Below are 230,686 nucleotides of genomic sequence, written 5' to 3'. Positions count from 1 at the left end.
CGGCACCGGCCGGGTGATGCGCATCTTTGCCACGGAGACGCCGTGCGGCCCCGGCTCCCGGGTCATCATCCAGGTGGTCACGCCGTGCGCCTCGTCGCGCCGGGGGCGGATCACCACGTCCTCGTCGTCGACGGACTCCACGAGCTGGTCCAGCGTGGTCCCGAGCGCGCGGGCGATCGGGGCGAGCTGGTCCAGGGCGATCCGCCGGTGACCCGTCTCGATCCGGCTCAGCGTGGAGGGGCTCAGGTAGCAGCGCGAGGCGAGGTCGTCGAGCGACCACCCCTTGGCCACCCGCAGCCCGCGGATCCGCTTGCGAACGAGGCCGTCGAGCTCACCGTCTTGCGTCATACGCAAGATTGTATGCCGCGACAGCAAAGCGCGGCTATGGTCAAGCCATGCCCCAGAACCACACCCACAGCCACGCGCACGGCCACGCCCACAGCCAGGCACACGCCCATAACCATGCCCATCAGCACGACCACCAGGACCTCGCCGACATCCTCGACCTCGACGCCGAGGTGCTGCACGAGCACCTCACCGAGGTCATGGCCTGGGTCCACGAGCAGACCGGCGACGTCGCGACCGTGCTCGACCTGGGGGCCGGGACCGGCGCCGGCACCCTCGCGCTGGCCCGCCGCTTCCCCGGCGCGACGGTCACCGCCGTTGACGTGTCGCCGCAGATGCTGCAGTACCTGCGGCACAAGGCCCACGCCGCGGGGCTCGCCGACCGGATCCGCACCGTGGAGGCCGACCTCGACGGCGCCGACAGTACGGGCGCTGACGGTACAAAGGCCGCAGATGCCGACCTGGTGTGGGCGGCCAACTCACTGCACCACCTGGCCGACCCCGTCGCCAGCCTGGCCCGCATCCGCGGCGCGATCCGCCCCGGCGGCCACCTCGTGGCGTTCGAGATGGACGCGTTCCCCCGGTTCCTGCCCGGCGACGAGCTCGAGACCCGCTGCCACGAGGCCGTCACCGCGATGCGCGCCGGCGACATGCCGCACCTCGGCGCCGACTGGGGCCCGCTGCTGCGCGCCGCCGGGTTCACCGTCCAGGCGCAGCGCCGCTTCGAGATCGACCTGGAGCCGCCGCTGCCGGAGGCCACCGGCCGCTACGCGCAGACGTCCCTGCGCCGCCTCCGTCAAGGGCTCGAAGGGAAGCTGAGCCCCGAGGACCTGACCGCGCTGGAGGCGCTGGCGGAGGTCGTACCGACGCGGCCGGACCTCACCGTGCAGGCACGGCGAACCGCCTGGATCGCCACGCCGTAAGGGGCGTCATCCCCACCCGCACCTGACCTGTATCTTCTGCGGGTGACCCACCAGCCAAGGCCCGCCACCGGCGCCGCGATGGTCCTCGCCGGCAGCTTCCTGTTCGCCGTCAACGGCACCGTCGCCAAGCTCGCCGCCGGCACCGGCATCGACGCGCCGCAGCTCACGACGCTGCGGGCCGGCGGCGCGGCGCTGGGCCTGTTCGCGCTCGCGCTGGCGTTCCGGCCGTCCCGGCTGCGGATCACCGGACGGGAGGTGCCGATCCTCGTCGCGTACGGGCTGGCCGGCTTCTTCTTCGTCCCCATGCTCTATTTCGTCGGGATCGGCCGTCTTCCGGTCGGCATCAGCCTGCTCTTCGAATACACCGCGCCGGTACTGGTGGCGCTGTGGGCCCGCTTCGTCCAGGGACACCGGGTCCGCCCCCGGCTGTGGGTGGGGCTCGCCGCCAGCCTCGGCGGGCTCGCCTGCGTCGCGGAGATCTGGGGCGAGCTGCGCCTCGACGCGGTCGGGGTCGCCGCCGCACTCGCCGCCGCCGTCCTGCTCGCCGTCTACTACCTGCTCAGCGCCCGCGGCGTCGCCAGCAGGGACACGCTGTCGCTGACCGCGTACGCGTTCGCGGTGTCGGCGCTCGCCGGCTCGGTGGTCCGGCCGTGGTGGGACTTCGACTTCGCCCGCACCACGGTCACCACCCACGGCGTGCCCGTGTGGCTGCTGCTGATCTACATCGTCGTCGGCGGGTCGATCGCGCCGTACCTGCTGCTCGCCGGCGCCATGCGGCATCTGCCGCCGACGAGCGTCGGCATCATCGGCATGTCGGAGCCGGTGATCGCCACCATCGTGGCCTGGCTGGTCCTGCACGAGCACCTGAACGCGGCGCAGATCTGCGGCGGCGTCCTGATCCTCGCCGGGGTCGCGCTCGCCGAGACCGCCCGCGTCCAGACGAAGGCGGAGCAGCGCCGCCCCGAAACTGTCGGTGCCCCGAACTAGAGTCGGTCGCATGCAGCTTCATCCCAACGTGCAGGCCATCCAGGACGCTCTCGACGCCGCCGGCGCCCGCGACGCCGCCGGCGACCCGTGCCAGGTCAGGGTGCTCACCGAGCCGGTCCACACCGCCGCCGCGGCCGCGGCCGCCGTAGGGGTCGAGGTCGCCCAGATCGCCAACTCGTTGATCTTCGAGGCCGGCGGCGACCCGTTACTGGTCCTCACGTCCGGCGCGCACCGCGTCGACACCGCGAAGGTCGCCGCGCTGCTCGGCACCGGCAAGGTCAAGCGCGCCACCGCCGAGTTCGTCCGCGAGCACACCGGCCAGGTCATCGGCGGCGTGTCGCCGCTGGGGCACCCGAAGCCCGTGCGCACCCTCGTCGACGTCGACCTGGCGCGGTTCGGCGAGATCTGGGCCGCCGGCGGCATCCCCCAGGCGGTGTTCCCCATCACGTATGACGAGCTCGTCCGCATCACCGCCGGCACCCCCGCCGAGGTCGCGTGACCGTCCGGTTGCACGTGTGGCGGGTGCGGAAGCGGGCGGTGCCGCTCGCCTTCTGGGGGATGGCCGCCGACCGGCGGGCGCTGCGGCGACGGGCGGAGTTCGTGAAGCTGCTCGGCACCGGGAAGGGCAGCGACTTCGGCGCCGGCAAGGCGGACCTGACCCGCTGGGCGGCGATCGTCGTCGGCGACCCCTCGGTGGCGCCGCCGATGCGTGGCGCCACCGCGAGCTGCGCCGTCACGCTGGAGCCGATCGCGAGCCGCGGCACGTGGGCGGGGCGGGCACCGTTCGACGACGGCGGTGACGCGGCGCCACCCGTACACGCGAACAACGGCATGATCGCGGTGCTGACGCGGGCCAGGTTACGGCCCAGGAAGGCGCCCGCGTTCTGGAAGGCGATCGACCCGGTGTCCCGCGCGCTGCCCGGCGCCGACGGCATGATCTGCGCGTTCGGCGTCGGAGAGGCACCCGTAGGATTCCAGGGCACGATCAGCCTGTGGCGCAGTGCGGCGGATGTCGTGCGTTTCGCGTACCGTCAGCCCGAGCACGCCGCCGTCGTGGACCGCACGGCCCGCGAAGGCTGGTATGCGGAGGAGTTGTTCGCCCGGTTCCGTGTGCTGGACGTCACCGGCGACCGCGAGGTGATCGGTTGGAGGGACCGCCCGTGAGGCTCGTGCGGTGGCGCGGGGAGGACCTCCTCGCGCGACTCGACGACGTCATCGCCGTCTACGGGGAGGCGATGGGCTACTCGGTGCAGCTCCTGCAGACCCGCCGCGGGTATGTGGCCGGCCACACCAGGCGCGAGTCGTTCCAGGCCGTCGCGACCCTCGACGACGAGGACAACCTCCTCGGCTTCGGCTATGGCTACCGTGGCACGTCCGGCCAGTGGTGGCACGACCAGGTGCGCAACGCGCTGCGCCGGGAGCACCGCAAGTTCTGGCTCGGCGACTGCTTCGAGCTCGTCGAGCTGCACGTCCGGCCGCACGCGCAGGGGCACGGCATCGGCGCCCGGCAGCTGCACGACCTGCTCACCCAGGCCCCGCAGCAGACGGTGCTGCTGTCCACCCCCGAGGCGCCGGAGGCGACGTCCCGCGCGTGGCGGCTCTACCGGCGGTTCGGGTTCGTCGACGTCCTGCGCCACTTCAACTTCCCGGGCGACGACCGCCCGTTCGCCGTCCTCGGCCGGCAACTGCCGCTGTGAGAGCGCTCTGGGCGCTGCTCGCGGCGCTCGTCCTCACCGAGATCGCATACCCGCTCGTGCACGGCGGCACCCGGGCCGCGCTCACCGTCGCCACCGTCGTCGCCGGCTACCTGCTGTCCGTCGGCCACGCCTGGCTGTCCCGCGGCCCGCGCGCCGCCGCCGTCCTCGTCCTCGTCACCACCGGCGGCGGGTTCGCGGTCGAGGCGGCCGGCCGGTCCACCGGCTACCCCTTCGGCGACTACGACTACACCGGTTCGCTCGGGCCCAGGCTGCTGGGCGTGCCGCTGACGATCCCCCTCGCCTGGACGTGGATGGCGTGGCCGGCGTGGGTCGCCGCGGCCCGCCTCACCCGGCGGCGATGGGCGCGGGCCGGGATCGCGGGGCTGGGCCTGGCGACCTGGGACCTCTTCCTCGACCCGCAGATGGTCGCCGAGGGCCACTGGCACTGGTCCTCCCCCGGCGCCGCGCTGCCCGGAGTCCCCGGCATCCCGCTCACCAACTATCTCGGTTGGCTGGTGGTCGCGTCGGTACTGGCAGCGGCGCTCACGCTCTGGTTACCCGACGCGCCCGGCACCGACGACCGGCCGATGTATGCGCTGTACCTGTGGACGTACGCCTCGAGTGTCCTCGCGCACGCGGCGTTCCTCGGCATGCCCGCGTCGGCGGCGTGGGGCGCTCTGGGGATGGGGCTGGTCGCGGTCCCCTTGGCGGTGACGCTGTGGCGGGCGCGGTCCTGACCCTGCTGGTGCTGCTCGTGTTCGCGCTGACCGCGCACACCGTGGTCAACGCGCGCCTGCTGCGCTCTCCCCGTGCGGGCTCTCGTCGTGCGCCGGGCGCCGCGGCTGGTGACGCTGCTTCTGTGGCCGGCGCTTCGGGTGCGGGCCGGGTCGCGGTACTGCTGCCGCTGCGGGACGAGGCGGCGCGGGTCGAGCCGTGTCTGCGGGCGTTGCTGGCGCTGCGCGGCGCGCCCAGGATCCTGGTCCTCGACGACGGCTCCACCGACGGCACCGCCGACCTCGTCCGGTCCGTCTGCGGCGACCGCGTCACGCTCCTGGCGGGCAGGCCGCTGCCGGCCGGCTGGCTCGGCAAGCCGCACGCGTGCCAGCAGCTCGCCGACGCGGCCGGGCTCGCCGGCGACGCCGACCTGCTGGTGTTCCTCGACGCCGACGTGATCCTGGCCCCCGACGCCGTCGAAGCGGCCGCCACGCTGCTCGGCGACGCGGGGGTGGGGCTGCTCAGCCCGTACCCACGCATCATCGCGGGCAGTCCGGGCGAGCGGCTCGTCCAGCCACTGCTGCAGTGGTCGTGGCTGACGTTCCTGCCGTTGCGCGCGATGGAACGCTCCCCCCGCCCGTCGCTCGCCGCGGCCGGCGGGCAGTTCCTGCTGGTCACCCGGGCCGCCTACGACCGCGCCGGCGGGCACGCCGCAGTCCGCGACAAGGTCCTCGAAGACATCGAGCTGGCCCGCGCGGTGAAGCGCACCGGCGGCCGGATCGCGCTCGCCGACGGCTCCGACCTGGCCACGTGCCGCATGTACACCTCATGGCGCGAGGTCGTCGACGGCTACAGCAAGTCGCTGTGGGCGTCGTTCGGCTCCCCCGCCGGCGCCACGGCCGTCGTGTCGCTGCTGCTCGGCCTGTACGTCCTGCTGCCCCTCACCGTCCTCGCCGGATGCTGGCAGGGGCTCGCCGGCTACCTCCTCGGCGTCGCCGGGCGGGTCGTCAGCGCCCGGACGACCGGCGGCCGCGCCTGGCCCGACGCCCTCGCCCATCCCGTGTCCGTGCTGCTGTTCGCGTGGCTGGTCCTGCGCTCCTACCGCCGCCGCGGCCGCGTCTCCTGGAAGGGCCGCCCGACATGGCAACCGTGACCGTCACCGGCGGCCGCGTCTCTTGGAAAGGTCGCCCGGCATGGCAACCGTGACCGTCATCGGCGCCGGCGTCGGCGGCCTCGCGACAGCGGCCCGGCTCGCCGCGGCCGGCCACAAGGTCACCGTGTTCGAGCAGGCCACCACCGCCGGCGGCAAGCTCGGCCGGCACGAACGGGTCACCGCCGCCGGCACCTTCCGCTTCGACACCGGCCCGAGCCTGTTCACCCTGCCGCAGGTCGCGGCGGAGCTGTTCGCGCAGACCGGCGGCCCCGCCCCCGAGCTGGACCTGGTCGCGCTGGATCCGCTGGTACGACACCACTTCCCCGACGGCACGACCCTCGACTCCTGCGCGGGGGCCGGATTCGAGGACCGGATCGCGGCCGCGTTCGGCGCGGACGCCGCCGCCGACTGGCGGCGCCTGTGGCAGCGCGCCGCCCGCGTCTGGGAGACCTCGTGGCGGCACGTCCTCACCGCGCCCGTCGACAGCCCGCTGCAGCTCGCCGGCCTGGCGTGGCGGCTGCGCGACCTGGCCGCGATCGCACCCGGCCAGACGCTGCGCGGCCTGGGCCGCCGGCACCTGCGCGACCCCCGCCTGCGGATGCTGCTGGACCGTTACGCCACGTACACCGGCGCCGACCCCCGCCGCGCACCCGCCGCGCTGCTCGCGATCCCCTACGCGGAGCTGGCGTTCGGCGGCTGGTACCTCCGCGGCGGCCTCGGCACGCTCGCCGACGCGCTGCTCGCCCGGTGCGCCGCGCTCGGCGTCACCGTCCACCTCGGCACCCCCGTCGAGTCCGTCCTCGTCGAAGGCCCGCGAGCCGCCGGCGTCGTCCTCACCGGCGGCGCCACCGTCCGCTCCGACCTCGTCGTCGCCAACGCCGACGCGCTCCACCTCTACCGCGACCTGCTCCCCACCCCACGCCGCGCGGCCCGCCTGACCCGGCGCAGCCTCGGCGGGTTCGTCCTGCTGCTCGGCGTCCACGGCACGACGCCACAGCTCGCGCACCACACCGTGTTCTTCCCCCGCGACTACGACGCCGAGTTCGACGCGATCTTCGGCTCGCCCGCCCACCCCCCGGCAGACCCCGCCGTCTTCGTCACCTCGGCCGACGACCCCACCGCCCGCCCCACCGGCCACGAGGCGTGGTTCGTCCTGGTCAACGCCCCGCCGCACGGCGAGTTCGACTGGCGTGCCCCCGGCGTCGCCGACGGCTACGCCGACCGCGTCCTGTCGATCCTCGCGTCCCGCGGCGCCGACCCCCGCGACCGCCTCCTCTTCCGCGACGTACTCACCCCCGCCGACCTCGAAGCCTCGACCCGCTCCCCCGGCGGCGCCATCTACGGCACCGCCAGCCACGGCCTCACCGGCCTCCTCCGCCCCCCGACCCGCGGCACCGTCCGCGACCTGTTCCTGGTCGGCGGCTCCGTCCACCCCGGCGGCGGCCTACCCCTGGTCATGCTGTCCGCCAAGATCGTCGCCGACCGCATCGGCCCCGCCTAGCGCCCTGTTTCCGCACCTCCGCGTGGCGCCCGTTTCCGCCCCCGCCTCGCGCCTGTTTCGTGGTCCGCCTGACGCCAGCCTTTTCGTGGCCCGCGTGACGCCAGCCTTTCGTGGCCCGGCTGGAGCGGCGCACCCTCGGCCAGCCGCCGAAATCGCCTTCCGACGTCGTCACCGATGGTAATACCTCGCGGTCACAGCCATGGAGCGCCGTCACCGGGTCATGACAGAGCGCGACGGACGGCAATGGCGAGTTGCGTGAAGCCGGCAGAAGTCAGGGCGGCCATCACCACCAGCACCGCGAGGACCGTCGCGGACTCCCAGCGGCCCAGGGCGGACGCGCCCGCGACGGCGAGGAGGCCGAAGATCGTGACGAGGACGCGGGTCGGGCGTTCCGCGACGGTGACGGTGCCGATGTCGGACATGCCGGCGACGGTGGCGCGGGCGCGGACGTACTCGTGCAGCCACATCACGCCGCCACAGGCCACCGCGAGCCAGGCCGGCCCGCCGAGGAGAACCAGCGCCACCAGCCAGCAGGCCTCGGCGACCCGGTCGGCGGCGGAGTCGTAGACCTGGCCGAGGCGGCTCGCCCTGCCGGTGACCACGGCCAGGACGCCGTCGACGGTGTCCGCGACCGCTGACAGCAGGACGAGGACCGCACCGGCGAACGCCCAGCCGCCTCCGCCGATGACGGTCAGCGGCACCGCGACGGACAGCAGCAGGCCCAGGACCGTGACGGCGTTCGGGCTGCGGACACCCGCGCGGACGAGGGCGGCGCCCAGCTCGTACGAGATGCGCAGCCAGCCCCGCACGAGCGGCGGTGCGGACCTCGGGTCGTAGCCGCCGTGTGCCGCCGCCCACCGCTCGGCATAACCGTCCCAGTCGCGGACGTCAGACGCGGGCGCCGACACCGAGCTGCTGCCAGACCTCCCGGGTCGCCGTCGACCGGTTGAGCGTGATGAAGTGGATCCCCGGCACGCCCTCGTCGAGGAGCCGCTGGCACATCTCGCTGGCCAGGTCGATGCCGAGGCGCCGCACCGCCTGCGGGTCGTCGGCGATCTGCTCGAACCGGGCGGCGAGATGCGGTGGGAAGGGCGCGCCGGACAGCTGCTGCGAGCGGGCGATGGTGCCGATGGCCGTGACCGGCATGACACCGGCGACGATCGGGGTGTCGCAGCCGGCGGCCGCGACCCGGTCCCGCAGGCGCAGGTAGTCGTCGGCGTCGAAGAACATCTGGGTGATCGCGAAGTCGGCGCCGGCCCGGCACTTGCGGACGAAGTTGGCCGTGTCGGATTCGATGTCCGTCGACCTCGGGTGCTTGTACGGGAACGCCGCCACCCCGACGCTGAAGTCCCCCGCCTCGCGGACGAGCCGGACGAGCTCCTCCGCGTAGAGGACACCCTCCGGGTGCTGGACCCACTCGCCCATCGGGTCGCCGGGCGGGTCGCCGCGCACCAGCAGGAAGTTGCGGATGCCGGCGCCGGCGAGCTGACCGATGACGTTGCGCAGCTCGGCCACCGAGTGGTTGACCGCCGTCAGATGCGCCATCGGCAGCAGCGTCGTCTCCGTCGCCACCCGCTCGGTCACGGCGACGGTGGTGTCCCTGGTGGTGCCGCCCGCACCGTACGTGATGGAGACGAACGACGGCCGGAGGGGCTCCAGCTCCCGGATCGCCTGCCACAGCTGGCGCTCGCCCTCGGGGGTCTTCGGCGGGAAGAACTCGAAGGAGAACGTCGGCGCCTCTGCCGCGATCAGGTCACCGATCGCCGCGGGTCCGCCACCCATCACAGAAGGAAGTCCAGAAGCCACGCCCCGACTGTAGTGCCCCCGGCGCCGCGGCCGGGAGGTCGCGTCGGCGAATCATGTCGTACCCCTGAGGTAGAAAGACGTCGGACGGTTCGACGGCCGCGGGCATCGCGAAGGCCTGCGGCGCGCCGGGCGTCCTGCTGGACCGCGAGAGGACGGGGGTCGCTGGTGCCAGGAGGTCGTGACCCATGTCCCAGAGGATCGACCCGCCCGCACATCCGGGCGAGACGCTCGGAGTGCTGCTGACCCGCCTGCGCCAGGCACAGGGCAAGTCGCAGGTGCGGCTCGCCGGGCTGCTGTGCGCCGCGTCGGGGCTGCCGACACTGACCCGCCACGAGATCTCCAGGTGGGAGCGGGAGGAGCGCATCCCGAGCCGGGTCTGGCTGTGCTGGCTCGCGCTCGTGCTCGACACCTCGCTGGACGACCTGGAGCGCGCCGCGGCCCACACCCGCCGGCGAAGGGAGCCGACCATGACCGCACCCACGATCTCGACCGTCACGGCGACCATCCGGCCTGCACCGCGTCCGCCCGGCCCTGCTCCGGCCGGCGCCTCCACGGACCGGGTCACGCCGCCCGGCTCCGTCCCGCGCGGGCTGCCGACGCACGGCGCCGGCCCGGGCACGGGCCTGGGCACGGGCACGGCCCGCCCGAGCGAGGTGGATGACGTGGGCGGGCGGATCGCCGGGTTGCGGCGCATGGACGACCTGGTCGCGGGGCCTGAGCTGGTGGCGCTCGTGCTCGCCGGGCTGCGGTCGGCGGTGCGGGCCACCGGCGCGGGGTGCGGGCCACCGGCGGCGGCCGCTGAGCTGGTGCAGCTGCATGCCTGGGTCGCGGCCGACGCGGGGCGGCCCGTCCCTGACGGCGCTGTGCGGGGTGGGGTGCGGGCGGCGGTCGCCGGCGGTGACCGGGCCCTCGCCGGGCACCTGCTCGGCTGTGTCGCGCAGGCCGCCGGGGAGCGTGGTGACGCCCGGGCGGCCGTCCGGGCCGCGGTCGCGGCCGAGCGGGTCGCGGGTGCGTGCGACCCGGCGACGGCGACCGTGCTGGCGCTGCGGGCCGCGTTCGCCGCCGCGGCGGCCGGTGATCGACGGTCGTGCGACGGCGCCCTCGCGGCGGCGGACCGGGCGCATGCCCGCCGAGGCTCCGCGGTCGAGCCGCCGTGGCTGTACTGGCTGGACGACGCCCACGTGGAGGCCCTGGCCGGCCTGTGCCTGACCGCGGCGGGGCGGCCCGCGGCGGCGCTGCCCCGGCTCGGTGCGGCGCTGCGGGGTCCGGGCGTCCGGTTCCGCGCCGCGGGTCTGGTCAGCGCGGCGCTGGCCCGCGCCCACCTGTCCGGCGGCGACCTCGACGCCGCCTGCACCGCGGCCGCCGAGACGCTGCTCACGTGCGCCGAGTCCGGTTCGTTCCGGGTCCTGCGCCAGCTCCGGTCCCTGGAGACCGCGCTGCACGCCGCCGCAGGGCGGGGGCGGCGACCCGCGTCGCTGGTCGTGTACACGGAGCTGGCCGAGTCTGCCGCTGGCTGTCTGCCGGGCGCCGCTCCACCACCGGCGCGTCAGGGGCACGCCCGCACCGGTTCGTTCGCCGCGCCGGCCGTGGCCCGGGCGGGCGGGCCGGACCAGCTCCAGGGAAGGGTGGCCAGCTGACCTTCGCAGACGTCCCGACCACACCGACGAGACCGACCGACCTTGACAACTGAACAGCGAGGGTGCCGAAGGCGGCGGCTGTCGGACGGCCTGCGATTCGCCCCAAAGGCTCCAGGCGCCGGGGTCCGAGCACACCGTCGCACCAGGGGCTGTCCACGCGCCGGTCCGCCGCATCGCCCACAACCGGACCGCCGCGAACAGGCCAGCGCGAAAGGGCGAGGTGGACGGGGCGAGGTGGACGGGCAGAGCGGAAGGCAAGGTGGACAAGATGGGGCGGGGCGGACCAGCTTCAGGGAAGGGCGGCCGGCTGGACCTTGGACTCGCAGGCCGGGGTATCGCCGAGCGCCGTTGCACCGTCGACGCACCAGGCTGTGCACGCGCCGGGTTCACCGCGTCGCCCGTGACCGAGCCAGGGGGCGACGGGCTGGGACGGGCCGAAACGGTCCGCGGCGAGCCCCAGGCCGACGGGTCGGGGGCGGGTCGAGGCCAACGGGCGGGCTGGGGCGAGGTTAACGGGTCGAGGCGGGACCGACGGGACAAGGGTGGTCAGACGGGGGACGGGACCGGGCTGAGGCCAACGCGTCAGGGCAGGCCGACGGGTCGAGGCGGGGCCGGTCGAGGCGGGGCCGGTCGAGGCGGGGCCGGTCGAGGCGGGGCCGGTCGAGGCCGACGGATCCGGGGCGGAGCTGATCAAGGTCGACGGGTCGGGGCGGAGCTGGTCGAGGCCGCAGCCAAGTCGAAGTGGGGTGCGGTTCGGGCGCACGGTGGGTGAAGTAGTGGTTTCGCAGGGTGGAGCGGGTCCGTCGGGTGGACCGGGTGGGAGGCGGGGTGGATGACGGGGGTGGGGACCGGAGCGGCGGTTCGCGCGGATTCGGGCTAGCGTCTCTGCCGTGACGCACCCCTTCCTCGACCGGGCCGAGCTTCGCACACGGGTGCGGCAGGCACTCGACGACTTCCTGCGGCAGCGGCGGAGCAGGCTCGCGGAGATCGAGCTGGAAGCCCTCGCGCCGGTTGCCGACGCGATCGAGGCGCTCGTGGTGCAGGGGGGCAAGAGGCTGCGGCCGGCGTTCGCGTACTGGGGGTACCGGGGCGCGGGCGGGGCCGATGACGACGCGGTGGTGGCGGCGGTCGCGGCGCTGGAGCTGGTGCAGGCGAGTGCCCTGATCCACGACGACGTGATGGACGGGTCGGAGACGCGGCGCGGGGAGCCGGCGGTGCACCGGAGGTTTGCGACGCTGCACACGCGGGCGGGGTGGCGGGGCGATCCGGACGGGTTCGGGACGGCGGCGGCGATCCTGCTCGGGGACCTGTGCCTGGTGTGGTCCGACGAGATGCTGCACTCGAGCGGGCTCGGGGCGGACACGCTCGCCAGGGCGCGGCCGGTGTTCGACGAGATGCGGACCGAGGTGACGATCGGCCAGTACCTCGACGTGCAGACGCAGGCGACCGGGGACACGTCGACGGCGCGGGCGAGCCTGGTGGCGCGGTTCAAGTCGGCGAAGTACACGATCGAGCGGCCGCTGCTGCTGGGGGCGGCGATCGCCGGGGCGCCGGAGGAGCTGAACAAGGCGTACGAGGGATACGGCCTGCCGCTCGGCGAGGCGTTCCAGCTGCGCGACGACGTGCTGGGCGTGTTCGGCGACCCGGTCGTGACGGGCAAGCCGGCCGGCGACGACCTGCGCGAGGGCAAGCGCACGTACCTGGTCGCCGCCGCCATGGAGGACGGCGGTGCCGACGACGCGTGGAAGCTGCTCGGCGACCCGGAGCTCGACGCCGCGGGGGTCGCGCGGTTGCGGGGGGTCATCGTCGGGAGCGGCGCACTGGACCGTACCGAACGCCGCATCGCAGACCTGACGGCCGAGGCGCTGGGAGCGTTGGACGGGGCGCACCTCACGGCGGAGGCGCGGGAGGTCCTGACGGGTCTGGCCCAGGCGGCGACGCAGCGGACAGTCTGACCCACAGCGACAGGGTCAGCACGATCAACGCGAAGCCGAACAGGAGGTCCTCGACCGGGGCGTACACGAGCCGCAGCCCCAGAATGTCGGCCGGGTTGTACAGGACGACGCCGCGGCCGGTCAGGATCCCGTTGGACAGCAGCTGGAAGCCGAAGATGATCGGGTAGGTGCACCAGAACACCTTGCCGAGCACCACCCGGCTCCGGATCGCGAAGACGTCGATGAGGACGGCGGCGACGACTCCGGTGACGGCGGCCATGGTGTACGTCATGGGCGCCGCCGCGCGGAGAGCCGCAGCAGGGTCTGCCGGGTCGCCTCGAAGCCGAGGATCGCGCAGACGGGCACGACGAGGAAGAACAGCACTTCCTCCAGCGGCAGCCCGCCGGGGAACACGACCCCGACCATCTGCGCCGGGTCGAACGTCCAGTGTCCCGCGCGGATGGCGAGCAGGTCCCAGCCGATGAAGAGGGCGGCGACCGGGGCGATGGTCAGGATGAGCCGCCGCACCTGCCGGAGCACGCCGACCTTCAGCAGCGGCTCGAGCCACAGCGCGCCGAAGAGACAGCCGGCGAGCACCAGCAGGTACGTGAAGCGGAGCACCGCTAGAAGCCCAGGGCCTGCGCGCGGCGCTTGACCTCGGTGGCCCGGTTACCGCGCAGCGCGGCCGCGGGTGTGCCCGGCAGGGTGTCGTCCGGCGTGTACAGCCACCGCAGCGCCTCATCGTCGTTGTACCCAGCGTCGTGCAACACCGTGAGGACGCCGGGCAGGTGCTTCACCACACCGTCGTCGCTGATGAAGTCGGCCGGCACGCGCAGCACACCGTCCTGGCGGACGGCGAGCAGCTTGCGCTCCCGGACGAGCTGGTGCACCCGGTTGACCGGGATGCCGATGCGTTCAGCGACGTCCGGCATGGTCAGCCACTCGGTTGGGCCCACTGGTTGTTCGGTCACAGGGAACACAGTGCCATGTCGCTGGGACGCATACCGACGGAGGGGAACGGCTGTGGGGCTCTGGCTCAAGGTCCACCATGAGGTCACCGGTGCCTGGCGTTCCGCGCGCTACGACGTCTACCGGCAGGTGAGCCGCCGGAAGCTGACGCAGCTGCTGACCGCGGAGACGGCGGAGTTCACCGGGTTCGCCCCGCGGCACCGGGCCGTCCCGCGCCGGGAGCGGCCGCGCCGGGTGGCGGCGACGAGCGGGGTGGCACTGCTCGTCGCGGGTGGGGCGGCCGGCACGTACCTCGCGGTCGCCGGCAGCCTGACCGCGCTGCGCACCCCGCCGGCGTCGTCGGTGGCGGCCGCGGCGGCGGAGCCGACGGTCACCGTCCCGGAGACCTCCGGCGGCGCGCCGGAGACCCAGAAGGCGTCGCCGCGGGCGCAGGTGCGGCGGTCCGCGCCGCCGCCGGTCCTGGCGATCCCCGCCGTGCCGCCGCCGGCGGTGGTGCCGACGACGAAGACGGTGGAGGGCACGCCGTCGTCGTCGACGAGCCCCAGCCCGAGCGTGACGGCCAGTCCGTCACCGTCCGTATCGACGCCGTCGCCAACCCGCACGACCTCAAAGACCCCGAAACAGGGACAAACCAATGGTGGTATGGCAGGAGGCTGAGGAATCCGGTTCACCAGCCGTACACTCGCAGCCAATGGATACCACGGTCGCCGATCCCCTTCTCGGTGCGCTTGTAGACGGGCGCTACCGCGTTCGCTCCCGTGTCGCCAAGGGCGGCATGGCGACGGTCTACACCGCACTCGACGAGCGGTTAGAGCGCACCGTCGCCTTGAAGATCATCCACCCTGGACAGTCGCACGATCCGAAGTTCGTCAACCGGTTCACCGACGAGGCGAAGACGATCGCGCGGCTCACCCATCCCAACGTCGTCGCGGTGTACGACCAGGGCACCCACCACGGGCTGCCGTATCTGGTCATGGAGTTCGTGCGGGGCCACACGCTGCGCGAGGTGCTCGCCGAGCGCCGCCGCCTGCAGCCGCAGGAGGCCCTCGCGATCATGGAGCAGATGCTCGCCGCGATCGCCGCCGCGCACCGCGCCGGTCTCGTCCACCGCGACGTCAAGCCGGAGAACGTGCTGGTCGCGGAGGCCCCCGGCGACTCGCACAACATCATCGACGGCGTCGTCAAGGTCGCCGACTTCGGCCTGGCCCGCGCGGTCGAGGCCAGCGCCGACGAGACCGGCTCGCACCTCATGGCCACGGTCGCCTACGTCGCGCCGGAGCTCGTCACCGACGGGCACGCCGACCCGCGCACCGACGTGTACTCCGCCGGCATCGTGCTCTTCGAGATGCTGACCGGCCGGGTGCCCTACGAGGCGGACCGCCCGGTCGAGGTCGCGTGGCAGCACGTCGACCGCGACGTGCCGTTCCCCTCGCGGTACGTGCCGGGACTCCCGCCGGCCATCGACGACCTGGTGACCCGCGCGACCCGCCGCGACCCCGGCGCCCGCCCCACCGACGCGGGCGCGATGCTCGCCGAGGTGCAGGCCGTCCGCGAGAGCATCGGCATGGAGATCGCCACCCGGTCGCGCCCGCTCGCGCAGCCGACGGTGATCGTGCCGCAGATCGAGTCGGTGCCCCAGACGCAGAACGTGTACCGCACCGGCGCGATGGAGCCGGCCCGGCCGTCGTGGGCGAAGCTGCCCAGCCCCTCCCCCGCGCAGCCGCCCGCCCGCCGGCGCCGCGCCGCCGAGCCCGAGCCCGTCGGGCCCGCCGCCCGGCTGGCGGAGCTGCTCGCCCAGATCAACGCCAACCCGCGGACCCGTCTCGCGGTGATCGCCTCGATGCTGACGCTGGGCCTGCTGGTGGCGATCGGCGGGTACTGGATCGGCGTCGGCCGTTACACGGACGCGCCCGACCTGACGACGATGTCCAGCGACATGGCCGGCCAGCAGGCCAGGGCCGCCGGGTTCAAGGTGAAGTTCGGCCCGCCGAGGTTCGACGCGAAGATCGCCAAGGACAAGGTCCTCGCCCAGGACCCGGGCGCGCACGCGCGGATCCTGGACGGCGGCACGATCACGCTCACGCTGTCGCTCGGCCCCGAGATCCACAAGGTGCCCGACATCGCCGGCAAGGAGTACGACCTCGCCCTCGTCGACATCCAGGCGACCGGGCTGCAGGCGACCCGCGCCGAGAAGTACGACGACGCGGTCCCCGCCGGCTACGTGGTCGAGACCGAGCCGAAGATCGGCACCGAGGTCAAGCCCGGCCAGACGATCAAGGTCTTCGTCAGCAAGGGCCCCAACCCGGTGAAGGTGCCGCTCGTCATCGGCAAGAACGTCGAGGAGGCCAAGCAGGCCCTCACCAAGGTGAAGATCGCCATCGGCAAGATCGAGCCGGTCGACAGCGACAAGCCCAAGGACGAGGTCGTCTCGCAGAGCATCGGCGACGGCAACAGCGTCACCGACGGCATGGTCATCGACCTGCAGATCTCCAAGGGCCCGGCGCTCGTCACGGTGCCCGAGGTCCGCGGCCAGCAGCTCGACCAGGCCCGCCAGCAGTTGGAGTCGATGGGGCTCAACGTCGACGTGCAGGGCTTCGGCACGGTCCGGCAGATGGACCCGCAGCCCGGCACGCAGGTGCCGCCGGGCACACGCATCCGTCTGCTCGCGTACTTCTAAGTGGCGGCCTCGGTACAGGGGACGGCTGAGACACCGGTCGGCGGGCACGCGCTCGTCGCCGGTGGCCTGGCCAAGGCGTCGCAGCGCTACGTCGAGCAGACCGGCGCGACCGCCGTGCAGATCTACGTGTCCAACCCGCGCGGCTGGGCGCTCGCCGAGGGCGACCCGGCCCAGGACGCCGCGTTCCTCGCCGGCTGCGGCGACTGGGGCGTGTCCGCGTACATCCACGCCGCGCTGCTGGTCAACCTCGGCTCCCCGACGGAGGCGACCGTCGAGCGCTCCGTCGCCACCCTCGAGCACGCCCTGCGCCGCGGCAAGGCGATCGGCGCGCGGGGCGTGGTGTTCCACGCCGGATCGGCCGTCGACGCCGTCCACGCGGAGAAGGCTTTGGATGTCGTACGAAAGGTGCTCCGGCCACTCCTCGACCGCGCCGCACTGGAGGGCTGGCCGCCGCTGCTGGTCGAGCCGAGCGCCGGAGGTGGCCGGTCGCTGGCGTCCAGGGTCGAGCACCTGGAGGCGTACCTGACCGCCGTGGACCACCACCCGCAGCTCGGCGTCTGCTTCGACACCTGCCACGCCTGGGCCGCGGGCCACGACCTGGCCTCCCCGGGTGGCATGACCGCCACGCTCGACACCCTGGTCAAGGCGGCCGGCCCGGGCCGGCTGCGCCTGATCCACGCCAACGACTCCAAGGACGCCTGCGGCTCCACCCGCGACCGCCACGAGTCACTGGGCAAGGGCACGATCGGCCCGGCAGCGTTCGCGGAGCTGGTCCGCCACCCTGCCGCGGCCGGCGTCCCCCTCATCGTCGAGACCCCCAGCGGCGACCTGTCCGCCGACCACGCCGCCGACATCGCCCTGCTCCGCGCCGCCCTCTGACCCTGCCGCTACAGCAGGTAAAATTACGGAGGGCAACCGCGCGACTCCGCGCTTGAAGGTCAATTAGTAGGCGTGATGTAGGGTGCAATAGACCGGCACGCACCGCCGACCAGGTCCGCCATCCGACGCCGTGCCCGCCATGCGAGTCGCCGCTGCGGCCCGCAGGACCGGAAGCCTCCAGCCCGCCTCCCACGCGCGCCCGCGCGCACGGAACCCGCCTCGGCGGCAGGCCCACGGACGGCACGAGTGCGATCAGCGGGCACGACCGACGGCTGGGAATCTCCGGCAAAGGCTGCGCGGGAAAGCAAGGCTGCGCGGGAAAGGCTGAGCGGAGAGGTCAGGTCAGGAGCTTCGTCAGGACCGCGGCGGCGGTGGAGACGGCGTCGTCGGTGAGGTCGAGGTGGGTGGTGAGGCGGACCGTCCGCGGGCCGAACGGTGACACCAGCACGCCCTGCTCGGCGGCCGCCGCCGTCAGCTGCGCCGCGTCCAGCGGCGCCGCGCGCAGGTCCAGCATGACCAGGTTGGTCTCGACGCGGGCGGGGTCGGCGGCGCCGGTCGGGGCGAGCGCCGCCGCCAGGTGCCGCGCCTTGGCGTGGTCGTCGGCGAGGCGGTCGATGTGGTGGCGGAGGGCGTACAGGCCGCCGGCGGCGAGGATGCCGGCCTGCCGCATGCCGCCGCCGAGGCGCTTGCGGATCAGGCGGGCCTCGGCGATGCGGGCGGCGGAGCCGATCACCAGGGAGCCGACGGGCGCGCCGAGGCCCTTGGAGAGGCAGACGGAGAGGGTGTCGAAGAGCTGCCCGTACGTCGCCAGGGGGACGCCGGCGGCGACGTGCGCGTGCCAGATGCGGGCGCCGTCGCAGTGCAGCAGCAGGCCCGCGTCGTCGCAGACGGTGCGCAGCGCCTGCAGGGTCTCCAGCGGGATGATGGTGCCGCCGCCGCGGTTGTGGGTCTGCTCGACGGCGATCGCGCTGGTGGCGACGGTGTAGCCGCCGGCCGGGCGGATCATTCCGGCGACCGTGGCCACATCGAGAGCACCGCCGGCGAAGGGCCATGTGCGGGTGGAGATGCCGCCGTACGCGGCGGCGGCGCCCATCTCGTAGGTGACGACGTGCGCGTCGGCGTCGCAGAGCAGCTCGCCGGCGCGCGGGACGACGAGCTGCAGGGCGATCTGGTTGGCCATGCAGCCGGACGGCGTGAAGAGGGCCGCCTCGTGGCCGAAGAGGGACGCGGCGTAGGACTGCAGCTCGTGCAGCGTCGGGTCCTCGTCGAACACGTCGTCCCCGACCGGCGCCTCGGCCATCGCAAGACGCATGGCCGGCGTCGGCCGGGTGACGGTGTCCGAACGAAGATCCGCTAACACATCAGCCACGCAGCATCTCCGCGACGAGGAACGCCAGCTCCAGGGACTGCTGCGTGTTGAGGCGCGGGTCGCAGGCGGTCTCGTACCGGCCGGGGAGATCCTCGTCGACGATCGCCTGGGCGCCGCCGAGGCACTCGGTGACGTCCTCGCCGGTCAGCTCGACGTGCAGGCCGCCCGGGTGGGTCTCCAGCTCGCGGTGGACCTCGAAGTAGCCGAGGACCTCGTCGACGATGCGGTCGAAGTGCCGGGTCTTGTACCCGTTGGACGACTCGTGGGTGTTGCCGTGCATGGGGTCGCACTGCCAGACGACGCGGCAGCCGGCCGCGGTGACCTTCTCCACGATCGGCGGGAGCGCGTCGCGGACCTTGTTGCTGCCCATGCGGGCGACGAACGTGAGCCGGCCCGGGATGTTGTCGGGGTTGAGCTTCTCGAACAGTTCGAGGGCCTGCTCGGGGGCGGTGGTGGGGCCGAGCTTGACGCCGATCGGGTTGGCGATGCGCGACATGAAGTCGACGTGAGCGCCGTCGATCTGGCGGGTGCGCTCGCCGATCCACAGGAAGTGCCCGGACAGCCCGTACGGCCGGCCGCCGGCGATCCGGGCGAGCGGCCGCTCGTATTCCAGGGCGAGGGCCTCGTGCGAGCAGTACAGGGTGACGGTGCGCAGCGCCTCGTCGTCGTTGACGCCGCAGGCCTGCATGAAGCGCAGCGCGCGGTCGATCTCGCGGGCGATCGCCTCGTAGCGCTGGCCGGCGGGCGAGGTGACGACGAAGCCCTTGTTCCAGTCGTGGACGGCGTGCAGGTCGCCCATGCCGCCGCCGAGGTACGCCCGGAGCATGTTCATGGCGCTGGACGAGTTGGCGTAGGCGCGGATCATCCGCTGCGGGTCGGCGATGCGGGCCTCAGGGTCCTGGTCCAACGAGTTGATCATGTCGCCGCGGTACGCCGGAAGCCCCAGCGAATCGAGGGCCGCGGAGCGCGGCTTGGTGAATTGGCCGGCGACCCGGCCGAGCTTGATCACGGGCAGGGACGCGCCGTAGGTGAGCACGACCGCCATCTGCAGCAGGGTGCGGGCGTTGCCCAGGACGTGCGCCTCGGTGTTGTCGGCGAACGTCTCGGCGCAGTCGCCGCCCTGCAGCATGAACGCCTTGCCGTCGGCGACGAGGGCGAGCCGCTCGCGGAGCTGGTCGACCTCGTAGGGCGCGACGATCGGCGGCACCGACGCCAGCAGCTGGCCGACCTCGTCGACCGCCGCCTGGTCGGGCCACGGCGGGGTCTGCGCACGGGGCAGGGCGCGCCAGTGGTCGAGACCGAACTCGTCGTCCTCGGAGTTGCCCGCGACGGCCACTCGGGAGATCTCGGGACCGGGGTATGTGAAGTGGTGCCACTCCTGCCGCATACGCAAAAGCCTACCGACCCCTCGGCCCGGACGGGTGTCGCCATCCCGCCCGGTCCCGGAGTACGGAACACGCGGACCCGGAGCACGGAACACGCGGGCCGGGCGCACGGAACACGGGGACCCGGCGCACGGAACGCGTGCGCCCGGTCCGCGGGAACTGAGACGCAGCCCACGGTGCCGGAGCCCGCGAGCTACATGTTGATCATGTGGCCGGCCAGACCGTGGATCGCTTCCTTGACGGCCTCGCCGAGGGTCGGGTGGGCGTGGACGTTGCGGGCGACCTCGTGCACCGTCAGGTCCCACTGCTGCGCCAGGGTCAGCTCCGGCAGCAGCTCGGTGACCTCCGGCCCGATGAGGTGCGCGCCGAGCAGCTCGCCGTACTTGCCGTCGCTGATGATCTTCACGAAGCCGGTCGCGTCGCCGAGGCCGTGCGCCTTGCCGTTGGCGGTGTACGGGAACTTGACGACCTTCACGTCGAAGCCCTTCTCGCGGGCCTGCGCCTCGGTCCAGCCGAAGCTGGCGATCTGCGGCTGGCAGTACGTCGCGCGGGGGATCATGACGTAGTCGAGCTCCATCGTCTCCGCGCCGGCGATCGTCTCCGCGGCGATGATGCCCATCGACTCGGCGGCGTGCGCGAGCATCAGCTTCGCGGTGACGTCGCCGATGGCGTAGATGTGCGGCACGTTGGTGCGCAGCCGCCCGTCGACGGCGATCGCCCCGCGCTCGGTGAGCGCCACGCCGGTCTTCTCCAGCCCGTACCCCTCGACGCGGGGCTGGAAGCCGATCGCCTGCAGCAGCTTGTCCGCCTCGAGCACCTGCGCGGCGCCGTCCTTGCCGATGACCTCGACGCTCACGCCGTCGGCGGTCTCGGCGACGGCGGAGACCCGCGTCGAGGTCAGCACCTGGATGCCGAGGCGCTTGTACCGCTTCGCCAGCTCGGCGGACACCTCGACGTCCTCCAGCGGGACGAGCCGGTCGAGGAACTCGACGACGGTGACCTTGACCCCGTAGTTGTGCAGCACGTAGGCGAACTCGACCCCGATCGCGCCGGCCCCCGCGATGATGATCGACGACGGCAGCTCCTCGGAGAGGATCTGCTCCTCGTACGTGACGACCTTGTCGGACAGCGACGTGCCGGGCAGCAGCCGGGTGGTCGCACCGGTGGCGATGATCGCGTTGGCGAACGTCACCGTGTCGTCGCCGACCTGCAGGGTGTGGTCGTCGAGGAAGACGCCGCGGCCGTGGTACTGGCGGATCTCGTTCTTCTTCATGAGGTAGTGCACGCCCTTGACCCGGCCGTCGGCGACCTTGCGGCTGCGCTGGAACGCCGCGCCGTAGTCGAAGGTCACCGAGCCCTGGATGCCGAACGTCTTGGCCTCGGCGGTGAAGATGTGCGCCAGCTCCGCGTTGCGCAGCAGCGCCTTGCTGGGGATGCAGCCGACGTTGAGGCAGACGCCGCCCCAGTACTTGTCCTCGACGATCGCGGTGCGCAGGCCGAGCTGCGCGGCGCGCACGGCGGCGGTGTAGCCACCGGGGCCCGCGCCGAGGACTACAACATCGAAGTTGTCGCTCATAACCAGTCCTTGCGTTTGAAGGTGACGTACAGCCCCACGGACAGCACCACGATCAGCACGGCGGAGGTCACGAACCCGGCGTGGTGCTCGTATCCCGGAAAAGGCAGATTCTGCCCGTAGTAACCCGTAACAGCCGTGGGTACCGCGATGATGGCCGCCCAGCTGGTGACCTTCTTCATGATGTTGTTCATCCGGTTGCCCTGGACCGCGAGGTTCGACTCCAGGATGGTCGCGACGAAGTCGCGCAGCCCCTCCGTCCACTCCGTGACCCTCAGCACATGGTCGTACAGGTCCTGGTAATAGGGGGCGATCTCCTCGTCGACGAGCTTGGCGCGGGTCAGGCCGTTGACCACCTCGCGCATCGGCAGCACGACCTTGCGCAGGTGGCTGAGGCTGCGCCGGAGCCGGAAGCTGCGCTGCTGCACCTGCCGGACCGCCTGCGGGGTCTCCTCGAAGAGCGTGTCCTCGAGGGCCTCCAGGGCGTCGTCGAGCGCCTGCACCGCGTCGAAGTGCCCGTCGACGACGACGTCGAGCAGCCCGTGCAGGAGGTACGCCACGCCGTGCCGGGCCAGCTCGGACGTCGCGTCCCAGCGGCGTACCACGGCGTCCATGTCGAACCCGTCGCCGTGCACGGTGATCAACGCCCGGCCGGTGATGAACGCCGACACCGGGCACACGGTCAGCTCGCCGCCGTCGCCCTCGAAGGTCGCCTGGTACGCGCTGAGGAACAGGTGCCCGTGGTAATGGCTCAGCTTCGGCCGTTCCCGGGGCGACGACGCGTCCTCGATCGCCAGCTGATGCAGGCCGAACTCCTCCTGCACCCGCTCGTACACCTGCGGCGACGGCGACACGAGATCCAGCCATACCACCGTGTCCTCGGCGGCGAGGTGCTCCGAGATATCGTCGAGCGGGAAATCCTCGGCCACCAGGTCACCGTTGCGGTAGAGCCGCGTTCGCGCCATGCCGTCATCCAACCAGAAGGAGGCAGGCGTGGCAGCGTTCATCGAGGCGACGCAGGTCCGGCCCGCCGGCGACGGCTTCGACGCCGAGCTCGATCCACTGTGGACCGTCGGCGGCAAGCCCAACGGCGGCTACCTCCTGGCGATCCTGGCCCGCGCCGCGATCGAGGCCGCCGGCACGCACCCCGACCCGCTGTCGGCGAGCGCGGTCTACCTGTCGCCGCCGGACCCCGGCCCGGCCACCGTCACCGTCGAGGTGCTGCGCACCGGCCGCACCGCCAGCCAGGTCCGGTCGCGGCTGTGGCAGAAGGACCGCGCGTGCGTCGAGGCGCTGTTCACCCTCGGCACCCTGGCGGCGGCCGGCGAGCCGCGCTGGGTCGACGCGCAGCCGCCACCGGTCGCCGCCGAGCAGGGCCTGTTCCCGACGCCGTCGGAGGCGCCGGGCACGGGGCTGCGCATCGACATGCTGGACCAGTTCGAGCAGCGCATCGACTGGCAGGCGGTCGGTGACCCGCCCGGCGAGCTGCGCGGCTGGCTGCGGCTGCCGGACGACGCGGCGTGGGACCCGGTGTCGCTGCTGTTCGCCGCGGACGCGTTCCCGCCGGCGACGTTCACCCTCGGCAGCCACGGCTGGACCCCGACGCTGGAGCTCACCGTGTACGTGCGGGCGGCCCCCTCCCCCGGTCCGCTGCGGGTCCGCCAGCGGGCCCGGCTGCTCACCGAGAGCCTCGTCGACCAGGTCTGCGAGATCTGGGACGCGCGGGACCGGGTCGTCGCGCAGGCGACCCAGCTCGCCGCGTACCGGATGCCGGCAGCATGAACGTCATGCCGGCACCGTGAACGTCGCGCCGGCACCATGACGTCGCGCCCCGCACCGGACGGTGCGGGGCGCGACTGTGGGAGAGGAGGTTACCGCTTGACCCGTTTCCGCACGCTCTTGCTGGTGCTCCGCCACGCGTTGGTCGCAGCCTTCATGGCCCGCTGACGCGGGGTCTGCTTCCGGCGGCTCCGCATGACCGTGACCACCGCGACGACCACGGTGGCGACCCCGGCCGCGGCGGCGGTCACCAGTGGAACGGGCCGACGGCGTGCCACGTCCTTGCCCTGCTCGGCCAGCTCGGCCGCGCGCTGCTTGGTCTTGGCGGACATCGTGTCGACCGTGTTGCCAAGGTCGTCGCGAGTATCGATGGCGGGGCCACCGATCTTGCTCCCGTTCGCATGTGTGACGCTCATCGCTGCCCCTTTCTCTCTCTGAGAGCAGGTTGCCCATCCACCGCGGTGCTCAATCACCGCAATGTCGTGACGATCGGCGCATGGTCGGACGTCACTGCCGTGCCGACGCTGACCTCGGCGCAGGTCAGCCCCCTGACCAGGACGTGGTCGATCTGCTTCACGGGCTTGTCGGCGGGGAACGTGCGCACCGGCCGGAACGCCGCGAACCCGTCCGTGTAGCCGGCGTCGGCGAACGCGCGCATCGCCGCGTCACCGGGCTCGATGTTGAGGTCACCGGCGATGAACGTCGGCCGGTCGCCGCCGAACCGGGTCGCGAACGCGGCGATCTCGCCGACCTGGACGAGGGGTTCGGCGTCCGGCGGCGGCTGGATGTGCGTCGACACGACCGCGATCTCCCGGCCGCCGAACCGCACGACGACGCCGAGGGCCTGAGCGCCCGTCGGCGCGCCGACCGCCGACAGCCGCACCGTCTCGGCGGCGGCGACCGGCAGGTTCGTCAGCACCGCGTCGCCCCAGACGGCGTCGGCGGCCGGGGCGAACCAGTACCGCATCCCCAGCCGCGTCGCGAGGGTCCGCAGGTCGTCGTGGCCGCCGTTGAGCACCCACGCCCGGTCCACCTCGGACAGGACCACGACGTCAGGGTCCGACGCGGCGATCGCGCGGGCCGCCGCCGCCGGCCGGAAGGTGCCGTCGAGCCCGAAGCCCATGCGGATGTTGTACGCCACCAGCCGCAGCCCCCGATCCGCGCCGGCCGCGCCGGTCGCGTCAGACCGCTCGACCGGCGGGGTCGTGGTGGCCCCGATCAGCGGCACGAGCAGGCACACCGCGACGGCCGCGAGACCCGTCCGCCACGGCACGCCGGTCGCGGGCACGCCGGTGCCGGAGCGCAGCAGGATCCAGGCGGGGGCGAGCGCGACCGCGACCGGCACCCACTGGTTGGGGTAGCCGAGGTCGTAGGCGGCGTAGTAGGCGACGGCGGCGACCGCGAACACGAGCATCCCGGCGAGGGCGGCGTACCCGGACCGCGCGTTCCGGCCGGCGTCGGGCTCGGGTGGCGTGTCGGCGGCCGCGGCGCGGAACGCCCAGCCGAGCGCGCCGCAGCCGAGCAGCAGGGCGACGAACAGTCCGCCCGGGCCGTGTGACAGGCCGAAGATGACCGCCGCCGCGACGATCGTCAGCGCGGCCGCGACCCGCTCGAAGCGTCCCCTGAGCGGGCCGGTCGCCCCGGCGAGGAAACCCACCACGGCCAGGCCGAGCAGCAGCTCCGGCACGGCGGGCGGGGGTGTGGTGGCGACCGGGTCGAAGCGGTAGGACAGGGCGACGGTCGCGATCGCCGGTGACAGCGCGAACATGCCGGCGAGGAGCATCGCCGGCCCCACGAGGAACCAGGCGGCGGCGGACGTCCTACCGGGTGCCGTGCGTCGCTGGTACCAGATGAACACCAGGCACTCGGCGGCGACGAGCGGCGCGGCCCACCACCGTGACTGCCACGTCAGGTCGACGGTGCGCAACGCCGCGTGCTGCAGCGCGCCGGCGGCGAGCCCGACCGGGACGCCGACGGCCGCCGGTCCGCCCCGCACGGCGGTCGCCGCGAGCCACGACAGCCCGGCGAGCAGGCCGATCGAGGCGACGTACAGCTGTGCCTGTCCACCGTGGACGAACACCAGCGCGAACCGGGCGGCGGCGAGCCCGGCGCCCCCGGCGAGCGCCGCCTTCGCCGCGTGCCTCCCGGAGCCCCACCGGGCGGCGAAGGGCACCACCGCGAACGGGACCAGAAACCACAGCAGCGCGAACGCGCCCATGAGCTCGGCCGGTGTCGAGGCGGCCTGCCCGAAGATCGTGATGATCGACGGGAGCCAGACCCGGAGCAGATCGACCAGGAGCAGGGTCCCCGCCGCGGTGCTCACCAGCGGGGCGGGGACGTGGTGGTCAGTCCTCGCGAACGACAACCTGGACGGCGGCGTCATCGTCGAGACGATAGCCGACGCCGCGCACGGTGGCGATGATCCGTGCGGCCTCACCGAGCTTGACCCGCAGGCGCCGCACGTGGACGTCGACGGTGCGCTCGGTGCCGACCATGTCGTAGCCCCAGACCTGGCGCAGCAGCTGTGCCCGGCTGAACACGCGACGCGGGTGCTCGCACAGGAACAGGAACAGGTCGTATTCGCGGCGCGTCAGTGGCACGGGCGCGCCGTCGCGCAGGACGAGCCGGGACCCGGTGCACAGGAAGAGCGACGGGGCGTCGGGTGCGGCCGCGCCGATCCGCTTGACCTTCGCGGCGTCGACGCCGCCGATGACGGTGTCGGGGGTCTCGACCAGCCGCAGGTTGCGGCCGGTGTGCTGGGACGGCCCGTGCTGCAGGGTGTGCGCCGGCGCGGCGGCGCGCTGCAACGGGGGCTGGGGCTGCTGGGTGCGCTGGATCTGCTGCTTGGCCTGGCTGGCGGCGAGCGCCTCGAGGTCGCTGATCAGGCGGGACGCCTCCGGTGGGAGCTCGTCACCGCCGTTGAGGGTGATGTGCACGGTGATGGTGACCACCGAGGGCGCCACCTCTGGCGCGCCGACGACCGAAATGGCCATTTTCAATTCCTCTCGAAAAGCCTTTGCAATGACGCCGAATCAACGAACCGTCACTCGACAAAGGCCGTCGAAATGGTGTGCACGTCGCGAGACCCACGCCGGGTCAACGTGTACCTCAAGGCACATGGGACCGACCTTACCAGCATCATCACCCATAGCGACAGAGCTGTAACCTGCCGCACAGAATTGATCGATGACAATTCGTCTGATGTTTTCGGCCGACATTCACCGGCCATTCACGACACGTCTACGAGTCCAGCCTGGTCACCGTACGGCGACGGGTCAATCCCTTCCCGCATGTTGAGACCGCCCGGTTGTCGCCGATCACCGGACCCATGCCGAAGTGCGCACATGTTGACGACAAATCCTATCCACTAGATAGAATCTTGTCGTCCACCATATGGGATCGAGGCGCGCAACTCGCCAGGGCTGACAATACTCGCACCGAGCTCGCGCACCCGTTCGCGGAGCTCCCGGTCGGCGGTGACCACCACGACCGGCCGGTGACCGACATTGTCGGCGACGAGCGCGACGATGTGGTCGTCACCGGATCGCGGCGCGTCTTCCACGTGCACGCCCGCGACCGGCGGCACGCCGCGGGCGGCGCCCTCCACCACCAGGGTCACCGCGCCGAGCAGCGGCGGGGGCAGCGCGGCGGCGTCCCGCGCGGCCAGGGCGTCCCGGAGCCGGGTGGCCGCCCCGCGGCGGTCCCGCCACCAGCCGTCGGGCACGGATCCGACGACGTTGGCGCCGTCGACCACGATCAGCGGCTCGTCCCGCCCGCCGTCCACGTCCTCCACCCGCCCGCCATGCACGTTCGCCGGCCGCTCGTCACCCACGTTCGTCGGCCGTTCATTACGCTCGTTCGCCGGCCGCTCGCCATCCATGTGAGCAGTCTTACCCAGTCCTCGCGGGGGAACGCCTCAGCCGCACCCGCACCGCGCCGATGTCGAGCACCGGAGGCGCCATGGAACAGATCCGCGAGACGGCCGGTGTCACCCTGCGCACCATCATGCGGTACGTGCGCGCCAGGGGCGGCGACACCGCGGTCACGCACGTGCTCAACCTCGCCGGCGAACACGAGCCGCCCGAGGCGTACGACGACGCCCGCCGCTGGTGGTCCTACGAGACGAAGATCAACGTCTTCGCGGCGGCCGCGCAGGCCCTCGGCGACGAGTCCGTCGGGCTGCGCGTGGGGCAGAGCATCCTGTCGTACTCCGTCAACACCCCGCTGCGGCTCGGTCTGCTGCTGCTCGGCGGCCCCACCCAGCTCATCCGGCTCATCGCGACCACCAGCGCCAAGTTCAACGCCGCCGCCGACATGTCCACGCTCTCCACCGGGCACGGCACGGCCAGCGTCCGGTACCGGCTGCGCAACGGCTACCAGCCCAGCCGCTACGACTGCGACTACACCCGCGGGCTGCTCACCCAGCTGCCGGCGCTCTTCGGCCTGCCCGCCGCCACCGTCACCCACGACGTGTGCCAGGTCCGCGGCGCCGAGGCATGCGTCTACACCGTCCGCTGGCGGCAGCGCCGGCTGTTCTCCTGGCTGTGGCGGGGCCGCCACCGCGACGACGCCGCCGACGACATCCTCGCCGGCAGGATGGAGCTGCTGCAGCGCACGGTCGCCGAACTGGTCGCCGCCGAGCAGCCGGAGCGGGCTCTCGCGCTCGTCGCCGACCGGGCCGGCTACGCGGTGAACGCCCAGGCGTTCCTGCTGGTCGCCTCCCCCGCGCCGGACCAGCCGCGGCAGGTGCACGGCTACGGGCTCACCGACGCCGAGATCGCCGTGCTCACCGACGCGCCGCCGACCAGCTTCGCCGGCACGATCGTCGCCGACATCGCCTCACCGAACCGCTACTACGGCTACCTCGTCGCGTACTGCGAGGACTTCTTCGACGCCGAGCGCCGCATGCTCGACGCCTACGCGAACCTCGCGGCCGTCGCCCTCGACGCGCTGTCGGCGCTGGAGACGGCGGCCGAGCGGCAGCGGACCGCGGAGAGCCTCCTGGCGCTCGCCCGACAGCTCACCCTGGCCCGGACCTCGACCGAGGTCGCCGAGTTCACCGCCGACGCCGTCAAGTCCGTCATGGGTGCCGACTCCGCCACGGTACTGCTGCACCAGCGCGGCAAGCTCCGCATGGTCGCCAACGCGGGCGCCGGCGACGGCCGGCTCCGCAAGGCACGCAACCTCACCGTGTCCCCGCAGGACACCGCCCTCTTCGACCGCTTCCGCGACGGCACCGGCCAGCCCCGCGTCTACGACAGCACCAGCGACGAGCCGTTCATCCGCGCGATGCTCGACACCTTCGGCCACGACATGATGATCATCGTGGACATCGCGCTGCCGGACCACCCGTACGGCATCCTCGTCGCCGCCTACGACACCCCGCAGTGCACCGCCCGGGCCCGCGAGATCACCAACCGGATGGCCGGCGTCGCCGACCAGGCCGCCACGGTCCTGCGCACCTGCGAGCTGCTCGACGAGACCTGGCGCCTGGCCCACGTCGACGCCCTCACCGGCCTGGCGAACCGCCGCGCGTTCATGTCGGCGCTGGACGCCGCCCTCAGCGCCGGCGAGGGCGCCGTGCTCTTCATCGACCTCGACGGCTTCAAGTCCGTCAACGACACCCTCGGCCACGCCGCCGGCGACGAGCTGCTCACCGCCGTAGCCGGCCGCCTGGGCGCCTGCGTCCGCACCGGCGACCTGGTGGCCCGCCTCGGCGGCGACGAGTTCGTCGTGCTCACCCACGGCACGCTGGGCGCCTCCGGCGTACCGGACCTGGCGGAACGGATCCGGGCCGCCTTCACCGAACCGATCGCCGTGCGCGGCTCCTCGTTGGTCACCGCCCGCGCCAGCGTCGGCGGCACCCGCTTCCACCTCGCCGAGGAACCCCAACACGTCCTGCACCGCGCCGACACCGCCATGTACGAAGCAAAACGCCTGCTCACCACCGTCTACAACTAACCCCCGACCCATCCCGTCACCAACGCTTCACGGCGAGCAACATCGCCCAGATCAATTAGATCGCCCGTGCTACGGTGCAGAAGCGGTCCGGCACCACCGGCCGTGCCCCCGCTTCCGCCACCACGCCGACCCGACCGGACTCCGAACCCCGGTGACACCACATCTCGCGGACGCCGCAACAGGTTCGTGGTCACGTCGACGGGCGGTGTCCGCGCGGTCGTCGCCGGCGTGCCGGGCGGCGATCGCAGCGCGGACCTGGGGCAGGCGGGTCGCCTCGCGCAGATGCCGCACGTCGGCGCACAGATGTTGGTCAATGCCCCACTTTGCCCCCTTTGCGCGATAGACAGTGCGCGATCCACCTACAGTTCGATCTTTGTTTTGGGGGTTGATCGCGCAACGTCTATCCCGAAGAAGGGGCAATTCGGGGCATTGATCAATGTCTGTGGAAAGGGTGGCGCTCCGGACCGGGGACGCGCTGCGGATGCTCGAGTGGCGGGGACCCGCACGGAATCCGTCGCGAAAGAGAATCCAGCAACCGCCGGTTCACGGACCGCAAGCCGTCGTCAGTGGCTGTCCTGCAGGTGGGCGAGCATGGCCTGGTTGGCCTCCCAGCCGTCGGGGAAGCGGACCGGGACGTTCAGGTGGACGGGTTCGGCGGACGGGTGGGTGTCGAGGAGCTCGGCGATGCCGGCCCGGGCGACGACGACGCAGGCGTGGCGGTGGCGGGAGGCGAGCACGCACAGGCGGCCGGCCTCCAGGTGGAAGGCGCTCGCGTCGCGGCGGCCGGAGAGGGGGTGCAGGATGACGGTGACGTCGTACTCGCGGCCCTGGAGGCGGTTCGCGGTGTCGACCGTGACGTCGGTGGCGGCGGTGCCGGCCAGGGCCTGGCGGATCGCGGCGACCTGGTCGCGGTGGGCGGCGCCGACGGCGATCCGGTCGACGGTGACGGGGCGGCCGTCCGGGGCGTGCTCGGAGTAGGCGACGGGGCCGCGCTGCAGCAGCCGGTTCACCAGGGCGGCGATCGCGGCGACCGCCTCCCGGTCGGTGCGCACCGTGTGCCGGGCCGGGAGTTCGTGCAGCGCCCAGCCGGTCCGGCGGGCGGTCTCCAGGGTCGCATCGAGACCGTGGTCGCCGCCGAGGGCACGGGCGGCGAACTCCAGGCGGCGGTCCAGCGGTTTCGTGCCGGCCTCGAACGGCGTGAACGGGTAGAACGCCGAGGACACCACCGACGCGGCCGACGGCGGGAGGCGCCACGACACGGGCAGGCGGTGGACGGGCAGTTCGGGGTTGTGCCGCAGCAGGACCGCGACCGCGCTCTGCATCGGGTCCCAGGACAGGCCCGCCCAGCGTTCCACGGCGACGACGGAGAAGGGGTCCAGCTGGCCGGGGTCGCCGACGAAGAGCGCGCGGGAGAAGCGGCCGGCGACGCGTAACAGCATGTCGGAGCGCATCTGGTACGCCTCGTCGACGATCGCCCGCTCCCAGCTGCCGTCGGTGACGGTGGCCCACTTCGCGGCGGTGCCGATGGTGACGGCGCTGGCGTTCATGTCGCTGACGGCGCCGCTGACGGTGACGGTGCCGTGCCTGATGACGCGCTGGGCGGGGACGTAGGTCGACGCGGACAGCCGGCCGATGGCGAGGGTCGGCGCGACGGTGGCGAGCCGGTCGATGAGGTCGTCGACCTGCTCGTTGGTCTGGGCGACCACCATCAGCCGTTCGCCGGATTCCGCCAATGTACGAGCGGCGCGCACCACCAGCGTCGACTTCCCGGCACCGGGCGGGGAGTCGACCACGACGCCACGCCCGGCGGCCGAGCCGAAGTCACGCAGGATGTCCTCGATGACGCCGGTCACGACCGACCCTCCACAACGTCGGGCAGAAACGTCATGACCAGTCCTCCACGGCGTCGTTCTCGCTGGGGCCGTACTCGACCGCCGGTGGCGGGCCGCCGTGCGTCCACGGGGTGTCGTCGCGGCTCGGGAAGCGGCCCGGCGGCTGGTACGCGTCGGTGACCGGCCCGTACGTGACGCGCTCCCCCACTGCCGGCACCGACCCCGGCGCCGGCTGCTTCGTGGAGCGGCCCATGCCCTTCGACAGCTCCAGGGTGACGTCCACGCTGGACACCTCCACGACCATCGCCTGCTGGGCGAGGCGCGCCGGAGAGACCAGCAGCGCGCCCGGCTCGAGCCGCACCGGGTCGTCCGTCTGGACGGTGATGTGCGGGCGCAGCGCCGCCTTCTTGCCCGACGTGTCGACCCGGTTCGGTGACGCGGCGACGACGGTACCGGTGAAGGCCTCCCCGGACAGCCGGAACTCGGCCATGACGAGCGGGTCGTCGAGGGCCCGCTGCGCGTCGAACCGGGCCTGCTCGCGTTCGAGCCGGTCGAGGCGGCCGGCGGCGGCGACCGCGCTGTCCCGCCGGGGCTGCGGCAGCGCGGTCCCGTCGGCGAGGCCCATGTGGTACATGGTGAAGACGTCGCGGTCCATGGCCCAGCGGGTCTCGACGGACGCGCCGGCGGACCGGGCCCGCAGGAGCCGGACGGCCTGCCAGGTGAGGTCCCACGTGGGCTGCATCTGGTCGGCGACGGCCGCGGTCAGCGCCGCGAGGGCCCGCTCCCGGGCGAAGTCGTCGCCGTCGGACCGGGCGACGGCGGCGAGCGCCGGCGCGAGGATCTCGTTGTCGAACGTCGGGTCGGTGCTCGGCCCGGCCGGCGGTGAGCGCAGCGGGTCCTCGGCGAGCGCGGCGGCGGCGGCGCCGTCCAGGCCGCCGGGCGGGTCGATCCAGCCGAGCAGGGCGGCGAGGTTGGCGTCCTCCAGGCCGCTCTGCCCGGTCGCCCAGTGGTTGCCGAGGACCTCGGTCATGGCCAGGAGCATCGACGAGCCGGGGTGGTCGGCGCGTTCCCGCAGGAACGTCAGCCACTGCCCGAGGATCGGCACGGTCCGGTGTACGGGGTACGGCCCGAACGGCCGGCGGAACCTGGTCGAGCGGCCCAGCAGGCGCACGAACTCGATCCCGCCCCGGTTGGGGACGATGACCTGCGGGGCCTCGGCGTACCGCAGCTTCGTGCCGGACGCGGCCGAGTCGACGCTGCGCGCGCAGCCGTCCACGTAGGACAGCACGACGCGGGCGAGCTCGGCGACGAAGTCGAAGCGCTGGGTGCGGTCGCGGGGGTTGGCGACCACGAGCACCCGCGGCTCGGCCGGGTCGGTGCCGACGATCGCGGCGAGGGGCGCGGCCGCCTCGCCGGCGAGGCTGAGCGGCACGAGGACGAGGGGGTTCGCGGCGATGTGCGTGTGCCGGACCGTGGTCAGTGGCTGCGCCTTGCCGGACTCGACCGCCTCCGCCCTGGCGAGGGCCGTAAGGATGCTCACGTCGCCGGCTCACACAGCTCGCGCAGCTCGGGAAGGTTACTCACGGGGGTCAGCCGATGCCGTCGAGGCACTCGGTGCGCAGCTTGTGCGCGAAGCGCAGCAGGCCGGCGATCTCCTCCTGGCCGGCGCCCGGCGTCAGCGTCCCGCGGGCCAGGCCGAGGACCGTGCCGATGCTCTCCACCCCGCCGAGGTCGTCGCGGACCGAGCGGCCCAGCGCGGACGTCGACCCGGCCGACTCGTCGCGGCAGAAGAACGCCATCTCGCACGTGCCGAGGCAGTCCGGGCTGTACCGGGCGTCGATCGTGCTGACGGCCTTGCGCAGCTCGTCGGCGGGGCGGGTGGCCTGCTGCTCGCTGTCGTAGGCGAGGTCGAAGGTGAGCCCGGCCGGCAGCGCGTCGAGGATCGCTTCCAGGCGGGTCAGCCGGGACAGCTGCCGCCGCAGCACGGTCAGCTGCTTGCGCACGTCGACCAGGGTGGCGGTCGGCCGGTTCGCGAAGTTCTCCGGGCAGACGAGGACGACGTTGTGCGACACCGTGTCCTCCGGGTGGCCGAGCTCGGCGAGCAGCTCGCGCATGGCCATCACGTACACCGCGGACTGGGTCGCCGCGGCGGCGGTCTTCCCCGGGTCGGCCTGGCCGTCGATGACCGCGAACGACTTGATCTCGACCACGTGGAACTTCCCGCCGGCCCGGAACGCGATGAGGTCCGGTTCGAGGTACGCGTAGTAGCCGGCGATCTCCAGCCGCAGCATCGGGTGGTCGAACAGCGTCCCGGCGTCGTCGCGGTCGGCGGCGGCCCGCGCGAGCAGCGCCTTCGTCCGCGCGTACCGCACCTCGCGGCTGGCGTTGCCGCCGACGTTGGACAGGTCGTCGTAGGCGACCTCGGGGATCGCCAGGCCGAGCCGCTCGCGGAGCAGCTGCAGCAGCTCGGCGGCGCCGTCGGCCTTCACCTGCGCCTCGAACGCGTTGCCGCGGGCGATCGCGAACCTGGACTGGCCGAAGCCGGCGGGGAAGCCGAGCTGCCCGGCGACGGCGCCCTTGTTGACCCCGGCGGCGTCCATCAGTCCACGGCGGCCGCACCCCGGGTTGCTGGTGAGCGCCGCGATGGTCCGCGCGTTGTGGTTGCGCGGCGCCACCGTGCCACGGATGCGGTCCAACCGGTCGACCAGTGGGTCCATGAGCGGTCTTCTTTCGGGGAAGCAGTTCGCGGTTTCATGCTTTGCTCGCGGTACGACGGAGGCGCTGCAACCGGGCGCCGAAGAGCGCCTCGGATCCGTCCAGGCGTTCCTGTGCTCGTATGGCCGCCGCGGCGCGGTCCGCGGTGTCGGCGTCCAGGTGCACGTCCAGCTCGGCCTGGGCCAGTTCGGCGACTGACTCAGGGGTGATCCCGGCGCCACCCGCGCCGGGGATGCTGGCGGCGAACCGCCACAGCAGCCGGCGGGCGTCGTGGGCGTCCTCGGGCAGCTGCGCCACCCGCTGGGCGACCTTGATCGCGCCGATGAGGAAGTCGACGCGGGCGCTGAGCGGCCCGACCACCCGGGTCTCGAGGGGCCAGGTGGACAGCGCGAGGAGCCCGCGCGCCGGTGACAGCAGGTCCGCGGTCAGCGCCGGGCAGAGGTAGTACGGCCGGCCGAACGGCTGGACGCGGAACGAGCGTTCCTCGTCGCGCCGCAGGCTGGTGAGGCGCGCCGCGACGAGTTCGCCCGGGAAGAAGGCGTCGTGGACGGCGATGATGAGCTTCGGCGCCGCCGGCACCGTGAGCAGGGTCAGCGCGTGATGCACCTGTTCCCGGATCGACAGCATCGGCTTGTGTACCGGCTGCGGCGCCGGCCTGGCCTGGTCCTCCAGGTCGGCGAGGGCGTCGTCCCAGGCGTGCTCCGCCTGGCGCAGCTCGGCCCGCAGGGCACGGGCCTGCATCCGGTCACCGGTGGTGGCGGCCCTTCGCAGCTCGCCACGCAACCGGTCGATCCGCCGCTCGAGCATCTCGATGGTGATCGGTTCGGACACGAACGGCACGGTAGCTGGTTCCAGCAAGTTCCAGCAAAGACCAGTGTCGGCGTGTCGCCTTGCAATTTCTGGTTCGTCCGGTTCGCCACCCGGCGGGTGGCCTACGCCGGCACCGGTTGCCGCTGGTCCTCCAGCCGGCCGGCCGGGGCCCGGCTGGGCAGTGGGATGAGCTTCGGCTTGCGCCTGGCGGCGAGGTCCTCGACCCAGCCGAGCCCCAGGACCACGAGCGTGACCAGGGCGAACACGAGCACGATCTGGAGCAGCCCGCCGTACGGGCCGAGCAGCGACACGCCGGCCGCGACCGCCGCGAGCCGGACGGCGGTGATGACCGCCTCATGCCACAGGTAGATGGTCAGCGCCCGCCGGTTGATCGCCTCGACGGCCGGCTCGGCGGCGCCCAGGCTCAGCGCGGCCGGTGCGGCGTTCAGCATCACCAGCAGGAACGCGGTCGACCACAGCACGTCGGCGACCGGGAGGTCGTTCATGTCGTACCCGCGCGGGCCGGGGTTGGTGTAGAGCATGAACAGGCCGATGCCGCCCATGACCAGGCACGCCGGCCAGAGGATCTTCTTCGAGATCCGCTGGAGGGTGCCGTCGTGGTGGGCGAACCCGAGCATCCACATCGGCGCGTACATGAAGAAGTCGCGGACCATGCCGCCGCTGCCGTGCCCGGTCTCCCACAGCGCGACCAGGACGCCGAACGGCACGAGCACCGCCGGGATGGGCGCCTTGCGGTACAGCCACAGCAGTACCGGCGACGCGATGATGAACCAGAGGTAGGACCGGACGTACCAGATCTGGCTGAACCAGACGCCGCCCTTCTCCGACGTGGGCGGATCGTCGAGGGGCACGAACCACAGCACCAGGCGCCACGTGTGTTCGAGCCCGCCCATGAACGACATGAGGACGACTGCGAACGCGCCGAGCACCCAGAACGGCACGACGATGCGGCGCATGCGGCGCCCGATCGCCTTCAGCCCGAAGCCTTCGGATCGGTCGAGGGAGGCGGCCATGAGGGAGCCGCCGAGCGCGAACATCAGGCCCATGGCCGGGAACGCGACGGTCAGCCACGCGAAGCCGAGTGTGTGATAGGTCACCACCCGGACGATCGCGACGGCTCGCAGGAGGTCTACGTACCGGTTCCGCATCCCCTACAGGTTGCCCTGACGGTCTTAGCGGCAACCTTGGTTCAGCTCAAAATTGGCTGTGTTTATTCTCAAAGATCCTAGGGAGGACAACCCGTTACTCTTCCGGCAATCGACGCTGTTCACCCGGATCTCACCCGTTTACCCCTTCTCGACGGCCTTTTCGGTCGCCTGTACGGCCGCCTGCTCGATCGCCGTGACCAGCGAACCGAAGTCGAACCCGCCCTCGTGCGGGACACCGTTGACGAAGAACGCCGGCGTCCGGGTCACCCCCGCGGCGCGCCCGGCGGCCAGGTCGGCGTCGACGCGTTCGTAGTGCACGCGGGTGCCGCCGGTGCCGGGGAGGCCGAACTGCTCCGCGTACCGGGACAGGTCGGGGTCCTCGAGGCTGTTCTGGTGCGACAGGAGCAGCGCGTGCATGCCCCAGAACGACCCGGCGTCGGCGGCCGCCTCCGCGAGCAGCGCCGCCGGCATCGCCCGCGGGTGCTGGTCGACCATCGGGAAGTGCCGGAACACGAAGCGCAACCGCTCGGCGAAGTGCAGCTGGAGGCGCTCCACGACGCCGAACGCCCGGCCCGTGGACGGGCACTGGTAGTCCCCGTACTCGAGCAGGGTGAGCGGTGCGTCGGCCGGGCCCTGCGCGTGGTCGTTGTCCATGCCGACGCACCTGCCCACCGCGGCATGCTCTAGTCGACCCGATCCGCTCCCTTCTGGCAGCCGTCGTCCGGGTGCTTGCGGCAGTTCCGGGGTGGCTACTGCTTGGGCAGGCGGAGGGCGATGGTGGGGGCGTCGGCCATGACCGAGTTGGGTGCGCCGCCCTTGGCGACGGAGGCCGGCGGGCGGTCCGCGCGGCCGACGGTGACCTCCGGGTACAGCTCGACCTCGTCCCACTCCCCCATCGCCTTGGGCTCGCCGCGGTGGAGGTCGACCTCGCGGGGCGGGACCGAGGAGCCGGTGCGGGCGAGCAGGCCGGCGCCGTTGGTGCTGACGTCGGTGACGAGGACCATGCCGTCGCGGAGCTCCAGGCGGACGTGGTTGCGGCTGACGCGGCGGGTGGACTCGTCGGTGAGCCAGTTGCCGATGGTGATGCCGCCGGGCTCGTCGGGGGCGCGGCCGACGACGACGGGGCGGGCGGAGGTGAGGGGGAAGCGGGCGCGGACGGTGCCGTCGATGCGGACCGCCATGGTCATGGCGACGGGGCGGGGGCCCGCGTCGATGAGGCGCTCGCCGTGGCGCGGGCAGACGGGGGCGCCGCTCGGCAGGGCCGGGGGCGGCTGGCCGGCGCCGGCCGCGGGCTGGCGGCCGAAGGTCGGGCAGTCGGTGGCGCCGCAGCGCCAGTACCGGCTGAGCACGGGATGCGGCCGCGGCGACGACCCCGTGGACGGGGCGAGGGTGAGCTCCATCCCGCCGGACGCGCCGGTGGTGAGGTACACCGGGCCGGGGTGGCCGGGCAGCGGCGTGCGGCTGATCAGCGGCAGGCCGGTCAGCGCGGCGACCTCCCGCGCCCTGGCGGCCGGCCGGGCGCCCGGCGGCAGCATCTCGATCAGCCCGTCGTCGGACCAGCGGCGCAGGACCATGCGCTCGTTGGACGTGAAGTCGGTGTCGGACATGGCGCCGCGTTCGGCCACGGCGTACAGGCCGACGCCGCCGTCGCCGAGCTGCCGGCTCAGGGCGTCGACGAACAAGCCGAGGCGCAGCAGGGCGGCCGGGCGGCCGCCGTCGAGGTCGACGCTGCGGGCCGCCTCCACCAGGTCGATGACCCCGCCGGCTGCGAGGGGGTCGACGCTCAGTCTCCGCTCGACCGCGTCGAGCGCGCGGCTGGTTTCGAATCGCACCCGGTTATCATGCCGCAAAGCCGCCGTCGACCACCTCTGCGGCCGACGGCGGGCTTCACGCCGCGCTCGTCGGCTGGGGAAGTGCACCGAGCGCGGGGCGCGCGACCGGAGGGGGGCCACCCGGTCGCGGCATACATCAGCTTCACTGCATGTAACGGTACGGGCACGGGATCGCCCCTGATACGGGTGAATGCCTGAATGAACGAACTGTCAGCCGCCGCAGGCGGCCGCGACCGCCGGCAGCTCGTGCGCGGGGATGCCGTCGCGCTGCCACACCGCGAGGGGGTGGTCGTGGGCGCGGATCTCGACGAGGGGCCGCAGGCCGGGCGGGCGGGTGTGGACCCGCACCCGCAGCCGGAGCGTCTCGGGGTGGCCGGGGATGCGGTTGGCGAGCTGGCCGAAGAACGGCGGCTCGGCGGCGCGGTCGGGGTCCTCCCACTGCTCGACGGCGCGGGCGAAGCCGGCCGGGCTGAGGCTGACCCAGACGCTGTACGTGAGCGCGCCGGGCTCCGACGGGGAGCTGCCGCCGCGGACCGGGACCTCGATCAGTGCCCGGAGGAAGAAGTGCTGCTCATCGAGGTCGGGCAGCTCCACGAAGCAGAGCTCCTCCTCCAGGAACGACGCTCCCCCGACGCCCGGGACGCCCCAGGTGTCGGGGGCGGAGAACGACCACATGCTCGGCACGTCGCCGAGCTCCGTGCCGCAGCACGTACAGGTGACGGTCACCGGCAGATTCAACCACTCCGCGCGGCGATCTCCCGGGCGGGCTTTCAACCGCTCTGCGCGGCGAGCTCCCGGGCGCGGTCGCGGGCGGCTTCGAGGGCGGCGAGGAACGCTGCCCGTACGCCATGGTTCTCCAGCTCGCGGATGGCGTTGATGGTGGTGCCGGCCGGGGAGGTCACGGCCTCGCGGAGCTTGACGGGGTGCTCGCCCGACTCGCGCAGCATCACCGCCGAGCCGATCGCGGTCTGCACGATGAGGTCGTGCGCGACCTGGCGCGGCAGGCCGAGGAGGATGCCGGCGTCGGTCATCGCCTCGACGAGGAAGTAGAAGTACGCGGGCCCGGAGCCGGACAGGGCGGTGACGGCGTCCTGCTGCGACTCGGGGACGCGGATGGTGCGGCCGAGGGGGCGGAACATCTCCTCGGTGAGCGCGAGGTGCTCGGCGGTGGCGTGCGGGCCGGCCGAGATCGCGGTCATCGCCTCGTCGACGAGGGCGGGCGTGTTGGTCATCACGCGCACGACCGGGGTGCCGTCGGGCAGGTGCCTGGCGAAGAACGAGGTGGGCAGGCCGGCGCAGAGCGACACGACGAGCTTGCCCGGGGGCAGCTTGGGGCCGAGCTCCGCCAGCAGCGCGCCGGCGTCCTGCGGCTTCACCGCGACGGTGAGCACGTCGGCGGTCTGCAGCGCGGTGACGCTGTCCACGACCTGGATGCCGTAGCGCTCCTGCAGCTCCTTGGCCCGTTCGGGCCGGCGGGCGGTGGCCAGGAGCCGGTCGGCGGGCCAGCCGGCCCGCAGCAACCCGGACAGCAGCACCTCACCGAGCTTGCCCGCACCGAGAACGGCGATGGTCCGCACGTACCCCACTCCTCAGTTCGACGAAAGTCCGACGAGAGTTCGACGAGAGTTCGACGAGAGTTCGACGAGTGTTCTCGCCGAACGTTCGAAGACGGACATGGCGCGGGCCCGGTCATGACGACCGGGCCCGCGACGGGCTCAGGAGCCGAAGAAGACCTCGGCCTCGGTGTAGCGCTCGACCGGGACGGTCTTGAGCTCACGGGTCGCGTCGGCGAGGGGCACGCGGACGATGTCGGTGGACTGCAGCGCCACCATCTTGCCGAAGTCGCCCTCGTGGACGGCGTCGATCGCGCCCAGGCCGAAGCGGGTGGCGAGGACCCGGTCGAACGCGGTCGGCGTGCCGCCGCGCTGGATGTGGCCGAGCACGACGGTGCGGGCCTCCTTGCCGGTCTTCGCCTCCAGCTGCTCGGCGAGCCACTGGCCGATGCCGCCGAGGCGGACGTGGCCGAACGAGTCGAGCTCCTGGTTGTGCAGCACCATCTGGCCGTCGAGCGGCTGGGCGCCCTCGGCGACGACGACGATCGGCGAGTACTGCGTCTGGAAGCGCTTCTCGACGTAGCCGGCGACCTGGTCGACGTCGAACTGCCGCTCCGGCAGGAGGATGACGTTGGCGCCACCGGCGAGGCCGGCGTGCAGCGCGATCCAGCCGGCGTGGCGGCCCATGACCTCGACGACGAGGGTGCGGTGGTGCGACTCGGCGGTGGTGTGCAGCCGGTCGATCGCCTCCATCGCGATGTTGACCGCGGTGTCGAAGCCGAACGTGTAGTCGGTCGCGCCGAGGTCGTTGTCGATCGTCTTCGGCACGCCGACGACGTTGACGCCCAGGTCGGTCAGCTTCGCCGCGACGCCGAGGGTGTCCTCGCCGCCGATCGCGACGAGCGCGTCGATGCCGAGGTCGGCCAGGTTCGACTTGATCTTCTCAACGCCGCCGTCGATCTTGAACGGGTTGGTCCGGGAGGAGCCGAGGATGGTGCCGCCGCGCGGCAGGATGCCACGGACCTGAGCGATGCCCAGCTCACGGGTGTTGCCCTCAAGGGGGCCACGCCAGCCGTCGCGGAAGCCCACGAACTCGTGACCGTAGGTGGCGATGCCCTTGCGGACCACGGCCCGGATGACCGCGTTGAGGCCGGGGCAGTCGCCGCCCCCGGTCAGTACGCCGATACGCATGCTAGATCTTGCCTTCCTGGTTGCGGTGCTGCTCGACCGCCCTGACGGGCACGACCGAGCCGGAGGGTCCCACTCGTTGGCGACGCTGCCGATTCACAGCGCACTGTAGTCGCTCCTCCTGAACGCGCCGACGTCGCACCAGTCGGCACATCCGTCCTAACAGCTGTCGTCACAGCTCTCATCTCGGATGCCGAACATCTTGGCCGACTCGTGCTCCTGCGCCATCCGCCGCAGGGCGGCGAGCAGGGAATCCCCGAGGATCGAGCCGACGACGGCGGCGTGCAGCTTGCCCTCGTTGCCCTCCGCCCGGGCGACGAAGCGCAGGTCGTGCACGGCGATCCGCTCGGCGAGGTCCGCGTACTGCTCCAGCAGGTGCTCGACATCGGCGCCGACCTGCTGAAACGCGGCGACGACCTCGGCCGCGGCCTGCCGGGTGCGGGCGTTGTCCGACAGCAGCCAGCCGCGCTCCTTGATCAAGGTTCCCACCCGTTCGTGCGCCGCGGCGAGCATCGCCGGATCACTGGTCTCACGGGTGCCGACGGAGGCCGGCAGGGCCCGGCCGAGCACCTCGTGCACGTCGGGGTCGGGCTGGTCGAGCTCGGTGAGCAGGTCGCGGATGGTGGCGATCGGCAACCGTCCGATGTCGAGCAGGACCCGCACCAGCCGCAGCCGCTGAACGTGTCGATCGTCATACCTGGCCTGGTTGGGGCTGGTCAGCTCGCCGGACGGGAGCAGCCCCTCCCGTAGGTAGTACTTGATCGTCGGCACCGGCACGCCGGTCTTCTGGCTCAGCTCAGCGATGCGCATCAGGGTCCTCTCAGGGTTGACACGGATAGTGTAACTCTCCAATAGTGGAAAGCGACGCTATCGATAGTTCGACTATCCATTTGCTGGGAGCTTCTGATGCGACTCGCACAGCTGCACCGCCCCCTCGTCGTCAGCGCCGCGGCGCTGACCGTCCTCGCGGTCCTGACCGGCGCGGGCGTCTTCCTCGACGACCGCGAGCTGGTCGGCGCGCCGCTCTGGCTGAAGCCGTTCAAGTTCTCGGTCTCCATCGCCGTCTACTCCGTCACCATCGCCTGGATGCTGTCGCTGCTGGACCGGCGGCAGCGGCTCGGCTGGTGGCTGGGCACCGTGTCCGTCGCCGCCCTCACCACCGAGATCGTGATCATCGTCGGGCAGGCGGCGCGGGGCCGGCAGAGCCACTTCAACAACCAGACGCCGTTCGATTCGACGCTGTACAGCGTCATGGGCGCCACGATCGCGATCGCCTGGGTGTGCACGCTGATCCTCGCGGTCCTGCTGCTGATCCAGCGGCTGCCGGACCGGGCGGACGCCCTGGCGGTCCGCTTCGGACTGATCGTCGGCCTCGCCGGCATGATGGTCGGCTTCCTCATGACCATGCCGACCAAGGCGCAGCTCGACCTGCCGGCGGGCGAGTCGCCCACGATCGTCGGCGCGCACAGCGTCGGCGTGGCCGACGGCGGCCCCGGCCTGCCCCTGGTCGGCTGGAGCACCACCGGCGGCGACCTGCGCGCCGGGCACTTCATCGGCATGCACGCCCTGCAGGCGCTGCCGCTGCTCGGGTTCCTGCTGGCGCTCGCCTCGCGGCGCTTCGCGCGTCTGCGCCCCGACCGGGTCCGGGCCCGCCTCGTGACGGTCGCCGGCCTCGCGTACGCCGCCCTCACCGGCCTGATCGTCTGGCAGGCGCTGCGCGGCCAGTCGATCGTGGACCCCGACGCGCTGACCCTCGCCGCCGCGGGCGTCGTACTTCTGGCCACCGTCGCGGGCACGATGTGGGCGCTTGGCGGCCCCCGTACCGTGGAGCCCACCGCCGCCGAGGCACGGATGCTGAGCGAGGTCCACTGATGGCTGACACCCTGTTCCAGCTCGCGTTCCTGGTCGTCGCGCCGTTCTGGGTGCTGATGATCTTCGCGCCGGGGTGGCGCTGGTCGGAGCGGATCGCCGGGTCGGTGTTCATCGCCCTGCCGGCGCTGGTCGTGTGGGCGTTCGCGATCGCGCCGGTGCTGCCGGAGTTCGCCGCGGAGATGCTCAACCCCGACCTGGCCCGCGTGCGGTCGCTGTTCGCCGACGACGACGTGGTCGCCGCCGTGTGGGCACAGGTCCTCGCCTGGGACCTGCTCGTCGGCCGCTGGATCTACCTGGACAGCCGGGAGCGGCGGGTCCACCCGCTGATCATGGCGCCGCTGCTGGTGCTGACGATCCTGCTCTCGCCGATCGGCCTGCCCCTGTATCTCGCGTTACGGCTCCCGCTGACGAGGCGGCCCGTCACGCCGGGCGCAGGACCCGCCCGGCGTGACGAGGACGTGCTTACGCGGGGTGCATGACCTGCCACCTGGCGAGGTTGTGCTTGGCGTCGACGAGCGCGTCGTGCCGTCCCTCCGCCGCCGGCAGGGGCGGCCGGCCCGTCTCGTCCCACAGCTGGCGCAGGTCCTTGGTGAAGCGGGGGATCTCCCGGGGCAGCGTCGGCATCGGCCCCCACAGCTGGGCGAGGGCGACGTGGTCGTAGGCGGCGTACCACGCCCACAGCTCCAGCTCGTCGGCCTCGCCGGCGCGCAGCGGCTCGACGAGGAACTCGAGCAGCTCCTCGCGGATCCGCTCGCGGGAGCGCCACGCCTTGTCGGCCGGCGACGGCAGCTTGTCCAGGACGTTGCGGCGCACCCACGGCACGGCCCGCGACCCGTCGAACTCCGTGGAGACCGCGTAGTACTCGCGGCCGTGCTCGTCCACCACCCCGATGGAGACCAGGTCGATCAGGCGACCGTCCTCGATGAACTCACAGTCGTAGAAGTAGCGATATGCCGACACCGCTCCCATCCTGCCCCGTCGCCGCCCGGGGGTGCGGCGGCAGGGTAGGGCCGCAAGGTCGGCTCACAGCAGCAGCGCGGCCATCCTGGTCAGCTCGGCGTGGTCGCGGGGTGTGCCGCCGCCGGTGTGGATCCTCTCGGCGACGGCGGAGGCGTGGGCGGCGGTGCGCAGCGCGAGCATCGCGGGCAGGACCGCGGCGCACTCGTCGGCCGGGACCGGCCCCGCCCGGACGTACGCCTCGACCAGGGCCTCCGCCTCGGTGCCGCCCGCGCAGAGGACGGCGTGGGCGAGGTCGTACAGCAGCGGACCGGTGCCGGCGGCGGCCCAGCCGACCAGTCCGACCCGCCCGGTGCTGGAGTCGAGGCGGAAGCGGGCGGCGTCCGGCGCGCCGTGCCGGACCCCGTAGGTGAGCTGGTCGGTGACCATGATGCGGCGCACCACGGCGGCGGTCTCGATCACGGCCGGGCCGAGCCACGGCTCCATCGCCAGGTGGGGCGCCGCCGCCGGCACCGCCGCGACCTGGAACTTCGCCAGGTCGGGGTGCACGAACCGGCGCAGGCTGCGGTGCGCGGCGCCGAGCGCGCCACCCCACCACGACTGGTCAAGCGGGTCGTCGGCGTGCAGCGGGCGGCCGGGGACCAGGCACATCAGGGCGATGACGCCGTCACCCGCGCGCGTGGGGAGCGCGGTGGTGAGCGCGCCGTCGGCGGCCCGGACCGGGCGCCCGGCGCCGACGCCCGACGCGTCGAGGTGCTCAGCGGCGCACAGGCCGGCCTCGAAGCCACGCCGCGTGGCCACCGGAGCCCATTTCACCACGAACTGGGCCGCATCACGCGGATCCGGTTCGAATTGGCCGTTGTCGATCTCGACCCGCCAGGCGTCTTCACCGAGAGGAATGCACGGGCCGGGGTCGCACTGCCAACTCCTGCGCAGTGTCGTGTGCACCTGGTCGGCAGCGGGGGCCACGCTGCGCATTATGCGCCAACAACGGCGTCCATGCCCGGTGAACAGGCAGATGCCCGGGAAGCGGTGCTCGCACCACCGGCCCCCCGGGCATCTGACACCAACCCCGCCCCCCAGCGGTTCGCGTGCTGGCACTAGCCTGCCTGCGGGCTCATGCGCGGGCTGTCGGTGAGCCGATGCGGGGGATGTACAGACTCCGACACGCGCGTCATGATCTGGTAGAAGTTCCGTACTGTGCTCGTGATCACCTACGGTGATCATGGGACCGATCAACGTTTGCACCGGGAGGGGTTTGACCGTGGAGGGTCGGCTGCCAGATCCCGGCGACGCACTGACCGGCGTGGATATGTTCAGCGGCTTGGATCCCGATGTGCGTCAGCGGGTCATCCAGGCGGCGGTGCCACGGACATACCGCAAGGGCCAGCTGCTGTTCGTCGAAAACGATCCGGGCGAGTCACTCATCGTGCTCAAGCGCGGTGCCGTGATGGTGTTCCGGACCGCGCCGACCGGCGAGCGCGCGGTCCTGTCGGTCGTCCGCCCGCCCGACACGCTCGGCGAGGTGTCGCTGCTGGACGGCGCGGCCCGGTCCGCGTCCGCGGAGGCGATCGAGGACTGCCAGGCCCTGGCGCTGTCCCGGCACGCGTTCATCGAGCTCGTCCACGCCAACCCGCGAATCCTGGACGCGGTCATGCGCTCGCTCGGCGCGCTCATCCGGCGCCTCACCGAGCAGAACGCCGACCACGTCTTCCTCGACCTGCCCGGGCGCGTCGCCAAGACCCTCGTCCGGCTCGCCGGCGAGACCAACGCGCCGATGGTGACCATCGAGCTCAACCAGAGCCAGCTTGCGGAGATGGCCGGTGGCTCGCGGCAGAGCGTCAACCAGGCCATCGGGTCGTTCGCCAGCCGCGGCTGGCTGCGCACCGAGGGCCGGCGGATCGTCGTGACCGACCTCAGCGCCCTGCGCCGCCGCGCCGGGATGACCGACCGCTGACCTGCCTGTCGCACCACCGCGTTGCGTGCCGCAACGCGGTGGTCGATCGGGTCCCCGGCGTGTGAGGATGTGCGGGGATCCAAATCAGGGAGTGTCGGCGATTTCCAGTCAGTGCGCACGCTGCGGCCGCCAGTCAGGCGATGGTGACCGGTTCTGCGGTGGATGCGGCGCCGAGCTGAGTCCTGCCTGCGCGACATGCGGCCGATCGCTGAGCCCGGACGCGTCGTTCTGCACCGGCTGCGGCACCCCACGCGCCGCCACCGGCGCTGGCGGCGGCACGGCGAGCCGCGCCGACCGTGGCGGTGGCCACATCGGCCGGGCCACGGTGCCGATCCCCGCCACCCGCAGCGAGGACCGCCGGCGGATCAGCGTCCTGTTCGTCGACCTGATCGACTTCACGCCCTATGTCGAGCGCGCCGACCCCGAGCTGGTCCGCGAGCTGCAGAAGGGCTTCTTCTCCACCGCCCGCGAGGTCATCGGTCAGTACGGCGGGGTCGTCGAGAAGTACATCGGCGACGCCGTCATGGCGCTCTTCGGCGCGCCCGTGGCCACCGAGACCGACGCCGTGCGCTGCGTGCGCGCCGGCCTGGAGCTGCAGCGGGTGCTCGCGCGGTATGCCAGCACCGGCGACGGCGAGCGGGCGCTGCGCTTCCGCGTCGGGGTCGCGACCGGCGAGGCCCTCGTCGACGTGGCCGCGGCCCGCGACGGTGGCCAGGCGATCGTCGCCGGCGACGTCGTCAACACCGCCTCCCGGCTGCAGTCCCTCGCCCCGCCCGGCGGGGTCCTCGTCTGCGGCAGCACGTATGCGCTGACCAAGTCCTCGATCCGCTACGAGGCGCAGCCTCCCGCCACGCTGCGTGGCCGCTCCACCCCGACCGAGGTGTGGCTGGCCCTCGCGCCGCTGCGGCGCAACCACCCCGACCGGGAGGCCGGCTCCACGCCCCTGGTCAACCGCACCCACGAGCTCAGTCTGCTGGTCAACGCCCTGCACCGGGGCCTGCGCGAGCGCACCCCGCAGCTGGTCACCGTCATCGGGCACGCCGGGATCGGCAAGAGCCGGCTCGTGCACGAGCTGTTCCTGCACGCGGAGCGGCTCTTCGACGCGCCCGTCGCGTGGCGCACCGGCCGCTGCCCCCCGTTCGGGGAGAACGTGACCTACGCCGCGCTCGCCGACATCGTCAAGGCGCAGGCCGGCATCCTCGACACCGACAGCGCCGAGACCGCCCGCGAGCGGCTCGACACGGCGCTCAGCGTGATCGTCACCCCGTCGGAGGCCGAGCGGCTCGCCGACGCGCTCAGCCCGCTCGTCGGCCTGCCCGGGCCGAAGCTCGCCCCCGACGAGACCGAGTCCGCCTGGCGGCGTTTCGTGGTCGCGCTGGCCGCGCACCGGCCGACGGTCCTGGTGTTCGAGGACCTGCACTGGGCCGACGAGTCGATGGTGCGGTTCGTGGAGCGTCTGGGCGCGTCGGTACGGGACGTGCCCCTGCTCCTGCTGTCGACGGCCCGGCCGGAGTTCCTGGAGCGCAACGCCAGCTGGGCCGGTGCCATCGCCGGCTCGGTCACCATCACGCTGCCACCGCTGCGCGACGCCGAGATCGCCACCATGTACGCGCACCTGCTCGGGCAGGCCGCGTTCCCCGGCCACTCGCTCAACTCGCTCGTCGAGCTCGCCGACGGCAACCCGCTGTACGCGCTCGAGTACACCCGCATGCTCGCCGAGCAGGGCAACGTCCGCACCTCCGACACCCTCAGCCGGGTGCTGCCGATGCCCGACAGCGTCCACGCGGTCATCGCCAACCGGGTCGACCTCCTCGAGGCCGCCGACCGGGCGGTGCTGCAGGCCGCCGCGGTCGTCGGCATGAACTTCTGGCCCGGCGCGGTCGCCGCCGCGATGAGCCGCCCCGCCGACGGCATCGAACGCTCCCTGCGCCGCCTCGAGCAGCGCGACCTCATCCACGAGCAGGCCGCCTCGACGATGGAGGGGCAGACGGAGTACCGCTTCGGCCACGTCCTCGTCCGCGACGTCTGCTACCAGCGGCTCCCCCGCACCGAGCGGGTCGCCCGGCACGAGCTGACCGCCGCCTGGCTCGACAGCGTCGCCGCCGACCGCGACACCGACCTCGCCGAGGTCGTCGCCAACCACCGGTACACCGCCTACGAGATCGCCGGTTCGCTCGGCCTCGACGCGCCCCGGTACAGCGTGCCGGCACGGGACGCGCTGCACCGGGCGGCCCGCCGCGCGTACGCGCTGCACGCCCTCGACGCCGCCGCCGCCCACACCGGCAAGGCCCTCGCCCTCTGCGACGACAGCACCGACCAGGGCGAGCGGCTGCGGATCGAGCTCCTGGCCACGGAGATCGCCTTCTACGCCGATCCGGAGTCCTTCCTCGGCACCGCCGGCTCCGGCCCGGCGGGCGCGGCCCGTACCGGCGGATCCGGCGAAACGGGAAGCGCCGACGTGGCCATGGCGGGCACGGACCAGCTGGCGAGCCTCGCCGAGCGGCTCTACGCGGCCGGTGAGCAGGCCAGCGCCGCCCGGGCCTGGACGATCCGCGGGCAGGCCGCGTGGCTACGCGCCGACCGGCTCGACGCCCTGTCGTGCCTGGACCGGGCCGTGGAGCTGTTCGACGAGCTGCCGGACGCGCCGGAGAAGGCCGACGCGTACGCCGAGCTCGGCCGCCTGCACATGTCCAACTTCGAGGTCGAGCCCGCCGTCGCCGCGGCCAGCGCCGCCGCGGAGATCGCCGACCGGCTCGGCCTCATCGAGGTCGCGACCAGCGCCCGGATCACCATCGGCACCGCGCTCTTCCAGGCCGGCGACCGGTCCGGCCTGGTCGAGCTGCAGGCCGCGCTCGAGGTGTGCCGGGAGCGGCGGCTGCTGTCGGAGCACCGGGCGATGCGCAACGTCGCGTGGGCGCTGCTGGAGGACGGCGACTGGACCGCGTCCGCGGCGATGTACGAGAGCACCCGCAACACCGTGCCCGGCAGCCACACCCTAGCCACCGGCTACTCCAACGTCGCGCAGGTCGCGTACTTCACCGGCGACTGGGCCACCCTCATCGGCGTCGCCGAACGCGCCCCCGCCTCCGAATGGGACCTGCAGGTCCGCGGCGCGCACGCGTGGATGAAGATCCTGCGCGGCGAGCCGTTCATCAACGCCGACGAGATCGAGGGCCTCGTCGCCGCCGGCCGGCGCAGCGGCTTCTACCGCCTGCAGTGGACCGTCCTCGGCCACGGCGCCCTCTGCCGGGCGCTGCAGGGCCACTCGCGGGACGCCGAGGCGCTGATCGTCGAGCTCGCCAAGACCTGGCGGGAGGTGCGGGCGATCGCCAGCGGCGAGTGGATCGACGCGACCGCCCACGCCGCTGTCCTCGCCGGCCGGGTCGCGATGATGGCGATCCGCGACATGCTCGCCGACGTGCCGCACCGCACGCCGTGGGTCGAGGCGGCGCTGCGGACGATCACCGGGGCGATCGCGTTCGTCGACGGGGACTTCGCCCGGGCCGCCGACATGCACCTCGCCGCCGCGGAGCTGTACGGCGAGATCCCCAACGCCTCCGCCCGCATGCTGTCGCTCACCTGGGCCGTGCAGGCGCTCGGGCGGCTCGGGCCGGCCGCCGCCGAGCGCCTCGAGCCGTGGCGCAGCGAGCTGGTCGCCTTCGCCACCCAGGCCGGCGCGCCGATGCTGCTGACGCTCGCCGAGCTGCCGCCTACGCCGTTGTAGGCGGCTTTGTACGTCGCTGTGTGGCCTACGCCGCCACGGGCTGCTTCTGCGGCTCCGGGGTGCTCTTCACCTTCTGCGCGTACATGTCGATGTACTCGCGGCCGGAGAGGGTCATCAGCTCGTACATGATCTCGTCGGTGACGGCGCGCTCGATGAACCGGTCGCCGGCCATCCCCGCGTACCGGGAGAAGTCCAGCGCCGGCCCGAAGCGGATGTGCACGCGCTTCAGGTTCGGCAGGATCTGCCCGATCGGCTGAACCTTGTCCATGTTCATCATCGCCACCGGCACGACCACGGCACCGGACTCCAGCGCCAGCCGGGCCACCCCGGTCTTGCCCCGGTAGAGCCGGCCGTCCGGCGAGCGGGTGCCCTCCGGGTAGATGCCGAAGACGCCGCCCTCCCGCAGGATCTTGAGGCCGACCTCCAGCGCGGCCCGGGCCGCCTTCCCGCCGGAACGGTCGATCGGCACCTGCCCCGTGCCGGCGAAGAACAGCTTGATCAGGCGGCCCTTGATGCCCTTGCCGGTGAAATACTCGGCTTTGGCCGGAAACGTGACCCGCCGTTTGACGCTCAGCGGCATGAAGATCGAGTCCGCGAACGACAGGTGGTTGCTGGCGATGATCACGGGCCCCTCGGCAGGGACGTGCTCCAGCCCCTCCACCCTGGGGCGGAAGATGAGCTTCAGCACAGGCCCGAGGACGATGTACTTGAGGAACCAGTAGAGCACCGCTCAACCTTCCAAGATCTGCCAACAATCGGTGATGACCGTCGCAAAGAGCCTACGAACCAGTTCGGCACACCACAACGCACTCCCGGAACCGCCCGTGCACGTGTCAGGATTTCGGTCAGCGGTTTTTTCGCGGCGGACCCGGTCGTCGCGGTGTCGGCCGCGGGGAGGGGCAGGCGGTGCCAGGGGGTGGGGCGCGGCGCGGCCGGCGCGACAACGGCCTGGTAGCGCAGGAATACGCGGTGGTCGGAGACGTCGACCCGCGGGTCGGCGAGCATCTGCTGGACGTGCTGGCGGCCGGTGGCATCGCCGCCTATCTGCAGCCCGCCACCGACCTGCACCCGGTGACGCGCACCACGACCCTGCCCGCCAGACCCACCGACCGGCTCTACGCTGATCGTGACCACCTCGCCACGGCGCGCGACTATTTCACCCAGCTTACCGCCGTGCCCGAGCAGCACACCCCACCCGCCGAGGCCCCCCAGCCCGCCACAGCGCCCTCACCCCAGTCATCCCCGTCATCCCAGTCATCCCAGGAGGCCAAGACGAGCCGCAAGTCGGACGACGAGACGTTCGCCAGCATCATCGCCGGCTTCCACACCACCGTCGATCCGACCAGCGCCCCCTGGCCCGCCGCCGAGGACCTCGACTCATCGGGCTCCGCCGCCGCCGACATGGACACCGAGCCGGCCCCCCGCACCCCGCTGCGCCGCGCCTCCGAGGCCGTCGACCGCTCCCTGCTGGACAGCCTCGACTCCTTCGGCGCCGACCTGCCCGACGACGAGGACGACGACGCCGGCTACACCCCGCCTCCCCCTCCCCCGCTGCCACGGATCGCCCCGTCGACCGTCCTGGCGGTCCTGGCCCTGATCGGCGGCCTGGTCCTGCTGATCTGGCCCGACCTCCTGCCGGTCTTCGGCCCCCAGTCCACCCTGTTCCTGGGCTTCGCCCTGCTGCTGAGCGGCTTCGTCACCCTGATCCTGCGCCTACGCCCCGGCGACGAAGAGGACGACGACCCCGACAACGGCGCCCGCGTCTGACCCACCCCCAACCACGGCGCCCCCGCGTCTGACCCACCCCGCCGACGACGAGGACGACGGCCCCGACCACGGGTACGCGTCCGCTCCACCGCCGACAACGGCACGCCGCGCCTGCCCTTCGCCCGCGTCCCGGCAACCGCGGTGATGCCGCACAGGCCGGTGCCGTGGCGGGGGTCGGCGCCGGCCCTGAACGCACGCACCGCCACCGGCCTGCTGCGACGAAGACCTCCACCACAGCCCCCGCATCCGGCCCACCTTCGGCACGCCACACCAGACCCTCGCCCGCACCCCGACGACGACCCCGACGCCTGCACCCCGACGACGGCGCCCCGGACGACGGCGCCCCGCGTTCTACCCGCCCCGGCACGACGGCACCCGCCACCAACCCACCCGGCAACAGCGCGCTACGGCGCGCTGCGGCTGGCCCTGCTGTCGCCGCCCGGTGGCCTGCCGCGCCGGCGTGTCGTGCGGGCGCGGCGCGTGATGGCGCTTCGTTGGCCGGGAGTGCGGCGGGCCTCGGGAGCTGCACGTCGCAGAGCGCGGCACGTCGCGGCGAGGACGGGCTCGGTGCCGGTGACGGGCCTACTTCCACACCGTACATCAATCGATCTAATCGACCTTGCGAAAGTCACGCTCCGCGCGCACGCCGATACAGCGTTAAGCGTGAAGCGTGGGGGCGGTCAGGCGGGCTTCTCCAGCCAGTCGAGGATGGCGTCGATGGGTTCCTGCCAGCGGGCGTCGAGCATCAGGTCGTGGCCCATGCCTGGGAAGAGGAGCGGGGAGCCGCCGTACCTGCGGGCGACCCACTCCAGCGCCGACGCGGAGACCACGCGGTCGTCGGGGCTGCCGGCGACGAGGACCGGCGGGGTGCCGACCGGGGGTTCGGGCTCCTGGCGGCGGATGAGCTGACGCTGCGCGCCGGCGGGGACCCGCTGGAGGCGGGCGGCGAACGACTGGGCCGCCGAGGCCGGCAGCGAGCGGCTGAACAGCTGCGTGGAGCGCAGGCTGACGTGGCCGCCGAAGAGGCCCGGGAGCGTGCCGGCGGGGTTGCGGCGCAGCAGGCCGAGCGCGGTGGCCAGGCCGCCGAAGACGGGGGCGACGAGGACGCCGGCGCGGGCCGGGTACCGGGCGAGCGCCATCGCCACGACGAGGGCGCCGGTGCCGTGGCCGACGAGGATCGCCTGCTTCGGCAGGCCCGCGGCGACCTGGGTGACGTCGTGGACGTAGTCGCGCAGGCGGGCGTCGGGGTCGGGGCCGCTGCCGCCGTGGCCGCGCAGGCTCATCGCGGCGGCGGGGAAGCCCCGGCCGGCGGTGTGCTCCAGCCAGTGCTGGGCGAAGGCCCAGGCGCCGTGGCCGTACCCGGGGACGAACAGCACCGGCGGGCGGTCATCAGAAGCCGAAGACGAAGACGAAGCAATAGCCGAAGACGAGGTGGGCTGCTCGGTGAGCACCTCGCGCCGCACCGGCTTCGGCGGCGACGACCACTCGTCGGAGCGCATGACGCGGGTCGTGGCGGACGGGGCACGGGTGGTCAACGGACCGCCTCCAGCTCGTGCAGGGACTTCTCCAGCTCCTGCAGGTACACGAAGTGGCTCACCTCGAACCAGTGCCGGGTCGAGTCGGTGACCTTGCCGGCGGTGAAACGCCGGTCGCCTTCCTGGCGCAGCTTCGCCCACAGGGCCTGCGCGCGGGTCGGCGACGCGTCGAGGACGCGCAGCCACTGGGCGATGAACACCGCCTGCCAGTGCGCCAGCGTGAACACCCCCGAGTCGGGCTGCAACAGGCCGGCGACGGCAAGGGTCGGGTGGGTGCGCGACAGCATCTGCAGCGCCAGTCGCGGGCGGCCGGCAGAGTCCGTCGAGAGCAGCTCCGGGGCGAGGAAGTCGAAGCTCGGCCGGTACCCCGTGGCGAAGACCACCAGGTCGGGGTCGATCGTGCGGCCGTCGGTGAGGACGACGTCCGTGCGGTCGAAGCGCTTGACGTCGGGCAGCGGCGTGATCCCGCCGTGTCCGAGGTAGTACGGCAGCTGGCTGTTGACGAGCGGGTGCATCTCGAGCAGGCCGTGGTCGGGTTTCGGCAGGCCGAAGCGGGTCAGGTCGCCGACGGTCATGTTGATCGTGCGTTGCAGCAGCCACTGGCGCAGCCGGAACGGCAGCCGCATCGCGAGGATCCGGTCGTTGACCTGGTCGGCGGGTTTGCCGAGGGCGTACTTCGGCGCGTACCAGTAGCCGCGGCGGGTCGAGTGCCAGCACTTCGCCGCCTGCTGGGCCGCCTCGACCGCGATGTCGCACCCGGTGTTGCCGGCGCCGACGACCAGCACCTTGCGCCCGCGCAGTTGGGAGGCGTCCTTGTACTGACTGGCGTGGATGACCTTGCCGCGGAAGTCCTCGAGCCCCTCGTACTCGGGCATCTTCGGCGACCAGTTGTGCCCGTTGGCGACCACGACGGCGGCGTAGCGCATGGTGCGCGGCGCCCCGCCCCGCGAGCCGCGCACGGTGACGTCCCACCGCGGCGGGCCGCCGGCCGGGTCGTCGGCGGGTTCGACCCGGGCGACCTCGGTGCCGAACCAGATGTGCTCCCGCAGCGAGAAGTGGTCGGCGTACCGCTCGAAGTAGGCGAGCAGCTGCGAGTGGTGCGGGTAGTCGGGCCAGTCGTCGGGCATCGGGAAGTCGGGGAACTGCGTGAACGGCTTCGACGAGATCAGGTGCGTGCTGGAGTACACGGGGCTGCGGTCGTGCCGCCAGTTCCACCCGCCGCCGACGCCGGTCTCGCGCTCGTAGCAGTCGACGCCGAAGCCCGCCTCGCGGAGGTTCTTGATCGCGGTGAGGCCGGTCCCGCCGGCGCCGATGACGCAGACGGTGTCGCCGCGGTCGTAGACGGGCTCGCCGTCGCGCCAGTGGGTCGCGCCGCCGGCCAGTTCGTCGAAGCTCGTCACCCGCGTCGTCTCCCCACTGCACCGCGTCCCACTGCACCGTGCGCCCCGGTCGCCGCGCACGCCTTGTCGCGGGCAGATCCTCGTCCGCTCGGCGCTGGTTTGTCCAGTCCCGCACGTCACGCCCCCGAACCCGGCACCCATGATCCGGAAGAGTTCGGGCAGCCCTGGGTGCACAAAGTCTTCCGGATCACGGGAAGGGCCCGGCGAGCCGGGAGGGCGGGCTACTCGGGCAGGTCGAGCTCGACGACGACCGGGAAGTGGTCGCTGGCCTGGCGGGCGGCGGGGGTGTCGACGACCTCGTAGGACAGGACGGTGATGCGGGGGTCGACGAAGACGACGTCGAGGCGTTCGCGTGGGGCCGAGCACGGGTACGTGTGGCGGGCGTCGGTGCCGGCGCTGTCGACGAGGCCGTCGGCGAGGGTGCGCCAGGCGGCGCCGCCGGAGTTCTCGTTGAGGTCGGCGGCGAAGACGACCGGCTCGGCCAGCTCGGACAGGTGCTGTTTGAGCAGCGTGGCCTGGCCGGGGCGTTCGGTGGCGTCGGTGGACAGGTGGGAGCCGGCGACCGCGAACGCCGACCGCCCGACGCGGCAGCGGACGAACGCGGCGCCGCGCATGTGCCGGCCGGGGGTCAGCGGGTAGCGGATGTCGAAGGCATCGATCGGGCGGACGCGCAGGTTGAGCAGGACGAGGTTGCCCAGGGACGGTAGGCCGCCGCCGCCGATGACGAGCTCGAAGTCGCGGGCGAGGGCCGCCGACTTCTGCCGCCACCGGAAGCGGCGGGGCGCCTCCTGCAGGATCGCCACGTCGGGCGCGATCTCCCGTACGACCTGCGAGAGGGCCCGGCGGTCGTCCCGCAGGCTGTGCAGGTTGTAGGAGAGGACCCTGAGTTTGCTCATACGCGCGCCAGGTCGGCGGCTCCGACCACTCCCGCGAGGTTGCCCATGAGGGCGGGGCGGACCTCGGCGACGGGAAGCCGGCCGCGCTGGGCGAGCTGCTCCTCGTAGCTGGCCCGGGCGGGCTTCATGAGCAGGTCGCCGGCGTCGATGACACCGCCGCCGACGACGATGACCTGCGGGTCGAGGATCTGCACGATGTCGGCGAGGGCGACGCCGAGCCAGCGGCCGATCTGCTCGAAGGCGCCGGTCGCGACGGTGTCGCCGAGGCGGGCGGCCTGCGTCACGAAGTGGCCCCGGATGGCGTCGGGGTCACCGCCGGCGAGGGCGAGGAGCTGCTCGGCGAGCTCGGGGTGGGCGCGGGCGTCGGCCTTGGCGAAGCGGACGAGGGCGTTGCCGCTGGCGTACTGCTCGAGGCAGCCGTTGCGCCCGCAGCCGCAGGGGTGGCCGCCGGGGACCATCGTCATGTGGCCGAGCTCGGCGGCGATGCCGTTGGTGCCTCGGATGAGGCCGCCGTTGATGACGATGCCGCCGCCGATGCCGGTGCCGACGGTGAAGAGGACCATCGAGCTGTCGGCGTCGTGGCCGGCGCCGAACTGGAACTCCGCCCAGGTGGCGGCGTTGCCGTCGTTCTCCACGACGACGGGCAGGCCGACCGCGGCGGTGATCTTCTCGCGCAGCGGCTCGTTGCGCCAGGCGAGGTTGGGGGCGAACTGGACGGTCGAGCGGGTCGCGTCGATCCAGCCCGCCGCGCCGATGCCGACGGCGTCGACGGGGTGCGCGGCGGCCAGCTCCTGGATCACCTCGATGATCCGGTCGGCCGTCTGCGACGAGTCCTGCGCCGGCGTGTCGCGCCGGGTCTGCGCGAGGACGTCACCCGCCGAGTCGACGACTCCGCCGAGGACCTTGGTTCCGCCGATGTCGACTCCGATGGTCAATCCCACCGCGTCTGTCTCCTCTCGCACAGGCGCTATGCCTCGGGATCAATCTTGGGTTTGACGGCCTTCTTGGCCATCGGTTTCGGCGACTTCGGTGTCTCCGTCGTGGCGTGCTGCCACACGTCTTCGGGTGTTTCGGGGGTTTCCGGTGTACCGGTGGATCCTGGCGAGCTGTCGCGACGCGCTCCGGTCGCGCTGTCGCCGCCGAAGGCTCGCAGGACGCCCGCCAGGCCGACGGCCAGGTCGCCGACGCCGGTGGCGAGGCGCTCGGCGAACTCGGGGTCGGGGTCGCGGGCGGCGGCGATGGCCTTGCAGACCGGGCAGACGCAGCACTCGGCGGAGCCGGTGGCGAAGCCGGCGGTGCTGTTCGCGGCGACCGACAGGGCGGCGAGTGCGGTCGCGACGAGGCGTTCAGCCTCCTCGCGCGCATCCCGGCTCATGCCGCACCCCCGGACAGGCCCTCGACCCGGCGCTTGAGCTCCTTGAGCGCGGTGTCCATGATCATCTTCTCGGCCTTGCGCTTGAACATGCCGAGCATGCCGATCGCGAGCTCCACGGCGAGGGAGTACGTGACCGTGGAGGTGCCGTCGCCGTTGGCGGTGATGTCGTAGGAGCCGTCCTGCTGCTTCTGCATCTTCGACGGCGCGACCAGGCTCCACTCGATCCGGGTCAGGTCCTCGGCATACTCGTACTGCAGCGTGTACTCGTCCGACACCGGGCCGGAGTCCAGCGCGAAGCGCACCTGACTGGCGTAGCCGTCCTCGTACTCCTCGACCACCTCGACCGATTTCACCGCGGCGACCCACTCGGGGTATCGGGCGAAGTCGGCGATGACCTCGGCGATGCGCTCCGGGGGCGCGTCAATGACGATCGACTGCGTCGAAGTGTCGGCCATGCGTGGCAGGCTACCTCTGCGGTGCGCCTGACGATCCGTCGGCAGGGTAGGTTCCCGAATACGGGTTGAACGAAGGAGTCGGAACGTGCGCGAGTTCACCGTGCCCTCAGCGGTCACTGTCGGCGACCACGCCACGCTGACCGACCCCGTGTGGGACAACGCGGTCACCGCGCCGGACGCGGTGCAGTTCCAGCGCCAGCAAGCTGGCGGATGGCAGGATGTCACCTGCGCGCAGTTCCACGACCAGGTGCTGACGCTCGCCCGGGGGCTGCTCGCCGCCGGCGTCGAGCCCGGTGAGCGGGTCGCGCTGATGAGCAAGACGCGCTACGAGTGGACCCTCATCGACTACGCGATCTGGTCGGTCGGCGCGGTCACCGTGCCGATCTACGAGACGTCCAGCGCGGAGCAGGTCGCCTGGATCCTCGAGGACTCCGGTGCGGTCGCCTGCTTCGTCGAGACCGACACGCACCGCGACACGGTCGCCGCGATCCGCGACCGGCTGCCGGCGGTCGAGCACGTGTGGCAGATCGACGGCGCGCCCGGCACGCCCGGCGCGATCGACGTCCTCGGCGCCGACGGCGCGGCCGTGCCCCGCGAGGACGTCGAGCGGCGGCGGGCCGGCACCAGGGCCGACGACCTCGCCACGATCATCTACACCAGCGGGACCACCGGCCGGCCCAAGGGCTGCATGATCACCCACCGCAACATGCTGTCGGACATCGTCAACGCGATCCCCGAGCTGCAGTCGCTGTTCCACCAGGGTGCCCGGACGCTGCTGTTCCTGCCCCTGGCGCACTCGTTCGCCCGGCTGATCCAGATCGGCGTCGTGCAGGCCCGGGCCACGATGGGCCACACCGCCGACACGAAGAACCTGGCGGCGACCCTGCAGAGCTTCCGGCCGACGTTCGTGCTGTCGGTGCCGCGCGTGTTCGAGAAGGTGTACAACACGGCGAAGCAGCGCGCCCACGCCGACGGCAAGGGCGCCATCTTCGACCGGGCGGAGCGGGTGGCGATCGCGTTCAGCTCCGCGGAGCGGCCCGGTCCGCTGTTGCGCGCGCAGCACGCGTTGTTCGACCGTCTCGTGTACGGGAAACTGCGGGCCGCGCTCGGCGGGCAGTGCTCGCGGGCGATCTCCGGCGGCGCGCCCCTCGGCGAGCGGCTCGCGCACTTCTACCGCGGCATCGGCGTCACCATCTTCGAGGGGTACGGGCTGACCGAGACCTCCCCCGCCACCAACGCCAACCGCGACACCGGCGCGCGCATGGGCACCGTCGGGCGCCCGCTGCCCGGCGTCACGATCCGCATCGACGACGACGGCGAGATCCTCGTCCAGGGCGACATCGTCTTCAAGGGGTACTGGAACAACCCTGCCGCGACGGCGGAGGCGATCGACGCGGACGGCTGGTTCCACACCGGCGACATCGGCGAGCTCGACGACGACGGGTACCTGCGCATCACCGGTCGCAAGAAGGAGCTCATCGTCACCGCCGGCGGCAAGAACGTCGCCCCGGCCGTCCTGGAGGACCGGGTCCGCGCGCACCCGCTCGTCAGCCAGTGCATGGTCGTCGGCGACCGGCAGCCGTTCATCGCCGCCCTCGTCACCGTCGACCCCGACGCGCTGCCGGCCTGGGCCTCCGCGCACGGCAAGCCCGCCGGCGCCGACGCGGCCGCGCTCGTCGACGACCCCGAGCTGCGCGCCGAGATCCAGACCGCGATCGACGACGCCAACACCACCGTGTCGAAGGCCGAGGCGATCAAGGTGTTCCGGATCCTGCCGCAGGACTTCACCGAGGCGACCGGCACGCTCACTCCGTCGTTGAAGGTGAAGCGGAACGTTGTCCTGAAGGAGTACGCCGGCGAGATCGCCGCCATCTACGAGCGCTGATGCATTCACCTACGGTAGGGAGGACCATTCGTTGACCGAGCTGACGGTGCTGGGCGACCGTCCCAGAGGCGCCGTGATCGCGGTTCGTGTCCTGATGCTCGCGCTCGTCGCGGCGCTGCTGTTCATCGACGGCACGCGTGCCGAGGAGCTGCTCTGGCTCGCGCTGCTGCTGATCGCGGTCGCGATCGCCACGGTCGCGCCGCCGGCGCACCGGATCGCGCACTTCGGGCGCGCCGCCGAGGTGCTCGTCGTCGCGCTCGCCGCCTCCGGCGTGGACACCGGCTTCCTCGTGTACCTGCCGGTGCCGGTCGTCGGCACGGCCCTCGCCTCGGGGATGGTCGTCGCCGGCGGTTACCTCGCGGCCGCGGTGGCGCTCCTCGTGGCCGGTGGTGCCGCCGACGGGGTGCTCGACGAGCGCCGGCACCTCGCCGCCTGCCTGACCTGGGTGGTCGTCGCCGGGGTCAGCGCGTATCAGGCGGGGGTCCTGCAGCGGGCGTTCCTCGCCCGGCGCACCGACGAGACGCCGCAGCCGTACGTGGAGGCGACCCGCCTGCTCACCCAGCTGCGCAGCGTCGCCCGGCAGCTGCCAGGCGCGACCCTCGACCCCGGCGGCCTCGCCGAGCACCTCCTCGACGAGGTCCGGGCGATGGTCCCGTCGTCCCGCGGCGCCGTCCTGTCCGGCAGCGGCGGTGGCCGGCTCGTCGTGCTCGCCCAGGCCGGCGTGGAGCGCCTCGACTGGGAGACCGCGCTGGACACCGAGAGCTCCGTCGCCGACGCGTGGGCGACCCAGCAGCCGGTCGTGTCGGGCCGCTCGCAGGCCCGCTCGGTCGCGCCCAGCCGCGACATCTCCTCGATGGTCGTGCCGCTCGTCGCCGGCGTCCGCACCGTCGGGCTCATCATCCTGGAGAGTGACACCGCCGGGGCGTACCCGCCGGCGATCCTCGCCCGCGTGACCGGCCTGACCGGTGCGGCCGCGCTGCGCCTCGAGGCGGCGCTGCTCTTCGACGAGGTCCGGTCCCTCGCCACCACCGAGGAGCGGCAGCGGCTCGCCCGCGAGATCCACGACGGTGTCGCCCAGGAGCTCGTCATGGTCGGCTACGGCATCGACAACGCGGTCGCCGCGCTGCCCGACGCCGCCGCCGCCGAGGAGGAGCTGCGCATCCTGCGCGCCGAGGTCACCCGCGTCATCACCGAGCTGCGGCTGTCGCTGTTCGAGCTGCGCAGCGAGGTCGACCGGTACGGCGGCCTCACCGCGGCGATCGCCGACTACGCCCGCACCGTCGGCGCCTCCGCCGGGCTCCGCGTGCACCTCTCGCTCGACGAAACCACCGCCCGGCTGCCCGCCGCGGTCGAGGCGGAACTGCTGCGCATTGCCCAGGAAGCCATCACGAACGCGCGGAAACACGCCGGGGCGGAGAATCTTTGGGTAACGTGCGCGGTCGATCCACCGTTCGCACAGGTAGAAATCTCCGACGATGGAAGCGGCATCGGTGAGAACCGCCCAGACGGACGCTATGGTCTTGCGATCATGGCCGAGAGAGCGGAACGTATCCGAGGCCGGTTGGAGATCACACCGCGCGTGCCGAATGGGACAACAGTGGCGGTTGTGCTCGGAACCGCACCGCGTGCGCGGTAGCGTGAAGGCACCAGAGGGAGAGAGCACCGGGAATGTCGACTACCGCGACGCCGACGACACGTACCAAAGTTCTGCTCGTCGACGACCACGATCTCATCCGCCGAGGACTGCGACACGCCTTCGAGCGTGACCGGCAGTTCGAGGTGGTGGGCGAGGCCGCGACGGCCGCCGAGGCGATCCGCCAGGCCGGCGCCCTGCAGCCCGACGTGGTCATCATGGACCTGCGCCTCCCCGACGGCAGCGGTCTGGAGGCGACCCGCGCCCTGCGCAAGACCAGCAACACCATGGGCATCGTGGTCCTGACCATGTACGCCGGCGACGACCAGCTCTTCGGCGCGCTCGAGGCCGGCGCCTCCGCGTTCGTGCCGAAGACCGCCCCGGCCGACGAGGTGGTCGCCGCGGCCCGTCACGCCGCGTCGGCGCCTTCCGCGTTCACCGCCGCCGACCTCGCCGAGGCGATGAAGCGGCGCCTGGCCCCCAGCGGCCCGCAGCTGTCCCCCCGTGAGGGCCAGGTGCTGCGCCTGCTCGCCGACGGCATGAGCGTCGCCGGCATCGCCAAGCAATTGTTCGTCTCCGAGTCCACCGCGAAGACGCACATATCGAAGCTGTACGAGAAGCTCGGCGCCGCCAACCGCGCCCAGGCCCTCATGACCGCCCTGCGGCTCGGCCTCCTCGAAGCCCCCGACGCCCCGAAGTTCTGACCCACTTCCCCGGATTTCGACTTTTCGATAGGCGCTGGCCGATCTGCCCCCAACCCCCAGAACGGCCAGCCTGTCGTTTCTCAACCCCGCATCCCGCCCGCCGCCATTGACCACATTCGCACCGCGGGCGCCCATTCCTCCACCTCCACGCGAATCCCCCACTCGTTCGGCCCCCGCCGACCAGCACCACTTCGAAGCCACCACCCACCCACTCCGACCGCCGATCCCGTCCGCTCCGACCACACCGCACCCGCGCTCATGATCCAAGGCCGACCACGGCCGCCCGGACAGCCACCACGCGACTTCGATCACCGAGCTGGCGGACCATGAACGCGACTCCCCGGCACCACCCTCCCCACGCCACGCCCACGCCCACGCCCAAGGACAACCACGGCCGCCCCGACGGCCACGAGGCGACTTCGATCACCGCGAAGGCGGGACACAGCGCAGCTCCCCGGGCACCGCTCTGAGCACGCCACGCGTGCGCTCATGATCCAAGGACGGTTGCGGCTGCCCCGACGGCCACTGCGCGACTTCGATCTGTGCGCCGCCGGATCTGCGGCACCCGCTCGAACGGGACCGCGACCCGAAGCATCCAGCGCTCCCGGAAACAGGAAGCGCAGGTCAGCACGTCGCAGGCCAGGAGCTGCGACACCAATGCCGCGCTCCCCGACGGCGCCGGACTCGACCGCGCCAGGCCTCTCCGGCACTCGTCCGTACGGGACCGCCGGTCGGAGAAGCGCGGACCGGCGTGCCGCGAAGCGGGGGACGGTGGCCGGGTGCCGCCGGCGTCAGCGGGAGCCGGGCGGAGCTTGGGTGAGCAGGGTGCGAAGACGGTCCGCCTGGGTCTCCCAGCGCCACTCCGACTCGACCCAGGCGCGCCCCGCGGCGCCCATCCTCGCGGCGAGGGCGGGGTCCTGCAGGAGGGTCGTGATGCGGTCGGCGACGGCGGGCACGGCGCGGCCCGGGACGACGAACCCTGTCTCGCCCTCACGGACGGCGTCGGGGGCGCCGCCGGAATCGCCGGCGACGACGGGGAGGCCGGTGGCGGAGGCTTCGAGGTACACGATGCCGAGCCCCTCGACGTCGAGCCCGCGGCGGCGGGTGCGGCAGGGCATCGCGAAGACGTCGCCGGCGGCGTAGTGGGCGGGCAGCTCGGCCCACGACACGGCGCCGGTGAACACGACGTCGCGCTCGACGCCGGTCTCGCGGGCCAGGCGCTCCAGGGCCGGCCGGTGCGGCCCGCCGCTGACCAGCAGCAGCGCGGCGTCGGGGACAGCGCGGCGGATGAGCGGCAGCGCCCGGATCAGCACGTCCTGGCCCTTGCGGGGCACGAGGCGGGACACGCAAACGATGACGGGCCGGTCGGTGAGATGGTGGCGGGCGCGGACCAGGTGGCGGTCGACCTGTGGTGAATACGCGTCGACGTCGACCCCTGGCGCCAGCCGCTGCAGCGACGTGAGCCCGTCGAGGACCTTGGCGAGCCGGGTGCGCGTGTACTCACCCAGGTACGTGACGACGTCGGCCCCCCGGCCGATGCGCCGCAGCAGGGTGCGGGCGCCGGGCAGCGCGGCCCAGCCGACCTCGTGCCCGTGGGTGAGCGCGACGACCCGCTCGACCCCCGCCCGGCGCCGCAGGCCATCGGCGAGCAGCCCGAGCGGCGCCGCCGCCCCGAACCAGACACTGTCGCAACCGTGCGCCCGGGCGAGCTCGGCGGCGCGCCGGGCGACACCGGCCGTGGGCAGGAGCATGCCCGTCCGCTCCCGGACCACCTCGAACGGCTGCTCCGCGTCGAACTTCTCCGCCCCCTGGAACGTCGAGCAGTAGACGACGACCGACCCGGCGGGCTGCCGCACCGCCAGGTTGTGGACGAACTGCTGGATCCCGCCGGGCCTGGGCGGGAAGTCATTCGTGACGAGCAGGGTGGTCACCGTGCACCCCGCCCTGCCGCGGACCCGCGGGACGCCGCGCCGGGTCGCCGGTCCCCACCCGGCCGGGCCGGACCGGCAGTCGTCGCGCGCGCCGTGCTCACCGCTCGCCCCGGGCCCAGGCGCGGGCCTCGGCCATGCGCTCCACGGCGGTCGGGTGGGAACCGAACAGGAACTGCTCGACGGGGTTGGGGTCGGGGTCGCCGAGGTTGACCAGGGAGAGCCGGCCCTGCATGGCCTCGAAGCCGGCCGGGTCGGCGGTGAGCTGCAGGGCGTGCCGGTCGGCGCGGGCCTCGACGCGGCGCGACACGAACGCCTGGGCCGGGCCGGCGAGCAGGCCCGCCACGGTCGCGACGGCGATCAGCAGGGCGACCGCGCGCGGCTCGCCGATCGAGTCCACGCCCGCGCGGCGCAGCAGGGCGCCCCACGAGCCCAGCAGGTACAGCGCGCAGACGGCGGCGGCCGCGCCGAACGCGCCGAGCAGCGTGCCGGTGAGCACGTCATTGTCCTTGGCGTGGCCGAGCTCGTGCGCGACGACCGACTCGACCTCCTCCGGCGGCGCCTTCTCCAGCAGGGTGTCGTAGACGACGATGCGGCGGGTCGGGCCGAGACCGGACACGTACGCGTTGACGGCCCGGGTGCGGCGGGACGCGTCGGCGATCAGCACGTCGCGGACGGGGACGCCGTCGCGCTCGGCGAGCGCCATGAGCCGGGTCCGCTGCTCCCCCTCGGGCATCGGGGTGAACTTGTTGAAGACCGGCTCGACCAGCACCGGGAAGATGAACGACAGCAGCACCGTGAGCAGGGCCGCGCCGACCGCTCCCCACGCCCACCACCAGCGGGGCACGAAGTGCGTGATGGTGAAGAAGCCGACGAGCACGACCGCGCCGATCACCGCGCCGACGGCATAGCCCTTGAGCATGTCGACCGTCCAGGCGGACCAGTCCTGCGTGGACAGCCCATAGCGCCTGAGGATGGACTGGCGCCAGGCGGCGAGCGGCAGCGCCGCCACCTCACCGACGAAGACGACGGCGAGCCCGCCGAGCAGCGCCCGGGCGAGCCAGTGGCCGCCGAACGGCCGGGACACCTGCTCGACGATCCACGCGCCGGCCGGGGTCAGGCCGAGCAGGAGCGCGACGAGCAGGCCGAGGCCGATGGACAGATACATCCCGGGGCGCAGCGCCGCATGGAACGCCTGCCCCTTGGCGACGGCGTCGGCGGGCAGCGTGTCGAGCGCGGCGAGCTGGTCGGCTCGCGGCGCGGGCGGCGCCGACCAGGGCACCCGCAGCGCCGCGACCACCACGACCGCGACGATCAGCGCCGCGAGGGTGATCGCCGCCCATGCGCGAGGAGTCACGCCGCACCTCCTGGTCGGAAACTCCGCAAGCTTATGCGGCGCGGTGCCGTCTCGACCGACGCGGTGCGGCCGGCTCGACGTGGGTGGGGTCGAGCACGGTGACCTCGAACCCGGCCCGCTCGAACACCTCGATGGCGCGGACCTCGGCCGCGCCGAGCTGGTGCAGGGCGGGTGGCGTGTCGAGCAGCAGGGTCACCACGCAACCGCCGCAGGCGGTGCCGCGCACTGAACAGGTCTCGCAGTCGACGAGCATCGCTCCTCCTCCGTTGACCGTCTGTAGCTCCACGGTAAGCGGGGGGTATGACAAAAATGCGTTTCCGCAGGTCAGGAGCGTGATAGCCGGCGGAGGAGGGTGTCGTTCCCCAGCGGGTACGCACCGTGACGGCGTACACCGTCGATGACCTCCTTGTCGGAGGAGATCACCACGACCGGGCGGCCGGCCGGCTCGGCCCTGACCAGGCGCCGGATCAGCTCGTCGGCGGTCTCGCCCTTCTTGGAGAACAGCACCCGCACGCCGCGCGGCGCCGGCGGCAGCCCGACGACCCGCTCGGCGCCGTCGAAGACGACGGTGACCTCGGCCCTGGTCTGGGCGACGAGACCGCCGACCCCGGCGACCAGGCGGTTGCGCTGCTGTTCGAGGGAGAGCTCCCCGTAGCCCTTCTTCGTGACGTTGTACCCGTCGACGATCATGTGCGCCTTCGGCAGGCTCAGCAGCTGGTCGAGGCGGGCGGGGTCGTCGGCGTCGAGCGCCCGGGCCGCGCCGGCGCCGGGCGCGTTGTCCGGGCGGTCGGCGTCGTGCTCGGCGACGAAGTCGGCCGGCAGCCGGTCGGTGGGGTCGAGGGCCAGCTCGCGGCGCAGCCCCACGGCGGCCTGCCCGATCGTCTCCAGCAGCAGCCAGAGGCGGGCGTCGTCGACGGCGCGGGCGTCCTTGGCGCTCTGCCGCTGGGCGCCGGCCACGGTCTCCGCCTCGGCGAGCTTGGCGCGCACGCGGCGCAGCTCGGCGTCGTGGTCGGCGGTCGCCCGGGTGGCGCGGCCCTTCTCGCTGGCGAGCATGTCGGTCGCCTTGCGCTCCTTGGCCTGGCTCTCCCGCAGCGCCTTGCCCAGCGAGCGGACCTCCTCGCGGAGGCCGGCGGTCTCGTCGCGGAGGCGGGCCAGCTCGTCGCGGAGCTTGTCGGCCTCGACCCGGGCGACGGCGCGGTCGTGCTCGGCGCGGGCGAGGCGCTGCTCGACGTCGCGGATGCGGTCGGACGCGGCGGCGTCCTCGGCCTCGGTGCGGACCGTGTCGGTGGCCCGCTCGACCAGGTCGCGCCAGCCGTCGGGGCGGGCGAGGTAGGCCAGCGCGGCGACCTCGACGGGGTCGGCGGCCGGCGGCGCGACCCCTTCCAGGATCGAGGCGCCCAGGTCACCGGCGTCGTTGACGACCCTGGTCGCGAGGCGCTGGCGCAGCAGCGGGTCGCCGGACAGCTGCATCGCGATGACGGGTCCGCCGAGGCGGGCGCGCCGGTTGGGGGCGAACTTCGCGACCCGCCGCAGCGGCATCGGCAGCTCGTCGAGGGGCAGGCCGGTCATGGCGCCGGCCGCGAGGGAGATGACCCGCTGGCGGATGATCTCGGGCAGCGCGGGCTCGGCGCCGCCGTCGGAGTCCGGCAGGTCGACGTCCTCCGGCGCAGACGTCACCGCGGCCTCGTCGTCGAGGTCGTCGGGAGCATCGTGCGCGGGCATCACTCCAGTGTCGCATTGTCGACCAGATTCGCCCCGGATGGTCTCCAGGACCGGCGGCTTCCCTCGAAAGGCTAAAAGCTGACATATCCTTATTTCACCCGATTGGGTACGCCAGCGAGGAGGCACGGACATGCAGCCGCCGGTACCCGACAACGAAGCGGAACGGATCTCGACCCTGCGGGGACTGGCGGTCCTCGACACCCCGCCGGAGACAGACTTCGACGACATCGTCAGGATCGCGTCGGAGGTCTGCGGCGCCCCGATCTCCCTGGTCACCCTGGTCGACACCCAGCGACAGTGGTTCAAGGCCAAGACCGGCCTCGACGGCATCACCGAGACGCCCCGCGAAGTGGCGTTCTGCGCCCACGCGATCATGGGCCGCGACCTGATGGTCGTCCCGGACGCCACCGCGGACGCGCGGTTCGCCGACAACCCGTTCGTCAGAGCCGCGGACGGCATCCGCTTCTACGCCGGCGCGCCCCTGCTGACCAGCGAAGGCGCGGCACTGGGCACCCTGTGCGTGGTCGACCACGCGCCGCACCGGCTCAACCTGGACCAGATGCGGGCGTTGCGGGCGCTCGCCAGGCAGGTCACGGAGCTGCTCGAGCTGCGGCGCCTGGTCGACGCCGCCGCGCTCGACGGCCCGCCCGAGTCCAGGTCGGTCGACCTCACCTACCTGACCGAGGCCCGCATCCGCGAGTTGCGCCCCATCGCGGACGCCAGAAACATGGCCATCACCCTCGGAGTGACCGATGCGGCGTCGGTACAGGCGGATCCCGGCCGACTGTCGCGCGCGCTGGACTATGTGGTGTTCTCGGCGTTGAAGGTCGCGCCGCCCGGCGGACGGGTCGCGGTGCGGGTGCTGGGCACCCCGGTCCCGACGGTGGAGATCAGCCACGCGGGTGGTTCGATCGCCCCGGAGTGGCAGGCCGACCTCGACGGCACGCGGGAGGCCGACGAGCTGGTCCCGCGGGCCGTGGCGGAGATCCTGCGGTCCCACGGGGCGACCGTGGCCAGGACCAACGCGGCCCTCGGCTCGCCGGACGTCCGGTTCGAGCTGCGCTTCCCGCCGCACTGAGCGATTTTTTGTCACACCCTGGTCGTAGTGTGCGCGCGTGGCCGACTACCACCAGGAAACGCTCGATGCCCTGTTCGACGACCCGCGTGCGGCGACGCTGTTCGCGTCGACGTTCGTGGTCGTCGACCTGGAGACGACCGGCGGCGCACCCGACGGCGGCGGCATCACCGAGATCGGCGCGGTCAAGGTTCGCGGCGGGGAGGTCCTGGGCGAGTTCGGCACGCTGGTCAATCCCGAGGAGCGGCTGCCGGCGTTCATCACCGTCCTGACCGGCATCACCGAGGCGATGCTGGTCGAGGCGCCGAAGATCGACACGGTGCTGCCGGCGTTCCTGGAGTTCGCCGCGGGCGCCGTGATGGTGGCGCACAACGCCCCCTATGACACCGGGTTCCTCAAGGCGGCGTGCGCCAAGCACGGCTACGCGTGGCCGAAGCCGATCGTGCTGGACACCGCCGCGATCGCCCGGCGGGCCCTGGTCGCCGACGAGGTGCCCAACAACAAGCTGTCCACCCTCGCCCGGCACTTCCACGCGAGCACCCAGCCGATCCACCGGGCCCTCGACGACGCCCGCGCCACCGTCGACGTCCTGCACGGGCTGATCGCCAGGCTGGGCAGCCACAAGGTGCACACCATCGGCGACACGATCGAGTTCGTGAAGGCGGTCAGCCCGTCCCAGCGGCGCAAGCGACACCTCGCCGAAGGCCTACCCGACGCGCCGGGGGTCTATGTGTTCCGCGGGCACAAGGACCGCCCGCTCTACATCGGCACCAGCTCGTCGATCGCGACCCGGGTCCGCAGCTACTTCACCGCCGCCGAGAAGCGCGCCCGCATCGACGAGATGATCAACGCGGCGCAGCGGGTCGAGGCGATCGTCTGCGCCCACTCCCTGGAGGCCGAGGTCAGAGAGCTGCGGCTGATCGCCGCGCACAAGCCGCCGTACAACCGCCGCTCCAAATTCCCAGAGCGGGTGATGTGGCTCAAGCTCACCGCCGAGGCCTATCCCCGGCTGTCGATCGTGCGCGACGTGCAGCCCGACGGCGCGGCATACCTGGGGCCGTTCGCGTCCCGCCGCGGCGCCGAGCTCGCCGCCGCCGGCATCTATGACGCGCTGCCGCTGCGCCAGTGCACCCACAAGCTGTCGCTGCGCACGAAGACGCCCGCGTGCGCGCTCGCCGAGCTCGGCCGCTGCCCGGCGCCGTGCGAGCACCGCATCTCCCCCGGCGACTACGAGACCGCGGCCGCCGAGCCGTTCCGCACCGCCACGACCGGCGACCCGGGCCCCGTCGTCCGCGGGCTCATGGCCCGCATCGAGGCACTCGCGACCGCCGAGCGCTTCGAGGACGCGGCCACGATCCGCACCCGGCTGATCACGTTCCTGCGCGCCGCGATCCGCATGCAGCGGCTCGCCTCGCTGACCAGCCTGCCCGAGCTGATCGCCGCCCGGCCCTCCGCCAAGGGCGGCTGGGAGCTCGCCGTGGTGCGACACGGCCGTCTCGCCGCGGCCGGCGTGTCACCCCCGCGGGTGCATCCACAGCCGACGCTGGATGTGGTTCTCGCCACAGCCGAGACGGTCCAGCCGGGTCACGGGCCGACGCCACGCGCGTCGCCGGAGGAGACCGAGCGGATCCTCGCCTGGCTCGAGCGGCAGGAGACACGCCTGGTCAAGGCCGATATGGGTTGGTCATCTCCGGCCACGGGGGCCGGTCGGTGGCGCCCGTTCCTCGCCCGCGCGGAGGCCGCCGCGACGGTCCGGATCGACCTGGAAGGCTAAGCACATCGGACGATCGCACATACTCAAATGACCGATCGGATGCCACGAGGGAAACTAGGCTGGAACCTACCCAAACCCAGGCCCGCCCGGCCCGTCGGTGAGGAGGTGCCGCATGGAGCCCGGTCTGCATCAGTCCGGTGCGCCCCTGGATGCTGGCCCCTCCACGGTCACCGGCGCCGGCGGAGCCAACTCCGGGTCCTCGTCCGCGCACAGCGAGTTCATGTTGGACCCACTGACGCCCGGGGGCAAGCCCAACGAGCCGACGGGTTTTGCGCACCCGTTGGCGACGGGGTTCACGACCGGCGGGGCATCGCCGCCGACACCCGGCGCCACCGAAGCCCAGCAGCTCCTGGACGCGGTGGGCGAGGTGCTGCTCGGCCCGCGTGGGCTGCCGACCGCGTCGATCAACGTGCCCGAGGCCCCGCCGCGGCGCCGCCCTGCCCACCCGGCCGGCCGCCACCCGGAGCGCAACACCAGGGACAGGGTGCGGCAGGATCGGCAGCGGGTGGAGCGGACGTACGTCGACAGGACCCCCTCCGACCGCCGGGACTCGCCCTCCCCGGCCAGGTCCCCCCAGGACAGCGCGCCGCAGGACAAGCACCCAGAGGCCACGGCGCCACAAGGCACTGCCTCACAGGACAAGACGCCACAGGACCGGGCGCCACAGGACCGGGCGCCGCGAGACAGCACGCCACAGGACAGCACGTCGCACGACCGGGCCTCCCACGACAGGCACCCGCACGGCGCCGCCTCGCAGAACGCCGCTCCGCAGGGCAGCGCCCCTCAGGGCAGCACCTCGCAGGATCAGGTCTCGCACGACGGGCACCCACAGGACAGCGCCCCTCAGGACGCCTCGCAGGACCGGACCCTTCAGCACGGGCAACCGCACGGCAGCGCGTCGCAGAACACCGCCTCGCAGGGCACCGCCTCGCAGGACCGGGAAGCTCCGAGCAAGGGTCCGCAGGACGAGGCGGGACACGGCCGGGTGGCGCCAGGTGAAGGAGCCCAGGACGCGGGCCACCGGGACGGTGCGGCGCAAGGGCAGGAGCCGGAGGCCGGGCAGGCCCCGGACCCGGAGGCCCAGGACGTGGTGGCCCAGGACGGTGCGGGGCGGAGCTGGGGGTCGCCGTGCGAGGGGTCTCGGGACGCGGCCTGGCAGCGTGGCGCGCGGGTAGGCCGGGACGTGGGGACTGTGGAGAGTCAGGCCGCGGTGGTGGCGCCCCCGGGTGAGGTCGTGAGCGACGCGGCGCCCGGGCAGCGGGTGCCGGTGGATGGGAAGAGCTGGCAAGGAGCGGCCGGGGGGCAGAGCGCCACGGACGCGGGGCAGGACGGAGCGGGTGGCTCCGGGCACGACGGTGGCGTTGGCGTATGGGGCGAGCAGCGGACACCCGCGCAGAGCACGGCAGGCGGGTCCGGGCGCGACAACCCCGGCGCACGGGACGAGCAGCAGACACCCGCGCAGTGGACCGGGCAAGAAGCGGCAGGCGGGTCCGGGCGCGACAACCTCGGCGTACAGGGCGAACAGCAGACACCCGCGCAGTGGACCGGGCAAGAAGCGGCAGGCGGATCCGGGCGCGACAACCCCGGCGTGCGGGACGAGCAGCAGACACCCGCGCAGTGGGCGGGGCAGGGGCAGCGGCCGCAGCGGGCGGCGCAGGATCAGGGTGACGGGCGCAGGGACTGGCCGGCCAACGAGCGGCCGCCGGCGCCGCGGGGTAATCCCGGGAGTGCCGCCGGTGGGCGGGCGCGCAACGAACGGTCCGCCGGTGAGCGGGCGGGGTCGGACACGGGAGCGGGCGCCGGGGGCGAGCGGGACGTCGCGGGCAGGAGCACCGGCGCGGAAGCGAACGGTGCCGCCGGGCAGACGGACGCGGCCGCCGGTACACGCGAGGACACGACCGCCGGGAAGGCCAAGGACAAGGCGGGCCGGAAGGGTGGCAGGGACGCGGCGGTGAAGCGGGCGGTGCCCGTGGACGACCGGTTCGCGGCGCCGCGGGCCAGGCTCACCGCGCCGCCCACCGAGGACTCGCCGGCGGTGCCGCCGCCGCCGTCGTATTCGGCGCTGGTCGGTGGGGCGGTGCCCGGGGACCCGACGTCGACGTACTCGGCGATCATCGGGTCGCGGCTGCGGGCGATGCTGCCGTGGCAGTCGGCCGAGGACCCCATGTCCAACGTGCTGCGGTCGCACCGAACGATCCACCCGATGGGCGACGTGGCGTTGCTGCGGCGGGCGTACGCGACGGCCGAGCAGATGCACCGCGGGCAGATGCGCAAGAGCGGCGAGCCGTTCATCTCGCACCCGCTCGAGGTGACGGAGATCCTCGCCGACCTGGGGATGGACACGACGACGCTGGTGGCGTCGCTGCTGCACGACACGGTCGAGGACACGGACTACACGCTGGGCGCGCTGGAGCGGGACTTCGGCGGCGAGGTGGCGCTGCTCGTCGACGGCGTGACGAAGTTCGACAAGATGTTCTACGGCGCGGACGCCGAGGCCGAGACGATCCGCAAGATGATCGTCGCCGCCGGGCGGGACGTGCGGGTGCTCGTCATCAAGCTGGCGGACCGGCTGCACAACATGCGCACGCTGGACGCGCGGTCGATCAAGTCGCAGGTGCGGATCGCGACCGCGACGCGGGAGGTGCTGATCCCGCTGTGCGAGCGGCTCGGCATCCAGGCGCTGAAGCGGGAGCTCGAGGACTGGGTGCTGCGGGCGGTCAGCCCCGGCGGGTACGCGCTGATCGACGAGTACGTCAGGCAGCGCAAGGGCTGGGACGGCTACCTCGAACGGGTCATCGCGGCCGTCAACACGGACCTGCGGAAGTTCGGCATCGACGCGCAGGTGTCGCCGCGGCCGAGGCACCTGTACTCGATCTGGAAGGACACCGTCGACGGCAACTACGAGGACCCGCACGACATGCCGCGGGTCGTCATCATCGTCGACGGGCCCGAGACGGACTGCTACGCCGCGCTCGGCGCGGTGCACGGCAAGTGGCGGCCGGTGCCGGGGCGGTTCAAGGACTTCATCGCCACGCCGAAGGGCAACAACTACAAGTCGCTGCACACCACGGTGCTCGGGCCGGAGGGGCAGTCCCTGGAGGTGCTGATCCGCACCGAGGAGATGCACCAGGCCGCCGAGTACGGCATCGTCGCCAACTTCCGGTATCCGCACGTGGCGGCCCGCTTCGGCCCCGCGTCGAAGGCGGAGCAGCTGAACTGGCTGCGGCGGCTGCTGGACTGGGAGGCGGCGGCGTCGGACCCGTCGCAGTTCATCGCGTCGCTGCGGTGCGACCTGGCCGAGGACCAGATCCTGGTGCTCGCCGAGGGCGGCGGCCGGCCGGTGCTGCTGCCGCAGGACGCCACGCCGGTCGACCTCGCGTACATCCTCGGCGCGGACGTCGGCAACCGATGTATCGGCGCGAAGGTGAACGGCCGGCTGATCGCGGTGTCGTCGCCGCTCGCCGACGGTGACACGGTCGAGATCATCACGCGGACCGGGCAGCGCGACGAGTTCGACTTCGACGCCGACGCCCCCGCGCGCGGGCCGTCGCCGGAGTGGCTGGAGTTCGTGAAGACGCCGCACGCCCGGCTGCACATCAGCCGGTGGTTCGAGGCGCACGAGGCGCCCGCGATCACCGTCGCCAACAAGGTGCGGCTCGGCCGGCTCGCGATCGGTCTGGCGCTGCGCCGGCAGGGCCGCGGCCTGGCCAGCGACCTGCCGCTGGTGCGGCTGTCGGCCCGGCTCGGGTACCCGGACCTGGAGACGCTGCTCGTCGCCGTCGCCGACCACAGCCGCACCGCGGACGAGGTGGTCGAGGAGTTGATCGCCCTGGTCGACCACTCGCCCCGGTAGGCCGCTAGCCTTTCGGAGATGGCGGTAAAACAACAACTGCGCATGGTGGCGTACCGGACGTTCTACCGTCTCCCGTCCCGCTGGAAACGCAGGATCGTGCGGACGTTCCAGCCGACGTACACGGTCGGCGCCGTCATCCTGGTGCGCGACCCCGAGGCGAGCCGGATCCTGCTGCTGCGGCAGCCGCCGGGCGCGGGCTGGTCGCTGCCGGCTGGGCTGATGGACCGCGGTGAGCGGCCCGTGCAGACCGCCGCGCGCGAGCTCGCCGAGGAGACCGGGATCAAGCTGCCCCTGGAGCGCTTCCGGCCGGCGAACCCGAACGCCCTCGTGCACACCCGCGGGCAGTGGATCGACATGGTGTTCGAGGTTGAGGTCGAGCCGCCCGCCGAGCTGGTCGTCGACGCCGCGGAGGTCATCGAGGCCGCCTGGCACCGGCTCGACACGCTGCCGCCGCTGACCGTGTCGACGTCGCAGCTGCTCGCGCACTACGGGATCGGGCCGTACAAGGACTACCCCGAGGTGCTGACGAAGTGACCGACATCTGTGCGGTGATCCTCGCCGCGGGTGAGGGCCGCCGGCTGCGGCCGCTGACCGAGCACCTGCCGAAGGCCCTGTGCCCCGTCGGCAACGTGGCGCTGCTCGACCGGGCCATGGCCAGGGTCGCCGCGCTCGGGATCGCCGGCCCCGCCGACCTGGCGGTCAACGCCTGCTATCTCGGGGACCAGGTCGTCGCGCACGTCGGCGACCGGGCGCACCTCTCCGTCGAGCCGGGTGATCCGTTCGGTACCGCGGGCGGCGTCGCGCTGCTGAAGGACTGGATCGGCGGCCGCGGCGTCCTGGTGGGCAACGCCGACGCGTACCTGGCGGCGGGCGAGATCCCGGAGACGTCCGGCAGAGGGGAAGGCGGCGCGGACGGTCCGGCCGCCGACATCGCGGAGCTGCTCGAGGGCTGGGACGGTTCGACGGTACGGATGCTCGGTGTGCCCGGGCCGCCGAAGGAGTTCGGCAGGCACCGGTTCGCCGGGTTCTCGCTGCTGCCGTGGGACCTCGTGGAGCGGCTGGAGGCGGTGCCGTCGGACCTGGTGAGGACCACGTGGCGGCCCGCGGAGCGGGAAGGGCGGCTGGAGGTCGTCGAGTACCGCGGGACGTACCTGGACACGGGCACGCCCCGGGACTACGTGACGGCGAATCTGCACGCCGTACACCATGAAACCCTGATCGGTGAGGGCGCCGTGGTGACCGGGAGCGTGGAGCAGGCGGTGATCGGCGCGGGGGCCGTCGTCGCCGGTCAGGTGGTCCGCGGGGTGGTGTGGCCGGGCGGGGAGGTCCGCGCGGGCGAAACGCTGCGCGACGCGGTCCGGGTCGGCCGGGAGCTCACCGTCGCGGCGGATTAGCATGACGATGTCCACATGCTGGAAGGAGCACCGCAGGTGATCACCGCGATCGTCCTCATCGACTGCGCGACCGACTCGATCCCCGAGGTGGCCGAGAACATCGCCAACCTTCCCGGGGTCAGCGAGGTGTACTCGGTCGCCGGCAACGTCGACCTGATCGCGATGGTCCGGGTGCGGCAGTACGAGGAGATCGCCGAGGTCATCGCCGGCGGCATCTCGAAGGTGGCGGGTGTGATCGACACCGACACGCACATCGCGTTCCGCGCGTATTCACAGCACGACCTGGAAGAGGCGTTCTCGATCGGCCTGCCCGACACGGACTAATTTCCAGCAAATTTGCCGCCCCTTGCAGCAAGCCGTTCGCCGCAGCTGTCGGCAAGCCGCAAGAAACCGGGAAAACCGCTGGTAAGGGCCCCGACAGTGCGCCAAATCGCATCGAACCCGGCCCGGCGACGCGGTAGCCTCGACGCCCATGAGGATCGGCATCGTCGGAGCCACGGGTCAGGTCGGCAGCGTCATGCGCCACATCCTGGCCGAGCGTCAGTTTCCGGTAGACCAGTTACGCCTGTTCGCGTCCGCCCGCTCCGCGGGCCGGCCGATCGACTGGCAGGACCAGCAGATCACGGTGGAGGACGCGGCGACCGCCGACTACTCCGGCCTGGACATCGTGCTGTTCTCCGCAGGCAAGGGCACGTCGAAGGAGCTGGCGCCGAAGGTGGCCGCCGCCGGTGCCGTCGTCGTCGACAACTCCTCCGCCTGGCGGATGGACCCGGACGTGCCGCTGGTCGTCGCGGAGGTCAACCCGCACGCGATCGCGAACCGCCCGAAGGGCATCATCGCCAACCCCAACTGCACCACCATGGCCGCGATGCCGGTGCTGCGCCCCCTGCACGAGGAGGCCGGCCTGGTCGCGCTCGTCGCCGCCACCTACCAGGCGGTTTCCGGCGCCGGGCTCAGCGGCGTCGCCGAGCTTGACGAGCAGGTCCGCAAGGTCGCCGACGGCGCCGCCGCGCTCGCGTTCGACGGCTCGGCCGTCGAGTTCCCGGCGCCGAAGCAGTTCTCCCGGCCGATCGCCTACAACGTGCTGCCGCTCGCGGGCTCGATCGTCGACGACGGCTCGTTCGAGACCGACGAGGAGCAGAAGCTCCGCAACGAGAGCCGCAAGATCCTCGAGATCCCCGGCCTGAAGGTGTCCGGCACCTGCGTGCGCGTGCCCGTGTTCACCGGCCACTCGCTGCAGCTCAACGCCCGGTTCGAGCGGGCCGTCTCGGTCGAGCGGGCCATCGAGCTGCTCTCTGCCGCGCCCGGCGTGGTCCTGACCGACGTGCCGACGCCGCTGCAGGCCGCCGGCGCCGACCCCAGCTTCGTCGGCCGGATCCGGGTCGACGAGACCGTCGAGCACGGCCTGGCGCTGTTCGTCTCCAACGACAACCTGCGCAAGGGCGCGGCGCTGAACGCCGTCCAGATCGCCGAGCTCCTCGTCAAGTGACCAAGGTGGGGGCGGTCCTCACGGACCGCCCCCACCCCCCAATGGTCAGCTCACACGTGCCGGCCGAACCATTCCAGGATCGCGTCGAAGCGCGCCACCCGGTGCGACGGCCGCCCGGACCGGGACAGCTCGTGCCCCTCCCCCGGGAAGAGCAGCAGCTCCACCGGCGTCCCGCGCCGCTTCAACGCCACGAACAGCCGCTGGGCCTGCTCGACGGGGCACCGCCAGTCGTGCTCCGAGTGGATGATCAGCACCGGGATCTCGATCTTTCCGGCGTACGTGAGCGGGCTCTGCTGCTCGAACGAGCCGCCGTTCGCGCCGTAGAGCGAGTCCGCGAACAGCCAGCCGATGTCGGAGCTGCCCTGGAAGCTGTCGATCGCGTTGACGGCCCGCTCGGAGACCGCGGCCTTGAACCGGTCGCCGTGCCGGCCCGCCAGCCAGGTGGTCATGAACCCGCCGTGCGACCCGCCGAGCACGCCGACCCGGTCGCCGTCGAGGTCGCCGGCCTCCAGCGCCGCGTCCAGCAGGGCGAGCAGGTCCCTGGCCGAGACCTCGCCGACGTTGCCGCGGACGGCCCGGCCATGCGCCTCGCCGTAGCCGGACGAGCCGCGCGGGTTGCCGTAGACGACCGCGTAGCCCGCGCCCGCGTAGACCTGCGCCTCGTCGAAGAGGCGCCACCCGTACTGCGCGAACGGCCCGCCGTGGATCATCAGCAGCACCGGGTGGGGGCCGTCGCCGGCGGGCCTGACGACCCAGCCGTGGACCGGGTAGCCGTCCGGCGCGGTCGCGGTCAGCTCGACCTGCTCGAGCGCGGTGACGCCGGCGGAGAAGCCGGTGAGCCTGGTGTCGCCGGCGTAGACCTCGCCCCAGTCCGCCGGCCCCGCGATCGTCGTCACCAGCGTGCCGTCCGCGGCCTCGGAGAAGCCGGCCACCTGGCGGGGCCCGTCCACCACGATCTCGGGGGTCCCACCGTCGTACGGGACGCGCAGCAGCTGCACGGCGCCGCGGTGCTCGTTGGTGAACAGCACGCCGCGTCCGGTGGCGGCGATGTCACCGCCGGGCGCGGCGAGCGTGTAGGCCTCCGCGTCCAGCAGCTGCCGGGCCGTCCCGCCCTCGACGGGCACGGACCACAGCGACTCGTTGCGGATCACCGGGTCGACGCGGCCCTCGCCGGCCAGGTTCGCGGTGAAGACGACCGACCGGCCGTCCGCCGCCCACCGGCACAGCCCGGCGCTGTACGTGGTGTCTGTCAGCACCCGGATCTCGCCGCCGCCGGCGGGCATCACGCACACGTCGGACGCGAAGTCGTCGCCCCTCGTGTCGTGCCGCTCGGACACGAACGCCAGGGTCCGCCCGTCGGGGCTCCAGTCCGGGTCGCCGTGGCCGAGCTCCCCGTCGGTCAGCTGCGTCACGGTGCCGTCGAGGTCGGCCACGTGCAGGTGGGCCGGCCGGTCCAGGAGGAAGCCGAGGCCGTCCACCCGGTAGAAGTAGCGGGTGATCCGCCGGGGTGGCTCGCCGTCGGCGCCGACCGTCTCGCCGTCGTCGGTCTTCCCCGTGCCGTAGCGGCCGTCCTGCGGTACACGGGCGGAGAACGCCAACCGGGCACTGTCCGGTGACCAGGCCGGCGTGCCGGCGCCCAGCGGCAGGTCCGTGAGGCGGCGCGGCTCGCCGCCGGCCAGGGGCATGACGCACAGCTGCGGCGCACTGTCGTGCTCGGCCTTCGGGCCGCCCGCCCGGCTCCCCACCGCCTTCGTCGCCCGCAGGAACGCCAGCCACCGCCCGTCCGGCGAGATCCGCGGCGCGCTGTCGTGCCACCCGTGGGTGAGCTGGGTGGGTTCGGCACCGCCGTCGGTCCGCACGAGCCAGAGCTGGGAGGTGTACGAGTCGGCGGCGAACTCCAGCCGGGACACCGGCACGACGGCGATCGTGCCGTCCGGGCTGACCGCGGGCGCGCCGGGGAGGCGCATTTGGGACAGATCGATTGGCTTCACGCCCCGCACAGTAGTCTGAGTCACACTTCTTACTCGCCAGTAACCTCCTACCTCTACCCTACGAATCCATGGAGTCCGTGGAGTTTCTTGATCGCGGCGCCGATCGCGTCGCGCTGCACGCGTATCCAGCGGACGACGCCCCCACCCTCGCGGTGCTGTGGCCCGCGATGGGCGTGCCGGCCCGCTATTACCGGCACTTCGCCGCCGCCCTGAACGCCGACGGCGTCGAGGTCGTCGTCGCCGACCTGCGCGGCACCGGCGACAGCACCCCGCGCCCGTCCCGGTCCTCCCGCTACGGCCTCGCCGAGCTCACCACCGACGTCGAGGCCGTCCTGGACGCCCTGAAGCCCCGCCGCGCCGGCCGCCGGACGCTGCTCGTCGGCCACTCCCTCGGCGGCCAGGTCTGCGCCCTGCACCTCGCCGTCCGCCACGCCGCCGGCCTGGACCCCGGCGTCGACGGCCTCGCCCTGCTCGCGGTCGGCCTGCCGTACTGGCGCTGCTACCCGGGCTTCACGGGGCCCGGCACGCTCGCGTTCACGCAGGCGATCGCCGCCGCCTCGACGGTCCTCGGCGTGTGGCCGGGCTGGGGCTTCGGCGGCCGCCAGTCCCGCCCGGTCATCCAGGGCTGGGCGCACACCGCCCGGACCGGCCGCTATCCCGCGCTGGACGGCGTCGACGTCGAGGCGTCATTGGCAGGTGTACGACTTCCGGTCCTGGCCGTCGACATGGAGGCCGACCAGTACACGCCAGCGCCCACCGTCGACCGGCTGACCGCCAAGCTGTCCGCGGCTGCGGTCGTCCGCGAGCACTACTCCGCCGCCGACGCCGGCTCCCCGATCGACCACTTCACCTGGGCCCGCCACGGCGCTCCCCTGGCCGCCCGCGTCGCCGCTTGGGCCACCACCCTGTAACACCCACCGCCGGCCTCTTACGCGGTGCGGCGTCGGCCAGGTCGCTCACCGCGAAGCGGCGTCGGCCTCTACCGCAGTACGGCGTCGGCCAGGTCGCTCACCGCGAAGCGGCGTCGGTCAGGAGCCTCGCCGCCTGGTCGGTGAGCGGGGCGCCGTGGCCGAAGCAGACGGTCGCCGGGCGCAGGGCGGCCTGCCGGCGGAACGACTCGGCGACCCGGCCGGGGTCCGCGTTGAACACGCCCGGGATGACCGCGCCGTCGGGGGTCCTGGCGATCGTGTCGCCGGTGAACAGCACCCCCGGGCCGGGCAGGTGGAACGCGACGCTGCCCGGGGTGTGCCCCGGCACCTCGACGGCCGTGGCCGTCACCCCGCCGCCCAGGTCGACGACGTCGCCGTCGCGCAGTTCCCGGTCCACCCTGGCCGGCGGCGCCGGGGCGTCGGGCAGGGTGGCGTGGACCTGCTCGTACAGGTCGCGCTCCCAGCCGTCGAGCACGGGCGGCGGGACCGCGGCCCTGCCCCGGACGGCCTCGGCGTCGCCCGCGTGGGCGTGGACGGTGACGTCGCCCCAGGCGGCGATGTCCGCGGCGGCACCGGTGTGGTCGGGGTGGGCGTGGGTGAGCAGGAGGTTCCGCACGTCGCGCCGGTCGAGTCCGAGGGATTCGACGGCCGCCGCGATCAGGGGCGCCGATCCCGGCAGCCCGGTGTCGACGATGGTCAGCCCGTCGGGGCCACGCCAGAGATACGCGTGCCCGACGGGGAACGCGAACTGATAGAGACGCTCGGGCAGGAGCTCGACCAGGTCCATCCCCGGACCGTAGGCCCGACCGGGTGCCGGGGCCCAGAGCGGTCCGCCCACAGCGGATCCGCTACCGGCGAACCCCCGCGAGGGTTCCCGTTCGCGGTCCTGACATGACGAAACCCCCGGCTCCGCGAGGGAGCCGGGGGTTTCGCACGGGATCGGGGTCAGTGGCCGCTGGTGATTTCCTCGCGGTCACGGTCCTCGGCGACCTGGCGCGGCTTGGGGGCCGGGCCGGCCTTCTCGATCGGGTAGAAGAAGCCCTTCACCGTCGGGGCCAGGGCACCGAGGCGGTTCATCTTCTTCGGCACGACCCAGCCGGCGTAGTCGAGGCCGTGGGCCTCGCCGTGCGCCTCCTCGGCGGGGCCGTGGCCGTTGCCCGAGGGCAGCGGCTGGTGGATCTCGACGAACTTGCCGTCGGGGAGGCGGCGGATGATGCCGGTCTCCACGCCGTGGGCGAGGACCTCGCGGTCGTGCTGCTGCAGGCCGAGAGCCACCCGGTACGCCACGTAGTACGCCAGCGGCGGGAGCACCAGGATGCCGATGCGGCCGGCCCACGTCATCGCGTTGAGGCTGATGTGGAACTTGTCCGCGAGGACGTCGTTGCCGCCGGAGATGAGCAGGACCACGTAGAACGCGATGGCCATGGAGCCCAGGGCGGTCCGCAGCGGGTTGTCGCGCGGGCGCTCCAGGAGGTTGTGGACCCGTTTGTCCTTGCTGAACCTGGCCTCGATGAACGGATAGAAGATCGGCAACATCGTCAGGATGCCGGGTAGCACCACCGTCGGCCAGAAGATCGGCGGGATGGTGTAACCGTCACCGTAGAAGAAGTCGAACCGGATCTCCCAGGCCGGGAAGAGACGGGTCGAGCCGTCGAGGAACATGACGTACCAGTCGGGCTGGCTCGCCGCCGAGACGACCGCCGCCTTGTACGGGCCGAACAGCCAGATCGGGTTGATCTGGAACAGGCCCGCGAGCGCCGCGATCATGGCGAACACGATCATGAAGAAGCCGCCGGCCTTGGCCGCGAAGCCGGGGAACATGCGCACGCCGACCACGTTGTTGTTGGTGCGGCCGGGGCCGGGCCACTGGGTGTGCTTCTGCTTCACCAGCAGGCCCATGTGCACGCTGATCAGGCCGAGCAGCGCGCCCGGGACCAGCAGCACGTGCACGATGTAGAGGCGGTCGAGGATGACCTCACCAGGGAACTCACCACCGAACAGCGACGTGGTCACCCAGGTGCCGACGATCGGGATGGACAGCATGATCGCGCTGGCGATGCGCAGGCCGGTGCCGGACAGCGCGTCGTCAGGCAGCGAGTAGCCGCCGAAGCCCTCGAGGAAGCCCATCCAGAAGAGCAGGACGCCGACGATCCAGTTGGCCTCGCGGGGCTTGCGGAACGCGCCGGTGAAGAAGACCCGGAACATGTGCACCACGATCGCGGCCATGAACAGCAGCGCGGCCCAGTGGTGCATCTGGCGCATGAAGAGGCCGCCGCGCACGTCGAACGAGATGTGCAGCGCGGTGTTGTACGCCTGCGACATCTCCACGCCCTTCAGGGGCGCGTAGCTGCCGTCATACACGACCTCGCGCAGCGACGGGTCGAAGAACAACGACAGGAAGATGCCGCTGAGCAGCAGGACGATGAACGAGTAGAGCGCGATCTCACCCAGCAGGAAGGACCAGTGGTCGGGGAAGACCTTGTTCATCAACCGCCGCAGCGGGGTGGCCGCCTGGAACCGCTCGTCGAGTGCCTTGGCGGAGTTGGCCGGGAGAGCCCGGACGTCGATCTTACGCCGTTTCATGGCCGCTCCCAGAAGGCCGGTCCGACCGGAATCTTGTAGTCCGAGGTCGCGATGAAGTACCCCTCATCGTCCACCGTAATTGGCAGCTGGGGCAAGGCGCGGCTGGCCGGACCGAAGATGGGCCGCGCGTTGTCCGTGATCTGGAACTGCGACTGGTGGCACGGGCACAGCAGGCGGTTGGTCTGCTGCTCGTACAGGCTGGCGGGGCAGCCGGCGTGGGTGCAGATCTTCGAGTAGGCCACGAAGTTCTGCCACTGGGAGCCCTTGTTGATCTCCTTGACGTTGCCCAGCGTCGCCTCGGCGTCCACCTCACGCAGGTGGATGAGCAGCGTCGGCGAGTCGGCCCACTTGTTGGTGGCGCCGTGCGGGATGCCGGGGAAGACCGTGATCTGGCCGCCGATGCTGACGTCGGCGGGGCGGATCGGGGTGCCGTCCTCGTGGGTGAGGCGCACCGGCTTGCCGTCGTTGTACTTCGGGTCCCAGCCGGTGGTGAAGAAGACGTTGTCGCCGTCCTGCGTCGGCGCCTTGATCAGCGAGCCGACGAGCAGCGCGCCCGCGACCGCGCCGAGCGGGGCGGCACCGGCCAGGAACGCCATGCCGACGAAGCGGCGGCGCTTGAGGCCGAGCTCGTCGCCCATGTTCAGGATCGTCGCCGCGGTCAGGACCTGCTCGGTGCTGTCGGACGGGCCGTCGTGCCGCTCCTGGATCGAGACCTCCTCGGGCAGGAGCTTCTTGCTCCACACGACGATGCCGAGGCCCAGGGTGAGCAGGGCCAGGCCGAGCGTCGCGCCGAGGACCGGCGTGTAGTACGGGTAGAGGTCGCGGTAGGTCGCGTCGCCCTCGCCGTACTTCCACGGCCAGGCGATGTAGGCGACCACGAACGCGGTCGACGCCAGGCCGGTGAGCAGGAACAGGAACGCCAGGACGCGCTCGATGCGGCGCTCCGCGCGGGTGCCCGGGACCGGGAACCGCGGCGCGTAGTGCACGATCTCGACACCGTCGCGGCGGGCGCCCTCCCTGACCAGGTCGAACCTGGTCAGGGACGCGTCACTCGCGTCGAACTCGTCGTCGGACGGGTGGTGGGTGGTCATGACTTCCCTGCAATCCACAGCGTGGCGAACACGAGCGCCGCGATACCGACGAGGAAGATGACGAGGCCCTCGGGCACTGGGCCGTACCGGCCGAGGTTCCAGCCGCCCGGGTCGCTCGCCTGGCTCTTGTTGAGGTTCTGGATGTAGGCGATGATCGCGGCCTTGTCGTCCGGGCTCAGCTGGTTGTTGCCGAACACGGGCATGTTCTGCGGGCCGGTCAGCATCGCCGCGTAGATGTCGCGGTTGGTCGAGTGCTCCAGCGACGGGGCGAACTTGCCGGACGACAGCGCGCCGCCGCCGGTGGAGAACGCGTGGCACGAGGAGCAGTTGACCCGGTACAGCTCGCCGCCGTGGGCGAGGATCTTGTCGTCGCCCCGGGCCTGCTTGATCTGCTCGTCGAGGCTCGCCGCGCTGGGCAGCTGCGGACCGCCGCCGAGCTCCTGGATGTAGGCGCCCAGCTGCGCGGCCTGCTCCTCGTTGAACTGCGGCTGCTTGCGCTCGGCCTGCGCCTCCTGGCGCGCGAGCGGCATGCGGCCGGTGTTGACCTGGAACTCCACCGCGGCGGAGCCGACGCCGATGAGGCTCGGTCCCCGGTCCTCGACGCCCTGGGCGTTGCGGCCGTGGCAGGTGATGCAGCTGACCTCGTAGATCGCCTTGCCCTCGGCCGCCGCGTCGGACAGCTTCACGGTGTCCTCGGCGCGACCGACGCCCGGCGCGTATGACGTGTAGAGGCCGCCGACGATCGTGAGCGCCGCGACCAGGCGCACAGCCGCCGACAACCGCCGGCGCAGCTTGCCTCGCGCCGCGCGCGCGCCACCCGGCACCAGCCGGGCAAGCGGCCGCTTGCTCTGCTCAGAAGTCATGGCCTCACCTTTGTGATCATCACCTAAGTCGTGGAGGAGAAGTGGTGGTCCCGGGAGCGTGACGCGGCCCGGACTCCTACTGCAGGAAGTAGATCATCGCGAACAGTGCGATCCACACCACGTCGACGAAGTGCCAGTAGTACGACACGACGATCGCCGCGGTGGCCTGGGCGGGGGTGAACCGGCCCATGGTGGTGCGGATCAGATAGATGATGAAGGCGATGAGCCCGCCCGTGACGTGCAGGCCGTGGAAGCCGGTCGTCAGGTAGAACATCGAGCCGTAACCGTCGCCGTTGATCTTCACACCCTCGGAGACCAGGGTCACGTACTCGTTGGCCTGGCCGAGCACGAAGATCAGGCCCATCACGAAGGTCAGCGCGAACCACCGGCGCAGGCCGTGCACGTCACCGCGCTCGGCGCGGAACACGCCGATCTGGCAAGTGATGGACGACAGCACCAGGACGGTGGTGAAGGTCAACGCGTACCAGACGTTGAGGACCTCGGTGTGCTCGTGCCACAGCTCAGGAGCCGCCGCACGGATCGAGAAATACATCGCGAACAGCGCCGCGAAGAACATCAACTCGCTGGAGAGCCACACGATCGTCCCGACACTGACCATGTTGGGCCTGGTCAGTGAGTGGATCTGGCTCTTGGCAATCGCTGGGGCCGCAGTCACGCCGTCATTATTGCCCCCCGATCATCAGCGACTTTTCACGGGGTCCACCAGAGAGGGACGATTCGGCCTCCGGCATAGGCTGTGCACGTGTTGCTAGCTGCAGATCCAGGGCCTCCGTCCGTCGCGGGCATCCTCGGCACGGTGCACGTGTCGTGGTTGACGCTGCTGCTGGTCGTCGCCGCCGGGGTGTACCTCGCGGGCGTGCTGAGCCTGCGCCGGCGCGGCGACGCGTGGCCCCTCGCGCGGGTGGTGCTCTTCCTCGGGCCGGGCCTCGGCTCGATCGCGGCGGTCACCATGTCCGGCGTCGAGCGCTACGACACGACCCTGCTCAGCGTCCACATGATCCAGCACATGATGCTGTCGATGATCGCGCCGATCTTCCTCGCCCTCGGCGCGCCCGTCACCCTCGCGCTGCGCACGCTGCCGCCGCGGGGCCGGCGGGTGGTGCTGACCGTGGTGCACTCGCGGGCGGCGCGGATCCTCGCGTTCCCCCTGGTGGCGTTCGGCTTCTTCGTCGTGACGCCGTTCGTGCTGTATTTCACCGGCCTGTACGAACTGACGATGCGCCACGGCTGGGTGCACGAGCTGACCCACGCGCACTTCATCGCCGTGGGCTGCCTGTTCTTCTGGCCACTGATCGGCCTCGACCCGTTGCCGGGGCGCTGGCCGTACCCGGCGCGGGCGCTGCTGATGTTCCTGTCGACGCCGTTCCACACGGTCCTCGGGCTGACCATCATGCAGAGCAAGGAGCTGCTCGGCGGCGACTGGTACCCGTCACTGGGCCTGGCCTGGGCCGACCCGGTGCACGACCAGGTCGTCGCCGGCGGGATCCTGTGGGCGGGCGGGGAGTTCGTCTCCGTGACGATGCTCGCCGTGCTCGTCGTCCAGTGGATGCGCCAGTCGGACCGGGAGGCGAAGCGGATCGACCGGCAACTCGACCGCGAGGAGCGGCAGCGGATCGAGGAGCAGGAGTGGTCCGCCCGCACCGGCATCACCATCACCGATGACGGTACGATCCCCGAGGCACCCGCCACACGAGGAGCAGCGCGCACATGACACAGCACACCGTCCTGCTGTACAGCGACGATCCCGAGGTCCGCGACCGCATGCGGCTCGCCATCGGCAGCCGTCCCGCGGCCGACCTCACGGTGAAGTTCGTCGACGCCTCCACCTACGCGGAGGTCGTCAGGCTCGTCGACGACACCGACGTGGACCTGCTGGTCCTCGACGGCGAGGCGACGCCCGGCGGGGGTCTCGGCATCGCACGCCAGCTCAAGGACGAGATCACCGACCCGCCGCCGGTCGTCCTGGCGATCGCCCGGGCCGCCGACCGCTGGCTGGCGTCCTACGCGCGGGTCGAGGGCACGATCATGTATCCGCTGGACCCGGTCACCACGGGCAAGACGGTGTCGGACCTCCTGCGCTCGCTCCCCGTCCAGGGCTGAGCATGGGCGAGCGGACCTGGCCCCAGCTGCTCAACGCCCTGCTCCGGGGCGAGGACCTGTCCAACGACGACACCGGCTGGGCGATGGGCGAGATCATGGCCGGCTCGGCCACGCCCAGCCAGATCGCCGCGTTCGTCGTCGCGCTGCGCGCCAAGGGTGAGACGATCACCGAGGTGGCCGGCGTCGCCGAGACGATGCTGTCCATCGCGCCGAAGGTCCCGCTCACCGACGCCCAGCGCGACGCCGCCGTCGACATCGTCGGCACCGGCGGCGACCGCGCCAACACCGTCAACATCTCCACGATGGCCGCGATCGTCACCGCCGCCGCCGGCGTGCCGGTCGTGAAGCACGGCAACCGCGCCGCCTCCTCCTCCACCGGCGCCGCGGACCTCCTCGAGGCGCTCGGGGTCACCATCGACCTCGGCCCCGACGAGGTGGCCCGCTGCGTGCAGGAGGTCGGGATCGGCTTCTGCTTCGCGGCCCGCTTCCACCCCGGCATGCGCCACGCCTCGGCCACCCGCCGCGAGATGGGCGTGCCGACGGTCTTCAACTTCCTCGGCCCGCTCACCAACCCGGCGCAGCCGACCGCGGCGACCGTCGGGTGCTTCGACACGCGCATGGCGTCGGTGATGGCGTCGGTGCTGGCGAAGCGCAACTTCTCCGTGCTGCTCGTCCGCGGCGAGGACGGCCTGGACGAGTTCACCACCGGCGCGCCCACCCGCGTGTGGGCGGTCAGCGGCGGCTCGGTCACCGAGACGGTCCTCGACGCGGCCGACCTGGGCCTGCCCCGCTCCGCCCCGGGTGACCTGCGCGGCGGCGACCCGGCCCACAACGTCGCGGTGGCGCACCGCATGTTCGCCGGCGAGACCGGCCCGGTCCGCGACGCGGTCCTGGTCAACGCGGCCGCCGCCATCGCCGCCCGCGACGGCCTCTCCCCTACGGGCCTGCCCGACCAGCTCCGCGCCGGCATCGCCCGCGCCGCGGCCGCCGTCGACTCGGGCGCCGCGACCGCGCTCGTCACCCGCTGGGCCGCCTTCAAGCCGTAACGCCCGCTCTTTGACCCCACCGTTGATCGAATGACGGATCCGGTCGTGATGACGGCCGGATCCGCTACTCGATCAACGCGGGCGGCCGGGGGCCGGTGATGTTTTCATCGGTTATGTCGTGGCGCTTCGCGCCCGACATAACCGAAATTTCGGATATGTTCGCGGAGCGGACATATCCGGGGTAAAGGCAGGCGGCGACCGCGTGACCCGGAAGCGGTGCGGGGCGTTGACGAAACGTGGCCAACACTCCCAACTCGCAGAAAAAGGCGCTGGTGTCGGCGGTCCTTGCCGGGGCGTTGACGCTCGGGTTCGCCGGCATGATGGCGAAGTCGTGCGGCGCACCGGTGCAGGAGCAGGCGGAGGCCGCCAACCCCGCCCTCGAGCTGGTCGACAGTCTCGCGTCCAGGCTGGTGCTCGGGCTGCAGACGGACGCGACGATCCAGTACCAGACCGCCGCCGGGGCCGGCGTCGTCGTCTCCCAGTCGATGCCGCGACGGGCCTACCGGGGGTTCGGCGTCACGTACATCGCGACGCCCGACGGCACGTACCTGTGCCGGAACGTGACCCCCTCGCCGTCCCCGAAGGCCAAGAAGAGCCCTCAGCCGGTCCCTCAGTGCGACGAAGGCCCCGGGGCGGACACGATGTCCCCCTCCCAGGCCAGGGACATCAGCGACGCGTTCGGGGGCGAGTTCATGGCCCCTGAGGCGGCGATGGGCAGGCTCGCCACGATCGCCCGGGGTGAGGAGGTGCGGACGGGCACCTCCAAGCGCGGCGATGCCCAGTGCGTGTCGGTGACGGCGCGCGGCATCCGCACCGAGACGGCGTGCGTCAACCCGGCCGGGTTGCTGGCGTACTTCGAGGGCACCACGGACGCCGGGAAGTACACGCAGCTCACCCTGCAGTACACGACCCCCAGCGTCAGCGACGAGGCGTTCCTGCCGCCGACCGCGAAGCCGGCCGTGAAGGCGACGGCCTCGGCCAGGCCCGCCGCGAAGGCGATCCCCAGCCCCACCCGGGCCCCGAAGCCGAGCGCTACCGAAAAGTGATGTGACACGCCGCGGGCCGTCCCGGGCGGGGGCGGCCGGCGGTGGCAGCGTGACCCGCATGGAGCTGCACTGCGACACCTGCGCCCGGCAGCGGATCTTCGAACAGCCGGCGTGCCCCGACCACCCGCGGGCGACCTGCCCCGACCGGGCCTGCACGGCCTGCGGCGCCGCGATCGTGGTGGCGCCGGTCATCCTGCTGATGGACCGCCGCTCGCGGGTGATCCTCCGGCAGCGGCGGAAAGCGGCCTGAACGACCGTTCAGCTCTCCATGGATACCGTTCGGCGCAAGTTCCCGGCCGGTACACATCGAGGCCGGACAATCTGTTCATGAATCTCCGGCGCGCCGCCGGCCTCGCGCTCGCTTGCGCGGTGGCCGGCATCGTCACCACCGCATCCCCCGCCGCCGCGGCCGGCATCGACGAGAAGCTGGCCGTCATGTCGTCGTGGTCGCAGCCGACCGCCGCGAGCTACAACTCCTGGAACACCGCCCGCCAGCACCAGTCCGACTGGGCCGCCTACGGCTTCGACTGGTCCACCGACTACTGCTCCAGCAGCCCCGACCAGCCGCTCGGCTTCGACTTCCGGCTGTCGTGCCAGCGGCACGACTTCGGCTACCGCAACTACAAGGCGGTCGGGCAGTTCCCGGCCAACAAGTCCCGCATCGACGACGCGTTCTACCGCGACCTGAAGGCCAAGTGCGCCACGTACAACGCGTTCGTCCGGCCGGCCTGCACCAGCCTCGCGTGGACGTACTACCAGGCCGTTTCCGCGTTCGGGAACCTCGTCGTCAGCAACGGCGACCTGCAGCGCGCCGCGGACCTCAAGGAGCGCGGCGAGCTCGCCGCCGCCAAGTCCAGGGCATGAAGAAGGGGGCCTACCAGGGCCCCCTTCTCTCAACGAACCTCAGTGCCTCAGTGCTCGGCGCCGCGCCGGCTGCCGGTGTAGTACTCGAACATCAGCCCGCAGGTGGCGACGATGACCGAGATCAGGCCGACCGCGACGAGCCACCACTGGTCGAACGCCAGGCCGATGCTGGCGGTCGCCGCGGAGAGCGCGATGCCGACGGGCCAGTAGCTGCCCGGGCTGAAGAAGCCCAGGTCGCCGGCGCCCTCGTGGATCTCCGCCTCGGGCCGGTCCTCGGGACGCGGCTCGATGCGGCGCGAGATCAGCCACAGCGCGCTGCCGATCATCGTGAGCAGCAGCCCCGACAGGACCAGCGCGACCACGCCGATCCACTCGACGCCGCGGTGTCCGGTCTGCTCGTGCGGGGCCACGTCGGTCCACCAGCCGTAGAGCGCGGCCATCGCGAACACGAACAACGCGAGCACGAAGAACAAGCGTCCTTCTGACTTCATCGCCGCGCGCCCTTTCTCAGCTCGAGGACCGCTTGGTGCGGTCGGTGTCGAACGGCTGCGTCTTCGTCGCGTAGCCCTGGTTCGGGAAGCCCAGCTGCGCCAGGGCCTCCGGGGTGCTCCTACCGGTGGTCCGCAGGGCCAGGTACTGGCCGTACTGCTCGGCCGACACGACCCGCAGCTCGAAGTTCATCATCGAGTGATACGTGCCGCACAGCTCCGCGCACCGGCCGACGTAGGCGCCGGCGGCGTTGTCCTTCAGCTTGATCTCGAACCTGTTCTCCACGCCCGGGATGACGTCCCGCTTGAACAGGATGTCCGGCACCCAGAACGAGTGGATGACGTCGCGCGAGGTCTCCTTGAACTGCACCGACTTGCCCGCCGGCAGCACCAGCACCGGGATGTAGTCGTCGGCGCCGACCGTCGTGATCGGCTTGCCGTCCGGGCCCTTGGTGTCGCTGTACACGAACTGCCAGTTCCACTTCGAGGCGATGACCTCGATGTTGACGTCCGGGTTCTTCGACAGCCGGTCGACGTCGGTCTGGATGACCGCGGTGTAGAAGAACAACACGGCGATGACCACGAACGGCGCGACCGTGTACAGGATCTCGAACGGCATGTTGTACCGCGTCTGGGGCGGCAGCTCGTCGCCGCGCTTGCGGTACCGCACGACGCACCAGAAGATCAGGCCCCACACGAAGACACCGACCACGAGCGCGGCGACCACGGACCCGATCCACAGGTCGTACATGCGATCGCCCTGCTGGGTGATGCCCTTCGGCCAACCGAACCCGGCAAACGCGTCGTCGACGGAGCACCCGGCGAGCAGGGTCGTCACCGCGACGGCCGAGACGGCGAGCCCGACGGCGCGCGCGGGGCTCAAACCCTTTGAGACCACCTGCTCCTGCCTCCTTAGCAGCGCCGCGCGGCCCGTCTCCGGATGCGTCACGCGGCAAGCCTCACCAACGCTGGCGAGCGTACTCGACCATGAGTGGTCCGCCCGGCTTGGGGTGGCAGTGTCCGGCTCGCGATAGCGTTGCCCAGGTGGGTGTCTACTTCGACGCGGCCACCGCGATGCCGCCGCATCCCGTTGCGCGGCAAGCATTTCTGGCCGCACTGGACGACAGCTGGGCCGACCCCGGCAAGCTCTACACGCCTGCCCGGCGGGCCCGCCGGCTGCTGGACGCGGCCCGGGCGACCGTCGCGGACGTCCTCGGCGTCCGCCCCGACGAGCTGCACTTCACCGCCGGCGGCACCGACGCGGTCCGGCGCGCCGTCAGCGGCGTCAGGAAGGCCCGCGACCTGCGCCGCGTCGTGCACAGCGCCGTCGAGCACTCCGCGGTCATCAAGGCCGCGGGCGCCGACGCCACCGCGGTGCCGGTGTCGCTGACCGGCCGGGTCGACCTCGACGCCCTCCAGAAGGCACTGGATTCGCCGGAAGTGGCCCTGGCCGCCGTCCAGAGCGCGAATCATGAGGTGGGGACGCTGCAACCGGTCGAGGCGGCCGCCTCGCTGTGCGCCGCGGCCGGCGTGCCGCTGCTGGTCGACGCCGCCCAGTCGATCGGTCACGCGCCGCTGCCCACGGGCTGGTCACTGCTGGCCGGCAGCGCCCGCAAGTGGGGCGGGCCGGCCGGGGTGGGCGTCCTCGCCGTGCGCAAGGGCACCCGCTGGGAGCAGCCGTGGGAGCCGCCCGCGGACGTGCCGGCGGTGGTCGCCGCCGCCGCGTCGTTACGGGCCGTGCACGCCGAGGCGGCGGCCGAGGCCGTCCGGCTGAGCGCCCTCGTCGACGAGATCCGCACCACGGTCGCCGCCACCGTCCCCGACGTGGAGATCGTCGGCGACCCCGTCGAGCGGCTGCCGCACATCGTGACCTTCTCCTGCCTGTACGTCGACGGCGAGGTCCTCCTGCACGCCCTGGACCGGGCCGGGTTCGCGGTGTCGTCGGGCTCCGCCTGCACCGCCGACACCCTCCAGCCGTCGCACGTCCTGGCCGCCATGGGCGTCCTCACCCACGGCAACGTCCGCGTCTCGCTCCACAGCGGAGTCACCGCCGACGACGTCCGCCGCTTCCTGGCAGTGCTTCCGGGCCTGGTCGCCGACGTGCGGGCCGAGGTGGGCATGTGAGCGCGCCGCTGGTGGTCGAGGCCCTCGGCAAGCGCTGCCCGCTGCCGGTCATCATGCTGGCGAAACTCGCCGCGACGCAGCCTCCGGGCACGCGCATCGAGGTCCTCGCCGACGACCCGGCGGCCGCGGTCGACATCCCCGCGTGGTGCCGCCTGCGCGGCCACACCTTCATCTCCACCGACGACACCCGCCACACCGTCGAGCTCCGCTGACCTGACCACGCTCCCGACGGCCGGTATGCTACGGACAGTAGCGACGCCGAACATCAACTTGGATGCCTGGGGTACGGTCGAGAAACAGCGGAGGCCCGTCACCGGGTCATCCGAATCGGGTCCGCCGCGCTCGGGCGGGACGCGATCGGTTTCTACTGCGTTGGACGAACGGGTTACCGAGTTGGACGAAGGGTTACCGCGCTGGGCGTAGGTCGACCGCGCTGAGCGCCTGCGCCGGGCGGCTGGGCGACCACGCTGGGCGGACTGCGTCGAGCGACCGCGTTAGGCGACTGCGTCGGGCGGTCGGGCGGCTGGGTTGGCCCACTGTGCTGGACGGCTGCGTCGGGCAGCTGCGTCGGACGGCTGCGTCGGGCAGCTGCGTCGGGTGACCGCGCTGGGCGGCTGCGTTGAGCGAAGGCGCTGGGCGGCTGCGTCGGGCGTAGGCGCGATCGGGTGTCTCGATCGGGTTACTGCGCCGGGCGGAGGCGCTTGATCAGCAGATACGCCTCACAGCCCAGGCAGAGGCCGAACGCGGAGTTCAGGAAGGCCGCCACCAGCGCGAACGACGCGCCGACGACGCCGAGCACGGTGACGCCCGACAGGTAGCCGGCGACGGTGACCACGGTGAAGAGCAGACCGACCGCCTGGGCGAAGCGCACCGGGGCACCGTCCTCCCGTTCGACGGGCGGCGCGAGGCGCGGGGCGACCAGGTAGCGGTAGAGCAGCCCGTACGGCGTGAGGCGGGGGTCGTACGCGCCGACGGCGAAGATCACCGCCTGGACGAGGGCGAGCCAGCCGCTGCCGGTGAGCAGGACGATCACGAAGACAACCGTGGTGAGGGCGGCGGAGAAGCGCGGGCCGCGCGGGTCGAGGGTCATGTGGCCAGAACCTCCGTGAAGGTGGCGCGCAGGACGGCGCGGGCGGGCAGGCCGACGCCGATGGCGCGATGGGCGATGACGCGGCGGGAAATTGCGCCATGGGCGATGACGCGGCGGGAAATTGCGCTGCGGCAGAGGGCGCTGCGCGGGCCGCGGGAGGCACCCGATGGAGGCCATACGGCCAGGACCTCGGTTACGGCGGCGCGTGGGGAAGCCCAGCTGGCGGCGGCGTGGCGGGCGGTGGCGCCGCAGAGGTCGGGGGTCATGCGGCCACGATCTCCGTGGGTGGCGCGCAGGACGGCGCGGTCGGGGACGCGGGCGCCGGCAGTGTGGCGAGCGATGACACCGTGCGGTCTGCGAGAGTCCCGCGTCGGGGGCCGTACGGCCAGGAGCTCCGAAGCGAAAGCGCGCGGGGAAGCCCAGTCGGCGACCGCGCGGCCGGCGACCACGCCGTTCGGGTCGGGGGCCATACGGCCATGATCCCCGTGGGTGGCGCGCAGGGCGGCGGTGCCAGGCGGGGCGGAGGTCATGCGGCCAGGACCTCCGTGACGGTGGCGTGGAGGGTGGCGCGGTCGGGGACGCCGACGGTGCGGCGGGCGATGGTGCCGTGCGTGTCCACGACGAGCAGTGTCGGCAGGCGCCAGATGCCCAGCTCGCGGACGGCGTCGAGGTGTTCCTCGGCGTCCAGTTCGACGTGGCGGACACCGGAGACGGTGGTGGCCAGGTCGGTGCAGACGGCGCGGACCTGGCGGCAGGGGGCGCACGTCGCGGAGGAGAACTGCAGCAGGGTGACCGTGTCGCGGGCCGGGGACAGCAGGCCCGCGGGCAGGTCGCCCCCGGCCGCGCGGAGGCGGCCGTAGCGGGCCCGGTAGACGAGGCCCGCCACGGTCGCGAGGGCGAGCAGCGCCACGACCACGATCATCACAGCGGCAACTGTACGCCCGTACCTACTACACCGATAGGGATGGTTCAGAGCCCGGAAGGCAGCGTCAGGCGGGGAGGTAGGCGCGGATCTCGTCCGCGGCGGCGTCGCCGTACGACTCGGCGATGCGCTTGGTGAACTCGGCGGGCAGGATCTCGTACTCCTGCGGGCCGACGGTCTCGAGGACCAGGGCGGCGACCATCGAGCCGACCTGCGCGGCGCGCTCCAGGCCCAGACCCCACGACAGGGCGGAGAAGAAGCCGGCCCGGAAGCCGTCGCCGACGCCGGTCGGGTCGTTGGCGACGACACCCTTGGCGACCGGCACGTGGATCTCGGCGGGCAGGTCGCGGCCGCGGATGAGGGCGCCGTCCTTGCCGAGGGTGGTGATGAGGACGCCGACCTTGTCCAGCAGCGACTCGGTCGTGAGCCCGGTCTTCGACTCGAGGAGCTCCTTCTCGTAGTCGTTGGTCAGCAGGTACGCGGCGCCGTCGATCAGCTTGCGGATCTCGTCGGCGGACATGCGGGCGAGCTGCTGCGAGCAGTCGGCGGCGAAGGGCACGCCGAGCGTGCGGGCCTCCTCCGTGTGCCGGACCATCGCGACCGGGTCGTTGGCGCTGATGAGGACGAGGTCGATGCCGCCGACCCGGTCGTTGACCGGGGACAGCTCGATGTTGCGGGCCTCGGACATGGCGCCGGCGTAGAACGAGGCGATCTGGCACATGTCGTCGTCGGTGGTGCAGACGAACCGGGCGGTGTGCGCGATCTCGCTCACGTAGACGGAGTCGCAGTCGACGCCGTGGCGGGTGAGCCAGCTGCGGTAGTCGCCGAAGTCGGCACCGACGGCACCGACGAGGATCGGCTCGAGGCCGAGCAGGGCCATGCCGTACGCGATGTTGGGCGCGATGCCGCCACGGCGGACGGTCAGGTCGTCGACGAGGAACGACAGCGAGACCTTGTGCAGCTGGTCGGGCAGGAGCTGCTCGGCGAAGCGGCCCGGGAAGTGCATCAGGTGGTCGGTCGCGATCGAGCCGGTGACGACGATCTTCATGGAAACCTCGGTCTCAAGACGGCAGGGCCTGAACAGACTACTGTCCCGGTCCAGCCAGCGCGGACACCCCACAGAAAGCTCAGGAAGAGCACCAAAGGGCCGCCCTGCAGGAGCAGGAAGCGAGCAGAAAAGGCACCAAAGGCCGCCCTCCAGGGGTCGGAGAGCGGCCTTGGGATGAGCCGGGAACTAGTGGAAGGAGTCGCCGCAGGCGCAGGAGCCCTGGGCGTTGGGGTTGTCGATGGTGAAGCCCTGCGCGTCGATCCGGTCGGCGAAGTCGATCGTCGCGCCGGTGAGGTAGGGCACACTCATGCGGTCGACGACGACCTCGAAGCCGTCGTAGGTGCTGACCTTGTCCCCGTCGAGCGAACGCTCGTCGAAGAACAGCTGGTAGCGCAGGCCGGAGCAGCCGCCGGGCTGGACGGCGACGCGGAGCCGCAGGTCGTCCCGCCCTTCCTGCTCCAGCAGGCCCTTCACCTTGACAGCGGCATCCGCGGTGAGGCCGATGCCGGCCGGGTTGTCCGTCTGAACAGGCTCGGCAAACTTCGGAGAAGCGGTCACGATCAAGGCTCCCTGCGGTGATGTCTACGGTTCCACCGGTTGCCAACGCGGAGGCGACCGACGGCATTCCCTCTCATAGTGACACGGTTTCGTGCTAGCGGCTCCACTGCGGAGCCAGCCGTCCGCCCAGTTCCCGCAGGCCGTCGGCCGGTCGGGCGAGCGCCTCGGCGGCGCTGCCGAAGTGCTGGACCAGGGAATGCGTCTCCGTGACGCCGATGCTGGCGGCCTCCCGGCGGCCCGCGTCGACCCGCCCGGCGACCACAACGCAGGGCACACCGAGGTCGCGTGCGGCGTTCGCCACACCCGCCACGACCTTCCCGCGCAGCGACTGCTCGTCGAAGGCGCCCTCACCGGTCACGACCAGGGAGACCTCCTCCAGTTCGGCGTCGAGGCGGGTCAGCTCCCGGACCAGGCCGATGCCGGAGGTGACGCGGCCGCCGAGGGCGAGCAGGGCGGCGCCGAGCCCGCCGGCGGCGCCCGCGCCGGGCTGGTCGGCGAGGCCGGCGGGGGCGGTCGGCAGGGCCTGCAGGACGCCGGCCCAGCGGGTCATTGCGGCGTCGAGCAGGAAGACGTCCTCCCTGGTCGCGCCCTTCTGCGGGCCGTAGACGGCGCTCGCGCCGTGCAGCCCGAGCAGGGGGCTGTCCACGTCCGTGGCGGCGACGATCCTGGCGTCGCGCAGCCGGGGTGTACCGCCGAGCGAGGCGCACTCCGTCAGCGCGGCGCCCCCGTACGGCAGCGCGTAGCCGGACGGGGACAGCGGCGCGGCACCCAGGGCGGCGAGCAGCCCGGCGCCGCCGTCGTTGGTGCCGCTGCCGCCGAGCCCGACGACGAGCGTGGTGGCGCCGGCCTCGACCGCGGCGAGCAGCAGCGTGCCGAGCCCGAAGGTGGTGGTGTGCTTCGGATCACGTTCGGCGTCGGCGAGCAGGTGCAGGCCGCAGACCTCGGCGCTCTCGATGTAGGCGGTCGTCCCGTCGAGCACGACGTGCCCTTCGGCCGGGCGGCCGAGGGGGCCGGTGGCCGGCACGGTCAGGACGCGTGCGTGCGGCAGCGCCGCCGCCAGTACATCCGCGAAACCCGGACCTCCGTCCGACAGGGGCCGCAGGACGAGGTCGTCGCCGGGCCTGGCCGCGAGCCAGCCGGCGCTGAAGGCCTCGGCGGCGTCGACGGCCGTGATCGTGCCGGCGAACTTGTCGGGACACACCAGGACACGCATCCGGACATTGTGCACGTCTGCTAGGTCACAGTTCCGCGGTACCGCACGCGTGGGACGATCGAAGGGTGACCTGGGCTGAACCGTCGTCAACCGCCACCGCGCTCCTGCTGCTGGGCCGCGGCACCGACCCTGACACCGAGAAGGGTGTCGAGTGCCCCGGCGACCTGCCCGCACCGAGCGACCCCGACCTCGTCGAGCGCGCCCGGCGCGCCAAGGCCGCCCTCGGCGACCGTGTCTTCGTGCTGGGCCACCACTACCAGCGCGACGAGGTCATCCAGTTCGCCGACGTGACCGGCGACTCGTTCAAGCTGGCACGGGAGGCCGCCGCCCGGCCCGACGCGGAGTACATCGTGTTCTGCGGCGTGCACTTCATGGCCGAGAGCGCCGACATCCTGACCTCCGACCGGCAGCAGGTCGTGCTGCCGGACCTTGCCGCCGGCTGCTCGATGGCCGACATGGCCGCGCTGGTGCAGGTGGAGAAGGCCTGGGACCACTTCACCGAGCTGGGCATCGCCGGTGACGTGGTGCCGGTGACCTACATGAACTCGACCGCCGACATCAAGGGGTTCGTCGGCCGCCGCGACGGTGTCGTGTGCACGTCGTCCAACGCGGAGACGGCCCTGAAGTGGTCGTTCGAGCAGGGTTCGAAGGTGTTCTTCCTGCCTGACCAGCACCTGGGCCGCAACACCGCCGTGCTGAAGCTGGGCATGAGCCTCGACGACTGCGTGCTGTACGACCCCCACAAGCCCGCCGGTGGGCTGACCGACCAGCAGCTGCGCGACGCGAAGATGATCCTGTGGCGCGGCCACTGCTCGGTGCACGGCCGGTTCACCCTCGACAGCGTGCGCGACGTGCGGGAGCGGGTGCCGGGCGTCAACGTGCTGGTCCACCCCGAGTGCAAGCACGAGGTCGTCACGGCCGCCGACCACGTCGGCTCGACCGAGTACATCATCCGGATGATCGAGGCGGCGCCGGCCGGCTCGGCGTGGGCGGTCGGCACCGAGCTCAACCTGGTCCGCCGGCTGGCGCTGGCGCACCCGGACAAGCAGATCATGTTCCTGGACCGCAACGTCTGCTACTGCTCGACGATGAACCGGATCGATCTGCCGCACCTCGTGTGGGCGCTGGAGGAGCTCGTCGCCGGTCGCGTGCCGAACGTGATCACCGTCGACGCGGACACCGCGCACCACGCCCGGGTGGCACTCGACCGGATGCTCGCCCTGCCGTAACGCCGAACACCCCGTCACCCTCTGTGGTGGTTGAAGGTTGATCGCTGTCGGAGTCACGTCTTCGTGCCATGACCGACGTGCGGTCGGCGCTCGCATGCCGTAGATGTGGTTATGCTGCTGCGCGGGTTCACGCTCCGTCAGCACATCAGCCTTCAATCCCTGCCTGCAGGAGGGTCTTTCCGTGACCAACTACGACGCCGGTGACGTCCTCACCGTGCACGGTGGCGCGCCGCTCAATGGCGAGCTGCGGGTGCGCGGCGCCAAGAACCTCGTGTCCAAGGCGATGGTCGCGGCGGTGCTGGGCGAGACTCCGAGCACGCTGTTCGACGTGCCGGCGATCCGCGACGTCGAGGTGGTCACCGGCCTGCTGGAGCTGCACGGGGTGACGGTGACCCGCGGCCCGCTCGACGGCGAGCTGCACTTCGACACCTCCGACGTCGAGTCGGCCAACGTCGACGAGATCAACGTCCACGCCGGCTCGAGCCGCATCCCGATCCTGTTCTGCGGGCCGCTGCTGCACCGCCTCGGCCACGCGTTCATCCCCGACCTCGGCGGCTGCAACATCGGCGGGCGCCCGATCGACTTCCACATCCAGGCGCTGCGCGAGTTCGGCGCGGTCGTGGAGAAGTCCGAGAAGGGCATGGACATCACCGCGCCCAACGGGCTGCACGGGGCGAAGCTGCAGCTGCCGTACCCGAGCGTCGGCGCGACCGAGCAGATCCTGCTCACGGCCGTGCGCGCCGAGGGCGTCACCGAGCTGCGCAACGCCGCGGTCGAGCCGGAGATCATCGACCTCATCTGCGTGCTGCAGAAGATGGGCGCGATCATCAAGGTGCACACCGACCGGGTGATCGAGATCCAGGGTGTACCGCGGCTCACCGGCTACACGCACCGCCCGATCCCCGACCGCATCGAGGCGGCCAGCTGGGGCGCGGCGGCCCTCGCCACCCGCGGCGACGTGTTCGTCCGCGGTGCCCGGCAGGCCGACATGATGACGTTCCTCAACCTGTTCACGTCCGTCGGCGGCGCGTTCGAGATCGACGACACCCCGGGCGTGGGCGGCATCCGCTTCTGGCACCCGGGCGGCGAGCTCAACGCCGTGGCGATGGAGACCGACGTCCACCCGGGCTTCATGACCGACTGGCAGCAGCCGATGGTCGTGGCGCTCACGCAGGCCCGCGGGCTGTCGATCGTGCACGAGACGGTGTACGAGCGGCGGCTCGGCTACACGGCGGCGCTCAACCAGATGGGCGCCACGATCCAGACGTACCGGGAGTGCCTCGGCGGCACGCCGTGCCGCTTCGGCCGGCGCAACTTCATGCACTCCGCCGTCATCGCCGGCCCGTCCAAGCTGCACGCCGCCGACCTGGTGATCCCCGACCTGCGGGCCGGGTTCAGCCACCTGATCGCGGCCCTGGCCGCCGAGGGCACGTCCCGCGTGTACGGCGTGAAGCTCATCCAGCGCGGCTACGAGGACTTCGAGGGCAAGCTCAACGGCCTGGGCGCCCACGTCGAGCTGGGCTGACGTTCTTTTCGCGGACAGTGTGCGACCGGCCCGTGGCGTTGGGCCGCTCGCACACTGTCCGCTACCCTTCACGGCGTGCCGTCGTTGTTTTCCCGTAAGTCAGCAGAGCCCGCCGCAGCACCCACCCCTGAGCCCGACGAAGCCGATGTCACGGCCGGTCGGCGCCAGACGCTGAGCAAGCGCGAGCAGGGCAAGACCACGCCGAAGCGGGTCGTGGCCGGCCGGCGTGTCGCCGAGCCGCCCGCGGCGAACCGGCGCGAGGCCGCGAAGAAGATGCGGGAGCGGCAGCGGGCGGAGCGCCTCGAGGCCCGCGAGGGCATGGCCAACGGCGACGAGCGCTTCCTGCTCGCCCGCGACAGGGGCCCCGAGCGGCGGCTCGTGCGCGACATCGTCGACTCGCGCCGGACCATCGGCACGTTCTTCTTCGGCACCACGTTCCTGGTGATGCTGGTGGGGTTCAACAAGAACCTCAACCCGAGCATCTACTTCGCGGCGAACGCCCTCTTCGGCGTCATGGCCGTCGCGACCGCGATCGACAGCTTCCTGATCTCGCGGACGGTCAAGCGCCTCGTCAAGCAGCGCTTCCCCAACAGCACCGAGAAGCTCGGCCGGCTGTACTTCTACGCGATCATGCGGGCCATCTCGTTCCGTTTCATCCGCAACCCGAAACCGCAGGTGAAGATCGGCGCCACCGTCTAGCGGCCGCCTGGCCGACGGTTCCGGCTCTCCGGGCGACAACGATTCGGCGGCGGCGCTCCGTCCGACGGTGGCGGTGGGAGGCTCCCAAGCCGTACCCTCCCTTCGCGACCGGACCACGATTTTCACCGGGTAGGCGCGTGGCGGGCGCCGGTGCATGATCGGCGCCGGTGTGGGGCGAGGAGAGCGAAGCTGTGAGCGACGAGTACCCGGGGGAAGAGCCGGGAACCGCCGCGCCCACCTGGGCCGCAGCGCAGACGATGCCGTGGACCAGGGTGCCGGAACAGCGACGTGACGAGCAGGCGCCGTCGGGGCGCGGCGGTCCGGAGCACGGTCCGGGCCAGCAGGGCGGCGAGCAGTGGGGCGACGACCCGTCCGGCCGCCGCCAGCAGGGCCGGCCGTACGGCGACCCGCGCCACCCCGGCGACCCGCGCCTGACCGATCCGCGTGCCGGTGACCCCCGCGGGCCGGTCGACGAGCACGGCCGCCCGCAGCCACGCTGGGCGCAGGGCGGGCCGCCGCCGCAGGGGTACCAGCCGCCGCCGCAGGTGCCGCCGCAGGGCCGCCACCCGCAGCAGGGACATCCGCCGCAGGGCGGCTACCAGGGGCAGCAGGGCTATCCGCAGGTGCCGCAGCAGGGCCGCCACCCGCAGCAGGGTCGGCCGCCGCAGGGCCGCGACGACCGGCGCGGGTATGAGCGCGGCCACGACGGCCAGTACGACGACCGCCGCGGATACGACGCGCCCTTCGACGACCGCCGCGGGCACGACGCCGGGTATGACGACCGGCGCGGCTACCCCGGTCATGACGACCGCCGCGGCGATCCCCGCCGTGACGACCGCCGGGACGACCGGCGGGGCTACGACGACGACCGGCGCGGCGACTTCCGGCGCGACGACCGCCGCGGGTACGAGCCCGGCTACGACGGCCGCGGCCACGAACCCGGCTACGACGACCGGCGCGGGTACGAGCCCGGCTACGACGACCGCCGTGACGACTTCCGGCGCGACGACCGCCGTGACGACCGGCGCGGGTACGGCGCCGGCTACGACGACGACCGCCGCGGGCACGACGACCGGCGGGGCTACGACGGGCCGCCGCCCGGGTACGGGCGCCCGCAGCAGGGGCACGGCCGGCCGCGCAACCCCGCCCTGGACGAGCCGACCGACGAGGTCCCCCGGGTGCGCCGCGGCGCCGCCCCACCGGCCGCACCGCAGTCGGCCCCGCCCGGCACGGGCCGGGCCACGGTCTACGGCGCTCCCCCGCCGGTGGACGCGCCGATGAGCGCGCCGCCGGCCGGGACGACGTACGGCGGTCAGGGCCGCTCCACCGTCTACGGCGCCCCCGCCCAGCCGGGCGGCGGACCGGTCCAGCAGGGTGCCCCGCAGCAGGGACGCACCTACGGCGCCCCGGTCCAGGGCCCGCCGGCGCACGGCGACCACGGCATGCCCGACGCGCCCGTGTCGGCCGCACCGGTCTCGGCCGCGCCCGTGTCGGCGGCGCCGGTCTCGTCGGCGCCGGTCTCGTCGGCGCCGGTCTCGTCGGCGCCGGTGTCGGCCGTGCCGCACCACCATGCGCCGGGTCACGCCCGGCCCGAGGACCTCGCCGACCGGCCCGTGTCGTCCGCGCCCGCGCGGCACGCCGGGCACGGCCGGCACGAGGACCCGGGCAACTGGCCGGTGTCCGCGGCGCCCGTCTCCGCGGCCCCGGTCTCCGCGGCACCCGTCTCGTCGGTGCCGGTCTCCTCGGTCCCGGTCTCGTCCGTGCCCGTCTCCGCCGCCCCGGCGCAGGCTGTACCGGCGCACGTCCCACCGGCGCAGGCCGCGCCCATGCCGCCCGCTCCCGTCCAGCCCGCTCCCGTGCCGCCCGCTCCTGTCCCGACCGCGCCCGTCCAGCCCGCGCCCGCACCCGGGTCCGCGGCGAACGCGGACACTGCGAACGCGTCCGGCGGGGCCGGCCCGGTGGGCGGGGGTACGGAGCCGCCGGCCGGCGACGACGTGGTCGTGACGGTGGCGCCGCTGAGCGCGCCGCCGGTCGACGCACCGGAGGCGCCGTTCAACGCGTTCGGGCCCGCCGGAGGCGGCGACGCGGAAGGGCCGGCGCAGGCAGTACCGACGCCGCAAACGGAACACGAGGGGTCAGGCACGGTGCAGCAGACCGCGATGGACGCCTATCGCTCCGCGCCGCTGACCGGTGCGGGCGTCGACGGGTTGCAGGCGACGGGCTACCTGCCGATCGTGCGGCCCGGGGCGGAAGGGTTCCCGGCCGAGCTGGCGGCGCTGCTGCCGACCTCGCCGGCGGCACCCGGACGCAGCGAGCCGAAGCCCGAGGAGGCCGCGGGCCCCGACCCGGAGCAGGTCCTCGCCGGGTACGTGTGGCGCTTCGACCCCGACACCCTGCGTGAGCAGATCGAGGGCGACGAGGTGCAGGAGCTCACCGAGATCCGCGACTCGCTGACCGCGAAGCTGAACCGCGTCGAGGACAACCCGACGCGGGCGCGGCTGCTGAGCCTGCGCGCCGTGGTGTCCCGGATCCTGAACGACCTGCCCAAGGCGTTCGCGGACGGCAAGCTCGCCCTCGCGCACGCCGAGGCGACCGGTGAGCTGCGCCGGATCGCGATCGCGCAGGCGCGGCTGGCGCACGTGCTGCAGTGGCGGGAGGAGTTCGAGGAGGCCGACCGGCTCTTCACGCTCGCCAACTCCAGCGAGCTGCCGGACCGGCTGCGCGCCACCATGCACCAGCACGCCGGCAAGTGCGCCTACGACCAGGGCCGCTACATGGAGGCCTGCAACCACTTCGAACGGGCCCTCGACCTGCGCAAGGAGGAGGACCCGGAGCTCATCGCGCAGACCGAGCTGGCGCTCGACGCGGTGTTCCGGCGGGTCGCCGAGAAGGGGTGGGGCCCGTACCCGCGCAGCCGCGACGACATCCTGCAGATCCGCAAGGCGCCGGCGCCCGCGTTCGACGAGCAGACCCAGCGGTGGGGGTACATCGAACCCGACGGCAACTTCTGCATCGGCCCCGGCTACCTGGACGTGCAGCCGTTCCGCGACGGTGTGGCGTGGGTGCAGCGGCAGGGTTCGGAGACGTGGGAGCTGATCGACGACGCCGGCAAGCTGCTCATCGAGCCCGCCGCCGGGTACCTGGGCGTCGGTAGCTTCTCCGACGGGGTCGCCTGGGTGTCCCGCGACGGCACGAACCGCTGGATCGCGATCGACAAGACCAACGCGGTGCTCATCTCGACCGGGTACGACGACGTGCGGCCGTTCCGGCGCGGGGTCGCGGCGGTCCGGCGCGGCGAGCACTGGGGCGCCGTCGACAGCGTCGGCCGGGTCGTCGTGTCGTTCCAGTACGACGGGTTCGCCACCGCGCTGCTCGACGGACGGTACATCGACGGCTTCAGTGACGAAGGTCTCGCCGTCGTGTCCCTGGACGGGCGCAAGGGTGTCGTGGACCGGTCGGGCCGGGTCCTGGTGCCGCCGATCCACCACACGCTGATGATCCACCCGGTCGCGTTCCTGTTCGCGGACGACTCGCAGCGTTGGGGCGCCCTCGACCGGCGCGGCCGGACGGTGATCGAGGCCACGTTCCCGAGCCGGACCGGGGTGACGGACGAGATCGACCGTCTGCTCGCCGACACGCGCCCCGTCATGTAAGCAGTTAGTCATGGAGTTTCGTCACCTCGGCCGGTCCGGGATGCTCGTCAGCGAGATCTCGTACGGCAACTGGATCACCCACGGCTCACAGGTCGAGGCGGAGCAGGCGACCGCCTGCGTGCACGCCGCCCTCGACCTCGGCATCACCACGTTCGACACCGCCGACGTCTACGCCGGCACCCGGGCGGAGGAAGTTCTCGGCGAGGCTCTCAAGGGAACCAGTCGGCCCAATTGTGAGATCTTTACCAAGGTCTACTGGCCGACCGGCCCGGGCCGCAACGACCGCGGCCTGTCCCGCAAGCACATCCTCGAGTCGATCAACGGCTCGCTCCGTCGGCTGCAGACCGACTATGTCGACCTGTACCAGGCTCACCGGTACGACTACGCCACCCCGCTCGAGGAGACCATGGAGGCGTTCGCCGACGTGGTGCACAGCGGCAAGGCGCACTACATCGGCGTCTCGGAGTGGCGGGCCGACGAGATCAGGGCCGCTCACGAGCTCGCCCGCGAGCTCCGCATCCAGCTGGTCTCGAACCAGCCGCAGTACTCGGCGCTGTACCGGGTCATCGAGGCCGAGGTCGTCCCGACGTCGCAGGAGCTCGGCATCGGGCAGATCGTGTGGTCACCCCTGGCGCAGGGCGTCCTGACCGGCAAGTACCTGCCGGGCCAGCCGCCGCCGGCCGGGTCGCGGGCCACCGACGAGAAGTCTGGTGCCAACTTCATCTCCGCGCTGCTGCGCGACGAGGTCCTCACCGCGGTGCAGCAGCTCAAGCCGCTCGCCGAGCAGGCCGGGCTGACGATGGCGCAGCTGGGTGTCGCTTGGGTGCTGCAGAACCCGAACGTGTCCTCGGCGATCGTCGGGGCGACCCGCCCCGAGCAGCTGCAGGACAACGTGAAGGCGGCGGGCGTGAAGCTCGACGCGGAGCTGCTCAAGCGGATCGACGAGGTGCTCGACCCGGTCGTGGAGCGCGACCCGGGCAAGACGCAGAGCCCCGCCAAGCGTCCCTGATCGGTGGTGACGGGGGCCGCTTCGGCGGCCCCCGTCTCACGACCAGAAGCGGAACAGGCTGAGACCGTCGGAGACCAGGTAGGACGGCAGGCCGAGCGCATCGCCGAACGCGAACACGACGGTGAAGAACCAGTCGTTGATCACCGGTGACCACAGCAGCGCGATCAGCAGCAGCATCCCGTACGGCGCGACGTGGTTGAACCCCCGCTGCCACTGCGGGCTCAGCCACGGGAAGAGCAGGTTGCCGCCGTCCACGCCGGGCATCGGCACGAAGTTGAGGATGCTCGCGGTCAGCTGCAGGAACGCCAGGAACGCCAGCGCCGCCCAGAACGCCTCGGTGCCGCCGTTGTCCATGCCCAGCGCGAACGGCAGGACCAGCACGACGGCGAGGACCATGTTGGTGGCCGGGCCGACGAAGCTGATCAGGCTGTCCGTGAACCGGTTGCGGATCACCGAGTGGTTGACCCAGACGGCGCCGCCGGGCAGGCCGATCCCGCCGATCAGCAGGAACACCACCGGCAGCACGATGGACAGCAGCGGGTGGGCGTACTTCAGCGGATCGAGCGTCAGGTAGCCCCGGTGCGCCACGTCGTGGTCGCCGCCCTTGTACGCGACGATGGCGTGCGCGTATTCGTGCAGGCAGAGCGAGACCGTCCAGCCCGACGCGACGAACAGGAACACGTCGAGCTGCTCGCTGCCGAAGCCCGTCCACGTCATCCAGCCGGAGACCGCGAACAGCGCGAGGATGCCCAGGAAGATCGGGCTCGGCCGGAACGCCTCGCGGGGCAGCCCCGCGACGCGTCCCGGCGAACGGCCGAAGGCCACCGCGTCAGCCTCCCGCCGCGGGCAGGAGGCTCATCTTGTATTCCGTGCGCTCGTCCTCGGTCAGGATCGCCGTCGTCGCGCCCTTGGCGACCAGCTCACGCCAGCTCTGGCCGAGCCAGGACTCCGCGTCGGACTGGCTGGAAAACGCCTCGTTCGGGCCGTCGACCGTCCGGCTCTCAGCGTCTTCGAAATGCCATGTCCACGCCATCAGTCACGCTCCCGTCCCAGGTAGGTAGTTTCGAGCGTATCGGGAAGACCGCGTTGTGCCGATGCCGCCCACCGGAAAGTGAACCCCTGGCCATAAAGTACGGGGCATGCGGTTGCTGGTGCTCGGTGGAATCCGGTCCGGGAAGTCGGAAGTGGCGGAGTCGCTCGTCGCGGACGCGGAGCGGGTGCGCTATGTCGCGACCGCCCCCGAGCTGCCGGGCGGACTGACAGACGAGGCGTGGGCGGCGCGGCTGGCCAGACACCGGGAGCGGCGGCCCGCGGGCTGGAGCACCGAGGAGATCGGCACCGAGCCGGAGCGCCTCGCCGACCTGCTGCACAGCGCGAAGCCCGAGGACGTGCTGCTCGTCGACGACCTCGGCGGGTGGCTCACCGCCGTGTTCGACACCGGCGGCGACTGGTCCGACGCGCACGCCGCCGACGCCCGCATCGCCGCGCTCGCCGACGCCGTCCGCGGCTGCCCGGCGGCGCTGCTGGTCATGGTCTCGCCCGAGGCCGGGCTCGCCGTGCTGCCCGCCACCGCGGCCGGGCGCACCTTCGCCGACGCCAACGGGCTGCTCAACCAGCGGGTCGCGGCGGCCAGCGACGGGGTCGCCCTGGTCATCGCCGGGGAGGTCACCTGGCTGCGCGGCGGCTCCGCGGTCGGTTTCGCGGGCGGCCGGGAGGCTGCCGCCGCTGTTGTGGACACCACGCCGTTCGCTTTCACCGGCGCGGTCGCCGGAGCGGTGCTGTCGACGGCCGACGGTGGCGAGGCGCTGTCGTTCCAGCCGGGCATGGAGCTGCCGCTGCCCGACGAGTCGACGGCGGCCGAGGCCGGCGAGCGGCTGCGGACCCTGAAGCTCAACGGCGCCGGCCTGGGCGGGCTCGTGCCCGTCGTCCGCTTCGCCGGCGGCACCCAGGGCCGGCCCGACCCGCGCCCGTGGCAGCAGCCGCGGATCCTGGTCCTGCGCGGCGACCGGACCGGCGGCTTCGCGGCCGGTGACTCGTCGGCGGCCGCCGACGAGCGCCTCCAGGACGTCGTGGACGGCACCGGCACCCTGGCGATGCTCGCCGCGACCGCCGGCGCCAGCGTGCAGGCGATCGACTGCCCCGAGGCCGGGCCCGCCGAGCTGCACGACTCCCTCGACGACAGCAGCGTCGACGCGGCGCTGACCCTCGGCTGGCGGCTCGCCGACGCCGCCGCCAACGAGGGCGTCGACGTGCTCGTCCTGGGTGCCTGCGGCTCCGGCTCCGACGCGGCCGCCGCGGCGATCGTGGCCGTCCTCACCGGCGGCGAGCCCGCCGCGCTGCTCGGCCGGGTCGTCGACGCGACCGGCTTCGTCGACGACGCCGCCTGGATCCGCAAGGTCGGCGCGGTCCGCGACGCCCGGCACCGCATCCGCGCCCGCAGCCGCGAGCCGCACACGATCCTGTCGATGCTCGGCGGCGGCGACATCGCGGTCGCGGTCGGCGTCCTGCTCGGCGCCGCGTCCCGCAAGCTGCCCGTCATGATCGACGGCCCCGTGGGCATCGCCGCCGGCCTGGTCGCCCGCGACTACGGCGCGCAGACCCGGCACTGGCTCCTCATGCCCGACCACGGCGAGAACCCGACGGTGAAGCTCGCCGCCGACGTGCTCGGCGTGACCCCGTTCCTGCAGCTCAAGCTCGGCCTCGGCGAGGGCGGCACGGCCCTGGCCACGCTGCCGCTGATCAACACGGCGCTCACCCTGGCCGCGGCGACCCCGCCCCGCGTGCCGGCCCCCGCCGAGCCGCCGTCGGACGGCCTGACCGAGCAGGAGCGGATCGAGGCGGAGATCCAGCGGGTCGTCGCGGACTCCCCCACCGCCGAGATGCCGTACGTGAAACCGTCGTGGGAGGACTGAAGCTCGCCCTGACCCTCTTCACGATCGCCCCGCTGGGCGTGTCCCGGGTCGACCGGCCGGCGGCGCGGACGGCGATGGCCGTGGCTCCCCTGGTCGGCGTCATGCTGGGAGGTGTACTGGCCGGCGCCGCCCTCGGTCTCCGCACCGCGGGCGCCTCACCCCTCCTGGCCGCCGCCGCGACGGTCGCCTTGGCCGCCGTCTGCACCCGTGCCCTGCACCTGGACGGCCTGGCTGACACGGCCGACGGCCTGGGCTCCTTCGCCCCGAGCAACAAAGCCCTCGAAATCATGAAAAAATCGGACATCGGCCCTTTCGGCGTGGTGTCCATCGTGGCGGTGCTGCTGCTCGACACGGCCGCCCTGACCAGCATCCTGTCCCACCCGTGGCCGGTGGCCCTGGCCATGGTCGTCACCGGCACCGCCGCGGGCCGCCTCGGCGCCACCATCGCCTGCCGCGCGGGCCTGCCCGCCGCGCGCCCCGAGGGCCTCGGCGCCCTGGTCGCCGCGACCCTCCCCCGCCCGCTGATCGCCGCGCTCACCCTGCTGCTCGCCGCCGCCGCGGCCGCCCTGGCCACCACGACGGGCTTCACCGACCCGGTCCGCGCCCCGCTCGCGGTCCTCCTCGCCGCCGCCACCGCCTGGTCCCTGACCCACCACACAAGACGCCGCCTGGGCGGCATCACCGGCGACGTGATCGGCGCCGCTGTGGAACTCGCCACACTGACCGCCTGGCTCGTCCTGGCCACCACCCCCTGACCCGCATCCCCCGCCCGCCGGTTTGTCGTCACTCCGGGCTGACACCCCAGCTGTGGAAATCGCCACAAACGACGGTCTGACCGGCCCTCGCCACCAGCGAGCTGCGTGACCCCCGGCACCCCTCGTGGAGTGGGAGCGGGGCGAGACGGTCCGGGCGGGGTGCGAGAGGCAGCAGGCCCGCCCGGAGCGACGTGGTCAGCGGACGTTGGACTTCACGAACGGGGGTTTGACGACGCGGACGGTCGAGCGGCGGCCGCGGACGTCCAGGGCGACCTCGTCACCCTCCGAGACCCCGGCCGAGGTGTCGATGAGGGCCAGGCCGATGCCGACCTTGCGGGTCGGGGAGAACGTGCCGCTGGTCACCTCGCCGATCGGGGTGTCACCGGAGGCGGGGAGGACGGCCATGTGCGCCCTGGGGATGCCGCGGTCCAGGGACTCGATGCCGAAGAGGAGGCGGCGCGGGCCGGCGGCCTTCTCGGCGAGCAGGGCTTCGCGGCCCCAGAACTGCTCCTTGCCCCAGCCGACGGCCCAGCCCGAGCGGGCCTGGACGGGGCTGATGTCCAGCGACAGGTCCTGGCCGTGCAGGGGGTACCCCATCTCGGTGCGCAGCGTGTCACGGGCGGCGAGGCCGCACGGGCGGGCGCCGGCGGCGGTGATCGCGTCCCAGAGGGTGTGGGCGTCGTGGGAGGGCACGACCAGCTCGTAGCCGTGCTCGCCGGTGTACCCCGTGCGGCACACGACGACGTCGCTGCCCTCGAAGGCCGAGACCGTGAAGCTCATGTAGTCGTGGTCGGTCGGCAGTCCGATGCCGGACAGCAGCTCCGCGGAGCGGGGGCCCTGCACGGCGAGGACGGCGAAGAGCTCGTGCTGGTCGACGACGCTGATCCCGTTCGGGGTGGCGGCGACGAGCCTGCGGACGACCTCGGCGGTGTTGGCCGCGTTGGGGATGAGGAAGACGTCGTCGTCGCCGAAGCGGTATGCGATGAGGTCGTCAACCACGCCGCCGGATTCGTCGAGGCAGAGGGTGTACTGCGCCTGGCCTGCGGCGATACGGTTGAGGTCGTTGCTGAGGCAGCGGTTGACGAAGTCGGCGGCGCCGCGGCCGCGGACCCGGGCCTTGCCCAGGTGCGACACGTCGAACACGCCGGCGTCCTCCCGGACCGCCGTGTGCTCCTTGAGCACGCCACCTCCGGCGTACTCGAGGGGCATCTCCCAGCCACCGAACGCCGCGAACTTGGCACCGAGCGCCGCATGACGGTGATACAACGCGGGGTGCCGCAAGGGTTGCGTCATGCCCGCAACCTATCGCGTTGGTTATCGTGTCCAGCACCCGAATCGGCGGCATGCTGAAGGTGCGGTACCGCCGCAGCCGACGCTGACGCAGAACACCACCAGTGATGTGGAGCCCGAGTGACCGCCCTGAACCTGGTCGACACCGACCCCGCCGAGCTCGCCGTCGACGCCGTGGTCGTCGGCGTGTACGCACACGACGGCGGTGACGCCAAGCTGCTGCTCGCTTCCGGAGCGGAGAGTGTCGCGGCGGCGTTCAGCGACCGGCCGGGTGGCGGGCTGGCGGAGACGCTGCGGGTCCTCGGCGCGACCGGGGCGGTCGGCGAGGTGACGAAGGTCGCCGCGTTCGGCGCGGTCGCGGCGCCGCTGGTGGTGGCGGTCGGGCTCGGGCCGGAGCCGGCGGGTGCCGCTCCCGCGGCGGAGACGCTGCGGCGGGCCGCCGGGGCGGCGACGCGTGCCCTGGCCGGGTCGGCGTCGGTGGCGCTCGTGCTGCCGCTGTCGGACCGGGACACCCCCACCGACGACGAGCTGACCGCGGGCGTGCGGGCCGTCGCCGAGGGCGCGGTGCTGGGGGCGTACCAGTTCACCGGGTACAAGACGAAGGGCGTCCGGAAGGACCCGGTCCGCAAGGTGGTGCTCCACGTGCCGGACGCGGCGGCGCGCCTGGCGAAGGCGGCCGTGAAGCGGTCGGGCACGGTGACGGCGGCGGTGACCCGGACCCGCGACTGGATCAACACGGCGCCCAACGAGCTGCGCCCGCCGCAGTTCGCCGAACAGGCGAAGGAGGCCGCGGAGGCGGCGCAGCTGGACGTCACCGTCCTGGACGAGAAGGCCCTGGCGAAGCAGGGGTACGGCGGCATCCTCGCGGTCGGGCTCGGCTCGGCGGCGGCGCCGCGGATGGTGCGGATCGCGTACGAGCCGGCGGGCGCGACGAGAAGGGTCGCGCTGGTCGGCAAGGGCATCACGTTCGACACGGGCGGCGTGTCGATCAAGCCGGCGGCGGGCATGTGGGAGATGAAGTCCGACATGTCAGGGGCGGCGGCGGTCGTGGCGACGATGATCGCGATCGCGGCGCTGAAGCCGAAGGTCGCCGTCGTGGCGTACGCGCCGATGGCCGAGAACATGGCGTCCGGCAGCGCGTACCGGCCGGGCGACGTCGTGACGATGTACAACGGCCACAAGGTCGAGGTGCTCAACACCGACGCCGAGGGCCGCATGATCCTCGGCGACGCGATCGCCCGGGCGTGCGAGGACGACCCCGACTACCTGTTCGAGGTGTCGACCCTGACCGGCGGCCAGGTGATCGCGCTCGGCAAGCGGATCTCCGGGGTGATGGGCACGCCGGAGCTGTGCGAGCGGGTCCGGGACGCGGGCGAGCGGGTCGGCGAGCCGGCGTGGCCGATGCCGCTGCCGGAGGACGTCCGCAAGGGCATGGACTCCGAGGTCGCCGACATCTCGCAGGTCAACGCGGGTATGGACCGGGCGGGGCACATGCTGCAGGGCGGCGTGTTCCTGTCCGAGTTCGTCGCCGAGGGCGTGCAGTGGGCGCACATCGACATCGCCGGCCCCAGCTACCACTCCGGTGAGGCGTTCGGCTACTGGGCGAAGGGCGGCACCGGCGTGCCGGTGCGCACCCTGATCGGCCTGGTGGAGGAGATCGCCGCCGAAGGCTAGGTGGTCTTGTTGCGGGCGTTGAAGTCGCGCATCCGCTGCGGGTAGCCGACGAGCGCCACGTCGTAGATCGGCATGCTCAGCTTGTGGGCGAACTGGCGGGCCGCCTGCGGGTCGTCGACGCGGCGGCGGGTCCACTCGCCGTCGTGTGCGATCAGCAACAGTGTCGTTTCTGTCACTGCCGTGCGGGGCTCGATGAACCCTTCGACGCCCCGCCGGGACCGGACGAACTCCTCCAGGTGCCGCAGGTCCTCACGGTTGGCGGCGCGCCCACCTGCGGCGGCTCTGTTGCGACGGAACCAGGCCAAGATCCGTGCCCCTCCCCGTGATGATGCCCCGACGAACCCCCGCGAACGGGCACCCGGCGGTCGACGTCGGGGCACCTACCGTCGCAGGCGGACGGCGGTGATGACAAGATGGCCAAGGATCGTCATGCCATCACGGACCCAACCGGTCCGTGCATCACCTGGGAGAATCCGTGAGCGACCCACACGCCAACTCCTTCGACGTCCTGATCCTGGGCGGCGGCAGCGGCGGCTACGCGGCGGCGTTCCGCGCGGCGCAGCTCGGCCTGTCCGTCGGCCTGGTCGAGAAGGACAAGCTCGGCGGCACCTGCCTGCACCGCGGCTGCATCCCGACGAAGGCGCTGCTGCACGCAGGTGAGGTCGCCGACGCGGCCCGCGAGGCGGAGCAGTTCGGCGTCCAGGCGACGTTCAACGGCGTCGACATGAAGGCGGTCAACTCGTACAAGGACGGTGTCATCACCAAGCTCTACAAGGGGCTGCAGGGCCTGGCGAAGGCCCGCAAGGTGACGCTGATCGAGGGCGAGGGCCGGCTCGTCGCCGCCGACACGGTCGAGGTGTCGGGCACGCGGTACAAGGGCAAGAACGTCGTCCTGGCGACGGGCTCCTACTCCAAGTCCCTGCCGGGCCTGGACGTCGACGGCGAGCGGGTGCTGACCAGTGAGCACGCCCTGGCCCTGGACCACGTGCCGGCGTCGGCGGTGATCCTCGGCGGTGGCGTGATCGGCTGCGAGTTCGCCAGCGCGTGGAAGTCCTTCGGGGTGGACGTGACGATCGTCGAGGCCCTCCCGCGGCTCATCGCGGTCGAGGACGAGGCGAGCTCGAAGGCCCTGGAGCGGGCGTTCCGCAAGCGTGGGATCAAGTTCAAGACCGGCAAGCCGTTCGAGAAGGTCGAGCGCGCCGGCGAGGGCGTCAAGGTGACGATCCAGGGCGGCGAGACGATCGAGGCGGAGCTGCTGCTCGTCGCGGTCGGCCGCGGTCCGACGACGGCCGGCCTCGGCTACGAGGAGCAGGGCGTCAAGATGGAGCGCGGGTTCGTCATCACCGACGAGCGGCTGCGCACCAGCGTCCCCGGCGTGTACGCGGTCGGCGACATCGTGCCGGGTGTCCAGCTCGCGCACCGCGGCTTCCAGCAGGGCATCTTCGTCGCCGAGGAGATCGCCGGGCAGCACCCGCAGGTGATCGACGAGGCCGGCATCCCGCGCGTCACGTACTCGGAGCCGGAGGTCGCCTCCGTCGGGCTCAACGAGTCGAAGGCCCGCGAGCTGCACGGCGACAAGATCGAGGTGATCCAGTACGACCTGTCCGGCAACGGCAAGAGCCAGATCCTGAAGACCGCCGGTTTCGTGAAGCTGGTGCGGGTCAAGGACGGCCCCGTCGTCGGCGTCCACATGGTGGGCGCGCGGGTCAGCGAGCTGATCGGCGAGGGCCAGTTGATCTACAACTGGGAGGCCTTCCCGGGCGACGTCGCCCCGCTCGTGCACATGCACCCCACGCAGAACGAGGCCATCGGTGAGGCGTTCCTGGCGCTCGCCGGAAAGCCGCTGCACGTCCACTGATTCCATCCGGGACCCGACCGCCACAAGCACTGTCCAGCAGCGTTTCAAGGAGACTGTTCATATGCCGGTATCGGTCACCATGCCCCGGTTGGGCGAGAGCGTCACTGAGGGCACCGTCACCCGCTGGTTGAAGCAGGAGGGCGACCAGGTCGAGGCCGACGAGCCGTTGCTCGAGGTCTCCACCGACAAGGTCGACACGGAGATCCCGTCACCGGCGGCCGGGGTGCTCACGCGCATCGTGGTGCAGGAGGACGAGACCGCCGAGGTCGGCGCCGAGCTCGCCGTCATCGGCGACGCCGGCGACGCGGGCGGTGCGGCCCCGGCCGAGGAGCCCGCCGCCGCCGAGGAGCCCGCTCAGGCCGAGGAGCCGGCCCCCGCGGCCGAAGCACCCCAGGCCGAGGCCCCGAAGGCCGAGGCGGCGCCCGCCGCGGAGGCGGCGTCGGGGGAAACCACGTCGCTGAAGATGCCGGCGCTGGGCGAGTCCGTCACCGAGGGCACCGTCACCCGCTGGCTCAAGCAGGTCGGTGACGCGGTCGAGGCCGACGAGCCGTTGCTCGAGGTCTCCACCGACAAGGTCGACACGGAGATCCCGTCGCCGGTCGCCGGCACGCTGCTGGAGATCAAGGTCGCCGAGGACGAGACCGTCGAGGTCGGCGCCGAGCTGGCCGTCATCGGCGCCCCGGGCGCGGGCGGCGGCGCCCAGCCGGCGCAGCAGGCCCAGCCCGCCCAGCAGGTGGAGCAGCCCCAGCCGAAGGCCGAGCCCAAGCCCGAGCCGAAGCCGGAGCAGGCCGCCGCCCCCGCGCAGGCGGCCGCCCCGGCCCCCGCGCAGCCGGCGCAGGCCAAGCCGGCCGCGGCCGCCCCGGTCGCCGCCGGCCCGGCCACCTCGGTCGAGCCGAGCGTCAACGGCAAGGCCGAGGGCGACGCCGGGTACGTGACGCCGCTGGTCCGCAAGCTCGCCTCCGAGCACGGGGTCAACCTGGCGACGCTGTCCGGCACCGGGGTCGGCGGGCGCATCCGCAAGCAGGACGTCCTCGACGCCGCCGCCAAGGCCAAGCAGGCCGCCGCCGCTCCCGCTGCCGCGCCCGCCGCGCCCGCCGCGGCCGCCGCGGAGAGCAAGCCGGCCGCGAAGGCGGCGCCGAGCCCGCTGCGCGGCCAGACGCAGAAGCTGACCCGCATGCGCGCGCTCATCGCCCGCCGCATGGTCGAGTCGCTGCAGGTGTCGGCGCAGCTCACCACGGTCGTCGAGGTCGACGTCACCAAGGTGGCGAAGCTGCGGGCGAAGGCCAAGCAGCAGTTCCTCGACACGCACGGCGTGAAGCTGTCGTTCCTGCCGTTCTTCGCCCTCGCGGCGGTCGAGGCGCTGCGGGTGCACCCGTCGGTGAACTCCTCGATCGACCTGGAGGCGGGCACCGTCACGTACCACGACGCCGAGCACCTCGGCATGGCCGTCGACACCGAGAAGGGGCTCATCGTCCCGGTCATCCGCAACGCGGGCGACCTGAACCTCGGCGGCCTCGCCAAGCGGATCGCGGACGTGGCCGAGCGCACCCGCACCAACAAGCTCAACCCGGACGACATCACCGGCGGCACGTTCACGCTGACCAACACCGGCAGCCGCGGCGCGCTGTTCGACACGCCGATCATCAACCAGCCGCAGGTGGCGATCCTCGGCACCGGCGCGGTCGTGAAGCGTGCCGTCGTCGTCAACGACCCGGAGCTCGGCGAGATCATCGCGCCACGGTCCATGGTGTACCTGGCGCTGTCCTACGACCACCGGATCGTCGACGGCGCCGACGCGGCCCGCTTCCTGACCACGGTCAAGGAGCGCCTCGAGGGCGGCAACTTCGAGGCCGACCTCGGCCTGTAACACCGCAATGCGAAACCTGTAGCACCGCGACGCGAAACAGGGGCGCCCCCGAGGGGCGCCCCTGTTTGTGGTTTATCGGCCGCCGCTGGGCAAGATGACGGCATGCAGATCCTCATCGCGGGCGCGTCCGGGTTTCTCGGCGGGCGGCTCGTGCCGCACCTGCGCGCCGCCGGGCACCAGGTCACCCAGCTCGTGCGTCGGCCCGCCCGCGGCCCGGGCGAGCTGCGCTGGGACCCGGCCGCCGGCCTGCTCGACGCGTCGGCCGTCGCCGGCAAGGACGCCGTCATCAACCTGGCGGGGGCCGGTGTCGGCGACCGGCGCTGGACCGAGCAGTACAAGCGGACGCTGCGCACCAGCCGCGTCGACACCACCGGGACCCTCGCGAAGGCGATCGCGGCCGCCGGGGCGCAGCGGCCGGCGGTGCTGCTGAACTCGTCCGCGGTCGGGTTCTACGGCGACACCGGCGACCGCGCCGTCGACGAGCAGTCACCGGCCGGCGCGGGGTTCCTCGCCGACCTGTGCCGGGTGTGGGAGGCGGCGACCCGCCCCGCGGAGGACGCCGGGACGAGGGTCGCGCTGCTGCGCACCGGGTTCCCGCTCGCCCGCGACGGTGGGCTGCTGAAGCCGCTGTACCTGCAGTTCAAGCTGTTCGCCGGCGGGAGGATGGGCGGCGGCCGGCAGTACCTGCCGTGGATGTCGCTGCCGGACTGGCTGGGCGCCGTCGAGTTCGTCCTGGAGCGGGACCTCGCCGGCCCCGTGAACCTCACCGGCCCCGAACCGGTCACCAACGCCGAGTTCTCCGCGACCCTGGCGAAGGTGCTGCACCGGCCCAACCTGCTGCCGGTGCCCGGGTTCGCGCTGAAGGCCGCCGTCGGCGAGTTCGGCGGCGAGGCCCTGGTCAGCCAGCGGGTGCTGCCCGGGGTCCTGGTGCGCGAGGGTTTCCCGTTCGCGCACCGGACCGTCGAGGCGGCGCTTCAGCAGGCGGTGTCGGCGACGACGTAGTAGTTGGCGCCGGTCTGCTGCAGGCCGTGCGTGGTGAACACGTTGTAGAGGCCCATCGCCTGGTTGGACCCGTTGGCGTACACGTAGCCGCCGCTCTGGTGCGCCCGCCCGGCGGTGACGTGGGCGTAGTTCGACGCCCGGACGCACGGACCGGCGGACGGGGTCGACGACGGGGTGGCCGACGGCGTGGGCGAGGCGGTCGGCGAGCCCGTGGGGGTCACGACGCCGCCGTCCAGGCCCCAGTCGCGGGCCTGGTAGTACGACGAGCAGATGGTGTCCTTGTAGTACGTGCCGGCCGTCCCGCACTGCTCGGTGGCGCTGCCCGGGTCGACGGGTGTCGCGTGCGTCATGCCCTGCACCAGGTACACCTTGACCTTGTCGGCGTAGTTCGACAGGGACGTGCCGCCGGGCAGCGACGCGGTCGACGTCGGGGTCTGCGAGACGCCGAGGACGTTGGTCCACTGGTCGCGCAGCTCGGTCGCGTTCGCCGGGGCGACGGTCGTGTCCGACGTGCCGTGCCAGATCGACACCCGCGGGCGGGCGCCGGTGTAGCCGCTGTAGGCGTTGCGGACCAGGTCGCCCCAGGCCGCGGGGGTCTTGTCGACGCCCGGGTTCATGCAGCTGAAGGCGCTCGTCGTCGAGGTCGCGCAGCGGTACGGAATGCCGGCCATGATCGCGCCGCCGGCGAAGACGTCCGGGTACGTGGCGAGCATCACGGCGGTCATGGCGGCACCGGCGGACAGGCCCGTCACGTACACCCGGCCGCGGTCGATCTGGTAGTTGGTGGCGGCGTAGTCGACCATCTGCTTCACCGACAGGGACTCACCGGAGCCGCGGGCCGTGTCGCCGGTCTCGAACCAGTTGAAGCAGCTGGAGCTGTTGTTCGCGGACTTCTGCTCCGGCAGGACCAGGGCGAAGCGCCACAGGTCCGCGTACTTGCGCCAGCCGGCGTTGGTGAAGTAGTCGGTGGCGTTCTGGGTGCAGCCGTGCATGGCGACGACCAGCGGCGCGTTCGCCGGCAGGCCGTCGGGGCGGTAGCTGTACATGGCGAGGTTGCCGGGGTTGGAGCCGAAGCTCGACACCGCGGTCAGCGACGCGGCATAGGCCGGGGTGGACACGACGGTCAGGCCGACGGCGGTGCCCACGGCGGCGAGCACGGGCAGGACGAAGCGCAACCAGCGGGGCATGGCGGTGCCCTTTCCTCTCGGGGGATGCCCACGCTAGGTGTGACGCTTCACGCACCACTATGTCCGTTGTCCACACATTCCTGGCCCGGTCGGCGTGCGTTCGCCGGCGTTAGGCTGAGGCGTGACCAGCATTCTGGGTTTTGAGGTTGTACGGGCCGGCCTGGTCGACTACGAGACGGCCCTGGCCGAGCAGCGGCGGATCCACGAGGCCGTCGCGAGCGGCGCCGCACCCGACACGGTGCTGCTGCTGGAGCACCCGAGCGTCTACACGGCGGGCAAGCGGACCGAGCCCGCGGACCGCCCGTTCGACGGCACCCCGGTCGTCGACGTCGACCGCGGCGGCAAGATCACCTGGCACGGTCCGGGGCAGCTGGTGGGCTACCCGATCGTCAAGCTGCCCGACCCGATCGACGTCGTGGCGTATGTGCGCCGCATGGAGCAGGTCCTGATCGACGTCTGCGCCGAGTTCGGCCTGGCCACGGTGCGGGTCGAGGGGCGCAGCGGGGTGTGGGTCGCCGCCGACGAGCGCGGGCCGGACCGCAAGGTCGCCGCGATCGGGATCCGGGTCGCCCGTGGTGTGACGCTGCACGGGTTCGCGATCAACGCCGACTGTGACCTGTCCCGCTACGACATCTTCGTCCCGTGCGGCATCCGCGACGCGGGCGTGACGTCGCTGTCGGCCGAGCTGGGCCGCGACGTCACGGTCGCCGAGGTCCTGCCGGTGGTCGAGCGGCACCTGGCGACGCTGCACCAGAGCTGACGCGGCTGGCGGGGGGCCTGTCCGCACCGGGCAGGCCCGCAGGACATCGACCTGGCGGGCCGCGGACATAGACCACCGACGTGTCGTCGAGCACCACCGTTTCGTGATTGCCGGGTGTACGGATCGGGAACCTCGCGGACGTGACGTCAATCGCGTTCCCGGCGGCTGGGCAGGCCTCGGGCGTAGGCTTTCCCGTGTGACCGCCGTTGTTCCGGAAGGCCGTCGTCTGCTGCGCATCGAAGCGCGAAATGCGGAGACGCCGATTGAGCGCAAGCCGCCGTGGATCAAGGTCTCCGCGAAGATGGGGCCTGAATACACGCACCTGCGAGGCCTCGTGCAACGCGAGGGCCTCCACACGGTGTGCCAGGAGGCCGGCTGTCCCAACATCTACGAGTGCTGGGAAGACCGCGAGGCGACGTTCCTCATCGGCGGCGACCAGTGCACGCGACGGTGCGACTTCTGCCAGATCGACACCGGTAAGCCCGCCGAGTTCGACGCCGACGAGCCGCGCCGGGTCGCCGAGTCCGTGGCGACGATGGGCCTGCGCTACGCGACGGTGACCGGTGTCGCCCGCGACGACCTGCCCGACGGTGGCGCGTGGCTCTACGCGGAGACCGTCCGGCAGATCCACGGCCTGGTCGACGGCTGCGGCGTGGAGCTGCTCATCCCCGACTTCAACGGCGAGCCGAAGCTGCTCGGCGAGGTCTTCGAGGCCGGCCCCGAGGTGCTCGCGCACAACGTGGAGACCGTCCCGCGGATCTTCAAGCGGATCCGTCCCGCGTTCCGCTACGAGCGCTCCCTCGACGTGATCACGCAGGCCCGCACCGCCGGCCTCGTCACCAAGTCCAACCTGATCCTCGGCATGGGCGAGGAGCGGGCCGAGGTCACCCAGGCGCTGCGCGACCTGCACGACGCCGGCTGCGAGCTGGTGACGATCACGCAGTACCTGCGGCCGACGCCGCGGCACCACCCGGTGGAGCGCTGGGTGAAGCCCGAGGAGTTCGTGGAGCTGCGCGAGGAGGCCGAGCAGATCGGCTTCGCCGGCGTGCTCAGCGGGCCCCTGGTGCGCTCGTCCTACCGGGCCGGCCGCCTCTACCGTCAGGCCCTGGACAGCCGCGCGCTGAAGGCGTGACAGCCGGGCGCTGAAGGCGTAAGCGGCCAGCGAAGCGACTCGGGCCGCGCACCAGGAAGCACAGCATCGGCTCACGCCGACGCCGAAGGCGGCGGCGTGGGCGCTTCCCATTAGAGTGGGAGGTATGGCAAAGGCCCAGGAGCCGGAGAAGGTCTCCTTCTTCACTCGGCTCAAGCAGATCGGCATGGTGTTCTCGTTCACCGCCAAGCGGGACAAGCTCTTCGTTCCGCTGGTCCTGGTGGTGGTCCTCGTGCCGCTCATCGCCGTCGGCGTGGCCATCGGGCTCGGGGTGTCCTGGGTATGGGCGCCGATCGGTGTCCTCGCCGCGCTGCTGGGCACCGTCATCGTGCTCAACCTGCGCTCGCAGAAGGCCATGATGCGCGAGGCCGAGGGGCAGCCGGGCGCGGCCGCCTCGATCATCGAGAACATGCGCGGCGACTGGCGGGTCACCCCCGCGATCGTCTCCACGACGCAGTTCGACATGGTCCACCTGGTCATCGGCCGGCCCGGCGTGATCCTCCTCGGTGAGGGCAACCCGAGCCGGGTCCGCGGCCTGATCAACCAGGAGCGCCGCCGCCTGGTGAAGGTCATCGGCAACGCGGAGCTGCGCGACTTCGTGATCGGCAACGAGGAGGGGCAGCTGCCCCTCGCGAAGCTGCGCAACACGCTGGTCCGGCTGCCGCGCACGATCACCGGCAAGGACGTCAACGCGCTCGACAAGCGGCTCACGGCCCTGTCCGCGCGCCCGCAGATGCCGCGCGGCGCGATGCCGAAGAACATGAAGCCCCCGAAGGGCGCGTTCAAGGCCATGCGCGGCCGCTGAGCGATCCGCTGCGGGACCTACGAGGCCGCCGGCTGGGTGTTCACGACCCAGGAGCCGGCGGCTTTGTCGTGCAGTCCCCGGCCGTCCTTGTCCATGATCAGCGCCGGTACGAGCAGCAGCAGCAACGCGCCCCGCAGGATAGCCCGGGGCACGCCGATCGCGCCGCCTGTGGCCATTGACACACACCGGATGCGCAGCAGCCGCATCCCGAGGGTCTGGGCGAAGAAGCCGAGGAACAGCCCGTACACCACCAGCAGCAGCCCGGGCGCGAGCCACGGCACCTCGACCGGATCCGCGAACGCCCTGCTGATGACCAGGCACAACAGCCAGTCGACGAGGATGGCGCCGAAGCGCCTGGACAGCGATGCAGCGGTGAGCTCCACGGCAGGCAAGCCTACCGGGCGCCTCACCTGTCACTGATTTGTCAAACGACCGTGGCGAAACACAGTGGAAACAATCGAGACATGCCCGGGCAATCGCACGGTTCTACGGTCGCCCTCAACCAGCCACCTTCACACTGAAGTGATCACCACGAGACTGGTACTGCCTGCGACCTGGAGGACGAGTGTTCGCCAATTCTGACGAGCTGCTGCGATACGTGAAGGACGAGGGCGTCCGCTTCGTCGACATTCGCTTCTGCGACCTGCCGGGCGTCATGCAGCACTTCAATGTCCCCGCCGAGGCGTTCGACGAGAGCGTGTTCAGCGACGGTCTCGCGTTCGACGGTTCGTCCATCCGTGGCTTCCAGGCGATCCACGAGTCGGACATGATGCTGCTGCCGGACCCGACGTCCGCCTTCATCGACCCGTTCCGGATCGAGAAGACCCTGGCGCTCAACTTCTTCATCCACGACCCGTTCACGCGTGAGGCCTACTCCCGTGACCCGCGCAACGTGGCGAAGAAGGCCGAGGCGTACCTCGCGTCGAGCGGCATCGCCGACACCGCCTACTTCGGCCCCGAGGCCGAGTTCTACATCTTCGACTCGATCCGGCACGAGACGTCGGCGAACCAGGCCTACTACTACATCGACTCGGTCGAGGGCTGGTGGAACTCCGGCAAGGAAGAGCCGGGCGGCAACCGCGGTTACAAGACCGCCTACAAGGGTGGCTACTTCCCGGTCCCGCCGGTCGACCACTACGCCGACCTGCGTGACCAGATCGTCCAGCGCCTCCTCGGCGCCGGCTTCATCGTCGAGCGCTCGCACCACGAGGTCGGCACCGCCGGCCAGGCGGAGATCAACTACCGCTTCGGCACGCTGCTGCAGGCCGCCGACCAGCTCCAGCTCTTCAAGTACATCGTGAAGAACACCGCCTGGGCCGCCGGCAAGACCGCGACCTTCATGCCGAAGCCGCTCTTCGGCGACAACGGCTCCGGCATGCACACCCACCAGTCCCTCTGGCTGGGTGGCGAGCCGCTGTTCTACGACGAGGCCGGCTACGGCGGCCTGTCGGACACGGCCCGCTGGTACATCGGCGGCCTCCTGCACCACGCTCCGTCGCTGCTGGCCTTCACCAACCCGACGGTCAACTCCTACCGCCGCCTGGTCCCCGGCTACGAGGCCCCGGTCAACCTGGTCTACTCGCAGCGCAACCGCTCCGCGTGCACCCGTATCCCGGTCACCGGCACCAACGCCAAGGCCAAGCGCGTCGAGTTCCGCGTGCCGGACCCGTCGGCCAACGTCTACCTGGCCTTCGCGTCCATGCTGATGGCCGGCCTGGACGGCATCAAGAACAAGATCGAGCCGCCGGCCCCGATCGACAAGGACCTCTACGACCTCCCGCCGGAGGAGGTCGCCAACGTCCGGCAGGTCCCCGCCTCGCTCGACGAGGTCCTCGACACCCTCGAGGGCGACCACGGCTTCCTCCTCGAGGGCGGCGTGTTCACCCAGGACCTGATCGACACCTGGATCTCCTACAAGCGCGCCAACGAGGTCGACCCGGTCCGCCTGCGCCCGACCCCGCACGAGTTCGCGATGTACTACGACGTGTGAGTTGACGTCAGCGCGCTGATCCGGCGCTGTCCCCGCTGACCAGCTCCGCGGGGACAGGCTCCGGCCAGACGCACGAAACGGCGGTCACGCCAGGCTCTACAGCCGGCGTGGCCGCCGTTTCGCGTGTCTGGCGGGCCCGTGCCGGCCCGGGTCGGCACGGTCAGGTGGCGAAGACGCGTTCGACGGCCTGGCGGCCCCGGCGGGCCACGCGCAGGTACTCGTCCAGGAACTCCTGGGGCTCCACGCCGCCCAGGATCCTCGCCACCGCCGCCAGGTCGGGGCCCTGGCGGGGCAGCTGGTCGGTGGCGCGGCCACGGACCAGGGTCAGCAGGTTGCGGACGTGGGAGGCCTGCTCCCAGGCGGCGCGCAGCGCGGCCGCGTCCGCCTGGTCGACGAGGCCGGCGTCGGTGGCGGCGGCCAGGGCGTCCAGGGTGCGGGTGGTGCGCAGGGCGGGGACGGTCCGGCCGTGCAGGAGCTGCAGCAGCTGGACGGTCCACTCCACGTCGGCGAGGCCGCCGCGGCCGAGCTTCGTGTGGGTGGTGGGGTCGGCGCCGCGGGGCAGGCGTTCGGAGTCGACGCGGGCCTTCAGGCGGCGGATCTCGTGGATCTGGTCGCGGGTGAGGCCGCCGTCGGGGAAGCGCATCGTGTCGGCGAGCTCCAGGAAGCGCTCGCCGACGCCCGCGGAGCCGGCCACGTGGCGGGCGCGGAGCAGGGCCTGCGCCTCCCAGACCTTCGACCAGCGGGCGTAGTACTGCTGATACGCGAACAGGCTGCGCACCAGCGGGCCCTGGCGGCCTTCGGGGCGCAGGTCCGCGTCGACGCCGAGCGGCGGGTCGGGGGCGGGGCGGGCGAGGAGGCGGCGCAGGTCCTCGGCGACGGTGAGGGCAAGCCCGCTGGCCGCGTCGTCGGCCATGCCGGGTGGGGGTTCGTAGACGAAGAGGACGTCGGCGTCGGACGGGTAGCTGGTCTCCTCGCCGCCGAGCCGGCCCATGCCGATGATCGCGAACTCGAGGCCGCGGTCGGCGGCGGGCGCCGACGTGACGCCGAGAGTCGCGCGCAGCGTCGCGTCGATGACGGCGGACAGGGCCACGCCGACGGCCGAGACCTCGAGGAAGCCGAGCAGGTCGGCGCAGGCGATGCGGAAGAGCTCGCGGCGGCGGGAGGCGCGGACGGCGTTGATCGCGGTCTCGGGGTGGTCGTGGCGGGCCGCGGCGGCGGCGAACTGCGTCGCGAGCTGCGCGGCGGTGCGCGGGACCAGCTCGGCGTCGTCGGCGAGCAGCCGCAGCGCCTCCGGATCGTGGACGAGCAGCTCGGTGACGTAGCGGGACAGGGCGAGCAGCCGGGCCAGGCGCAGCGCGACCGGGCCCTCGTCGCGCAGGAGCCGCAGGTACCACGGGGTGTTGCCGAGCTTGTCGGACACCTGCCGGTAGGCCAGCAGCCCGCGGTCGGGCTCGGGGGCGTCGGCGAACTCGCTGAGCAGGACCGGCAGGAGCTGCCGCTGGATCGCCGCGGTGCGGGAGACGCCGCCGGTGAGGGCCTCGATGTGGCGCAGCGCCCCGGCCGGGTCGGCGAAGCCGAGCAGCTCGAGGCGGGCCTTGGCCGCGGTCGCGGTGAGCCGCAGCTGCTCGCTGGGGACCCTGGCGACCGCCTCCAGGAGCGGGCGGTAGAGCAGTTTCGCGTGCAGCCGCCGTACCTCCTGCGCGTGCCGGACCCAGTCGGCCCGGAAGGACTCGACGGCGTCCCGTGCGGCGTTGGGACGGTAGCCGAGGGCGTGCGCGAGCCAGCGCAGCGCGGCCGGGTCGTCGGGCACCGTGTGGGTACGCCGGAGGCGCTGCAGCTGGAGGCGGTGCTCGACGGTGCGCAGGAACCGGTACGCGCGCAGCAACGCCTCACCGTCGGCGAGGCCGACGTAGCCGCCCTCGATGAGGGCCCGCAGCCCGGCGATCGTGGTCGGGGTCCGCAGCGACTCGTCGGCGCGGCCGTGGACGAGCTGCAGCAGCTGCACCGCGAACTCGATGTCGCGCAGCCCGCCGGGGCCGCGCTTGATCTCGCGGTCGAGCTCGCTGCGCGGGATCTGCTCGATGATGCGCCGGCGCATCGCGCGGACCTCGTCGACGGCCTCGGGGCGCTCGGCGGCGGACCAGATCAGCGGCTGCAGCTCCGCCAGCCAGCGGGCGCCGAGCTCGAGGTCGCCGGCGGCGGGCCGGGCCTTCAGCAGCGCCTGGAACTCCCACGTCTTCGCCCACTTGCGGTAGTACGCGAGATGCGAGGCGACGGTCCGCACCAGCGCCCCGCGGCTGCCCTCCGGGCGCAGGGCCGCGTCGACGGGCCAGGCGACGAAGCCGCAGATCTCCATCATCCCCGACGCGAGGGTGCTGCCGGCCCGCATCGCGACCTCGACGTCGGCGCCGCCGACCGGCTCGCAGACGAACACGACGTCGACGTCGCTGACGTAGTTGAGCTCCCGCCCGCCGCACTTGCCCATCGCGACGACCGACACCGTGCAGACGTCGGCGAAGGAAGGGTGCTCGACCTGGACGATCGCCAGGGCGGCCGCCAGCGTGGCGTCGGCGAGCTCCGTGAGGCGGCGCATCGTGACGTCGACGTCCGCGGCACCCGTCAGGTCGGCCGCGACGATGCGCAGCAGCTCCCGCCGGTACGAGCTGCGCAACGACGGCACGGTCGACACGTCGCGGGTCGTGAAGCCGGCGGGGCGCTTGTTCTGCTCGCCGAGCAGCTCCTTCCACTCGTCGGGGTTGGCGACGAGCAGGTCGCCGAGGGTCGCGGACACGCCGAGCACCCCGATGAGCCGCTGCCGCAGCGACCGGTCGGTGAGGACGGCCTCGCGGACCTCGTCCCCGGCCGCCGCTCCTGCTGCCTCGATGAGCCGGTGCAGCTGGAACAGCGCCAGGTCGGGGTCGGCGGCGAAGTACAGCGTGTCGAGCAGCGTCGCGGCGTCGTCGTCGACGGGCCGGCGCGCCTCGGCGTCCCACAGCCGCAGCCCCTCCGGGCCGGCAAGCGCGGAGGAGCGGGCGTCGTCGGTGAAGCCGAACCGGGCGAGGTGGCCGGCGGGGGGCATCAGGCGGGCCCCAGCAGCGGCAGGGACCGCGGGCCGCCGTCGCCACCCTGGAAACCATCGGGGGTGCGGCCCAGCGCGACGGCCGCGAACCGCTCCGCGAACGGCTGCCACACCTCGGCGACGTCCGGCAGCGCCTCCTCGACGCTCTCGAGCAGCTCGATCGGGTCGATGCCGAGCTCGCCCAGCGTGCCGACGCCGTCCATCGCCCACGCGGCGAACATCTCCAGGTCACACTCGATGTGGAACTGCAGCCCCCACGCGGACGGGCCGATCCGGAACGCCTGCACCGGGTAGTGGGTGGACGCGGCGAGCAGCGTCGCGGTGACGGGCAGCTCGACGATCTCGTCGTGGTGCCAGTGCAGCACGTCCGGGGCGAACGGCACCGCGGCGAACACCGGGTCGTTGTCGGCGACGTCCCGGCGGGCCACCAGGCGCACCCCGATCTCGGGCCCGGCGGCGCTGCGCTCGACGGTCCCGCCGTGCGCCTGCGCGAGCAGTTGCGCGCCGAGGCAGATGGCGAGGGTCGGCACCTTGTGCCGGACCGCCTTGCGCAGCAGGCCTTCCAGCTGGGCGAACCACGGCGCGCCCCGCTCCCCGTCCGGCCCGGGGAACGCGTCCTGCTCGCCGCCGAGCACGACCAGCGCGGCATACCCCTCCAGGTCGGCGGGCAGCTCCTCACCGGCGTGCGGGCGGACGACGGTCAGCTCCAGGCCACCGCCGGTCAGCCAGCCGCCGAGGCGCGCCAGGCCGTCGCTGGGGTCGTTCTCCACCACGAGCGCCACCCGTCCCCGCGGGGACCCTTCGATCGTCACGACCCGACAATAACGGCGTGCGAACGCTGCGACGCGGAGACGTGGTCGGACTGGTGTCACCGTCGGGCCCGCCCAGGCCGGACCGGGTGGCCCGCGGCATCGAGCTGCTGTCGGGCTGGGGGCTCGAGGTCCGTGCGGGCCGGCACGTGTTCGACCGCAGCGGCTACCTGGCCGGGCACGACGGCGACCGGCTCAGCGACCTCAACGAGGCGTTCGAGGATCCCGAGATCCGCGCCGTCGTGTGTACGAGAGGCGGCTACGGCGCACAACGCATCGTCGACGGGCTGCGGCTGGCGTCGCCGAAGCATCTGGTCGGGTTCTCCGACATCACCGCGTTGCAGCTCGCGGTGTGGCGGCGGACCGGCTGGGCGAGCGTGCACGGGCCGGGCGGCGCGTGGTTCGACGACCGTCTGCCGGCCTCCTCGGCGGAGTCGTTGCGGGCCGCGCTGTTCACGTCGGGGCCGCTGCGGTCGTACCTGAGCGACGACGAGGAGACGAGTGCGGTGACGGTGCCCGGGCCGACGGTCAGCGGGGTGCTGCTGGGCGGGAACCTCTCGATGCTGGCCAGCACGGCCGGCACCGTCGACATGCCGTCGTTCGCCGGGGCGATCATGGTGCTGGAGGACGTGGGCGAGGCGCCGTACCGGGTGGACCGGATGCTCACGCACCTGCGGCGGGCGGGCGCGTTCGAGGGCGTCGCCGGGGTGGCTGTGGGGCAGTTCACGGACTGCGTGGGCGCGGGGCCGACGGTCGTGGACGTGCTGCGCTCGTGCCTCGGCGGTCTGGGGGTCCCCGTGCTGGGCGGGCTGCGGATCGGGCACGGGGTCGGTCAGGAGACGGTGGTCCTGGGCGCCCGGGCCGAGCTGGACACGACCGTGGGCTGTCTCACGTCACGCGCCGACCAGTCTTTTGACTGATGGCGTGGGGTTGGTGCTGGGGCAGGATTGCGGCATGAGTTTCGTGACCACAGGGTTCGGGGGGCGGCGGCGTCCGCAGGAGCCTGACCTGCCGCCGGGGCAGTATCTCGCCCACGACTTCCCCGTGCTGTCCGCCGGGCCGACGCCGAAGTTGAGCACGGACCGGTGGGAGTTCGTGATCACCACCGAGACCGGGGCGCGGACGACGTGGACGTGGGCGGAGTTCACGGCGCTGCCGCACGAGGACGTCACCGTGGACATCCACTGCGTCACGAAGTGGTCGAAGCTGCAGACCGGCTGGCGGGGTGTCGCGATCGACACGCTCATGCAGGACGTCGAGTCGGCCGCCGACTTCGTGATGGCACACTCCTACGACGGCTACACCACCAACCTCCCCCTGGAGGACCTCCTCGACGGCCAGGCGTGGGTGGCCTACCGCTACGACGACGAGCCGCTCACCCCCGAGCACGGCGGCCCCGCGCGGCTGCTGGTCCCGCACCTGTACTTCTGGAAGTCCGCGAAGTGGGTGCACGGCCTGCGGTTGATGCTGGAGGACGAGCCGGGCTTCTGGGAGGCGGCCGGCTACCACGACTACGGAGACCCATGGCGCGAGCAGCGGTACCAGGGAGACTGAACGGTCCGGAGCGGAGCGGAGGAGCCGTGCAGCATGGGCACAGTCCGGAGGTCAGGCGGCCGGAGCGCAGCGGAGGGCGACTGACCTGGCGTAAGGCGACGCTTCTGGAGGCGCGGTGGGAGACGTCTTCGGCGCGGACCCTGGTCTTCGACGTCCCTGACTGGCCAGGGCACCTGCCAGGGCAGCATGTCGACCTGCGGTTGACGGCCGAGGACGGTTACACGGCGCAGCGCAGCTACTCGATCGCGTCGGCGACGGGTGCTGCCGCGTCGGGTGCCGCCGCGTCGGGTCTCGCTGCGCCGGGTGGCGACGGGCTGGGGGCGGGTGTCGTGGAGATCACCGTCCAGCGGCTCGACGACGGTGAGGTCAGCCCGTTCCTCGCTGACGTCTACGACGTCGGCCAGCCCATCGAGCTGCGCGGGCCGATCGGCGGCTGGTTCGTGTGGCGACACACCGACCCCGCCCCGGTCCAGCTGGTCGCGGGCGGCTCCGGCATCGTCCCGCTGATGGCGATGATCCGGTCCCGCGCGGCGCACGGCGTGCGGACCCCGTTCCGGCTGCTCTACTCGGTGCGGACCCCGCAGGACGTCATCTACGCCAACGAGCTGCGCGAGCGGGCCCGCGACGACCGCGGTCTCGACGTGCAGTTCATCTACACGAGGGTGCGCGGCTCCCGGATCGGGGTCGCCGACGTCAACACCCACGCCTGGCCGGCCGACTTCGCCCCCGCCGTCTTCGTCTGCGGCCCGACCGGCTTCGTGGAGACCGCCGCCGACGTCATGGTCGCCCTCGGCCACGACGCCAGGAGCATCCGGACCGAACGCTACGGCTGACGCCACCCGGGCAGCACCACCGACCCCGGCCGACCGCAGCCGGGGCGTCCGGCGGCGGCGCGGCCTGTCCGGGCGATGCGGGCCGCTCACGAAGGATGCGGCCCGCATCAGCAGCGGAGCTACATGATGCCGAGGTAGCGCTCGCGCTCGAACGGGGTGACGACGCGGCGGTACTCTTCCCACTCGGTGCGCTTGTTCTTCAGGAAGAAGTCGAAGACGTGCTCGCCGAGGACCTCGGCGACCAGCTCCGAGCCGGCCATGGCGTCGACGGCCTGGGACAGGTTCTCCGGCAGCGACTCGTAGCCGGCGGCGCGGCGCTCGCCGTCGGTGAGGGCCCACACGTCGTCCTCGGCGCCCGGGGGCAGCTCGTAGCCCTGCTCGATGCCGCGCATGCCGGCGCCGAGCATGACGGCGTAGGCGAGGTAGGGGTTCGTGGCGGAGTCCAGCGAGCGGACCTCGACGCGGGCCGAGTTGGGCTTGCCGTAGGCGGGGACGCGGACCAGGGCGGACCGGTTCGTGTGGCCCCAGCAGACGTAGGCGGGCGACTCGGTGATCCGGTTCGGCACCGACTGCGGGAAGAGCCGCTTGTAGGAGTTGACCCACTGGTTGGTGATCGCGGTGTACTCCCGCGCGTGCACCAGCAGGCCGGCGATGAACGCCTGGCCGACCTTCGACAGCTTCATCGGGTCGCTCGCGTCGTGGAACGCGTTGCGCTCGCCCTCGAACAGGGACAGGTGCGTGTGCATGCCGCTGCCGGGCTGGTCGGTGAACGGCTTCGGCATGAAGGTGGCGTGCACCCCGTGGGAGAGCGCGACCTCCTTGATGACGTGCCGGAAGGTCATGATGTTGTCGGCGGTGGTCAGCGCGTCCGCATACCGCAGGTCGATCTCCTGCTGGCCGGGCGCGACCTCGTGGTGGCTGAACTCGACCGAGATGCCGATCCGCTCCAGTGCGAGGACCGCCTGGCGGCGGAAGTCGCGGGCGACGGCGTGGGTGGTGTGGTCGAAGTAGCCGCCGGTGTCGACCGGGGTCGGCACCGAGCCGCGCTCACCCAGCGACTCCAGCAGGAAGAACTCGATCTCGGGGTGGGTGTAGAAGGTGAAGCCCTTCTCCGCCGCCCGCGACAGGGCCCGGCGCAGCACGTGGCGCGGGTCGGCCCACGACGGCGAGCCGTCGGGCAGGGTGATGTCGCAGAACATGCGGGCGCTCTCCCCCGACATGCCACCCTCGAACGGGAACACCTGGAACGTCGTCGGGTCCGGCTTCGCGACCATGTCCGACTCGTACACGCGGGCGAAGCCCTCGATCGCCGAGCCGTCGAAGCCGATGCCCTCCTCGAACGCCGACTCCAGCTCGGCCGGCGCGACCGACACGCTCTTCAGCGTGCCGAGCACGTCGGTGAACCATAGGCGCACGAAGCGGATGTCGCGCTCTTCGAGCGTCCGGAGCACGAACTCCTGCTGACGGTCCACGGTGGTTCCCCCACGAGCTGCGGTATTCGGCTGATTCGGGCAAGTCTCGCCCGGACGTGTTACGCCCAAGTTACCGGACCTACCCATCCCACCCCGCACTGGAGTGAACGTCACAGGAGCACCCCGTGCGGCGTTGGTCCACACTTGAGGCATGCCACGGTTGCGCCTCGCGCTCGCCCAGATCGACCCGACCGTCGGGGACCTGCCCGGCAACTCGTCCCTGGTGCACGGCTGGACCAGCAAGGCGGCCGGTGCGGGCGCGCACGTCGTCGCGTTCCCGGAGATGATGCTGACCGGGTATCCGGTCGAGGACCTCGTGTTCCGCCGGTCCTTCGTCGCCGCCTCCAAGCGGGCTGTCGACGACCTCGCCGCCCAGCTCGCCGGCGACGGCCTCGGCGAGACCGTCGTCATCGTCGGCTACCTCGACGCCGACGAGGCCGGCCCGCGCAACGCGCTCGCGGTGCTGCACCGCGGCACGCAGGTCGCCACGTACTTCAAGCACCACCTGCCCAACTACGGCGTCTTCGACGAGGACCGCTACTTCGAGCCCGGCGACACCCTCACCGTCATCCGGGTCGGCGGCGTCGACATCGCCCTCACCATCTGTGAGGACCTGTGGCAGGAGGGCGGCCCGTTCGCGGTCGCCGCGGCCGCGAAGGTCGGCCTGGTCATCAACATCAACGGCTCGCCGTACGAGCTGAACAAGGACGACACCCGCCTGGCGCTCGTCGCCCGCCGGGCCGCGGAGGCGCGGGCGACCATCGCCTACGTCAACACCGTCGGCGCGCAGGACGAGCTGGTCTTCGACGGCGACTCGATGGTCGTGCGCCCCGACGGGTCGCTGATCGCCCGGGCGCAGCAGTTCGCCGAGCAGCTCATGGTGCTCGACCTGGACCTGCCGGCCGCGGAGCCGGTCCCGCCCGTCGTCGAGGACGCCGAGATGCGGGTCGTCAACGTCCTCATCTCCGACAGCGTGGTGGCCGCCGACCAGCCGGCGCCCGCCCCGGAGATCGCCGCCCGCGTCACCGACGAGGCCGAGGTCTGGCAGGCGCTCGTCGTCGGCCTGCGGGACTACGTGCGCAAGAACGGCTTCCGCGGGGTCGCGGTCGCCCTCTCCGGCGGCATCGACTCCGCCGTCGTCACCGCCATCGCCTGCGACGCCCTCGGCCCGGCCAACGTCACCGCGGTGTCGCTGCCGAGCGGCCACTCCTCGCAGCACTCCAAGGACGACGCCGAGGACATGGCCCGCCGCACCGGCCTGGACTACCGCGTCGAGCCGATCCAGCCGATGGTCGACGGCTTCCTGGCCAACATGGCGCTGTCCGGCCTCGCTGTGGAGAACCTGCAGGCCCGCGTCCGCGGCGTCATCATGATGGCCATCTCCAACCAGGAGGGCCCACTCGTCCTCACCACCGGCAACAAGAGCGAGCTCGCGGTCGGCTATTCCACCTTGTACGGCGACTCCGTCGGCGCGTTCAACCCGCTGAAGGACGTGCCGAAGACGCTGGTGTGGAAGCTCGCCCGCTGGCGCAACGAGGAGGCCGAGCGGCGCGGCGACGTGCCGCCGATCCCCGAGCGCTCCATCTCGAAGCCGCCGAGCGCCGAGCTGCGCCCCGGCCAGCTCGACAGCGACTCGCTCCCCGACTACGAGGTCCTCGACGCCATCCTCGCCGGGTACGTCGACGGCGACCTCGGCCGCGACGACCTGATCGCCGCCGGCCACGACCCCGCCGTGGTCGACCGCACCCTGCGCATGGTCGACCTCGCCGAGTACAAGCGCCGCCAGAGCGCCCCCGGCACGAAGATCTCCATCAAGGCCTTCGGCCGCGACCGCCGCCTCCCCATCACCAACCGCTTCCGCGAGACCCCCTCCTGACCCGCCCGGCCCGGCGGGCCCGGCCCACGTGGACGGCCCAGCACCGGCTCGGATAGACATTGCGCGATCTACCCCCGATTCAGAGATCATCTTGGGGGCGGATCGCGCAATGCCAATGGCGCAAAAGCCGCATTCGAGGGCATTGATCAACGCCTGTCGCAGGTGGTCGCGGGCGGTCGGGGCGTCGCGGGCGCCGGGGCGTCGCGGGCACCGGAAGCCGACTGGCGGGCGCAGGGTGTGCCGGACGTCTTCACCGCGCTCCGGCGAGCAGTTCGCAGTAGGTTCCCTGCCACCCGAGCATCCGGAATCGTGGGAGACCCCCACCCGAACCACCGCGGCGACCCGCCCTCGGGATGCGGCGCGCACGCGGGTGAGGCTGCCGCGCGTCAGCGCCGGCAGTGCGCCGCGCAGCGGCGCATTGGGGTGCGGGTGAGAATCCCCGCCGGGACCCGCCGCGCCAGCGGTGGGGCGGCAGCACAGCACAGTGAGATTCAGCATCCGTACTGCCGGAAGGTGGGGTGCGGTGCGACCATCGGGGGTGTAAGGCCCGGGGACCCCACGACGGGGCCTCGAGGAACCCGAAGGAGGACAGTGATGTCCGAGGTTCAGTCGCTGTACGGCGGTGCCGTCAACCGCCGGGTGCGCACCAGGGACCTGCTCGCCGCCAAGGAGCGCGGGGAGCGGTGGCCGATGCTGACGTCGTACGACCAGTACACGGCGGGCATCTTCGACGAGGCCGGCATCCCGGTCCTGCTGGTCGGTGACTCGGCCGCGAACAACGTGTACGGCTACGCCTCGACGGTGTCGGTCACCGAGGACGAGCTGCTGCCCCTGGTCAGGGCCGTGGTCCGGTCCACGCGGCGGGCGCTGGTCGTCGGGGACCTGCCGTTCGGCTCGTACGAGGAAGGGCCGGCGCAGGCGCTGCGGACCGCGGTGCGGTTCATGAAGGAAGGCGGCTGTCACGCCGTCAAGCTGGAGGGCGGCGTGCGGGTCGCGCCGCAGATCGCCGCGCTGACCGGGGCCGGGATCCCGGTGATGGCGCACATCGGGTTCACGCCGCAGAGCGAGCACACCATCGGCGGCTACCGGGTGCAGGGCCGCGGGGACGCCGCCGACGAGGTGGTCGCGGACGCGCACGCGGTCGCGGAGGCCGGCGCGTTCGCGGTGGTCCTGGAGATGGTGCCGGGCGAGGTCGCCAAGCGGATCACCCACGAGCTGCGGATCCCCACGGTCGGGATCGGCGCCGGCGGGGACACCGACGCGCAGGTCCTCGTCTGGCAGGACATGGCCGGGATGCGGACCGGGCGGATGCCGCGGTTCGTCAAGCAGTACGCGGACCTGGCCGGCGTGCTCGGCGACGCGACCCGGGCGTTCGCCGACGAGGTGCGCTCCGGGGTGTTCCCGGCCCAGGAGCACACCTTCTAGCTGGCCGTCGGGGGCGCCGGTCGTACACCGGCGGAAACGGCGAACCGCTCAGCGCTCGGGACGCGAGCCCGGCCGGCGCAGACCCTGTGACATCTGCGCCGGCTGGTCGGGCTGCCCTACAGGGAGACCTCGAGCTTCTCCAGGCCTCTGATCACGAATCCGGGCTTCCACTGCGGCTCCCGGTCCAGCCGCAGGCCGGGGGCCTTCGCCAGCAGCGCGCCGAACGACGCGGCCAGCTCGATCCGCGCGAGCGGCGCGCCGAGGCAGTAGTGGATGCCGGCGCCGAAGGAGATGTGCGGGTTGTCGCGGCGCTCGATGTCCAGGCGCTCCGGGTCGGTGAACACGGCCGGGTCGTGGTTCGCCGAGCCGAACAGCAGCGCCACCTCCTGGCCCTTGCGGATGGTGTGCCCGCGCACCTCGATGTCCTCGAGCACCCACCGCTCGAACATCTGCAGCGGCGTGTCGTAGCGCATCAGCTCTTCGATCGCCGTCGGTAGCAGCGCCGGATCCGTCCGGAGTTTCCGCAGCTGATCCGGGTTGCGGAACAGGGCCCACCAGCCGTTGCCCGTCACGTTGACGGTCGCCTCGTGCCCGGCGTTGAGCAGCAGCACGCAGGTGCCGATGAGCTCGTCCTCGCTGAGGCCTTCGACCGCGGTGAGGGCGCTGATCAGGTCGTCCTGCGGGTCGCCGGCGCGGTGCCGGGCCAGGCCGCGCAGGTAGTCGGAGAACTCCTCCGCGGCGCGGACCGCCGCGGCCGCCGTCTCCCGTGGCGGATTCAGCTCGTACATCCCGCAGATCGCCGCCGACCAGGGGCGCAGCAGGTGCCGGTCCGGCTCGGGGATGCCGAGCAGCTCGGCGATGACGGTCACCGGGAGCGGCTCGGCGACCTCCGCGATCAGGTCGCCGCCGCCCTTGGCGACGAACGCGTCGACGAGGCCGTCGGCGAGCCGCTGCACCACGGGCCGCAGCGCCTCGACCCGCCGCGGCGTGAACGCCTGCGACACGAGCCGCCGCAGCCGGGTGTGGTCGGGCGGCTCGCGGTCGAGCATGCCGTTGTTGTTGAGCGTCCAGAACGGCTCGTCCTGCGGCGGCGGGGGCGTGCGCCCCATCTCCTCGTGCGTGGCCACGTGCAGGTAGGTGCGGCCGAGCCGCCGGTCCCGCAGCAGCGCGTTGACGTCCTCGTGCCGCGACACGAGGAACTGGCCGCTCGGCTCGAACCAGCTGACCGGGTCCTGTTCCCGCAGCCGCCGGTACCCCTCGTAGGGGTGCGCGACGAACGCCGGCGACCACGGGTCGAAGGCGCTCACAGGTCCGTCACCCGTACGCCGGCGTGGACCTTGTACCGCTTGTTGATCGCGATCAGGTTGGCCGTGAGCGCCTCGACCTGCCCCGCGTTGCGCAGCCGGCCCGCGAACACGCCCCGCATGCCGTCGACCTTCCCGGCGATGGCCTGCACCTGCAGCGCCGCGTCGCGGTCGTCGCCGAGGACGAGCACGTCCAGGTCGATCTTCTCGATCTCCGGGTCGGTCAGCAGCGCGGCGCTGACGTGGTGGAACGCGGCGCACACCCGCGCCTCCGGCAGCAGCGTCGCGGCCTGCTCGGCGGCGCTGCCCTCGGCCACCGGCAGCGAGAACGGCCCCTGCTTGTCGAACCCGAGCGGGTTGACGCAGTCGACCACGATCTTGCCGCCGGTCAGGTGCGGCGCCAGCTCCGCGACCGTCGCCGCGTGGCCCTCCCACGGCACCGCGATGACCACGACGTCGGCCTGGCAGGCGAAGGCGTTGTCGCCGCCCTCCGCCGGCTGCTGGATGCCCGGCAGCGCGTTGAGGTCCTCGGCGGCCTGCGCCCCGCGCTCCGTGGAACGCGACCCGAGGACGACCCGCAGGCCCGCCCTGGCGAACCGGTACGCGAGCCCGCGCCCCTGCGGGCCGGTGCCACCGATGATGCCGACCCGCAACGCCGAGACGTCGGGCAGTTCGATCTGGTCGTAGGTCATGACTCAAGTCTTACCGTGCTGAAGAGCACCTTGCGGCTGGCGGGGTCCGCAGCTGTGAGGATTACCCGGATCCGCTCCCCCAGCGGCAGCCCGTCGCCCTCGCAGCGGGCCCGGACCGCCGGCTCGTCGAGGGCGATGTCCGCCCGGTGCTTCTCGACGTCCAGCACCGCCGCGTCGAACTCCTCACCGATGCGGTGCTCCAGCAGGACGGCCTCGACCAGGTCGATCGCGCCCCGCTCGGCGGCGTTGGCGACCCGGTCGGTGCGGCTCATGACCTCCGGCAGCCGCGGCAGCGCCTCGCGCGCCCACCCCGGCACCTCGGCGCCGTTGTGCAGGGCCAGGCAGACCTCGGTGACGTACCGGTCGGCGAGGCGCCGCAGCGGCGCGGTGACGTGGGCGTACGGGGCGGCGACGGCACCGTGCAGCGGCTGCTCCGGCCGCGCGCCGTCGAACGGGGTGTAGCCGGCGCCGCGCATCATCTCGGCGGCCTGGTCGATGAGCGCCGCCGCCCGCGGGTCCATCGGGTCGAGCGCCGCGATGACCTCGCCCGGGCCCTGCCCCTCGGGCCAGTCGAGCCGCAGTGCCTTCGCCGCCAGCCGCAGCCTGCGCACCGCCTCCTCCTCCGGCGGCGGCATCGTGCGCAGCAGCCCGATGCCGTGCTCGAGCATGATCTGCGCGGCGGCCATGCCCGTCAGGAGTGAGATCTGCGCGTTGTACTCCTCGACCGGCACCGGCCCGCGGATGGCGAGCCGCCAGCCGTCGCCGTCGGGCTCGATCTCCTGCTCGGGCATCGGCAGGTTGATCGCGCCGCGCTCCAGCCCCTTGCCGGTGAGGAGCCGGCCGATCTCCGGCAGGAGACTGATCGACGCGTGGGCCCGGCCGGCGTCGACGTCGCGCTGGACCTGCTCGTAGCTCAGCTTCGCCCGGCTGCGGACCGTCGCCCTGCGCACGTCGACCGCCGTGGTGGTGCCGCTCTGGTCGATGTCGATCGTCCACAGCACGGCGGGCCGGTCCTGGTCCGGCAGCAGGCTGGCGGCGCCCTCGCTGAGCACCGCAGGGTGCAGCGGGACCTTGCCGTCCGGCAGGTACACCGTCTGCCCCCGCCGCCAGCTCTCCTGCTCGATCGCGGGCGCGTTGCCGGTGAACGCGGCGACGTCGGCGATGGCGTAATACACCCGGTAGCCGCCGTCGCGCCGCTGCAGGAGCAGCGCCTGGTCGAGGTCCTTGGACGTCGGCGGGTCGATCGTCACGAACTCGAGCGCCGTGCGGTCCTCGCGGTCGTCGTGCGGGTCCTTGGCGGCGGCTTCCGCCTCCCGATCGGCGGCGTCGGGGAAGCCGGTGGGCAGGTCGAGCTCTCGGCGCAGCCCGGAGAAGTCGATGCGTGCGGCTCGGATACGTCGTAAGGCCACCGCACAGTCTTACCACCGGCACCCCGTCACACGGCAGCGCCACGGTCCCTCGTTCCGGACCGTGGCGCTGCCGTGTGGTTGTCGCTGTCCGCCGTTACGGGCGGGCGAGGCTCGCCCAGTCCTCGGGCGTCATGCTCGCGGCCTCTTCGACGTTGTTGCCGTTCTCGCGGCCGGGGATCGCCTCGGTGGCGGCACCACCGGCGGGCGCCACCGGGGCACCCTCGACGTCACCGATGCTGCCCGCGTCGAGCCCACCCTCGGACACGACGGCCGGCGGGGTCGCCGCCTCCGCGGGGGCCGGCGCGCTGGCGGCCGGAGCCGGCGTGTCGGAAGCCTCCGGGGCCGCCTTCTTCGCCGCCGTGGACCTGGCCGCCTTGCTCGGCGCGGCCTTGGCGGCCGTGGCCTTGCTCGGCGTGGCCTTGGTGGCCCTGGTGGCCCTGGCCGCCTTCGCGGGGGCCGCCTTGGCCGCGGCCGGCGCCGCCGCCGACTCGGTCGCCGCCGGGGTCGCCTCGGTCGCCGTCGCCTCCGTCGCGGCCGGGGCCGGCGTCTCGGTGGCCGCCGGGGTCGCCTCGGTCGCTGCCGACGCGGTCTCGGTCGCCGCCGGCGCGGTCTCGGCCGGGGCCGGGGTGGCCTTGGCCGCGGCCGACTTCGCCGCCCTGGCCGGGGCGGCCTTGGCGGTCTTCGCCGGGGCTGCCTTGGCCGCCTTCGCCGCCTTGGCCGGGGCCGCCTTCGCCGTGGCCTTGCTCGGCGCCGCCTTGGCAGCGGTCGCCTTCGCGGTGGCCTTGGCCGCGGGGGCCGTGGCGGTGGCGGGCGTCGCCGTCTCCGCGGCGGCCGCCGTGCCCGTGGCCGCGGCCGCCTTCGCCGGGGTCGCCTTGGTGCCGGTCGCCTTGGCGGCCGTCGACTTCGCAGCCGTCGACTTTGCGGCGGTCGACTTGGCGGCCTTTGCCGGGGCGGTCTTCGTGGCCGGGGTCGCCTTGGCGGTGGTCGCCTTGGCAGCCGTCGACTTGGCGGTGGTCGCCTTGGCAGCCGTCGACTTGGCGGTGGTCGCCTTGGCAGCAGCCTTCGCCGGGGCCGCCGCCGCCGTCTTGGCCGGAGCCGCCTTCGCCGTGGCCTTGCTCGGCGCCGCCTTGGCAGCGGTCGCCTTCGCAGCCGTCGACTTGGCGGCGGTGGCCTTGGCAGCGGTCGTCTTCGCGGCGGTGGCCTTGCTCGCGGTCGCCTTCGTGGCTGCCGCGGGCGCCGCCTTGGCCGTGGCGGCCTTCGCCGGGGCCGCCTTCGCCGTCGTCGCCTTCGCCGTCTTGGCCGGGGCTGCCTTCGCCGCCGTGGCCTTTGCCGTCTTGGCCGGGGCCGCCTTGGCCGTGGCCTTGCTCGGCGCCGCCTTGGCCGCCGTCGACTTCGCGGCGGTCGTCTTGGCAGCGGTCGCCTTCGCGGCGGTGGCCTTGGCGGTGGTGGCCTTCGTGGCCGCGGGCGTCGCCTTGGCCGCACCCGCCTTAGCCGGAGCCGCCTTCGCCGTGGCCTTCGCCGCCGTGGCCTTGGCCGCCGTGGACTTGGCTGCGGTCGCCTTGGCAGCCGACTTGGCCGGAGCCTTCGCCGGAGCCGCCTTGGCGGTCGTCGCCTTCGCAGCGGTGGCCTTGGCGGTGGTGGCCTTCGCGGTCTTCGCGGGGGCCGCCTTCGCCGCCGTGGTCTTCGCAGCGGTCGCCTTGGCCGCCGCCTTGGCCGGAGCCGCCTTCGCGGTCGTCGCCTTGGCGGTCGTGGCCTTCGCGGCCTTCGCGGGGGCCGCCTTCGCCGTGGCCTTGGCGGCCGTCGCCTTCGCGGCGGTCGTCTTGGCAGCGGTCGCCTTCGCGGTGGTGGCCTTGCTCGCCGTGGCCTTCGTGGCCGCCGGCGTCGCCTTGGCCGCACCCGCCTTCGCCGGAGCCGCCTTCGCCGTGCTCTTCGCCGCCGTGGACTTGGCAGCGGTCGCCTTGGCAGCCGACTTGGCCGGAGCCTTCGCCGGAGCCGCCTTCGCGGTCGTCGCCTTCGCGGTCTTCGCGGGGGCCGCCTTCGCCGCCGCGGACTTCACGGCTGCCTTGGCGGGGGCGGGGGCCGACTTGGCCGCAGCGGCGGTCTTCGCCGGAGCCGCCTTCGCCGCCGCGGACTTCGCCGCCGCGGACTTCGCCGGGGTCGCCTTCGCCGTCGTCGCCTTCGCCGCTGCCGTCTTGGCAGTGGTGGCCTTCGCCGCCGGAGTCGCCTTGGCCGTCGTCGCCTTCGCCGCCGTCGACTTCGCTGCCGGAGTCGCCTTCGCGGTGGTGGCCTTGGCTGCCGTCGACTTCGCGGCAGGGGTGGCCTTCGCCGTGGCCGCCTTCGCCGCCGTCGACTTCGCTGCCGGAGTCGCCTTGGCTGTGGTGGCCTTGGCGGCCGTCGACTTCGCTGCCGGGGTCGCCTTCGCCGTGGTCGCCTTAGCTGCCGTGGACTTGGCGGCGGGGGTGGCCTTCGCGGTGGTGGCCTTGGCCGCCGTCGACTTCGCGGCGGGGGTGGCCTTCGCCGTCGTGGCCTTGGCGGCCGTGGACTTCGCGGCGGGGGTCGCGGACTTGGCCGCGGTTGCCTTCGCGGCCGGGGTCGCCGACCTCGTCGTGGCCCGGCCGGTCGTGGACTTCGCCGCCGGAGCCTTCGCCGCGGAGGCGCCCGTCGTCTTGGCCGCCGGGGTCTTCGCGGTCGTGGTGCCCGCGGCCTTCGCAGCGGGGGTCTTCGCCGCGGAGGCGCCCGTCGACTTCGCCGCCGGAGCCTTCGCCGCGGAGGCGCCCGTTGCCTTGGCCGCCGGGGTGGCCGACTTCGCCGCCGCCGACCTCGCTGCCGGGGTCTTCGCCGCGGAGGCGCCCGTCGACTTCGCCGCCGGGGTGGCCGCCGTCGCCGACTTGGTGGACGGGGACTTCGCGGCAGTGGCCGTGGTGGCGGTGCCGGTGGCGGTAGCCTTGGAAGCGGCCGGGGTCGTCTTCGTCGCGGTGGCCCGCTTGGCGGCGGGGCGCGCCGCCCTCGTGGACCTCGGCGACGACGAAGACGGGGACGCGGCGGCGGGAGCCGCCGTCGTGGAAGCCTCGGACGTGGCTGCCGGGGTGGTGGCGGTGGGCTGGGCCACCGTCGAGCTGGTCGCGCGCCGGCGGGGAGCGGCGGCGGCGACGGTCTTCGCGGCCCTGGCGGGGGTCGCGGTCAGTGCAGCGTCCGCTGCGGGAGTTGTCGTGGCCGCGCTCGTTGCGGCCGATCTCGTGGTGGCCTTCTTAGCTGCGGCCATCGTGGTCCTCCTGGAGGAGTTCTCCCGCATCCTGCGGGATGTTCGCGGTTGGGTTGTGCGGATGGAGACGGGTCGGACCGGAGTCGTATGCCGGGGCGGTTCGCGGTCGCCTTCGGCTCCGACGTGTTGCTAGCGCTTGCCTTCCCACCGTTCGTCTTCGGCATCCCACGCCTCGTTGCGTTGCTGGACTGTTTCCAACGCCCGCTGCGCTTCTGACGCCGAATCATAGGGGCCGAGTCGATCCCTTCCGGCGCACATGTCTGCCTCGGACTCGACCCGATGGTGGGAAAGGCACCAGTAGTACCGCTCAGCACCGCTGCTGCTCATGACATCACTGTGCACCGCAAATGAAACACGCGCCACCGAAACCGGCAAATAGCTGGTTGGGATTCCACAGTAGACGCAACCGCCCGACTCCGGGAGCGGACGCCCGCAGAAGGTCCGGAAGTCGTCGCGAACCACCCATCGGGTTGCCGGAAATCCTTGTGCGTCAACGATTCCGTGAATGGGCCGGCGGCGGCGGACGGCTCGCGGCAGGCACCGATGAGCACGGATGCCTGTGGCCACGATCACCCGAGGGTGAGCCGTTCGGTGGAGCGAGATTCGAGTCGGACGGGCGATCCTCCCACCATCGTTAGGAGGCGAACAGTCCACGGTGGACGCGGGGCTGCGGGGCCCCGATACTCGGTGCCGTGAACCTGAACGCAGCGGTCCTCGCGATCGGCGGCTCGGCCGCCCCGGGCGACGTCGTGAAGTCCCTGACGGGCGGGCGTCCCGCACTCGCCGCCGACGGGCACGCCCTCGTGCTCTACGACGACGCCGCGGCAGCTGTACGGGACGTCGCCGGCTACCTGCGGCCGCGCGGCATGACGATGGTCCGGTTCGGCCTGCACGTCGGCGGAACACCGCAGGGCGAAGAGCGACTGACCGGGCCCGTGGTGGCCGCCGCGACCCGCCTCGCCGACCTCGCCGGGCCCGGGCGGCTGCGCGTCTCCGCCGACGCCGCCGGAACGCTCGGCGACACGGTGCCGCTGGACCCGGCCGGCGACGGCTCGTACGAGATGCGCAAACGCTAGCGGGGTGGGGTTGCCCCGCGGGGCGGCGGCGGGCTGCGGGACAATTGAGGGGTGAGCCTCCATGCCGATGACCTGCCGGACGTCCTTGCCATCACGCCGCTGACCGCGCCGCCCGACGTGTCGCTGCGGCCGCCGGGCTCCAAGAGCATCACCAACCGGGCGCTGATCTGCGCGGCGCTCGCTCCGGGGCGCAGCACGCTGACGGGGGTGCTGTTCGCCGACGACACGCACGCGATGCTCGGCGCCGTGCGGGCGCTCGGCGCGACGCTGACCGTCGACGAGGCCGCGCACACCGTCGTCGTCGACGGCGTCGACCCGCGCACGCAGACCACGCCGGCGAGCATCGACGCCCGCCAGTCGGGCACCACCGGCAGGTTCGTGGTGCCGGCGGCGGCGCTGCGCCCGGCGCGCAGCGTCGTGGACGGCGCGCCGCAGCTGCGGGCACGGCCGTTCGGGCCGCTGACCGACGCGCTGCGCGAGCTCGGCGCGACGGTGGAGGACCTGTCCGAGGCCGGGCCCGGGCTCCTGCCGATCGCGGTGACCGGGCCGGTCGCCGGCGGGAAGGTCGCGGTGCCGGGCCACCTGTCGAGCCAGTTCCTGTCCGGGCTGCTGATGGCCGGGCCGCTGATGTCCGACGGCCTGTCGGTGGAGCTCACCTCGCCGCTGGTCTCCGTGCCCTACGTCGAGGCGACCACCGCCGTCATGGCCGCGTTCGGGGTCACCGTCGACGGCCTGCACGTGCGCCCGGGCGCGTACCGGGCGACGGACTACGCGATCGAGCCCGACGCGAGCGCCGCGTCGTACGTGCTCGCCGCCGCCGCGATCACCGGCGGCCGGGTCACCGTCGAGGGGCTCGGCACCAGCAGCCTGCAGGGCGACGTGCGCTTCGCGGACCTGCTGGAGCAGATGGGCGCGCGGGTCGAGCGGACCGCCGACCGGGTCACCGTCACGGGCACCGGCACGCTGCACGGCATCGACGTCGACATGGCCGACATCTCCGACACCGCGCAGACCCTGGCGGCGGTCGCGGTGTTCGCCGACTCCCCCACGCGCGTGCGCGGCATCGGCTTCATCCGCAAGAAGGAGACCGACCGGATCGCCGCGATCGTCACCGAGCTGCGCCGCGCCGGCATCGACGCGGTCGAGGACGAAGACGGCTTCACGGTCAACCCGGGGACGCCCGCGCCGACGGCCTTCCACACGTACGACGACCACCGGATGGCGATGAGCCTGGCGCTGCTCGGCCTGCGCGTGCCCGGCATCGAGATCCGCGACCCGCGCTGCGTGTCGAAGACGTACCCGACGTACTTCATCGACCTGGCGCGCCTGTGAGCGACCTCCTCCTCGCCCGGCGGGCCGCGCTCGCCGGGGCCGAGGTCGGCATGCGCTACTTCGCCGCCCTCGCCGGGCTGCCGAAGGAGATCAAGGCCGACGGCAGCGTCGTCACCGAGGCCGACCGCGCCGTCGAGGCCGCGATCCGGGCCGTGCTGGCCGAGGAGCGCCCCGGCGACGCGATCCTCGGCGAGGAGGGCGGGCTCACCGGCACCGGCGGCCGCCGCTGGATCATCGACCCGATCGACGGCACCGCGATGTTCGTCGCCGGCGACGACCGCTGGCTCGTGCTCGTCGCTCTGGAGGAGGACGGCGAGATCGTCGCGGGTGTCGCCGCTGTACCGGCGCAGGGCACCATCTGGTGGGCCTCGCGAGGCGGTGGCTCGTTCCAGGGCGGCATCGGCGGCGACGACGCGCGGCGGCTGCGGGTGGCCGCCGACGGCGCCGAGACGCCCGAGGGCGCGACGCTCGGCGTCATCCCCGACGACTACGTCTTCCGGCCCGAGCGGGCGATGCTGGAGCCGCTGACCGCCGTGGCGCGCAAGGAGCCGTGGCCGGTGCACGCGGCGCTGCTCGTCGCCGACGGGCGGCTCGACCTGTGCGTGCAGACCCGGGGGCAGATCTGGGACTTCGCGGCGACGTCGCTGATCGTGCGGGAGGCCGGTGGGCGGTACAGCGGCCTCGACGGCCGGCCGGAACCCGGTCCCGGCCCGTCGGTTTTCGCACGGAGCGCCACTTTGCACGCCGCAACCCTGAAGCTTTTCGACGGGCCTTGACACTCATCGATGCATTCGTCCAGCATGTCCGGCGGGGTCGTACTACATCACGCTTGGAGTCGCTGTGCGCCGTGCCCGGGGGTTGCTGTCCGCTGTCGTTGTCCTGCTCGCGTTGCTGGTCCCGGCGTCCGCGCACGCCGCGCCCAGCCCCGGCGCCTCGCCCGCGGCCGCGGCCGCCGAGGACGATCCCGCCACGAAGGGGTTGACGCGCACGTCGCTGGACCTCGGCGGCGGTGAGGCGCAGGCGAACGCCCTCGGGCCGGTCGGCATCCCGGGCGCCTCGATCTGCCAGCGGTTCTACATCTACAGCTACCGGGCGGCGCGCTACGTCTCGGAGGAGCAGGGGTACACCGGCAGCAGCCACAACATGCTCCGGGCCCGCTCCACGGCCGGCGCGCTGGGCACGTGGGAGCACTTCCGCCTGTGCGCCTACAACGGCCGGACCGACACCATCTACATCCAGGCCAGCTCCGGCTACCTCGTGACCGCCGAATACGGGTACAGCGGCAACCTCCGCGGCATGATGCGCGGGCGGGGCGAGTGGCCGGGCGTCTGGGAGGTCTTCGAGGTCTGGTCCGACGCCGGCGTCTACTACCTGCGCAACCAGTCCACGAAGGGCTGGGTCAGCGTCCGCGTCGACATGACCGGCAGCTCCGCCAACATGTTGCGCGCCAACGGCGCGAGCGCGGGCCCGTGGGAGATGCTGGCGTTCACCTCGGTGGCGTGAGCTCCGGCAGGTCCCGGCCGGCCAGCTCGTTGGCCTCCCGCCAGGCCTGGATCCACAGCGGCGTCATCCGGAAGTACACGTAGCCCTTCCCCGGCCGGAACCCCGTCTTCTCGGCGAACGCGTCCTTCGTGCCGTCCGTCAGGTCGCCGGCCGGCACGGTCTGCACGGCACACTCGATGAGGACCACGTCCCGCGTCGGCCCCACACCGACGCGGGCCCGGCCGTTGGCCGCCAGGTTGCGCGCCGTCGGGTTGTTGACGGCCGTCGAGAACAGCAGGGTCGCCCCGTCCCACAGGAACGACAGCGGCACCATGCACGGCTCCCCGTCCGCCGACGCCGTCGCCACCCACGCGTCGACGTCCTCCTCCAGCCGCCGTACCGTGTCCGCCACGCGCTGCTCGGTGCTCCGTGCCGCCTGTGCTGTCATCGCCACTCCCCCGCTGATTCCGGTCCCCTCAGTATCCGCGGCGCCTCAGCGCATCTGACACAGCACCCGCACGTCATGCAGCCCTTCCGGCGGGACGACCACGGGCTCGTCGGCGCGACACCATGGAGCGCCGCTGTTCACGGGCTCTCCGGTCGCGACGTACCGCCCCGGCGTCAACCTGATGCTGAACCGTCCGTCGGCCGCCGAGGTGGTGCTCGTGGTCGTGCCGTCGGCCGCGTCGAACCACACCGTCCCGGCGGTGCCGCGCGAATACCCTGGCATCGGCCCGCCGACCATCAGGAGCGTCCCGGTGACGACCGCTCGGGCCGCGCTGGCCGGCTGCTGCTTCTGCCCCCACAGCGTGGGCCCGGCGGTCGCTCCCAGCGCCACCGCCACGACCGCCCCCACGACGGCGAGGTGCCGCCGGTCCCGGTTCCGCCGCTTCCGCACCACCTCGTCGAACGCCGGCGCCTGCCCCGGCTCGTGCCGCTTCGCCTCGGCCGCCAGCAGATCCCCGAGCTCAGACATTCGACGCCTCCTCTCTCAGCAGCCCCGCGAGCGCGCTCCGGGCCCGGCTCAACCGCGACTTCACCGTCCCGGGCGCGACGTCCAGCAGCTCGGCGGTCTGCTCCACGCCGTACCCGAGCAGGTGATGCATGACGACCACCTGCCGCTGCCCGACCGGCAACCGCCGCAGCGCCGCCGTGAGATCCACCCGGTCCCCACTCGGCGGCGACGCGTCCACCGGCGGCCCGTGCCGCAGCAACGCCCGCAGGGCACTCCGCGCGTTCCGCCGCCGGTTCGCCACCAGCCTGATCGCCACCGTCCGCACCCACACCTCCGGCGACTCGAGCCGGGACACGCGCTCCCACCGCCCGAGCAGCCGCACGAACGCCTCCTGCACGCACTCCTCGGCCTCCGCCCTCCCCCCGGCGACCAGCGCCACCACACCGACGAGCCTCGCGTAGCTGGCCGCGTACAAATCAGACACCGCATCGCTACCGGTGGACCTGCCCATACTCCTGTCACCCCCGAACCCCCGCCCTGGTTCCACCCCCGACCGACAATTCTTCGAACCCAACACGTGTTCGTCGACCATCCGAAGCTCTTCCTGACCGGCCCGGGCGTGGAGGTCGAGGTCGGCGTCGTCCTCATCGCTGTGGCCGCCATCCGAGCCGTCAGCTGAAGGCCCCCTCCGGCACAACCGCCGCCGCGGCGGCGGCCACGCCGACGATGAGACCGGACGCGGAGTGGAGCAACGAACGCGACCGGACGGGCCGGCGGCGATGGCGCGGGACGCGTGGGTCCTGCCGCGCGCTCCGCGCCGGCAGTGCGCCGCCGCGGCGGCGCATGGGGGTGTGGGTGGGAACCCCCGCCGGGGCCCCGCCGCGGAGCGGTGGGGGGGTCGCAGCGACGGACGAGTCGACCTGTACGCCGGGCTCTTCCCGGCACAATGCCCTCTACCAGGGAAAACTCCACTGTTTGATCTTGTCGGGCCGTCACTGGGCCGTCCCCTGCCGGTTGAACACGCGATCGATCGCGGCGCGGGTGCGGCCCTGGCTGGCCGGCATCAGGTGGGTGTACTGCCGCAGCGTGAACGCCGGGTCCCAGTGCCCGAGGTACTCAGCGAGCGCCTTGATGGACTCGCCCGCGTCCAGCAGGACCGACGCGAAGTAGTGCCGGAGCGCGTGCGTCCCGGTCTCCCGGGACCGCTCGATCCCGGCCGCCTCGATGGCCGGGTTCCAGGTCAGCGCGTCGAAGGTGTCCGGCGGACCGCGTTCCGGCGCGGGGTCGTCAGCAGCAGGTTGACGGTCACCAGCTCCGAGCTGAACGGGTCCTCCCACGGGAGGGTGACGGCGACGACCTTGTACGTCTCACCCCGCGCCTCGATCCGGCCGGCGACCGAGTCCGGCAGCGGCACTTTCCGTTCCCGGTCGTTCTTGGGCAGGCCGAACACCAGACGGGAGCGGACCACCTTGACCTGCCGCCGGACGTGCAGCCAGCCGCCGGCGGTGTCGAGGTCCTCGTCGCTGAGGCCGAACATCTCCCCCTGCCGCAGGCCGCACCCCGCGCCGAGGTCGACGACCAGCTGATACCGCTCCGGCAGCTTCGCCCGGACGACCCGGACCGGGCCCTCGGGCCACGGCACGATCTTCCTCTGCACCGGCTCCGGCTGGACGACCGACTTGGCCGAGCAGGGGTTCTTCGCGATCTTCTGGTCGTCGACCGCCGCGTTGAGGATCGTCCGCAGGTGGGCGAAGGTGACCGAGCGGGTCCCCGGCCCGATCGTGCCCTCCATGGAGCGGTCCCACTCCCGGACCGTGCCGGGCTTGATCGCGCCGAGCTGCTGGCCACCGAAGAACGGCAGCAGGTGTTTGCGCACCTTGTACTCGACGGTCTCCCGCGGGCGCGGCAAGGCCCCGGTCGTACGCATCCCGCCCCGGCGGGTGATCCGCTCATCCGAGCGGCATCAGATCGAGAAGGACCTGGCGCTCAAGCCGGAAGCCGAACGCGGCGCCATCGGCGAGGCCGAGACCAACCTCAACATGTCCATCGGCGCCCAGCGCTTCTCGTCGCAGTACGACCAGGTGGAGGCGGGAACGGAGCTGGCGAAGGTCTTCGGCGTCGAACCCACGACCCTCATGCTCCGCCGGCAGTGGGAAGCGACCGACCCGAACACCGACCTGCGCCTGTCGTGGAGCGTCTCGCACATCCCGCTCGACATCGTGCAGGGCAATCCGGCGCTACTCGACCCCAACAACGAGCCCTGGCCAGGCGGTACACAACACCAGCTGTCCACCGTCGGCGTGGAGATCATGAAGATGGTCGACGAGGTCACGGCCCGGATGCCGACCACCGTGGAGGCGCAGCTCTGGGGGCTACCGGAGGGTGTACCCCTCATCTTCTGCCGCCGGATCTCGATCGACGCCGACGGCCGCGTGATCGAGACGTCCGACGCCGACTACCCGGCGGACCGCACTGAGCTGCACTTCGTCACACCACTTCGCCCGTGGCCGAAGAAGCGTCAAGCCTGACTTGACGCCGAACGCACGAACCCTTCAAAGGACAGGACCCATGCAGGTAAGCCTCAGCGCGACCGATTCCGAGTTCCTGAGCCGCGCGATCGAGATCTCCCGCCACGCCCTCGAAGACGAGGGCAAGACCCCGTTCGGCGCCATCATCGTCATCGACGACAAGGTCATCGCCGAGGGCACCAGCAGCGTCGTCGAACTGATGGACCCGACCGCCCACGCCGAGGTCATGGCCCTGCGCAGCGCCGGCCAGGTGCTCAAGCGCCACATCATGACCGACGCCGTCATGTACGCCAGCAGCGAGCCCTGCCCGATGTGCCTCGTCGCCTGCTACTGGGCGCGCATCCCCAGGCTCGTCTACGGCGCATCGAGCTACGACGTCGGCGCCAACGGGTTCGAGGACCTCCAGCTCTACCGCGAGCTGACCGTCGAATCCGACCTCCGCACACTGCGGGTCGAGGCCGCCGCCGGCGAGCTCCACGACCAGGCCGCGGCGGTGCTCAAGGCATGGGCGGTCCTGCTCCCGGAGCCGGTCGTGCCGAAGCTCTGACTCGCGTCATGATGCCGACCCACAGCGGGTTCCTGCGCTGTACGGACCGACGACGTTCTACTCATGCGGGTCCAGCGCGATGAGCCCCCCTCGGCGGCCCACGCTTCGAGCACCACCCCGGGCGGCAGCGTGTTGAACCAGATCCCGTCCGGCGGAGTGACGGCCGACTGCCACCCTGCCCCGGGCAGGATGACCAGCCGAATCAGGAAATCGAATTCCGGCTCAGTGAGATTCACGTTTCGGGCGCCACCGACGTACGCGAACTGCCGCCGCGCCCTGGCCAGCCAGTCGTCGTGGCGGCGTGCGGTCTCTGCGGCCGGCACTGGGAAGGAATTCGGCTTGTCAGCGTCGATCGCTTCAGTTCCGTCCGGGTTGACCCGGAGGGAGCTCGACCCGGGCATACGCAGCCTGACCATCAGCGGCGGGGAACAGCCGAACGGCCGTTCGTTTTACGACGTATGGGTACGTTCATCCACCCATCGTTGTCGATAGGTAGCGTTCATGCACTTCCCTCATGTCGCCCCTTTCCCGCAAGATAGCGGCATGGCCGCGACAGAGAGCGCCGGGTCGGTAACTTCAGGTCAGCTCGGCTGGCTGGATCCGAGCGCCGCCAAATCCAGGTACGGCGTTGCCTACGTACGAGCCGTCTGCGGTCAGGCAGGCCTGGGCTTCAGCGAAACGCCGCCGGACGAAGACGGTCGAGCCATCGACGGCACCGTTGACTACCAGTACGCCTCCGTAAACGTCCAGGTGAAGTGCACGGCACGCTTCAAGATCCGAGGGCGGTCGTTGACGTACGAGGCAGATCCCAGATGGTTCCCCAAGTGGAACCAGATGTGGCTACCTGTCTATTTTGTGGTGGTAGTGGTTGATTTGCCGTATCCTCCCGATTGGGTTCATCATCAGCCGGGCGGCACGTGGCATCGCTCGGCAGCGTTTTGGGTTCGCGTAGACAAGATGGCACCGGCTGACAGCATCGTTGTGCCCAAAGCGCAGCGATTTGACATCCATTCCTTAGTCCACTGGAAAGCCGAAATGGACGCCATCATCTTCCCAACAGCAGAGGCAGGGGCATGAACACCACCCATCCCCTCCCTAATCTTGCGCAAGTTAAGGAGTACATGGAGGTCACGGGGTGGATTGAACAGCCTCCAGGCTCAGGCGGTGCGCTTTGGCTGCGGGCCAATACTGGCGTCGGAGTTCCACTATCCAATAATTCCCATCTTGAGGTAGTTCGTTCAATCCTTCAACGAGTCGCGATCGCAGAAGGGGTAGATTGGCTTACGGTTGTTAAACGCGCCAGATACCTTTGGACCGACGTTGCGCATCTACGTGCGAAAAACGACACCGTCAGATCCGACTCGATACCCCTTGATGCCGCGTCCACTATCATGTCAGCGGCTCGCCGAATGTTCCGCGCCTCGGGAACGACTTCAATCAAAGAACGGTCTGAAATCCGCGGGCACTACCTCAAGCGTGGTGACGACGTGGCTGGCAAGGCCCGGATGGCTCATACCGAAGAAGGTTCTTTCGTCTTTCCAGTGCTGATACCTATAGATCCGCCAAATCGGGATAGCACCGACCAAACTTGGCTCGACGTTGGAACACCGGAGCCATTCGAGCGGCGGGTGGTGCGAACCTTTGCGCAGGCCCTCTACGCCCTGCGGGAGATCGTAATTGAACCGGCGAACGATCCCGTTCCAGACCAACTGTATGCGCTCGTTGAGCGCGGCGTGAGTCGTGAGTTCTGCGTTTCCCTTGCCAAGGTGTTGGCCCAGCCTGCCGTCGGAGAGTTTGAATCAAAGATCTCCTGGGCTACGGCACTCGCGGGCCCGCCGCGCATCACAGACGTGACTATACAGGCGCAAGCCCGGGACCTCATTGAGGCGACTGCGAAAAAGATGCGCTCGCGATACATTGAGCCAAGCAGGACCTTCAATGGCAAAATCACCGGTCTCCAACGTAATGAACATGAGGGACCTGGCGACATTTTCGTCTCGACAGTGCGCAACGGACGCCATTGCGTTATCCGCGTACAGCTCGATCAAGCTACGTACAGGCGGGCAGCCGAATGGCATGGTGATGGCCGCCCAGTAATTGTAGAGGGCAATGTGGTCCGCGATCCACAGCAACGCTTATATGTAAGTGACCTGCGGCGTTGCTACCCACTCGATGAGACGTTCTTACCCCTTCCCGATGCCGAGGCCACCAATCCCGGAACGGCACCGAACCCCGATAGCCCGGGTGCGCCACCCACTCGCAAGTTGCGACAACTGCCCAGAAAACGACCACGTAAGCACGGATAGCGAATGATGCGATACGCGGCCAAGCCGGCAGGCTCCTTGTACCACCGACGCTAGTCAGGGTGCTCGCCCGTTGGTCTCGCCTGTCGAGCCGTGTCGGGCACGATCCATGCCTAGTCCCACCCATGCTTGACGGAGCCGTCCCAGCACATCCGCGACAGTCGGCCTCGACTGTTCGGTCATCCCGGTTACGTTCGGTGATGCGTGAGCGTCCGTGGCCACATACACATGTCGATGAGTGCACGTGATTTTGGCTGCTCGGCTGAAGTGGGTGCGCCAAGCAGGCGGTCCCATTGGCAGGTGTCTCGTGGCGGACTGTCGGGTTCCCTGGGCCTTGTAGCCGCGGCTTTGAATGAGGTGGGTAGTGGACTAGGCGCGGACTGTAGATCAGCCGTGAAAGCTATAGAACCTCGGCCTGCGACACCGGAACTACTCACCAAGATCCCGTAACACCTGGGCGAGGTTGCTCAGGTAGACGGCGACGTGGGGGTGGTCGGGGCCGTGGACCGCCTCGCCGATGGCCACGGCCCGCTCGGCCAGCGGCCGCGCCCCCGCTGGATCACCAAGATCCCGCAACACCTGGGCGAGGGTGTTCAGGCCGGCGGCGACGTCGGGGTGGTCAGGGCCGTGGACCGCCTCGCCGATGGCCACGGCCCGCTCGGCCAGCGGCCGCGCCCCCGCCGGATCACCAAGATCCCGCAACACCTGGGCGAGGGTGCTCAGGCGGAGGGCGACGGTGGGGTGGTCGGGGCCGTAGGTCGCCTCGCCGATGGCCAGGGCCCGCTCGAACAGCGGCCGAGCCCCCGCCGGATCACCAAGAGCCCGCAACACCAAGGCGAGGTTGTTCAGGCGGACGGCGACGGTGGGGTGGTCGGGGCCGTGGACCGCCTCGTCGATGGCCAGGGCCCGCTCGAACAGCGGCCGGGCATCCGTGAACCGTGCCTGTACCTGCAGAAATGAGGCGGCCCGGTCCAACAGCCAGGAACAGTCCATGGCTACCGAACGGTCGGGAGCGGCCACGGTCGTGGCGTCGTCGACGGCGGCTGTGGCCGTCAGTACGTGGGGCAGGAGCACCGCCCACCGGGGCCATCCCTCCGGCGCACCCATGATCGAGGCAGGCGCATCCTCACGGAGCACGGCAAGCACCGTCGCCTGTGGGTCGAACGGGTTTGGGGGTGTCATGGTGTGGCCGGTTGGGCTGGGAAGCGGTGGCGGAGGGCGCCTTGGACGAGGCGGTGGAGTTGCAGGCCGTTGGGGGTGCGTTTGGCGAGGGAGTGGTCGACGATCGTGGCGAGGGTGTCGTTGAAGGCGAGTGGGTCGGTGGTGGCGGTTTGAAGTGGGTCGGGGAGCAGGTCGGGGTGGTTGGTGAACAGGTCGAGGGGGATGGGGACCGGGGCGAGGTAGGCGCAGAGGGCGAGCAGCTGCAGCGCGGCGGGATTGGTGGCGGCGATCCGGTCGAAGCTGAGGTCCCAAAGGGTGGCGAGAGTGTCGTCGCGCGAGGCGGGCCGGCCCCGGCCGTACATCTGCTGAGCTCGGGTTTTCAGCAGGGTTAGGTAGTCGTGGGCGGGCATGGCCGACTGGTCGATGTAGGCGGCGGCCTGTTCCAGGGCGAGGGGAAGGCGGCCGAGTTCGTCCGCGATGCTGGTCGCGCTCGCGGTGTCGAGGTGGGGTAGCCGGGCTCGCATGAGTTGGACGGCTTCGACGTGGTCGACCACGTCGAGGTCGTGGACCTGGCCGAGGGCGGTGAAGCCGGCGCGGCGGGTGGTGATGAGGATGTGCCCGGGGATGCCTGGCGGAAGCGGGGCGTTGGGCAGCCACGGGCGGAGGTCATCAACGGCGTCGGCATTGTCGAAGATCAGCAGCCAGCCTGGGACGCGTCGAAGCGCCTGGTGGACCTCGGCGCGGAGGGCGTCGGTGTCGGGGGGCGGGTCGAGGCCGAGTTGCGTGGCGAGTGCCGTGAACTGGTCGGGGATGAGGGTGGGTTGTTCAGCGGCGATCCACCAGACCAGGTCGTAGTCGGTGGCGTGACGGTGGGCGTATTCGTTGGCGAGCTGGGTCTTGCCGACCCCGCCCATGCCGCGTACCGCGGTGACCGTCACGGTCCGGCCGGCGGTCAGACCGGCGGCGAGGCTGTTCAGTGCGGGTTCGCGGCCGGTGAAGTGTGGATTGCGGGCCGGGACGTTCCACTGTTCGGGTAGTGCCCCGGGAAATCGCGCCTGTTGGGGCATCGCCCGGCTGGCGGGCGGGAACGGCGGACGCTGGCTCGGTTTGGCCCGGCCGGCCGCCGCCCGGGTGACCATCTGCCGTAGCCGCGCTTTCGTCTTCGCCTCGGCGATATCGAACAGATCGATGCCGACGACGAGGCCGAGCAGGCCTGGCCGGTCGCAGTCCTCCACCCGCACAGTCAAGAGTTTCCGCTCCGTGCCGGACGGGTCGGCCGCAATGGCGGCCTGCCATTCCAGGCCGCCGTAGACCGATGCGAGATAGGCGTTGGACAGTACGGCGATGGTTCGTTCGGCTCGGGTGAGGCCGCCCTGCATGCCTTGCATCCAGTTCGACCCGGGAACGAAGTCCCACGCCTGCACCAGTACGCGGTGACCGTCTTCTTCCAGCTCCCAGGCGATCCACTCGGCCCACGCCCGGTCGGCCTGAGTGTAGGAAACGAAGAAATCCCATTCCGCCGACGACCCGTCCTCACTTGTCACGCCCACCAGGCTCTCAGACCCGCCATCGGCCGCTATCAACCCTACGGGTGACACCGCCATCCGGTCAGCCCGACCATTCCGAGTCCGCCAGCGCGTTGGTTGTCGCGATCGAGGAATGCGTGGCACTTCCGTACGGCAGTGCCCGCTCATCGCATGATGCCATTGAGCGAGAGTGAACATTACTGTCGTCCACGTGTGGACAGCACCGGGCGAGCAACAGGTCGACCCCCCATCGCCGAACCCATTGGCGACGGTCCTTGCTGTGCTCCGGGAGGATGCGCCTGGCCCGATCATGGGTGCGCCGGAGGGATGGCCCCGGTGGGCGGTGCTCTTGCCCCACGTACTGACGGCCGCAACCGCCGTCGACGACGCCACGGCCGTGACCGCTCCCGACCGTTCGGTAGCCATGAACTGTTCCTGGCTGTTGGACCGGGCCGCCACATTTCTGCAGGTACGAGCACGGTTCACGGATGCCCGGCCGCTGTTCGAGCGGGCCCTGGCCATCAGCGAGGCGGTCCACGGCCCCGACCACCCCGAGGTCGCCGCCTACCTAAGCAACCTCGCCGTAGTGTTGCGGGCTCTTGGTGATCCGGTGGGGGCGCGGCCGCTGGCCGAGCGGGCCCTGACCATCAGCGAGGCGGTCCACGGCCCCGACCACCCCGACGTCGCCATCAGCCTGAGCAACCTCGCCCTGGTGTTGCGGGATCTTGGTGATCCGGCGGGGGCGCGGCCGCTGGCCGAGCGGGCCGTGGCCATCACCGAGGCGGTCCACGGCCCCGACCACCCCGACGTCGCCATCAGTCTGAACAACCTTGCCGTGGTGTTGCGGGCACTTGGTGATCCGGCGGGGGCGCGGCCGCTGGCCGAGCGGGCCGTGGCCATCACCGAGGCGGTCCACGGCCCCGACCACCCCGACGTCGCCATCCGCCTGGGCAACCTCGCCCTGGTGTTGTGGGCACTTGGTGATCCGGCGGGGGCGCGGCCGCTGTTCGAGCGGGCCCTGGCCATCAGCGAGGCGGTCCACGGCCCCGACCACCCCACCGTCGCCATCCGCCTGAGCAACCTCGCCCAGGTGTTGCGGGATCTTGGTGATCCGGCGGGGGCGCGGCCGCTGGCCGAGCGGGCCCTGGCCATCAGCGAGGCGGTCCACGGCCCCGACCACCCCCACGTCGCTGCCAGCCTGAGCAACCTCGCCCTGGTGTTGCGGGCTCTTGGTGATCTGGCGGGGGCACGGCCGCTGTTCGAGCGGGCCCTGGCCATTACCGAGGCGGTCTACGGCCCCGACCACCCCACCGTCGCCATCCGCCTGGGCAACCTCGCCGTGGTGTTGCGGGCACTTGGTGATCCGGCGGGGGCGCGGCCGCTGGCCGAGCGGGCCGTGGCCATCACCGAGGCGGTCCACGGCCCCGACCACCCCACCCGGCTTGGGGCCAGACGAATCCGAGACACCCTTGCCCGGGCGTCCGACAAGCCAGAAAACTCAAGAACGACTAGGCGCGGAACCCAACGGTTCAGAGGGGAGCATTGAGTGAGTCAGCCCGAGACCGCAACGCTGGCGTACTGGAGCGAACATCGAACCCAGCTTCGGCAATCCGAAGCACAGCGCTCCCAGTTGACGAACTACCTGCTGGCCATCGCTGCCGCCCTCAGCGTCCTGATCGTGCAGCAAGAGTTCGCAACGGCTACGCTCCCACTTTCCGCCTTGATCACTGCGGCCGGCCTGTACGGCGCGCTCGCCTCAGCGAAATACCACGAGCGAGCTGAATACCACCTCCAGCAGGCACGAGTCCTGACCCGCACGCTCGTCGGCATCGGCGCGCTCGGCGACGACGCCGACCTCAAGAGCGCCCGGGAAGCCCACTACCGCCGGTACTGGATACTGCATCGCATCCGCCTCCACCAACTCTGGACCGGCCTGCACCTCGGCATCGCGGGCTACGGCACGACTCTCATGGTCATCACCGTGATCGGATAGGCATCACGCCCACCCGCCCTCCCGGTCCTATCAACTGGCGTGCGGAGGATGCGCGGAGAAATCTGCCGTGATGGCCGACTCCTGTGCAGGTCAGAGGTGGTTGTGAGCCTGGGCTGTAAATCCGTCGCAATCTCACAACCGACGTCAGCCAGCATCCGCTCATCCCGCGATCCGGGCCCGTCATCGCCACCGAGTGTTGGCGGCTGCACGCCCATCCCAGTGGGCACGTCAAGCGTCAGGTGGGACGCGGGCGTCAAGCGCCAGCCGGAACACGACAAAACCACCTACAGACCACCTACAGAATCCCCGTGAGAACTTTCCATACGTCTTCAAGGCGGCCCTGACGGGCCGCTCGCGCAGCTCGGGCCACGCCGCGCCTTGCCGCTCCGCTCCCGGCGCGGCGGTCCCGGCCGCGCGCAAAGCCCGGGCGGACACGCCGAAGCCCCAGCCATCTCACGACGAGAGACCGGGCCAGGCCAGCGTTGTCACGCCTCGTGCATCAACTCCAGCTGCACCCTGTCCGACGGACCGTGACGCTGGCGGCGACCCCAGTCGCCAGGCCGGGTCGTCGCGCCGTGCCGGGTCCGCGCCGGGCGGCGTCTTGCCTCCGGCGGGCAGGGCCTCCGGCCGCTGCACCCGGTACTGCGTGTGCCTCCGGCGGCCAGGGCTGCGCGCCCTGGACTGCGGCGGGCCGGGAAGCCCGGGGTGGGCTCCGAGCCCTCCCGTTGCGCACCGAAGGGCAGCCATGCCGCACCGGCAGGGCGCCAGCGGCCGAGGGCAACCGAACGGTCCGTACGCGATGGCGCCCCACCGGCACAGCATGTCCGGGCGGAGCCTGCGCAACGGGAAGCCTCTCCGGGGTCGGAGCATGTTGCGGAAGCAACCGGGAAAGCGCAGCCCCAAGGCCGTCCGAGTTGATCTCCGCTGGGCCGTCCCTGGGCCGTCTGGGCCGTCGCCGGGCCGTCGAACGACCGCCAGCATTGACCGACGTCGACCAGTACCGACGTACGAAACACCAGCTCAGCGGCCAGGAGAAGGGCCGTGACTAGTAACTGACGGACGAGTCGACCTGTACGCCGGGTTCTGTCCTCGCCCGGAGGGGCGGGGGCGGCCATCCATCTCGGCCTGCCGTTGCCGGCAGGCTCCAGCGGTCTACCCGCAGGCTCGGGCGGGCCGCCCTCGAACGCCTGCGTCTGACCTTGCTCCGGGTGGGGTTTACCTAGCCGCCCCGGTCACCCGGGGCGCTGGTGGGCTCTTACCCCACCGTTTCACCCTTACCCGGCCCCGAGGGGCCGGGCGGTCTGTTCTCTGTGGCACTGTCCCGCGGGTCGCCCCGGGTTGCCGTTAACAACCACCCTGCCCTGTGGAGCCCGGACGTTCCTCGGCGGCACCGGTGAAGGTGCCGACGCGGCCGCCCGGTCGACTCGTCCGTCGTGATGACTATGGTAGGCGGCACCATGAACCTTGCAGACATCGCGCTCCTGTCCGGGGCCGGGCTGGCCGCCGGCACGGTCAACGCGATCGCCGGTGGCGGGTCGCTGATCACGTTTCCGGCGCTGATCGCGACGGGGTTGAGCCCGGTGGCGGCGAACGTGACCAACTCGGTGTCGGTGTTCCCGGGGTACGTCGCCTCGGTGTACGGCAGCCGGATGGACCTCAGCGAGCTGCCGCGGCGGACGGTGGCGGGCATCGTGCCGACGTCGGTGGTGGCCGCGGCGCTCGGGTGTGTGCTGCTGCTGATCACGCCGGCGAGGGCGTTCGACCTGGTGGTGCCGTTCCTGGTACTGGCGGCGGCCACCACCCTGGCGTTCCAGGACCGGCTGCGCAAGCTCGTCGGCAACCCGCGGGACATGTCGCCGGCGCGCAGGACGCTGAGCCTGCACGCGATGGTGTTCGCCGGTTCGCTGTACGGCGGTTACTTCGGTGCCGCGCTCGGCGTCATGCTGGTCGCGGCGCTGGGTCTGGTGCTCGACCAGTCGATGGCCAGGATCAGCGCGCTGAAGAACGTGGTGTCCGCGATCGCCGGCCTGGTGACGGTCTGCGTGTTCGCGCTGTTCGGGCCGGTCGAGTGGGTGGACGTGCTGGTGGTGGCGCCGACCGCGATGCTCGGCGGCTACGTGGGCGCCCGCCTCGCCCGGCGGCTCCCGTCCGGGGTGCTGAAGTGGCTGATCGTGGCGTTCGGCACCGGCGTCGGCCTGATCCTGCTGTACCGGGCGCTGACCTGACCTCCGCGCCGGTGACGCGCCGGTGACGCGCCGGCGGCCAGCACCAGAGCCGCCGCGGCGCCCGTTATGAGGCGGTTGCGCGGGGCCGGCGGACCCGGCATCAGCTCAGGTGTGCGGTGTCGTTGACGGTACGCACGGCGACCCCGCCGTCAGGCCATGAGTCGACGATCGAGAGGCCGGCCGGGTCGAGGTACAGGCGGTACATGAACGCGTCGCCGGCGGCGAGGGCGTCGCGCAGCATCGACTTGATCGGGGTCACGTGGCTGACGACGGCGATCCGCTGTCCCGCGTACTGCTGCTGGAGCCGCCGTACCGCCCGCCGCACCCGGATGGTGACCTGCTGCAGCGACTCCCCGCCGGGCGGCGCGACCAGGGGCGAGGCGAGCCAGCGGTCGAGCTCGGCCGGGTACGCGGCCCGCACCTCGGCGAACGTCAGCCCGTCCCACTCGCCGAAGTCGCACTCGACGAGGTCCTGGTCGGTGACGATCTCGACGTCGCCGACGAGGCCACGCACGGCGGCCGCGGTCTCCAGGCACCGCCGCAGCGGCGAGCTGACCACGGCGGCGAGGTCGGGGGCGAGGTCCCGGATCCGGACGGCGGCACGACCGGCCTGGTCGCGACCGCGGTCGGACAGCGGGATATCACTGCGCCCCGAGTAGCGTTTCTCGGCGGTGTACGGCGTCTCGCCGTGCCTGACGAGCAGCATCCGCAACGGCGACCCGGTCGACGGCGGCGCCCAGGAACGGGCCACGGGCTCGGCGGGCGCGGCATCGACGTCCGACGTATTGACCAACGTCTGTGCTGTGGCGTCCGTGGAACCGGACGAGCGGGCAGGACCGGCCGATCCCGCGCCCGAAGACGAGCCTTCAGAAGAAGACAGGCCCCGAGACGAAGACGAGTTCGCGGCGGCGGCGACGGCGCGGGCGGCCGCGCGGCCCGGTGAGTCGGGGCCCGCGACCGGAGCGGCGTCCGCAACAGCGGAACCAGAAGCAGCGGCGGAACCAGCAGCGGCGGCCGAACCAGAAGAGGCGGCCGAACCAGAAGAGGCGGGAGAGCCAGGAGTGGCGGGTGGGGTGGAGGCGCCGTCCATGGCGGCGTTCGCCAGGCGGTCGGCGTGCTTGTTCCGCTCGCGGGGGATCCACGAGTAGCGGACCGAGCGGAACGAGCGGGCCAGGTCCCCCGCCTCCGCTGCCAGGGGGACCAGCCCGGGGTGCTTGATCTGCCAGCGGCCCGACATCTGCTCGACGACCAGCTTCGAGTCCATGCGGACCTCGACCTCGTCGGCGCCGAGCTCGGCGGCGGCGCGGAGGCCCTCGATGAGGCCGGTGTACTCGGCGACGTTGTTGGTGGTGACGCCGAGCCGGCCGAGGCGTTCGGCGAGGACCTTGCCGGTGGTGGAGCGAACGACCGCGCCGTAGCCGGCGGGGCCAGGGTTGCCCCTGGACCCGCCGTCGGCCTCGATCGTGACCTTCACAGGCCGGACTCCGCGGTCCGGACGAGGATGCGCCGGCATTCTTCGCAGCGGACGACCTCGTCGGCGGCGGCGGCCTTGACCCGGGCCTTGTCGCCGCCGGCGAGCTCCAGGCGGCAGCCTTCGCAGCGGCCGTGGCGGAGCATGGCGGCGCCGATGCCGCCGCTGGACTCGCGGATCTTGTCGTACAGGGTGATGAGGTCGGCGGGGAGGTCCGCGGCGAGGGGCTTGCGGCCGGATCGGCGGAACTCCTCGTCCTTGGCGATCCCGGCGAGGGCCTCGTCGCGGCGCTGCTCGGCGGCGGCCCGCACGGAGCGGGTCTCGGTGAGCCGGCCGGCGACCTCGTCGAGGGCGGCCTGCGCGGTCTCCCGCTGCTCCATCAGCTCCAGCTCGGCGTCCTCCAGCTCGCCCTGGCGCCGCTTGAGCGTGGCGATCTCGTGCTGCAGGGCCTCCAGCTCGCGGGCGGGGCCGGTGCCGGCGTCGAGACGCGCCTGGTCCTTGTCCTTGCGGGCGCGGACCTGCTCGGCGTCGCGCTCGAGGCGGCTGATGTCGCGGTCGAGGTCGTCGACGGCGACCTGGGCGCGGACGCGCTGGTCCTCCATCGTGGACAGCTCGCGGGCCAGCCGGTCGAGCTCCGCGTGCTCGGGCAGCGACTTGCGCTTGTGCGCGAGCTGGGTGAGCGCGATGTCGATCGCCTGCAGGTCGAGCAGGCGACGCTGAGCCTCTGGGTCGGCCTTCACTGGTTGCGGTCCTCCAAGGTGAACGTCCACGGTGAGGTGTCCACATCGGACACGATGGTCTGCAGGCCGGCTTCCTGCCGCAGGAACGCCGCCACGTCGTCGAGCCACGGCCGCTCCGACGCCCAGTGCGAGACGTCCAGCAGTGCGGGGCCGCCGTTGGCCAGGTGCTCGTGCGCCGGGTGGTGGCGCAGATCCGCAGTCAAGTATGCGTCAACGCCGGCCCGCGCCGCGTCGGCCAGGAACGCGTCGCCCGCACCCCCGGACACGGCAACCGTCCGGACCGTGTCCGTGGGGACCCCGGCCACCCGTACATCACCCACTGCCGACGACACGAGCGCGGCCAGATCCGACAGTGCCATCGCAGATGGCAGCTCGCCGACGCGCCCGTGGCCGCGGTCGTCGGCGGTCGGGACCAGCGGCCGGAGGCCGGCGAGGCCGAGCCGTGCGGCGAGCGCGTCGGACACGCCGGGGGCGGCGACGTCGCCGTTGGTGTGCGCGGTGTACAGGGCGATGCCCGCCTTGATCATCCGGTGGACGATCGCGCCCTTGTACGTGGTGGGCGCGACGCTGGACACGCCGCGCAGCAGCAGCGGGTGGTGGGTGAACATCAGGTCCGCGCCGGCGGAGACCGCCTCCTCGACCGTGCGGGGGTCGCAGTCCACGGCGAGGAAGACCCTGGTGACCTCCGCGGACGGCTCACCGAGGGTGAGACCGACCCGGTCCCAGCTTTCGGCCCACGAGGTCGGGTAGCGCTGCTCGATGAGTTCGACGAGTTCGGCGACTAGCACGGCGCGACGTTACTCCACCCGCGGCGGGCCGAGCGCCTCGACGGGCAGATGCCAGGGAAAGCGGTCCGTGATCCGCTCGCCCGTGCCGGGCGGGTGGAGGGGCAGGACGTCGGGGCCGTAGAGGACGGTGACGCCCCAGGCCCGCAGCTTCTCGATCGACTCGCCGAACGCGGGGTGCCGGGCCATGGCGGCGTTGGTGAAGGGCACCGCGACGATCGGCAGGCCCATGCCGAGGCCCTCGACGACGAGGCCGAGGGCCAGGGTGTCGGCGATGCCCGCGGCCCACTTGTTGATCGTGTTGACGGTGGCCGGGGCGACGATCATGGCTTCGGCCTGCGGGAGGATGTCGGGGTCTCCGGGGTACTTGTACCGGTGCCGGACGGGGTGCCCGGTCTGGGCGATGAGGCTCGGGATGTCGAGCCACTTGAGGGCGTCCGGCGTGGCGACCACGCAGACCTCCCAGCCTTTCGCCTGGGCGAGCGACACCAGCCTGCTGGCGTGCTGCGTGACAGGCGATCCGCACATCACGGCGTAGAGGACATGACCGGCCATGCGGGCATTGTGCTACCCCGTGCCCTACACCCCCACGCTCATGTGCTCGGCGAGTTCAGCGACGGGCGCCGAGGGGGTGCCTCGGGTGCGCCGCAGGACGTCGCTGAGCACCTCCCGGGCCAGCGGCCGGCAGCGGATCTCCGAGGGGGCGAGCCGGTCGCCCTCCAGGAGCATCTCGCTGGCCTGCTCGATGTCGCCGAGGAGGGCGTAGGCGCGGGCCTGGTCGAGGTAGTGGTGCGCGCGGCGCTCCGGCAGCAGCGCGTGGAACGCCTCCAGGTTCAGCGACTCGTGCACCTCGACCGCGTGGCGCCCCTCGCCGAGCTCGACGGCGGCGGCGGCGCGGTGCAGCTGCACGTTCGTCGGCCCGAAGCTGGACCAGTAGTAGTTGTGGTCGCCGTCGAGCCCCCGGGCCGCCTCCTCCGCCCCGCCGAGCAGGTCCCGGACGGTGGCGCCGTCGCCGATGCGGGCGGCGGCCATCGCGCCCTGCAGCAGCAGCATCCCGTAGACCGACAGGCGCTCGGGTGCGCAGTCGTTGCCGTCGGAGCCGGGGGCGAGCCGGTTGGCGATGTTGACGTTGATCTCCAGCGCCGGGCGGGACCGGCCGAGGGCGAGCAGCGCGAGGGCGACCCTGGTGGTGGCGGCGCCGGCGAGGAGCTGGTCGCCGGCGCGCTGTGACACCGCGATCGACCGGTCGGCGGCGAGCCAGGCCAGCTCGTGCTCGCCGAGCTTGCGCAGCGCCGAGGAGGCGATCTGGTAGACCTGCCCGAGCAGGTGGGCGGCCTCGCGGCCCTGCCCGCCGTCGGCGTAGGCGGTGTCGGCGGCCTGGGACTCCCGCAGCAGGCGGGGCAGGGTGCGGGCGAGCATGCCGTACTTCGCGTGCTGGTAGCTCAGCCACGCGTGGGTGACGGCCTTGCGCATCTCGGCGAGGGGCGGCGGCTCGGGCGGCGCGTAGAAGAAGGCGCTGATCTGGTCGTAGCGCTCCAGGGCGGCGCGGATCTCCTCGACCTCGACCTGGTCGACGCAGTTGACGCTGTCGGGGCGCCGCTCGGGGTCCTTGCCCAGCAGGATCTGCACGTCGAGCTGGAGCACGTCGGCGATCTCGTAGACCACCGAGAACTTGTCCAGGCGTCGCACGCCACGCTCGACCTTGTCGACCCAGCTCTTCGACTTCCCGAGCCGGTCCGCGAAGACCTGCTGGGACATCTTGCGCCGGTTCCGCCAGTAGGCCACGCGCCGCCCGATCGGCAGCTCATCCACGCCGCTCACCTCCGGAGGTCACCCGCTCGGCCGAAATCGCACCTTTTGTGCGGTTCGTCCGGCGTTCGTGCTCATACGTTCTGAAGTGCAAGTTGCAGACCCCGTTGCCATTGCCAACGACGCACACGTCGTCCGGTGACGCGACGTGGTTCTGTGCGCACTTTCGAGTGATCTCCGCTGCTAGGAGGAGCACATGCGGTCCTGGGAACGCGCCAAACTCCGCAAAGCGGCCGTCCGGTACGCCGAACACGGCTGGCACGTGCTGCCCGGCGCCTACCTGGTCGGCCAGCACGCGGGCCGGCACGCCAGGGAGCGCCGCTTCGACTGCGGCCAGCCCGGCTGCCGCACCGTGGCGTGCCACCCCGCCGCGAACACGCCGAGCCGGTCGCCGGCGACCGTCGCCGAGTGGTGGCGCGTGCACCCCTACAGCGTCCTGTTCCCGACCGGGTACGCCTTCGACGTCCTGGAGGTCCCCGGCGCGCTGGGCCGGGCCGCGCTGCTCGGCGACGGCTTCGTCGCGGCGCGCGGGCCGGTCATGGTGGCCCGGCAGAAGGGTCAGGGGGACCGCTGGTCGTTCCTGGTGCTGCCCGGGCACGGGCTGCTGCCGGAGCTGGCCCAGCAGCCCGGCGTGGTGCTGCACGGGCAGGGGTCGTGGGTGCCGGCGGCGCCGAGCCCGCAGTTCGGCGGTCGGGTGCGCTGGGAGCTGTCCCCGGAGTCGCACGGCTGGCGGCCGGCGGAGCCCTACGCCGTGCAGGCCCTCATGCTCGACGCGATCGGGGCCGGACCCATGGCGGGCGCGGGACACCGGGGCATCTGGCGCACCGCCGCCTGACCCCACCACAGCAGACGGCCGGTCCTCTCGGGGGGACCGGCCGTTGCCGTTGTCCGCAACCGGGCCGCCGCTCAGGCACGAGCAACCAGCGCCGTCGATGGCCGAACGCCCGCGACCAGTGCCGCGACGGTCGTCGGCGCCCGGGGGCGGGAGGCCTCCGCCGCCCGGGCACGGGACATCGCCCGAGCGGCGGGGGTCGACGAGCGCGCTAGGCTTCGGAAAAAATTCACGTGCAGAATTCATGCCGCTGCCCAACGTAGCGTCGGTGTAGCCCTACGTCGACCCTTGTCCTCCGACTGGGCTACTCAAGGGTTGCGTGAATACCTACTCAACCCTGAGTGTTGATCTACTCAATTGATCAGTAACTCACCAGGACGTCCACGGTGGCCACCACCCGGCGGACGTCGGCGCCCGCATTCCGGTCGGGCACCTCCACCGGCTGGGCGGCGGGGTCGACCCGGACGATCCGGCCGCCCTCGGGCAGCCTGACGCCGCGCGCCGCGAGCAACGCGGTCAACGCACCGTAGACGACCGCCTCCACCCGGTCGGCTGCGGCCCACACCTGGAGCCCGATCCGCCAGCGGACCTGACGCGCCCACGGCAGGCGGGAGCGGACCGGCTCCCCCACCGCTTCCACGAGCAGGACCGGTGGATCACTCGTCGGATTGGCCGGTCGCGAGGTCACCAGGGTCGCGTCGGACAGATGGTGTTGTGCGCGCAGGTACGCCACGACGAGGCCGACCGCGTCCGGCTGCGCCACGGCCGTCACCGCCCCCGTCACCCTCGTCCCCCTCGCCCGTGTCCTTGTCGAGGACAACGGGACGCGCACCGCCTGGTCGCGGTACCAAAGATACATTTCATATTCCCCGAAGAAAGGATTCATGTGTGATCGGAGAAACGGCGCGTCCGGTCGAACGGTTCGTTGATTTCCGCCGCCGGTGGTTGCCACCGCCCCCCACTCCAGGGTAATGACCAGGAAAGATCGGGTGGGTGCTTTTGCGACAAACATCGGCGCCCCCCAATCGGCATTTTGCCGCCGACCGGAGGGCGCCGGAGCGCGGATCAGCTGAAGCGGGCTCCCTCGTCGCGGCGGTGCGCCCAGGCCGCGAGTCCCGCCGCCGCGACCGTCCAGGCGGCCAGGGACACCATCGCGGTGGCCGACACCGTGAAGTCGCCGACCGCGGCCCAGAGCAGCTCGGCGGCGCCGCGGGTCGGCAGGAACGGCGCGATCGTCTCGACGAACCCGGGCGCGTCGCCGGGCGCCGACAGCAGCCCGCCACCGAACGCGAGCGGGAAGAAGATGATCTGCGCGACGGCGAGGGCGGCCTTGGTCGGCAGGGAATAGCCGATCGCCAGGCCCATGAACGTGAACGGCAGGGCGCCGAGCACGACCGCGCCGAGGGCGAGCAGCAATTGCACCGGGGAGGCGGTGGCGGCGGTCAGTGCCGCGCCGATGACGACGACCGGGATCAGCGACAGGAACATGAACGTGAGCCCGGACAGGACCCGCCCGGTGAAGGCGACGGCGGGCCCGGCCGGCAGGGTGCGGCTGTAGGGGTCCCACGGCTGGGCGCGGTCCTCGGCGACGCCGACGCCGTAGGTGAACAGCGAGCTGGTCATCACCGCGAACATGACCATCGAGGCGGTCGCGTAGGTGGCGCCGGCCGGGTCGTCCCCGGCGAACGGCACGACGAAGAACAGCATCGACGCGGCCGGGAAGAACGCCCCGCCGACGACGGCGACGGGGATGCGGGCGGTCTCCAGGATACGGAACCGGGCATGCGTGAGCGCGAGCGACATGATCAGCGTCCCGTCAGGGTCAGGAATACCTCTTCGAGGCTGGTGGGCCGGACCTGCAGCCCGCGGAACGGCACGCCCGTGGTGACGAGGTCCCGCACGAGCTGGTCCGGGTCGGCGGTGAGCAGGGAGGTGCGGCCGTCGGCCTGCTCGACGCCGACGACGCCGGGCAGCGGCGGCAGCTCGGGCAGCGTCGCGCTGTCGAGGCTGACCCGGTGGATGCCGACCATGGCGCGGATCGCGGCGACGGTGTCGTCGGCGAGGACCCGGCCGCCGCCGAGGACCACGACCCGGTCGGCGAGGGCCTCGATCTCCTCCAGGTAGTGGCTGGTCAGCACGACGGTGCCGGTGCGTCCGTACGCCCGGACGTGGTCCCACAGGTCGCGGCGCGCCTGCACGTCCAGGCCGGTCGTCGGCTCGTCCAGGAACACCAGGTCGGGGCGGCCGACGAAGGCGAGCGCGACGGCGAGGCGGCGCTTCTGGCCGCCGGACAGGCCGCCCGTCTGCCGCCCGGCGACCTCCGTCAGGCCGAACCCTTCCAGGAGCTCGCCGGTGGGGACCGGGTCGGCGAAGTGGGCCGCGACGAACGCCACGCACTCGCGCACCCGCAGCGTCGCGGGCAGGCCGGTCTCCTGCGGGGTGACCCCGATCCGGCGACGGGCGGCCGGGTCGCGGGGGTCGCCGCCGAAGAGCTCGACGGTGCCGCTCGTCGGGCGCCGCAGGCCGACGAGCAGGTTGACGAGTGTCGACTTGCCGGCGCCGTTGGGGCCGAGCAGCCCGACCACGCCGCCGGCGTGGATGTCGAGGCTGACGCCGTCGAGCGCGACCTGGGCCTTGGCGCCGGTGCCGTAGCGCCGGGTGACGTCGACGGTGCGGGCGAGGAGCATCAGGACTCCCTGGTGGGGTCTAGGTGTTTGGATCCAGGAGGGCGCGGACGGCGGCCGTGTAGTCGTCGAAGGCGACCCGGCCGCGGTCGCTGAGGGCGGCCGAGGTCGTCGGGGTGCGGCCGCGGAAGGACTTGACCAGGTCGACATAGCCGGCCTGCTCGAGCTTCGTCAGGTGCACCGACAGGTTCCCGGCCGTCATGTCGAGCAGCTCCTGCAGGCGGGGGAAGGTCATCCGGTCGCCGGCGGGCAGCCCGGACAGCGCGGCCATGATCCGCAGCCGCGCCTGGGCGTGGATCACGGGGTCGAGCTCAGCCACGCCGCCGTCCCCGCCACCAGAGGACCACCGCGAGCAGGCACAGGCCGCCGCCACCGCCGGCGGAGATCAGCAGCGAGTGCCAGCCGGGGCCGAGGGCGACGCCGGCGATGTTGATGACGGTGAGCCAGGCGCCGAGGACGAACATGTCGCGCGACAGCCAGATGGCCGCGCCCGCCATGTACATGACGGCGACGGTGCCGACGGAGACACAGGCCCACAGCAGGCCCTGCTCGTCCTGGGGCAGGTAGCGGACGAAGCGCCCGGTGGTGGAGCCGACGCCGGCGAACGCGAGGAACCAGGCGATCCCGTAGGCCGTGCCCTGCCACGACGAGCGGCCCTCGACGCCGCGCCCGCGCCGGACGGACGCGACCAGGGTGCTCACCATCGCGGTCGCCATCGCCGCGAACAGCACGACCAGCGGCAGCCACTCGGGCAGGTCGACGAAGACCCGGCCGCCGGGGCCGAACCGCAGGAACAGCAGCCCGTGACCCACCAGCCAGGCGAGACCCCAGGGCAGGTAGTAGACGAGCGGGTTGAGGGTGATGGTGCTGGTGACGGCCGTGCGCTCCTGCTGGATGAGGGCGAGGGACTCCGCCGGCGAGGCGGGCGGCGCGTCGTCATCGACCGGGGTCATGCAAACTACTTTACGCCGCAAACCTGTTTGCCGGAAGAGAGGGCCGCCCATGCGGACGGCCCTCGCTACCCGTCGATCAGGAGTCGCCGCCGGTCTCCCCCACCGGGGCGGCGTTGACGTCGTCGATCGCGTACTTCTTCGCCGCGTCCGCAGCGGCCGACGCCGGCACCTCGCCGCGGCGGGCGAGCTGGCGCAGCGTGGCGACCACGACCGACTCGGCGTCGACGTGGAAGTGCCGGCGCAGCGCGTGCCGGGTGTCGGACAGGCCGAAGCCGTCGGTGCCGAGCGACGTGTAGTCGGTGGGCACCCAGCGGGCGATCAGGTCCGGCACGGCCCGCATGAAGTCGGAGACCGCGATGACCGGGCCCTCGGCGCCCTGCAGCGCCTGGGTGATGTACGGCACCAGCGGCTCGTCGGCCGGGTGCAGCAGGTTGTGCTCCTCGGCGAGGATCGCGTCGCGGCGCAGCTCGGTCCACGACGTCGCGGACCACACGTCGGCGGCCACGCCCCACTCCTCGGCGAGCAGCTTCTGCGCCTTCAGCGCCCACTGCATGCCGGTGCCGGAGGCGAGGATCTGCGCCTTCGGACCCTCCTGCACCGGTGCGGGCAGGTACTTGTAGAGGCCCTTGAGCACGCCCTGCACGTCCAGGCCCGCGGGCTCGGCCGGCTGGAAGATCGGCTCGTTGTAGACCGTCAGGTAGTAGATGAGGTCCTCGGGCTTCTCGCCGTACATCCGGTTGACCGCGTTCTCGGTGATGTGCGCGATCTCGTAGCCGAACGCCGGGTCGTAGGCCACCACGGCCGGGTTCGTCGCCGCGATGAGCAGCGAGTGACCGTCCTCGTGCTGCAGGCCCTCACCGTTGAGCGTGGTGCGGCCCGCGGTGGCGCCCAGCAGGAAGCCGCGTGACATCTGGTCGGCGGCCGCCCAGATGCCGTCGGCGGTGCGCTGGAAGCCGAACATCGAGTAGAAGATGTAGACCGGGATGATCGGCTCGCCGTGGGTGGCGTAGCTGGTCGCCGCAGCCGTGAACGACGCGACCGAGCCGGCCTCGTTGATGCCCTCGTGCAGGATCTGCCCGTTGGTGGACTCCCGGTAGCTCAGGAACAGCTCCCGGTCGACCGGCGTGTAGTTCTGCCCGTGCGGCGAGTAGATCTTCGCGGTCGGGAAGAGCGAGTCCATGCCGAAGGTGCGGGCCTCGTCGGGGATGACCGGCACCCAGCGCCGCCCCATGCCCTTGTCGCGCATCAGGTCCTTGAGCATGCGGACGAACGCCATCGTGGTGGCGACCTTCTGCTTGCCCGAGCCGCGCTTGATGTCGCCGTACACCGACGACTCCGGCAGCTTCAGGTCCACGTGCTTGGTGCGCCGGTTCGGCACCGGTCCGCCCAGCTGCGCGCGCCGCTCGCGCATGTACTGCATCTCGTCGGACTTCTCGTCGGGCCGGTAGTACGGCACCGCGTACGGGTTGTCGCCGATCGCGCTGTCCGGGATGTCCAGGTACAGCCGGTCGCGGAAGTCCTTGACGTCCTGCAGCGTCAGCTTCTTCATCTGGTGGGTCGCGTTGCGGCCCTCGAAGTGCGAGCCGAGCGTCCAGCCCTTGATCGTCTTGGCCAGGATGACCGTCGGCTGGCCGGTGTGCTCGGTGGCCGCCTTGTACGCCGCATACAGCTTGCGGTAGTCGTGGCCGCCGCGCTTGAGGTTCCAGATCTCGTCGTCGGACAGGTGCTCGACCATCTTGCGCGTGCGCGGGTCACGGCCGAAAAAGTGCTCCCGCACGTACGCGCCGGACTCCGCCTTGTAGGTCTGGTAGTCGCCGTCCGGGGTGACGTTCATCAGGTTGACCAGCGCGCCGTCGGTGTCGGCGGCCAGCAGCGGGTCCCACTCCCGGCCCCAGACGACCTTGATCACGTTCCAGCCGGCGCCGCGGAAGAACGCCTCGAGCTCCTGCATGACCTTGCCGTTGCCGCGGACCGGGCCGTCGAGGCGCTGCAGGTTGCAGTTGATGACGAACGTGAGGTTGTCCAGCTCCTCACGGGCGGCGACGCCGATCGCGCCGATCGACTCCGGCTCGTCCATCTCGCCGTCGCCGAGGAACGCCCATACGTGCTGCTGGCTGGTGTCCTTGAAGCCGCGGTTGTGCAGGTACCGGTTGAACCGCGCCTGGTAGATCGCGTTGATGCCGCCCAGGCCCATCGAGACGGTCGGGAACTCCCAGAAGTTGGGCATCAGCCGCGGGTGCGGGTAGCTGGGCAGGCCCTTGCCCATGCCGCCGTGCGACAGCTCCTGGCGGAACCCGTCGAGCTGCTGCTCGCTCAGGCGGCCCTCCATGAACGCGCGCGCGTACATGCCCGGCGAGGCGTGACCCTGGAAGAAGATCTGGTCGCCGCCGCCCGGGTGGTCCTTGCCCCGGAAGAAGTGGTTGAAGCCGACCTCGTACAGGCTGGCGGCGCTGGCGAAGGTCGAGATGTGACCGCCGACGCCGACATCGGGGCGCTGGGCGCGCTGCACGAGCATCGCCGCGTTCCACCGGATGTAGGCACGGATGCGCCGCTCCACGTGCTCGTCGCCGGGGAACCAGGGCTCACGCTCCGGCGTGATCGTGTTGATGTAGTCGGTGGTCGTGAGCGGCGGCACGCCGACCTGTCGCTCCCGCGCGCGCTCCAGCAGGCGCAGCATCACGTACCGGGCGCGCTTCGTGCCGCGCTCGTCGATCACTCCGTCCAGCGACTCGACCCACTCGGTGGTCTCCTCCGGGTCGATGTCCGGCAGTTGACTCGGCAGGCCGTCGCTGATCACTGGGCGCTTGCGTTCGGTGGACACAGGCGTTCCTTCTAGGTGTAGGACCGGTCGCCCCCGAGGTAGGACGGTGGTGGCCGGTCGGGATGGCCTCTGGGTGTTCGGGTTGAGGCAATGTGTGAGCCCATGTCCCATCCTGCCTGCCCTCAGTGCAATCCGTCACGTCTACGGGGCGTCAACTGCGACGCGCGACACGATACCGGCGGGTAACTTCTGCGTGACAAAACCGCGACTGATCGACCGTACCGCGGGTCCGGATCGGCTACGGTCCGGCCGTGTCCGACAACTCCGCCTGGTGGCTGCTGGTCCCGGTCCTCTGCGTCGCCGCCTCGATCATCACGGTGGTCGTCGTCATCACGTTCGTCGTGCGCCGGGTGGTGCGCGGCGCCGTGAGCTCCGCCTTCAACAACACGACCGGCGGCGGGCTCCGGCGCGGCGGCCCGTCGTCGTCCTCGTCCCCCTTCGGCACCGACCCGATCGGGCCCGACTGGACCCCCGACGGCGGCGGCTCCGGCCCCTCGGGCGGGCACCACGGCTCCCACGGCTCCCACGGCTCCCATGACTCCCACGGCGGTCACGGCGGCCACGTCCATGGCTGGGGGCACAGCATGGACCACGGCCACTCGCACTCCCACTCGCACGACTCCGGGTCGTCCTGGTCGTCCTCCGACTCGGGCTCGTCGTCGTCCAGCGACTCCGGCTCCTCGTCCTCGTCGGACTCCGGGTCGTCGTCCTCCTCCTCCAGCGACTGAGGCCACCGGCCTCCCGTTGCGCGCGTTGACTACCGTGCGGCTGTGCCTGACAACGCGCCCTCGGGCCCACCGTCCGAAATGATCGCCGTCATCGTGATCTTCCTGGTCGTGGTGGTCGTGGTGGCCGCCATCGGCGCCGCCCGCGGCGGCGGCCGCCGCTCCGGGTCCTCCTCCGACGCGACCTCCTCCGACACCGGCTCCTCCGGCTTCGACTGGTCCTCCGGTTCCTCGTCCGACTCAGGCTCGTCCGACTCAGGCTCCTCCGACTCAGGCTCCTCCGACTCGGGCTCCTCGTCGTCGTCCTCGTCCGACTGACAGACTGGGGTCCATGCACTCCGAGGTCATCACCGTGCGCACCGGCTCCCGGCCGGTGGTGCGCGACATCACGGACGAGGCGTCGCGGTTCGTCGCCGGGCACGCGCCGGACGGCGACGGGCTGCTGCACGTGTTCGTCCCGCACGCGACCGCCGGCGTCGCGATCATCGAGACCGGCGCGGGCAGCGACGACGACCTGCTGCGCGCCCTCGACGACGTCCTGCCGGCCGACGACCGCTGGCGGCACCGGCACGGCTCACCCGGCCACGGCCGCGACCACGTCATGCCGGCGTTCGTCGCGCCGTACGCGACGCTGCCGGTCGTCGGCGGCCGGATCGCACTGGGCACCTGGCAGTCGATCTGCCTGGTCGACCCGAACGGCGACAACGCCACCCGCCAGGTCCGTTTCAGCTTCCTGACCGGATGAGCGCGTTTCCTGCCGGGGTTCCCGGCCCCGGCGCGGGAGGATTCTGACGTGATCGAGCGTCGCGTCGCCGTCGTGTTCCTCGTCGACCCGCAGGGGCGGGTCCTGATGCAGCACCGTGACTCCCACGCGAAGGTCTCGCCCAACCAGTGGGCGATGCCCGGCGGCAAGATCGAGGACGGGGAGACGCCGGAGGAGGCGGCCCGCCGCGAGGTGCGGGAGGAGACCGGACTGACCGTCACCGACCTGGAGCACTACGTCACCGGTACAAGACCCTCGGTGACGACCGCCGACGGTCTGGTGGAGATGCACGTGTACTACGCGGCCACCGACGCCACCCAGGACGACATCGTGCTCGGCGAGGGGCAGGCAATGGTCTTCCTCACACCTGAGGAGGCACTCGCCCGCGACCTCGGCGTGACCGCGGCACTTCTGGTGCCGGGCTTCCTGGAGTCTTCGCAGTACAGAGCCCTGGCGACGCGCAACGGGCCGTGACCGTCGCGACACCGGGCGACGCGTCGGACTGGCAGACGAAGACCAAAGTCGGCCATGCTGTCGAGCGTGACCACCCCTCAGGACCTCGACGAGCGGTTCCGCGCGGAGCTCGCCGGGCTCGTCGCCGCCACGGTCATCCGGGACCTCGACGAGCCGGTGCGTGACGACACCGCGCTCACCGGTGTGCAGGCCCGCGAGTTGTACGACGCCCAGTGCACCAGCCGGCACCTCGACCTCGCGGCCCGCTGGCTGCGCAGCTTCAACGCCGGTTACTACACGATCGGCTCGTCCGGCCACGAGGGGAACGCGGCGGTCGCCGCGGCGCTGCGCCCGACCGACCCCGCCCTGCTGCACTACCGCTCCGGCGGCTTCTACTGCATGCGCGCCGCCCAGGTCCCCGGCAGCGACCCCATCCGCGACGTCATGCGCGGGGTCGTCGCCTCGGCGAAGGAGCCGATCGCCGGCGGCCGGCACAAGGTCTTCGGCCACCCCGACCTGCACGTCGTGCCCACCACCTCGACGATCGCCTCGCACCTGCCGCGCTCGATCGGCGTCGCGTACGCGCTCGGCCGTGGCCGCCGGCGCACCGGTTCACACGCCGACGCCGGTGCCGGCACCAACGGCCACGGCTGGCCCGGCGACGCCGTCGTCGTCTGCTCCTTCGGCGACGCGTCGATCAACCACGCCGCCGCGACCGCCGCGTTCAACACCGCCGGCTGGTGCGACCACGTCGGGCTGCGCCTGCCGCTGCTGTTCGTCTGCGAGGACAACTCCCTCGGCATCAGCGTCCGCTCCCCCGAGGGCTGGGTCGCCGCCGCCCTCAGCAGCCGCCCCGGGCTCCGGTACTACACCGCCGACGGGTGCGACAGCGCGGCCACCTACGACCGGGCCGCCGAGGCCGCCGCCTGGGTGCGCCGTTTCCGCCGGCCCGCGATCCTGCACCTCACCACCGTCCGGCTGATGGGCCACGCCGGCGCCGACGCCGAGATGGCGTACCGCACCCCCGTCGAGATCGCCGCCGACCTCGCCCGCGACCCGCTCGTGCACACCGCCCGGCTCATCGTCGAGGCGGGCGTCGCCACCCCGTCGGAGCTGATGGCCCGCTACGACGAGCTCGGCTGGGACGTGCGCCGGGTCGCGGAGGAGGTCCTCGGCGAGCCGAAACAGGCCAGCGCCTCCGAGGTGACGGCGCCGCTCGCGCCGCGCCGGCCGGTCCGCGTGTCCCGCGCCGTCGCCGACGCCGCCGCCGACCTGGTCGACGAGGCCGTGGACCCCGACGCGGGCAGCGACATCGGCGACGACCTGGAGTTCTCCGAGGCGTACGAGCCGCCGCACTCCCACCGCGCCCCCGACACCGACGCGCCCGCGGCGCCGTCGTCTTCGGATTCGCCGTCGCCGTCGCCGTCGCCGTCGCCATCGCCGTCGGATTCGCCGTCGTCCTCGGATTCGCCGTCGCCTTCGGATTTCACGGCGACCGAGGTGCCGGACGCATCGGAACTCTCGGAAGTGCCGGAGACATCGGAAGCGTCGCCGGAGCCGGCCGACACCCGCGCCAACGGGCATCCGCCGACCCGCGCGGCCGCCTTCAACGGGAAGCTCCCCGAGCGCGCCGGCCCGCTCACCCTCGCCCAGACGATCAACGCCGCCCTGACCGACGCGATGCTCGCGTACCCGCAGATGGTGGTCTTCGGCGAGGACGTGGCGGCCAAGGGCGGCGTCTACGGGGTGACGAAGGGCCTGCGGGACCGCTTCGGCAGCGCGCGCGTCTTCGACACCCTCCTCGACGAGACCTCCATCCTCGGCCTCGGCCTCGGCGCCGGGCTGGCCGGGATGCTGCCCGTGCCCGAGATCCAGTACCTGGCCTACCTGCACAACGCCGAGGACCAGCTGCGCGGCGAGGCCGCCACCATGCAGTTCTTCTCGCAGGGCGCCTACCACAACCCGATGGTCGTCCGGGTCGCCGGCCTCGCGTACCAGCTCGGCTTCGGCGGGCACTTCCACAACGACAACGCCCTCGCGGTGCTCCGCGACATCCCGGGGCTCGTGGTCGCCGCGCCGGCCAGGGCCGAGGACGCGGCCCCCATGCTGCGCACCTGCCTCGCCAGCGCGGTCGTCGACGGCAGCGTCTGTGTGTTCCTGGAGCCGATCGCCCTGTACCACACCCGCGACCTGCACGGCGACAGCGACAACTGGTGGCTGTCGGAGTACGCGCCGCCCAGTGAATGGTCGGCCATCCACGTGCCGATCGGCCGGGCCCGCGCGTACCACAGCGGCCCGAACGACGACCTCACCATCATCACGTTCGGCAACGGCGTCCGGATGTCGCTGCGGGCCGCCGCCCGCCTGTCCGAGGAGGGCGTCGCCTGCCGGGTCGTCGACCTGCGCTGGCTGTCGCCTCTGCCCGTCGGCGACATCATCAAGCACGCCTCCGACACCGGCCGCGTCCTCGTCGTCGACGAGACCCGCCGCTCCGGCGGCGTCGGCGAGGGCATCATCGCCGCCCTGGTCGACGCCGGCTACGTCGGCGTGGCCCGCCGGGTGGCCGCGGTCGACTCGTTCGTGCCGCTCGGCCCGGCCGCCAACCACGTCCTCGTCTCCGAGGAACAGATCGTCCAGGGAGCGAAATCGCTGTTGGCCCGGTAGTTTGGACCTTTAGTTTTTCGATCGCATCGGTGCGCCACTTGCGTTGACGGCCCGTACTGTGTGGACTACGCGCTAACAGTGGTGTTGCGACAGGAGGCAGTGGACAGTGAACGCGACCGCGGGTCAGGCCGAGGTGAAGAGCCTGGCGGACCGGTTCGGCGTCGAACCGGGCATGGTCGTTATGGAGATGGGGTACGACGACGACGTCGACCAGGATCTCCGCGACGTCCTGATCGACCGGTGCGGTGACCTGGTTGACGAGGAGACCGACGAGGTCGTCGACGTTGTGCTGCTGTGGTGGCGCGACGACGACGGCGACCTGGTCGAGACGCTCATCGACGCGCTGGGCCCGCTCGCGGACAACGGCGTGGTGTGGCTCCTCACCCCGAAGGCCGGCCGCCCGGGGCACGTCGAGCCGAGCGATATCAACGAGTCGGCTCCCACCGCCGGGTTGCAGCAGACCTCGACGGTCAACGCCGGCAAGGACTGGACGGCCGCGCGCCTGGTCGCGCCGCGCGCCGCGAGGTCCCGCCGCTAGCTTGTCGGTGCGCTCGCCTTCCCCTCCGCAAGGAGCCATTGAAGGCGAGCCCTGACCCCCAGCCCGGCCCCGCCACCTTCGTCAGGCACCCGGGCCGTTCCCTCCTGCGCTCAATCCGCCGAGGTGCCGTTCCCCGCTGGACCGTGGCCACGCCCCGGCCTTCCACGACGCCGCCGCCATGATCGTCTCGCGGATCCGGTCGCCCCGGCAGCCAGATCCGCTATCCGATCACTGCGCCACCCCACCGGCCGCCCCGCGCCACCACGATCGCGCACAAGTCCGCCCCTGTCCCCCGATCGTGGACACACGCGCCCCATCCCCCGGCTTCACCCACACCCCGCGTCGGCTCGCACCAGCCGGGGGCCGCGGACTTCGCACCCACGCTGGCGCTGCCCGGCAATGCCACCCTCCTCAGACCGACCGCTCGCCACCGCCGGGAACCATGACCGACGGACAGCGATCCGCCCTTCAATCTGCGAGAGGGCGCGGAGTCCGGCATCCGGAGCGTGGCACCGGTCGCCCGGAGCCCGCACGGCTTGTGGTCGTGCGGGGTCCAGCAACCACCATCGCGGTGAGCGTGGCGCCCGGCCACATGAGGCGAAGGGTGCGGCAGGTCGGCGGTGGGGTCAGGCGGCTGAGGAGCGGGTCTGGGTCGGCTTCCAGGTCGGGGTCGGGGACGGGGAGTTGGACCAGGACTTCGAGGGGGTCGGGGACGGGGACGGGTTGCCGCCGCCCGAGTTGGACTGGGGCTGGTAGATGCGGACGTCGGAGAACGTGACGTCGGCGGCGTCGCCGCTGGGGGTGAAGGCGCCGAGGTTGACCTTGCCGCGCTTGATCGATTCGTTGACCTTCGAGCCGAGCTTGACGCCGTTGGCGTAGACGGTGATCTCCGAGCCGATGACGACCAGGGCGACGTACGGGTCGCTGGTCATCTTGACCGGCCAGGACGCCAGCTCGTTGCTCTGGCTGGGGGCGGCGTCGCCCAGGGCATACAGGCGGATCACGCCGTCGCAGACGCCCACCGTGTACGCCTCCTGGCCCGCCCTCGCCCACATTCCCGCGCAGCCGCTCACGCGGTGCACCTTCGCCTCGATGCCGGCGTCGGTCATGTTGACGTTGAGCGTGTCCTTCAGCGTGCAGCCGGTCAGGCCGCGCGGATCCGACACGACGTGCAGGTCGTCGCTGGACGCGTCGCACCTGCCGCCCTCGGACTCGTCCTGGGAATACCACAGCTCGTGCAGGCCACGGTCCTGGAACTGCTTCCAGTTGCCGGGCACCCACGACGGCCGGTCCTGCTGCGAGTACGGGGGAAGCGTCTGCCCCTCGGCCGCCGTCGGCGCCACGGACCCGCCGCTCGTCACGGAGGTCGTGGGCTGCTGCGCGACGTCGTCGTCCTTCTTGTTGCCGCCGACCTCGGTGTACACCACGTAACCCGCGAGTGCGAGCGCCAGCACCAGGATGCCGACGAGCAGCGGGATCGCCACGTTGCGCCGCGCCGGCGGGGGCGGCGGCTCCTCCCGCGGCATCGGCGCGTATTCCATCCGCGACGCGGACGGCGAGTCGTAGACGCGCTGGACCGGCTGCGGCGGCTGCGCGACCCTCGGCGGCTGCGGCGGCGGCACGGGAGCGTGCCCCTGCTGATACCCCTGCGGCCCGCCGCGGTGCCCCTGCTGGACGGGTGGCGGTGCCATCGGGCGGAGCCGCTGCGTCGCCTCCGCGTCGCCGAACGCCGGGCTGACCGGCGTGCCGCTGACCGGCGCCGCGCCGGCCTGGAAGCCACCCGCCTGGTATCCGCCCTGGTATCCACCGGGCCCGCCGCTGACGGGCGGCGGCGCGCTGACGGGCGCGTTGGCAGCGGGAGGCGCGCTCATCGGAGGCCCGCTCATCGGCGGCGCGCTCATCGGCGGGCCACTCACCGGCGGACCGCTCATCGGCACCGCGCTGACCGGCGAGACCCCACCGGGCGGCGTGCCCTGCCCGTGCTGGAACCCGGCGGCGCCCTGCCCGCCCTTCCCCAACTGCGCCGCCGCCTGCTGCGCGGCCGCCTGCTGGGCTGCTTGCTGAGCCGCCGCCTGCTGCGCCGCTGCCGCCTGAGCAGCCGCCGCCTGGGCCGCCGCCGGTCCCGCCTGCTGGGCGCCGGCCGCCGGCGCACCAAAAGCGCCAGCCGCGCCGGCCACTGCGGCACCCGCGACACCCGCCGCGGCAGGACCCGCGACGCCGGGCGCCTGACCCGCCGGCCCCCCGCCGGGCACAGGCCCACCGGACCCGGCCGGAGGCCCGGACTGCGGCGGCGCCATGCCGGGCTGCACGCCCACGTTGACCCAGGCGCGGAGGCTGCCCTCGGCGACCACCATCTCGGGCTGCTCGATGATCGTCGGCGCGACGCCGAGCTCCTTCTGCAGCAGCGTCGCCACGAGCGGGATGCGGCTGGACCCGCCGACGAGGAACAGCCCGGCGAGCTTGCTGTTGTCCAGGCCCGCCCAGCGCACGACGGCCGCCGTGGTGCGGACCGTCTGCTCCAGCATCGGCCGGGCCAGGTCCTCGAACGCCTCGCGGGTGATCTCGACGTCCGCGGCCGCGATCGGCACGTGCAGCCCGGTCGACGGGGTCCGGGACAGCATCTCCTTCGCCACCCGGGCGTCGTCCCACAGCAGCCGCCGGTGCCGCCGGTCCTCGGTGGTCTGCGGGCTCTCCAGCCGCGCCCACACCGGCGGGTCCTCCAGCTTGCGCTTCGCGTGGTCCACGATCAGCGCGTCGAGATCGATGCCGCCCAGGTCGTCGATGCCGTCGACGGCGCGGACGTCGAAACCGTCGCCCGCCCGGGTCACGACGCTCGCGTCGAAGGTGCCGCCGCCGAAGTCGTACACGAGCAGGCCCTGCTCAGCGGTGAGCGGGCGCTGCAGGACACCCGCGAAGTAGTGCGCGGCGGCGACCGGCTCGGGCATGAGCGCCGGCTGCGGCAGCCCCGCGATCGTCGCGCCCTCCACCAGCGCGAGCCGCCGCGACACGCCCCACGCCGCCGGGTGCGTCATCGTCACCGCGCCGATCTGCCCGCCGGCGACCCGCTTGGCCTCCGCCGTGACGTGCGACAGGACCGCCCCGATCAGCGCCGGCACCGTGAACTCGCGGTCGCCGAGCAGCACCGTGCCGTCGTCGATGCGGCGCTTCGGGCTCGCCTCGAAGCGCGCGGGGTCGACCCGCGCGGCGTGCACCGCATCGCGGCCCACCAGGACCTGCCCGTCTGGCTGCGCATAGACGCAGGACGGCAGCAACGGCGAACCGTCGAACAGCAGGGGGCGGACCCGCCCATCCGGCCACGCAAGCAGCGCAACGGTGTGGGAGGTCCCGAAGTCGATGCCCAGACGTGGACCGGCAGTCATGCGGGCGAGTGTAGGCCCCCGGTACGACAAGTGGCATGCTCGTGCCATGACCCTGGACGTCGGTGCCGAAGCGCCGGACTTCGCACTCAAGGACCAGAACAATCAAGAGGTCCGCCTGTCGGATTTCCGCGGGCAGAAGGCGGTGCTCCTGGTCTTCTACCCTCTGGCCTTCACCGGCACCTGCCAGGGCGAACTCGCCTCCGTCCGGGACGGGATCGCCGACTTCCAGTCCCCCGCCGTCCAGGTGCTCACGGTGAGCGTCGACTCGCCCTACAGCCACAAGGTGTGGGCGGACCGTGAAGGATATGACTTCCCTCTCCTGTCGGACTTCTGGCCGCACGGCGCGGTCGCCCAGGCGTACGGCGTCTTCAACGACAAGGCCGGCTTCGCCAACCGCGGCACGTTTCTCATCGATTCGACCGGCGTCATCAGGTTCACCGAGGTCAATGGCCCAGGTCAGGCCCGCGACCAGGACCGGTGGCGCACGGCGATCGCATCGTTGCAGAGCTGATACAGACCTGATACCGACTGGGGCGGATGAGGCGCGGCAGGTAGCATCCTGGGGTACCCGGGTTCGCGTCGCCGTGACAGCAGTTCGGGGCGCGTAGCTCAGTGGAAGAGCACCCGCCTTACAAGCGGGGGGTCGTTGGTTCGAACCCAACCGTGCCCACCAGTACACACCTGACATCAACGCGGTCGAGAAGGCCTTGAGAGGGCGCGGCGATGTCCGCACGGCTGGAGGACTACCTCGGCGGGCCGCGGTTCGTGGGCACGGTCGTCTACGAGCCCGGCTGGTACCTGCTGAGCGTGCCGGACGAGGCGCACGCGGAGCTGCTGGCGCTGGTCGAGGAAGGCGTGGAGCTCAAGCCGGCGGCGCGGCCGCACGTCTCGGTCATGAAGGGCGAGGCGCCGTGCCGGAACGCGGGCGACTGGGGGACGGCGTTCGCCGGGGAGGCCGTCGCGTTCCGGGTCGCGCCGGTCGTGCACGGGGAGAACGGGCTGCACCTGTGGGTCGACTGCCACAGTCCACGGCTGTGCGAGATGCGGGAGCACTTCGGGCTGAGCACGCTGCGGCGGGAGGACGGGGCGTACCTCGTCAACTTCCATCTGACGGTCGGGCGGCGGAAGCAGGCCGTCGGCGCGCGCAAGCGGCCGCAGCTGCGGCTGTCACCGCAGAGCCACATCGACGTCGAGACCGGCATGCAGCACCTGTAGGGCGGCCTACAGCTTGTGCGGGCACTGGTGCAGCGGGCGCCGCGGGATGCGGGCCGGGCGGCGGATCGAGACGAGCCGGGCCGGGCGGATCGACGGAGCGGCGTGCGGCGCGGAGGTGGAGGTCGCGGTGCGGGACACGGCGGCCAGGTGCGAGGAGAGCGCGGCGTGCAGGAGCGTCGGCGACTGCTGCGGCATCGGCTGCATGCGCCGGTTGCTGCCGGTGTACGTCGAAACCGCCGGCGCGGGCGTGTACACCCGCTGCGCCGGGATGCGGGGCGCCGCCGGGACCGCGTCCGTGGCGGCAGGCTCGTCCTTCTCCGGCCTGGTGACCACGAACGCGACGATCGCCGCCACGACGACCGGGACCAGGTAGAGGAGGGCTCCGGCGTATTGCTCGGTCACGACGACGACTCCCAACGCTGCGCACAACTGACCTGCGCAACGCTACGGATTGCCCCGCATCGACGATGTCATCCGGTCGGTTCGCCCTGCAAGTCCGGGCGGGGTGCAGCTGAGGTGCAAACCTCCCGGAACCAGGCGAACGACGCCCGCCGCGTCCGCTCCTGCGTCTCGAAGTCGACGTGGACGAGGCCGAAGCGCTGGTCGTACCCCTCGGCCCACTCGAAGTTGTCCAGCAGGGACCACGCGCAGTAGCCGCGGACGTCGACGCCCGCCTCGACGGCCTCGCGGACGGCGGCGAGGTGCCCGGCGTGGTAGTCGATGCGGAACTGGTCGTCGACCGGCGCGTACGAGCAGCCGCTCTCGGTGATCCAGATCGGCGGGAGGCGATCGCCGTACACCTGCCGCAACTGCACCAGGAGATCCTTCAGCGCGGAGGGCACGACGGGCCACCCGAAGTCGGTGGTGGGGTAGCCGGTGATGTCGAGGCGGCTGAACGGGAGGTCCTCACCCTCGACCGGGGCGCTGATGAGGCTCGGGTTGTAGTAGTTGACGCCCAGCGCGTCGATCGGCTGGGAGATGACCCGCAGGTCGCCGTCCATGACGATCGAGTCGATGTCGGCGGTGGTGAGGGCCTCGACGATCGGCGGGTACTCGCCGAGCAGGACCGGGTCGGTGAAGAGCCGGTTCTGCACCAGGTCGTAGAACATGGCGGCGGCCTGGTCGTCGTCGGACCCGCTCTTCGGCCACACCGGCGAGTAGTTGTTGGCGAGGGTGATCGGCGAGGACGAGACACGGCGCAGCGCCGACACGGCCAGGCCGTGGCCGAGGAGCTGGTGGTGGATGACCGGCAGCAGGTCCATGCCGAGCTGCTGGCCGGGCGCGTGGACGCCGAGGACGTGCCCGAGCACGAGGTGGATGTACGGCTCGTTGAGCGTCACCCACAACTTCACCCGATCGCCGAGGGCCTCGCCGACGAGCTCCGCGTATTCGCCGAAGCGCATCGCGGTGTCGCGGTTGCCCCACCCGCCGAGGTCCTGCAGGGCCTGCGGCAGGTCCCAGTGGAACAGGGTCGCGACCGGGTCGATGCCGCGGGCGAGCATCCCGTCGACGAGCCGGTCGTAGAACGCGATCCCGGCGGCGTTGGCGGGACCGTCGCCGGTCGGCTGGATGCGCGGCCACGCGATCGAGAACCGGTACGCGGTCGCACCCAGCTCCTGGATCAGGTCGAGGTCGGACTCCCACCGGTGGTAGTGGTCGCAGGCCACGTCGCCGGTGGCGCCACCGCGGGTCGTGCCGGGCGTGCGGCTGAACGTGTCCCAGATGGACAGCCCGCGGCCGTCCTCCTCCGCGGCGCCCTCGATCTGGTACGCGGCGGTGGACACACCGAACTGGAACCCCATGGGGAAGTTCTTTGGAAAGTCCGACATGATCGCACGCTACCGGCTGCGGCAGTATTGGGCCATGGCACACGAGATCCCAACCGCCGAGCTCGCCCCAGGCGTGCAGCTGCCCACGATCGGCTTCGGCACCTGGCAGATCACCGGGGCGTCCGCGTACGAGTCGACCCGCACCGCGCTGGACGTCGGCTACCGGCACATCGACACCGCGACCATGTACGGCAACGAGGAGGAGATCGGCCGGGCGCTGCGCGACAGCGGCGTCGACCGCTCCGAGGTCTTCATCACCACGAAGCTCCCGCCGTCGCAGGCGGGCCGCGAGCGGCAGACGATCGAGGCGAGCCTCAAGGCGCTCGGCGTCGACGCCGTCGACCTCTGGCTCATCCACTGGCCGCCGTCGCGGGGCAAGTCCGTGCCGGTGTGGGCGGCGTTCCAGCAGCTGCGCGACGCCGGCCTGACCCGCACCATCGGGGTCAGCAACTACGACGCGGCCCTCATCGACGAGCTCGTCAAGGAGACCGGCGAGACCCCGGTCGTCAACCAGGTCTCGTGGAGCCCCGGCGAGCACGACGAGCGCTTCCTCGCCGACATGCGCGACCGGCGGGTGGTCGTCGAGGGGTACAGCTCGCTGAAGAACACGCCGCTGGACGACCCGCGGCTGGTCGCGATCGCCGAGGCGCACGGGGTGACGGTGCCGCAGGTCGTGCTCCGGTGGCAGCTGCACCACGACATCGTCATCATCCCGAAGTCGACGCACCGGGACCGGATGGAGCAGAACCTGTCGGTGCTCTCCTTCTCCCTGACCGCCGAGGAGCTGGCGACCGTCGGTTCGCTCTAGGTCACCCGCTTCTCCTCAGTTTCTCCGTACAGTCCGGTCCACGCGCGCCCGCCAGCCTCCGTCGCGGGGCTGGCGGCGCAGCTTGGCCAGGGCCTCGACCGCGCCGGTCACCAGCTCGTCGTAGTCCGGCTCCGGCCCCTTCTGGATGAGGAACGCCAGGCCGGCGGAGTTGCTGACGGCCCACCCCGCCCGCCGGCCCAGACGGTGCGCGGCGTCCGCGCCGTGCGCCGTGACGAGCTGGATGTCGAAGGGGTGCCGCACCTCGCCACCCTCCCTGGTCACCACGATCCTCGCCTGCGCCAGGGTGTCGTCGCGGTTGAACAGCGCCCGCCACCATCGGGTCCTCGGCGCCTCGACGACGACCTCGACGCCCTGGCCGTGCTCGCCCGGGTCGCCGGCGGCCGCGACGGCGCGCACGAGGTCGACCACCCTCGCCGTGTCCGACCTGCGGAACGGCACCCAACTGTTCACGGCGACATCTTCGCGCACCGTTTTCCTCAGGTGTCCCTGCCGTCGGTCGTTCAGCCGGACAGAACATCCGAAAGGACGTCTGTCATGCGCCGCTGGCTCGGCTCCCGCCGCCTGTACACCAAGATCCTGTTCGTGGCCGCGGTGGCGGTCGCCGGGACCGCCGCCACCGGGATCGTCGCCCTGGTCGGCATCTCCGGTCTGAGCGACACACGCAACACCGAGGTCGGCAGGTCCGCGCCGTACATCGCGGCGCTGCACTCCGCCGCGCTGACCGCCAAGACCGCCGCCAACGACGAGCGTGGCTACCTGCTCGGCGGCGACACGCAGTTCCGCGACGAGGCCCTCGGCCGAAAGACCGGCGTCGACGCCCAGCTCGCGACCGCCCGCCGGCTCGCCCCGTCCGGTCAGGCCGTCGAGGAGATCCAGGCCGCGACCGACGCCTGGTTCGCCGCCCTCCAGGCCGAGTTCACGCTGTTCACGACCGACCGCGCGGCCGCCGTGACCGCCGCCTTCGGGCCGAACCGTGACCTGCGCAAGTCGTACGAGACCCTCCTCGACAAGGAGGTCACCCGCGCCGACCAGGCCCTCGTCGCCGGGCGCGACTTCAGCGACACGGTCTCCTCGGTCCGCCGCACCGTCGTCACCCTGCTCGTCGTCGCGCTCGCCCTGGCCGTCGCGCTCGCGCTCTACATCGCCCGGCTCATCGTGCAGCCGCTCAGCCGCGTCTCCCACGTGCTGCGCGCCGTCGCCGACGGCGACCTCACCCAGGACCCCGACGTCGACCAGCGCGACGAGGTCGGCCGGATGGCCGCCGACCTGCGGACCGCGACCGGCAACCTGCGCCGCACCGTCGCGACCCTCGCCGAGCACTCGGCGGTCCTCGCCAGCGCCTCCGAGGAGCTCGCCACCACCAGCCGCGCGAGCTCCGAGGGCGCCGCCACGGGCGCCCGCCAGGCCGCCGCCGTCGCGACCCTCGCCACCGAGATGTCCGGCGCCATCTCCACCGTCGCCGCCGGCGCCACCGAGATGGGCGCCTCGATCCGCGAGATCGCCCAGAGCGCCACCCAGGCCGTCACCGTCGCCGGCCGCGCCGTCGAGGTCGCCGGCACCACCAACACCGTCATGAGCAAGCTCGGCGACTCCTCCGCCGAGATCGGCAACGTCATCAAGGTGATCACCTCGATCGCCGAGCAGACCAACCTCCTGGCCCTCAACGCCACCATCGAGGCCGCCCGCGCCGGCGACGCGGGCAAGGGCTTCGCGGTCGTCGCCTCCGAGGTCAAGGACCTCGCCCAGGAGACCGCCCGCGCCACCGACGACATCAGCCGCCGCGTCGCCGCCATCCAGTCCGACACCACCGGCGCCGTCTCCGCCATCGAGGAGATCAGCGCCATCATCGGCCAGATCAACGAGTACCAGACGACGATCGCCTCCGCCGTCGAGCAGCAGTCCGCCACCACCGAGGAGATGAGCCGCAGCGTCGAGCAGGCCGCGGCCACCGGCAACCAGGTCGCCTCGACCATCGGCGAGGTGTCCACCTCGGTCCAGCTGACCACCTCCGGCCTCACCGAAGCCGACCGCGCCGCCGGCAGCCTGGCCGAACTCTCCGGCAGCCTCCGCACCATCGTCCAGACGTTCCGCTACTGACGTACCTTCCGTGTGCGCGTGGCCCTCCGGTGCCGTGTGCCCTAGTCCGGCCACATCACCTTCTGCGTCCTGCTGAGGACGGCCATCCGCCGGCGGAGTCTTCGAGCGTCTTTCCGCGGCAGCGCGCGCAGCAAAGCTTCGAGCACCGTGTGCGCGTCCGGTGGTTCCGGGCAGCAGGCCCGGACACCGCATCCCACCGGTGTCTCGTCGCGCGGCGGCTGTCCCGGTTGGTGGACGAGCTTCGGCCAGCGACGAAGCGCATACGCCGTCGCGCGAGGCCAGGACCAGGACCGTTCAAGTCGCGCGATGACGCCCTGCGCGCTTCCCGACAGTCCGGAGATCCTGGAGCAGTCCTCGTGTCGCTCGGTCCAGTGGGGAACCAGCGGACGGAGGTCTTTCGGCCGCCTACGCGGCATGGTCCTTTCGCGGACGCGGCATCCCGCCATGATCGCACCTGCCGGGCTTCCTCGGCCAGGTCGGGCAACGCTGAGGGGGCGGGAAGCTCAGATCCGGGGCGAAACGCCCGATGGGTGGGGTAAACCCCTTTGGAGGGTGTCCGGATGAGCGCGACCACAGGTGGGCGGGGGCGGATCGGTGACGTGCCGGTCGGTGTGAAGATCTTCGGTGCGGTGCTGATCGTCATGGTGACGTCCGCGGTTGTGGTCGGGTTGGGTATCGCGGGGCTGAACCGGCTGGCGGCGGGTGGGCAGACCGTGTACGACGACGGGGTCCGGCCCACGCAGACGCTCGCCCAGCTGCGCGCGGACGTGCTGGCGGACCTGAACACGACGGTGAAGTACTTCATCTCCAACGCCGAGTGGCGGGCGAAGCACAAGGAGCAGATGCAGCAGCTCGACGCCTCCATCGCCGCGTCGATGGAGCGGTACGCCGGCGAGACCGCCGACCCGGCCAGCCTCGACAGCCTCCGCAAGGACTGGGCGTCGTACATGCAGGTCCGCGACACCGAGGTGCTGCCCGCCGCCGACAAGAACGACCTGAACGGGTTCTGGGACGGCTACAACAAGTCGGAGCAGCTGACCGACGACATGAACAAGCGGTTCGAGACCCTCGTGGCCGGTCAGGCCGGCGCCGCCGCCGCGGAGGCGAAGGCGCTGCGCGACCGGCGGGACAGCACCAACTGGCTGGTCGTCAGCGGCGCGGTGGTCAGCCTGCTGCTCGGCCTCGGCGTGGCGTGGCTGGTCACCCGCGCGGTCGTCGGCCCGCTGCGCCGGGTCACGGGGGTGCTGGAGGGGGTGGCCGACGGTGACCTGACCCGCACCACCGACGTCGGCGGGCGCGACGAGGTCGGCAAGATGGCGTCGGCGCTGAACCGGGCGATCGGCAGCATGCTCACCGCGGTCACGACGATCAGCACCAACGCGGCCGCGCTCGGCGGGTCGTCGCGGAACATGGCCGGTCTCGGCGACACCCTCGCCGGCGGCGCCGCGCAGACCGCGCAGCGGGCCGGCGCCGTGCGCCACGCCGCCCAGGAGGTGTCGAACCACGTGCAGACCCTCGCGGCCGCCGCCGAGGAGATGGGCGCCGCGATCCGCGAGATCGCCTCGAGCGCCGGCGACGCGGCGACCGTGGCGGGCGAGGCCGTCGCCTCGGCGCGCGAGACGACCGGCATCGTGGGCCGGCTGGGCGAGTCGTCGTCGGAGATCGGCAACATCGTCAAGGTGATCACCTCGATCGCCGAGCAGACGAACCTGCTGGCCCTGAACGCGACGATCGAGGCGGCCCGGGCCGGCGACGCGGGCAAGGGGTTCGCGGTCGTCGCCTCCGAGGTGAAGGACCTCGCCCAGGAGACGGCCCGGGCGACCGAGGACATCGCGGCCCGGATCCAGACGATCCAGGCGGAGACGTCCGCGGCGGTGGCCGCCATCGAGGGGATCTCGCAGATCACCGACCGGATCAGCGACTACCAGACGACGATCGCCTCGGCGGTCGAGGAGCAGACCGCCACGACCGGCGAGATCAGCCGGAGCGTCTCGGAGGCCGCCGCGGGCGCCGACGAGATCGCCCGCACGATCGGCGGGGTCGCCGACGCCGCCGAGTCGACGAGCCAGACGGTCGAGGAGTCGCGGGCGACCGCCGACTCGCTCGCCCGTATGGCGTCGGACCTCAACGAGACGGTCGGCCGCTTCCGGGTGTGAGGTGGCGCGCCGCCCTACCCGACCACGATGAGCGACCCGATCGCGGCCCGGTGCGTCACGTACTCCTGCGCGACGACGTTGACGACGGCGACGGTACGGTCCGCAGGCCCGTCCTTGACCGTCGCCACCACGTCGAACTCCCCGTTCGCGTCGGCGCGCCCCTGCTCCACGGTCAGCACGCCGATCCGGACGAGCAGGTGCGCGCCCGGCCGCAGCCCCCAGACGTGGACGTGCACGTCCGAGTCGCGCGCCGCGGTGCTCGGCGTGACCCGCAGCTCGGGCTTCGTGTCGAGCTCCCGCCGCAGCTCGGCGGTCGCCGCGGCGAGCTCGCGGGTCTCCTCCTGGAGCGGTCGCGTCCCGGAGATGAGCGACACCGAGGCGATGACCCCCACGACGCAGGCCGTCAGCGCCGCCAGCATGGCCCGGCGGGCGTCGCGGGCGGAGCGCTCCGGGATGTCCTCGACGGCTTCCCAGACCAGCGCGGTGTCCACCAGCGGCGACGAGAGGTTGTGCCGGTGGAGCGCGGGCTCGCCGTCCGTCAGCACCTGCAGCTGGACCGCGGCTCTGCGGCGCAGCAGCCCGGGTGCGACGCGCACCGACGTGCCGCCGCCGGTCGCTTCGAGGCCGGCCGACGCCGGGTCGAGGTTCACCACCTCGACCACCGGCACCGTCAGGTCCAGCGTGATGGGGCTGCCGGCGCTGAACTGCTCCCGGGGGATGTCGTGCCGGCCCGTGTTGCGGACCGAGACCCACACCACGAACGGGTCGGCGACCGGCGTCCCGCCGTGCTGGACCGTGAGCGACCCGGCCCGGAGGAACGCCGCGGGGGTGCCGAACCGGACCGCGATCCGCCGCTTCGGCGGTAGCAGCGCCGAATACCCGAGGCGCGCCGAGATGACGGCGAGGACCAGGCTCGCGACCGTCAGCGCGATGGTCAGGCCGTTGAACGCCGGGCCGTCGAGCAGGTTGAGCGCCAGTGACATGGGGGTCCTCGCCTGCCGGGAGTGGGGCCGCGACGGCAGACATTACTGTTCGTCGAACTCTTGCGGATCGGTCGAGCGCACAGACGCGACCGGCCACCCGTCGAGGTGACGGGTGGCCGGTCGGTCGTGCGGTGCGGATCTAGTGCGACGGTGCGGGCTCGAGCGGGTCGACGCGGTGCCGGCCCTCGCCCTCGGCGTCCACCGCGGCCGGCCCGCCCGTCTCCGACGGGGACGTGGTGGCGGCGTGCCGGCCCTCACGCTTGAGGCGGCGGCGCTCCTTCACGCCTTCGACCATGGTGTACAGCGTGGGCACGAGCACCAGCGTCAGCAGGGTCGAGCTGACCAGGCCGCCGATGACCACGATCGCGAGGGGCTGGGAGATGAACCCGCCCTCGCCGGTGAGGCCGACGGCCATGGGCAGCAGGGCGCAGATCGTCGCGACGGCCGTCATCAGGATCGGGCGGAGCCGGTGCCGGCCGCCCTCGATGACCGCCTGCCGGACGGGCATGCCGCTTTCCCGGTACTGGTTGATGAGGTCCATCAGCACGATCGCGTTGGTGACGACGATGCCGATGAGCATCAGGACGCCGATCATCGAGGGCAGCCCCAGCGGGGTGTCCGTGATGAGCAGGAGCAGGATCGCCCCGGTCGCCGCGAACGGGATCGACACCAGCAGGATGAACGGCTGCGCGATGCTGCGGAACGTCGCCACCATGATGATGAAGACGATCGCGATCGCGGCGAGCATGGCCAGGCCGAGCTGCGCGAACGCCTCCTGCTGGTCCTGGGTGACGCCGCCGAGGGTGACGGTCGCGCCGGCCGGCAGGGTCAGCGTGTCGATCTTCTTCTGCAGGTCCGCGGAGACCGTGCCCAGGTCGGAGCCCTCGGCCCGGCCGGTGACGGAGGCGCTGCGGTTGCCGTCGATGCGGGTGATGGCGACCGGGCCGGCGCCCTCCTTGACGTCCGCGATCTCGTCCAACCGGACGAACGGCGTCTTGCCGCCCTGGACGGGGATCGCGAGCGCCTTGAGCGCGTCGAGCGTGGCCGGGGCCGGGCCGGAGCGCAGGATCAGGTCGCGCTCCTGGCCGTCGACGGTGAGCTGGGCGAGGTTCTGCCCGCGGTACGCGGCGCTGACGATGCCGCCGACGGCCGCGTCGGACAGCCCGTACTTCGCCGCGACGTCCCGCTTGACCCGCACCTCGATGCGCGGGTTGCTGGCCGCGAGGTTGCTCTCCACGTCCGCGATGCCCGGGGTGCCGGTCATCGCCTCCTGCGCGGCCTTCGCCGCGGTGGCCAGGTCCGTGGTGTTGTTGGCCTTGACGACGACCTCGAGCTGGTCGGTGGAGCCGCCGCCACCGCCACCGGCGGCGATCTTCACGGTGCCGAACGCCTTCTGGTCGGTGACCTGCTTGCGCAGCTCCTCGATGACCTTGTCGACGTCGGCGTTCTCCTTCGCGGTGACCGAGAAGTTGGACGTGTTGCCCGACTGCGCGCCGGCGAAGCCGAAGCCGGCCGAGGCGCCGATGGTGACCTGGTAGGACTCGATGTCGGAGCGGGCCCCGAGGAGGTCCTCGACCTTCTTCGTGGCGGCGTCGGTGACGGCGAGGCTGGAGCCGACCGGCAGCTCCTGCGAGATGGAGAACTCCGTCTGGCCGCTCTGGTCGATGAAGTTGGTCTTCAGCTGGCCGGCCAGGATGAGCGTCGCGACGAACACGAGGAGGCTGAAGCCGACGGTCGCCCAGCGGGTGCCGCGGCTGCGGGTGACCCAGCTGACGATCGGCACGTAGGTCCGCTGGAGGCGGCTGCGCTCCTCCTTGTCGAGGGCCTTGGCGAGGATCGCCTCCCGCTCCAGGGCGCCGACCTGCTTCGGCGGGCGCAGGAACCAGTACGCGAGGACCGGCACGACGGTCAGCGAGACCAGCAGCGACGCGAGCAGCGCCACGGTGATGGTGATCGCGAACGGGCGGAACAGCTGCCCGGCGAAGCCGCCGACGAGACCGATCGGCAGGAACACCGCGACCGTGGTCAGGGTGGAGGCGACGACGGCGCTGGTGACCTCGCGGACGCCGGTGAGGATCGCGTGGCGTTTCTCCTCGCCGTACTCCAGATGTCGTTTGATGTTCTCCAGCACGACGATGGAGTCGTCGACGACGCGGCCGACGGCGATGGTGAGCGCGCCGAGGGTGAGCAGGTTGAGCGAGTAGTCGCCGGTCCACAGGCCGATCAGGGCGACGACGACCGACAGCGGGATCGACACCGCGGTGACGAGCGTCGAGCGCAGCGAGAACAGGAAGACCAGGATCACCAGCACGGCGAAGAGCAGGCCGAGGGCGCCCTCCGTGCTGAGGCTCTTGATGGACTTCTCCACGAACGGCGCCTGGTCGAAGACGGACGTGATCGCCACGTCGCCGCCGAGCTCCTTCTTGAGGCCGTCGAGCTTGTCCTGCACCTCGTGGCTGATCTTCACCGCGTTGCCGTCGGGCGAGGCGGTGACCGCGATGCCGAGGCTGGGCTTGCCGTTGGTGCGGGTGATCGACGTCGTCTCGGCGGTCTTCAGCTCGACCTTGGCGACGTCACCGAGCTTCGCCGTCGGCGTGACGTTGAGGTTCTTCAGGTCGTCGAGGGTCGCGAGGGTACCGCCGACCTGCACGGAGAGGCTGCGGTCGCCCTCGGTGAGGGTGCCGGCGGGGAACGACACGCCGTTGGACTTCAGCGCGGCGGTCACCGTCTGGGAGTTGACCCCGGCCGGAAACGCCTTCGCCGGGTCCAGCGTGATCTCGACGTCCTGCTTCCCGGCGCCGGTGACCTCGACGGCGCGCACGCCCTCGATCCCCTGCAGCGCGGGCACGACGATCGCGTCGAGCTGCTGCGCGAACGCGACCTGGTCGCCGGACTTGCTGGCGGCGAGCACCACGGCCGGCAGGTCGTCGGTCGAGCCGGCGATGACCTGCGGGTCGACGGTCGACGGCAGCGTCGACTTGATCCGGTTGATCGCGGTCTGGATCTTGTTGGTGATGTCGTCGATGGACGAGCCGAACTCGAACGACACCTGGACCGTCGCGACCCCCTCACGCGTGGTGGAGGTGATGTCGGTCAGCCCCGGCACGCCCTGGAGCGCGTTCTCGATGGGCTGGGTGACCTGCTCCTCCACGATGTCCGGCGACACGCCCGGGTAGGGCGCCAGCACGAACGCGGCGGGGAAGTCGATCGACGGGATGAGCTGCTGTTTCAACGAAGGGATGGCAATGGCGCCGAAGCCCAGGACGACGATCGCGATGATCGCGACCAGCCCCCGGTTCGCCAAACTGAGCCGGGCGAGGAACGACATGTCTGGAGTCTTCTTCCGATCGGCTAAGACAGACGTTAGTTCGTGTGATGCTAACCGTTCGCCTCGCACAAAATGGTTACAGGGGGTACAACTTCCCTGTGAAGACTCACAGGGAAGCGCTGCTGCTGCGCGTGATGACGGCCGAGCAGCGTCTGCGCACCCTGTTCGCGTACGACCGGACCAACCGGCTGTTCTCAGTAAACCTCACGATGCAGCAGCTCAAGGTGCTTATTCTGCTGGCCCGACACGATGGGATCGCCTCGCAGGAGCTGACCCGGCACCTCGGCGTGACGTTGGCCACCCTGTCCGGGATCGTCGACCGCCTCGTGACGCACGGCTACGTCACCAGGGCCGAGGACCCGCACGACCGCCGGATCCGCCGGCTCCACCTGTCGGCCGCCGGGCAGGAGCTCCTGGTCGAGATCATGGACAGCGGCGCCCGCGCCCAGCAGCGACTGCTGAGCCGCGTCGACGACGACACGCTGCTCATGCTGGAGACCGTCCTGGCCCGGCTGCTGGAAGCGGCCCGTGAGGATGCGCTGGAGCAGGGCATCGCAATCCCGGATGACCTCGAAAATGCCAGCCACTAGGCTGGGGGTGTGACGGTTCGCGTGCGTTTCGCCCCCTCCCCCACCGGGATGTTCCATGTCGGCGGTGCCCGTTCGGCCCTGCAGAACTGGATCTATGCCAAGCAGCAGGGCGGGGTGTTCGTGCTGCGGATCGAGGACACCGACGCGGCCCGCAACCGGCCTGAGTGGACCGAGGGCATCCTCAACGCCCTCGCGTGGATCGGCATCGCCCGCGACACCTACGAGGGGCCGTATTTCCAGTCGTCGTACGCGGAGCAGCACACCGCCGCCGCGCACGAGCTCTACACCGCCGGGAAGGCGTATTACTGCGACTGCACCCGGGAGCAGATCCAGGAGCGGTCCGGCCCGCAGTTCCGCGGCTACGACGGGTTCTGCCGCGACCGGTCCCTCGGCCCCGGCGAGGGCCGCGCGCTGCGCTTCCGCACCCCTGACGAGGGCTCGACCGTCGTGGTCGACCTGGTCCGCGGCGAGCCCACGTTCGACAACAAGCTCATCGAGGACTTCGTCATCGCCCGCGCCGACGGCTCCGCGGTGTTCCTGCTCGCCAACGTCGTCGACGACATGACCATGGGCATCACCCACGTCATCCGCGCCGAGGAGCACCTGCCCAACACGCCGAAGCAGCAGCTGCTGTGGGCGGCGCTGGGCAAGACCCCGCCGGTGTGGGCGCACGTGCCGGTGGTGGTCAACGAGAAGCGCCAGAAGCTGTCGAAGCGCCGCGACAAGGTGGCCCTGGAGCAGTACCGCGACGAGGGCTACCTCGCCGACGCGATGCGCAACTACCTGATGCTGCTCGGCTGGGCGCCGTCCAACGACCGCGAGATCGTGCCGTGGTCCGTGATCGAGGACGAGTTCCGCCTGGAGGAGGTCAACCCGTCGCCGGCGTTCTTCGACGAGAAGAAGCTCCGCGCGTTCAACGGGGAGTACATCCGCGCCCTGACGCCGCAGGAGTTCACCGACGCCTGCCGGCCGTGGCTGACCGGCACGCCGGTCGCGCCCGGCGGCACCCCGGTCGCCGCTCCCCCGTGGGACCCGGCCGACTACGACCCGAAGGTCTTCGACGCGCTCGCCCCGCACGCGCAGACCCGCATCGCGCTGCTCGCCGAGATCGTGCAGAACGTCGACTTCGCGTTCCTGCCGGAGCCGGCCGTCGACGAGGCCGCCTGGGCGAAGGCGATGAAGGACGGCGCGGCCGACCTGCTCGGCGCGGCGATCGCGGCGTTCGGGACGGCGGCGTGGGACGCGGAGTCGCTGAAGTCGACCCTGGAGGCGGTCGGCGCCGAGCGGGGGCTGAAGCTCGGCAAGGCCCAGGCGCCGATCCGGGTCGCGGTCACCGGCCGGTCGGTGGGGCTGCCGCTCTTCGAGTCCCTCGAGGTCCTCGGCCGCGACCGCACCCTCGCCCGCCTCCGCGCGGCCCTCGACAAGCTCTGACCGCGCGACCCCGGGCAGGGTTCGTCCGGCGGCGTCACCCTGCCCGCGGGTGTGACCCGGACCCGCCCGGGTAGCGGTTCGCCTCGTGAGAAGCCTGGTCGTGCTCGCCGTGCTCGCCGGTGCCCTGCTGACACCCGCCCGGGCCGCCCATGCCGAGGCCGAGGCCGCCCCGCGCACCGGGATCCACGTGCGCGACGGGCGGCTCGTCGAGGCCAGCGGCAGCGACCTCGTGCTGCGCGGCGTCAACCACGACTTCATGTGGTACCCGGACCGCAACAGCTCGTTCGCCGCGATCAAGGCCGCCGGCGCCAACGCGGTCCGGCTCCCGCTCGGCATCGGGCACCAGTGGCGGCGCAGCGGCACCGAGGACATCGCGAAGGTCGTCGGGCTGTGCAAGGCGAACCGGCTCATCTGCATCCTCGACGCGCACGACACGACCGGCTTCGGCCAGGACCGGAAGGCCGCGACGATGGCGCAGGCCGTCCAGTTCTGGCTCGACGTCCGCGAGGCCCTCGCCGGCTCGGAGGACCACATCATCGTCAACATCGCCAACGAGCCGTTCGGCAACGGCACGACGATGCCCTGGGTGCAGCAGACCTCCGACGCGATCCGGGCGCTGCGCGCCGCCGGCTACCGCAACGCGCTCATGGTCGACGCGCCCGGCTGGGGCCAGGACGAGTCGTTCGTGATGCGCGACAACGCGGAGAAGGTCCGCGACGCCGACCCGCAGGGCAACACGCTGTTCGACATCCACATGTACGGCGAGTTCGGCACCGCCGGGAAGGTCAACTCCTACCTGAGCTCGTTCACCGAGCGCCGCCTGCCGATCCTCATCGGCGAGTTCTCCGGCGAGCACCAGTGGGGCGACCCCGACGAGGACGCGATCATGGCCTTCGCGGAGGCCCGCGAGCTCGGCTACTTCGGCTGGTCGTGGAGCGGCAACGACAAGCAGTACAGCTACCTCGACCTGGTCGACGACTTCGACGCCGGGAAGCTCACCGCCTGGGGCCGCCGCTTCATCTCCGGCCCCAACGGGCTGACCACCGGCACCCGCGAGGCCACCGTCTACCGCAACAGCGGCGCCGCCTCCCAGCCCCGGGCACCGCAGCAGGTGCGGGTCCTGGACGTGACCAGCTCGCAGGTCGTGCTGTCCTGGAAGCCCCGGCGCTACGCGATCTACCAGGTGGTGGCGGTCGACGGCGCCGCGGAGACCCGCGTCCTCACGACCAACCGGTCGACGGTGACACTGCGCGGGCTGCGCGGCTCGACCGAGCACACGTTCGCCGTGTACTCCAGGGACCTCCTCGGCACCCGCTCGCCACGCTCCGCACTCGTCGCCGCCGTCACCACACCGGCGAGCTGACCGGCCGCCCGGCCGTTGTGTTACCGGTCTCCGGTCACCGCGCCGCGGTGACCAGTCGCTGGCCACTGCCGTGCATCAACGAGCCGCGCCGTGCCGGCGACACGGGCCGATCGGGAGAACGACACCAGGTCTGCCCGACCCGGTGACGGATCTGCGCCGGAACAGGCTCGCACGCACCGTGACGACCGATGTCCGCAGCGGGCACGCTCAATAGGCTCGTCCGGGTTCACCGAAGGTAGCGCCGATGTCACGCGCACCCGGTCTCGACCCGTCAGAGGAGTGCCCGCAGATGCACTTACCGTTGAAACCCGCCGTCTTACTCTGCGCGGCGCTCGCCGCCGTCCTGCCTGCCGTCGCCCCGGTGGGCGCGGCGCCGGCCGCCGCGCACGCCCCAGTCTGCGACGACCTCGTCGAGGTGATCGCGTTCCGCGGATCCGGCGAGGACCAGAACACCAAGGACGGCGAAGCCCACGAGTGGATGGGCCCGCGGCTCAAGGGCATCGTCGACGAGGCCCGGACGATGACCACGTCCGACGGCGTCAACCTCAACCACGCACCCGTCTGGGGCGTGCCGCTCGCCGACTACCCGGCGATCCCGCTCGAGGACTACCTCAACCTGTCGCCGCTCAGCTTCAAGGCCGAGCCCGCGAAGATGCTCGAGTCCGCCGGCAAGGGCGGCACCGCCGCCTGGAAGCACATGGTCGAGTCGCGCCGTGCCTGCCCCGGCCGCCGGTTCGTGCTGCTGGGCTACTCCCAGGGCGCGACCGCGGCCCGGATCGCGCTGAAGTACACGCCCGACTCGTGGATCGCCGGCACGTTCCTCATCGGCGACCCGGAGCTGCACCCGGGCGCCGGCTACGCGAAGGGCACCGGCGCGACCGGCGGCGGCGGTTCGCTGCTCGCCGCGTACCGGACCATGGGCGGCGACGTCGACGCGCTGCTGCCCGACCAGCTCGCCGGGCGGAAGTTCGCCACGTACAGCTTCTGCCACGTCCACGACCCGGTCTGCGACGCGCGGCTGCTGTGGAACTCCGACGAGCACACCAACTACGGCGTGGCCGCCGCGGAGCGCAGGACCCTCGCCACCGTCATCGTCGACATGTACCGCACGGCGCGGAACAACCCGCCGCCGGCGACGGAGAAGGTCGCCCTCGACGTGGTGTTCGCGATCGACACGACCGGCTCGATGACGCCGTACATCACCAACGCCCGCAGCTCCGCGGCGAGCATCGCGGACAAGCTGCGCACGTCGTCCTCCAGCTTCCAGGTGGGGCTCGCCGAGTACCGCGACCACGGCGACGAGTTCGTGGCGCGGGTCGTCACGCCGCTCACCGGCGACGCCACCGCCTTCCGGTCGGGCCTGGACAAGCTCATCGCGGCCGGCGGTGGCGACACCCCCGAGGCCGTCTACTCCGGCATGATCACCGCCGCGGGGGTCGCGTGGCGGCCCACCGCCCGCCGGGTCGTCATCGTCATCGGCGACGCCCCCGCCCACGACCCGGAGGCGGTCACCGGCTACACGAAGGACGACGTCGTCAAGGCGTTCAACGCCGCGGGCAGCTTCGCCTCCGCCAAGCTGGCGCCGTCGTCGACCGGGCCGATCCGCCTGTACGGGCTGGCCGCCGACACCACCCTGCAGGCCCAGCTGAGCGCGATCGCCACGGAGACCGGCGGAGAGGTCGCCCCGATCGGCGACCCGGCCGACGTCGCCGCGAAGATCCTCGAGTCGCTCGCCGACGCCACGTCCGCGCCGGTCGTCACGCTGGGCGTGCCGGCCGCGTTCGCCGGGGTCCCCACGACGATGACCGCGACCGACGCGAACGCCGCCGCCGGTCTCACCTACGAGTGGGACGTCGACGGCGACGGCACCGCCGACGAGACGACCACGACCGGGCAGCTGACGCACACGTACGCGAAGGCGGGCTCCTACAAGGTGACCGTGCGCGTCAAGGACGGCGAGGGCCACGAGACGGTCGCCACGGCAACCCAGACGGTGACGGCCGCCCCCGGCGTGGTGACCGTGCCGCTCGGCGGCCCGTCCGAGCCGCCGGGGAGCGCCACCCCGACCGCGCCGGCGACGACCCCGCCGGCGACGCCCTCCGGTACGCCGGCCTCACCGGTACCGGCGACGACACCGAAAGCCGAGGACCAGCTCGGACGCACGGGCTCGAACCTGATGCCCCTGCTCTACACCGGCTTCGGCCTGATCGTGGCCGGCGCGGCGCTGCTGGTGACGATCCGTCGCCGCCGCCTGCGCTAGCCGCCGCTCCACCGGCTGACCGTCGCCGCATCGCTCGCGGCGGCGGTCAGCCACAGCGCCGCGTCGTGTCAGGCGCCCGCGGTGCCGTCGGTGGCCCGCCGACAACCGGGGTGCCCCGGTCCTGGCCGGGCTCACCCGCGGGGCTCCTCCGCGAGCGGGAGCAGGGTGCGGCTGCGGCCGGGGCGCGGGTACTCGACCGCCGCGGCGGCGAGCCGGGTGGCGTGCTCGCGCTGCTTCTGCCAGTGCCCGTACAGCGCCCCCTGCTGCGCGAGCCGCGACACGGCGCGGATCGTCTCGGGGTCGACGTCCCCGGGCGGCGCGTCCCGCCACGGCGTGCCCGGCAGCGGCATGAACACGTGCGAGTGGATCCTGGCGCCGAGCCCCGCCAGCTCCTGCGCCAGCCGCAGCGACGCCTCCGCGTCCGCCGGGTCCTCCCCCGGCATGCCGAAGATCATGTCGACGTTGATCCGGAACCCTTCGGCGATGCCGATCCGCACCGCCCGCCGCACCGACTCGACGTCGTGCCCCCGTTTCGCGGCCGCCAGGACGCGCTCCGACCCCGACTGCGCCCCGACGATGAGGTTGTCGTTGGCGCAGTACCGCTTGACGAGCCGCAACGCCTCGACGGTCATGTGCTCGGGCCGGATCTCGCTCGGGAACGACCCGAAGAACACCCGCCCGTCCGGGCCGATCCCTTCCTTGCAGCTCGCGAGGAGCTCCTCCACCGCCGCGAGGTCCGGCTCCTCCCCGTCGGTCCCGTAGGACAGCGACGTCGGCGTGATGAACCGCACGTCCCGCTTCCCGAGCTCCCGCATCCGGTCCACGTGCCACCGCACGTTCTCCACGCTGCGGTGCCGGAACCGCGCCGAGAACATGAACGGCGTCTGGCAGAACCGGCAGGCGTAGATGCAGCCCCTGGTGATCTCGATCGGGTTCATCCGCTTGTACGACAGGGGGAACGCCCGATAGGTCCCCAGCGGCTCCTTGTGCGCCTTCCCGTTGCGCCGCACCGCGCCGGTGCCGTCCCGGTGGACCAGCCCCGCGATGCCCTCCGGCTCGCCGCCGCTGTCGACGAGGTCGAGGAACGTCCGCTCCCCCTCCCCCACCGCCGCGACGTCCCACCCGGCGTCGAGCGTCTGCACGGGCTCCGCGGTCGCGTGCACCCCGCCGGCGACGTGCACCGCCCCGGGCGCCTGCTCCTTGATCGTCGCCAGCTCCTCGGCGAGGGCGGCGGCGTCCGGCGAGTAGAACGACCACAGCACCAGCTTGCGCCCCGGCCGGTCGTTGATCGCCTCGATGGTGGCCCGCGCCGACTCCGCGAACACCACCTCGTACCGCGTCTGCGTGACGTGCTCTTCGAGCGCCGCCAGCAGCGTGTGGAACCCGTAGGTCACCGCCTTGCGGTACCGCAGAATCAGGACCAGGTCGCTCACACGGTGCAGTGTAGGCAGCCCGCAGCGGGGCGCCGCCGCGTGCCGTGCCGCTCGTGCCCTCGGTCAGTCGACGAACTCGATCGGCACGCGCGTGTACCCGGGGACGTCGTCCGGGATGCGGAACTCCTGGGCGCTCGCCGAGGCCACGAGGGTGTTGAGCAGGCTGGTGAGCATCGAGACGATCGCCTCCTTCTCCTTGTCCACGTCGGTGGCGAGGTAGGCGGCCTTCGTGGCGATCTTCCCGAGCACCGTCGCGTTGGCGGTGCCGAAGCCGTAGGAGATGATGTGCGGCCTGCGGCGCCACGAGGCGTCGGTGAGCGCGTTGAACTGGGTGGCCCAGTCCTTGTCCATCGGCTCGCCGTCGGTGAGGATGAACACCGCCGGCCGGAGCACGGCGCGGCGGCCGTCGTGCGTCAGCCCGCTGATGTCAGCGTCGATGCGCTGCTTGACCAGCTGGAACATCTTGCCGTAGTTGGTCGTGCCCTGGCACGTGATGGTGGGCAGGTTCTCGACCGTCTCGATGTCCGACAGCTCCAGCACGACGTGCGCGTCCGTGTTGAAGGTGATGATGGAGACGTGTGCGAACTCGGCGACGCGCGGGCTGTTGCCGACCACGTCGAACACGTGGTCGACCGTGTCGTTGAGCAGACTCTCGTGCGATTTCATCGATGACGAGGTGTCGATGACCAGATAGGTCGGCAGGCACTTCGACTTCAGTGCTGGCGCGTTCACGGCGCTCGATCCCTTCGGTTGTCGGACGTACCACGGTCACCCGGCTCGCTCGTGTACTGACGGACGGCTGGCACGCACGCGCTCAGAGCGACGACAGCAGGGCGTAACCGCCGCAGAACAGCGCCACCGCGATGGCGATGAGGATGGCGATCGCGATGAACCCCAGGACCGGGTTCCCGCCGGCGGACGACGAACGCGTCGCCCTGGCGCTGACCCGCGGCGGCGGCCGGCGGATGTTCCCAGTGCCGCCGGCCGGCCGGGTCGGCGAGGTGCGCGCCGGGTTCCTTCCGGCCGGTCCGGGCACGATCGAAGGGGTGGCCCGGGTGCCCTGGGTGCCCTGGCTGCCAGCGGGCGTCCGCCGCGGCTGCGTGGGCATTGGCCGGATCGAGCCCGTGACCGTCGCCCGGCCGGTGGCGGTGACGGGCCCACTGGTCAGGGTGGGCGGGCCCGGCTGGATCGTCTGGGTGGGGGTGACCGGCGCACCGGCTCGGGTGGGCGGGCCCGTCCGCTGCCGTGGCCGCCAGTCGATGACGCCGGACGGGTCGACCGTGCCGAACGCCTGCAGGAGCTGCCGGAGGCTCGGCCGGCCCTGCCTGGTCGGGGCCGTCAGCATCCGCAGCAGGGTGTCCGGGACGTCGCCACCCGAGCCGGAGAGCGCGGCCGTGACCTCGGGCACCTCGCGCTTCGCGGTGAGCACCCGGGCGATCAGCAGCGCGACCCGGTACCGGTCGACGTACGTGTCGACCTGCTGCGGCATCGGTGTGAGCGGGTCCTCGAAGTTGGCCGTGTTGACGTGCGGGCGCGGCCCGTAGGAGCTGCCGTCGATGTCGATGAGGTACACGGTGTGCCTGGTGGGGTGCCAGAACGCGTTGGCGTAGGACCAGTCCGCGTAGACGATGCCGCAGCGCTCGAAGAGCCCGGCGAGCTGGGCCAGCATGACGCAGAACTGGGTCCGGTCGGGCGCGGACTGCTCCGGCACCCCGCGCTTGACGAGGTAGTCGTTCGGCTTGGCGAGCCAGTCGATCGGGAGCCGCTCGCGCCGGATCGACGCCGTCTTGGAGTTCGTCGACTTCCAGGAGACCAGCAGGTCGTCGGGGGCCTCCGGCATGACGACGCCGACGGTGCGGTCGCCGTCGGTGACCCGGCTGACCGGCCAGGCGGTCGACTGCGCCACGAGCGTGCGGTCCGTGGCGTCCGGCAGGGCCGCGGGCTGGGCGATCAGGCGGTCCATGGCCGCGATGTCCAGGGCCGCCGCCGCGTCCCAGGTGTACCGCTTGAACAGCAGCCCCGGGCGCGCCGGGATGCGCCAGACGCCCTCGCTCTGCCCGCCGCCCTGGAACTGGGGCGGGCCGTCGAACCTGCCGAGCACGGGGATCTGCACCACGGCCGGCAGGTGCATCACGCTCATGGCCGTGCCGCTTCCGGGCCGCCGGGCGCGTGCGGCCAGACCACCACCGCGGTGCGGTCGTCGAGCAGGCCCTTGGCCTGGAAGTCGACGTCGAGCATGAACGACGCGAGCGGCGGCGGATCCCGCCACCGGTCGGCGAACCAGTGCTCGGCGCCGTCGACCTGGCTGAACGCGTCGGCGACGCCGTCGGAGAGCAGCGCGACCGCCACCGCCTCGTTCAGGTCGAACAGGATCGCCCGGGCGGCCTGCGGGTAGTGCGGCAGGAACGCGCTGAGCACGCTGCCGTCGAACTGTTCCTTCGCCTCGCCGGTCAGGCACTGCCAGCGCTGCCGCCGCAGCATCCACAGGTGGGTGTCGGCCAGCTGCCCGGCCCAGGCGATGCGCCGTACGCCGGTGGAGCGCGTCGGCAGCACGGCCAGGGCGAGGGTGGTCCGGACGTGTGCGGGGTCGAGTCCCCGCTCGCGGGCGGCCGCGGCGATGTTGCCGGCGACCTCGGCGAAGATCCGCTCGACCGACAGGCGGTCGGGCGGCACCCCCTGGTCCAGCTCCCGGCGCAGCAGCCCGACGGCGGTGCCGACCGCGACCGACGCCCCGAGCTCCGCGCGCGAGCTGTCCGACATGCCGTCGGCGACCGCGATGATGAGGTGGTCGCCGGTGGCGTCCTGGGCGACCCGGTAGGCGTCCTGCCTCGGCTTCGCGGGGCGTTCGCACCGGTGTCCCGCGCCGACCACGGACGCCGCGCGGATCCGCAGGTCGCCCACGCGCGCCTGGTCGGCCGCGACGCCGGGCGGCGACGCCGGCTCCTGCGGCAGCAGCCACGCCATCTGCGAGGCCCGTGACACGGGGGCGAACCGGGGCGGCACGGCGTGCGCCGGCACCAGGTCGCTGTGCGCGGGGCTGCCGGCGTGGGGATCCTGCACCGGTTCGGGCCGGCCCTGACGTGGCGGGGGCGGCGCCTGGTCGGTGCCGTTCCTGCCGCGCTCCGCGGGCGGCCGGCCGTCCCTGTGGTCGTGGCCCGGCGACGGGTACCGGCGCTCGAACTCCCGGTCGATCGGCGGCGGGACCGGCGCCGGCGGGCCGTCGTCGGCGCCGTCCGGGCCCGTGACGCGGCCGCCGGCGCGCTCCCGGCCGCCGCGCTGGGCCGAGCGGGCGTGCTCCCGCCACCCCCGGCGGGCTTCGCCCTGGTGCATGTCCCGGCGCGTGCCGTCCTGGCGTGTGCCGTCCTGACGCGCGGTGTCCCGGTCGTCCGGTTCTGAGGCACCGGTGGCGCCGGTGGCGGTTCCCTGGCCGCGCAGCACGCTCGAGATGCCGTGGCGCAGCCGCGTCAATATCTGCATGGACATCGATCTCTTCTCGTTCGCCAGGGTGCCCACCGCGATGGGCACGAACACCGGGTAGGGACGGCGGTCAGTTGCTGGTCGGCCCGGACTGGGCCGGCCTGCGCTTCCGCCAACCGGCGACACCGGTCGGGTCGGCCGGCGGGTCGGCCGGCGGGGCGGCCTGATGCGGGCCGGGCGCCGCGGTCGCGTTCCGAGGCTCGGGTGGCGATTGCGGTGTCGAGCGCGGCGCGGCCGGCGGGGCGGCCTGGTGCGGACCGGACGGCGCGTCCGGGGCGGCGGCCGGCGGACCGGCGACCGGCCCGCTGAGCCTCGCGTTCACCGGCGGCGGCCCGCCGGTCGCCATGTTCCGGGTGTTGCGGAGCAGCTGGTCGCGGATCTCCTCGATGTCCATGTTCTGGATCAGGCCGGCGTCGAGCATCCTGCGGAACATCTCGTCGGAGCTGCGGAACACCGCGTCCTGCCGCTGCTCGAGCTCCTGCTGCCGGGCGTGCATCAGCCGCAGCACCTGGAGAGTCTGGTCGGGGTGGTGCCGCAGGTGGGCGGCGAGCGACCCGAACTCCCCCCGCACCCCGGCAGCCACCGCGCGCATGCGCTCGCGCTCCAGCTCCTGCTCCGGCTGGAGGGGCGCGGCGTCGAGGGCATGCCCGCGGGCGGCGTCGTCGCGCGTGACGTGCGCGGAGACGTGGTCGATCGTCAGGCCGTAGCCGAAGATGCGGACCGGCGGGTCGTAGAGTTCGTTGATCTCCTGTTCGACCTGGTCGCAGTCGGTGATCTCGTACTTTCTGCCGACCTTGCGCATGGCGTCCATGACGCGCCGGACGACGACCTGCTCGCCGTCGCGGACCCCCTCGCGCACGACCTTGACCGGGTCGGTGACCTGCCAGCCGATGTCGACCTTCGCCGCGAAGAAGGAGCTGTCGCTCTTCGCCGGCAGCGGGTCCCGCCCGGTGGAGACGGTGCACTCGTGGTGGGAGATGTCGACCTCGTACATGGTCTTGTACCGGCCGGACATCGCCTCGCCGAAGGTCAGCAGCCGGCCGAGGTCCTCCAGCTTGCCTTCCTGGGTCGAGTACACCGCGGTCACGCCGGCTCTGAGGATCGGCCTGGCGAGCAGCTGCACCCTGGCGACCGGCTGCTCGCTCAGGATCAGCGAGCGGGGCTGCGCCGGGTGGCCCTGTCGAGGGTCCTGTCGAGGCATCGGGTACATCACCGGTCTCCAACCTTCAGGTGACGGCGGCCAGAACGGCCTGCGGATGCCGGCCGCCTACGGACGTCAGGCGATCCCGCCCGCGGTGACCCGCCCCTCCGGAACACCTGGCCGGCGCCGAGCTCGCGGCCGGGCCGCCCGACGACGAGCGGCGCCACGCGATGACTGATGCATACGCCTGCCATTGAGCGCCCTCCGGAGGATTCCGGTCATGCCGACGACCGCGGCGGGCCGGGCGGCCGCGGCGTGACGCACACGGTGCCCATCGGCATCCTCCGGTCGGTCGCCTGTCGCGGTCCTCCCCCATCTGACGGACAGCGGCGCAGGCGGGCACGACCGGCCCTCAGGTCCTCAGGTCCGGCCGCGACCGGCCCGCTCACCCGGTCGGAGCGCGCAGAGGAGCGAGCCGGCGTCGCTCACCGCTCCGTGCCGGAGTCCGCCGGCAGGCGCGAGGAGGCGACCGGCCCGATGCGAATGGTCAGCGGCCGGCCAGGCGGTCGATGGCCGAGGCGTCCAGGCGCCGGCCGACGACGGAGTCCACGATTCTCGTGGTGATGTCGGACTTCGTGGACTTGCCGGGGAGGGCGACGCCGAGGACCTTGGCCAGTTCGCGGAGCTGGGCCACCGTGAGGCGTTCGTCGTTGAGGTACTGCACGGCCGCGGCGCGGGTGCCGATCTCCGACAGCATGGTCTCGATCTCGGCGACGGGGCGGGACAGGGGCCTCGACGCGGTGGCGGGAGCGCCGGCCTTCGACACCAGGGTGAGCTTCGCCGCGCCGGAGGCGAGGTCCGCCAGCTGCGCGGCCGGCAGGGACTTCACGAACGCCGCGACCTTGAGCAGGACGTCGTGGGCGAGGTCGGCGGGGTCGGTCATCGCGGAAGGCTCCTCAGATCCGGGTGCGCGCCAGGAACTCGCTCGTCAGCTGCTGGAACTCGTATCGTAGGGTCTCGATCGAGGTGGTGCCGGGCGGGGCGAGCACGACGGGGAGGCTGCGCTCGCCGGCGTCGGTGACGGCCGTCTTGTTGTCGCGGATGGTCTGGCGGAAGACGGGGATCTCGATGCGGGAGGTCTCGTTGACCGAGGTGCGCTGCGAGATGAGCGGGCCCGCGCCGGTGTACTGGACCATCGTGTAGACGACGCCGATGATCTCCGGGTTGATCGGGTGGGGCGCGGCGGCGTTGTACTCCTCGACCAGCCGGGACATGCGGGCCCGCAGGTAGTCGATGCCGCGGGTCGACAGGTAGTCGGGACGGGCCGGGACCACGACGTGGTCGCTGGCGACCATGGCGGTGCGGGTGACCATGTTGAAGTTGGGTGCGCAGTCGATGAGGATCGAGTCGTACCCGTCGAAGGCGTGGTCGGTGAGGGCGTCGGCGAGCAGCCGGTGCACCGGCAGGTAGCGGGGGCTGCCGGCCCGCAGGCGGGCACCGCCGAGCGCCGCGGCTAGGTCGAGGTCGACCTCGATGAGCCCGAGGTCACCGGCGAGCAGGTCCAGCCGGCCACCCAGGGGCTGCACCACGGCGTTGATCTCGCGCGGGCTCACCACGTACTTGTGCAGCGGCTCGGCGGCGCGGGTGGCCAGGTAACCGGCGAACCATGGCAGGATCGTGGGCCGCGACTCGAACTCGGCGGGCCGGTAGAAGGAGAACGTGAGGCTCGCCTGCGGATCGAGGTCGATGAGCAGCACCGTGCGCCCGCGGGCGGCGAGCTCGGCGCCGATGTTGGCCGTCAGTGTGGTCTTGCCGACCCCGCCCTTGTAGTTGATGACAGAGACCACGCTCATCACCGCAGCATGCCATCGGCGGACTCCGTTGTCGTCCCCCGCCCGTGGCAGTTAGGCTATCTTTCCTATCGACAAGATAGGTAGGAGGCTGTGATGGCGTTGCCGGACTTCCTGGTCGCCGGGGTGCCGAAGGCGGGCACCTCGGCGTTGCACGCGGCACTCGTACGACACCCGCAGCTCTTCCTCCCAGAGGTCAAGGAGCCCAAGTTCTTCCTGTCCGACGGCCCGCCACCCACGACCGGCGGGCCCGGCGACCGGCAGACCTACCAGGAGCACGTGTGGCGCCGGGCGGACTACGAGGCGCTGTTCGACCCCGCACCGGCAGGGGCGCTGCGGGGCGAGGCGACGCCGTTCTACCTGTACGACCTGGCGGCGCACGAACGCATCGCGAAGCTCGTCCCGGACGCGAAGCTCGTCCTGGTGCTCCGCGACCCGGTCGACCGCGCCCACTCCAACTGGTCCCACCTGTGGGGCGCCGGCCTGGAGTCCGAGGCGGACTTCCTGCGGGCGGTCGAGCTGGAGGAGGCCAGGAAGGCGGCCGGCTGGGCGGACTTCTGGCACTACACGGCCCTCGGCCGGTACGGCAGCCAGCTGCGCCACCTGCTGCGCTTCTTCCCTCGTGAGCGGCTCCTGCTGCTGCGCTACAAGGACCTCCGCGACGACCCCGCGGCCACCGTCGACCGGGTCTGCGCGTTCCTGGGCGTCAGCACCGGGCACGTGGCGCAGATCCCGCCGGAGAACGTGCGCCGGTACGTCGCCGACACGCGGGTCAACGCCGGCCTGCGCCTCCTGCTGCGCAACGGTGGGAGGATCGGGCATCGGTTCCCCGTGCCGGTGCGCCGGGCGTTCAGCACACCGCTGCTCGCGCTCCTGCACCGCCAGCACGGCCGGCGGCCGAAGGTCACCGCCGAGCAGCGTGCCGCGCTGCTGCCCCGGTTCGTCGAGGAGATCGAGCTGCTGCAGGAGGTCTCCGGCGAGTCGTACGCCGACTGGCTGAGCCTCGAGCACGCCAGCAACTACCGCTAGGAGCCTTCGTTGCCCGCACTGCCCCGCCTGACAGGTTCCGACGTCGTCGTCGCCCCACCCGCCGGCGGGCCCGGCAACTGGGCCGGCGGCCCGAGCGCGATCATGCTCGATTCGTCGGTGTTCCTGGCGTACCGGTTGCGCCGCCCGATCGGCTCGGGCCGCGGGTACGCGAACGTCGTGGCCCGCTCGTCGGACGGCGTGCACTTCACCACGGTCGCCGAGGTCACCAGGGAACGCTTCGGCGGCGCCTCCTTGGAGCGCCCCGCCCTGGTCGTCACCCCCGAGGGCCGCTGGCGCCTGTACGTCAGCGTCGCCACCCCCGGCACCAAGCACTGGCGGGTCGACCTCCTGGAGGCCGACGAGCCGGGGAAGCTCGGCGACGCCCCCGCCCTGACCGTCCTGCCCGGCTCCGCCGAGATCGGCGTCAAGGACCCCGTCCTGCACTTCGACGGCCTCCGCTGGCACCTCTGGGCCTCCGTCCACCCCCTGGAAACCCCCGAACACGCCGACCGCATGTCCACCTGGTACGCCACCAGCCCCGACGGCGTCGACTGGGCCTGGCAGGGCGTCGCCCTCGCCCCTCGGCCCGGCCACTGGGACGCCCGCGGTGTCCGCCTCTCCGCCGTCTCGGTCCACGAGGGGACGCTGACCGCCACGTACGACGGCCGCGCCACCGCCGGGGAGAACTGGGAGGAGCGCACCGGCACCGCCACCGGCGCCCTGGGCCCGGACGGCCTGTTCGGCCCGCTGACCGCCGCGCCCGCCGCCCCCTGCGGCTCCCCCCACCCGCCGCACGGCCTGCGCTACCTGACCACCGTCCCGGGCCGCCTGTACTACGAGGTCACCCGCCCCGACGGCGCCCACGAGCTGCGCACCGAACCCACCCCGGACTGACCCCGGGCGGGCCGGCGGGTCAGTCGCGGCGGTGGCGGCCGGTGGGGCGGGGGCGGTCGGCGCGGGTGTCGAGGAGGGCGGCGGTGCGGTGGAGGACCTCGTCCCACATGGACGTGGGGGTGTTGCCGGTGATGAGGGTGGCCAGGTCCTCGGCGAGGCGGTCCAGCTGGGTCATGTCGACGGTCGGGTCGGGGTCGGGTTCGATGACGGCGCGCTGGCGGGGGATGCGGGCGGTGACGTCGGGGCCGGGTTCGACGGGGAGGGGGTCGCCGGAGCAGACGATGTCGAGGTAGCGGATCGTGCGGGTGAGGGCGACGAACAGCAGCCGGTGGCCGCGGTCGTCCTCGGCGACGATCTCCTCCGGTTCGACGACGATGACGGCGTCGAACTCCAGGCCCTTGGCCTCCTGGGGGCTGACGAGGTTGATCGGGTGGTCCAGCTCGCCCTGGTCGGCGCGGCCCCACTGCAGGTCGTTGGCGTGCAGGGCGAACTCGAGCTCGGACCGGCAGGCGGCGGGGCAGACGATGCCGACGAAGCGGCCGCCGAGGGCGTGGTCCTTGGCGACGAGGGCGGCGCGGCCCGCGCGTTCGGCGGGCTCGACGACGTGGATGCCGGGGTCGGCGGGGCCTTCGCGGACGGCGCGGGTCGGCTCGATGTCGGGGGCGGCGACCGGTAGCAGCTCGGCGGCGAGCTCGTAGACCTGGCGCGGGACCCGGTAGCCGTACCGCAGCCCGACGACGACCTGGGGCAGCACCGCGGGCAGGTGTTCGGTGACCTCCTCCCAGTGGTCGCGGGCCCAGGCGCCGGTGGACTGGGCGAGGTCGCCGACGACGGTGAGGGAGCCGGTCGGGCAGCGGCGGGCGACGGCGCGCAGCTGCATCGGGGAGAGGTCCTGCGCCTCGTCGACGACGACGTGGCGGTACCGCCGCTGCACGCCGTTGAGGAGATCCTCCAGCTCGTCGAGCAGCGGCAGGTCGGCGTTGCTCCAGATCTGTTCGGAGAGCTTGTCGGCGCCGCGGCGGTGCAGCAGCGCCACCTCGTCGGCGGTGAACTCGTCGCCGGCGGCGCCCGCGAGCCTGGCCCGGGAGCCGAGGAGGGCGCGCAGGAACGCGGCGGCGCTCTGCAGGGGCCAGAGGCGTTCGAGGAGGTTCTCGACCGGGCCGAGGCGCTCGGGGTCGGTGGGGCCGCCGCGGGCGCGGACGAGGTCGGCGAGCTGCGCCCTGAGTCGTTGGCGCCGTTGCGCGTACGGGCCCCCGGCCTGCCGTGCGGACGCGACGGCGGCGGCGACCTCGACGCCGGAGAGGGTGAGGAACGTGCCGTCGAAGAGCATCCGCTCCGCGGGCTCGGGGGTGCCGACCCGGTTCTCCAGGGCCCGCGCGAGCAGCCGGGCCATCCTCGCCTCACCCTTGATCCGCCGGGTCTGCGCGGGCTCCGGGCGTCCACGTTGTACGGGCGGCGCCAGCTGGTCGATGTCGAGCTGCACCACGTCGGCGTCGCCGAGGCTCGGCAGGACGGTGCGGATGTAGCGGGTGAAGGCGGGGTGCGGGCCGACGACGAGCACGTCCTGGGGGCGCAGGCGGTCGCGGTGGTTGTACAGCAGCCACGACACGCGGTGCAGCGCGACGGCGGTCTTGCCGGTGCCCGGGCCACCCTCGATGACGAGCAGCTGGTCCAGGGGTGAGCGGATCAGCCGCGACTGGGCGCCCTGGATGGTGGCGACGATGTCGGTCATCGTGCCGGTGCGGCCCCGGTCGAGCTCGGCCAGCAGCGCGTCGTCGGGGCCCGCCTCCGCGAGGGCGGCGACGGCCGTCGCGAGCTGGGCGAAGACGACGTCGTCGAAGTCGCGGATCCGGTTGCCGTCGCAGTGGAACGTGCGCTTGCGCCGCAGGCCGCGCGGGTCCTCGTGGGTCGACTCGTAGTACAGGGCGCCGATCGGGGTCTGCCAGTTGACGACGAGCACCTGCCGCTGGTCGTCGAAGACGGTCTCGCGGCCGATGTAGAACGTGTCGTCGACGCCTGAGCGGCCGGGCGGGTCGGCGGGCAGGCAGTCGATCCGGCCGAACGCGACCTGCTCCTCCGGTGGGGCGATGGCCTCCTTTCGGCTGCGGCGGAAGACCGCGAGCCGGCGGCCGGCGCCCGCGTTGGCGGCCGCGTCGGGGACCTCGCCGAGCTCCGCCCGGGCGCGTTCGCGGTGCTTGCGGGCGAGGTCGAAGTGCTGCTGCTCCAGGGCGATCTCGGTGGCCAGCTCAGCCGGCTTGGACTCCACGGCCCGCCTCTCGCACGATCTTGACCACGCTACGTGATCTCCAGGTTACCCGCCGACAAGGACCTCGGTCGATCCCCCGTTTCGTGCGCAGATCGGCGGGTAGCGCCCGGCCGTGCTGATCAGAGCGGCGTTCCTCGCCCTGCTGCTGTCGTTGCTCGGGGCCGCATACGTCTCGGTGGAGCCCGCCTACGGCGCCAGCGGCATCAAGGCCGAACGCGGGCATCTCGTCGAGGCGAACGGGGAACGGCTCGTGCTGCGCGGGGTGAACCACGGGTACTACTTCGGCAAGGGGCCGAAGTCGGTGTTCGCCGACATCAAGGCGGCCGGGGCCAACTCGGTGCGGGTCGCGCTGTCCAGCGGCACCGGGTTCCCCGCGACCACCCCCGCCGAGGTCGCCGGGATCATCGGGCAGTGCCGGGCGAACCGGCTGATCTGCGTGCTCGACGTGCACGACACGATGGGGTACGGCACGGAGCCCGGCGCGGCGACCATCGCCCAGGCCGTCGACTACTGGCTGACGCTGCGCAAGGTGCTGCTGCGGCAGGAGTCGTACGTCATCATCAACGTCGCCAACGAGCCCTCCGGCCACGCGGTGAACATGGACTGGATCGGCGACACGAAACGGGCGATCGAGCGGCTGCGCGGCGCCGGCCTGCTGCACGCGATCATGGTCGACGCGCCGAACTGGGGCAACGACTCGTTCCACGTCATGTACGACCACGCGGCGGAGGTGTTCGCCGCCGACCCGGAGCACAACACCATCTTCGACGTGCACATGTACGGGCCGTTCAACACCCCGGACAAGGTCTCCGGCTACCTCGACACGTTCGTGCGGCAGCGGCTGCCGATCGTCGTCGGGGAGTTCTCCTCGATGCACCAGTACGGCGACCCGGACGAGGACGCGATCATGGCGTACTGCCAGCAACACGACCTCGGGTACCTCGGCTGGGCGTGGAGCGGCAACAGCGCCGAGTACCACTACCTGGACCTGGTCGACGCGTTCAGCCCGGCCCGCAGGACCGCCTGGGGCAGGCGCCTCATCGACGGCCCGGACGGCCTGCGGCAGACCTCCCGGGAGGCCGGGATCTACGGCGGCTTCTGGTTGGCGGCCAGACGATGAAAAGCTGTGCGGGTGACGAACCAGGAGCCGCCGGCAGGGCGTGACACCCGCCGAAGCCTCGAGGCGAGCGTGCGCTCGATCGAGCGGGCCGCCGGCGCCCTCGCGACCGCGAGCGTGGCGCGGATGGACGAGACGCTGCCCTGGTTCCGGGACCTCCCCGCCGACCAGCGGGCGTGGGTGATGCTGGTCGCGCAGGCCGGCGTCCGGTCCCTGGTCGACTGGCTGCGCAACCGGCAGGAGGGCGCGACGCTGCCGCCCGACAGCTCCGACGAGTTCTTCGACGCCGCCCCGCGCGCCCTGGCCCGCTCGATCAACCTCGGCCAGACCGTCCAGCTGATCCGGGTCACGATCGAGGTCGTCGAGGAGCAGCTGCCGCTCCTGGCCGCCGAGGGCGAGGAGGCCGGGATCCGCGAGGCGGTGCTGCACTACAGCCGGGAGGTCGCGTTCGGCGCCGCCCGGGTGTACGCGCGGGCGGCGGAGACCCGCGGCGCCTGGGACGCGCGGCTGCAGGCGCTGCTCGTCGACGCGCTGCTGCGCGGCGACTCCTCCGACGTCCTCGCCAGCCGGGCGGCGGCACTCGGCTGGGCGGACGCGCCGCCGGTCGCGGTCGCGGTCGGCCGGTCCCCCGGCGGGGAGGCGACCGCGGTGCTGCACACCGTCTACCGCGCGGCCCGCCGCATCGGGGTCGAGATCCTCGGCGGCGTGCACGGCGACCGCCTCGTCGTGGTCCTCGGCGGCGCACCCGACCCGATCGCGGCGACCGAGCGGCTCCTCGTCGGGTTCGGCGAAGGCCCGGTCGTGGTGGGGCCGGCGGTGCCGTCGCTGGACGAGGCGACCGAGTCTGCCAGGGCCGCCCTGGCGGGGTTCCGGGCCGCGCCCGCGTGGCCGGCCGCGCCCCGCCCCGTCGCCGCCGCGGACCTGCTGCCGGAGCGGGCCCTCGCCGGCGACGCGGAGGCGCGGCGGATCCTGCGGCAGGACATCTACGGCGCGCTCGTGCGGGCCGGCGGCGAGCTGCTGGAGACCCTGGACGCGTTCTACGCCGGCGGCGGCGTCCTCGAAAGCGCCGCGCGCGGGCTGTTCGTGCACCCGAACACGGTCCGGTACCGGCTGCGCCGCATCGGCGAGGTCACCGGGTTCGTCCCGCTGGTGCCACGTGACGCGTTCGCCCTGCGGATCGCGCTGACGATCGGCAGACTGGATCCGTTCGCACCCGCACCCTCGAGTCCGCCGTCCCAGTGATGCACCGGCAGCTGTGACGCAGTCGCGTGACGCATGTCGCAGCGCCACGTGACGCACATCGCAGGACAGGTGAACAGAGCGTTGCGGTGGGTGACGGCGTGGATCTGTTGGGGCAACACCACGCAAACTCTTGTAGGGTTCCTACAAACGACCTGGTTCACTTTGGTGCGTCGCGCTACCCGCGCGATTGACGGAAATCCGGAAAAGTCATAGACGTGCTCGCCGTACTCGCCCCAGGGCAAGGCTCCCAGAAACCCGGCTTCCTGACACCGTGGCTCGCGCTGCCCGGCGCCGAGGCCCGCCTGCGCTGGTGGTCCGTCCTCGCGGGCGTCGACCTGGTCCACCTCGGCACGGAGGCCGACGCGGACGAGATCAAGGACACCGCGAAGACCCAGCCCCTGCTCGTCGCCGCGGCACTGCTCGCCGCGGAGCAGCTGCCGATGTACGACACCACGATCGTCGCCGGGCACAGCGTCGGCGAGCTCGCCGCCGCGTCGCTGGCCGGGGTGCTCAGCCCCGAGGCCGCCGTCACCCTCGCCGCCGTCCGCGGCCGGGAGATGGCCGCCGCGTGCGCGCTGGAGCCGACCGGCATGAGCGCGGTCCTCGGCGGCGACCCCGACGAGGTCATCGCCGCCATCGAGGCCGCCGGCCTGTACCCGGCCAACCGCAACGGCGCCGGCCAGGTCGTCGCCGCCGGTTCCCTCGCCGGCCTGGAGAAGCTCGCCGCCGCGCCGCCCGCCCGCACGCGGATCATCACGCTGCAGGTCGCCGGCGCGTTCCACACCCCCTACATGGCACCGGCCGAGGAGGCCCTCGCCGCGATCGCGGCCGGCGTCCCCACCGCCGCCCCGGCGAAGCTGCTGCTGTCCAACCGGGACGGCGCCGTCGTCGAGCACGGCCCGAGCATGCTCCAGCGGCTCGTCAAGCAGGTGACCGCGCCGGTGCGCTGGGACCTGTGCATGACCGCCCTCGCCGACCTCGGCGTCACCGCCGTGATCGAGCTGGCCCCCGCCGGCACCCTCGCCGGGCTCGTCAAACGGACCATCAAGGGCATCGAGATCGTCACCGTCCACACGCCCGACGACCTGACCGCCGCCCGTGACGTGATCACCCGCCACGGCAGCGCGCCGGTCCTCGAGCCGCACCCCCAGGGCAACGTGGTCCTGGCGACGGCGGCAGGCACGTTCACCCCCGCCGAGGACCTGGCCGAGGGCGCCGAGGTCGGCGGCGGGCAGCGCATCGGCACGGTGCAGACCCCGCAGGGCCCGGTCGACGTCACCACCCACGGCGCCGGTGTGCTCGCCGAATGGCTCGTCACCCTCGACGACCCGGTCGCGCCCGGCCAGCCGCTCGCTCGCATTGGAGACCAGCTATGAACCAGCCGACCGGGTCGAAGATCCTCGCGTTCGGGCACTACCAGCCGTCGCAGGTGGTCACCAACGACGACCTGTCCAAGGTGATCGAGACCAACGACGCGTGGATCCGCGACCGGGTCGGCATCGCCGAGCGCCGCGTCGCCGGCACGGAGACCGTCGCCGACATGGCGACCGCCGCCGCCGGGAAGGCCCTCGCCGCGTCCGGGCTCACCGCCGCCGACATCGACCAGGTGATCGTCGCGACCTGCAGCTCGGTCGACCGCTGCCCCAACGTGGCGACCCGGGTCGCGGCGAAGCTCGGCATCCTGGCGCCCGCCGCGTATGACCTGAACACCGCCTGCTCGGGCTTCTGCTACGGCCTCGCGAGCGCCGACCACGCGATCCGCGCCGGGGCCAGCCGCAACACCCTCGTCATCGGCGCGGAGAAGCTCTCCGACGTCGTCGACTGGACCGACCGCACGACCGCCGTGCTCTTCGGCGACGGCGCCGGCGCCGCGGTCGTCACCGCCACCTACGGCGACGAGCCGACGGGTGTCGGACCGGTCGTGTGGGGCTCCGCGCCCGAGAAGGGCGACGTGCTGAAGATCGAGGGCTGGCGCCCCTACATCAAGCAGGAGGGCCAGTCGGTCTTCCGGTGGGCCACCACGGCCATCGCCCCGTATGCGCAGGCCGCCCTCGACCGGGCGGGCGTGCAGGGCAAGGACATCGCCGCGTTCGTCGCGCACCAGGCCAACACCCGGATCATCGACGGCATCGTCAAGCGGCTCGACCTGCCCAACGCGATCATCCTCAAGGACCTCGTCGAGTCCGGCAACACGTCGGCGGCGAGCATCCCCCTCGCGCTGTCGAAAGCCATCGAACGGCGTGAGGTACCCTCCGGCGCGCCGGTGCTGCTGTTCGGCTTCGGCGGCGGCCTGACGTACGCGGGCCAGGTCGTCCGCTGCCCCTGAGGCACGCCAGCTTTTGTTTCGCCAGCGTTCGACTTCAGGTCGGTGCTGCGTCAACCCAAGGAAGGAAAGCTCTATGTCCACCCGTGAAGAGATCGCCGGCGGTCTCGCCGAAATCCTCGAAGAGGTCGCCGGGGTCAACCCCGACGACGTCGCCGAGGACAAGTCGTTCACCGACGACCTGGACGTCGACTCGCTGTCGATGGTCGAGGTCGTGGTGGCGGCGGAGGAGAAGTTCGGCGTGAAGATCCCGGATGACGAGGTGCCGAACCTCAAGACCGTCGGTGACGCCGTGTCGTACATCGTGAAGTCGCAGGCCTGAGAGCCGTTGCCGCGGTCTCGGGTCGTGGACGGTCACCCCGGACCTGCCCGAGACCGCGTCAAGAAGGTCAGCCCTCATGTGGGTCAGCCAGAGAGGTGTAGTGCTGTGAGTGTTGAGGTCGTCGTCACCGGACTCGGGGCCACCACGCCCCTGGGCGGGGATGTCGCATCCACCTGGGACGCCATGCTCGCCGGGAAGTCGGGCGTGTCGGCGCTGACCGAGGAGTGGGCCGCGCAGCTGACCGTGCGGATCGCCGCGCAGCTGGCCGTGGAGCCCAGCACGGTCATCGACCGGGTGCAGGCCCGCCGCCTGGACCGGTCCGAGATGACCGCGATCATCGCCGCCCGCGAGGCGTGGGCCGACGCCGGCGCCCCCGAGGTCGACAAGCTGCGGCTCGCCGTCAGCGTCGGCTCCGGCATCGGCGGCGCGCAGACCCTGCTCGCCCAGGACGACATCCTGGAGGCCAGCGGGCCGCGCAAGGTGTCGCCGCACACCGTCCCGATGCTCATGCCCAACGGCCCGGCCGCCTGGGTCGGCCTGGAGCTCGGCGCGCAGGCCGGCGTGCACTGCGTCGCCAGCGCCTGCGCCACCGGCGCCGAGGCCATCGCGCACGGCCTGGACCTGATCCGCCTCGGCCGCGCCGACGTCGTGGTCGCCGGCGGCACCGAGGCCGTGATCCACCCGCTGCCGATGGCCGGGTTCGCCTCGATGCGCGCCATGTCGATCCGCAACGACGAGCCCGAGCGCGCGTCCCGCCCGTGGGACAAGGGGCGCGACGGGTTCGTGCTCGGCGAGGGCGCCGGCGTCATCGTCCTGGAGCGCGCCGACCACGCCCGCGCCCGCGGCGCCCGCATCTACGCCCGGCTCGCCGGCTCGGGGCTCACCTCCGACGGCTACGACATCGTCCAGCCGCACCCGGAGGGCGACGGCGCCGTCCGCGCCATCGACTTCGCGCTCCGCGACGCCGGGATCGCCAAGTCCGACGTCGTCCACGTCAACGCGCACGCCACCTCGACGCCCGTCGGCGACCTGGCGGAGATCAAGGCGCTGCACCGCGCGCTCGGCGACCACCCTCTGCTCACGTCCACCAAGTCGATGACCGGGCACCTGCTCGGCGCGGCCGGCGCGGTCGAGTCGATCGCGACGATCCTCGCGATCTACCACGGGGTGGTCCCGCCGACCATCAACCTCGACGACCCCGACGAGGGCCTCGACCTGGAGGTGGCCGCGCACAAGGCCCGCCACCTGGACATCCCGGCGGCGCTGAACAACTCGTTCGGCTTCGGCGGCCACAACGCGGCGCTGGTCTTCGCCCGCGCCTGAGGTTTCGCCTGATCGGACCGGGGGCCTGCGGGCCTCCGGTCCTTTCTCGTCTCCCGGCTTCGCGTATTCGGACGCATCGCGCGTACTACGGCTTCCCGGACATGTCTGCTGCGCGAAGTCCTCCGGCTTCGTCCGTACAGGAGCCGCATCACGCACACCAACGGCTCTCCCCGGATATGTCCGCTGCGCGAACATATCCGAAATTTCGGTTATGTCCGGGGAGCGCGAGCGAGCGCGGGTCAACCGGCGCCAGTGGCCGGTTTCGCGTCAGCTGCAGGCGCTCGCCGGTGCAGGCCCTGCACCGGCACCGCGTCAGCTGCAGGCGCTCGCCGGCAGGCCCTGCACCGGCACCGGTGAGCGGCCCGGGGCCTTTGCCTTGCCGACCAGGACGTCGGCGAGGGCCAGCATCGACGCCTGCGTCGAGGAGTAGGTCGCGACCAGGGTCCCCTTCGCCGAGCGCAGCACGTACGGGGTGTCCACCGCCACCGTCACCGCCGCCGAGGAGGACAGGTCGGAGGTGCCCTTGCCGTACCCGAGCAGCCGGACCTCCGAGCCGCCCTGCTTCACCACCGTCGCGCCCGCCGCGGTCAGCGCCGCCTCCAGCCAGCCGCGGGCCGTCTCGCTGCCGGCGCTGGTGACCCGGACCGGTCCGGTGACGAGCGCACCCGTACAGGGGCCGCGCAGGACCGTGACGGCCGCGGCGGCGCTCGCCCGGGCCGCCGCCTTGCCGGCGTCGCCGTCGACGACGGACGCCTCGGGTCGTGGCACCGCGGCGAGCCGGAACTTGAGCGTCAGGATGCGGGTCGCGGCCTCGGTGAGGCGCTGCTTCGTGATCCGGCCGGAGCGCACCGCGTCGAGGAGGCCCTTGTACGCCTCGGTCAGCTTCGGCGGCATCAGCAGGATGTCGTTGCCGGCCAGGACGGCCCGTACCGCGGCCTCGCCCGGCCCCCACTGCTCAGCGGGCTCCATGTTCAGCGCATCGGTGACCACGACCCCGGTGTAGCCGAGTTTCGTCCGCAGCAGGTCGATGAGCACCTTGCTGGAGAAGGACGCCGGTACACCCGGATCCACCGACTTGACGTCCAGGTGTCCCGACATGACGAGCCCGACGTCGGCCTGCGCCGCGGCCACGAACGGCGGCAGGTCACCGGACTCCAGCGCCCCGGCGCTCTGGCCGAGGACAGGCAGGCTGCTGTGGCTGTCGACGGTGGTGTGGCCGTGCCCCGGGAAGTGCTTCACCGTCGCGGCGACACCCGCCGCCTGCAGGCCCTTGACCGCAGCGGACACCTGGGCGGCGACGAGCTTCGGGTCGCTGCCGAACGACCTGGACCCGATCACCCCGCCCGGCTGCGTGCCGAGCACGTCGGCGTCGGGGGCGAAGTCGAGGTTGATCCCGATGGCGGCGAGCTCGGTGCCCGCGGCCTTCCACGCGGCCTCCGTCAGCGCCGGGTCGCCGCCCGCGCCGAGGGCGAGGGCGCTGGGCAGCTGCACCATACCCTCACGGATGCGGGTGACCTGGCCGTACTCCTGATCCGTGCCGATGAGCAGCGGGACCTTCGCGGGCAGGCTGAGCGCGGCGGACTGCAGGCCGGCGGTGAGCTTCGCGACCTGCGCCGGCGACTCGACGTTGGTGGTCTTGTTGGTGCCGGCGGTCGGGTCGTCGGCGCTGCTGGACACCAGGATGATCCCGCCGAGGTGGTACTTCTTGACGATCTCCGCCGGGGTCGCGGCGCCCGCGTACGCCTTGTTGGCCGACACCGAGCCGGACGACACCTTGTCGGCGTTGTTGCCGTACGCGTACGGCATCAGCAGCTGCCCGATCAGCTCCTCGTCGGACAGCTTGGCCACCAGGTCCGCGGCCTGCTTCGCCGGGTCGCCGCCGGGCTTGACCGCCGAGTCCTGCGCCGTGGCGGACGGCGCCGGCGAGCCCGGTTTCCCGTCGGAGCACCCGCTCACGAGGACGGCGACGGCCGTCACGGGCACGAGCAGGCGGGACATGGATTCCAGACGCGGCACCGTGCCACTCAACCATGCACGTGCAACTCACGCTGTCTGCATCTTCACCCGACCCGGGTCGTTCTTCAGATCACCCGGGTCCCGTCTCGACTCGCCGGTGCCGTGCTCAGCGTCGCTCAGCTCGCCGCGGTCTGCCCGCCGTGTTCGCTCTGCCCGCCGTGTTCGCTCTGCCCGCCGTGTTCGCTCTGCCCGCCGTGTTCGCTCTGCCCGCCGTGTTCGCTCTGCCCGCCGTGTTCGCTCTGCCCGCCGTGTTCGCTCTGCTCGCCGGGCCTCGCTCAGCCGACGCGGGTGAGCAGGGTCATGGGGACGCCGTCGGCCGCGTGCCGGTAGGGCTCCAGCTCCGCGTCCCACGGGCCGCCGAGGGCCTTCTCCATGGCGTGGGCGAGCGTCTCGTACCCCCGCGACGTCGCGATCAGGCTGCGGAGGCGGTCCTCGGACAGGACGATGTCGCCGTTGGCACTCGTGGAGCCGTGGAACAGCCCGCGCCCCGGCACGTGCATGAACCGCTCGCCGTCGACGCCGTTGCTCGGCTCCTCCGTCACCTCGAAACGAATCATGGGCCACTGCCGCAGGGCAGCCGCCAGCTCGCCCCCGGTGCCGGACATGCCGGACCAAGAGCACTGCGCCCGGCGAGCCGACGGCTCGACAGGCTGCGGCGTCCACTCGAGTCTGACCGGCGCTCCGAGGACGCGTGCGATCGCCCACTCGACGTGTGACGACACGGCGAGCGGTGACGAGTGGACATATATGACGCCACGCGTGGGCACGTACAACCTCCCGGAGACCGAGGTGCGTCTTCCCCTACGACCTCGAACCCGGCACGGTCTGCCCTGTAGCTATGTGCTTGTGGGACCCATGATGACGATGATGCTCTCGGTGCGCCAGAGAATCGGCAACTCGGGTCCTACGAAATGTCCAACGGGTGGAGCCTCCACCAGGTAACTCACTTTTTTGGGCCGGACCCGGCGGGTGTTACAGTTTTGCTGTCTTTCCTGGGCAGCAGTCTGCGATCTTCGCGGTTCGCGGCCCCATGGGTAGTACAGCACGACCTTCCGTAGTTACAGCCTCGACAAGGAGTTCCCGCCGTGGCGACCAACACCTCAAAGACCGCGCGGGCCTCAGTCCGCGCAGGCCAGGCCGCAGCCGGCGCCCTGAGCGTGCTGGGTGAGTTCAAGTACCTCATCCCGCTCAACGGCGGCAAGCACGTCTACGTGCGCAACCTGACCAACGGCAAGACCAACCGCCTGGCGACCTCGTCCGACGCGTTCATCGAGGAGATCCGCGTGCTGGCCGGCGCCGGCCACGCGACCAAGGTGCGCGTCGAGCTGCAGGCCCTCAACACCGCCCACCCCGGCCACGGCTGGGACGCGACCGAGCAGCGCCTCGTCGACGCGGGCGTGTTCGAAGCCGCCTGATCGCCTCCTCCGCACAGCTCTTCTTCACAGCTCTTCCACACGGCCGCCGCCCGGGTCCCGGGCGGCGGCCGTGTCACTCCATCACTCCGGAAATGCTCCCGAAGATCGCCGGGGTAGTTCGACGTACTTCCGGGTAACAATGGTTCATGGGTACCGTCGTCTCATCCCCCAGTGTGAGGCTCCCGGACGGCGCCCGCCTGTACAGCGTGCTGCACATGCCTGACCCCGCTCCGGCGGCGCACGGTGCGGCACGGACCCCGGTCACGGTGGTCCTCCTGCACGGCTGGACGCTCGACAACCGCCTCTGGCGGCAGCAGATCGCCGATCTCCCGGCCCGCCTCGCCACGTTCACGACGAGGCCCGTCCAGCTGCTCGCCTTCGACCTGCGTGGCCACGGCCGCTCCTCCGCGACCTCCGGCACCGACGCGACCCTCGAACAGCTCGGCGACGACCTGGCCGAGGTCGTGACCCAGCTGGTGCCCGAAGGCCCCGTCGTCCTCGTCGGCCACTCCCTCGGCGGCATGGCGATCATGGAGTACGCCCAACGCCACGCCAAGGCCTTCGCCGCCCGCGTCGTCGGCGTGGTCCTCATCTCGACGTCCGCGGAGGGCTCGTCCCGCACCAGCTACGGCCTGAGCCCCCGCCTCGCCCGCGTCATGCGGATCCTCGAGATCCAGGGCGCCGGCCTGCTCGCCCGCTCCGGCGCATGGCGCCCCCACCGCCGCCTGATGCCCCTGCTGTCCCCCGGCGTCCGCTGGCTCGTCTTCGGCGACCGCGTCGACACGTCCTGGGTGGCCCTGACCGCCTCGATGGTCGGCAACGCCCCCCTGTGCGCGATCGGCGGCTTCCGCCCTTCGGTCGACCTCCACCACCGCGTGGAGACCCTGGCCGCGATGCGCGGCCTGCCGGTCGCGGTCCTGGTCGGCACCCTGGACCGGCTGACACCCCCCGCCTGCGCCGAGACGATCACGCGCGAACTCCCCGACGCCGAGCTGATCACCTGCGACGACGCCGGCCACATGCTGCCCATCGAACGCCCCGACGCCGTCACCGACGCCATCGCCGACGTGATCCGCCGCGCCGCGAACACCATCCGCATGGCCCGCCACCGCCCCCGTACCGCAACCCCACCCCCAAAGCCCGTCAAGCTCCCACCCACCGCAAACCCCACGCACACAACTGTCAAGGTCGCGCCCACCGCAACCCCGGCGCGCAGCACCGTCAAGGTCACGCCGACCGCAACTTCTGCCCGCAAGACCGTCAAGGTCACACCCACCCCAACTCCAGCACCCAAGACCGTCAAGGTCACGCCCGCCGCACCGTCTGCCCGCAAGACCGCCGCAGCCACGCCCACCGCACCCACAGCCCGCAAACCCGTCAAGGTCACGCCCACCGCACCCTCGGCCCGCAAACCCGTCAAGGTCACGCCCACCGCACCCTCGGCGCGCAAGACCGTCGAGGTCACGGCTGCCGCAACCTCAACGGTGACGGCCGTCAAGGTCACGAGCGGCACGACCACGGCCGCCGAGTCGGCCAACCCCGCGCCGACCGCGACCACACCCGCCGCGAAGACGGCCGCCGGCCCTCCACCATCCACTCCCGCGGCCACCGAACCCCCGCAGTCCCCTCCCACTGCCATCGAGACCGGCGCCGGCGAACCCGAGATCAGCGCGACGGTGGCCTGACGGCCGACCCCGAGACAGCGCGACGGCGGCCCGACGGCACAAACAAGGCACAACGACGGCGCCGACAAAGCAAATCGACGGCGCGGCAGCGGCGCACAACGACGGCGCGGGCAAAGCACATCGATGGCGCGGCAGCAACTGCCGCGCACGCGTGCACCGCCGCAGCGACGTCGACCCGGACGCCGTCGCAAGCGACGGCGGACCCATGCACCGCCGCAGCCGACCCATCCACCGCCGCAGCCCCCGTGCACCGCGACAGCGATGCGCACGGGTCCGTGCGACGCCCGCGACGCCCGCGGCGCCGCGGGCCCGTGCGCGGGGGGCGAGCGGTGCTGCGGCAAAGGCCACGTCCACGTCGACGTCGACCGGCGTTGACGCGAGGTCTGCTCCGAGGAGTGTCTGGAGTTCGACCCCGGCGGCGCGACCGGCTCATCCGACCGTAGCACAGCCGAACAAATTTCTTGTCGGAGTGGCACCCACAGTACCCCCGCCGTCACAGGGCCGGTCAGTGGGGTGGGGTGACGGTCACGCCGTCCAGGGTTTGTACGAAGGCGGGGCCCAGTGCGGTCGCCGGGGTGTGTGTGCCTGGGGGGATGCCGCCGGCGAGGACTGCCTGGACGGCGCGGAGGGAGGCGTCGGCGGTCAGGGCGTAGGCGTTGGGGCCGGTCAAGGTGGCGGTGAGGGTGGCGCCGGAGGCGTCTGTCACTTCGCCCCAGACCTCGCAGCCGGTTGTCGCGCGGCGGGTCTCGGAGGGGCCGCCGGCGGGGATCAGGGCTCGGGCGACCGCGCGCAGCGGGGCGAGCCGGAGCAGCCGCACGAGCGGCGACGCGGCGTTGCGGGGCAGCCGCATGTACACGGTGATGTCGGGCACGCCGGTCGAGTGGTAGGCGGTCACGAGGTCGCCCCAGCGGGTGGCGCCGACGGGGCGTGGGCCTGACGGGAAGGGGACGGTGCGGGAGGGGGTGCCGAACGGGGTCTCGACGAGGCGGCCGTCCACCCGGCGGCGGGCGCCGGACGCGGCCTCGGCGAGGCTGGTGCGGGCGGTGCCGCGGCTGAGGCCGCCCGGGGCGTCGAAGGCGAGCTCCAGCCGCACGGCGCCGGGCATGGCGGCGGCGAGCATCGCGGCGAGGCAGTCGGTGGGGACCACGTCGAAGCCGGCGCCGGTCAGAAGGACCACGCCGGCGGTCGCGGCGCGGGGTGACTGGGCGAGCATCCAGTCGAAGACGTCGAGCTCGCCGGTGATGTCGAGGTAGTGCACGCCGGCGGCGAGGCAGGCCTCGACGAGGGGGCGGGCGGTGGCGGCGAACGGGCCGGCGCAGTTGACGACCGCGCTGACGCCGGACAGGTCGGGTGCGGTGAGCGGGAACGACCGGTGCGGCAGGCCGAGCGGGTCCGCGATGCCGGCCACGGCGGCGGAGCGGCCGGCGAGCACGGGGCGCTCACCGCGGGCGGCCGCGAGCCGGGCAAGTAGTGACCCACTGTAACCGTTGGCGCCGTACACCATCCATGTCACGGTCGCCACGGTATGAGAAGGTGGAGGCCGCGGCAAAGGTGGAGCCACAGCGAACGCACAGCACGAAGGCACGACAATAGCCAGCGGGGCGACCGCGGGGAGGCGACTGTGCATCACATCGAGACATGGATGGCGACGCTGTCGCCGATCTGGGTCTACCTGCTGGTCGGCGGCGTGATCGGGATCGAGAGCATGGGGATCCCGGTGCCGGGCGAGATCACGCTCGTCACGGCGTCGTTGCTGTCCGTCACAACGAAGATCGACCCGTGGATGGTGGCCGGGTCGGCGTCGGCGGGGGCGATCATCGGTGACTCGATCGGCTACTTCATCGGCCGGCGGGGCGGGCGGCACCTGCTCGAGCGGGTCGGCCGGCGGTTCCCGAAGCATTTCGGGCCCACGCACCTGGCGAAGGCCGAGCGGGCGTTCCAGCGGTGGGGCGTGTGGGCGGTGTTCTTCGGCCGGTTCATCGCGCTGCTGCGCATCCTCGCCGGTCCGCTGGCCGGTGCGCTGCGGGTGCCGTATGGCAAGTTTCTCGTCGCCAATGCGCTGGGCGGTCTGACCTGGGCGTTCGGCACGGTGTTCGCGATCTACTCGGTGGGCCGGGTGGCGGAGAAGTGGCTGAAGGACTTCTCCTGGATCGCGCTCGCGCTCGCGGTCGTCGCCGGTCTCGCCACGACGTGGTACCTGCGCCGCAAGGCGGCCGCGGAGGCCCGGGCACTGCGCGAGGAAGCCGAGAAGACCCCCGCCACCACCCCGTAAAAGCGCGAGAAGCCCGGCAAGGACCCTGTAAAAGCGCGAGAAGCCCAGGCAAGGGCCCCGTAGAAGCGTGAGGAACCTCGCCAAGGATCCCGGAGAAGCGCCGGGAAGACCCCCGCGACCACTTCGCGCGAGCGGCGGCGCAGTAGGCTCGTAGGGTTGTTTTTAACCCGGTGCATAGGGGTGGGGCGTTGAACGACGCGGTTCGCGAGTCGGAGATCGCCGCCGAGCAGGCTTACCTCGACCGGGTCTACACCCGCCTCGACCAGCTGCGGATCAATGCTGCCGAGGTCGAGCGCGAGGGTTACAGCCTCGCCAGGGTCGGCAACTTCGGCGCGCTGGTGGAGCGCGACGCGATGGTGTATCACGCCGCGAAGCGCCGCCGCGCCCTGGAGAGCGAGCACGACGGTCTCGTCTTCGGCCGCCTGGACCTCGGCCCCGACGGCCGGTCCGGCGACGGCAAGGACGCCGCGTCCGCGGACCCGGTCGTGCCCGGCGGTGAGGTGCGTTACATCGGCCGGTTGGGGCTGCGCGACGAGACGTACGAGTCGCTCGTGGTCGACTGGCGGGCGCCCGCGGCGGCGCCGTTCTACCGGGCCACCCCCGCCGACCGGATGGGGGTCGTGCGGCGGCGCAGCATCCGCAGCAGCAACGAGAAGGTCGTCAGCATCGAGGACGACCTGCTGGATCCGGAGGCGGCGCCGAGCGACATGGCGGTGATCGGCGACGGGGCGCTGCTGGCGAACCTGTCGCGCGCGACGGGCACCGGCATGAAGGACATCGTCGCCACGATCCAGCGGGAGCAGGACGACGCGATCCGCTCCCCCAGCCTGGGTGTGACGATCGTCCGTGGCGGGCCCGGCACCGGCAAGACGGCGGTCGCCCTGCACCGCGCCGCATACCTGCTGTATGCGGACCGTAACCGGTACGAGTCGGGCGGGGTGCTCGTCGTCGGCCCGTCGGACGTGTTCGTCGGGTACGTGTCGCGGGTGCTGCCGTCGCTCGGTGAGGACACCGCGTCGCTGCGGTCGCTGGGGCAGCTGCTCGAGGGGGTCCAGGGCACCCGGCACGAGCGGCCGGAGGTGGCCGCGATCAAGGGTTCGCTGCGCATGCAGCGGGTGCTGAGCCGGGCCGCCCGGGGCCCGGTGCCGGACTCGCCTGAGCGGATTCGGCTGTTGTACCGCGGGGAGCTGCTGGTCCTGGAGCGTCCGGCGCTCGACGAGCTGCGTCGCACGGTGCTGAACCTGGGGGTGCGCCGCAACGCCGCGCGGGCGAAGGCGGCCGGGCACGTGCTCGACGCGTTGTGGCGGCAGAGCGTGGAGCTGCTGCCGTCGGGCCGGCAGCAGAAGCGGGAGGAGTTCGCGCCGGACATCGCGGAGCGGCCCGAGTTCGTAACTTTCATGCGGGGCTGGTGGCCGGTGCTGCGGCCGGCGGAGGTGCTCGGCTGGCTCACGGACCGTCACCGGTTGTCGCGGTGGGCGAACGGGGTGCTGAGCAACCGGGAGATCGCGGTCCTCGCCGGGTCGATCCGGCCGGACGACCCGTCGGTGGAGGACGTGGCGCTGCTGGACGAGCTGCAGGAGCTGCTCGGCGACCCGCCGGTGCGCAAGCGGGTGGCGCGGGATCCGTTCCATGTGGCGGAGGGGGTCCGGGAGGTCACCACGTACGCGGACCGGATGGCGGCGGCGCGGGCGCAGGCGGTGGAGCGTCCGGCGGACTACCGCGACTACGCGCACATCATCGTCGACGAGTCGCAGGACGTGTCGCCGATGCAGTGGCGGATGATCGGCCGTCGCGGGCCGAACGCGACGTGGACGATCGTCGGTGACCCGGCGCAGGCGGCGTGGGACGACGCGGCGGAGGCGGAGCGTGCGATGGACGGCGCGATCGGCACCCGGCGCCGGTCGGCGTTCACGCTGACCACGAACTACCGCAACTCGGCGGAGATCTTCGAGGTGGCGGCGCGGGTCATCCGCAAGGCGCAGCCGGACATCGAGCTGCCGACGGCAGTGCGCTCCTCAAACGAGAAGCCCGTACTGACGACCGTGACGGCACCGGAGCTGGAGGCGGCGACCCGGGCGGCCGCTCAGACGCTTCTGGACCAGGTCGAGGGCACGGTCGGGGTGATCACGCCCACGGCCCGCCGCGACGAGGTCGCCAAGTGGGTCGCGGGGCTGGACGAGCGGCTGCAGACGGTGGGTGCGCTGGACTCGAAGGGCATGGAGTACGACGCGGTCCTGGTGGTCGAGCCGGCGCAGATCAGGGACGAGGCGAAGACCGGGTTCAGGACGCTCTACGTGGCGTTGTCCCGGGCCACCCAACGTTTGACCACGGTAGGAACCACACCCTTCTGAACACCGTTCGCACAGTTCTCTGTTCGAGTTTGTTGACTTCTGGTCGGCTAGGTTCGAAGCTGTAGCGCATGCGAGCGCACCTTGCCGCCCTTCAAGGGGGTGTCCACCCGGCCGTCAGTTTCGGCCGGGCCACCGGGGTGCACACCGTCCCTGGCGACGTAACGTCTGCGTTGGAATCTGCGATGGGATTTGCCATCCGCGCAGCCGCGCCAGCCGCTGCGCCTGCGAAGGGAACGGCGTGATGCTCGCACAGCAACGTCAAACGGCCATTCTGGATCTGGTGCGCCGGCACGGTGGCGTTCGGGTGAGCCAGTTGGTGCGCCAGTTCGGCGTATCCGACATGACCATCCGCCGCGACCTCGAGGCACTGGCCGACCGCGGCCTGGTCGACAAGGTGCACGGCGGTGCCACCATCGCCGGCCCCGGATCCACCGAGGAGCCCGGCTTCGACGCCAAGTCGGTGCGTCAGCGCAACGAGAAGGCCGCGATCGTCGAGCGGGCCGCCAAGCTCATCGAACCCCACACGGCGGTGGCGCTGTCCGCCGGCACCACCACGGCGGCGCTCGCCGCGCACCTGGTCGATGTCCCGGGACTGACCATCGTCACGAACTCGATCCCGGTCGCCGACACCCTGTACCACGCCGGCAGGCCCGACCAGACGGTCGTGCTCACCGGCGGTATCCGCACCCCGTCCGACGCCCTCGCCGGCCCGGTCGCCGAGGCGGCGATCGGCTCCCTCAACGTCGACGTGCTGTTCCTCGGTGTGCACGGCATGAGCCCGCGCACCGGTTTCACCACGCCGAACCTCATGGAGGCCGGCACCAACCGCCTGATGGTCTCCGCCGCCCGCAGGCTGGTCGTGCTCGCCGACCACACCAAGTGGGAGATGGTCGGCATCGCCACCATCACCCCGCTCGACGAGGCGGACATCCTCATCACCGACGTCGGGCTTCCCGCCGAGGCACGGGTGCAGCTCGCTGAGCGCGTCGGTGAACTCATCGTGGTCGATCCGAACGGTTAGCCACCCCAACTGGAGAACGAGTGAAGCGCACGGTCACCCACCTCGCCGACGGTCGGGAACTCATCTACTTCGACGAACGCGACGACGCGTCCAGGGACGCCGTCGACCTGCGGGAGCTGCCGCCCCCGCCCGCCGCGTCAGAGATGCGTCACGACCCCATCCTCGATGAGTGGGTGGCCATCGCCGCGCACCGGCAGTCCAGGACGTTCCATCCGCCGTCGGACGAGTGCCCGCTGTGCCCGTCGTCGCCGGCGTGGCAGAGCGAGATCCCCGCGAGCGAGTACGACGTGGTCGTGTTCGAGAACCGGTTCCCGTCGTTCAGCCACCGGGTCGGGCCGGAGCAGGGCGACATCCTGCCTGGGCTGGTGCCGACCCGGCCGGGCGCGGGCCGTTGCGAGGTCGTGTGCTTCACCTCCGACCACAACGCGTCGTTCGCGTCGCTGTCGCAGGCCCGGGTCCGCACCGTGATGGAGGCGTGGGCGGACCGCACCGCCGACCTGTCGACCCGCGACGACGTGGAGCAGGTCTTCTGCTTCGAGAACCGGGGCACCGAGATCGGTGTGACGCTGTCGCACCCGCACGGGCAGATCTACGCGTACCCGTTCGTCACGCCGCGCACCCGCCGGATGCTGGAGTCGGCGCGGGCGCACCCGCAGGGCAACCTGTTCGCCGACGTCCTGGCCGCCGAGCGGGCCGGCGGGGAGCGGGTCGTCGCGCAGAACGTGCACTGGACGGCGTTCGTGCCGGCGGTCGCGCGGTGGCCGTTCGAGGTCCACCTGTACCCGCACCGGCAGGTCCCCGACATCCCGGCGCTGACCCCGTCGGAGCGCGACACGTTCGCCCCGATCTACCTGGAGGTGCTGCGGCGCCTCGACGGCATGTTCGGGCTGCAGATGCCGTACATCGCGGCGTGGCACCAGGCGCCGGTCCGGGTCGACCGGCACCTGGCGTACCTGCACCTGCAGCTGTTCAGCACCCGGCGGGCGCCGGGCAAGCTCAAGTACCTCGCCGGGTCCGAGTCCGGCATGGGTGTGTTCGTCAACGACGTGCGGCCGGAGCAGGCCGCCGCGATGCTGCGGGAGGTCCAGCTGTGACGACGGCCGCGGAGCGCCTCACGAAGGCCGCCAGCATGTGGGCGAGCCCCGGCAGGGTCAACCTCATCGGCGAGCACACCGACTACAACGACGGCTTCGTGCTGCCGTTCGCCCTCCCCCACGCGACCGCCGTGAGCGGCAGCCGGCTCGCTCAAAAAAGCTGGCAGGTCACGTCCGAGCAAACGGGCGAAACAGTGATCTTCGATCTGGAAGACAAGGTCGAAGGCTGGGCGTCCTACGTGGCGGCCGTCGTGTGGGCGCTGCGCGAGGCCGGCGTCGACGTGCCGGGCGCGACCCTGACCATCGCCTCCGACGTGCCGTTCGGCGCGGGGCTGTCGTCCTCGGCCGCCCTGGAGTGCGCCGTCATGGCCGTGCTGGTGGACCTGGCCGGCGTGGACGTGCCGATGCGGGACCGGCCGCGGCTCGCGCAGCGCGCCGAGAACGAGTACGTGGGCGCCCCGACCGGCATCATGGACCAGGCCGCGTCGACGCTGTGCCGGGAGGGTCACGCCCTGTTCCTGGACTGCCGGTCCCTGGCGACGGAGCAGGTGCCGTTCGACCTCGCCGGCGCCGGTCTGAAGATCCTGGTGGTGGACAGCAAGGCGCCGCACGCGCACGTCGACGGCGAGTACGCGGCCCGCCGCCGGGCGTGTGAGGAGGCGGCGGCGATTCTGGGGGTAACGGCGCTGCGCGACGTCGACGTCGACGGGCTGCCCGACGCCCTCGCCAAGCTCGACGACGAGACCATGCGCCGCCGGGTCCGGCACGTGGTGACGGAGAACCAGCGGGTCCTGGACACGGTCGACGTGCTGCGCGCCGGTGACCTGCGCGCGGCGGGGCCGCTGATGACGGCGTCGCACGAGTCGATGCGCGACGACTACGAGATCACGGTGCCGCAGGTCGACACCGCGGTGCGGGTGGCGCTCGAGCACGGCGCGCACGGCGCCCGGATGACCGGCGGCGGTTTCGGCGGCTGCGTCTTGGCGCTGGTCGACGAGGAGAGCTGCGACGCGGTGGAGACGGCGGTGCGGAAGGCGTTCGCCGCGAACGGCTTCACGCCTCCCGACACCTTCGTGGTGACACCCGGTCAGGGCACCTACAGCCTCAGCAAATGAGGCAGGTGAGGCAGGTGAGTCAGCACGTCAGCCGGGCGTCGGCCCAGTCGGCGTGGTCGTAGTCGATCGAACCGGCCCCCGCGGTCACGAGCCGCAGGTTGGTGCGCCCGCTGACGGCCACGTCGACGGCGACGGGTGCCGCCGCGGTCACGGTCGGGCTGGTCCACAGCGTGACGCCGTCGGCGACGACGCTGAACACCACCCCGGTCGAGGACGTGCCGACCTCCGCGTCGATGCCGGCGACGGCGGTGAACCGGCTGCACGTGCCGCCGAGGGGCACGGTGACGTCGCCGGCGGCGTGGACGCCGACGCCCTTCGGGTAGCTGACCCCGCCGACGGTGATGACGCTGCCGTCGCCGGCGGCCTGCTCGCCGTTGGAGGTGTCGCGCTCCGCCGGCCCCCAGCCGTTGGTGGCGGTGCCCCAGGTGCGGTCGCTGACGGCCGTACCGGCGCCGCTGCCGCCGCACACGAGCGTGGGTGCGCCCCAGTCGGCGTGGTCGTAGCTGATGCCGTTGCGGGCGTCGGTGGCGCGCAGCTCCAGCGTCAGGTAGCCGCCGGTGGACACGGTCAGCCTGGTGGGCGCCTGGCCGCCGGTCTTCACGCCCGTGTACCCGAGGAGCCGGCCGTCGCCGTACACCGCGAACCGCACGGAACCGTTGGCGCCGGCCTCGGCGTCGACGCCGACCTGGGCGGTGAACGTGCGGCAGGCGCGGCCGAGCCAGACGTGGACGGCGGCGTCGGCGTGGGCGCCGATGCCCTTGGTGAACGCGGTCCCGCCGATGTTCAGGGCGGCGCCGTCGCCGGCGGCCTGTTCACCGTTGGCGCGGTCGCGTTCGACGGGACCCCAGCCGCCGCTGGAGGCGAGCCACGGCAGGTCGCTCACCTGGAGGGTGCCGGCGGCGGGCGCGGCCGCGAGGGTCCCGGCGCGGGTCACCCGGAACATCGCGACGCCGTGCGACGGGACGGTCGCCGAGAGCGTGCCCGACGTGGTGCCGGTCGCTCCCGTCCAGAGGTTCTTCGTGGTGTACGAGCTGGAGCCGCCGATGCCGAGGGCGGCGGTCGTGGTGCTGATCGAGGCGGCGGCGCCGCCGCGGTTGAACAGCACGGCCGCGACCGACCCGTCGCTCATCGGTTTCGCCCACACCTCGGTGTCGCCGAAGTCGGCCATGCGGCGGCCCTGTGAGCCGCCCCAGTCCTGGTTGACGGCGATGACGTCGGCGTTGCGCAGCACGTTGAGCGTGGCCGCGGGGACGCTGCGCAGGTCGTTGCCGAGCAGCAGCGGCGAGGACAGCAGCGACCAGAGCGAGAAGTGCGCGACGTTCTCGTCGGCGGTGAGCGGGCCGTTGCCGACCTCGAGCATGTCGGGGTCGTTGTAGTACCCCTTGCGCGCGAACGTCTCCAGGCCCGCCTGCTGGTCCAGCAGCGACGTGACGCTGCCCCAGCTGGCGTTGATGTCGCCGGTGGTGCGCCACAGGCTGCCGCCGGTGTTCGGCGCGAACTCCCACGGCGCGTCGTCGCCCCAGTTGCAGATGCTGTAGACGATGTGCCGGCCGGTGGCCTTCAGCGCGTCGCCCATCGCCTTGTACCGCTGCGCGGCGGGGCGGCCCTGGTTGTTGCAGTTGTCGTACTTGAGCAGGTCGATCCCCCAGGACGCCCATGTCTGCGCGTCGACGGTCTCGTGGTCGAGGCTGGCCGGCAGGCCCTGGCAGGTGGCGGTGCCCGCCGAGGAATAGATGCCGAGCTTCAGCCCGCGGGCGTGCACGTAGTCGGCGATGGCGGCGATCCCGCCGGGGAAGCGGACGGGGTCGGGGCGCAGGCGGCCCTGGGCGTCGCGGGTCGAGGCCATCCAGCAGTCGTCGATGTTGACGTACGTGTACCCGGACGCCTTCAGCCCGGTGCTCACCATGGCGTCGGCGGTCGCCTTGATGAGGTTCTCGTCGATGTTGCAGCCGAACCGGTTCCAGCTGTTCCACCCCATCACGGGGGCGGTGACGGGACCGGGCTGCGGGGTGGCGGTGGCGGACGCCGGTTTTGTCGCGATCGAAGTGATGACTGTTGATGCGAGCAGGGCCGTGGCGGCGGCCGTCAGGGCGCGCGTCAGCGCCCGGGGACTTCGGGTCATCCCAGCTCCCAGGTTGAGTAAGATCGAAAGTGTTGAATATTGTGGCATACGCGGGCGCGAATGGACACGATCGATCGCCTCGGTGTCGGGACAACTTCGGCAACGTCTCGAACATGTGACAGTTGGTGTTTGGTTTTGGTCGGGTGGGTGGAAAGTCTTGACAGAAAAAGTTGGAGGATGAGTGAATGCGGTACACCCCGAACGCGGCGTGCCTCGCGCCGCGGTCCCCCTCGCTCAAGGGAGTGACCCGACATGATCGATCTGCGTGGCCGCTGGCGGCCCGCCCTGGCCGTGCTCAGCGCCTCCGCCCTGCTGCTGACCGGCTGCGCGAAGTCCGAGGACGACCCGGCCGCGAAGACCACCGCCGACAGCTCGGCCGCGGTGCAGACGACGAAGTCCGCCGCCGCCGGAGGCTCCACCTGCACGCTGACGAAGTTCGGCGGCCAGAAGGTCGACCTGAAGACGGCCACCATCGGCTTCTCCCAGTCGGAGAAGGAGGCCAACCCGTTCCGCATCGCCGAGACCCAGTCCATCAAGGACGAGGCGGCGAAGCTGGGCATCCCGGCCGCGAACCTGAAGGTGACCAACGCCGACTCGAAGTTCGACAAGCAGATCACCGACGTCAGCACCCTCATCGACCAGGGCGTGCAGCTGCTCGTCATCGCGCCGCTCAACTCCGACGGCTGGGACTCGGTCTTCCAGAAGGCCGCCGCGAAGAAGATCCCGATCGTCACCATCGACCGGAAGATCAACGCGAAGCACTGCACGGACTTCCTGACGTTCATCGGCTCGGACTTCTACGAGCAGGGCAAGCGCGCCGCCGACAAGATGGCCAAGGCCCTCAACAACACCGGCACCGTCGCGATCCTGCTCGGCGCCCCCGGTAACAACGTGACCACGCTGCGGACCAACGGGTTCAAGGAGCAGATCGCCAAGGTCGCCCCGAACATCAAGATCGAGTTCGAGCAGACCGGCCAGTTCTCCCGCGAGGAGGGCCAGAAGGTCTCCGAGCAGCTGCTGCAGTCCAAGCCCAACATCAACGGCATCTACGCCGAGAACGACGAGATGGCGCTCGGCGCGATCACGGCGCTGAAGGGCGCCAGCAAGAAGGCCGGCGACGTCAAGATCGTCACCATCGACGGCACCAAGGGCGCCGTCCAGGGCATCGTCGACGGCTGGATCTACTCGGTCATCGAGTCCAACCCGCGCTTCGGCCCGCTCGCGTTCGGCACCGCCACGAAGTTCTTCAACGGCGAGGAGATCGCGGAGAACATCATCATCTCCGACCGCGAGTACGACTCCGCCAACGCCGCGGCCGACCTGGGCCTCGCGTACTGACCCACTGACCGTTCGCAGCTGGCTGTCGCAGCATGGCCCAGGTCGGGGATGATCCCGGCCTGGGCCTTCTTCTAGATGGGACCTCTCGCATGTCCGCTCCGGACGCGCCGCTGCTCGAAGTGGCCGGCGTCAGCAAACAGTTCCCGGGGGTGCGCGCCCTCGACGACGTCTCGTTCACCCTGCGCGCCGGCGAGGTGCACGCCCTCGTCGGTGAGAACGGGGCCGGCAAGTCGACCCTGATCAAGGTCCTCACCGGCGTCTACCAGCCCGACGGCGGCGACCTGCGGCACCTGGGGCAGCCCGCCACGTTCAACGGCCCGCTCGACGCGCAGGCGGCCGGCATCTCCACGATCTACCAGGAGGTCAACCTCGTCCCGCTGATGAGCGTGGCGCGGAACCTCTTCCTCGGCCGGGAACCCCGCAACCGGCTCGGCCTCGTCGACGTCGCCCGCATGAACCGGGAGGCCGCCGAGATCCTCGCCGGCTACGGCATCACCTCCGACGTGCGCCGCCCGCTGGGCCTCATGGCGCTCGGCGCGCAGCAGATGGTCGCCCTCGCCCGGGCCGTCATGGTCGACGCCCGCGTCGTCGTCATGGACGAGCCGACCTCCTCGCTCGAACCCCGCGAGGTCGAGACCCTCTTCGGCGTCATCGCGCGCCTCCACGAGCGCGGCGTCGGCATCATCTACGTCAGCCACCGCCTCGACGAGCTGTACCGCATCTGCGACCGCGTCACCGTCCTGCGCGACGGCAAGCTCGTGCACACCGGCCTCATCAAGGACCTCGACCGGCTGCAGCTCGTCTCGCACATGCTCGGCCGGCCCATGTCCGAGGTCCGCAAGGAAGGCTTCACCAGCTTCGGCGGCGAGCACGCGGCCGCCGACAGCAAGCCCGTGCTGCGGGTCGCCGACCTCAACAGCCGGCACAAGCTCACCGGCGTCAGCTTCGAGGTGCTCCCCGGCGAGGTCGTCGGCCTCGGCGGGCTCCTCGGCGCCGGCCGCAGCGAGACCATCAAGGCCGTCGCCGGCGCGCTGCCGCTGGACCGCGGCACCGTCGAGATCGACGGCACCGTCGTGCGCCGGCCCAACCCGGTCGCCGCCCTGAAGGCCGGCATCGCCGTGCAGCCCGAGGACCGCAAGGCCGAGGGCCTCGCCCTCGGGCTGTCGATCCGGGAGAACATCGCCCTCGCGGTCCTGCCCCGCCTGTCGACCGCCGGCATCGTCTCCGAGCGCAAGATCGACAAGATCGTCGAGACCTTCATGACCCGGCTGCGGGTCAAGGCGTCCGGCCCGCACCAGCGCGTCGGCGACCTGTCCGGCGGCAACCAGCAGAAGGTCCTCCTCGCCCGCCTCCTCGCGACCGGCCCGAAGGTCCTGCTGCTGGACGAGCCCACCCGCGGCATCGACGTCGGCGCGAAGGCGGAGGTCCAGGCGCTCATCGACGAGCTGGCCGCCGAAGGCCTCGGCGTCGTGCTGGTCTCCTCCGACGCCGAGGAGCTCATCGAGGGTTCCGACCGTGTGGTCGTGCTGCGCGACGGCGCCGTCGCCGGCATGCTGCGCGGCGAAGAAGTGACAACGGAGCATCTGATGAACGTGATCGCGACGGCGGCGTCATGACCACCGCCGTGTCCTCCTCCTCGTCGTTCAACAGCGCCACGGTCCGCCGGCTGCTGCCCCTGTACGGGGTGTACGTCGCCCTCGCCGCCCTGGTGCTGTTCAACATCGTCTACACCGACAACTTCCTCGCCTGGAACAACCTGCGCATCCAGCTGGTCCAGGTGACGCCGGTCGTCATCGTCGCGCTCGGCATGGCGCTC

At 72.2% G+C, this 230,686-nt stretch carries 206 protein-coding genes, 1 tRNA gene, 1 other RNA gene and 2 pseudogenes (2 of these 210 running past the window's edge); 106 read left to right on the top strand and 104 right to left on the bottom strand.

What is annotated here, in order from left to right; translation table 11 throughout:
- Window positions 1-348: the 5' portion of a helix-turn-helix domain-containing protein gene (locus tag ABD332_RS33420; protein ID WP_344506327.1), read on the bottom strand. The gene continues 213 nt to the left of window position 1, outside the view; only the first 348 of its 561 coding nucleotides appear in the window; the start codon lies at window positions 346-348; its stop codon lies off the left edge, out of view.
- 47 nt (window positions 349-395) lie between these two features.
- Here ABD332_RS33420 and ABD332_RS33415 point away from each other — a divergent pair, with 47 nt between their 5' ends.
- From ABD332_RS33415 to ABD332_RS33380, 8 genes are read left to right on the top strand one after another with little or no spacing between them, the layout of a single operon-like run.
- On the top strand, window positions 396-1,268 hold the full coding sequence (locus ABD332_RS33415) for a class I SAM-dependent methyltransferase (protein WP_344506326.1): 873 nt from the start codon (window positions 396-398) through the stop codon (window positions 1,266-1,268).
- Window positions 1,269-1,310: 42 nt separating this feature from the next.
- A complete protein-coding gene (locus ABD332_RS33410) occupies window positions 1,311-2,255 on the top strand; it encodes an EamA family transporter (protein ID WP_344506325.1) in 945 nt (314 codons plus the stop codon).
- A 10-nt stretch (window positions 2,256-2,265) separates the two neighbouring features.
- Entirely contained in the window at window positions 2,266-2,754 is a 489-nt protein-coding gene (locus ABD332_RS33405) for a YbaK/EbsC family protein (protein ID WP_344506324.1), read from the top strand.
- Window positions 2,751-3,419: a monooxygenase gene (locus ABD332_RS33400; RefSeq protein WP_344506323.1), complete on the top strand. Its 669-nt coding sequence runs from the start codon at window positions 2,751-2,753 to the stop codon at window positions 3,417-3,419. The genes ABD332_RS33405 and ABD332_RS33400 overlap by 4 nt, the downstream gene beginning before the upstream one ends.
- On the top strand, window positions 3,416-3,952 hold the full coding sequence (locus ABD332_RS33395; RefSeq protein ID WP_344506322.1) for a GNAT family N-acetyltransferase: 537 nt from the start codon (window positions 3,416-3,418) through the stop codon (window positions 3,950-3,952). Before ABD332_RS33400 ends, ABD332_RS33395 begins: the two co-directional genes overlap by 4 nt.
- Window positions 3,949-4,689, top strand: coding sequence for a carotenoid biosynthesis protein (locus ABD332_RS33390; RefSeq protein ID WP_344506321.1), 741 nt, complete (start codon window positions 3,949-3,951; stop codon window positions 4,687-4,689). Before ABD332_RS33395 ends, ABD332_RS33390 begins: the two co-directional genes overlap by 4 nt.
- On the top strand, window positions 4,671-5,819 hold the full coding sequence (locus ABD332_RS33385; RefSeq protein ID WP_344506320.1) for a glycosyltransferase family 2 protein: 1,149 nt from the start codon (window positions 4,671-4,673) through the stop codon (window positions 5,817-5,819). Before ABD332_RS33390 ends, ABD332_RS33385 begins: the two co-directional genes overlap by 19 nt.
- A gap of 40 nt (window positions 5,820-5,859) precedes the next feature.
- Entirely contained in the window at window positions 5,860-7,320 is a 1,461-nt protein-coding gene (locus ABD332_RS33380; RefSeq protein WP_344506319.1) for a phytoene desaturase family protein, read from the top strand.
- Window positions 7,321-7,538: 218 nt separating this feature from the next.
- Here ABD332_RS33380 and ABD332_RS33375 read toward each other — a convergent pair whose 3' ends face one another.
- Both ABD332_RS33375 and metF read right to left on the bottom strand, forming a co-directional pair.
- Entirely contained in the window at window positions 7,539-8,228 is a 690-nt protein-coding gene (locus ABD332_RS33375) for a CDP-alcohol phosphatidyltransferase family protein (RefSeq protein ID WP_344506318.1), read from the bottom strand.
- The gene (gene metF, locus ABD332_RS33370; protein WP_344506317.1) at window positions 8,209-9,126 is read right to left on the bottom strand and encodes a methylenetetrahydrofolate reductase [NAD(P)H]; all 918 of its coding nucleotides are present in this window, start codon (window positions 9,124-9,126) and stop codon (window positions 8,209-8,211) included. The genes ABD332_RS33375 and metF overlap by 20 nt, the downstream gene beginning before the upstream one ends.
- 185 nt (window positions 9,127-9,311) lie before the next feature.
- Between metF and ABD332_RS33365 the strand changes: the two genes are divergently transcribed.
- Together ABD332_RS33365 and ABD332_RS33360 are read left to right on the top strand one after the other, a co-directional pair.
- Window positions 9,312-10,763, top strand: a complete 1,452-nt coding sequence (locus tag ABD332_RS33365) for an NsdA family TPR-like regulatory protein (protein WP_344506316.1) — start codon at window positions 9,312-9,314, stop codon at window positions 10,761-10,763.
- Window positions 10,764-11,653: 890 nt separating this feature from the next.
- Complete coding sequence (locus ABD332_RS33360; RefSeq protein WP_344506315.1) at window positions 11,654-12,718, top strand: polyprenyl synthetase family protein; 1,065 nt, start codon at window positions 11,654-11,656, stop codon at window positions 12,716-12,718.
- On the opposite strand, the gene ABD332_RS33355 is transcribed toward ABD332_RS33360, so the two are convergent.
- The 4 genes from ABD332_RS33355 to ABD332_RS33340 form a co-directional block, all read right to left on the bottom strand.
- A complete protein-coding gene (locus ABD332_RS33355; protein WP_344506314.1) occupies window positions 12,654-12,989 on the bottom strand; it encodes a lycopene cyclase domain-containing protein in 336 nt (111 codons plus the stop codon). The two genes, ABD332_RS33360 and ABD332_RS33355, sit on opposite strands and share 65 nt — an antisense overlap.
- Window positions 12,986-13,318 carry a lycopene cyclase domain-containing protein gene (locus ABD332_RS33350; protein WP_344506313.1) on the bottom strand — a complete coding sequence of 111 codons (333 nt, stop codon included), beginning with the start codon at window positions 13,316-13,318 and terminating at the stop codon, window positions 12,986-12,988. The genes ABD332_RS33355 and ABD332_RS33350 overlap by 4 nt, the downstream gene beginning before the upstream one ends.
- A 2-nt stretch (window positions 13,319-13,320) precedes the next feature.
- Entirely contained in the window at window positions 13,321-13,677 is a 357-nt protein-coding gene (locus ABD332_RS33345) for an Rv2175c family DNA-binding protein (protein ID WP_344506312.1), read from the bottom strand.
- A 108-nt stretch (window positions 13,678-13,785) separates the two neighbouring features.
- On the bottom strand, window positions 13,786-14,268 hold the full coding sequence (locus ABD332_RS33340; protein WP_344506311.1) for a hypothetical protein: 483 nt from the start codon (window positions 14,266-14,268) through the stop codon (window positions 13,786-13,788).
- An 89-nt stretch (window positions 14,269-14,357) separates the two neighbouring features.
- Here ABD332_RS33340 and ABD332_RS33335 point away from each other — a divergent pair, with 89 nt between their 5' ends.
- Together ABD332_RS33335 and ABD332_RS33330 are read left to right on the top strand one after the other, a co-directional pair.
- Window positions 14,358-16,343, top strand: a complete 1,986-nt coding sequence (locus ABD332_RS33335; RefSeq protein ID WP_344506310.1) for a Stk1 family PASTA domain-containing Ser/Thr kinase — start codon at window positions 14,358-14,360, stop codon at window positions 16,341-16,343.
- Window positions 16,344-17,222 carry a deoxyribonuclease IV gene (locus ABD332_RS33330; protein ID WP_344506309.1) on the top strand — a complete coding sequence of 293 codons (879 nt, stop codon included), beginning with the start codon at window positions 16,344-16,346 and terminating at the stop codon, window positions 17,220-17,222. It begins immediately after the preceding gene.
- 337 nt (window positions 17,223-17,559) lie between these two features.
- Here the strand turns inward: ABD332_RS33330 and ABD332_RS33325 are convergent, their stop codons facing one another.
- The 4 genes from ABD332_RS33325 to ABD332_RS33310 all read right to left on the bottom strand — a co-directional run bounded on the left by ABD332_RS33325 (window position 17,560) and on the right by ABD332_RS33310 (window position 22,514).
- On the bottom strand, window positions 17,560-18,591 hold the full coding sequence (locus ABD332_RS33325; RefSeq protein ID WP_344506308.1) for a threonine aldolase family protein: 1,032 nt from the start codon (window positions 18,589-18,591) through the stop codon (window positions 17,560-17,562).
- The gene (locus tag ABD332_RS33320; protein WP_344506307.1) at window positions 18,584-19,978 is read right to left on the bottom strand and encodes a class II 3-deoxy-7-phosphoheptulonate synthase; all 1,395 of its coding nucleotides are present in this window, start codon (window positions 19,976-19,978) and stop codon (window positions 18,584-18,586) included. Before ABD332_RS33320 ends, ABD332_RS33325 begins: the two co-directional genes overlap by 8 nt.
- 191 nt (window positions 19,979-20,169) lie before the next feature.
- A complete protein-coding gene (lpdA, locus tag ABD332_RS33315) occupies window positions 20,170-21,552 on the bottom strand; it encodes a dihydrolipoyl dehydrogenase (protein WP_344506306.1) in 1,383 nt (460 codons plus the stop codon).
- Window positions 21,549-22,514, bottom strand: a complete 966-nt coding sequence (locus tag ABD332_RS33310; protein WP_344506305.1) for a magnesium transporter CorA family protein — start codon at window positions 22,512-22,514, stop codon at window positions 21,549-21,551. Before ABD332_RS33310 ends, lpdA (ABD332_RS33315) begins: the two co-directional genes overlap by 4 nt.
- Before the next feature lie 28 nt (window positions 22,515-22,542).
- On the opposite strand from ABD332_RS33310, the gene ABD332_RS33305 reads away from it, so the two are divergent.
- On the top strand, window positions 22,543-23,331 hold the full coding sequence (locus ABD332_RS33305) for a thioesterase family protein (protein WP_344506304.1): 789 nt from the start codon (window positions 22,543-22,545) through the stop codon (window positions 23,329-23,331).
- 89 nt (window positions 23,332-23,420) lie between these two features.
- Here the strand turns inward: ABD332_RS33305 and ABD332_RS33300 are convergent, their stop codons facing one another.
- From ABD332_RS33300 to ABD332_RS33285, 4 genes are all read right to left on the bottom strand, one after another.
- The gene (locus ABD332_RS33300) at window positions 23,421-23,744 is read right to left on the bottom strand and encodes a hypothetical protein (protein WP_344506303.1); all 324 of its coding nucleotides are present in this window, start codon (window positions 23,742-23,744) and stop codon (window positions 23,421-23,423) included.
- Window positions 23,745-23,797: 53 nt separating this feature from the next.
- Window positions 23,798-25,711 (bottom strand): endonuclease/exonuclease/phosphatase family protein, encoded by a 1,914-nt coding sequence (locus tag ABD332_RS33295; RefSeq protein WP_344506302.1) that lies wholly within the window; start codon window positions 25,709-25,711, stop codon window positions 23,798-23,800.
- Window positions 25,674-26,321, bottom strand: a complete 648-nt coding sequence (locus ABD332_RS33290) for a winged helix-turn-helix domain-containing protein (protein WP_344506301.1) — start codon at window positions 26,319-26,321, stop codon at window positions 25,674-25,676. Before ABD332_RS33290 ends, ABD332_RS33295 begins: the two co-directional genes overlap by 38 nt.
- Window positions 26,322-26,695: 374 nt before the next feature.
- A complete protein-coding gene (locus tag ABD332_RS33285) occupies window positions 26,696-27,160 on the bottom strand; it encodes a hypothetical protein (protein WP_425552329.1) in 465 nt (154 codons plus the stop codon).
- Between the two features lie 128 nt (window positions 27,161-27,288).
- Here ABD332_RS33285 and ABD332_RS33280 point away from each other — a divergent pair, with 128 nt between their 5' ends.
- A complete protein-coding gene (locus ABD332_RS33280; RefSeq protein WP_344506300.1) occupies window positions 27,289-29,289 on the top strand; it encodes a diguanylate cyclase domain-containing protein in 2,001 nt (666 codons plus the stop codon).
- Window positions 29,290-29,852: 563 nt separating this feature from the next.
- Here ABD332_RS33280 and ABD332_RS33275 read toward each other — a convergent pair.
- The 11 genes from ABD332_RS33275 to ABD332_RS33225 all read right to left on the bottom strand — a co-directional run bounded on the left by ABD332_RS33275 (window position 29,853) and on the right by ABD332_RS33225 (window position 41,198).
- On the bottom strand, window positions 29,853-31,142 hold the full coding sequence (locus ABD332_RS33275) for an AAA domain-containing protein (protein WP_344506299.1): 1,290 nt from the start codon (window positions 31,140-31,142) through the stop codon (window positions 29,853-29,855).
- 31 nt (window positions 31,143-31,173) lie between these two features.
- Entirely contained in the window at window positions 31,174-32,661 is a 1,488-nt protein-coding gene (locus tag ABD332_RS33270; protein ID WP_344506298.1) for a hypothetical protein, read from the bottom strand.
- 49 nt (window positions 32,662-32,710) lie between these two features.
- Window positions 32,711-33,838: a hypothetical protein gene (locus tag ABD332_RS33265; RefSeq protein WP_344506297.1), complete on the bottom strand. Its 1,128-nt coding sequence runs from the start codon at window positions 33,836-33,838 to the stop codon at window positions 32,711-32,713.
- A 34-nt stretch (window positions 33,839-33,872) separates the two neighbouring features.
- Window positions 33,873-34,667: a hypothetical protein gene (locus ABD332_RS33260; RefSeq protein ID WP_344506296.1), complete on the bottom strand. Its 795-nt coding sequence runs from the start codon at window positions 34,665-34,667 to the stop codon at window positions 33,873-33,875.
- Window positions 34,668-34,768: 101 nt separating this feature from the next.
- Window positions 34,769-35,815 carry an acyltransferase family protein gene (locus tag ABD332_RS33255; protein WP_344506295.1) on the bottom strand — a complete coding sequence of 349 codons (1,047 nt, stop codon included), beginning with the start codon at window positions 35,813-35,815 and terminating at the stop codon, window positions 34,769-34,771.
- 138 nt (window positions 35,816-35,953) lie between these two features.
- Window positions 35,954-36,469, bottom strand: coding sequence for a DsbA family protein (locus ABD332_RS33250; protein WP_344506294.1), 516 nt, complete (start codon window positions 36,467-36,469; stop codon window positions 35,954-35,956).
- A 95-nt stretch (window positions 36,470-36,564) separates the two neighbouring features.
- Window positions 36,565-37,647, bottom strand: coding sequence for an FHA domain-containing protein (locus ABD332_RS33245; RefSeq protein WP_344506293.1), 1,083 nt, complete (start codon window positions 37,645-37,647; stop codon window positions 36,565-36,567).
- 210 nt (window positions 37,648-37,857) lie between these two features.
- A complete protein-coding gene (locus ABD332_RS33240; protein WP_344506292.1) occupies window positions 37,858-38,373 on the bottom strand; it encodes a DUF2199 domain-containing protein in 516 nt (171 codons plus the stop codon).
- A 44-nt stretch (window positions 38,374-38,417) separates the two neighbouring features.
- Window positions 38,418-39,233: a pyrroline-5-carboxylate reductase gene (gene proC / locus ABD332_RS33235; protein WP_425552328.1), complete on the bottom strand. Its 816-nt coding sequence runs from the start codon at window positions 39,231-39,233 to the stop codon at window positions 38,418-38,420.
- 129 nt (window positions 39,234-39,362) lie between these two features.
- On the bottom strand, window positions 39,363-40,391 hold the full coding sequence (locus tag ABD332_RS33230; RefSeq protein ID WP_344506290.1) for a 6-phosphofructokinase: 1,029 nt from the start codon (window positions 40,389-40,391) through the stop codon (window positions 39,363-39,365).
- A 156-nt stretch (window positions 40,392-40,547) separates the two neighbouring features.
- Window positions 40,548-41,198: a MerR family transcriptional regulator gene (locus tag ABD332_RS33225; RefSeq protein ID WP_344506289.1), complete on the bottom strand. Its 651-nt coding sequence runs from the start codon at window positions 41,196-41,198 to the stop codon at window positions 40,548-40,550.
- A gap of 96 nt (window positions 41,199-41,294) precedes the next feature.
- Here ABD332_RS33225 and ABD332_RS33220 point away from each other — a divergent pair, with 96 nt between their 5' ends.
- Entirely contained in the window at window positions 41,295-42,260 is a 966-nt protein-coding gene (locus ABD332_RS33220; protein ID WP_344506288.1) for a hypothetical protein, read from the top strand.
- Complete coding sequence (locus ABD332_RS33215) at window positions 42,260-42,739, top strand: ABA4-like family protein (protein ID WP_344506287.1); 480 nt, start codon at window positions 42,260-42,262, stop codon at window positions 42,737-42,739. The genes ABD332_RS33220 and ABD332_RS33215 overlap by 1 nt, the downstream gene beginning before the upstream one ends.
- Here ABD332_RS33215 and ABD332_RS33210 read toward each other — a convergent pair.
- The gene (locus ABD332_RS33210; protein WP_344506286.1) at window positions 42,723-43,220 is read right to left on the bottom strand and encodes a polyadenylate-specific 3'-exoribonuclease AS; all 498 of its coding nucleotides are present in this window, start codon (window positions 43,218-43,220) and stop codon (window positions 42,723-42,725) included. The two genes, ABD332_RS33215 and ABD332_RS33210, sit on opposite strands and share 17 nt — an antisense overlap.
- A gap of 63 nt (window positions 43,221-43,283) precedes the next feature.
- The gene (locus tag ABD332_RS33205; RefSeq protein ID WP_344506285.1) at window positions 43,284-44,018 is read right to left on the bottom strand and encodes a phosphotransferase enzyme family protein; all 735 of its coding nucleotides are present in this window, start codon (window positions 44,016-44,018) and stop codon (window positions 43,284-43,286) included.
- A gap of 463 nt (window positions 44,019-44,481) precedes the next feature.
- On the opposite strand from ABD332_RS33205, the gene ABD332_RS33200 reads away from it, so the two are divergent.
- Both ABD332_RS33200 and ABD332_RS33195 read left to right on the top strand, forming a co-directional pair.
- A complete protein-coding gene (locus tag ABD332_RS33200; RefSeq protein WP_344506284.1) occupies window positions 44,482-45,174 on the top strand; it encodes a Crp/Fnr family transcriptional regulator in 693 nt (230 codons plus the stop codon).
- A 67-nt stretch (window positions 45,175-45,241) separates the two neighbouring features.
- Window positions 45,242-48,898 (top strand): AAA family ATPase, encoded by a 3,657-nt coding sequence (locus ABD332_RS33195; RefSeq protein ID WP_344506283.1) that lies wholly within the window; start codon window positions 45,242-45,244, stop codon window positions 48,896-48,898.
- A gap of 25 nt (window positions 48,899-48,923) precedes the next feature.
- Here the strand turns inward: ABD332_RS33195 and ABD332_RS33190 are convergent, their stop codons facing one another.
- Window positions 48,924-49,625, bottom strand: a complete 702-nt coding sequence (locus ABD332_RS33190; RefSeq protein ID WP_344506282.1) for a lysophospholipid acyltransferase family protein — start codon at window positions 49,623-49,625, stop codon at window positions 48,924-48,926.
- Window positions 49,626-49,804: 179 nt separating this feature from the next.
- On the opposite strand from ABD332_RS33190, the gene ABD332_RS33185 reads away from it, so the two are divergent.
- Window positions 49,805-50,665, top strand: coding sequence for a DUF308 domain-containing protein (locus tag ABD332_RS33185; RefSeq protein WP_344506281.1), 861 nt, complete (start codon window positions 49,805-49,807; stop codon window positions 50,663-50,665).
- Between the two features lie 680 nt (window positions 50,666-51,345).
- Here ABD332_RS33185 and ABD332_RS33180 read toward each other — a convergent pair.
- The 6 genes from ABD332_RS33180 to ABD332_RS33155 all read right to left on the bottom strand — a co-directional run bounded on the left by ABD332_RS33180 (window position 51,346) and on the right by ABD332_RS33155 (window position 56,326).
- Entirely contained in the window at window positions 51,346-52,164 is an 819-nt protein-coding gene (locus ABD332_RS33180) for an alpha/beta hydrolase (RefSeq protein ID WP_344506346.1), read from the bottom strand.
- A 32-nt stretch (window positions 52,165-52,196) separates the two neighbouring features.
- On the bottom strand, window positions 52,197-53,600 hold the full coding sequence (locus ABD332_RS33175; protein ID WP_344506280.1) for a flavin-containing monooxygenase: 1,404 nt from the start codon (window positions 53,598-53,600) through the stop codon (window positions 52,197-52,199).
- Window positions 53,601-53,821: 221 nt separating this feature from the next.
- Window positions 53,822-54,496, bottom strand: a complete 675-nt coding sequence (locus ABD332_RS33170) for an endonuclease/exonuclease/phosphatase family protein (RefSeq protein WP_344506279.1) — start codon at window positions 54,494-54,496, stop codon at window positions 53,822-53,824.
- The gene (locus ABD332_RS33165) at window positions 54,493-55,437 is read right to left on the bottom strand and encodes an ROK family glucokinase (protein WP_344506278.1); all 945 of its coding nucleotides are present in this window, start codon (window positions 55,435-55,437) and stop codon (window positions 54,493-54,495) included. Before ABD332_RS33165 ends, ABD332_RS33170 begins: the two co-directional genes overlap by 4 nt.
- Window positions 55,438-55,463: 26 nt before the next feature.
- Window positions 55,464-55,871 (bottom strand): hypothetical protein, encoded by a 408-nt coding sequence (locus tag ABD332_RS60170; protein WP_425552327.1) that lies wholly within the window; start codon window positions 55,869-55,871, stop codon window positions 55,464-55,466.
- Entirely contained in the window at window positions 55,868-56,326 is a 459-nt protein-coding gene (locus ABD332_RS33155; protein WP_344506277.1) for an SRPBCC family protein, read from the bottom strand. The genes ABD332_RS60170 and ABD332_RS33155 overlap by 4 nt, the downstream gene beginning before the upstream one ends.
- 85 nt (window positions 56,327-56,411) lie before the next feature.
- On the opposite strand from ABD332_RS33155, the gene ABD332_RS33150 reads away from it, so the two are divergent.
- The 3 genes from ABD332_RS33150 (at window position 56,412) to ABD332_RS33140 (ending at window position 60,548) form a co-directional block, all read left to right on the top strand.
- Complete coding sequence (locus tag ABD332_RS33150; RefSeq protein WP_344506276.1) at window positions 56,412-58,211, top strand: AMP-dependent synthetase/ligase; 1,800 nt, start codon at window positions 56,412-56,414, stop codon at window positions 58,209-58,211.
- 94 nt (window positions 58,212-58,305) lie between these two features.
- Entirely contained in the window at window positions 58,306-59,847 is a 1,542-nt protein-coding gene (locus ABD332_RS33145; protein ID WP_344506345.1) for a sensor histidine kinase, read from the top strand.
- A gap of 32 nt (window positions 59,848-59,879) precedes the next feature.
- The gene (locus ABD332_RS33140; RefSeq protein WP_033362529.1) at window positions 59,880-60,548 is read left to right on the top strand and encodes a response regulator transcription factor; all 669 of its coding nucleotides are present in this window, start codon (window positions 59,880-59,882) and stop codon (window positions 60,546-60,548) included.
- A gap of 791 nt (window positions 60,549-61,339) precedes the next feature.
- On the opposite strand, the gene ABD332_RS33135 is transcribed toward ABD332_RS33140, so the two are convergent.
- The 4 genes from ABD332_RS33135 to ABD332_RS33120 form a co-directional block, all read right to left on the bottom strand.
- A complete protein-coding gene (locus ABD332_RS33135; RefSeq protein ID WP_344506275.1) occupies window positions 61,340-62,479 on the bottom strand; it encodes a glycosyltransferase family 4 protein in 1,140 nt (379 codons plus the stop codon).
- 97 nt (window positions 62,480-62,576) lie between these two features.
- Window positions 62,577-63,833 (bottom strand): M48 family metallopeptidase, encoded by a 1,257-nt coding sequence (locus ABD332_RS33130; RefSeq protein WP_344506274.1) that lies wholly within the window; start codon window positions 63,831-63,833, stop codon window positions 62,577-62,579.
- Between the two features lie 31 nt (window positions 63,834-63,864).
- Window positions 63,865-64,086 (bottom strand): hypothetical protein, encoded by a 222-nt coding sequence (locus tag ABD332_RS33125; RefSeq protein WP_344506273.1) that lies wholly within the window; start codon window positions 64,084-64,086, stop codon window positions 63,865-63,867.
- Window positions 64,087-64,157: 71 nt separating this feature from the next.
- Window positions 64,158-65,555, bottom strand: coding sequence for an NYN domain-containing protein (locus ABD332_RS33120; protein WP_344506272.1), 1,398 nt, complete (start codon window positions 65,553-65,555; stop codon window positions 64,158-64,160).
- 130 nt (window positions 65,556-65,685) lie between these two features.
- Between ABD332_RS33120 and ABD332_RS33115 the strand changes: the two genes are divergently transcribed.
- From ABD332_RS33115 to ABD332_RS33085, 7 genes are all read left to right on the top strand, one after another.
- Window positions 65,686-66,633, top strand: a complete 948-nt coding sequence (locus ABD332_RS33115; RefSeq protein WP_344506271.1) for a GAF domain-containing sensor histidine kinase — start codon at window positions 65,686-65,688, stop codon at window positions 66,631-66,633.
- 37 nt (window positions 66,634-66,670) lie between these two features.
- A complete protein-coding gene (locus ABD332_RS33110; RefSeq protein ID WP_344506270.1) occupies window positions 66,671-68,404 on the top strand; it encodes a DEDD exonuclease domain-containing protein in 1,734 nt (577 codons plus the stop codon).
- Between the two features lie 2,035 nt (window positions 68,405-70,439).
- Window positions 70,440-72,257 carry a RelA/SpoT family protein gene (locus ABD332_RS33105; protein WP_425552333.1) on the top strand — a complete coding sequence of 606 codons (1,818 nt, stop codon included), beginning with the start codon at window positions 70,440-70,442 and terminating at the stop codon, window positions 72,255-72,257.
- Window positions 72,258-72,275: 18 nt separating this feature from the next.
- Complete coding sequence (locus ABD332_RS33100; RefSeq protein WP_344506269.1) at window positions 72,276-72,791, top strand: NUDIX hydrolase; 516 nt, start codon at window positions 72,276-72,278, stop codon at window positions 72,789-72,791.
- The gene (locus ABD332_RS33095) at window positions 72,788-73,651 is read left to right on the top strand and encodes a nucleotidyltransferase family protein (RefSeq protein ID WP_344506268.1); all 864 of its coding nucleotides are present in this window, start codon (window positions 72,788-72,790) and stop codon (window positions 73,649-73,651) included. The genes ABD332_RS33100 and ABD332_RS33095 overlap by 4 nt, the downstream gene beginning before the upstream one ends.
- Window positions 73,652-73,687: 36 nt before the next feature.
- Window positions 73,688-73,975 carry an Lrp/AsnC family transcriptional regulator gene (locus ABD332_RS33090; protein WP_344506344.1) on the top strand — a complete coding sequence of 96 codons (288 nt, stop codon included), beginning with the start codon at window positions 73,688-73,690 and terminating at the stop codon, window positions 73,973-73,975.
- Between the two features lie 148 nt (window positions 73,976-74,123).
- Window positions 74,124-75,140: an aspartate-semialdehyde dehydrogenase gene (locus ABD332_RS33085; RefSeq protein WP_344506267.1), complete on the top strand. Its 1,017-nt coding sequence runs from the start codon at window positions 74,124-74,126 to the stop codon at window positions 75,138-75,140.
- A gap of 50 nt (window positions 75,141-75,190) precedes the next feature.
- Here ABD332_RS33085 and ABD332_RS33080 read toward each other — a convergent pair whose 3' ends face one another.
- Window positions 75,191-77,131, bottom strand: coding sequence for a S9 family peptidase (locus ABD332_RS33080; RefSeq protein ID WP_344506266.1), 1,941 nt, complete (start codon window positions 77,129-77,131; stop codon window positions 75,191-75,193).
- Between the two features lie 68 nt (window positions 77,132-77,199).
- On the opposite strand from ABD332_RS33080, the gene ABD332_RS33075 reads away from it, so the two are divergent.
- The gene (locus ABD332_RS33075) at window positions 77,200-78,042 is read left to right on the top strand and encodes an alpha/beta hydrolase family protein (RefSeq protein ID WP_344506265.1); all 843 of its coding nucleotides are present in this window, start codon (window positions 77,200-77,202) and stop codon (window positions 78,040-78,042) included.
- 97 nt (window positions 78,043-78,139) lie between these two features.
- Here ABD332_RS33075 and ABD332_RS33070 read toward each other — a convergent pair whose 3' ends face one another.
- The 5 genes from ABD332_RS33070 to ctaE all read right to left on the bottom strand — a co-directional run bounded on the left by ABD332_RS33070 (window position 78,140) and on the right by ctaE (window position 83,273).
- Window positions 78,140-78,847 (bottom strand): MBL fold metallo-hydrolase, encoded by a 708-nt coding sequence (locus tag ABD332_RS33070; RefSeq protein ID WP_344506264.1) that lies wholly within the window; start codon window positions 78,845-78,847, stop codon window positions 78,140-78,142.
- A 158-nt stretch (window positions 78,848-79,005) separates the two neighbouring features.
- Complete coding sequence (gene qcrB / locus ABD332_RS33065) at window positions 79,006-80,643, bottom strand: cytochrome bc1 complex cytochrome b subunit (protein ID WP_344506263.1); 1,638 nt, start codon at window positions 80,641-80,643, stop codon at window positions 79,006-79,008.
- Window positions 80,640-81,734 carry a cytochrome bc1 complex Rieske iron-sulfur subunit gene (qcrA, locus tag ABD332_RS33060; RefSeq protein ID WP_344506262.1) on the bottom strand — a complete coding sequence of 365 codons (1,095 nt, stop codon included), beginning with the start codon at window positions 81,732-81,734 and terminating at the stop codon, window positions 80,640-80,642. The genes qcrB and qcrA overlap by 4 nt, the downstream gene beginning before the upstream one ends.
- Window positions 81,731-82,597 (bottom strand): cytochrome bc1 complex diheme cytochrome c subunit, encoded by an 867-nt coding sequence (gene qcrC / locus ABD332_RS33055; protein ID WP_344506261.1) that lies wholly within the window; start codon window positions 82,595-82,597, stop codon window positions 81,731-81,733. Before qcrC ends, qcrA begins: the two co-directional genes overlap by 4 nt.
- Before the next feature lie 76 nt (window positions 82,598-82,673).
- A complete protein-coding gene (gene ctaE / locus ABD332_RS33050) occupies window positions 82,674-83,273 on the bottom strand; it encodes an aa3-type cytochrome oxidase subunit III (protein WP_344506260.1) in 600 nt (199 codons plus the stop codon).
- 90 nt (window positions 83,274-83,363) lie between these two features.
- Here ctaE and ABD332_RS33045 point away from each other — a divergent pair, with 90 nt between their 5' ends.
- The 6 genes from ABD332_RS33045 to ABD332_RS33020 all read left to right on the top strand — a co-directional run bounded on the left by ABD332_RS33045 (window position 83,364) and on the right by ABD332_RS33020 (window position 87,674).
- Window positions 83,364-84,329 carry a cytochrome c oxidase assembly protein gene (locus ABD332_RS33045; protein WP_425552332.1) on the top strand — a complete coding sequence of 322 codons (966 nt, stop codon included), beginning with the start codon at window positions 83,364-83,366 and terminating at the stop codon, window positions 84,327-84,329.
- Window positions 84,326-84,718, top strand: coding sequence for a response regulator (locus ABD332_RS33040; protein ID WP_344506258.1), 393 nt, complete (start codon window positions 84,326-84,328; stop codon window positions 84,716-84,718). The genes ABD332_RS33045 and ABD332_RS33040 overlap by 4 nt, the downstream gene beginning before the upstream one ends.
- Window positions 84,719-84,720: 2 nt before the next feature.
- Window positions 84,721-85,764, top strand: a complete 1,044-nt coding sequence (trpD, locus tag ABD332_RS33035) for an anthranilate phosphoribosyltransferase (RefSeq protein WP_344506257.1) — start codon at window positions 84,721-84,723, stop codon at window positions 85,762-85,764.
- A 272-nt stretch (window positions 85,765-86,036) separates the two neighbouring features.
- Complete coding sequence (locus ABD332_RS33030; RefSeq protein WP_344506256.1) at window positions 86,037-86,810, top strand: hypothetical protein; 774 nt, start codon at window positions 86,037-86,039, stop codon at window positions 86,808-86,810.
- A gap of 49 nt (window positions 86,811-86,859) precedes the next feature.
- The gene (locus ABD332_RS33025) at window positions 86,860-87,060 is read left to right on the top strand and encodes a hypothetical protein (protein ID WP_344506255.1); all 201 of its coding nucleotides are present in this window, start codon (window positions 86,860-86,862) and stop codon (window positions 87,058-87,060) included.
- Window positions 87,061-87,137: 77 nt separating this feature from the next.
- Window positions 87,138-87,674 (top strand): phospholipase, encoded by a 537-nt coding sequence (locus tag ABD332_RS33020; protein ID WP_344506254.1) that lies wholly within the window; start codon window positions 87,138-87,140, stop codon window positions 87,672-87,674.
- Between the two features lie 47 nt (window positions 87,675-87,721).
- Here ABD332_RS33020 and ABD332_RS33015 read toward each other — a convergent pair whose 3' ends face one another.
- Window positions 87,722-88,165 carry a cytochrome c oxidase subunit 4 gene (locus ABD332_RS33015; protein WP_344506253.1) on the bottom strand — a complete coding sequence of 148 codons (444 nt, stop codon included), beginning with the start codon at window positions 88,163-88,165 and terminating at the stop codon, window positions 87,722-87,724.
- A gap of 16 nt (window positions 88,166-88,181) precedes the next feature.
- A complete protein-coding gene (gene ctaC / locus ABD332_RS33010; protein WP_425552331.1) occupies window positions 88,182-89,081 on the bottom strand; it encodes an aa3-type cytochrome oxidase subunit II in 900 nt (299 codons plus the stop codon).
- A gap of 68 nt (window positions 89,082-89,149) precedes the next feature.
- Here ctaC and ABD332_RS33005 point away from each other — a divergent pair, with 68 nt between their 5' ends.
- Both ABD332_RS33005 and ABD332_RS33000 read left to right on the top strand, forming a co-directional pair.
- Complete coding sequence (locus ABD332_RS33005) at window positions 89,150-90,286, top strand: cysteine desulfurase family protein (protein WP_344506252.1); 1,137 nt, start codon at window positions 89,150-89,152, stop codon at window positions 90,284-90,286.
- The gene (locus ABD332_RS33000; protein WP_344506251.1) at window positions 90,283-90,498 is read left to right on the top strand and encodes a sulfurtransferase TusA family protein; all 216 of its coding nucleotides are present in this window, start codon (window positions 90,283-90,285) and stop codon (window positions 90,496-90,498) included. Before ABD332_RS33005 ends, ABD332_RS33000 begins: the two co-directional genes overlap by 4 nt.
- A 467-nt stretch (window positions 90,499-90,965) precedes the next feature.
- Here ABD332_RS33000 and ABD332_RS32995 read toward each other — a convergent pair whose 3' ends face one another.
- The 6 genes from ABD332_RS32995 to ABD332_RS32970 all read right to left on the bottom strand — a co-directional run bounded on the left by ABD332_RS32995 (window position 90,966) and on the right by ABD332_RS32970 (window position 95,117).
- A complete protein-coding gene (locus ABD332_RS32995) occupies window positions 90,966-91,376 on the bottom strand; it encodes a DUF4395 domain-containing protein (protein WP_344506250.1) in 411 nt (136 codons plus the stop codon).
- Complete coding sequence (locus ABD332_RS32990) at window positions 91,373-91,642, bottom strand: hypothetical protein (RefSeq protein ID WP_344506249.1); 270 nt, start codon at window positions 91,640-91,642, stop codon at window positions 91,373-91,375. The genes ABD332_RS32995 and ABD332_RS32990 overlap by 4 nt, the downstream gene beginning before the upstream one ends.
- A 260-nt stretch (window positions 91,643-91,902) precedes the next feature.
- Entirely contained in the window at window positions 91,903-92,298 is a 396-nt protein-coding gene (locus tag ABD332_RS32985) for a TlpA family protein disulfide reductase (protein ID WP_344506342.1), read from the bottom strand.
- A 67-nt stretch (window positions 92,299-92,365) separates the two neighbouring features.
- Window positions 92,366-93,346, bottom strand: a complete 981-nt coding sequence (locus ABD332_RS32980) for a carbohydrate kinase family protein (protein WP_344506248.1) — start codon at window positions 93,344-93,346, stop codon at window positions 92,366-92,368.
- Window positions 93,347-93,532: 186 nt separating this feature from the next.
- Complete coding sequence (locus ABD332_RS32975) at window positions 93,533-93,904, bottom strand: HesB/IscA family protein (RefSeq protein WP_425552326.1); 372 nt, start codon at window positions 93,902-93,904, stop codon at window positions 93,533-93,535.
- Between the two features lie 94 nt (window positions 93,905-93,998).
- On the bottom strand, window positions 93,999-95,117 hold the full coding sequence (locus ABD332_RS32970) for a glycerate kinase family protein (protein WP_344506247.1): 1,119 nt from the start codon (window positions 95,115-95,117) through the stop codon (window positions 93,999-94,001).
- Window positions 95,118-95,182: 65 nt separating this feature from the next.
- On the opposite strand from ABD332_RS32970, the gene nadA reads away from it, so the two are divergent.
- The 5 genes from nadA to ABD332_RS32945 all read left to right on the top strand — a co-directional run bounded on the left by nadA (window position 95,183) and on the right by ABD332_RS32945 (window position 103,232).
- A complete protein-coding gene (gene nadA / locus ABD332_RS32965; RefSeq protein WP_344506246.1) occupies window positions 95,183-96,346 on the top strand; it encodes a quinolinate synthase NadA in 1,164 nt (387 codons plus the stop codon).
- 181 nt (window positions 96,347-96,527) lie between these two features.
- Window positions 96,528-97,871 (top strand): UDP-N-acetylglucosamine 1-carboxyvinyltransferase, encoded by a 1,344-nt coding sequence (gene murA, locus ABD332_RS32960; protein ID WP_344506245.1) that lies wholly within the window; start codon window positions 96,528-96,530, stop codon window positions 97,869-97,871.
- Between the two features lie 75 nt (window positions 97,872-97,946).
- Window positions 97,947-98,570, top strand: a complete 624-nt coding sequence (locus ABD332_RS32955) for a DUF3043 domain-containing protein (protein ID WP_344506244.1) — start codon at window positions 97,947-97,949, stop codon at window positions 98,568-98,570.
- A 191-nt stretch (window positions 98,571-98,761) separates the two neighbouring features.
- A complete protein-coding gene (locus ABD332_RS32950) occupies window positions 98,762-102,223 on the top strand; it encodes a WG repeat-containing protein (RefSeq protein WP_344506243.1) in 3,462 nt (1,153 codons plus the stop codon).
- A gap of 10 nt (window positions 102,224-102,233) precedes the next feature.
- Window positions 102,234-103,232 (top strand): aldo/keto reductase family protein, encoded by a 999-nt coding sequence (locus ABD332_RS32945; protein ID WP_344506242.1) that lies wholly within the window; start codon window positions 102,234-102,236, stop codon window positions 103,230-103,232.
- A 36-nt stretch (window positions 103,233-103,268) separates the two neighbouring features.
- Here ABD332_RS32945 and ABD332_RS32940 read toward each other — a convergent pair whose 3' ends face one another.
- Together ABD332_RS32940 and ABD332_RS32935 are read right to left on the bottom strand one after the other, a co-directional pair.
- The gene (locus ABD332_RS32940) at window positions 103,269-104,057 is read right to left on the bottom strand and encodes a site-2 protease family protein (RefSeq protein ID WP_344506241.1); all 789 of its coding nucleotides are present in this window, start codon (window positions 104,055-104,057) and stop codon (window positions 103,269-103,271) included.
- 4 nt (window positions 104,058-104,061) lie between these two features.
- A complete protein-coding gene (locus ABD332_RS32935) occupies window positions 104,062-104,265 on the bottom strand; it encodes a hypothetical protein (RefSeq protein ID WP_344506240.1) in 204 nt (67 codons plus the stop codon).
- A gap of 106 nt (window positions 104,266-104,371) precedes the next feature.
- On the opposite strand from ABD332_RS32935, the gene ABD332_RS32930 reads away from it, so the two are divergent.
- Together ABD332_RS32930 and ABD332_RS32925 are read left to right on the top strand one after the other, a co-directional pair.
- Window positions 104,372-106,144: a bifunctional adenosylcobinamide kinase/adenosylcobinamide-phosphate guanylyltransferase gene (locus ABD332_RS32930; protein ID WP_344506239.1), complete on the top strand. Its 1,773-nt coding sequence runs from the start codon at window positions 104,372-104,374 to the stop codon at window positions 106,142-106,144.
- Window positions 106,132-106,899, top strand: coding sequence for an adenosylcobinamide-GDP ribazoletransferase (locus ABD332_RS32925; protein ID WP_344506238.1), 768 nt, complete (start codon window positions 106,132-106,134; stop codon window positions 106,897-106,899). Before ABD332_RS32930 ends, ABD332_RS32925 begins: the two co-directional genes overlap by 13 nt.
- Before the next feature lie 195 nt (window positions 106,900-107,094).
- Here ABD332_RS32925 and gcvT read toward each other — a convergent pair whose 3' ends face one another.
- The gene (gene gcvT, locus ABD332_RS32920; protein WP_344506237.1) at window positions 107,095-108,192 is read right to left on the bottom strand and encodes a glycine cleavage system aminomethyltransferase GcvT; all 1,098 of its coding nucleotides are present in this window, start codon (window positions 108,190-108,192) and stop codon (window positions 107,095-107,097) included.
- Window positions 108,193-108,309: 117 nt separating this feature from the next.
- Here gcvT and ABD332_RS32915 point away from each other — a divergent pair, with 117 nt between their 5' ends.
- On the top strand, window positions 108,310-109,863 hold the full coding sequence (locus ABD332_RS32915) for a leucyl aminopeptidase (RefSeq protein WP_344506236.1): 1,554 nt from the start codon (window positions 108,310-108,312) through the stop codon (window positions 109,861-109,863).
- Here the strand turns inward: ABD332_RS32915 and ABD332_RS32910 are convergent.
- Window positions 109,860-110,168 (bottom strand): hypothetical protein, encoded by a 309-nt coding sequence (locus ABD332_RS32910; protein ID WP_425552325.1) that lies wholly within the window; start codon window positions 110,166-110,168, stop codon window positions 109,860-109,862. The genes ABD332_RS32915 and ABD332_RS32910 overlap by 4 nt on opposite strands.
- 170 nt (window positions 110,169-110,338) lie before the next feature.
- On the opposite strand from ABD332_RS32910, the gene lpdA (ABD332_RS32905) reads away from it, so the two are divergent.
- From lpdA (ABD332_RS32905) to ABD332_RS32895, 3 genes are all read left to right on the top strand, one after another.
- Window positions 110,339-111,721 (top strand): dihydrolipoyl dehydrogenase, encoded by a 1,383-nt coding sequence (gene lpdA, locus ABD332_RS32905; RefSeq protein WP_344506235.1) that lies wholly within the window; start codon window positions 110,339-110,341, stop codon window positions 111,719-111,721.
- A gap of 61 nt (window positions 111,722-111,782) precedes the next feature.
- Entirely contained in the window at window positions 111,783-113,588 is a 1,806-nt protein-coding gene (gene sucB / locus ABD332_RS32900) for a 2-oxoglutarate dehydrogenase, E2 component, dihydrolipoamide succinyltransferase (RefSeq protein WP_344506234.1), read from the top strand.
- 102 nt (window positions 113,589-113,690) lie between these two features.
- A complete protein-coding gene (locus tag ABD332_RS32895; RefSeq protein WP_344506233.1) occupies window positions 113,691-114,590 on the top strand; it encodes a TIGR01777 family oxidoreductase in 900 nt (299 codons plus the stop codon).
- Here ABD332_RS32895 and ABD332_RS32890 read toward each other — a convergent pair.
- Window positions 114,563-115,777, bottom strand: coding sequence for an extracellular catalytic domain type 1 short-chain-length polyhydroxyalkanoate depolymerase (locus ABD332_RS32890; protein ID WP_344506232.1), 1,215 nt, complete (start codon window positions 115,775-115,777; stop codon window positions 114,563-114,565). The two genes, ABD332_RS32895 and ABD332_RS32890, sit on opposite strands and share 28 nt — an antisense overlap.
- Before the next feature lie 121 nt (window positions 115,778-115,898).
- Between ABD332_RS32890 and lipB the strand changes: the two genes are divergently transcribed.
- The 3 genes from lipB (at window position 115,899) to ABD332_RS32875 (ending at window position 118,492) form a co-directional block, all read left to right on the top strand.
- The gene (gene lipB, locus ABD332_RS32885) at window positions 115,899-116,537 is read left to right on the top strand and encodes a lipoyl(octanoyl) transferase LipB (protein WP_344506231.1); all 639 of its coding nucleotides are present in this window, start codon (window positions 115,899-115,901) and stop codon (window positions 116,535-116,537) included.
- 196 nt (window positions 116,538-116,733) lie between these two features.
- Entirely contained in the window at window positions 116,734-117,669 is a 936-nt protein-coding gene (lipA, locus tag ABD332_RS32880; protein WP_344506230.1) for a lipoyl synthase, read from the top strand.
- Window positions 117,670-117,793: 124 nt separating this feature from the next.
- Complete coding sequence (locus ABD332_RS32875; RefSeq protein WP_344506229.1) at window positions 117,794-118,492, top strand: DUF4191 domain-containing protein; 699 nt, start codon at window positions 117,794-117,796, stop codon at window positions 118,490-118,492.
- 17 nt (window positions 118,493-118,509) lie between these two features.
- On the opposite strand, the gene ABD332_RS32870 is transcribed toward ABD332_RS32875, so the two are convergent.
- Window positions 118,510-118,875, bottom strand: coding sequence for an RDD family protein (locus ABD332_RS32870; RefSeq protein WP_344506228.1), 366 nt, complete (start codon window positions 118,873-118,875; stop codon window positions 118,510-118,512).
- A 182-nt stretch (window positions 118,876-119,057) separates the two neighbouring features.
- On the opposite strand from ABD332_RS32870, the gene glnA (ABD332_RS32865) reads away from it, so the two are divergent.
- Window positions 119,058-120,482: a type I glutamate--ammonia ligase gene (gene glnA / locus ABD332_RS32865; RefSeq protein WP_344506227.1), complete on the top strand. Its 1,425-nt coding sequence runs from the start codon at window positions 119,058-119,060 to the stop codon at window positions 120,480-120,482.
- A 160-nt stretch (window positions 120,483-120,642) separates the two neighbouring features.
- Here the strand turns inward: glnA (ABD332_RS32865) and ABD332_RS32860 are convergent, their stop codons facing one another.
- Both ABD332_RS32860 and ABD332_RS32855 read right to left on the bottom strand, forming a co-directional pair.
- Window positions 120,643-123,561: a bifunctional [glutamine synthetase] adenylyltransferase/[glutamine synthetase]-adenylyl-L-tyrosine phosphorylase gene (locus tag ABD332_RS32860; protein WP_344506226.1), complete on the bottom strand. Its 2,919-nt coding sequence runs from the start codon at window positions 123,559-123,561 to the stop codon at window positions 120,643-120,645.
- Entirely contained in the window at window positions 123,561-124,373 is an 813-nt protein-coding gene (locus ABD332_RS32855; RefSeq protein WP_344506225.1) for a type 1 glutamine amidotransferase, read from the bottom strand. The genes ABD332_RS32860 and ABD332_RS32855 overlap by 1 nt, the downstream gene beginning before the upstream one ends.
- A gap of 17 nt (window positions 124,374-124,390) precedes the next feature.
- Between ABD332_RS32855 and ABD332_RS32850 the strand changes: the two genes are divergently transcribed.
- The 3 genes from ABD332_RS32850 to ABD332_RS32840 are packed head-to-tail and all read left to right on the top strand — an operon-like array spanning window position 124,391 to window position 126,757.
- Entirely contained in the window at window positions 124,391-125,290 is a 900-nt protein-coding gene (locus tag ABD332_RS32850; protein WP_344506224.1) for a S66 peptidase family protein, read from the top strand.
- Window positions 125,291-125,324: 34 nt separating this feature from the next.
- A complete protein-coding gene (locus ABD332_RS32845; RefSeq protein ID WP_344506223.1) occupies window positions 125,325-125,924 on the top strand; it encodes a sulfite oxidase-like oxidoreductase in 600 nt (199 codons plus the stop codon).
- 26 nt (window positions 125,925-125,950) lie between these two features.
- The gene (locus ABD332_RS32840) at window positions 125,951-126,757 is read left to right on the top strand and encodes a ferredoxin reductase (RefSeq protein ID WP_425552324.1); all 807 of its coding nucleotides are present in this window, start codon (window positions 125,951-125,953) and stop codon (window positions 126,755-126,757) included.
- 119 nt (window positions 126,758-126,876) lie between these two features.
- Here the strand turns inward: ABD332_RS32840 and glnA (ABD332_RS32835) are convergent, their stop codons facing one another.
- Window positions 126,877-128,229 carry a type I glutamate--ammonia ligase gene (gene glnA / locus ABD332_RS32835; RefSeq protein WP_344506222.1) on the bottom strand — a complete coding sequence of 451 codons (1,353 nt, stop codon included), beginning with the start codon at window positions 128,227-128,229 and terminating at the stop codon, window positions 126,877-126,879.
- A gap of 151 nt (window positions 128,230-128,380) precedes the next feature.
- Here glnA (ABD332_RS32835) and ABD332_RS32830 point away from each other — a divergent pair, with 151 nt between their 5' ends.
- Both ABD332_RS32830 and panB read left to right on the top strand, forming a co-directional pair.
- Entirely contained in the window at window positions 128,381-130,105 is a 1,725-nt protein-coding gene (locus ABD332_RS32830; protein ID WP_344506221.1) for an NAD+ synthase, read from the top strand.
- A gap of 594 nt (window positions 130,106-130,699) precedes the next feature.
- Window positions 130,700-131,530 (top strand): 3-methyl-2-oxobutanoate hydroxymethyltransferase, encoded by an 831-nt coding sequence (panB, locus tag ABD332_RS32825; RefSeq protein ID WP_344506220.1) that lies wholly within the window; start codon window positions 130,700-130,702, stop codon window positions 131,528-131,530.
- A gap of 116 nt (window positions 131,531-131,646) precedes the next feature.
- Here the strand turns inward: panB and ABD332_RS32820 are convergent, their stop codons facing one another.
- The 4 genes from ABD332_RS32820 to ABD332_RS32805 all read right to left on the bottom strand — a co-directional run bounded on the left by ABD332_RS32820 (window position 131,647) and on the right by ABD332_RS32805 (window position 135,200).
- Complete coding sequence (locus tag ABD332_RS32820) at window positions 131,647-132,837, bottom strand: cytochrome P450 (protein WP_344506219.1); 1,191 nt, start codon at window positions 132,835-132,837, stop codon at window positions 131,647-131,649.
- Window positions 132,834-133,526 carry an NADPH-dependent F420 reductase gene (npdG, locus tag ABD332_RS32815; RefSeq protein WP_344506218.1) on the bottom strand — a complete coding sequence of 231 codons (693 nt, stop codon included), beginning with the start codon at window positions 133,524-133,526 and terminating at the stop codon, window positions 132,834-132,836. The genes ABD332_RS32820 and npdG overlap by 4 nt, the downstream gene beginning before the upstream one ends.
- Window positions 133,523-134,935 (bottom strand): RNB domain-containing ribonuclease, encoded by a 1,413-nt coding sequence (locus ABD332_RS32810; RefSeq protein WP_344506217.1) that lies wholly within the window; start codon window positions 134,933-134,935, stop codon window positions 133,523-133,525. The genes npdG and ABD332_RS32810 overlap by 4 nt, the downstream gene beginning before the upstream one ends.
- A 94-nt stretch (window positions 134,936-135,029) precedes the next feature.
- Window positions 135,030-135,200, bottom strand: a complete 171-nt coding sequence (locus ABD332_RS32805) for a hypothetical protein (protein WP_344506216.1) — start codon at window positions 135,198-135,200, stop codon at window positions 135,030-135,032.
- A gap of 58 nt (window positions 135,201-135,258) precedes the next feature.
- On the opposite strand from ABD332_RS32805, the gene ABD332_RS32800 reads away from it, so the two are divergent.
- Window positions 135,259-138,330: a hypothetical protein gene (locus tag ABD332_RS32800; protein ID WP_344506215.1), complete on the top strand. Its 3,072-nt coding sequence runs from the start codon at window positions 135,259-135,261 to the stop codon at window positions 138,328-138,330.
- Here the strand turns inward: ABD332_RS32800 and ABD332_RS32795 are convergent.
- On the bottom strand, window positions 138,327-138,524 hold the full coding sequence (locus ABD332_RS32795; protein WP_344506214.1) for a hypothetical protein: 198 nt from the start codon (window positions 138,522-138,524) through the stop codon (window positions 138,327-138,329). The genes ABD332_RS32800 and ABD332_RS32795 overlap by 4 nt on opposite strands.
- Before the next feature lie 365 nt (window positions 138,525-138,889).
- Between ABD332_RS32795 and ABD332_RS32790 the strand changes: the two genes are divergently transcribed.
- The 4 genes from ABD332_RS32790 (at window position 138,890) to ABD332_RS32775 (ending at window position 142,108) form a co-directional block, all read left to right on the top strand.
- On the top strand, window positions 138,890-139,273 hold the full coding sequence (locus tag ABD332_RS32790) for a hypothetical protein (protein ID WP_344506213.1): 384 nt from the start codon (window positions 138,890-138,892) through the stop codon (window positions 139,271-139,273).
- Between the two features lie 51 nt (window positions 139,274-139,324).
- Entirely contained in the window at window positions 139,325-140,605 is a 1,281-nt protein-coding gene (aroA, locus tag ABD332_RS32785; protein ID WP_344506212.1) for a 3-phosphoshikimate 1-carboxyvinyltransferase, read from the top strand.
- Window positions 140,602-141,381, top strand: a complete 780-nt coding sequence (locus tag ABD332_RS32780; protein ID WP_344506211.1) for an inositol monophosphatase family protein — start codon at window positions 140,602-140,604, stop codon at window positions 141,379-141,381. The genes aroA and ABD332_RS32780 overlap by 4 nt, the downstream gene beginning before the upstream one ends.
- A gap of 64 nt (window positions 141,382-141,445) precedes the next feature.
- Entirely contained in the window at window positions 141,446-142,108 is a 663-nt protein-coding gene (locus ABD332_RS32775; RefSeq protein ID WP_344506210.1) for a fascin domain-containing protein, read from the top strand.
- Here the strand turns inward: ABD332_RS32775 and ABD332_RS32770 are convergent.
- The 5 genes from ABD332_RS32770 to ABD332_RS32750 form a co-directional block, all read right to left on the bottom strand.
- Window positions 142,092-142,535 carry a pyridoxamine 5'-phosphate oxidase family protein gene (locus tag ABD332_RS32770; protein WP_344506209.1) on the bottom strand — a complete coding sequence of 148 codons (444 nt, stop codon included), beginning with the start codon at window positions 142,533-142,535 and terminating at the stop codon, window positions 142,092-142,094. The two genes, ABD332_RS32775 and ABD332_RS32770, sit on opposite strands and share 17 nt — an antisense overlap.
- 45 nt (window positions 142,536-142,580) lie before the next feature.
- Window positions 142,581-143,063 (bottom strand): hypothetical protein, encoded by a 483-nt coding sequence (locus ABD332_RS32765; RefSeq protein ID WP_344506208.1) that lies wholly within the window; start codon window positions 143,061-143,063, stop codon window positions 142,581-142,583.
- Entirely contained in the window at window positions 143,056-143,526 is a 471-nt protein-coding gene (locus ABD332_RS32760) for a sigma-70 family RNA polymerase sigma factor (RefSeq protein ID WP_344506207.1), read from the bottom strand. Before ABD332_RS32760 ends, ABD332_RS32765 begins: the two co-directional genes overlap by 8 nt.
- A gap of 508 nt (window positions 143,527-144,034) precedes the next feature.
- Window positions 144,035-144,379 carry a tyrosine-type recombinase/integrase gene (locus ABD332_RS32755; RefSeq protein WP_344506206.1) on the bottom strand — a complete coding sequence of 115 codons (345 nt, stop codon included), beginning with the start codon at window positions 144,377-144,379 and terminating at the stop codon, window positions 144,035-144,037.
- Window positions 144,283-144,951 carry a site-specific integrase gene (locus ABD332_RS32750; RefSeq protein WP_344506205.1) on the bottom strand — a complete coding sequence of 223 codons (669 nt, stop codon included), beginning with the start codon at window positions 144,949-144,951 and terminating at the stop codon, window positions 144,283-144,285. Before ABD332_RS32750 ends, ABD332_RS32755 begins: the two co-directional genes overlap by 97 nt.
- A 31-nt stretch (window positions 144,952-144,982) precedes the next feature.
- Between ABD332_RS32750 and ABD332_RS32745 the strand changes: the two genes are divergently transcribed.
- The 4 genes from ABD332_RS32745 (at window position 144,983) to ABD332_RS32730 (ending at window position 148,423) form a co-directional block, all read left to right on the top strand.
- The gene (locus ABD332_RS32745) at window positions 144,983-145,570 is read left to right on the top strand and encodes a UTRA domain-containing protein (protein ID WP_344506204.1); all 588 of its coding nucleotides are present in this window, start codon (window positions 144,983-144,985) and stop codon (window positions 145,568-145,570) included.
- Between the two features lie 40 nt (window positions 145,571-145,610).
- Window positions 145,611-146,117 (top strand): nucleoside deaminase, encoded by a 507-nt coding sequence (locus ABD332_RS32740; RefSeq protein WP_344506203.1) that lies wholly within the window; start codon window positions 145,611-145,613, stop codon window positions 146,115-146,117.
- 543 nt (window positions 146,118-146,660) lie between these two features.
- The gene (locus tag ABD332_RS32735; RefSeq protein WP_344506202.1) at window positions 146,661-147,194 is read left to right on the top strand and encodes a DUF4365 domain-containing protein; all 534 of its coding nucleotides are present in this window, start codon (window positions 146,661-146,663) and stop codon (window positions 147,192-147,194) included.
- Window positions 147,191-148,423, top strand: coding sequence for a hypothetical protein (locus tag ABD332_RS32730; protein ID WP_344506201.1), 1,233 nt, complete (start codon window positions 147,191-147,193; stop codon window positions 148,421-148,423). Before ABD332_RS32735 ends, ABD332_RS32730 begins: the two co-directional genes overlap by 4 nt.
- Window positions 148,424-148,849: 426 nt before the next feature.
- Here the strand turns inward: ABD332_RS32730 and ABD332_RS32725 are convergent, their stop codons facing one another.
- A complete protein-coding gene (locus tag ABD332_RS32725) occupies window positions 148,850-149,557 on the bottom strand; it encodes a tetratricopeptide repeat protein (RefSeq protein WP_344506200.1) in 708 nt (235 codons plus the stop codon).
- 41 nt (window positions 149,558-149,598) lie between these two features.
- Window positions 149,599-151,251, bottom strand: coding sequence for an FxSxx-COOH system tetratricopeptide repeat protein (gene fxsT, locus ABD332_RS32720; RefSeq protein WP_344506199.1), 1,653 nt, complete (start codon window positions 151,249-151,251; stop codon window positions 149,599-149,601).
- A gap of 136 nt (window positions 151,252-151,387) precedes the next feature.
- Here fxsT and ABD332_RS32715 point away from each other — a divergent pair, with 136 nt between their 5' ends.
- Window positions 151,388-152,653: a tetratricopeptide repeat protein gene (locus tag ABD332_RS32715; protein ID WP_344506198.1), complete on the top strand. Its 1,266-nt coding sequence runs from the start codon at window positions 151,388-151,390 to the stop codon at window positions 152,651-152,653.
- On the top strand, window positions 152,654-153,100 hold the full coding sequence (locus ABD332_RS32710; RefSeq protein ID WP_344506197.1) for a hypothetical protein: 447 nt from the start codon (window positions 152,654-152,656) through the stop codon (window positions 153,098-153,100). It begins immediately after the preceding gene.
- Between the two features lie 1,056 nt (window positions 153,101-154,156).
- Here ABD332_RS32710 and rnpB read toward each other — a convergent pair.
- Window positions 154,157-154,527: RNase P RNA component class A (gene rnpB / locus ABD332_RS32705), an RNA gene on the bottom strand.
- Between the two features lie 30 nt (window positions 154,528-154,557).
- On the opposite strand from rnpB, the gene ABD332_RS32700 reads away from it, so the two are divergent.
- Complete coding sequence (locus tag ABD332_RS32700; protein WP_344506196.1) at window positions 154,558-155,325, top strand: sulfite exporter TauE/SafE family protein; 768 nt, start codon at window positions 154,558-154,560, stop codon at window positions 155,323-155,325.
- A 100-nt stretch (window positions 155,326-155,425) separates the two neighbouring features.
- Here the strand turns inward: ABD332_RS32700 and ABD332_RS32695 are convergent, their stop codons facing one another.
- From ABD332_RS32695 to ABD332_RS32675, 5 genes are read right to left on the bottom strand one after another with little or no spacing between them, the layout of a single operon-like run.
- The gene (locus ABD332_RS32695; protein WP_425552323.1) at window positions 155,426-156,838 is read right to left on the bottom strand and encodes a bifunctional RNase H/acid phosphatase; all 1,413 of its coding nucleotides are present in this window, start codon (window positions 156,836-156,838) and stop codon (window positions 155,426-155,428) included.
- Window positions 156,796-157,536 carry a zinc ribbon domain-containing protein gene (locus ABD332_RS32690; RefSeq protein ID WP_344506194.1) on the bottom strand — a complete coding sequence of 247 codons (741 nt, stop codon included), beginning with the start codon at window positions 157,534-157,536 and terminating at the stop codon, window positions 156,796-156,798. Before ABD332_RS32690 ends, ABD332_RS32695 begins: the two co-directional genes overlap by 43 nt.
- Complete coding sequence (locus ABD332_RS32685; protein ID WP_344506193.1) at window positions 157,533-158,324, bottom strand: Nif3-like dinuclear metal center hexameric protein; 792 nt, start codon at window positions 158,322-158,324, stop codon at window positions 157,533-157,535. Before ABD332_RS32685 ends, ABD332_RS32690 begins: the two co-directional genes overlap by 4 nt.
- Window positions 158,325-158,333: 9 nt before the next feature.
- Window positions 158,334-158,876: a flavoprotein gene (locus tag ABD332_RS32680; protein ID WP_344506192.1), complete on the bottom strand. Its 543-nt coding sequence runs from the start codon at window positions 158,874-158,876 to the stop codon at window positions 158,334-158,336.
- Window positions 158,877-158,900: 24 nt separating this feature from the next.
- Entirely contained in the window at window positions 158,901-160,133 is a 1,233-nt protein-coding gene (locus ABD332_RS32675) for a helix-turn-helix domain-containing protein (RefSeq protein WP_344506191.1), read from the bottom strand.
- A gap of 193 nt (window positions 160,134-160,326) precedes the next feature.
- On the opposite strand from ABD332_RS32675, the gene ABD332_RS32670 reads away from it, so the two are divergent.
- On the top strand, window positions 160,327-160,965 hold the full coding sequence (locus ABD332_RS32670; protein ID WP_344506190.1) for a bifunctional DNA primase/polymerase: 639 nt from the start codon (window positions 160,327-160,329) through the stop codon (window positions 160,963-160,965).
- Between the two features lie 358 nt (window positions 160,966-161,323).
- Here the strand turns inward: ABD332_RS32670 and ABD332_RS32665 are convergent, their stop codons facing one another.
- The 6 genes from ABD332_RS32665 to aceE form a co-directional block, all read right to left on the bottom strand.
- Window positions 161,324-161,746 carry a hypothetical protein gene (locus tag ABD332_RS32665; RefSeq protein ID WP_344506189.1) on the bottom strand — a complete coding sequence of 141 codons (423 nt, stop codon included), beginning with the start codon at window positions 161,744-161,746 and terminating at the stop codon, window positions 161,324-161,326.
- A 281-nt stretch (window positions 161,747-162,027) separates the two neighbouring features.
- Complete coding sequence (locus ABD332_RS32660; RefSeq protein ID WP_344506188.1) at window positions 162,028-162,765, bottom strand: ABC transporter permease; 738 nt, start codon at window positions 162,763-162,765, stop codon at window positions 162,028-162,030.
- A 2-nt stretch (window positions 162,766-162,767) separates the two neighbouring features.
- Window positions 162,768-163,649, bottom strand: coding sequence for an ABC transporter ATP-binding protein (locus ABD332_RS32655; protein WP_344506187.1), 882 nt, complete (start codon window positions 163,647-163,649; stop codon window positions 162,768-162,770).
- A 19-nt stretch (window positions 163,650-163,668) separates the two neighbouring features.
- Complete coding sequence (locus tag ABD332_RS32650; protein WP_344506186.1) at window positions 163,669-163,965, bottom strand: transcriptional regulator; 297 nt, start codon at window positions 163,963-163,965, stop codon at window positions 163,669-163,671.
- Window positions 163,958-164,599, bottom strand: a complete 642-nt coding sequence (locus ABD332_RS32645; protein ID WP_344506185.1) for a transporter — start codon at window positions 164,597-164,599, stop codon at window positions 163,958-163,960. The genes ABD332_RS32650 and ABD332_RS32645 overlap by 8 nt, the downstream gene beginning before the upstream one ends.
- 76 nt (window positions 164,600-164,675) lie before the next feature.
- Window positions 164,676-167,420, bottom strand: coding sequence for a pyruvate dehydrogenase (acetyl-transferring), homodimeric type (aceE, locus tag ABD332_RS32640; protein ID WP_344506184.1), 2,745 nt, complete (start codon window positions 167,418-167,420; stop codon window positions 164,676-164,678).
- 251 nt (window positions 167,421-167,671) lie between these two features.
- Here aceE and ABD332_RS32635 point away from each other — a divergent pair, with 251 nt between their 5' ends.
- From ABD332_RS32635 to ABD332_RS32610, 7 genes and pseudogenes are all read left to right on the top strand, one after another.
- On the top strand, window positions 167,672-168,148 hold the full coding sequence (locus ABD332_RS32635) for a hypothetical protein (RefSeq protein WP_344506183.1): 477 nt from the start codon (window positions 167,672-167,674) through the stop codon (window positions 168,146-168,148).
- A 42-nt stretch (window positions 168,149-168,190) separates the two neighbouring features.
- Window positions 168,191-168,463, top strand: coding sequence for a hypothetical protein (locus tag ABD332_RS32630; RefSeq protein ID WP_344506182.1), 273 nt, complete (start codon window positions 168,191-168,193; stop codon window positions 168,461-168,463).
- A 13-nt stretch (window positions 168,464-168,476) separates the two neighbouring features.
- Window positions 168,477-168,890, top strand: coding sequence for a YjbQ family protein (locus ABD332_RS32625; RefSeq protein WP_344506181.1), 414 nt, complete (start codon window positions 168,477-168,479; stop codon window positions 168,888-168,890).
- 48 nt (window positions 168,891-168,938) lie between these two features.
- Window positions 168,939-169,382, top strand: coding sequence for an NUDIX hydrolase (locus ABD332_RS32620; protein ID WP_344506180.1), 444 nt, complete (start codon window positions 168,939-168,941; stop codon window positions 169,380-169,382).
- Between the two features lie 54 nt (window positions 169,383-169,436).
- A pseudogene (locus ABD332_RS60165) lies at window positions 169,437-170,516 on the top strand (thiamine pyrophosphate-dependent enzyme); the annotation flags it as partial.
- 438 nt (window positions 170,517-170,954) lie between these two features.
- Window positions 170,955-172,025, top strand: a pseudogene (locus tag ABD332_RS60160) (alpha-ketoacid dehydrogenase subunit beta); the annotation flags it as partial.
- Between the two features lie 106 nt (window positions 172,026-172,131).
- Entirely contained in the window at window positions 172,132-172,563 is a 432-nt protein-coding gene (locus ABD332_RS32610) for a DUF3052 domain-containing protein (RefSeq protein ID WP_033362448.1), read from the top strand.
- Between the two features lie 626 nt (window positions 172,564-173,189).
- On the opposite strand, the gene ABD332_RS32605 is transcribed toward ABD332_RS32610, so the two are convergent.
- Entirely contained in the window at window positions 173,190-175,943 is a 2,754-nt protein-coding gene (locus ABD332_RS32605; RefSeq protein ID WP_344506178.1) for an Hsp70 family protein, read from the bottom strand.
- A 46-nt stretch (window positions 175,944-175,989) separates the two neighbouring features.
- On the opposite strand from ABD332_RS32605, the gene ABD332_RS32600 reads away from it, so the two are divergent.
- The 3 genes from ABD332_RS32600 (at window position 175,990) to ABD332_RS32590 (ending at window position 177,158) form a co-directional block, all read left to right on the top strand.
- A complete protein-coding gene (locus tag ABD332_RS32600; protein WP_344506177.1) occupies window positions 175,990-176,454 on the top strand; it encodes a peroxiredoxin in 465 nt (154 codons plus the stop codon).
- An 87-nt stretch (window positions 176,455-176,541) separates the two neighbouring features.
- Window positions 176,542-176,616 (top strand) — tRNA-Val (locus tag ABD332_RS32595).
- Between the two features lie 50 nt (window positions 176,617-176,666).
- Window positions 176,667-177,158, top strand: a complete 492-nt coding sequence (locus ABD332_RS32590) for a hypothetical protein (RefSeq protein WP_344506176.1) — start codon at window positions 176,667-176,669, stop codon at window positions 177,156-177,158.
- Between the two features lie 6 nt (window positions 177,159-177,164).
- Here ABD332_RS32590 and ABD332_RS32585 read toward each other — a convergent pair whose 3' ends face one another.
- Together ABD332_RS32585 and ABD332_RS32580 are read right to left on the bottom strand one after the other, a co-directional pair.
- Window positions 177,165-177,560 (bottom strand): hypothetical protein, encoded by a 396-nt coding sequence (locus tag ABD332_RS32585; RefSeq protein ID WP_344506175.1) that lies wholly within the window; start codon window positions 177,558-177,560, stop codon window positions 177,165-177,167.
- 68 nt (window positions 177,561-177,628) lie between these two features.
- The gene (locus ABD332_RS32580) at window positions 177,629-178,987 is read right to left on the bottom strand and encodes a GH1 family beta-glucosidase (protein WP_344506174.1); all 1,359 of its coding nucleotides are present in this window, start codon (window positions 178,985-178,987) and stop codon (window positions 177,629-177,631) included.
- Window positions 178,988-179,021: 34 nt separating this feature from the next.
- Here ABD332_RS32580 and ABD332_RS32575 point away from each other — a divergent pair, with 34 nt between their 5' ends.
- Complete coding sequence (locus ABD332_RS32575) at window positions 179,022-179,795, top strand: aldo/keto reductase (protein ID WP_344506173.1); 774 nt, start codon at window positions 179,022-179,024, stop codon at window positions 179,793-179,795.
- A gap of 15 nt (window positions 179,796-179,810) precedes the next feature.
- On the opposite strand, the gene ABD332_RS32570 is transcribed toward ABD332_RS32575, so the two are convergent.
- Complete coding sequence (locus ABD332_RS32570; RefSeq protein WP_344506172.1) at window positions 179,811-180,266, bottom strand: hypothetical protein; 456 nt, start codon at window positions 180,264-180,266, stop codon at window positions 179,811-179,813.
- Window positions 180,267-180,350: 84 nt separating this feature from the next.
- Between ABD332_RS32570 and ABD332_RS32565 the strand changes: the two genes are divergently transcribed.
- Together ABD332_RS32565 and ABD332_RS32560 are read left to right on the top strand one after the other, a co-directional pair.
- Window positions 180,351-181,913 (top strand): methyl-accepting chemotaxis protein, encoded by a 1,563-nt coding sequence (locus tag ABD332_RS32565; protein WP_344506171.1) that lies wholly within the window; start codon window positions 180,351-180,353, stop codon window positions 181,911-181,913.
- A 560-nt stretch (window positions 181,914-182,473) separates the two neighbouring features.
- The gene (locus ABD332_RS32560) at window positions 182,474-184,069 is read left to right on the top strand and encodes a methyl-accepting chemotaxis protein (protein WP_344506170.1); all 1,596 of its coding nucleotides are present in this window, start codon (window positions 182,474-182,476) and stop codon (window positions 184,067-184,069) included.
- A 14-nt stretch (window positions 184,070-184,083) separates the two neighbouring features.
- On the opposite strand, the gene ABD332_RS32555 is transcribed toward ABD332_RS32560, so the two are convergent.
- Together ABD332_RS32555 and ABD332_RS32550 are read right to left on the bottom strand one after the other, a co-directional pair.
- On the bottom strand, window positions 184,084-185,052 hold the full coding sequence (locus ABD332_RS32555) for a hypothetical protein (protein WP_344506169.1): 969 nt from the start codon (window positions 185,050-185,052) through the stop codon (window positions 184,084-184,086).
- 139 nt (window positions 185,053-185,191) lie between these two features.
- On the bottom strand, window positions 185,192-188,380 hold the full coding sequence (locus tag ABD332_RS32550) for an efflux RND transporter permease subunit (RefSeq protein WP_344506168.1): 3,189 nt from the start codon (window positions 188,378-188,380) through the stop codon (window positions 185,192-185,194).
- Window positions 188,381-188,478: 98 nt separating this feature from the next.
- Between ABD332_RS32550 and ABD332_RS32545 the strand changes: the two genes are divergently transcribed.
- The 4 genes from ABD332_RS32545 (at window position 188,479) to ABD332_RS32530 (ending at window position 194,024) form a co-directional block, all read left to right on the top strand.
- Window positions 188,479-188,970, top strand: coding sequence for a MarR family winged helix-turn-helix transcriptional regulator (locus ABD332_RS32545; protein WP_344506167.1), 492 nt, complete (start codon window positions 188,479-188,481; stop codon window positions 188,968-188,970).
- 9 nt (window positions 188,971-188,979) lie between these two features.
- Entirely contained in the window at window positions 188,980-190,401 is a 1,422-nt protein-coding gene (gltX, locus tag ABD332_RS32540; RefSeq protein WP_344506166.1) for a glutamate--tRNA ligase, read from the top strand.
- 85 nt (window positions 190,402-190,486) lie between these two features.
- Entirely contained in the window at window positions 190,487-191,764 is a 1,278-nt protein-coding gene (locus tag ABD332_RS32535; protein ID WP_344506165.1) for a cellulase family glycosylhydrolase, read from the top strand.
- A 289-nt stretch (window positions 191,765-192,053) separates the two neighbouring features.
- The gene (locus ABD332_RS32530; protein ID WP_344506164.1) at window positions 192,054-194,024 is read left to right on the top strand and encodes a cutinase family protein; all 1,971 of its coding nucleotides are present in this window, start codon (window positions 192,054-192,056) and stop codon (window positions 194,022-194,024) included.
- A gap of 131 nt (window positions 194,025-194,155) precedes the next feature.
- On the opposite strand, the gene ABD332_RS32525 is transcribed toward ABD332_RS32530, so the two are convergent.
- The 7 genes from ABD332_RS32525 to ABD332_RS32495 all read right to left on the bottom strand — a co-directional run bounded on the left by ABD332_RS32525 (window position 194,156) and on the right by ABD332_RS32495 (window position 201,928).
- Window positions 194,156-195,457, bottom strand: coding sequence for a TIGR04013 family B12-binding domain/radical SAM domain-containing protein (locus ABD332_RS32525; protein WP_344506163.1), 1,302 nt, complete (start codon window positions 195,455-195,457; stop codon window positions 194,156-194,158).
- Between the two features lie 63 nt (window positions 195,458-195,520).
- Window positions 195,521-196,189: a vWA domain-containing protein gene (locus ABD332_RS32520; protein WP_344506162.1), complete on the bottom strand. Its 669-nt coding sequence runs from the start codon at window positions 196,187-196,189 to the stop codon at window positions 195,521-195,523.
- Between the two features lie 82 nt (window positions 196,190-196,271).
- Window positions 196,272-197,597, bottom strand: coding sequence for a hypothetical protein (locus ABD332_RS32515; RefSeq protein ID WP_344506161.1), 1,326 nt, complete (start codon window positions 197,595-197,597; stop codon window positions 196,272-196,274).
- Complete coding sequence (locus ABD332_RS32510) at window positions 197,594-198,940, bottom strand: protein phosphatase 2C domain-containing protein (protein WP_344506160.1); 1,347 nt, start codon at window positions 198,938-198,940, stop codon at window positions 197,594-197,596. Before ABD332_RS32510 ends, ABD332_RS32515 begins: the two co-directional genes overlap by 4 nt.
- Before the next feature lie 64 nt (window positions 198,941-199,004).
- The gene (locus tag ABD332_RS32505) at window positions 199,005-200,135 is read right to left on the bottom strand and encodes an SPFH domain-containing protein (RefSeq protein WP_344506159.1); all 1,131 of its coding nucleotides are present in this window, start codon (window positions 200,133-200,135) and stop codon (window positions 199,005-199,007) included.
- Between the two features lie 487 nt (window positions 200,136-200,622).
- Window positions 200,623-201,018: a hypothetical protein gene (locus tag ABD332_RS32500; RefSeq protein ID WP_344506158.1), complete on the bottom strand. Its 396-nt coding sequence runs from the start codon at window positions 201,016-201,018 to the stop codon at window positions 200,623-200,625.
- A gap of 13 nt (window positions 201,019-201,031) precedes the next feature.
- A complete protein-coding gene (locus ABD332_RS32495) occupies window positions 201,032-201,928 on the bottom strand; it encodes a ParA family protein (RefSeq protein WP_344506157.1) in 897 nt (298 codons plus the stop codon).
- A 93-nt stretch (window positions 201,929-202,021) separates the two neighbouring features.
- Between ABD332_RS32495 and ABD332_RS32490 the strand changes: the two genes are divergently transcribed.
- Together ABD332_RS32490 and ABD332_RS32485 are read left to right on the top strand one after the other, a co-directional pair.
- Window positions 202,022-202,954: a sulfotransferase family protein gene (locus tag ABD332_RS32490; protein ID WP_344506156.1), complete on the top strand. Its 933-nt coding sequence runs from the start codon at window positions 202,022-202,024 to the stop codon at window positions 202,952-202,954.
- A 9-nt stretch (window positions 202,955-202,963) separates the two neighbouring features.
- Window positions 202,964-203,848: a hypothetical protein gene (locus ABD332_RS32485; protein WP_344506155.1), complete on the top strand. Its 885-nt coding sequence runs from the start codon at window positions 202,964-202,966 to the stop codon at window positions 203,846-203,848.
- A gap of 19 nt (window positions 203,849-203,867) precedes the next feature.
- On the opposite strand, the gene ABD332_RS32480 is transcribed toward ABD332_RS32485, so the two are convergent.
- Window positions 203,868-206,114: a HelD family protein gene (locus ABD332_RS32480; protein WP_344506154.1), complete on the bottom strand. Its 2,247-nt coding sequence runs from the start codon at window positions 206,112-206,114 to the stop codon at window positions 203,868-203,870.
- 112 nt (window positions 206,115-206,226) lie between these two features.
- Here ABD332_RS32480 and ABD332_RS32475 point away from each other — a divergent pair, with 112 nt between their 5' ends.
- The 6 genes from ABD332_RS32475 to fabF all read left to right on the top strand — a co-directional run bounded on the left by ABD332_RS32475 (window position 206,227) and on the right by fabF (window position 212,441).
- The gene (locus ABD332_RS32475; protein ID WP_344506153.1) at window positions 206,227-207,234 is read left to right on the top strand and encodes a cellulase family glycosylhydrolase; all 1,008 of its coding nucleotides are present in this window, start codon (window positions 206,227-206,229) and stop codon (window positions 207,232-207,234) included.
- Window positions 207,235-207,246: 12 nt separating this feature from the next.
- Window positions 207,247-208,473, top strand: coding sequence for a PucR family transcriptional regulator (locus ABD332_RS32470; RefSeq protein WP_344506152.1), 1,227 nt, complete (start codon window positions 207,247-207,249; stop codon window positions 208,471-208,473).
- A gap of 215 nt (window positions 208,474-208,688) precedes the next feature.
- Complete coding sequence (locus ABD332_RS32465) at window positions 208,689-209,849, top strand: acyltransferase domain-containing protein (RefSeq protein ID WP_344506151.1); 1,161 nt, start codon at window positions 208,689-208,691, stop codon at window positions 209,847-209,849.
- Window positions 209,846-210,799, top strand: coding sequence for a beta-ketoacyl-ACP synthase III (locus ABD332_RS32460; protein WP_344506150.1), 954 nt, complete (start codon window positions 209,846-209,848; stop codon window positions 210,797-210,799). The genes ABD332_RS32465 and ABD332_RS32460 overlap by 4 nt, the downstream gene beginning before the upstream one ends.
- Before the next feature lie 73 nt (window positions 210,800-210,872).
- Window positions 210,873-211,118, top strand: coding sequence for an acyl carrier protein (locus ABD332_RS32455; RefSeq protein ID WP_033362432.1), 246 nt, complete (start codon window positions 210,873-210,875; stop codon window positions 211,116-211,118).
- A gap of 105 nt (window positions 211,119-211,223) precedes the next feature.
- Window positions 211,224-212,441 (top strand): beta-ketoacyl-ACP synthase II, encoded by a 1,218-nt coding sequence (fabF, locus tag ABD332_RS32450; protein WP_344506149.1) that lies wholly within the window; start codon window positions 211,224-211,226, stop codon window positions 212,439-212,441.
- Between the two features lie 312 nt (window positions 212,442-212,753).
- Here fabF and ABD332_RS32445 read toward each other — a convergent pair whose 3' ends face one another.
- Both ABD332_RS32445 and ABD332_RS32440 read right to left on the bottom strand, forming a co-directional pair.
- Window positions 212,754-214,439, bottom strand: coding sequence for a glycoside hydrolase family 3 protein (locus ABD332_RS32445; RefSeq protein ID WP_344506339.1), 1,686 nt, complete (start codon window positions 214,437-214,439; stop codon window positions 212,754-212,756).
- A gap of 293 nt (window positions 214,440-214,732) precedes the next feature.
- Complete coding sequence (locus tag ABD332_RS32440) at window positions 214,733-215,224, bottom strand: DUF3145 domain-containing protein (RefSeq protein ID WP_344506148.1); 492 nt, start codon at window positions 215,222-215,224, stop codon at window positions 214,733-214,735.
- Window positions 215,225-215,542: 318 nt separating this feature from the next.
- On the opposite strand from ABD332_RS32440, the gene ABD332_RS32435 reads away from it, so the two are divergent.
- Both ABD332_RS32435 and ABD332_RS32430 read left to right on the top strand, forming a co-directional pair.
- On the top strand, window positions 215,543-215,872 hold the full coding sequence (locus ABD332_RS32435) for a hypothetical protein (protein WP_344506147.1): 330 nt from the start codon (window positions 215,543-215,545) through the stop codon (window positions 215,870-215,872).
- 215 nt (window positions 215,873-216,087) lie between these two features.
- Entirely contained in the window at window positions 216,088-217,557 is a 1,470-nt protein-coding gene (locus ABD332_RS32430; protein WP_344506146.1) for an alpha/beta fold hydrolase, read from the top strand.
- A gap of 505 nt (window positions 217,558-218,062) precedes the next feature.
- Here ABD332_RS32430 and ABD332_RS32425 read toward each other — a convergent pair.
- Window positions 218,063-219,061 (bottom strand): saccharopine dehydrogenase family protein, encoded by a 999-nt coding sequence (locus ABD332_RS32425; protein WP_344506338.1) that lies wholly within the window; start codon window positions 219,059-219,061, stop codon window positions 218,063-218,065.
- Window positions 219,062-219,178: 117 nt separating this feature from the next.
- Between ABD332_RS32425 and ABD332_RS32420 the strand changes: the two genes are divergently transcribed.
- The 5 genes from ABD332_RS32420 to galK all read left to right on the top strand — a co-directional run bounded on the left by ABD332_RS32420 (window position 219,179) and on the right by galK (window position 225,410).
- Window positions 219,179-219,829: a DedA family protein gene (locus ABD332_RS32420; RefSeq protein ID WP_344506145.1), complete on the top strand. Its 651-nt coding sequence runs from the start codon at window positions 219,179-219,181 to the stop codon at window positions 219,827-219,829.
- A gap of 188 nt (window positions 219,830-220,017) precedes the next feature.
- Window positions 220,018-222,180: a HelD family protein gene (locus ABD332_RS32415; protein ID WP_344506144.1), complete on the top strand. Its 2,163-nt coding sequence runs from the start codon at window positions 220,018-220,020 to the stop codon at window positions 222,178-222,180.
- Between the two features lie 241 nt (window positions 222,181-222,421).
- Window positions 222,422-223,201, top strand: a complete 780-nt coding sequence (locus tag ABD332_RS32410; protein ID WP_033362424.1) for a DeoR/GlpR family DNA-binding transcription regulator — start codon at window positions 222,422-222,424, stop codon at window positions 223,199-223,201.
- A 20-nt stretch (window positions 223,202-223,221) separates the two neighbouring features.
- Window positions 223,222-224,295, top strand: a complete 1,074-nt coding sequence (galT, locus tag ABD332_RS32405) for a galactose-1-phosphate uridylyltransferase (RefSeq protein ID WP_344506143.1) — start codon at window positions 223,222-223,224, stop codon at window positions 224,293-224,295.
- Window positions 224,296-224,330: 35 nt separating this feature from the next.
- Window positions 224,331-225,410, top strand: a complete 1,080-nt coding sequence (galK, locus tag ABD332_RS32400) for a galactokinase (protein ID WP_344506337.1) — start codon at window positions 224,331-224,333, stop codon at window positions 225,408-225,410.
- Window positions 225,411-225,429: 19 nt separating this feature from the next.
- Here galK and ABD332_RS32395 read toward each other — a convergent pair whose 3' ends face one another.
- A complete protein-coding gene (locus ABD332_RS32395) occupies window positions 225,430-227,532 on the bottom strand; it encodes an NPCBM/NEW2 domain-containing protein (RefSeq protein ID WP_344506142.1) in 2,103 nt (700 codons plus the stop codon).
- A 252-nt stretch (window positions 227,533-227,784) separates the two neighbouring features.
- Between ABD332_RS32395 and ABD332_RS32390 the strand changes: the two genes are divergently transcribed.
- The 3 genes from ABD332_RS32390 to ABD332_RS32380 form a co-directional block, all read left to right on the top strand.
- Window positions 227,785-228,870 (top strand): ABC transporter substrate-binding protein, encoded by a 1,086-nt coding sequence (locus ABD332_RS32390; RefSeq protein ID WP_344506141.1) that lies wholly within the window; start codon window positions 227,785-227,787, stop codon window positions 228,868-228,870.
- Window positions 228,871-228,959: 89 nt separating this feature from the next.
- A complete protein-coding gene (locus tag ABD332_RS32385; RefSeq protein ID WP_344506140.1) occupies window positions 228,960-230,486 on the top strand; it encodes a sugar ABC transporter ATP-binding protein in 1,527 nt (508 codons plus the stop codon).
- On the top strand, window positions 230,483-230,686 hold the beginning of the coding sequence (locus ABD332_RS32380) for an ABC transporter permease (protein WP_344506139.1). 762 nt of this gene lie beyond the right edge of the window; the window shows 204 of its 966 coding nt (coding positions 1-204); it begins with the start codon at window positions 230,483-230,485; its stop codon lies off the right edge, out of view. The genes ABD332_RS32385 and ABD332_RS32380 overlap by 4 nt, the downstream gene beginning before the upstream one ends.

This window comes from Dactylosporangium maewongense, from assembly GCF_039531485.1.
Taxonomy (GTDB): domain Bacteria; phylum Actinomycetota; class Actinomycetes; order Mycobacteriales; family Micromonosporaceae; genus Dactylosporangium; species Dactylosporangium maewongense.
Note: the sequence above shows the minus strand (reverse complement) of the source record. Positions and strands in the feature narration are given on the sequence as shown.

What these genes read in the sequence shown, in the direction of transcription:
- ABD332_RS32500 (WP_344506158.1), bottom strand. Translation starts at nt 201,018, where the DNA reads ATGACCGACCCCGCCGACCTCGCCCACGACGTCCTGCTCAAGGTCGCG.
- ABD332_RS32830 (WP_344506221.1), top strand. Translation starts at nt 128,381, where the DNA reads ATGCCACGGTTGCGCCTCGCGCTCGCCCAGATCGACCCGACCGTCGGG.
- ABD332_RS32980 (WP_344506248.1), bottom strand. Translation starts at nt 93,346, where the DNA reads ATGAAGATCGTCGTCACCGGCTCGATCGCGACCGACCACCTGATGCAC.
- ABD332_RS33125 (WP_344506273.1), bottom strand. Translation starts at nt 64,086, where the DNA reads ATGCTCGTCGACTGCGAGACCTGTTCAGTGCGCGGCACCGCCTGCGGC.
- ABD332_RS33365 (WP_344506316.1), top strand. Translation starts at nt 9,312, where the DNA reads ATGTCCCAGAGGATCGACCCGCCCGCACATCCGGGCGAGACGCTCGGA.
- ABD332_RS33070 (WP_344506264.1), bottom strand. Translation starts at nt 78,847, where the DNA reads ATGGACCTGGTCGAGCTCCTGCCCGAGCGTCTCTATCAGTTCGCGTTC.
- ABD332_RS33075 (WP_344506265.1), top strand. Translation starts at nt 77,200, where the DNA reads ATGGAGTCCGTGGAGTTTCTTGATCGCGGCGCCGATCGCGTCGCGCTG.
- ABD332_RS32680 (WP_344506192.1), bottom strand. Translation starts at nt 158,876, where the DNA reads ATGGCCGGTCATGTCCTCTACGCCGTGATGTGCGGATCGCCTGTCACG.
- ABD332_RS33220 (WP_344506288.1), top strand. Translation starts at nt 41,295, where the DNA reads ATGCGACTCGCACAGCTGCACCGCCCCCTCGTCGTCAGCGCCGCGGCG.
- ABD332_RS32765 (WP_344506208.1), bottom strand. Translation starts at nt 143,063, where the DNA reads ATGTCTGAGCTCGGGGATCTGCTGGCGGCCGAGGCGAAGCGGCACGAG.
- ABD332_RS33115 (WP_344506271.1), top strand. Translation starts at nt 65,686, where the DNA reads ATGCAGCCGCCGGTACCCGACAACGAAGCGGAACGGATCTCGACCCTG.
- ABD332_RS33145 (WP_344506345.1), top strand. Translation starts at nt 58,306, where the DNA reads ATGCTCGCGCTCGTCGCGGCGCTGCTGTTCATCGACGGCACGCGTGCC.
- ABD332_RS32515 (WP_344506161.1), bottom strand. Translation starts at nt 197,597, where the DNA reads ATGAGCGTGATGCACCTGCCGGCCGTGGTGCAGATCCCCGTGCTCGGC.
- ABD332_RS32625 (WP_344506181.1), top strand. Translation starts at nt 168,477, where the DNA reads ATGCACTCCGAGGTCATCACCGTGCGCACCGGCTCCCGGCCGGTGGTG.
- lpdA (WP_344506306.1), bottom strand. Translation starts at nt 21,552, where the DNA reads ATGAGCGACAACTTCGATGTTGTAGTCCTCGGCGCGGGCCCCGGTGGC.
- ABD332_RS33300 (WP_344506303.1), bottom strand. Translation starts at nt 23,744, where the DNA reads ATGAGCGTCACACATGCGAACGGGAGCAAGATCGGTGGCCCCGCCATC.
- ABD332_RS32700 (WP_344506196.1), top strand. Translation starts at nt 154,558, where the DNA reads ATGAACCTTGCAGACATCGCGCTCCTGTCCGGGGCCGGGCTGGCCGCC.
- ABD332_RS33335 (WP_344506310.1), top strand. Translation starts at nt 14,358, where the DNA reads ATGGATACCACGGTCGCCGATCCCCTTCTCGGTGCGCTTGTAGACGGG.
- ABD332_RS32580 (WP_344506174.1), bottom strand. Translation starts at nt 178,987, where the DNA reads ATGTCGGACTTTCCAAAGAACTTCCCCATGGGGTTCCAGTTCGGTGTG.
- ABD332_RS33250 (WP_344506294.1), bottom strand. Translation starts at nt 36,469, where the DNA reads ATGGACAACGACCACGCGCAGGGCCCGGCCGACGCACCGCTCACCCTG.
- ABD332_RS32875 (WP_344506229.1), top strand. Translation starts at nt 117,794, where the DNA reads ATGGCAAAGGCCCAGGAGCCGGAGAAGGTCTCCTTCTTCACTCGGCTC.
- ABD332_RS32385 (WP_344506140.1), top strand. Translation starts at nt 228,960, where the DNA reads ATGTCCGCTCCGGACGCGCCGCTGCTCGAAGTGGCCGGCGTCAGCAAA.
- qcrA (WP_344506262.1), bottom strand. Translation starts at nt 81,734, where the DNA reads ATGACCACCCACCACCCGTCCGACGACGAGTTCGACGCGAGTGACGCG.
- ABD332_RS32695 (WP_425552323.1), bottom strand. Translation starts at nt 156,838, where the DNA reads ATGCCGGCGCATCCTCGTCCGGACCGCGGAGTCCGGCCTGTGAAGGTC.
- ABD332_RS33020 (WP_344506254.1), top strand. Translation starts at nt 87,138, where the DNA reads ATGAATCTCCGGCGCGCCGCCGGCCTCGCGCTCGCTTGCGCGGTGGCC.
- ABD332_RS32970 (WP_344506247.1), bottom strand. Translation starts at nt 95,117, where the DNA reads ATGCGTGTCCTGGTGTGTCCCGACAAGTTCGCCGGCACGATCACGGCC.
- ABD332_RS32430 (WP_344506146.1), top strand. Translation starts at nt 216,088, where the DNA reads ATGCCTGACCCCGCTCCGGCGGCGCACGGTGCGGCACGGACCCCGGTC.
- ABD332_RS32590 (WP_344506176.1), top strand. Translation starts at nt 176,667, where the DNA reads ATGTCCGCACGGCTGGAGGACTACCTCGGCGGGCCGCGGTTCGTGGGC.
- npdG (WP_344506218.1), bottom strand. Translation starts at nt 133,526, where the DNA reads ATGACCTACGACCAGATCGAACTGCCCGACGTCTCGGCGTTGCGGGTC.
- gcvT (WP_344506237.1), bottom strand. Translation starts at nt 108,192, where the DNA reads ATGACGCAACCCTTGCGGCACCCCGCGTTGTATCACCGTCATGCGGCG.
- ABD332_RS33280 (WP_344506300.1), top strand. Translation starts at nt 27,289, where the DNA reads ATGGAACAGATCCGCGAGACGGCCGGTGTCACCCTGCGCACCATCATG.
- ABD332_RS33170 (WP_344506279.1), bottom strand. Translation starts at nt 54,496, where the DNA reads ATGAGCAAACTCAGGGTCCTCTCCTACAACCTGCACAGCCTGCGGGAC.
- ABD332_RS33005 (WP_344506252.1), top strand. Translation starts at nt 89,150, where the DNA reads ATGAGTGGTCCGCCCGGCTTGGGGTGGCAGTGTCCGGCTCGCGATAGC.
- ABD332_RS33320 (WP_344506307.1), bottom strand. Translation starts at nt 19,978, where the DNA reads ATGCGGCAGGAGTGGCACCACTTCACATACCCCGGTCCCGAGATCTCC.
- qcrC (WP_344506261.1), bottom strand. Translation starts at nt 82,597, where the DNA reads ATGACTTCTGAGCAGAGCAAGCGGCCGCTTGCCCGGCTGGTGCCGGGT.
- panB (WP_344506220.1), top strand. Translation starts at nt 130,700, where the DNA reads ATGTCCGAGGTTCAGTCGCTGTACGGCGGTGCCGTCAACCGCCGGGTG.
- ABD332_RS32770 (WP_344506209.1), bottom strand. Translation starts at nt 142,535, where the DNA reads ATGACAGCACAGGCGGCACGGAGCACCGAGCAGCGCGTGGCGGACACG.
- ABD332_RS33295 (WP_344506302.1), bottom strand. Translation starts at nt 25,711, where the DNA reads ATGACGCCGCCGTCCAGGTTGTCGTTCGCGAGGACTGACCACCACGTC.
- ABD332_RS33140 (WP_033362529.1), top strand. Translation starts at nt 59,880, where the DNA reads ATGTCGACTACCGCGACGCCGACGACACGTACCAAAGTTCTGCTCGTC.
- qcrB (WP_344506263.1), bottom strand. Translation starts at nt 80,643, where the DNA reads ATGAAACGGCGTAAGATCGACGTCCGGGCTCTCCCGGCCAACTCCGCC.
- ABD332_RS32550 (WP_344506168.1), bottom strand. Translation starts at nt 188,380, where the DNA reads ATGTCGTTCCTCGCCCGGCTCAGTTTGGCGAACCGGGGGCTGGTCGCG.
- ABD332_RS32895 (WP_344506233.1), top strand. Translation starts at nt 113,691, where the DNA reads ATGCAGATCCTCATCGCGGGCGCGTCCGGGTTTCTCGGCGGGCGGCTC.
- ABD332_RS33195 (WP_344506283.1), top strand. Translation starts at nt 45,242, where the DNA reads ATGTGCGGGGATCCAAATCAGGGAGTGTCGGCGATTTCCAGTCAGTGC.
- ABD332_RS33310 (WP_344506305.1), bottom strand. Translation starts at nt 22,514, where the DNA reads ATGGCGCGAACGCGGCTCTACCGCAACGGTGACCTGGTGGCCGAGGAT.
- ABD332_RS33120 (WP_344506272.1), bottom strand. Translation starts at nt 65,555, where the DNA reads ATGCCCGCGCACGATGCTCCCGACGACCTCGACGACGAGGCCGCGGTG.
- ABD332_RS32410 (WP_033362424.1), top strand. Translation starts at nt 222,422, where the DNA reads ATGCTCGCACAGCAACGTCAAACGGCCATTCTGGATCTGGTGCGCCGG.
- ABD332_RS33215 (WP_344506287.1), top strand. Translation starts at nt 42,260, where the DNA reads ATGGCTGACACCCTGTTCCAGCTCGCGTTCCTGGTCGTCGCGCCGTTC.
- ABD332_RS33180 (WP_344506346.1), bottom strand. Translation starts at nt 52,164, where the DNA reads ATGCGCTCCGACGAGTGGTCGTCGCCGCCGAAGCCGGTGCGGCGCGAG.
- ABD332_RS33040 (WP_344506258.1), top strand. Translation starts at nt 84,326, where the DNA reads ATGACACAGCACACCGTCCTGCTGTACAGCGACGATCCCGAGGTCCGC.
- ABD332_RS32730 (WP_344506201.1), top strand. Translation starts at nt 147,191, where the DNA reads ATGAACACCACCCATCCCCTCCCTAATCTTGCGCAAGTTAAGGAGTAC.
- ABD332_RS33085 (WP_344506267.1), top strand. Translation starts at nt 74,124, where the DNA reads ATGAGGATCGGCATCGTCGGAGCCACGGGTCAGGTCGGCAGCGTCATG.
- ABD332_RS32605 (WP_344506178.1), bottom strand. Translation starts at nt 175,943, where the DNA reads ATGACTGCCGGTCCACGTCTGGGCATCGACTTCGGGACCTCCCACACC.
- ABD332_RS32935 (WP_344506240.1), bottom strand. Translation starts at nt 104,265, where the DNA reads ATGGCGTGGACATGGCATTTCGAAGACGCTGAGAGCCGGACGGTCGAC.
- ABD332_RS32445 (WP_344506339.1), bottom strand. Translation starts at nt 214,439, where the DNA reads ATGTCCCGCCTGCTCGTGCCCGTGACGGCCGTCGCCGTCCTCGTGAGC.
- ABD332_RS32985 (WP_344506342.1), bottom strand. Translation starts at nt 92,298, where the DNA reads ATGATCGTGGTCGTGGCGCTGCTCGCCCTCGCGACCGTGGCGGGCCTC.
- ABD332_RS32575 (WP_344506173.1), top strand. Translation starts at nt 179,022, where the DNA reads ATGGCACACGAGATCCCAACCGCCGAGCTCGCCCCAGGCGTGCAGCTG.
- ABD332_RS32740 (WP_344506203.1), top strand. Translation starts at nt 145,611, where the DNA reads ATGCAGGTAAGCCTCAGCGCGACCGATTCCGAGTTCCTGAGCCGCGCG.
- ABD332_RS32655 (WP_344506187.1), bottom strand. Translation starts at nt 163,649, where the DNA reads ATGCTCCTCGCCCGCACCGTCGACGTCACCCGGCGCTACGGCACCGGC.
- ABD332_RS32795 (WP_344506214.1), bottom strand. Translation starts at nt 138,524, where the DNA reads ATGAGCAGCAGCGGTGCTGAGCGGTACTACTGGTGCCTTTCCCACCAT.
- ABD332_RS33255 (WP_344506295.1), bottom strand. Translation starts at nt 35,815, where the DNA reads ATGCGGAACCGGTACGTAGACCTCCTGCGAGCCGTCGCGATCGTCCGG.
- ABD332_RS33415 (WP_344506326.1), top strand. Translation starts at nt 396, where the DNA reads ATGCCCCAGAACCACACCCACAGCCACGCGCACGGCCACGCCCACAGC.
- ABD332_RS32890 (WP_344506232.1), bottom strand. Translation starts at nt 115,777, where the DNA reads ATGCCCCGCTGGTTGCGCTTCGTCCTGCCCGTGCTCGCCGCCGTGGGC.
- ABD332_RS32460 (WP_344506150.1), top strand. Translation starts at nt 209,846, where the DNA reads ATGAACCAGCCGACCGGGTCGAAGATCCTCGCGTTCGGGCACTACCAG.
- ABD332_RS33290 (WP_344506301.1), bottom strand. Translation starts at nt 26,321, where the DNA reads ATGGCCATTTCGGTCGTCGGCGCGCCAGAGGTGGCGCCCTCGGTGGTC.
- ABD332_RS32495 (WP_344506157.1), bottom strand. Translation starts at nt 201,928, where the DNA reads ATGAGCGTGGTCTCTGTCATCAACTACAAGGGCGGGGTCGGCAAGACC.
- ABD332_RS32530 (WP_344506164.1), top strand. Translation starts at nt 192,054, where the DNA reads ATGCACTTACCGTTGAAACCCGCCGTCTTACTCTGCGCGGCGCTCGCC.
- ABD332_RS32395 (WP_344506142.1), bottom strand. Translation starts at nt 227,532, where the DNA reads ATGACCCGAAGTCCCCGGGCGCTGACGCGCGCCCTGACGGCCGCCGCC.
- ABD332_RS33230 (WP_344506290.1), bottom strand. Translation starts at nt 40,391, where the DNA reads ATGCGTATCGGCGTACTGACCGGGGGCGGCGACTGCCCCGGCCTCAAC.
- ABD332_RS32490 (WP_344506156.1), top strand. Translation starts at nt 202,022, where the DNA reads ATGGCGTTGCCGGACTTCCTGGTCGCCGGGGTGCCGAAGGCGGGCACC.
- ABD332_RS33265 (WP_344506297.1), bottom strand. Translation starts at nt 33,838, where the DNA reads ATGGACCCACTGGTCGACCGGTTGGACCGCATCCGTGGCACGGTGGCG.
- ABD332_RS32660 (WP_344506188.1), bottom strand. Translation starts at nt 162,765, where the DNA reads ATGTCGCTCGCGCTCACGCATGCCCGGTTCCGTATCCTGGAGACCGCC.
- ABD332_RS32600 (WP_344506177.1), top strand. Translation starts at nt 175,990, where the DNA reads ATGACCCTGGACGTCGGTGCCGAAGCGCCGGACTTCGCACTCAAGGAC.
- ABD332_RS32425 (WP_344506338.1), bottom strand. Translation starts at nt 219,061, where the DNA reads ATGGTGTACGGCGCCAACGGTTACAGTGGGTCACTACTTGCCCGGCTC.
- ABD332_RS32930 (WP_344506239.1), top strand. Translation starts at nt 104,372, where the DNA reads ATGCGGTTGCTGGTGCTCGGTGGAATCCGGTCCGGGAAGTCGGAAGTG.
- ABD332_RS32860 (WP_344506226.1), bottom strand. Translation starts at nt 123,561, where the DNA reads ATGCCCCCCGCCGGCCACCTCGCCCGGTTCGGCTTCACCGACGACGCC.
- ABD332_RS32565 (WP_344506171.1), top strand. Translation starts at nt 180,351, where the DNA reads ATGCGCCGCTGGCTCGGCTCCCGCCGCCTGTACACCAAGATCCTGTTC.
- ABD332_RS33015 (WP_344506253.1), bottom strand. Translation starts at nt 88,165, where the DNA reads ATGAAGTCAGAAGGACGCTTGTTCTTCGTGCTCGCGTTGTTCGTGTTC.
- sucB (WP_344506234.1), top strand. Translation starts at nt 111,783, where the DNA reads ATGCCGGTATCGGTCACCATGCCCCGGTTGGGCGAGAGCGTCACTGAG.
- ABD332_RS32845 (WP_344506223.1), top strand. Translation starts at nt 125,325, where the DNA reads ATGAGTTTCGTGACCACAGGGTTCGGGGGGCGGCGGCGTCCGCAGGAG.
- ABD332_RS33100 (WP_344506269.1), top strand. Translation starts at nt 72,276, where the DNA reads ATGGCGGTAAAACAACAACTGCGCATGGTGGCGTACCGGACGTTCTAC.
- ABD332_RS32510 (WP_344506160.1), bottom strand. Translation starts at nt 198,940, where the DNA reads ATGTCCATGCAGATATTGACGCGGCTGCGCCACGGCATCTCGAGCGTG.
- ABD332_RS32555 (WP_344506169.1), bottom strand. Translation starts at nt 185,052, where the DNA reads ATGTCACTGGCGCTCAACCTGCTCGACGGCCCGGCGTTCAACGGCCTG.
- ABD332_RS32945 (WP_344506242.1), top strand. Translation starts at nt 102,234, where the DNA reads ATGGAGTTTCGTCACCTCGGCCGGTCCGGGATGCTCGTCAGCGAGATC.
- ABD332_RS32990 (WP_344506249.1), bottom strand. Translation starts at nt 91,642, where the DNA reads ATGACCCCCGACCTCTGCGGCGCCACCGCCCGCCACGCCGCCGCCAGC.
- ABD332_RS33225 (WP_344506289.1), bottom strand. Translation starts at nt 41,198, where the DNA reads ATGCGCATCGCTGAGCTGAGCCAGAAGACCGGCGTGCCGGTGCCGACG.
- ABD332_RS32995 (WP_344506250.1), bottom strand. Translation starts at nt 91,376, where the DNA reads ATGACCCTCGACCCGCGCGGCCCGCGCTTCTCCGCCGCCCTCACCACG.
- ABD332_RS33380 (WP_344506319.1), top strand. Translation starts at nt 5,860, where the DNA reads ATGGCAACCGTGACCGTCATCGGCGCCGGCGTCGGCGGCCTCGCGACA.
- ABD332_RS32645 (WP_344506185.1), bottom strand. Translation starts at nt 164,599, where the DNA reads ATGACCCCGGTCGATGACGACGCGCCGCCCGCCTCGCCGGCGGAGTCC.
- ABD332_RS32735 (WP_344506202.1), top strand. Translation starts at nt 146,661, where the DNA reads ATGGCCGCGACAGAGAGCGCCGGGTCGGTAACTTCAGGTCAGCTCGGC.
- ABD332_RS60170 (WP_425552327.1), bottom strand. Translation starts at nt 55,871, where the DNA reads ATGAGCCGGGATGCGCGCGAGGAGGCTGAACGCCTCGTCGCGACCGCA.
- ABD332_RS33405 (WP_344506324.1), top strand. Translation starts at nt 2,266, where the DNA reads ATGCAGCTTCATCCCAACGTGCAGGCCATCCAGGACGCTCTCGACGCC.
- ABD332_RS32670 (WP_344506190.1), top strand. Translation starts at nt 160,327, where the DNA reads ATGCGGTCCTGGGAACGCGCCAAACTCCGCAAAGCGGCCGTCCGGTAC.
- ABD332_RS33155 (WP_344506277.1), bottom strand. Translation starts at nt 56,326, where the DNA reads ATGGCCGACACTTCGACGCAGTCGATCGTCATTGACGCGCCCCCGGAG.
- trpD (WP_344506257.1), top strand. Translation starts at nt 84,721, where the DNA reads ATGGGCGAGCGGACCTGGCCCCAGCTGCTCAACGCCCTGCTCCGGGGC.
- ABD332_RS32505 (WP_344506159.1), bottom strand. Translation starts at nt 200,135, where the DNA reads ATGCCTCGACAGGACCCTCGACAGGGCCACCCGGCGCAGCCCCGCTCG.
- ABD332_RS32390 (WP_344506141.1), top strand. Translation starts at nt 227,785, where the DNA reads ATGATCGATCTGCGTGGCCGCTGGCGGCCCGCCCTGGCCGTGCTCAGC.
- ABD332_RS32455 (WP_033362432.1), top strand. Translation starts at nt 210,873, where the DNA reads ATGTCCACCCGTGAAGAGATCGCCGGCGGTCTCGCCGAAATCCTCGAA.
- ABD332_RS33355 (WP_344506314.1), bottom strand. Translation starts at nt 12,989, where the DNA reads ATGACGTACACCATGGCCGCCGTCACCGGAGTCGTCGCCGCCGTCCTC.
- ABD332_RS32560 (WP_344506170.1), top strand. Translation starts at nt 182,474, where the DNA reads ATGAGCGCGACCACAGGTGGGCGGGGGCGGATCGGTGACGTGCCGGTC.
- galK (WP_344506337.1), top strand. Translation starts at nt 224,331, where the DNA reads ATGTGGGCGAGCCCCGGCAGGGTCAACCTCATCGGCGAGCACACCGAC.